Annotated in this window: 207 protein-coding genes and 5 tRNA genes (2 of these 212 cut by a window edge); 109 read left to right on the top strand and 103 right to left on the bottom strand. The window is 64.2% G+C overall.

The window, feature by feature from the left end; genetic code table 11:
* A protein-coding gene (gene ppk1, locus AC4BCN_RS11125; protein ID WP_485879506.1) for a polyphosphate kinase 1 crosses the window boundary here: on the bottom strand, positions 1–1,197 show its 5' portion. 897 nt of this gene lie to the left of the window's left edge; the window shows 1,197 of its 2,094 coding nt (coding positions 1–1,197); it begins with the start codon at positions 1,195–1,197; its stop codon lies off the left edge, out of view.
* A 271-nt stretch (positions 1,198–1,468) separates the two neighbouring features.
* Here ppk1 and pstS point away from each other — a divergent pair, with 271 nt between their 5' ends.
* The 14 genes from pstS (at position 1,469) to AC4BCN_RS11195 (ending at position 15,858) form a co-directional block, all read left to right on the top strand.
* Positions 1,469–2,518, top strand: a complete 1,050-nt coding sequence (gene pstS, locus AC4BCN_RS11130; protein WP_128139855.1) for a phosphate ABC transporter substrate-binding protein PstS — start codon at positions 1,469–1,471, stop codon at positions 2,516–2,518.
* 209 nt (positions 2,519–2,727) lie between these two features.
* Positions 2,728–3,699 (top strand): phosphate ABC transporter permease subunit PstC, encoded by a 972-nt coding sequence (gene pstC, locus AC4BCN_RS11135; protein ID WP_223278949.1) that lies wholly within the window; start codon positions 2,728–2,730, stop codon positions 3,697–3,699.
* Positions 3,696–4,583 carry a phosphate ABC transporter permease PstA gene (gene pstA, locus AC4BCN_RS11140; protein ID WP_139091291.1) on the top strand — a complete coding sequence of 296 codons (888 nt, stop codon included), beginning with the start codon at positions 3,696–3,698 and terminating at the stop codon, positions 4,581–4,583. Before pstC ends, pstA begins: the two co-directional genes overlap by 4 nt.
* 38 nt (positions 4,584–4,621) lie before the next feature.
* On the top strand, positions 4,622–5,404 hold the full coding sequence (pstB, locus tag AC4BCN_RS11145; RefSeq protein ID WP_373631409.1) for a phosphate ABC transporter ATP-binding protein PstB: 783 nt from the start codon (positions 4,622–4,624) through the stop codon (positions 5,402–5,404).
* Positions 5,405–5,446: 42 nt separating this feature from the next.
* Positions 5,447–6,157 (top strand): phosphate signaling complex protein PhoU, encoded by a 711-nt coding sequence (gene phoU, locus AC4BCN_RS11150; protein ID WP_034755071.1) that lies wholly within the window; start codon positions 5,447–5,449, stop codon positions 6,155–6,157.
* A 5-nt stretch (positions 6,158–6,162) separates the two neighbouring features.
* Positions 6,163–6,852 (top strand): response regulator, encoded by a 690-nt coding sequence (locus AC4BCN_RS11155; protein ID WP_034755074.1) that lies wholly within the window; start codon positions 6,163–6,165, stop codon positions 6,850–6,852.
* 11 nt (positions 6,853–6,863) lie between these two features.
* Positions 6,864–8,180: a phosphate regulon sensor histidine kinase PhoR gene (phoR, locus tag AC4BCN_RS11160; RefSeq protein ID WP_128139852.1), complete on the top strand. Its 1,317-nt coding sequence runs from the start codon at positions 6,864–6,866 to the stop codon at positions 8,178–8,180.
* A 77-nt stretch (positions 8,181–8,257) separates the two neighbouring features.
* Positions 8,258–9,454, top strand: coding sequence for a selenoneine synthase SenA (gene senA, locus AC4BCN_RS11165; RefSeq protein WP_490493305.1), 1,197 nt, complete (start codon positions 8,258–8,260; stop codon positions 9,452–9,454).
* 35 nt (positions 9,455–9,489) lie between these two features.
* Positions 9,490–11,436, top strand: coding sequence for a UvrD-helicase domain-containing protein (locus tag AC4BCN_RS11170; protein ID WP_490493306.1), 1,947 nt, complete (start codon positions 9,490–9,492; stop codon positions 11,434–11,436).
* A gap of 93 nt (positions 11,437–11,529) precedes the next feature.
* Positions 11,530–12,444 carry an NAD-dependent epimerase/dehydratase family protein gene (locus tag AC4BCN_RS11175; protein WP_490493307.1) on the top strand — a complete coding sequence of 305 codons (915 nt, stop codon included), beginning with the start codon at positions 11,530–11,532 and terminating at the stop codon, positions 12,442–12,444.
* Positions 12,445–12,837: 393 nt separating this feature from the next.
* On the top strand, positions 12,838–13,221 hold the full coding sequence (locus AC4BCN_RS11180) for a LiaF transmembrane domain-containing protein (protein WP_223278947.1): 384 nt from the start codon (positions 12,838–12,840) through the stop codon (positions 13,219–13,221).
* Positions 13,211–14,026, top strand: a complete 816-nt coding sequence (locus AC4BCN_RS11185; RefSeq protein ID WP_490493308.1) for a LiaI-LiaF-like domain-containing protein — start codon at positions 13,211–13,213, stop codon at positions 14,024–14,026. The genes AC4BCN_RS11180 and AC4BCN_RS11185 overlap by 11 nt, the downstream gene beginning before the upstream one ends.
* A gap of 6 nt (positions 14,027–14,032) precedes the next feature.
* Complete coding sequence (locus AC4BCN_RS11190; RefSeq protein ID WP_490493309.1) at positions 14,033–15,109, top strand: sensor histidine kinase; 1,077 nt, start codon at positions 14,033–14,035, stop codon at positions 15,107–15,109.
* A gap of 11 nt (positions 15,110–15,120) precedes the next feature.
* On the top strand, positions 15,121–15,858 hold the full coding sequence (locus AC4BCN_RS11195; RefSeq protein WP_490493593.1) for a LytR/AlgR family response regulator transcription factor: 738 nt from the start codon (positions 15,121–15,123) through the stop codon (positions 15,856–15,858).
* On the opposite strand, the gene AC4BCN_RS11200 is transcribed toward AC4BCN_RS11195, so the two are convergent.
* From AC4BCN_RS11200 to AC4BCN_RS11210, 3 genes are all read right to left on the bottom strand, one after another.
* The gene (locus tag AC4BCN_RS11200) at positions 15,844–18,099 is read right to left on the bottom strand and encodes an ATP-dependent DNA helicase (protein ID WP_490493594.1); all 2,256 of its coding nucleotides are present in this window, start codon (positions 18,097–18,099) and stop codon (positions 15,844–15,846) included. The two genes, AC4BCN_RS11195 and AC4BCN_RS11200, sit on opposite strands and share 15 nt — an antisense overlap.
* A gap of 5 nt (positions 18,100–18,104) precedes the next feature.
* Entirely contained in the window at positions 18,105–19,757 is a 1,653-nt protein-coding gene (locus AC4BCN_RS11205; protein WP_490493310.1) for a VRR-NUC domain-containing protein, read from the bottom strand.
* A gap of 86 nt (positions 19,758–19,843) precedes the next feature.
* Positions 19,844–20,548 (bottom strand): SMI1/KNR4 family protein, encoded by a 705-nt coding sequence (locus tag AC4BCN_RS11210; protein WP_490493311.1) that lies wholly within the window; start codon positions 20,546–20,548, stop codon positions 19,844–19,846.
* Between the two features lie 156 nt (positions 20,549–20,704).
* On the opposite strand from AC4BCN_RS11210, the gene AC4BCN_RS11215 reads away from it, so the two are divergent.
* Positions 20,705–21,934: an MFS transporter gene (locus AC4BCN_RS11215; protein ID WP_490493312.1), complete on the top strand. Its 1,230-nt coding sequence runs from the start codon at positions 20,705–20,707 to the stop codon at positions 21,932–21,934.
* Positions 21,935–22,065: 131 nt separating this feature from the next.
* Here the strand turns inward: AC4BCN_RS11215 and phaP (AC4BCN_RS11220) are convergent, their stop codons facing one another.
* The 4 genes from phaP (AC4BCN_RS11220) to AC4BCN_RS11235 form a co-directional block, all read right to left on the bottom strand.
* Positions 22,066–22,677 (bottom strand): TIGR01841 family phasin, encoded by a 612-nt coding sequence (gene phaP, locus AC4BCN_RS11220; RefSeq protein ID WP_128139842.1) that lies wholly within the window; start codon positions 22,675–22,677, stop codon positions 22,066–22,068.
* Between the two features lie 108 nt (positions 22,678–22,785).
* Positions 22,786–22,980, bottom strand: coding sequence for a hypothetical protein (locus AC4BCN_RS11225; protein WP_128139841.1), 195 nt, complete (start codon positions 22,978–22,980; stop codon positions 22,786–22,788).
* Positions 22,981–23,026: 46 nt separating this feature from the next.
* Positions 23,027–25,267, bottom strand: a complete 2,241-nt coding sequence (locus tag AC4BCN_RS11230; RefSeq protein WP_128139840.1) for an ATP-binding protein — start codon at positions 25,265–25,267, stop codon at positions 23,027–23,029.
* A gap of 102 nt (positions 25,268–25,369) precedes the next feature.
* The gene (locus AC4BCN_RS11235) at positions 25,370–25,798 is read right to left on the bottom strand and encodes a winged helix-turn-helix transcriptional regulator (protein ID WP_070304194.1); all 429 of its coding nucleotides are present in this window, start codon (positions 25,796–25,798) and stop codon (positions 25,370–25,372) included.
* A gap of 116 nt (positions 25,799–25,914) precedes the next feature.
* Here AC4BCN_RS11235 and AC4BCN_RS11240 point away from each other — a divergent pair, with 116 nt between their 5' ends.
* Complete coding sequence (locus AC4BCN_RS11240; protein ID WP_490493313.1) at positions 25,915–26,766, top strand: SDR family oxidoreductase; 852 nt, start codon at positions 25,915–25,917, stop codon at positions 26,764–26,766.
* A gap of 89 nt (positions 26,767–26,855) precedes the next feature.
* Here the strand turns inward: AC4BCN_RS11240 and AC4BCN_RS11245 are convergent.
* The 4 genes from AC4BCN_RS11245 to AC4BCN_RS11260 form a co-directional block, all read right to left on the bottom strand.
* A tRNA-Leu gene (locus tag AC4BCN_RS11245) sits at positions 26,856–26,940 on the bottom strand.
* 75 nt (positions 26,941–27,015) lie between these two features.
* A tRNA-Leu gene (locus AC4BCN_RS11250) sits at positions 27,016–27,100 on the bottom strand.
* Positions 27,101–27,169: 69 nt separating this feature from the next.
* A tRNA-Leu gene (locus tag AC4BCN_RS11255) sits at positions 27,170–27,254 on the bottom strand.
* A gap of 301 nt (positions 27,255–27,555) precedes the next feature.
* Positions 27,556–27,640: transfer RNA gene (locus AC4BCN_RS11260), tRNA-Leu, on the bottom strand.
* Positions 27,641–28,048: 408 nt separating this feature from the next.
* Between AC4BCN_RS11260 and rnr the strand changes: the two genes are divergently transcribed.
* From rnr to udk, 6 genes are all read left to right on the top strand, one after another.
* A complete protein-coding gene (gene rnr, locus AC4BCN_RS11265) occupies positions 28,049–30,610 on the top strand; it encodes a ribonuclease R (protein WP_128139837.1) in 2,562 nt (853 codons plus the stop codon).
* A gap of 14 nt (positions 30,611–30,624) precedes the next feature.
* Positions 30,625–31,368 (top strand): 23S rRNA (guanosine(2251)-2'-O)-methyltransferase RlmB, encoded by a 744-nt coding sequence (rlmB, locus tag AC4BCN_RS11270; protein WP_034756912.1) that lies wholly within the window; start codon positions 30,625–30,627, stop codon positions 31,366–31,368.
* A 194-nt stretch (positions 31,369–31,562) separates the two neighbouring features.
* Positions 31,563–32,312 (top strand): serine O-acetyltransferase, encoded by a 750-nt coding sequence (gene cysE / locus AC4BCN_RS11275; protein ID WP_338681703.1) that lies wholly within the window; start codon positions 31,563–31,565, stop codon positions 32,310–32,312.
* Positions 32,313–32,322: 10 nt separating this feature from the next.
* The gene (locus AC4BCN_RS11280) at positions 32,323–33,033 is read left to right on the top strand and encodes a YceH family protein (protein ID WP_046684714.1); all 711 of its coding nucleotides are present in this window, start codon (positions 32,323–32,325) and stop codon (positions 33,031–33,033) included.
* 13 nt (positions 33,034–33,046) lie between these two features.
* On the top strand, positions 33,047–33,550 hold the full coding sequence (locus AC4BCN_RS11285; RefSeq protein WP_338681705.1) for a DUF2199 domain-containing protein: 504 nt from the start codon (positions 33,047–33,049) through the stop codon (positions 33,548–33,550).
* Between the two features lie 59 nt (positions 33,551–33,609).
* Entirely contained in the window at positions 33,610–34,254 is a 645-nt protein-coding gene (gene udk, locus AC4BCN_RS11290; protein ID WP_070303044.1) for a uridine kinase, read from the top strand.
* Between the two features lie 12 nt (positions 34,255–34,266).
* On the opposite strand, the gene AC4BCN_RS11295 is transcribed toward udk, so the two are convergent.
* The 11 genes from AC4BCN_RS11295 to AC4BCN_RS11345 all read right to left on the bottom strand — a co-directional run bounded on the left by AC4BCN_RS11295 (position 34,267) and on the right by AC4BCN_RS11345 (position 51,994).
* Entirely contained in the window at positions 34,267–35,436 is a 1,170-nt protein-coding gene (locus AC4BCN_RS11295) for an HlyD family type I secretion periplasmic adaptor subunit (protein WP_490493314.1), read from the bottom strand.
* A complete protein-coding gene (locus AC4BCN_RS11300) occupies positions 35,433–37,565 on the bottom strand; it encodes an ATP-binding cassette domain-containing protein (protein ID WP_485879521.1) in 2,133 nt (710 codons plus the stop codon). The genes AC4BCN_RS11295 and AC4BCN_RS11300 overlap by 4 nt, the downstream gene beginning before the upstream one ends.
* Positions 37,566–37,593: 28 nt before the next feature.
* Complete coding sequence (locus AC4BCN_RS11305; protein WP_490493315.1) at positions 37,594–38,865, bottom strand: TolC family protein; 1,272 nt, start codon at positions 38,863–38,865, stop codon at positions 37,594–37,596.
* Between the two features lie 135 nt (positions 38,866–39,000).
* Positions 39,001–46,044 carry a hypothetical protein gene (locus AC4BCN_RS11310; protein WP_490493316.1) on the bottom strand — a complete coding sequence of 2,348 codons (7,044 nt, stop codon included), beginning with the start codon at positions 46,042–46,044 and terminating at the stop codon, positions 39,001–39,003.
* Positions 46,045–46,802: 758 nt separating this feature from the next.
* Complete coding sequence (locus AC4BCN_RS11315) at positions 46,803–47,804, bottom strand: hypothetical protein (RefSeq protein WP_490493317.1); 1,002 nt, start codon at positions 47,802–47,804, stop codon at positions 46,803–46,805.
* The gene (locus tag AC4BCN_RS11320) at positions 47,801–48,673 is read right to left on the bottom strand and encodes an ABC transporter ATP-binding protein (RefSeq protein WP_128139830.1); all 873 of its coding nucleotides are present in this window, start codon (positions 48,671–48,673) and stop codon (positions 47,801–47,803) included. Before AC4BCN_RS11320 ends, AC4BCN_RS11315 begins: the two co-directional genes overlap by 4 nt.
* Positions 48,670–49,050 carry a GntR family transcriptional regulator gene (locus tag AC4BCN_RS11325; RefSeq protein WP_092712515.1) on the bottom strand — a complete coding sequence of 127 codons (381 nt, stop codon included), beginning with the start codon at positions 49,048–49,050 and terminating at the stop codon, positions 48,670–48,672. The genes AC4BCN_RS11320 and AC4BCN_RS11325 overlap by 4 nt, the downstream gene beginning before the upstream one ends.
* Positions 49,051–49,180: 130 nt before the next feature.
* Positions 49,181–49,897: a DUF72 domain-containing protein gene (locus AC4BCN_RS11330; protein ID WP_490493318.1), complete on the bottom strand. Its 717-nt coding sequence runs from the start codon at positions 49,895–49,897 to the stop codon at positions 49,181–49,183.
* Between the two features lie 69 nt (positions 49,898–49,966).
* On the bottom strand, positions 49,967–50,713 hold the full coding sequence (locus AC4BCN_RS11335) for a UDP-2,3-diacylglucosamine diphosphatase (RefSeq protein ID WP_139091274.1): 747 nt from the start codon (positions 50,711–50,713) through the stop codon (positions 49,967–49,969).
* An 86-nt stretch (positions 50,714–50,799) separates the two neighbouring features.
* Positions 50,800–51,291, bottom strand: a complete 492-nt coding sequence (locus AC4BCN_RS11340; protein ID WP_034756945.1) for a peptidylprolyl isomerase — start codon at positions 51,289–51,291, stop codon at positions 50,800–50,802.
* A 73-nt stretch (positions 51,292–51,364) separates the two neighbouring features.
* Positions 51,365–51,994 carry a peptidylprolyl isomerase gene (locus AC4BCN_RS11345; RefSeq protein WP_181877859.1) on the bottom strand — a complete coding sequence of 210 codons (630 nt, stop codon included), beginning with the start codon at positions 51,992–51,994 and terminating at the stop codon, positions 51,365–51,367.
* A gap of 278 nt (positions 51,995–52,272) precedes the next feature.
* Here AC4BCN_RS11345 and cysS point away from each other — a divergent pair, with 278 nt between their 5' ends.
* The 7 genes from cysS to AC4BCN_RS11380 all read left to right on the top strand — a co-directional run bounded on the left by cysS (position 52,273) and on the right by AC4BCN_RS11380 (position 59,759).
* Positions 52,273–53,670 carry a cysteine--tRNA ligase gene (cysS, locus tag AC4BCN_RS11350; RefSeq protein ID WP_490493319.1) on the top strand — a complete coding sequence of 466 codons (1,398 nt, stop codon included), beginning with the start codon at positions 52,273–52,275 and terminating at the stop codon, positions 53,668–53,670.
* Entirely contained in the window at positions 53,667–54,380 is a 714-nt protein-coding gene (locus AC4BCN_RS11355) for a DNA-3-methyladenine glycosylase family protein (RefSeq protein WP_431520310.1), read from the top strand. The genes cysS and AC4BCN_RS11355 overlap by 4 nt, the downstream gene beginning before the upstream one ends.
* A gap of 54 nt (positions 54,381–54,434) precedes the next feature.
* Positions 54,435–55,409, top strand: coding sequence for an acetyl-CoA carboxylase carboxyltransferase subunit alpha (locus AC4BCN_RS11360; protein WP_034784047.1), 975 nt, complete (start codon positions 54,435–54,437; stop codon positions 55,407–55,409).
* A 129-nt stretch (positions 55,410–55,538) separates the two neighbouring features.
* Positions 55,539–56,957, top strand: coding sequence for a tRNA lysidine(34) synthetase TilS (gene tilS, locus AC4BCN_RS11365; protein WP_490493320.1), 1,419 nt, complete (start codon positions 55,539–55,541; stop codon positions 56,955–56,957).
* 196 nt (positions 56,958–57,153) lie between these two features.
* Positions 57,154–58,401, top strand: a complete 1,248-nt coding sequence (locus tag AC4BCN_RS11370; RefSeq protein WP_034756957.1) for an aspartate kinase — start codon at positions 57,154–57,156, stop codon at positions 58,399–58,401.
* Between the two features lie 110 nt (positions 58,402–58,511).
* A tRNA-Ser gene (locus tag AC4BCN_RS11375) sits at positions 58,512–58,604 on the top strand.
* 618 nt (positions 58,605–59,222) lie between these two features.
* A complete protein-coding gene (locus AC4BCN_RS11380) occupies positions 59,223–59,759 on the top strand; it encodes a DUF2325 domain-containing protein (RefSeq protein ID WP_490493595.1) in 537 nt (178 codons plus the stop codon).
* On the opposite strand, the gene AC4BCN_RS11385 is transcribed toward AC4BCN_RS11380, so the two are convergent.
* The gene (locus AC4BCN_RS11385) at positions 59,752–60,768 is read right to left on the bottom strand and encodes an alpha/beta fold hydrolase (protein ID WP_490493321.1); all 1,017 of its coding nucleotides are present in this window, start codon (positions 60,766–60,768) and stop codon (positions 59,752–59,754) included. The two genes, AC4BCN_RS11380 and AC4BCN_RS11385, sit on opposite strands and share 8 nt — an antisense overlap.
* 173 nt (positions 60,769–60,941) lie before the next feature.
* Between AC4BCN_RS11385 and AC4BCN_RS11390 the strand changes: the two genes are divergently transcribed.
* The 5 genes from AC4BCN_RS11390 to AC4BCN_RS11410 all read left to right on the top strand — a co-directional run bounded on the left by AC4BCN_RS11390 (position 60,942) and on the right by AC4BCN_RS11410 (position 64,646).
* On the top strand, positions 60,942–61,766 hold the full coding sequence (locus tag AC4BCN_RS11390) for a TlpA family protein disulfide reductase (RefSeq protein ID WP_490493322.1): 825 nt from the start codon (positions 60,942–60,944) through the stop codon (positions 61,764–61,766).
* A 76-nt stretch (positions 61,767–61,842) separates the two neighbouring features.
* Complete coding sequence (locus tag AC4BCN_RS11395) at positions 61,843–62,118, top strand: metal/formaldehyde-sensitive transcriptional repressor (protein ID WP_034756961.1); 276 nt, start codon at positions 61,843–61,845, stop codon at positions 62,116–62,118.
* Positions 62,119–62,136: 18 nt separating this feature from the next.
* Entirely contained in the window at positions 62,137–63,114 is a 978-nt protein-coding gene (dmeF, locus tag AC4BCN_RS11400; RefSeq protein ID WP_490493323.1) for a CDF family Co(II)/Ni(II) efflux transporter DmeF, read from the top strand.
* Between the two features lie 91 nt (positions 63,115–63,205).
* Complete coding sequence (locus AC4BCN_RS11405) at positions 63,206–63,547, top strand: zinc ribbon domain-containing protein YjdM (protein WP_034756972.1); 342 nt, start codon at positions 63,206–63,208, stop codon at positions 63,545–63,547.
* A gap of 64 nt (positions 63,548–63,611) precedes the next feature.
* A complete protein-coding gene (locus AC4BCN_RS11410; RefSeq protein ID WP_490493324.1) occupies positions 63,612–64,646 on the top strand; it encodes an RNA methyltransferase in 1,035 nt (344 codons plus the stop codon).
* Between the two features lie 249 nt (positions 64,647–64,895).
* On the opposite strand, the gene AC4BCN_RS11415 is transcribed toward AC4BCN_RS11410, so the two are convergent.
* Positions 64,896–65,300 (bottom strand): hypothetical protein, encoded by a 405-nt coding sequence (locus tag AC4BCN_RS11415; RefSeq protein WP_490493325.1) that lies wholly within the window; start codon positions 65,298–65,300, stop codon positions 64,896–64,898.
* 222 nt (positions 65,301–65,522) lie between these two features.
* Between AC4BCN_RS11415 and AC4BCN_RS11420 the strand changes: the two genes are divergently transcribed.
* A complete protein-coding gene (locus tag AC4BCN_RS11420) occupies positions 65,523–66,200 on the top strand; it encodes a phosphoribosylanthranilate isomerase (RefSeq protein ID WP_490493326.1) in 678 nt (225 codons plus the stop codon).
* Here AC4BCN_RS11420 and AC4BCN_RS11425 read toward each other — a convergent pair.
* The 7 genes from AC4BCN_RS11425 to AC4BCN_RS11455 all read right to left on the bottom strand — a co-directional run bounded on the left by AC4BCN_RS11425 (position 66,197) and on the right by AC4BCN_RS11455 (position 75,209).
* Positions 66,197–67,093 (bottom strand): LysR family transcriptional regulator, encoded by an 897-nt coding sequence (locus tag AC4BCN_RS11425; RefSeq protein ID WP_490493327.1) that lies wholly within the window; start codon positions 67,091–67,093, stop codon positions 66,197–66,199. The genes AC4BCN_RS11420 and AC4BCN_RS11425 overlap by 4 nt on opposite strands.
* 197 nt (positions 67,094–67,290) lie before the next feature.
* Complete coding sequence (locus tag AC4BCN_RS11430; protein ID WP_490493328.1) at positions 67,291–67,806, bottom strand: 4'-phosphopantetheinyl transferase family protein; 516 nt, start codon at positions 67,804–67,806, stop codon at positions 67,291–67,293.
* Positions 67,807–67,827: 21 nt separating this feature from the next.
* Positions 67,828–71,883, bottom strand: a complete 4,056-nt coding sequence (locus AC4BCN_RS11435; RefSeq protein WP_490493329.1) for a Pls/PosA family non-ribosomal peptide synthetase — start codon at positions 71,881–71,883, stop codon at positions 67,828–67,830.
* Positions 71,884–72,031: 148 nt separating this feature from the next.
* The gene (locus tag AC4BCN_RS11440) at positions 72,032–72,739 is read right to left on the bottom strand and encodes an anaerobic ribonucleoside-triphosphate reductase activating protein (RefSeq protein WP_490493330.1); all 708 of its coding nucleotides are present in this window, start codon (positions 72,737–72,739) and stop codon (positions 72,032–72,034) included.
* On the bottom strand, positions 72,729–72,929 hold the full coding sequence (nrdD, locus tag AC4BCN_RS11445; protein WP_034757000.1) for an anaerobic ribonucleoside-triphosphate reductase: 201 nt from the start codon (positions 72,927–72,929) through the stop codon (positions 72,729–72,731). Before nrdD ends, AC4BCN_RS11440 begins: the two co-directional genes overlap by 11 nt.
* Complete coding sequence (locus AC4BCN_RS11450) at positions 72,926–74,674, bottom strand: ribonucleoside triphosphate reductase (RefSeq protein WP_490493331.1); 1,749 nt, start codon at positions 74,672–74,674, stop codon at positions 72,926–72,928. Before AC4BCN_RS11450 ends, nrdD begins: the two co-directional genes overlap by 4 nt.
* 118 nt (positions 74,675–74,792) lie before the next feature.
* Positions 74,793–75,209, bottom strand: coding sequence for a hypothetical protein (locus tag AC4BCN_RS11455; protein WP_490493332.1), 417 nt, complete (start codon positions 75,207–75,209; stop codon positions 74,793–74,795).
* A 162-nt stretch (positions 75,210–75,371) separates the two neighbouring features.
* Here AC4BCN_RS11455 and ubiU point away from each other — a divergent pair, with 162 nt between their 5' ends.
* From ubiU to ubiT, 3 genes are all read left to right on the top strand, one after another.
* Positions 75,372–76,409, top strand: coding sequence for a ubiquinone anaerobic biosynthesis protein UbiU (ubiU, locus tag AC4BCN_RS11460; protein WP_436835957.1), 1,038 nt, complete (start codon positions 75,372–75,374; stop codon positions 76,407–76,409).
* A gap of 127 nt (positions 76,410–76,536) precedes the next feature.
* Positions 76,537–77,439 carry a ubiquinone anaerobic biosynthesis protein UbiV gene (gene ubiV, locus AC4BCN_RS11465; RefSeq protein WP_490493333.1) on the top strand — a complete coding sequence of 301 codons (903 nt, stop codon included), beginning with the start codon at positions 76,537–76,539 and terminating at the stop codon, positions 77,437–77,439.
* Between the two features lie 20 nt (positions 77,440–77,459).
* Positions 77,460–77,987, top strand: a complete 528-nt coding sequence (ubiT, locus tag AC4BCN_RS11470; RefSeq protein ID WP_139092413.1) for a ubiquinone anaerobic biosynthesis accessory factor UbiT — start codon at positions 77,460–77,462, stop codon at positions 77,985–77,987.
* Positions 77,988–78,018: 31 nt separating this feature from the next.
* On the opposite strand, the gene AC4BCN_RS11475 is transcribed toward ubiT, so the two are convergent.
* On the bottom strand, positions 78,019–78,282 hold the full coding sequence (locus tag AC4BCN_RS11475; RefSeq protein WP_070304264.1) for a heavy-metal-associated domain-containing protein: 264 nt from the start codon (positions 78,280–78,282) through the stop codon (positions 78,019–78,021).
* Positions 78,283–78,616: 334 nt separating this feature from the next.
* Here AC4BCN_RS11475 and AC4BCN_RS11480 point away from each other — a divergent pair, with 334 nt between their 5' ends.
* The 8 genes from AC4BCN_RS11480 (at position 78,617) to AC4BCN_RS11515 (ending at position 89,666) form a co-directional block, all read left to right on the top strand.
* Entirely contained in the window at positions 78,617–79,402 is a 786-nt protein-coding gene (locus tag AC4BCN_RS11480; protein ID WP_490493334.1) for a substrate-binding periplasmic protein, read from the top strand.
* A 273-nt stretch (positions 79,403–79,675) separates the two neighbouring features.
* Positions 79,676–81,358 carry an aspartate-alanine antiporter gene (gene aspT / locus AC4BCN_RS11485; protein ID WP_490493335.1) on the top strand — a complete coding sequence of 561 codons (1,683 nt, stop codon included), beginning with the start codon at positions 79,676–79,678 and terminating at the stop codon, positions 81,356–81,358.
* Between the two features lie 56 nt (positions 81,359–81,414).
* Positions 81,415–83,103 (top strand): aspartate-alanine antiporter, encoded by a 1,689-nt coding sequence (gene aspT / locus AC4BCN_RS11490; RefSeq protein WP_490493336.1) that lies wholly within the window; start codon positions 81,415–81,417, stop codon positions 83,101–83,103.
* A gap of 55 nt (positions 83,104–83,158) precedes the next feature.
* On the top strand, positions 83,159–84,769 hold the full coding sequence (locus AC4BCN_RS11495; RefSeq protein WP_070304267.1) for a bifunctional aspartate transaminase/aspartate 4-decarboxylase: 1,611 nt from the start codon (positions 83,159–83,161) through the stop codon (positions 84,767–84,769).
* A gap of 177 nt (positions 84,770–84,946) precedes the next feature.
* Entirely contained in the window at positions 84,947–86,356 is a 1,410-nt protein-coding gene (locus AC4BCN_RS11500; protein WP_485879573.1) for a TolC family protein, read from the top strand.
* A 2-nt stretch (positions 86,357–86,358) separates the two neighbouring features.
* Positions 86,359–87,333 carry an HlyD family secretion protein gene (locus AC4BCN_RS11505; RefSeq protein WP_128139808.1) on the top strand — a complete coding sequence of 325 codons (975 nt, stop codon included), beginning with the start codon at positions 86,359–86,361 and terminating at the stop codon, positions 87,331–87,333.
* Between the two features lie 6 nt (positions 87,334–87,339).
* Positions 87,340–88,521 carry an ABC transporter permease gene (locus AC4BCN_RS11510; protein ID WP_490493337.1) on the top strand — a complete coding sequence of 394 codons (1,182 nt, stop codon included), beginning with the start codon at positions 87,340–87,342 and terminating at the stop codon, positions 88,519–88,521.
* Positions 88,518–89,666 carry an ABC transporter permease gene (locus AC4BCN_RS11515; protein ID WP_490493338.1) on the top strand — a complete coding sequence of 383 codons (1,149 nt, stop codon included), beginning with the start codon at positions 88,518–88,520 and terminating at the stop codon, positions 89,664–89,666. Before AC4BCN_RS11510 ends, AC4BCN_RS11515 begins: the two co-directional genes overlap by 4 nt.
* Positions 89,667–89,725: 59 nt before the next feature.
* Here the strand turns inward: AC4BCN_RS11515 and AC4BCN_RS11520 are convergent, their stop codons facing one another.
* Positions 89,726–90,589 (bottom strand): LysR family transcriptional regulator, encoded by an 864-nt coding sequence (locus AC4BCN_RS11520; RefSeq protein WP_490493339.1) that lies wholly within the window; start codon positions 90,587–90,589, stop codon positions 89,726–89,728.
* Between the two features lie 99 nt (positions 90,590–90,688).
* Between AC4BCN_RS11520 and AC4BCN_RS11525 the strand changes: the two genes are divergently transcribed.
* From AC4BCN_RS11525 to AC4BCN_RS11565, 9 genes are all read left to right on the top strand, one after another.
* Positions 90,689–91,546, top strand: a complete 858-nt coding sequence (locus tag AC4BCN_RS11525; RefSeq protein WP_490493340.1) for an alpha/beta fold hydrolase — start codon at positions 90,689–90,691, stop codon at positions 91,544–91,546.
* Positions 91,543–92,142: a glutathione S-transferase gene (locus AC4BCN_RS11530; protein WP_490493341.1), complete on the top strand. Its 600-nt coding sequence runs from the start codon at positions 91,543–91,545 to the stop codon at positions 92,140–92,142. The genes AC4BCN_RS11525 and AC4BCN_RS11530 overlap by 4 nt, the downstream gene beginning before the upstream one ends.
* Positions 92,143–92,216: 74 nt before the next feature.
* Positions 92,217–93,797 carry an AAA family ATPase gene (locus AC4BCN_RS11535; protein ID WP_490493342.1) on the top strand — a complete coding sequence of 527 codons (1,581 nt, stop codon included), beginning with the start codon at positions 92,217–92,219 and terminating at the stop codon, positions 93,795–93,797.
* On the top strand, positions 93,794–94,261 hold the full coding sequence (locus AC4BCN_RS11540; RefSeq protein WP_128139801.1) for a hypothetical protein: 468 nt from the start codon (positions 93,794–93,796) through the stop codon (positions 94,259–94,261). Before AC4BCN_RS11535 ends, AC4BCN_RS11540 begins: the two co-directional genes overlap by 4 nt.
* 9 nt (positions 94,262–94,270) lie before the next feature.
* Positions 94,271–95,242, top strand: coding sequence for a hypothetical protein (locus tag AC4BCN_RS11545; RefSeq protein ID WP_490493343.1), 972 nt, complete (start codon positions 94,271–94,273; stop codon positions 95,240–95,242).
* Positions 95,239–96,996: a vWA domain-containing protein gene (locus AC4BCN_RS11550; RefSeq protein WP_490493344.1), complete on the top strand. Its 1,758-nt coding sequence runs from the start codon at positions 95,239–95,241 to the stop codon at positions 96,994–96,996. The genes AC4BCN_RS11545 and AC4BCN_RS11550 overlap by 4 nt, the downstream gene beginning before the upstream one ends.
* Before the next feature lie 83 nt (positions 96,997–97,079).
* Positions 97,080–97,673: a hypothetical protein gene (locus AC4BCN_RS11555; protein WP_034757062.1), complete on the top strand. Its 594-nt coding sequence runs from the start codon at positions 97,080–97,082 to the stop codon at positions 97,671–97,673.
* The gene (locus AC4BCN_RS11560) at positions 97,670–99,049 is read left to right on the top strand and encodes a phenylacetate--CoA ligase family protein (RefSeq protein WP_490493345.1); all 1,380 of its coding nucleotides are present in this window, start codon (positions 97,670–97,672) and stop codon (positions 99,047–99,049) included. The genes AC4BCN_RS11555 and AC4BCN_RS11560 overlap by 4 nt, the downstream gene beginning before the upstream one ends.
* Complete coding sequence (locus tag AC4BCN_RS11565) at positions 99,046–100,086, top strand: AAA family ATPase (protein ID WP_490493346.1); 1,041 nt, start codon at positions 99,046–99,048, stop codon at positions 100,084–100,086. Before AC4BCN_RS11560 ends, AC4BCN_RS11565 begins: the two co-directional genes overlap by 4 nt.
* Positions 100,087–100,164: 78 nt before the next feature.
* Here the strand turns inward: AC4BCN_RS11565 and AC4BCN_RS11570 are convergent, their stop codons facing one another.
* On the bottom strand, positions 100,165–100,722 hold the full coding sequence (locus AC4BCN_RS11570; protein WP_072454868.1) for a TetR/AcrR family transcriptional regulator: 558 nt from the start codon (positions 100,720–100,722) through the stop codon (positions 100,165–100,167).
* A 165-nt stretch (positions 100,723–100,887) separates the two neighbouring features.
* Here AC4BCN_RS11570 and AC4BCN_RS11575 point away from each other — a divergent pair, with 165 nt between their 5' ends.
* Positions 100,888–101,697, top strand: coding sequence for an SDR family NAD(P)-dependent oxidoreductase (locus tag AC4BCN_RS11575; RefSeq protein ID WP_338681771.1), 810 nt, complete (start codon positions 100,888–100,890; stop codon positions 101,695–101,697).
* Here the strand turns inward: AC4BCN_RS11575 and AC4BCN_RS11580 are convergent.
* From AC4BCN_RS11580 to AC4BCN_RS11630, 11 genes are all read right to left on the bottom strand, one after another.
* Complete coding sequence (locus AC4BCN_RS11580) at positions 101,694–102,980, bottom strand: O-acetylhomoserine aminocarboxypropyltransferase/cysteine synthase family protein (protein WP_070218279.1); 1,287 nt, start codon at positions 102,978–102,980, stop codon at positions 101,694–101,696. The two genes, AC4BCN_RS11575 and AC4BCN_RS11580, sit on opposite strands and share 4 nt — an antisense overlap.
* Before the next feature lie 93 nt (positions 102,981–103,073).
* Entirely contained in the window at positions 103,074–103,985 is a 912-nt protein-coding gene (locus AC4BCN_RS11585; protein WP_338681774.1) for a carbohydrate kinase family protein, read from the bottom strand.
* On the bottom strand, positions 103,982–105,661 hold the full coding sequence (locus tag AC4BCN_RS11590) for an alpha-amylase family glycosyl hydrolase (RefSeq protein WP_338681776.1): 1,680 nt from the start codon (positions 105,659–105,661) through the stop codon (positions 103,982–103,984). The genes AC4BCN_RS11585 and AC4BCN_RS11590 overlap by 4 nt, the downstream gene beginning before the upstream one ends.
* A complete protein-coding gene (gene malG / locus AC4BCN_RS11595; RefSeq protein ID WP_034757081.1) occupies positions 105,619–106,509 on the bottom strand; it encodes a maltose ABC transporter permease MalG in 891 nt (296 codons plus the stop codon). The genes AC4BCN_RS11590 and malG overlap by 43 nt, the downstream gene beginning before the upstream one ends.
* A 9-nt stretch (positions 106,510–106,518) precedes the next feature.
* Positions 106,519–108,030: a maltose ABC transporter permease MalF gene (gene malF / locus AC4BCN_RS11600; RefSeq protein WP_338681778.1), complete on the bottom strand. Its 1,512-nt coding sequence runs from the start codon at positions 108,028–108,030 to the stop codon at positions 106,519–106,521.
* A gap of 133 nt (positions 108,031–108,163) precedes the next feature.
* The gene (gene malE, locus AC4BCN_RS11605; protein WP_051991836.1) at positions 108,164–109,384 is read right to left on the bottom strand and encodes a maltose/maltodextrin ABC transporter substrate-binding protein MalE; all 1,221 of its coding nucleotides are present in this window, start codon (positions 109,382–109,384) and stop codon (positions 108,164–108,166) included.
* 111 nt (positions 109,385–109,495) lie between these two features.
* The gene (locus AC4BCN_RS11610; RefSeq protein WP_128139790.1) at positions 109,496–110,581 is read right to left on the bottom strand and encodes an ABC transporter ATP-binding protein; all 1,086 of its coding nucleotides are present in this window, start codon (positions 110,579–110,581) and stop codon (positions 109,496–109,498) included.
* An 84-nt stretch (positions 110,582–110,665) separates the two neighbouring features.
* Positions 110,666–112,303, bottom strand: coding sequence for an alpha-amylase family glycosyl hydrolase (locus AC4BCN_RS11615; protein ID WP_490493347.1), 1,638 nt, complete (start codon positions 112,301–112,303; stop codon positions 110,666–110,668).
* 299 nt (positions 112,304–112,602) lie between these two features.
* Positions 112,603–113,613 (bottom strand): substrate-binding domain-containing protein, encoded by a 1,011-nt coding sequence (locus tag AC4BCN_RS11620; protein ID WP_436481887.1) that lies wholly within the window; start codon positions 113,611–113,613, stop codon positions 112,603–112,605.
* 300 nt (positions 113,614–113,913) lie between these two features.
* Positions 113,914–115,131, bottom strand: coding sequence for a maltoporin (locus tag AC4BCN_RS11625; protein WP_490493348.1), 1,218 nt, complete (start codon positions 115,129–115,131; stop codon positions 113,914–113,916).
* Positions 115,132–115,355: 224 nt separating this feature from the next.
* Positions 115,356–116,915, bottom strand: a complete 1,560-nt coding sequence (locus tag AC4BCN_RS11630) for an MFS transporter (protein WP_490493349.1) — start codon at positions 116,913–116,915, stop codon at positions 115,356–115,358.
* A 115-nt stretch (positions 116,916–117,030) separates the two neighbouring features.
* Between AC4BCN_RS11630 and AC4BCN_RS11635 the strand changes: the two genes are divergently transcribed.
* The 3 genes from AC4BCN_RS11635 to AC4BCN_RS11645 all read left to right on the top strand — a co-directional run bounded on the left by AC4BCN_RS11635 (position 117,031) and on the right by AC4BCN_RS11645 (position 121,123).
* Positions 117,031–117,957: a LysR family transcriptional regulator gene (locus AC4BCN_RS11635; RefSeq protein WP_490493350.1), complete on the top strand. Its 927-nt coding sequence runs from the start codon at positions 117,031–117,033 to the stop codon at positions 117,955–117,957.
* 313 nt (positions 117,958–118,270) lie between these two features.
* Positions 118,271–119,392: a patatin-like phospholipase family protein gene (locus tag AC4BCN_RS11640; protein ID WP_490493351.1), complete on the top strand. Its 1,122-nt coding sequence runs from the start codon at positions 118,271–118,273 to the stop codon at positions 119,390–119,392.
* 84 nt (positions 119,393–119,476) lie between these two features.
* The gene (locus AC4BCN_RS11645) at positions 119,477–121,123 is read left to right on the top strand and encodes a methyl-accepting chemotaxis protein (protein WP_490493352.1); all 1,647 of its coding nucleotides are present in this window, start codon (positions 119,477–119,479) and stop codon (positions 121,121–121,123) included.
* 23 nt (positions 121,124–121,146) lie between these two features.
* Here the strand turns inward: AC4BCN_RS11645 and AC4BCN_RS11650 are convergent, their stop codons facing one another.
* Positions 121,147–121,584 carry a GFA family protein gene (locus tag AC4BCN_RS11650; RefSeq protein ID WP_139092385.1) on the bottom strand — a complete coding sequence of 146 codons (438 nt, stop codon included), beginning with the start codon at positions 121,582–121,584 and terminating at the stop codon, positions 121,147–121,149.
* 31 nt (positions 121,585–121,615) lie between these two features.
* A complete protein-coding gene (locus AC4BCN_RS11655) occupies positions 121,616–122,032 on the bottom strand; it encodes a hypothetical protein (protein WP_490493353.1) in 417 nt (138 codons plus the stop codon).
* A gap of 133 nt (positions 122,033–122,165) precedes the next feature.
* On the opposite strand from AC4BCN_RS11655, the gene AC4BCN_RS11660 reads away from it, so the two are divergent.
* The 6 genes from AC4BCN_RS11660 (at position 122,166) to phaP (AC4BCN_RS11685) (ending at position 126,758) form a co-directional block, all read left to right on the top strand.
* A complete protein-coding gene (locus AC4BCN_RS11660) occupies positions 122,166–122,636 on the top strand; it encodes an SRPBCC family protein (protein WP_490493354.1) in 471 nt (156 codons plus the stop codon).
* A 265-nt stretch (positions 122,637–122,901) separates the two neighbouring features.
* Positions 122,902–123,672 carry a creatininase family protein gene (locus tag AC4BCN_RS11665; RefSeq protein ID WP_490493355.1) on the top strand — a complete coding sequence of 257 codons (771 nt, stop codon included), beginning with the start codon at positions 122,902–122,904 and terminating at the stop codon, positions 123,670–123,672.
* A gap of 54 nt (positions 123,673–123,726) precedes the next feature.
* Positions 123,727–124,998 carry a YncE family protein gene (locus AC4BCN_RS11670; protein WP_490493356.1) on the top strand — a complete coding sequence of 424 codons (1,272 nt, stop codon included), beginning with the start codon at positions 123,727–123,729 and terminating at the stop codon, positions 124,996–124,998.
* A 115-nt stretch (positions 124,999–125,113) separates the two neighbouring features.
* Complete coding sequence (locus AC4BCN_RS11675; RefSeq protein ID WP_081368210.1) at positions 125,114–125,485, top strand: VOC family protein; 372 nt, start codon at positions 125,114–125,116, stop codon at positions 125,483–125,485.
* 27 nt (positions 125,486–125,512) lie between these two features.
* Positions 125,513–125,848 carry a hypothetical protein gene (locus tag AC4BCN_RS11680; protein WP_051991844.1) on the top strand — a complete coding sequence of 112 codons (336 nt, stop codon included), beginning with the start codon at positions 125,513–125,515 and terminating at the stop codon, positions 125,846–125,848.
* A 274-nt stretch (positions 125,849–126,122) separates the two neighbouring features.
* The gene (phaP, locus tag AC4BCN_RS11685; protein WP_128139779.1) at positions 126,123–126,758 is read left to right on the top strand and encodes a TIGR01841 family phasin; all 636 of its coding nucleotides are present in this window, start codon (positions 126,123–126,125) and stop codon (positions 126,756–126,758) included.
* A 106-nt stretch (positions 126,759–126,864) separates the two neighbouring features.
* Here the strand turns inward: phaP (AC4BCN_RS11685) and AC4BCN_RS11690 are convergent, their stop codons facing one another.
* Together AC4BCN_RS11690 and AC4BCN_RS11695 are read right to left on the bottom strand one after the other, a co-directional pair.
* Positions 126,865–127,893 carry an alpha/beta hydrolase gene (locus AC4BCN_RS11690; protein ID WP_490493357.1) on the bottom strand — a complete coding sequence of 343 codons (1,029 nt, stop codon included), beginning with the start codon at positions 127,891–127,893 and terminating at the stop codon, positions 126,865–126,867.
* Positions 127,894–127,998: 105 nt separating this feature from the next.
* Entirely contained in the window at positions 127,999–128,889 is an 891-nt protein-coding gene (locus AC4BCN_RS11695; RefSeq protein WP_034757126.1) for a LysR family transcriptional regulator ArgP, read from the bottom strand.
* Positions 128,890–129,091: 202 nt separating this feature from the next.
* Here AC4BCN_RS11695 and AC4BCN_RS11700 point away from each other — a divergent pair, with 202 nt between their 5' ends.
* The 6 genes from AC4BCN_RS11700 to AC4BCN_RS11725 all read left to right on the top strand — a co-directional run bounded on the left by AC4BCN_RS11700 (position 129,092) and on the right by AC4BCN_RS11725 (position 132,564).
* Positions 129,092–129,697, top strand: coding sequence for a LysE/ArgO family amino acid transporter (locus tag AC4BCN_RS11700; RefSeq protein WP_034757131.1), 606 nt, complete (start codon positions 129,092–129,094; stop codon positions 129,695–129,697).
* Between the two features lie 88 nt (positions 129,698–129,785).
* Positions 129,786–130,235 (top strand): thioredoxin TrxC, encoded by a 450-nt coding sequence (gene trxC, locus AC4BCN_RS11705; protein WP_490493358.1) that lies wholly within the window; start codon positions 129,786–129,788, stop codon positions 130,233–130,235.
* A 71-nt stretch (positions 130,236–130,306) separates the two neighbouring features.
* Positions 130,307–130,816 carry a MarR family winged helix-turn-helix transcriptional regulator gene (locus AC4BCN_RS11710; protein ID WP_490493596.1) on the top strand — a complete coding sequence of 170 codons (510 nt, stop codon included), beginning with the start codon at positions 130,307–130,309 and terminating at the stop codon, positions 130,814–130,816.
* The gene (locus AC4BCN_RS11715; protein WP_490493359.1) at positions 130,813–131,559 is read left to right on the top strand and encodes a DNA alkylation repair protein; all 747 of its coding nucleotides are present in this window, start codon (positions 130,813–130,815) and stop codon (positions 131,557–131,559) included. Before AC4BCN_RS11710 ends, AC4BCN_RS11715 begins: the two co-directional genes overlap by 4 nt.
* Before the next feature lie 16 nt (positions 131,560–131,575).
* Positions 131,576–131,911 (top strand): DUF6616 family protein, encoded by a 336-nt coding sequence (locus tag AC4BCN_RS11720; RefSeq protein ID WP_490493360.1) that lies wholly within the window; start codon positions 131,576–131,578, stop codon positions 131,909–131,911.
* 62 nt (positions 131,912–131,973) lie between these two features.
* Positions 131,974–132,564 carry a DUF1287 domain-containing protein gene (locus AC4BCN_RS11725; RefSeq protein ID WP_490493361.1) on the top strand — a complete coding sequence of 197 codons (591 nt, stop codon included), beginning with the start codon at positions 131,974–131,976 and terminating at the stop codon, positions 132,562–132,564.
* Here AC4BCN_RS11725 and pdxR (AC4BCN_RS11730) read toward each other — a convergent pair.
* Positions 132,533–134,005, bottom strand: coding sequence for a MocR-like pyridoxine biosynthesis transcription factor PdxR (gene pdxR / locus AC4BCN_RS11730; protein WP_490493362.1), 1,473 nt, complete (start codon positions 134,003–134,005; stop codon positions 132,533–132,535). The genes AC4BCN_RS11725 and pdxR (AC4BCN_RS11730) overlap by 32 nt on opposite strands.
* Before the next feature lie 105 nt (positions 134,006–134,110).
* Here pdxR (AC4BCN_RS11730) and AC4BCN_RS11735 point away from each other — a divergent pair, with 105 nt between their 5' ends.
* Both AC4BCN_RS11735 and AC4BCN_RS11740 read left to right on the top strand, forming a co-directional pair.
* Positions 134,111–134,551, top strand: a complete 441-nt coding sequence (locus AC4BCN_RS11735) for a carboxymuconolactone decarboxylase family protein (protein WP_139092374.1) — start codon at positions 134,111–134,113, stop codon at positions 134,549–134,551.
* Between the two features lie 80 nt (positions 134,552–134,631).
* Positions 134,632–134,928: a hypothetical protein gene (locus tag AC4BCN_RS11740; RefSeq protein WP_490493363.1), complete on the top strand. Its 297-nt coding sequence runs from the start codon at positions 134,632–134,634 to the stop codon at positions 134,926–134,928.
* Between the two features lie 80 nt (positions 134,929–135,008).
* Here AC4BCN_RS11740 and AC4BCN_RS11745 read toward each other — a convergent pair whose 3' ends face one another.
* Positions 135,009–136,184, bottom strand: coding sequence for a multidrug effflux MFS transporter (locus AC4BCN_RS11745; RefSeq protein ID WP_034757161.1), 1,176 nt, complete (start codon positions 136,182–136,184; stop codon positions 135,009–135,011).
* Between the two features lie 188 nt (positions 136,185–136,372).
* Here AC4BCN_RS11745 and epsC point away from each other — a divergent pair, with 188 nt between their 5' ends.
* On the top strand, positions 136,373–137,311 hold the full coding sequence (gene epsC / locus AC4BCN_RS11750; protein ID WP_092610475.1) for a serine O-acetyltransferase EpsC: 939 nt from the start codon (positions 136,373–136,375) through the stop codon (positions 137,309–137,311).
* A 107-nt stretch (positions 137,312–137,418) separates the two neighbouring features.
* Here epsC and AC4BCN_RS11755 read toward each other — a convergent pair whose 3' ends face one another.
* The 9 genes from AC4BCN_RS11755 to AC4BCN_RS11795 all read right to left on the bottom strand — a co-directional run bounded on the left by AC4BCN_RS11755 (position 137,419) and on the right by AC4BCN_RS11795 (position 145,963).
* A complete protein-coding gene (locus tag AC4BCN_RS11755) occupies positions 137,419–137,898 on the bottom strand; it encodes an META domain-containing protein (protein ID WP_485879605.1) in 480 nt (159 codons plus the stop codon).
* A 92-nt stretch (positions 137,899–137,990) separates the two neighbouring features.
* Positions 137,991–138,881: a subclass B3 metallo-beta-lactamase gene (bla, locus tag AC4BCN_RS11760; protein ID WP_490493364.1), complete on the bottom strand. Its 891-nt coding sequence runs from the start codon at positions 138,879–138,881 to the stop codon at positions 137,991–137,993.
* Between the two features lie 64 nt (positions 138,882–138,945).
* Positions 138,946–139,704 (bottom strand): hypothetical protein, encoded by a 759-nt coding sequence (locus AC4BCN_RS11765; RefSeq protein ID WP_490493365.1) that lies wholly within the window; start codon positions 139,702–139,704, stop codon positions 138,946–138,948.
* A gap of 75 nt (positions 139,705–139,779) precedes the next feature.
* Positions 139,780–140,514 (bottom strand): ABC transporter ATP-binding protein, encoded by a 735-nt coding sequence (locus AC4BCN_RS11770; protein ID WP_490493366.1) that lies wholly within the window; start codon positions 140,512–140,514, stop codon positions 139,780–139,782.
* Between the two features lie 15 nt (positions 140,515–140,529).
* Positions 140,530–141,354 carry an ABC transporter permease gene (locus AC4BCN_RS11775; RefSeq protein ID WP_490493367.1) on the bottom strand — a complete coding sequence of 275 codons (825 nt, stop codon included), beginning with the start codon at positions 141,352–141,354 and terminating at the stop codon, positions 140,530–140,532.
* A gap of 6 nt (positions 141,355–141,360) precedes the next feature.
* A complete protein-coding gene (locus tag AC4BCN_RS11780; RefSeq protein WP_485879610.1) occupies positions 141,361–142,350 on the bottom strand; it encodes an aliphatic sulfonate ABC transporter substrate-binding protein in 990 nt (329 codons plus the stop codon).
* 28 nt (positions 142,351–142,378) lie between these two features.
* Positions 142,379–143,770 (bottom strand): LLM class flavin-dependent oxidoreductase, encoded by a 1,392-nt coding sequence (locus AC4BCN_RS11785; protein ID WP_490493368.1) that lies wholly within the window; start codon positions 143,768–143,770, stop codon positions 142,379–142,381.
* Positions 143,771–143,773: 3 nt separating this feature from the next.
* Positions 143,774–144,601 carry a MetQ/NlpA family ABC transporter substrate-binding protein gene (locus AC4BCN_RS11790; protein WP_456149285.1) on the bottom strand — a complete coding sequence of 276 codons (828 nt, stop codon included), beginning with the start codon at positions 144,599–144,601 and terminating at the stop codon, positions 143,774–143,776.
* A 147-nt stretch (positions 144,602–144,748) separates the two neighbouring features.
* Entirely contained in the window at positions 144,749–145,963 is a 1,215-nt protein-coding gene (locus AC4BCN_RS11795) for an acyl-CoA dehydrogenase family protein (protein ID WP_490493369.1), read from the bottom strand.
* 254 nt (positions 145,964–146,217) lie between these two features.
* Between AC4BCN_RS11795 and ssuE the strand changes: the two genes are divergently transcribed.
* From ssuE to AC4BCN_RS11820, 5 genes are read left to right on the top strand one after another with little or no spacing between them, the layout of a single operon-like run.
* A complete protein-coding gene (gene ssuE / locus AC4BCN_RS11800) occupies positions 146,218–146,838 on the top strand; it encodes an NADPH-dependent FMN reductase (RefSeq protein WP_490493370.1) in 621 nt (206 codons plus the stop codon).
* Positions 146,839–146,862: 24 nt separating this feature from the next.
* A complete protein-coding gene (locus tag AC4BCN_RS11805; protein WP_490493371.1) occupies positions 146,863–147,873 on the top strand; it encodes a sulfonate ABC transporter substrate-binding protein in 1,011 nt (336 codons plus the stop codon).
* Between the two features lie 12 nt (positions 147,874–147,885).
* Positions 147,886–149,046 (top strand): FMNH2-dependent alkanesulfonate monooxygenase, encoded by a 1,161-nt coding sequence (ssuD, locus tag AC4BCN_RS11810; RefSeq protein WP_070279091.1) that lies wholly within the window; start codon positions 147,886–147,888, stop codon positions 149,044–149,046.
* A gap of 1 nt (position 149,047) precedes the next feature.
* Positions 149,048–149,839 carry an aliphatic sulfonate ABC transporter permease SsuC gene (gene ssuC, locus AC4BCN_RS11815; RefSeq protein ID WP_490493372.1) on the top strand — a complete coding sequence of 264 codons (792 nt, stop codon included), beginning with the start codon at positions 149,048–149,050 and terminating at the stop codon, positions 149,837–149,839.
* 25 nt (positions 149,840–149,864) lie between these two features.
* The gene (locus tag AC4BCN_RS11820; protein WP_139092365.1) at positions 149,865–150,695 is read left to right on the top strand and encodes an ATP-binding cassette domain-containing protein; all 831 of its coding nucleotides are present in this window, start codon (positions 149,865–149,867) and stop codon (positions 150,693–150,695) included.
* Here AC4BCN_RS11820 and AC4BCN_RS11825 read toward each other — a convergent pair.
* Positions 150,652–151,362: an HAD-IA family hydrolase gene (locus AC4BCN_RS11825; protein WP_139092364.1), complete on the bottom strand. Its 711-nt coding sequence runs from the start codon at positions 151,360–151,362 to the stop codon at positions 150,652–150,654. The two genes, AC4BCN_RS11820 and AC4BCN_RS11825, sit on opposite strands and share 44 nt — an antisense overlap.
* A gap of 132 nt (positions 151,363–151,494) precedes the next feature.
* Between AC4BCN_RS11825 and AC4BCN_RS11830 the strand changes: the two genes are divergently transcribed.
* Positions 151,495–151,914 carry a hypothetical protein gene (locus AC4BCN_RS11830; RefSeq protein ID WP_072454672.1) on the top strand — a complete coding sequence of 140 codons (420 nt, stop codon included), beginning with the start codon at positions 151,495–151,497 and terminating at the stop codon, positions 151,912–151,914.
* A 19-nt stretch (positions 151,915–151,933) separates the two neighbouring features.
* Here the strand turns inward: AC4BCN_RS11830 and AC4BCN_RS11835 are convergent, their stop codons facing one another.
* Positions 151,934–152,389 (bottom strand): META domain-containing protein, encoded by a 456-nt coding sequence (locus AC4BCN_RS11835; protein WP_139092363.1) that lies wholly within the window; start codon positions 152,387–152,389, stop codon positions 151,934–151,936.
* 142 nt (positions 152,390–152,531) lie between these two features.
* On the opposite strand from AC4BCN_RS11835, the gene AC4BCN_RS11840 reads away from it, so the two are divergent.
* From AC4BCN_RS11840 to AC4BCN_RS11860, 5 genes are all read left to right on the top strand, one after another.
* Positions 152,532–153,482: a hypothetical protein gene (locus AC4BCN_RS11840; protein ID WP_490493373.1), complete on the top strand. Its 951-nt coding sequence runs from the start codon at positions 152,532–152,534 to the stop codon at positions 153,480–153,482.
* Positions 153,479–154,948, top strand: a complete 1,470-nt coding sequence (pdxR, locus tag AC4BCN_RS11845; RefSeq protein ID WP_139092361.1) for a MocR-like pyridoxine biosynthesis transcription factor PdxR — start codon at positions 153,479–153,481, stop codon at positions 154,946–154,948. The genes AC4BCN_RS11840 and pdxR (AC4BCN_RS11845) overlap by 4 nt, the downstream gene beginning before the upstream one ends.
* A 124-nt stretch (positions 154,949–155,072) precedes the next feature.
* Entirely contained in the window at positions 155,073–156,251 is a 1,179-nt protein-coding gene (locus tag AC4BCN_RS11850) for a benzoate/H(+) symporter BenE family transporter (protein WP_490493597.1), read from the top strand.
* An 84-nt stretch (positions 156,252–156,335) separates the two neighbouring features.
* Positions 156,336–157,067, top strand: a complete 732-nt coding sequence (locus AC4BCN_RS11855; protein WP_490493374.1) for a CPBP family intramembrane glutamic endopeptidase — start codon at positions 156,336–156,338, stop codon at positions 157,065–157,067.
* 37 nt (positions 157,068–157,104) lie between these two features.
* Positions 157,105–157,644: a gamma carbonic anhydrase family protein gene (locus AC4BCN_RS11860; protein ID WP_490493375.1), complete on the top strand. Its 540-nt coding sequence runs from the start codon at positions 157,105–157,107 to the stop codon at positions 157,642–157,644.
* 4 nt (positions 157,645–157,648) lie between these two features.
* On the opposite strand, the gene AC4BCN_RS11865 is transcribed toward AC4BCN_RS11860, so the two are convergent.
* From AC4BCN_RS11865 to AC4BCN_RS11905, 9 genes are all read right to left on the bottom strand, one after another.
* Positions 157,649–158,008 carry a hypothetical protein gene (locus AC4BCN_RS11865; protein ID WP_490493376.1) on the bottom strand — a complete coding sequence of 120 codons (360 nt, stop codon included), beginning with the start codon at positions 158,006–158,008 and terminating at the stop codon, positions 157,649–157,651.
* The gene (locus AC4BCN_RS11870) at positions 157,990–158,385 is read right to left on the bottom strand and encodes a helix-turn-helix domain-containing protein (RefSeq protein WP_485879622.1); all 396 of its coding nucleotides are present in this window, start codon (positions 158,383–158,385) and stop codon (positions 157,990–157,992) included. The genes AC4BCN_RS11865 and AC4BCN_RS11870 overlap by 19 nt, the downstream gene beginning before the upstream one ends.
* Positions 158,386–158,467: 82 nt before the next feature.
* Positions 158,468–159,382 carry an acyl-CoA desaturase gene (locus AC4BCN_RS11875; RefSeq protein ID WP_490493377.1) on the bottom strand — a complete coding sequence of 305 codons (915 nt, stop codon included), beginning with the start codon at positions 159,380–159,382 and terminating at the stop codon, positions 158,468–158,470.
* A complete protein-coding gene (locus tag AC4BCN_RS11880) occupies positions 159,382–159,699 on the bottom strand; it encodes a DUF3144 domain-containing protein (protein WP_034782889.1) in 318 nt (105 codons plus the stop codon). Before AC4BCN_RS11880 ends, AC4BCN_RS11875 begins: the two co-directional genes overlap by 1 nt.
* 71 nt (positions 159,700–159,770) lie before the next feature.
* Positions 159,771–160,271: a gluconokinase gene (locus tag AC4BCN_RS11885; protein WP_128139752.1), complete on the bottom strand. Its 501-nt coding sequence runs from the start codon at positions 160,269–160,271 to the stop codon at positions 159,771–159,773.
* A gap of 2 nt (positions 160,272–160,273) precedes the next feature.
* Positions 160,274–160,777 carry an outer membrane lipoprotein YfiB gene (gene yfiB, locus AC4BCN_RS11890; protein ID WP_128139751.1) on the bottom strand — a complete coding sequence of 168 codons (504 nt, stop codon included), beginning with the start codon at positions 160,775–160,777 and terminating at the stop codon, positions 160,274–160,276.
* Positions 160,778–160,793: 16 nt separating this feature from the next.
* A complete protein-coding gene (gene dgcN / locus AC4BCN_RS11895) occupies positions 160,794–162,053 on the bottom strand; it encodes a diguanylate cyclase DgcN/YfiN (protein ID WP_181877856.1) in 1,260 nt (419 codons plus the stop codon).
* 8 nt (positions 162,054–162,061) lie between these two features.
* On the bottom strand, positions 162,062–162,643 hold the full coding sequence (yfiR, locus tag AC4BCN_RS11900; RefSeq protein ID WP_456149293.1) for a regulatory sequestration protein YfiR: 582 nt from the start codon (positions 162,641–162,643) through the stop codon (positions 162,062–162,064).
* Between the two features lie 193 nt (positions 162,644–162,836).
* Entirely contained in the window at positions 162,837–164,489 is a 1,653-nt protein-coding gene (locus AC4BCN_RS11905; protein WP_128139749.1) for a Na+/H+ antiporter, read from the bottom strand.
* Between the two features lie 190 nt (positions 164,490–164,679).
* Between AC4BCN_RS11905 and AC4BCN_RS11910 the strand changes: the two genes are divergently transcribed.
* From AC4BCN_RS11910 to AC4BCN_RS11925, 4 genes are all read left to right on the top strand, one after another.
* Entirely contained in the window at positions 164,680–165,978 is a 1,299-nt protein-coding gene (locus tag AC4BCN_RS11910) for a cytochrome c (RefSeq protein ID WP_490493378.1), read from the top strand.
* A 15-nt stretch (positions 165,979–165,993) separates the two neighbouring features.
* On the top strand, positions 165,994–166,461 hold the full coding sequence (locus AC4BCN_RS11915; protein WP_034757277.1) for a (2Fe-2S)-binding protein: 468 nt from the start codon (positions 165,994–165,996) through the stop codon (positions 166,459–166,461).
* Positions 166,454–168,772: a xanthine dehydrogenase family protein molybdopterin-binding subunit gene (locus AC4BCN_RS11920; RefSeq protein WP_490493379.1), complete on the top strand. Its 2,319-nt coding sequence runs from the start codon at positions 166,454–166,456 to the stop codon at positions 168,770–168,772. The genes AC4BCN_RS11915 and AC4BCN_RS11920 overlap by 8 nt, the downstream gene beginning before the upstream one ends.
* Positions 168,773–168,910: 138 nt before the next feature.
* Entirely contained in the window at positions 168,911–169,576 is a 666-nt protein-coding gene (locus AC4BCN_RS11925) for a dienelactone hydrolase family protein (RefSeq protein WP_490493380.1), read from the top strand.
* 26 nt (positions 169,577–169,602) lie between these two features.
* On the opposite strand, the gene AC4BCN_RS11930 is transcribed toward AC4BCN_RS11925, so the two are convergent.
* Positions 169,603–170,022: an ester cyclase gene (locus AC4BCN_RS11930; RefSeq protein WP_072454661.1), complete on the bottom strand. Its 420-nt coding sequence runs from the start codon at positions 170,020–170,022 to the stop codon at positions 169,603–169,605.
* 343 nt (positions 170,023–170,365) lie between these two features.
* Between AC4BCN_RS11930 and AC4BCN_RS11935 the strand changes: the two genes are divergently transcribed.
* Entirely contained in the window at positions 170,366–171,259 is an 894-nt protein-coding gene (locus AC4BCN_RS11935) for a LysR family transcriptional regulator (RefSeq protein WP_072454659.1), read from the top strand.
* 70 nt (positions 171,260–171,329) lie between these two features.
* On the opposite strand, the gene fghA is transcribed toward AC4BCN_RS11935, so the two are convergent.
* The 6 genes from fghA to AC4BCN_RS11965 all read right to left on the bottom strand — a co-directional run bounded on the left by fghA (position 171,330) and on the right by AC4BCN_RS11965 (position 175,171).
* Positions 171,330–172,196: an S-formylglutathione hydrolase gene (gene fghA / locus AC4BCN_RS11940; RefSeq protein WP_338681845.1), complete on the bottom strand. Its 867-nt coding sequence runs from the start codon at positions 172,194–172,196 to the stop codon at positions 171,330–171,332.
* A 56-nt stretch (positions 172,197–172,252) separates the two neighbouring features.
* Positions 172,253–173,116, bottom strand: a complete 864-nt coding sequence (locus tag AC4BCN_RS11945) for an NAD-dependent protein deacetylase (protein WP_338681847.1) — start codon at positions 173,114–173,116, stop codon at positions 172,253–172,255.
* 49 nt (positions 173,117–173,165) lie between these two features.
* Complete coding sequence (gene lepB / locus AC4BCN_RS11950; protein ID WP_070304325.1) at positions 173,166–173,837, bottom strand: signal peptidase I; 672 nt, start codon at positions 173,835–173,837, stop codon at positions 173,166–173,168.
* Positions 173,838–174,009: 172 nt separating this feature from the next.
* Complete coding sequence (locus AC4BCN_RS11955) at positions 174,010–174,252, bottom strand: hypothetical protein (protein WP_070304326.1); 243 nt, start codon at positions 174,250–174,252, stop codon at positions 174,010–174,012.
* Positions 174,249–174,500, bottom strand: a complete 252-nt coding sequence (locus AC4BCN_RS11960; protein WP_338681848.1) for a hypothetical protein — start codon at positions 174,498–174,500, stop codon at positions 174,249–174,251. Before AC4BCN_RS11960 ends, AC4BCN_RS11955 begins: the two co-directional genes overlap by 4 nt.
* A gap of 131 nt (positions 174,501–174,631) precedes the next feature.
* Positions 174,632–175,171 (bottom strand): GNAT family N-acetyltransferase, encoded by a 540-nt coding sequence (locus tag AC4BCN_RS11965; protein ID WP_338681850.1) that lies wholly within the window; start codon positions 175,169–175,171, stop codon positions 174,632–174,634.
* A gap of 83 nt (positions 175,172–175,254) precedes the next feature.
* On the opposite strand from AC4BCN_RS11965, the gene AC4BCN_RS11970 reads away from it, so the two are divergent.
* Entirely contained in the window at positions 175,255–175,647 is a 393-nt protein-coding gene (locus AC4BCN_RS11970; RefSeq protein WP_139092346.1) for a VOC family protein, read from the top strand.
* A 1-nt stretch (position 175,648) separates the two neighbouring features.
* Here AC4BCN_RS11970 and AC4BCN_RS11975 read toward each other — a convergent pair whose 3' ends face one another.
* Positions 175,649–176,233: a DinB family protein gene (locus AC4BCN_RS11975; RefSeq protein WP_128139740.1), complete on the bottom strand. Its 585-nt coding sequence runs from the start codon at positions 176,231–176,233 to the stop codon at positions 175,649–175,651.
* 150 nt (positions 176,234–176,383) lie between these two features.
* On the opposite strand from AC4BCN_RS11975, the gene AC4BCN_RS11980 reads away from it, so the two are divergent.
* Positions 176,384–177,379, top strand: a complete 996-nt coding sequence (locus AC4BCN_RS11980) for an HDOD domain-containing protein (RefSeq protein WP_456149300.1) — start codon at positions 176,384–176,386, stop codon at positions 177,377–177,379.
* 26 nt (positions 177,380–177,405) lie between these two features.
* On the opposite strand, the gene AC4BCN_RS11985 is transcribed toward AC4BCN_RS11980, so the two are convergent.
* From AC4BCN_RS11985 to AC4BCN_RS12035, 11 genes are all read right to left on the bottom strand, one after another.
* Entirely contained in the window at positions 177,406–178,107 is a 702-nt protein-coding gene (locus tag AC4BCN_RS11985) for an ABC transporter ATP-binding protein (RefSeq protein WP_128139739.1), read from the bottom strand.
* Positions 178,100–178,813 carry an ABC transporter ATP-binding protein gene (locus AC4BCN_RS11990; protein ID WP_456149301.1) on the bottom strand — a complete coding sequence of 238 codons (714 nt, stop codon included), beginning with the start codon at positions 178,811–178,813 and terminating at the stop codon, positions 178,100–178,102. The genes AC4BCN_RS11985 and AC4BCN_RS11990 overlap by 8 nt, the downstream gene beginning before the upstream one ends.
* The gene (locus tag AC4BCN_RS11995) at positions 178,806–179,768 is read right to left on the bottom strand and encodes a branched-chain amino acid ABC transporter permease (protein WP_128139737.1); all 963 of its coding nucleotides are present in this window, start codon (positions 179,766–179,768) and stop codon (positions 178,806–178,808) included. Before AC4BCN_RS11995 ends, AC4BCN_RS11990 begins: the two co-directional genes overlap by 8 nt.
* Positions 179,765–180,637 carry a branched-chain amino acid ABC transporter permease gene (locus tag AC4BCN_RS12000; RefSeq protein ID WP_034757323.1) on the bottom strand — a complete coding sequence of 291 codons (873 nt, stop codon included), beginning with the start codon at positions 180,635–180,637 and terminating at the stop codon, positions 179,765–179,767. The genes AC4BCN_RS11995 and AC4BCN_RS12000 overlap by 4 nt, the downstream gene beginning before the upstream one ends.
* A 108-nt stretch (positions 180,638–180,745) precedes the next feature.
* Entirely contained in the window at positions 180,746–181,912 is a 1,167-nt protein-coding gene (locus AC4BCN_RS12005; protein ID WP_139092453.1) for an ABC transporter substrate-binding protein, read from the bottom strand.
* Positions 181,913–181,972: 60 nt separating this feature from the next.
* Positions 181,973–183,511: a class I adenylate-forming enzyme family protein gene (locus tag AC4BCN_RS12010; RefSeq protein ID WP_490493381.1), complete on the bottom strand. Its 1,539-nt coding sequence runs from the start codon at positions 183,509–183,511 to the stop codon at positions 181,973–181,975.
* Positions 183,512–183,522: 11 nt separating this feature from the next.
* Entirely contained in the window at positions 183,523–184,677 is a 1,155-nt protein-coding gene (locus AC4BCN_RS12015) for an acyl-CoA dehydrogenase family protein (RefSeq protein ID WP_034782861.1), read from the bottom strand.
* A 51-nt stretch (positions 184,678–184,728) separates the two neighbouring features.
* The gene (locus AC4BCN_RS12020) at positions 184,729–185,553 is read right to left on the bottom strand and encodes an IclR family transcriptional regulator (RefSeq protein WP_490493382.1); all 825 of its coding nucleotides are present in this window, start codon (positions 185,551–185,553) and stop codon (positions 184,729–184,731) included.
* 285 nt (positions 185,554–185,838) lie between these two features.
* Positions 185,839–186,768 (bottom strand): alpha/beta hydrolase, encoded by a 930-nt coding sequence (locus AC4BCN_RS12025; protein ID WP_490493383.1) that lies wholly within the window; start codon positions 186,766–186,768, stop codon positions 185,839–185,841.
* Positions 186,765–187,625: an alpha/beta fold hydrolase gene (locus AC4BCN_RS12030; protein ID WP_128139731.1), complete on the bottom strand. Its 861-nt coding sequence runs from the start codon at positions 187,623–187,625 to the stop codon at positions 186,765–186,767. The genes AC4BCN_RS12025 and AC4BCN_RS12030 overlap by 4 nt, the downstream gene beginning before the upstream one ends.
* Before the next feature lie 13 nt (positions 187,626–187,638).
* The gene (locus tag AC4BCN_RS12035; RefSeq protein WP_128139730.1) at positions 187,639–188,700 is read right to left on the bottom strand and encodes a sugar phosphate isomerase/epimerase family protein; all 1,062 of its coding nucleotides are present in this window, start codon (positions 188,698–188,700) and stop codon (positions 187,639–187,641) included.
* 140 nt (positions 188,701–188,840) lie between these two features.
* On the opposite strand from AC4BCN_RS12035, the gene AC4BCN_RS12040 reads away from it, so the two are divergent.
* On the top strand, positions 188,841–189,449 hold the full coding sequence (locus AC4BCN_RS12040) for a TetR/AcrR family transcriptional regulator (RefSeq protein WP_490493384.1): 609 nt from the start codon (positions 188,841–188,843) through the stop codon (positions 189,447–189,449).
* Between the two features lie 16 nt (positions 189,450–189,465).
* Here the strand turns inward: AC4BCN_RS12040 and AC4BCN_RS12045 are convergent, their stop codons facing one another.
* Positions 189,466–189,837 (bottom strand): flagellar basal body protein, encoded by a 372-nt coding sequence (locus AC4BCN_RS12045; RefSeq protein ID WP_128139728.1) that lies wholly within the window; start codon positions 189,835–189,837, stop codon positions 189,466–189,468.
* Positions 189,838–190,040: 203 nt separating this feature from the next.
* On the opposite strand from AC4BCN_RS12045, the gene AC4BCN_RS12050 reads away from it, so the two are divergent.
* From AC4BCN_RS12050 to AC4BCN_RS12065, 4 genes are all read left to right on the top strand, one after another.
* Positions 190,041–191,192 carry a dienelactone hydrolase family protein gene (locus AC4BCN_RS12050; RefSeq protein WP_189396706.1) on the top strand — a complete coding sequence of 384 codons (1,152 nt, stop codon included), beginning with the start codon at positions 190,041–190,043 and terminating at the stop codon, positions 191,190–191,192.
* A gap of 111 nt (positions 191,193–191,303) precedes the next feature.
* Positions 191,304–192,770 carry an NYN domain-containing protein gene (locus AC4BCN_RS12055; RefSeq protein WP_490493385.1) on the top strand — a complete coding sequence of 489 codons (1,467 nt, stop codon included), beginning with the start codon at positions 191,304–191,306 and terminating at the stop codon, positions 192,768–192,770.
* A gap of 86 nt (positions 192,771–192,856) precedes the next feature.
* Positions 192,857–193,474, top strand: coding sequence for a PAQR family membrane homeostasis protein TrhA (gene trhA, locus AC4BCN_RS12060; RefSeq protein WP_490493386.1), 618 nt, complete (start codon positions 192,857–192,859; stop codon positions 193,472–193,474).
* Positions 193,475–193,565: 91 nt separating this feature from the next.
* A complete protein-coding gene (locus AC4BCN_RS12065) occupies positions 193,566–194,447 on the top strand; it encodes a LysR substrate-binding domain-containing protein (RefSeq protein WP_490493387.1) in 882 nt (293 codons plus the stop codon).
* A gap of 16 nt (positions 194,448–194,463) precedes the next feature.
* Here AC4BCN_RS12065 and AC4BCN_RS12070 read toward each other — a convergent pair whose 3' ends face one another.
* Both AC4BCN_RS12070 and AC4BCN_RS12075 read right to left on the bottom strand, forming a co-directional pair.
* On the bottom strand, positions 194,464–197,349 hold the full coding sequence (locus AC4BCN_RS12070) for a bifunctional diguanylate cyclase/phosphodiesterase (RefSeq protein WP_490493388.1): 2,886 nt from the start codon (positions 197,347–197,349) through the stop codon (positions 194,464–194,466).
* Positions 197,350–197,503: 154 nt separating this feature from the next.
* Positions 197,504–198,280: a spermine/spermidine synthase domain-containing protein gene (locus tag AC4BCN_RS12075; RefSeq protein ID WP_128139724.1), complete on the bottom strand. Its 777-nt coding sequence runs from the start codon at positions 198,278–198,280 to the stop codon at positions 197,504–197,506.
* 157 nt (positions 198,281–198,437) lie between these two features.
* Between AC4BCN_RS12075 and AC4BCN_RS12080 the strand changes: the two genes are divergently transcribed.
* Together AC4BCN_RS12080 and AC4BCN_RS12085 are read left to right on the top strand one after the other, a co-directional pair.
* Positions 198,438–198,713 (top strand): hypothetical protein, encoded by a 276-nt coding sequence (locus AC4BCN_RS12080; protein WP_034757372.1) that lies wholly within the window; start codon positions 198,438–198,440, stop codon positions 198,711–198,713.
* Between the two features lie 37 nt (positions 198,714–198,750).
* Entirely contained in the window at positions 198,751–199,902 is a 1,152-nt protein-coding gene (locus tag AC4BCN_RS12085; RefSeq protein ID WP_128139723.1) for a GGDEF domain-containing protein, read from the top strand.
* Positions 199,903–199,908: 6 nt separating this feature from the next.
* Here the strand turns inward: AC4BCN_RS12085 and AC4BCN_RS12090 are convergent, their stop codons facing one another.
* A complete protein-coding gene (locus AC4BCN_RS12090; protein WP_490493389.1) occupies positions 199,909–200,253 on the bottom strand; it encodes a hypothetical protein in 345 nt (114 codons plus the stop codon).
* Between the two features lie 304 nt (positions 200,254–200,557).
* On the opposite strand from AC4BCN_RS12090, the gene AC4BCN_RS12095 reads away from it, so the two are divergent.
* The 4 genes from AC4BCN_RS12095 (at position 200,558) to fdhD (ending at position 204,942) form a co-directional block, all read left to right on the top strand.
* Positions 200,558–201,640 (top strand): calcium:cation antiporter, encoded by a 1,083-nt coding sequence (locus AC4BCN_RS12095; RefSeq protein WP_128139721.1) that lies wholly within the window; start codon positions 200,558–200,560, stop codon positions 201,638–201,640.
* A gap of 163 nt (positions 201,641–201,803) precedes the next feature.
* Complete coding sequence (locus AC4BCN_RS12100; protein WP_139092521.1) at positions 201,804–203,261, top strand: Ppx/GppA phosphatase family protein; 1,458 nt, start codon at positions 201,804–201,806, stop codon at positions 203,259–203,261.
* Positions 203,262–203,362: 101 nt separating this feature from the next.
* Positions 203,363–204,046, top strand: a complete 684-nt coding sequence (locus AC4BCN_RS12105; RefSeq protein ID WP_490493390.1) for a hypothetical protein — start codon at positions 203,363–203,365, stop codon at positions 204,044–204,046.
* A gap of 68 nt (positions 204,047–204,114) precedes the next feature.
* Complete coding sequence (fdhD, locus tag AC4BCN_RS12110) at positions 204,115–204,942, top strand: formate dehydrogenase accessory sulfurtransferase FdhD (protein WP_128139719.1); 828 nt, start codon at positions 204,115–204,117, stop codon at positions 204,940–204,942.
* Here the strand turns inward: fdhD and AC4BCN_RS12115 are convergent.
* Positions 204,918–207,242, bottom strand: coding sequence for an FdhF/YdeP family oxidoreductase (locus tag AC4BCN_RS12115; RefSeq protein WP_490493391.1), 2,325 nt, complete (start codon positions 207,240–207,242; stop codon positions 204,918–204,920). The genes fdhD and AC4BCN_RS12115 overlap by 25 nt on opposite strands.
* A 144-nt stretch (positions 207,243–207,386) precedes the next feature.
* Between AC4BCN_RS12115 and AC4BCN_RS12120 the strand changes: the two genes are divergently transcribed.
* Positions 207,387–208,148 (top strand): GNAT family N-acetyltransferase, encoded by a 762-nt coding sequence (locus tag AC4BCN_RS12120; protein ID WP_490493392.1) that lies wholly within the window; start codon positions 207,387–207,389, stop codon positions 208,146–208,148.
* Here the strand turns inward: AC4BCN_RS12120 and AC4BCN_RS12125 are convergent.
* The 3 genes from AC4BCN_RS12125 to AC4BCN_RS12135 form a co-directional block, all read right to left on the bottom strand.
* On the bottom strand, positions 208,081–213,543 hold the full coding sequence (locus AC4BCN_RS12125; protein ID WP_490493393.1) for a CHAT domain-containing protein: 5,463 nt from the start codon (positions 213,541–213,543) through the stop codon (positions 208,081–208,083). The genes AC4BCN_RS12120 and AC4BCN_RS12125 overlap by 68 nt on opposite strands.
* Positions 213,544–213,814: 271 nt before the next feature.
* Positions 213,815–214,102: a hypothetical protein gene (locus AC4BCN_RS12130; RefSeq protein WP_034757399.1), complete on the bottom strand. Its 288-nt coding sequence runs from the start codon at positions 214,100–214,102 to the stop codon at positions 213,815–213,817.
* 179 nt (positions 214,103–214,281) lie between these two features.
* Entirely contained in the window at positions 214,282–214,974 is a 693-nt protein-coding gene (locus AC4BCN_RS12135) for an ABC transporter ATP-binding protein (protein ID WP_070219534.1), read from the bottom strand.
* Between the two features lie 311 nt (positions 214,975–215,285).
* On the opposite strand from AC4BCN_RS12135, the gene egtD reads away from it, so the two are divergent.
* Both egtD and egtB read left to right on the top strand, forming a co-directional pair.
* Positions 215,286–216,278 (top strand): L-histidine N(alpha)-methyltransferase, encoded by a 993-nt coding sequence (gene egtD / locus AC4BCN_RS12140; protein ID WP_490493394.1) that lies wholly within the window; start codon positions 215,286–215,288, stop codon positions 216,276–216,278.
* A gap of 7 nt (positions 216,279–216,285) precedes the next feature.
* Positions 216,286–217,521, top strand: coding sequence for an ergothioneine biosynthesis protein EgtB (gene egtB, locus AC4BCN_RS12145; protein ID WP_490493395.1), 1,236 nt, complete (start codon positions 216,286–216,288; stop codon positions 217,519–217,521).
* 5 nt (positions 217,522–217,526) lie between these two features.
* Here the strand turns inward: egtB and AC4BCN_RS12150 are convergent, their stop codons facing one another.
* From AC4BCN_RS12150 to AC4BCN_RS12165, 4 genes are all read right to left on the bottom strand, one after another.
* The gene (locus tag AC4BCN_RS12150) at positions 217,527–219,119 is read right to left on the bottom strand and encodes a methyl-accepting chemotaxis protein (RefSeq protein WP_490493396.1); all 1,593 of its coding nucleotides are present in this window, start codon (positions 219,117–219,119) and stop codon (positions 217,527–217,529) included.
* A gap of 169 nt (positions 219,120–219,288) precedes the next feature.
* Complete coding sequence (gene leuA / locus AC4BCN_RS12155) at positions 219,289–220,995, bottom strand: 2-isopropylmalate synthase (protein ID WP_490493397.1); 1,707 nt, start codon at positions 220,993–220,995, stop codon at positions 219,289–219,291.
* A 353-nt stretch (positions 220,996–221,348) separates the two neighbouring features.
* Positions 221,349–221,636: a barstar family protein gene (locus AC4BCN_RS12160; RefSeq protein ID WP_128139713.1), complete on the bottom strand. Its 288-nt coding sequence runs from the start codon at positions 221,634–221,636 to the stop codon at positions 221,349–221,351.
* A gap of 56 nt (positions 221,637–221,692) precedes the next feature.
* Complete coding sequence (locus tag AC4BCN_RS12165; protein WP_490493398.1) at positions 221,693–222,142, bottom strand: hypothetical protein; 450 nt, start codon at positions 222,140–222,142, stop codon at positions 221,693–221,695.
* A 186-nt stretch (positions 222,143–222,328) separates the two neighbouring features.
* On the opposite strand from AC4BCN_RS12165, the gene AC4BCN_RS12170 reads away from it, so the two are divergent.
* The 3 genes from AC4BCN_RS12170 to carA all read left to right on the top strand — a co-directional run.
* Positions 222,329–223,240: a patatin-like phospholipase family protein gene (locus AC4BCN_RS12170; protein WP_034757417.1), complete on the top strand. Its 912-nt coding sequence runs from the start codon at positions 222,329–222,331 to the stop codon at positions 223,238–223,240.
* 59 nt (positions 223,241–223,299) lie between these two features.
* Positions 223,300–223,704: a GlcG/HbpS family heme-binding protein gene (locus AC4BCN_RS12175; RefSeq protein ID WP_034757420.1), complete on the top strand. Its 405-nt coding sequence runs from the start codon at positions 223,300–223,302 to the stop codon at positions 223,702–223,704.
* 451 nt (positions 223,705–224,155) lie between these two features.
* Positions 224,156–224,850, top strand: partial view of a glutamine-hydrolyzing carbamoyl-phosphate synthase small subunit gene (gene carA, locus AC4BCN_RS12180; protein ID WP_034757422.1) — the 5' portion only. 484 nt of this gene lie beyond the right edge of the window; 695 of the gene's 1,179 nt are visible here — the first part of the coding sequence; it begins with the start codon at positions 224,156–224,158; its stop codon lies off the right edge, out of view.

A 224,850-nucleotide genomic window follows, 5' to 3' on the forward strand; every position in this document is an offset into this window, starting at 1 on the left:
CTTGCCCATCTTCGCCGCCGTGATCAGCGACTCCATCAAGTCCGAGTTCATGCCCGTGCGGTAGATCGTCTGCTTGATGGCGACGACGGACGGATCGTAGGCGGCGCTGCGGATGAAGTCGATCACCGTCTGGAACGACTGGTACGGGTGGTGCAGCAGGATGTCGTGCTTGCTCAGCGCGGCAAAGATGTCGTTGCCGATGGCTTTGTGTGCGAGGCCGGGGAAGAACGGCGGGAAGCGCAGCTCGGGCTGCTTGACGTGGTCGATCATTTCCGACAGGCGCACCAGATTGACGGGGCCGTTGACACGGTACAGCCGGCTTTGATCCAGGCTGAACTGGTCGAGCAGGAATTGCGACAATTCTGGCGGGCAATTGCGCGCCACTTCCAGGCGTACGGAAGTGCCGAACTGGCGGCCGACCAGCTCGCCTTTCAGGGCCTGGCGCAGATTCTTGACTTCGTCCTCGTCCACCCACAGGTCGCTGTCGCGCGTGACGCGGAATTGCGAATAGGCAATCACTTCGCGCCCGGCGAACAGGTCGGAAATGTGCGCATGGATGACGGACGACAATAAACAGAAGGACACGCCATCGCCGGAAATGTCGTCCGGCAGCTTGATGACACGCGGCAAGACGCGTGGCGCCTTGACGATGGCGATCGCCGTGCCGCGCCCGAACGCATCCTTGCCGCTCAGCGAGACGATGAAATTGAGGCTTTTATTGACTACCTGCGGGAACGGGTGGGCCGGGTCGAGGCCGATGGGCGTCAGCAGGGGGCGTACTTCGCGGTCGAAATACTGCTTGACCCACGCGCGCTGCGCCTCGTTGCGGTCGCTGTCGCGCAGCAAATGCACGCCCGCTTCGCGCAGGGCCGGCAAGACCTCGCTATTTAATATCTCGTACTGGCGTTCCACCAGCGCATGGCATTCCTTGCCGATACGCTCCAGATTGGCCGCCAGGGCAGGGTGGCCGGCCAGCGAACCGCCGATGCTGCCGGCCGCCAGGAGGCTGGCCACGCGCACTTCGAAGAACTCATCCATATTGCTGCTGACGATGCACAGGTAGCGCAGGCGCTCGAGCAGCGGAATGTTCGGGTCTTCCGCCTGGGCCATCACGCGCCGGTTAAAAGTCAGTTGCGACAGCTCGCGGTCAAGCAGGATGCCCGATTTGGTCACTTCCGTGTGCAGTTCAGGTTTCATATTCTTTTGTCTTTGCAGATAGTTAATTCTAGCCGTATTTCATCATGTATGACGCGTTGTGAGTGTAATCATGAAATATGACGTAAGCGTGACATAAGCTGTCATAAAGCGTCGCCCGCGCTGTCATTTTTCGCGCCGAAAATGGCAATTCCCGGGGCGTAGGCAATTATTTCAGGATTTTTTACCCATGTCATAAAGCTGTCATATTCGCTTGCTAGACTGCGCAGCATTCAACCGGGACTTTGAGCCCCAACAACCCTGAGGACTTGATATGCAAATGAAGCAAATGTTCAAATTTATCGTCGTGGGTGCTTCGGCAGCGATGGCATTTTCTTCCGCTTCCGTCATGGCGGCAGATATGACAGGTGCTGGTGCAACCTTCCCGTACCCGATCTACGCCAAATGGGCCGAGACGTACAAAGCCAACACGGGCAATGGCCTGAACTACCAGTCCGTCGGTTCCGGCGCTGGCATCAAGCAAATCAAGGCCAAGACTGTTGAATTCGGCGCTTCGGACATGCCTTTGAAGGCGGAAGAGCTGGAAGAAGCGGGCCTGATGCAGTTCCCGGCCATCATGGGCGGCGTGGTCACCATCGTCAACCTGGACGGCGTAGCCCCAGGCCAGCTGAAAATGACGGGTAAAGTCGTTGCCGACATCTACCTGGGCAAGATCACCAAGTGGAGCGCGCCTGAAATCGCCGCACTGAACAGTGGCGTCAAGCTGCCTGACTCGGAAATCACCGTGGTGCACCGCGCCGACGGTTCGGGCACCTCGTTCCTGTTCACCGACTTCCTGTCGAAAACCAACCCGGAATTCAAATCGAAAATCGGCGCTGGCTCGGCTGTGAAATGGGCCGTGGGCGTGGGCGGCAAGGGTAACGAAGGCGTCGCCGCCAACGTGCAGCGTATCAAGGGTTCGATCGGCTACGTCGAGTGGGCTTACGCCAAGAAAAACAAGATGTCGCACACCCAGCTGCAAAACAAGGACGGCAACTTCCTGCAGCCTGACGACGAAAACTTCAAGGCAGCAGCCGCTTCGGCACCTTGGACGCAAACCCCAGGCTTCGGCGTGGTCCTGACCGACCAGGCTGGCAAGAACAGCTGGCCTATCACCGGCGTGTCGTTCATCCTGATGCACAAAGTCCAGGCTGACGCAGCCAAGGCCAAAGAAGTCCTGAAATTCTTCGACTGGGCCTACAAAAACGGTGGCGCCGCTGCCGTTGAACTGGACTACGTGCCTATGCCGGCATCGGTCGTGAAACTGGTGCAGGAATCGTGGAAAGCCAATCTGAAAGACGCATCGGGCAAAGCCATCTATTAATTCGATAGCTTGACCATGTAAGTACCTGACATCCTTGCCCCGCCAGCAGCACGGCGGGGCAGGGAGTTAGCCAGGACCGCCCGCAAGCCCTTGCAGGCGTTCCCGGCTAAAAGAGCACGATAAAAATAGCAGTACCTGCAGTACCACCCATATGGCACACTATGAGCGCACAATCTACCTCCTCCACGATCCCCATGCCAGGCGGCACCATGACCGATTCCATCAGTCACGCGCAAATGCTTTCCACCATGCGCAAGCAGCGCTTCCAGGATTTCATGTTCCACAAGGTGACGATGCTGTTCGCCCTGTCGGTGCTGATCGTCCTGGTCGGCATCATCATTTCGCTGATCATGGAATCGATACCGGCCTTCAAGACCTTCGGCCTGCATTTCATCGTGTCCGCGGAATGGGACCCCGTCAATGACCAGTACGGCGCCCTGATCCCCATCATCGGCACCCTGGTGACGTCGATCATTGCCTTGCTGATCGCCTTTCCCGTCAGCTTCGGCATCGCCCTGTTCCTCACGGAAATCTGCCCGGCCTGGCTGCGCCGCCCGCTGGGCACGGCTGTCGAGCTGCTGGCCGGCGTGCCATCGATCATCTACGGCATCTGGGGCCTGTTCGTGTTCGCGCCCCTGTTTGCCGACCACGTCCAACCTATCTTGAAAGCTACCTTGGGCAACGTGCCCGTCATCGGCCAGCTGTTCAGCGGCCCCATGATGGGCATCGGCCTGCTGACGGCCGGCCTGGTGCTGGCCATCATGATCATTCCCTTCATCGCTTCCGTGATGCGCGACGTGTTCGAGATCGTCCCTGCCGTGCTGAAGGAATCCGCTTACGGCCTGGGCTGCACGCGCTGGGAAGTGGTGCGCAAGATCGTCTTGCCATACACCAAGACCGGCGTCGTTGGCGGCGTCATGCTGGGCCTGGGCCGCGCGCTGGGCGAGACCATGGCCGTGACCTTCGTCATCGGCAACGCGAATAAACTGTCGTGGTCGCTGTTTGCCGCCGGTAACAGCATCACCTCCTTGCTGGCGAACGAATTCGGCGAAGCGCAATCGGCGCTGCACGTGTCCTCGCTGTTCTCGCTGGCCCTGATCCTGTTCGTCATCACCTTTATCGTCTTATCCGCCGCCAAGCTGATGCTGGCTGGCATGTCCCGCAAGGAAGGCACGAAATGAGCCAAGTAAGCACTCTCGACGTTCCGGCCAAGCCGGCCATGAACCCCGTCTACCGCAAGCGTTTGCTGATGCACAGAGTTGGCATCGCCCTGTCGGTGGCCGCCATGGCCCTGGGCCTGGCCGTGCTCGTGTGGATTCTGTTCACCCTGGTGATCAAGGGTTTCGGCGCCTTGTCCATCGACCTGTTCACGCAAACGACGCCGGCTCCCGGCAGCGAAGGCGGCGGCTTGATCAATGCCATCGTCGGCAGCGCCCTGATGGTGGGCCTGGCGACTGTCGTCAGCACCCCGATCGGCATCCTGGCCGGCATCTACCTGGCCGAATACGGCGAAGAAAACAAGCTGGCGCAAGTGACGCGTTTCGTCACGGACATCATGCTGTCGGCGCCATCGATCGTTATCGGCCTGTTCGTGTATGCGCTGTACGTGGCGCATGTGAAACACTTCTCCGGTTACGCGGGCGCCATCGCGCTGTCGCTGATCGCCGTGCCCGTGGTTGTGCGCACGACGGACAATATGCTGCGTCTGGTACCAAACAGCCTGCTGGAAGCCGCGTTTGCCCTCGGCGCGCCGCGCTGGAAAGTCGCCACCCTCGTGCGCTTGCGCGCCGTCAAGGCTGGCGTGATCACCGGCGTACTGCTGGCATTGGCCCGCATCGCCGGCGAAACGGCGCCGCTGCTGTTCACGGCCCTGAATAACCAGTTCCAAAGCTTCAACATGAATGCGCCGATGGCCAACTTGCCGTCCGTCATCGCATCGTTTGCGATGAGCCCGTACGACAACTGGCGCTCGCTGGCCTGGGGCGGCGCACTGCTGATCACCTTCAGCGTGCTGGCCTTGAATATCCTGTCGCGCACCGTGTTCAGCCAAAAAGTCCCTAATTAAACAGATACCGAGCGAAGCGAACCCATATGAATACGCAAATGAATCCAGCACAAGACCTGGCACCAAAGAAAAAAACCATCGAGATTTCGGGCCTGAACTTTTTTTACGGCAAAACGCAAAGCTTGCATAACGTCAACCTGGACATCCACGAGAAGAAGGTCACGGCCTTCATCGGCCCGTCCGGTTGCGGCAAGTCGACCCTGCTGCGCACGCTGAACCGCATGTACGACCTGTACCCTGGCCAGCGCGCGGAAGGCTCGATCCTGTACCGCGGCCGCAACGTGCTCGACGCGGACCAGGACGTCAACATGCTGCGCGCCAAGGTCGGCATGGTGTTCCAGAAGCCGACGCCGTTCCCCATGTCCGTCTACGACAACATCGCCTTCGGCGTGCGCCTGTATGAAGACCTGTCGAAGGGCGAGATGGACGAGCGCGTCGAGTGGGCCCTGAAAAAGGCCGCGCTGTGGGGCGAAGTCAAGGACAAGCTGACCAAGAGCGGCCTGTCGCTGTCGGGCGGCCAGCAGCAGCGTTTGTGCATCGCGCGCGGCGTGGCCGTCAAGCCTGACGTCTTGCTGCTCGATGAGCCGACCTCGGCGCTGGACCCGATCTCGACCTCGAAGGTGGAAGAACTGATCAGCGAACTGAAACAGGATTACACGATCGCCATCGTGACGCACAATATGCAACAGGCGGCGCGCTGCTCCGACTATACGGCCTATATGTATTTGGGCGAGCTGGTGGAATTCGGCGAAACGGACCAGATCTTCATGAATCCGGCCCGCAAGGAAACGCAGGATTACATCACGGGCCGCTTCGGCTGATCCGCCCCGCGCATACACAACAACTGAATACGGAGAGACAGCATGATAGGCGAACATTCATCCAAGCAATACGACAACGAACTCGAAGCGATCCGCTCGAAAGTGCTCCTGATGGGCGGCATCGTTGAAACCCAGTTCCTCGACGCGATGACGTGTTTCCGCATCGGCAATGCCGAGCGCGCCGACCGCGTGATGCGCGAAGACGACGTCGTCAACCAGCTCGAAGTGTCGCTCGACGACGCGTGCAGCCACTTGATCGTGCGCCGCCAGCCGGCCGCCAACGACTTGCGCACCATCATGGCCACCATCAAGGTGATCACGGACCTCGAGCGCGTAGGCGACGAGGCGACGAAAATCGCCCGCGTGGCGAAGAATCTGCACAAGCGCGGCAACGGCGTCGTCAATCACTACGAGATGGTGCGCGGCATTGCCAACACGGCCACCGACATGCTGCACGACGCGCTCGACGCATTCGCGCGCAACGATGGCAAACAAGCATTACAATTAATTGCACAAGATGCCATCATCGACCATGAGTTTCGGTCTATCATGCGCAACCTGATTACCTTTATGATGGAAGACCCGCGTACGATCTCTGCGGCGCTCGACACCCTGTGGGTGGCCAAGGCCATCGAACGGATCGGCGACCATGCGAAAAACATCGCCGAATACGTGATTTACGTGGTTGAAGGCAAGGACATCCGCCACACCAAGGTGGCTGCTCCCGCCATTTCCGAGGAGCTCCCTGAGTAAGCTTTATGGCATCTGATAAAACCACGGTATTGATTGTTGAAGATGAGCCGGCCATCGTTGAACTGGTGACCTATTCGCTGCGCGAATCCGGCTGGAATTGCTGTTCCGTACAAAACGTCGCCGATGCCTGGGAATTCATCCAGCACCGCACGCCGCACCTGATCCTGCTGGACTGGATGTTGCCGGATCAAACAGGCTTGCGCCTGCTGTCGCGCATCCGCGCCGACCGCAATTTCGCCGCCATCCCCGTCATCATGCTCACCGCCAAGAGCATGGAAGAAGACAAGCTGGCCGGCCTGAACAGCGGGGCCGACGATTACGTCACCAAGCCGTTCTCGCCGCGCGAACTGCTGGCCCGTGCCAAGGCTCTCTTGCGACGCAAGAGTCCGGAACACGCGCAGGCGCCTATGCGCGCCGGCAACGTGGCCCTGGACCCCGTCAGCTGCACGGTGATGATGGATGAACAGAAGATCGATATCGGCCACGCCGAATACAAGTTGCTGAAATTCCTGCTGGCCCATCCGGAGCGCGTGTTTTCGCGCAGCCAGCTGCTCGACAAGGTGTGGGGCGACCATGTGGTGATCGAGGAACGCACGGTCGATGTCCACGTATTGCGCTTGCGCAAAGCCTTGAAAGAGGCGGAAAGCCTGATCAAGACGGTGCGCAGCGTCGGCTACATGTTGTCTGAAAAGTAAAGCTTGACTCTATGAATCCGAAATTGCTGTTCTGGGTACCGGCCGCCTTGCGCATGGTGCTGGCGCTGCTGGGCGTGGCCGTCGTCTGGTATCTGTTTGGCGCCACGTATGCGCTGGGCATCGCCTTCGTGCTGATGGCCATGATGGTGTTCGTGCAGCTGTCGTATCTGTTCCAGCTGAGTAACTGGCTGGACAATCCGCAAAGCGCCAAGCTGCCCGACGGCTGGGGCGCCTGGACCAGCATTTTCGCGCGCCTGTACCGCATGCGCCGCGACGACGAGAAAAACCAGGCCGAGCTGACGGAATGGCTGGCGCGTTTCCGCCAGGCCATGCACCTGCTGCCCGACGGCGTCGTCATCATGGACGACGTGCTGTTCCTCGAATGGTGCAACCCGGCCGCCGAGAAACACCTGGGCCTCACGCACGAGCGCGACAAGGGCATGCGCGTGACCAACCTGATCCGCAGCCCCGAGTTCATGGATTACATCATCCTGGGCCGCTACGACCAGCCGCTGACGATCACCTTCCGCAACCGCAAGCTGATCGTGCAAATCATTCCCTTCGAGAACCGCCGCCAGATCCTCGTCACGCACGACGTGACGGAGACGGAACGCATCGAAATGATGCGCCGCGACTTCATCGCCAACGCCTCGCACGAACTGCGCACGCCGCTCACCGTCATCGTCGGCTTCCTGGAAATCGCTTCCGCCGAGCTGGATCTGGACGCCACCACGCGCGCCTCCCACCTCAAGCTGATGACGGAGCAGGGCCATCGCATGCAGCATCTGATCGAGGACATGCTGACCTTGTCGCGCCTGGAATCGGTCGACTACCCGCTGCGCCCCGAGCCCGTGGATATCAAGAAACTGATGCAGCAAGTCTTGCGCGATGCCAAGGGCTTGTCAGCCGGCAAGCATGAAGTGACCATGGAATGCGACGGTCCCGACGTGCTGGGCAGTTACGACGAGCTGTACAGCGCCTTCGGCAATCTGGCGTCGAACGCCGTGCGCTACACGCCGGCGGGCGGCACCATCACCCTGCGCTGGCAGGATGGTCCGGCCGGACCGCAATTCATCGCGCAAGATACGGGCATCGGCATCAGCCAGGAGCATATTTCGCGCCTGACGGAACGTTTCTACCGTGTCGACAAGAGCCGCTCGCGCGAAACCCAGGGCACGGGCCTGGGCCTGGCCATCGTCAAGCACGTGCTGCTGCGCCACGGCGGTTCCCTGGCCATCCAGTCCGTGGCCGACAAGGGCAGCAGCTTTATCGTCAGCATGCCCAAGTCCGTCGTCACGCCGCTGCAGGGCGAATTGCTGGTCAAGTAAGCGCCGCAGGGGGACCAGTTTCCCCCTGTTTCCCCGGCGACTGGTGCAAGATTGGCATAAGTCGTTACAATCAGGCCATGACTTTAATCAACGCCTCTTTTCGCCACGCCGGCGCGCAACAACTGGCCCAGTCGCTGCAGGCTGCGCGCCATGCTACTTTATCGCTGTTCGACTGTTACGTTACTGCCGGCCTGGACGTGGTGGCAGGCATGCCCCGTCATCCGCGCCTCAATCCGCCCTTGTGGCAACTTGCGCACATCGCCTGGTTTGCCGAGTGGTACATCCTGCGCGAAGCCGCTTCCAGCCATCCGGTCGACGCCATTTATAACTCGCTGCTGACCCGCGGCGACGATTTGTTTGATGCCAATATGGTGGAGCACCGCGTGCGCTGGAAGCTGGAACTGCCCAGCCCGGGCGCCGTGAAGACGTATTGCCGTGAAGTGCTCGACCGGGTGCTCGATAAACTGTCGCGCGAAGCCAATGTCGACAGCGCCCTGGCGCCGTACCGGCTGGCCTTGGCGCATGAAGACTTGTGTGGCGAGGAAATGCTGGCCGGTTTGCAATGGCTGGGCCTGGAAGCGCCGGAATCGCTGGCGGCCAGCCCGGCCTTGCCGCCGGGGGCGGGCGAGATCGCTTTTCCAGGTGGCACCATCGAGCTGGGCTCGCCGCGCGGGGCCGGATTTGCCTTCGACAATGAATCGCCGCCTTATGCCTGCTACGTGCCGCCATTTTCCATCGATGCCTGCGCCGTATCGAACGCCCAGTTTGCCGATTTTGTCGCCGATGGCGGCTACCAGAACCGCCAGTTCTGGAGTGCGGCCGGCAGCGCCTGGCTGATGCAGCAGGAGCGCTCGTCCCCCCTGTACTGGCTGCGCGAAGCAACACAGTGGCGCACCATGCGTTTCGGCCAGCGCACGACCTTGCCGCCGAATGAAGCCGTGCGCCACATCAACCTGTATGAAGCGCAGGCGTACTGCGCCTGGGCGGGGCGCCGCCTGGCGACCGAGGCGGAATGGGAGTATGCTGCGCTGTCCGGCCATCCGCGCTTCCACTGGGGCCAGGTGTGGGAGTGGACGGCGACGCCGTTCGAACCATATCCGGGCTTTGCGGCTGATGCCTGGCGCGAATATTCGGCGCCGTATTTCATGCAGCACCAGGTGCTGCGCGGCGCCGCCTTCGCCACGCCGCCACGCCTGCATTCGGCCCGCATGCGCGCCTTCCATGCGCCCGAACGGGGCGACATCTTTGCCGGCCTGCGCACCTGCGCCTGGTAGCGGCGCCGAGAACAGACATCATTTCAGGAATACCCTTGAGTACAGATAACGCCCCGCAGTTCATTCCCAAACGCATCACGCCCACGCCGGAACAGGTGGCCATCCAGACGGCGCAAAAGAAAGTGGTGTTGATCGACGCCAATGCCGGCGCGGCCAAGACGACGACCCTGGCCCTGCGTCTGGCCGAAGCCTTGCACCGGGGCCGCGCGCCCGAACGCATGCTGGCCCTCGTCTTCACGGAAGCGGCGCGTGTGGCCCTGCGCCAGCGCCTGCTGGAAGTGGGCGTGCCGCTCGGCGTCGTCAAGCGTCTGACCATCGATACCTTCGACGCCTTTGCCGCCAAGGTGCTGCTGCAGCTGGAAAACATGCAGGTGGCAGCCATGCGCAGCGATGAAGAGCTGCGCCCGGTTGCCTGGGAAGCGCTGGAAGTCGTGTCGGAAAAGTATGCTCACCGCTATCCGCTGGAAATCAACACGACGAACGGGGCCATTGCCGAGTTTTTGAAATTGCAACTGCGCACCAAGGCGCGTCTGGATTTCCAGAATCCTGATTTCGAAAGCAACTCCCTGGACGACAACCTGGAAATGCTGGGCATGTCGCGCACGCATTATCTGTGGCTGCGCGAATACGAAGGCTTGCGCGGCGCCGACACGGGCGATATCCAGTTCCGCGCGCCGTTCGATGCCACCTACGACCTCGTGCGCATGCTCGACGGCGACGAGCCGCTGCGCCAGCAATTGCCGGCCTTCCAGATCATCGTGGCAGATGAATTGCACGATTTGAATGAAGCATCGTTCCGTCTGCTGACCATGCTGATACGCCGCGGCAACGCGTTTTTCTGCGGCGCCGGCGACAAGGATCAAGTGATCTACACGTGGTCGGGCGCCGACCACCGCTTCCTGCGCCAGCGCTTTGAGCAGGAATTTCCCACCTTGCAGCGCTTGCCGCTGACGGCATCCTACCGCTACGGCCCGCAGCTGGCGCAGGCCGTGGGCGTGCTGAAAAACAAGGCCAGCGTGTCGGCTCTCACGCGCGCCACCCACATCGAGCTGCTCGAGTACGACCACGCGCAGCCGCAGGCGTGCAGCGCCCAGCTGATCGCCGCGCTCGAACATGCGCATGCGGGCACGACGGCCATCTTGCTGCGCGACCGCGACCAGGCTATCCGCGTGGAAACGGCGCTGTTCCAGAGCGGCATTGCATATGGCCTGGTGGACATGAACAGCTATCTGCTGAGCCTGGAAGTGCTGATGCTGCGCGGCATTGTCGCCATCGCCCGCAAGGACTTGCATGCGATCAAGAGCGGCCCGCGCCGCGGCGAGATCCTCGAAGCCCTGGTGGCGTTCGCGGAAATTCCTTTTACGCGCGCGGAGCTGCAGCAAGCCAAGGCCGACGTGGCCAATTATCCGGACTTGCTGGAAGGCTTCTTGACGAACCAGCTGGCCAAGTCGCAGAACCAGGACAAGGCGGCGCTGACCCTGGCCGCCGTCGATTACCTGCGCGCGCTGCCTCCCGATGCGCTGGCGGGCGACGCGCTGCGGCACATCTTTGGTCTGATGCAGCTGGAACAGACGGCGCGCCGCATCTACGTCGACCCGGCGCAGGCGCGGGTCGTGGCCCGGTCCCTGCATGGTTTTATCGCCGTGTGCAGCGAAGCGGGCGTGGCGCTGGGCGGCTTTGCGGGCTGGCTGGGCGAGATGGAAGAGGCCGTGACGGTCTCGACCGGCAAGGCCAAACTGCTCATCGCCTGCATCGACCAGATCAAGGGCCTCGAATACAACCACGTGATCTTGCCTTACCTGGCCGTCGATGAATTCCCGCGTAGCAAGACCGACCCGCTGGAAGAAGAAAACCGTTTCTACGTGGCCGCCACGCGCGCGCGCGACAGGCTGACCTTGCTCACGCCGGAAGACCCCGCCTACCAAAGCCGCTACATCGCCGCCCTGCAGCTGAAACAGAAGATTGTTGCGCCGAAGTCATAGATCTTTTGCCGCATGGCCGCTTTTTGCGAAAGACGAAAGCGGGCATACTGGACTGGTGTGATTGACAGCAATCTAACCAGACAGGAGTAGAGCATGAAGATTTTCTTGACAGGCGCGGCAGGTTTCATCGGCAGTTCCATCGCGGCGGGCCTCGTGCGGGCCGGCCATCAGGTGACGGGGCTCGTGCGCAAGCCGGAGCAGGTGGCCGAGCTGGCCACCATCGGCGTGTTGGGCGTGCACGGCGATTTGAACGACCGCGAGCTCATCATCGAGCAGGCGAAGGCGGCGGACGCCGTCATCAATGCGGCCAGCAGCGACCACCGCGGCGCCGTCGAAGCGATCCTTGAAGCGCTGGCCGGCACCAACAAGGTGTTTCTGCACACGAGCGGCTCGTCCATCGTGGGCGACGCGTCGGGCGGCGAGGGCACGGAACAGATTTACTTTGAAGACAAGCTGCCGGCACCGACGGCCGACAAGGCGGCCCGGGTCGCCATCGATGACCTGGTGCTGGCCAGCGCAAGCCAGGGCGTGCGCGCGAGCGTGCTGTGCAACACCCTGATCTACGGCCACGGCGCCTTGCCGCGCGACAGCGTGCAATTGCCCCGCTTGTTGAAACAGGCGCGCAAGAGCGGCATCGTGCGCCACGTGGGGCCGGGCCGTAACATCTGGTCCAACGTGCATATCGACGATGTCGTCAGCCTGTATCTGCTGGCGCTGGAAAAGTCGCCCGCCGGGACCTTTTACTTCGTCGAATCGGGCGAAGCGGTTTTCCGCGACATGACGGCCGCCATCGCCCAGGCACTGGACCTGGGTTCCGCACAGGACTGGCCGCTGCCGGAAGCCATTGCCGAATGGGGCTACGAGATGGCGTCGTACGGCCTCGGCTCCAACAGCCGCGTGCGCGGCGAGCGGGCACGCAAGTTGCTGGGCTGGCAGCCGCAGGGTCCGTCCGTGCTGGCATGGATCGAGAACGATATGCTCAAGCCGCAGCACGCCGTCGCCGGTTGATGCCGCTCAGCAAAACCGCATCAGTGTGCGCTAGCGAACGGTGCTGTTTTGCGATCGGGAGTATGATGGCTTTGCTTGGTTGAGACGCACTGCCGTGAAGTTGGCGGCATGTTCGATCTTCCAGCAGGTCAGCCGGTCGCCTCGAGGATCGGCACCAGATTTCCGCCGCCGGCGCCGCTTGCGCTCTGCGGCCGTGCACTGCCACTCCAGGTCGCGGTGTATACTGCGAACCCCTTCAAGGCCGGCCTAGCCGGTCTTTTTTTTGCCTGTTTTTTGTCTGTTGTTTCTGCCGTTGCGCCATTCACCGCCACCTGTCCGCCATTCGCCGAAGCGGTGTTTTCGCGCGCCCGAAATCCGCGTATCTTTACGATCAACCAACTTCAAGGGGTGACCGTGAAACCTGAACCAGCGTATTACCGCCGTACCCAGCTGCTGTGGGGCGTGCTGCTGATCGCCATCGGCGCCATCATCCTGCTGGACCGGCTCGATGTGATCTATCTCCATGATTACTATGCACTATGGCATTATTGGCCAGTGATACTGGCCGTCTTCGGCCTGAACAAGCTGCTCACGCCCGTGTCCGCCAAGCAGGTACTGAGCGGCCTGTGGCTGATCTTCTTTGCCGCCTGGTGGTATGTATCGTATGAAGAACTGTGGAACTTGAATTTCTACAATAGCTGGCCAGCCTTGCTGATTGCCTGGGGCGTGGGCCTCGTGCTGGAACCGCTGTTGAACAAACATTTTATTGCCTACCAGGAGTCCGAGCATGAAAAATAGACCGCCGCTGCACTCGCCATCGCAGATCGTGCTGGGCGTCATCGTCATCGGCCTGGGGCTGCTGTTCCTGCTCGATAACCTCGGCTTCATCAACGTGCGCTATACCTTCCGCTTCTGGCCGACCATCCTCATCATTTTCGGCTTGCTGAAGATATCGCAAAGCCATTCCCGCTCCGGCTACATCGTCGGCGGCGTGATGGTCTTGCTGGGCCTGAGCTGGACCTTGAAAGCCATGGGCTTGTTCTATATCAACTGGAGCATGCTGTGGCCGCTGCTCATCATTGCCGCTGGCGTGGCCGTCGTGTCGAAATCCTTGCCCGGCGCGCAGCAGCGGCAGCGCCGCCGGCACTTTGCCGTGCCGCCCGATGCCAGCGCCGCGCCCGATTCCTTCGGCCAGGCCAGAAATGGCGCCGTATCGCTCGACAAGGAACCGGCCGATGCCACTGCAGCGCCCGGCGCCGGAGGCCAGGCGGATGACGACAGCATCATCGAAGTGACGGCCATCCTGGGCGGCTATGTACGGCGCGTGTCGTCGCAGCGCTTCAAGGGCGGCGATATCAACGTCATCATGGCCGGCTGCGAAATCGACTTGCGCCAGGCCTCGATCGAAGGCGAAGCCGTGCTCAACGTATTTGCCCTGTGCGGCGGCGTCACCATCAAGATTCCGCCCGACTGGAGCGTGGTGCTGCAGGGCACGCCCATCCTTGGCGGTTTCGAAGAAAAGACCATCGTGCCGCCGAACCAGAACAAGCGTTTGTACGTGACGGGCTACGCCATCATGGGCGGCCTGGAAATCCGCAACTAGGCGCGCATGTCCGGCCCCTTGTCGAAGCGGCGCGGCGCCGTGGTGGTGTTGCTGGTCTGCATCGCGCTGGGCCTGGCCCTGGCCTCCATCCTGGCCAGGGTGGCGCACGCGCCCTGGCTCAATGCGATGCTGCTGGTGGTGCCTGCCACGCTCGTGTATGCGATCGGCTCGGGGTTTTCCGCGTTTTACCTGTGCCGGGCCTATCCCTTGCACGCCCGCCATCCGCTCGCCATTGCCAGCGTGATGGGCGTGGCAGCCCTGTTCGCGGGCTTGCTGTGGGCGACCCTGCTGCAATTCTTGAACAGCGTCAGCCAGTTGATGGAGCAGCACTGGCTGGGCGTGAACCTGACGCCATCGCTGCTGGCCCTGTTCTTCGGCCTGGGCGCGCTGCTGTATTGCCTGGCCGCCGCCGTGCATTACCTGCTGCTGGAATTCGTGCGCGCCAGGATGGCCGAGCAGCGGGGCCTGGAAGCGCAATTGATGGCGCAGGAAGCGCAACTGCGCATGCTGCGCACGCAGATCGATCCGCATTTTCTGTTCAACAGCCTGAACTCCATCAGCGCCCTGACGTCTATCGATGCGGCGGGCGCGCGCCAGATGACGGTGCAGCTGGCCAGTTTCTTTCGCCAGAGCCTGAGCCTGGAAGCGCACAAGCACATTACCGTGCAAGAGGAACTGGTGCTGATCCGCCACTTTCTCGCCATTGAGCAAGTGCGTTTCGGCGCACGCCTGCAAGTGGCGGAAAGCATCGAGACTGCCGCGATGGCCTGTCTGTTGCCGCCCATGCTGATACAGCCGCTCGTGGAAAATGCCGTCAAGCATGGTATCTGCGGCTTGACGGAGGGTGGCCTGATCGCCATCGAGGTCCGGCGCGCGGGCAGCCTGCTGCAGATCGCCGTGCGCAACCCCGTTGATGCGGATCAAGGGCCGGCGCGAGGCAACGGCGTGGGTCTGGAAAATGTGCGCCTGCGACTGGCCGGCGCGTATGGCCACGAAGCGGGCGTGCACTGGACGCGGCGCGGCGCGACATTTGAAGTAGTGCTATCGATGCCGGCACAGACCGGCGACACGGAGGAAGCATGATACAGGCAAGAATGCGGGTGGCCATCGTCGATGACGAATTGCTGGCGCGCAGCGTGCTGCGCGAATATTTGGCGCGCCACGACGATATCGAGATCGTCGCCGAGTGCGCCAATGGCTTTGACGCCGTCAAGGCCATCGCGGAACTGGAACCGGAACTGGTGTTTCTCGACATCCAGATGCCGCGCCTGGACGGCTTTGAAGTGGCAGAGCTGATCGGCGCGAAGACGCGTTTGATCTTTGTCACGGCCTACGACCAGTACGCCTTGAAAGCGTTCGAATGCCATGCCCTCGACTATCTGCTCAAACCGTTCAGCGAACAGCGCTTCGACCAGGCGCTGGCCCATGCGCGCGCCAATCGCAGCCCGCCGGCCGAGTCCGCTGCCGTGCAAACGCTGGCGCGCGAGGCGGCCACGCGCGCCGCGCCACTGGACCGCGTGCTGATCCGCGACGGCGCCAAGGTCCACGTCATCGCCAGCGCGCGCATCGACTACATCGAGGCGCAGGACGATTACATCAGCATCCGTTCCGAAGGCAAGTCCTACCTGAAAAGCCAGCACCTAGCAGAACTGGAAACCCAGCTCGATCCCGCCAAGTTCCTGCGCGTGCACAGATCATATCTGCTCAATATCGACGGCATCCGCCGCATCGAGGCGGCAACGAAAGACAGCCACGTGGCCATCCTGCGCGATGACACGCGCATTCCCGTGAGCAAGGCGGGCTACCAGAAGCTGAAGTTACTGGTTGGCTAGCTGCACATCCCACCAGGTGGGCAAGAGTTGCCGGATTTCCGGGCGCGAAAAACGGTCGTCGATCAGGTAGACGATGCCCTTGTCCGACTGCGTGCGGATGACCCTGCCGGCCGCCTGCACCACTTTTTGCATGCCCGGATACAGATACGTGTAGTCGTAGCCGGCGCCAAAGATGTCGCCCATGCGCTGGCGGATCTGCTCGTTGACGGGATTGATCTGCGGCAAACCGAGGGTGGCGATGAAGGCGCCGATCAGGCGCGCGCCGGGCAAGTCGATGCCTTCGCCAAACGCGCCGCCGAGCACGGCAAAGCCGATGCCGCGCGTGTCCAGGCCGAAGCGCCCGAGGAACTGTGCGCGCGCAGCGTCATCCATGCGGCGGGGCTGTTGCCAGAGGGGCACGTCCGGGTAATGCTGGGCGAACAGGTGGGCCGTCTTTTCCATGTAGTCGAAGCTGCTGAAGAAGGCCAGGTAGTTGCCCGGTGTTTCCGCGTATGGCGTCGCCATCAGCTGGGCGATGGGCAGCAAGGACGCGGCGCGGTGCTGGTAGCGCGTGGAAATGGTGTCGGCCACGCGCACCGACAGTTGTTCCGCCTGGAATGGGGACTCCACGTCGACCCAGGCCGTGTTTTCCGGCATGCCCAGGGTGTCGCTGTAGTAATTCCAGGGACTCAGGGTGGCGGAAAACAGGGCCGTGCTGTGGCTGGCCGCGAAGCGTTCCTTGAGAAACGGCGCCGGCACGATGTTGCGGATGCAGACGGTGGAGCCAGTGTCGGTTTTGCTGACGTCGAACAGCGAATGTTCGCCGAAACTTTCCGCCAGGCGGTTGATCAGCAGCACGTCGAAATAAAAGCGCTGCAAGTCTTCATCCAGGGCCGTGGCATGTTCGGCCATGTAGTCGCCGATGGCCGTCGCCACGCCTTGCAGGGCCCCAAAGAATTTGTCGGGCAGAGCCGCATGCACATGGTAATCGCCATCCTGTTCTTTCAGCAAAGCCGTCCACTGGCGCGAGAGGCGGTCGAGCGGCTTTTTCAGTCCTTCGGGCGCGAACTTGCGCAGCATCTTCAGGTCGATCTGCGCCAGTTCGGCGGTATACATGCTGCGCGCGCGGGACACCATATTGTGCGCCTCGTCGACCAGCACGTTGACTTTCCAGTCGTGCGCCAATGTCATGCCGTACAGCATGGCGCTGAGGTCGAAATAATAATTGTAGTCGCCGATGACGACGTCGCTCCAGCGCGCCAGCTCCATGCCCAGGTAATAGGGGCAGATACCCTGTTGCAAGGCGACGGCGCGCACGGCTTCCTTGTCGAGGATCAAGCCGCTGGCCAGCGCCACCTCGCGCGCCAGTGGCAGGCGGTCGTAAAAACCCTTGGCCAGCGGACATGATTCGCCATGGCACGCTTTGTCCCGATGTTCGCAGGCGCTGGTCTTGGCGCTCAGTTCCAGCACGCGCAAGGGCAGCAGCGGGGCGCTATCCTTGAGGATGGCGCAGGCGTCGAGTGCCATCTGGCGGCCGGGTACCTTGGCGGCGAGGAAAAACAGTTTATCGAGGCCATGCGCGGCCGTCGCTTTCAGCATGGGGAACAGGCTGCCCACTGTCTTGCCGATGCCGGTCGGCGCCTGCGCCAGCAAGCCGCAGCCGCGGCTGCTGGCCTTGTACATGGCTTCGGCCAATTGTCGCTGCCCCGGGCGGAAGTCCGCATGGGGAAAGGCCATGCTGGTGAGTTGCGCGTCGCGGCTGGCGCGGTGTGCCATTTCCTGCTCGGCCCAGTCGAGGAACAGGGCGCAATGCTGTTCGAAGAAGGTGCGCAGCGCCTCGGCCGTGCACTCCTCGTGCATGATGGTTTCCTTCTGGCTCACGATATCGAAATACACGAGCGCCACGCGCAGCATGGGCAAGTTCAGCTGTTGGCACAGCAAGTGGCCGTAGATACGCGCCTGCGCCCAGTGCAGCTGGCGATGGTTGGCGGGCATCGTGTCGAGTTCGCCCCGATACGTCTTGATCTCTTCCAGCTGGCGCCGCGCCGGGTCGTAGCCATCGGCGCGGCCCCGCACGTACAGGGGGCCGAAGTCGCCGGAAAGACTGATTTCACGCTGGTAATCATCGTCGCGCCGGCTCGTCACGGTGGCGTGCCCGGCCATGCCTTCCTGCGCCGTGGGGGACGGTGTGAAACGCAAGTCCAGGTCGCCCACCTTGGCCGTGAATTCACACAGGGCGCGCACGGCGATCGTGTACTTCATGCCGCTCATGTGGCCACCTGCCACTGCAGGTAGCACACGCTGACGGGCATCGTGTGCTCGGCGCAATACGCGATCCAGCGCAGCTGGTTGTCTTGCAGGCGGTCGCCCGGACCCTTGACTTCGATCATGCGGTAGCGCTGTTCGGCCGGCCAGAACTGGATCAGGTCGGGAAAGCCGCTGCGGTTGCTTTTGATGTCGAGCAAGATGCGCTCGAACGCCTTTTTCAAGTGCGCGGCCGGGATGCAGGCCAGCGCCAGGTCCAGCAAGCCGTCGTCCAGCACCTCCCAGCTGACGAAAGGCGAAACGATGCCGTGCTTGGCGGCAAGCGTGGCGCGGATGGCCGCGTGGTAGCTGCCGTCTTCCAGCTGCGCCAGGCAGGCGGCAAAGTCCTTGCTGCGGCGCTGGTAAAAATCGGCGCTGTGCAAGTCGGCCGGGCCACGGTGGAACGGGTGGAAGAAGGCGCCCGGCATGGGCTTGAAGATGGCGGGCCAGCACAGCAGGCCGAACAGCGAGTTGATCAGGGTGTTTTCCACGTAATACACGGGCGCGCCGTCCTGCATCAAATGCTGCTGCACCACGCCTTCCACGTAGCACGCCTGTTCAGGATAGGGCAGCAGCAGGTCGATGCGTTCCACCGCGGCGGCGGCGCTGGCCGCCTGTTTGGCATGACCCAGCTTGCGCCGCAAACGGGGCGCCATGCGCAGCAGCAATTGCTGTTCCGCTTCGCTTTCCGGCGCGGCCAGGGCGATCGTCAGGCGCTCATAGGCCGCTTGCGGCTGTTCATCTTTTTCCAGCACGCGGATGGCGCGGCCACGCGCGCCCGGATAGCGGCAATCGGCGTAGGCGCGGTAGGCGGCCGGCCAGTCCTGGCATTTTTCCAGGTGCTGGGCGATCTGGAAGCGCAGCTTGTCGCGCCGGCTGGCCAGCCAGGTATTGTCCTCGGACAAGGGCAGCGCAGCCAGTTCCTGCAGCACCTCGTCGGCCGGCGCGTTGTCGTTGTAGCGTTCGCGGCACTGGTGCAGCACTTCATAGTGCTCGATATCCTGGCGCGTGCGAAAACCGCGCGACTGCGGCGAGAATTCCACTTTTTCATATTGATACACGCCGAGGTCGGACAGCACGAATTCCGACCAGTCCTGGTGGTAGTTGCCAAAGTAAATCAGGCGCAGGCGGTCGCACAGCGCTTGCAAACCGATGCGGTACAGCACGTCGGTGCAGGCCGGATGCCATGCTGAGAATGGTTTACTTTCCGTATGCTGCTCGCGCAAGGCGTCCAGTTGCTCGGCCTTGCGCGCCGTCTTCAGCGGTGCGGCGAGGCCGAAGGCCTGGACGATTTCTGCTTTCAGCAGCAAGTCGAACAGTTCGTCGAGCGCAATGGCAGGATCGGCGTCGACCCATTCCAGGGCCAGCAAGGGCAGGGCGGCCGCGCGCGTGTCGCCGATTTCCGGGTAATTGAGCTTGCTGGCGCGAAACAGGCACCCCTTGCGCATGACGAGGCGCACGAACAGGGCGCGCGAGGGCTGCGGCAATGCGCCGAAGGCGGCGATGAACTGCGTTTCTTCAGGACTCAGCAGATCGGCGTAACGCGCGCTGATCCAGCTCAGCACGTCCTGGAAATTATCCAGATAGTACAGGGGATTTTCCAGGACTCTCAACATGGGGGGCAATAGGGCAAGGTGAATGGTTTTACTGTGTTTATATACAGTTTAAACCTTCAGCCGCCGCTTGCCCAGCGATTTTATGTTCAGTCAGCCGTGCTGTAGGCAAAATAGCTGTCGAACTTTTCACAGGGAATCAGTTCTGCGCGCAGGCTGGCCAGTTCGATATCGGTCAGCAATCCCCTGTGCGTTTCCGTGCGTCCCTTCGGCAGCGCCACCTCGTAATCGATGATGTCCCTGGCCAGCAAGGCGTGCAACACTTCGGCTTGCCGCGCCGTCAGGTAGCGCGCGTGCGTGCCCAGGGTTTTAGCCAGTTGCTCCTTGAATGCCTCGTCGCTGACGTCGTTGTACGTATCCTGGTCGGCCATGCTGTTCAACAACATGTGAACCATGAAATCTTGCAGGTTTTTCGCCAGGTACTGGGCTTCATTCTCGTCATGCCACAGCAGCACGATGGGCATCTCGCCGTCTTGCTCGCTTGACGCGAAAAAGCAGTAGTGGTCGCCCGCGCCCGTTTGCGCAAACGGGATGAACTGGAAGGCGGGATCGATCTGCCGGTAATCGTCTGTATCCAGCAAGGTTTCCGCTTCCGCGGCGACGGCTTCGATGTTGAGCAATTCGAAATCGTCCGCATGCAGCAGCAGGGTGGGCCGGTCCGTCAAGGTGGGATAGACGAGCTTGTACCAGTCGGGCCCGTATTCGCCCACGGCCAGCATGCCGTCGCGCTCCAGCTGCCGATACAATGCGGGATAGGTGAAGCCGTGCTGCTGTTCAATTTCTGACAGTGTCATGTTTGCCCCGTTCAACGTGATTCGTGTGGGCATGATAGCCGAGGCCGTGCCTCGCACGCTTCACGGCAGCAACGATGGACATCATTAATAAACATTTAAGTTTGCTTATGTGGCATGGTCACGTATGCTTGCCAGACTAACATCCGCCGAACCCGCATGAAAAACATCATCCTGATTTCCGCCGCCTGCCTGCTGGCGCTGCTGTCGACCATCGGCGCTTCGCTGCCATACCCGATCCTGCCGCCCCTGTTCGCGGCCGAGGCGCCGAATGCCTTCAACAATTTCCTGGGCTTGCCGTCCAAATTGCTGTTCGGCCTGGCGCTGACCATCAACCCGCTGGGCTTGCTGATCGGCTCGGCCTTGCTGGGACCGCTATCCGACCGCTACGGCCGCCGTCCCTTGCTGATGCGCACGGCCGTGGGCGCCGCCATCGGCCACGCCATCACGGCCTGGGCGCTGGTGATCCAGTCCTATCCACTGTTTATTGTCGCCCGTTTCATCACGGGTTTGCTGGAAGGGAACGGTGCCGTGGCGCGCGCCATGCTGGCCGACCAGCTGACGGGACCGCTGCGCCTGCGCGCCATGTCGTGGCTGAACGGCGCGTTTTACCTGGGCTGGCTGGTGGGCCCGATCCTGGCGGGCGCAACCCTGCATTGGGGCGTGACGGTACCGTTCTGGATCGCCGCCGCTGCCCTGATGCTCGTCGGCGTGCTGGTGGCCGTGGGTTTGCAGCGTGAAACGCCCTCGCTATTGACGACGTCGTGGTGGCAAGTGGCGCGCGACCGCCATTCGCTCAATTTGCTGCGCCATGAGGAGCTGCGCACTCTGTTCATCGTGCAATTGGCATTTACGTGCGGTGTGGCCAGCTTTTATGAGTTCTATCCGCTGTGGCTGGTCGAGACGGCCAATTACCATGCACAGGAGATTGCCTGGGTGAATGTGGGCCTGTGCGGCACGATGACCATCACGTCCTTGCTGGCGGGCGGTCCCAGCCGCCATGCGCCGCTACTGCGGGCCTGCTGGTATGCGTGCGGCGTGGCGCTGGCCGTAGGGATCTTGGCGTTGGGTAATATCTGGGTGGGCATCGCCGCCATCGTGCTGTTCGGCATTCCGAATGCGCTGTACAACACGGTGATACAGGGCTGGTGCGCCGAGCGCTTCAGCGCGCACGGACAGGGCGCCGTGATGGGTTTGCTGGCCACGACGTTTTGCATCGCCAACATCGTCGTCGCCCTCAGCGGTTCCGTGCTGACCCTGATCGATACGCGGCTGATACTCGTCGCGGGCGCCTTGTCCGCCGCCTGGGCCGCGTGGCGCATGGTGGCCTGGCGCCGCCAGCTGGACGGCGCCGTCGAAGCGAAGGCATGCCAGGATTTCTGCAGCTAGGCTCAGGCTATTTCGGGGGTATGGGAGGGGGCGAATACCGGACTCTGCCGGTGTATTCTTGTAGGTCGTAGGTCGGATTAGCGCGTACGCGCGTAACCCGACATTCCTGCTAGCGCCAACAATGCCTCGGCTTACTTTTTCGCTGCTTTCGGCTTGGCGGCCGGCGCCGCTTTTTCAGCCGCGGCGGTAGCGCCGTTTGTCGCCTTTTCCGTTGCTTGCGCCACTTGCGCGCTGGCTTTGGCGATTTGCTCTTCCACGGTCTTCACGGCCTGTTTCGTGGCCTTGGTCACTTGCTCGTAGCCGAGGAAGGCATTGTCGATGGCGGCCTTGACGATGGCGACGGCGTTTTCCGAGCCTGGCGGCACGTTTTTCGTGACGTCGTAGATCAGGGCGCTCAGATTGCTTTTCGCTTCGGCCACGTGGGCTTCTGCGGCCGTGGTGAATTCCGTGTGGATTTCCTTGATGATGTCGTCGAGTTGCTGTTTATACGCTTTGGCGCCGGCCACGCCCGGTTGCAGCTGGGCAGCGGCGGCGGCCATGGCGGCCTTCGGATCCTTGGCCTGGCTGATTTCCTTGCCGGCGGCGATGCCATCCTCGATGCCGGACTTGGCGGTGGCCATGTTCAATGCCAGCACCTGTTCCACGCCTTGCACGGCCTTCGAGGTGAGGGTGTTGAAGGTCATCAGCTGGAATTCAAACAGGGCCTTGGTGGCCGTTGCGAATTGTTCGGGATTCGTAAACATGTGGTCTCCTCGGTTTGAATAGATACGTTCTTATCGTTCCATACTCTTTCGACGCCGCAATGCCATCGCTTGCAATCAAGCCGGTGCCCCCGTGTGGTCATGGCCCCATTATTTAACAAGCGCCGGTTTTTCGCAACGGCTATCTTTGTACGGTCCCGAGGCCAGTTCCCAGCCAAATCCCAGGGTGGATTGGGCGCACGACAGCGTGCCGTCGATCTTGCTGCGCCATTTGTACCAAGGGGCGGGTCCCGCCATTGCGCAGGCGCACACGGCCAGCAGGGTCGTGGCGATCAGGTATTTCATGGGTGCTCCGAAAGAATGCTTGAGGGCATTGTAGCGCGCTTGCCGTTCAGGGCGCGGGCGATTGCGGCGCCACGGCGGGCAGCTGCAGGGTGAAGGTGGTGCCGCTGGCGTCGCCCGTGCTGCTGGTGGCGTCGATATGGCCGCCCAGCACGCCCGTGATGATGTTGTGCGCCACATGCAGGCCCAGGCCCGAGCCGCCGGAACCGAGCTTGGTCGTGAAGAACGGGTCGTAGACGTGCACGAGATCGTCGGCGGCGATGCCCACGCCCGTGTCGGCGATGGACATGGTGATCGTCTTGCCGTCGTCGCTGCCGCGCGCCCTGATATGAATGGTGCCGCTGCTGCGGCCCTCGAAGGCGTGGCGCAGGCAGTTTTCCAGCAGGTTGCTCAGCACCTGGCCCAGCGGACCCGGATAGCTGTCCATGGCCAGGCCCTCGGGCACGTCCTGCGTCAGGCTCAGGCCGGCGGCCTTGAGCTGCGTGCACAGGGGCAGCATCAGCTCGGCCACGAACTGGCGCAGCAGGAAATGGCGGCGCTGCGAACTGGCGCGGTCGACGGCGATCTGCTTGAAGCTCGAGACGAGGTCGGCCGCGCGCTGCAGGTTGCGCAGCATGATGGCGTCCGCCTCGCTGGCCTGGGTCAGGTAGGCGCCCAGTTCGGAACGGCGCAAGCCATCGAGGAAGCTGGCCTGGATTTCGCGCGTGCGTTCGGCCATCGTGGTGGCCACCACCAGGCCGTTGCCGATCGGCGTATTGAGTTCGTGCGCGATGCCGGCTACCAGCGCACCGAGCGCGGCCAGCTTGTCGCGGCGCACCAGTTCTTCCTGCGTGATGGACAGGTTTTCCAGCGCGGAGGCCAATTCGCGGTTCGTTTGCTCCGATTGTTCCTTGGCCTGCGTCAGGGCCGCCGTGCGTTCGGCCACCAGCTCTTCCAGGTGGGTGCGGTGGCGCTGCAGCTCGCGTTCGTGGCGCATGCGGCCAATCGCGATGCCGGCCAGGTCGGTCGCCGTGTCGATCAGCTCCAGGTCGCGCGCATCGGGCTTGCGCACCTCGCGGTAGTACATGGCGAACGAGCCGAGCACGGTGCCATCCTGGCCGAAGATGGGCTGCGACCAGCAGGCGCGCAAGCCGAATGGCGCGGCCAGTTCGCGGTAGGGCGCCCACAGCGGATCGCACATGATGTCGCTGACCACCACCGGTTCGCGCAGGGACATGGCCGTGCCGCAAGAGCCTACGCCGGGGCCGATGGCCACGCCTTCGAGCAGGGCCATGTACTCGGGCGGCAGGCTGGGGCCGGCCGCGCTGTGCATGTGGATGCCGTCGTCGTCGAGCAGCATGATGGAGCAGAGCACGCCGCGCGACTGGCCTTCGATCAGGAGCAGCAGCTGGTTCAGGGTCGGGATCAGCGGCGCGCCCTTGGCGACCATTTCCAGCAGGGCGCTCTGGCCCGAGCGCATCGCTTCGGCCAGGTTGCGTTCAGTCAAGTCGATGATGCGCGCATGCACGAGCTGGCGGCCCGGCACGGACAGGCGCATCAGCCGGATTTCGCAGGCGATCGGGCGGCTGTCTCGGTGGCAGCAGCTGGCGCGGAAGACGACGATCTTGCCTTGCAAGGTATCGCGGATCTTTTCTTCCAGCAGCTGCGGCGAGGCGCGACCATCGCTCTGATGCTGGGGGAACAGCGGTTCCATGCCGCCTTGCAGCAGCTCGGCCAGCGGCATGCCGAACAATTCTTCGGCCAGGTGGTTGGCGTCGATCAGCAGGCCGTTGTCGATATCGAACAGCAGCACGGCGTCGGGCGAGCCGGCCAGAATCGAGTGGTAATTGACTTCCAGCGTTTGCGGATGCAGGGGGCGCGGCGGCGTGGTGGCGCGCGGCGCGGGCGTCTCTGCCTTGTGCAGCGCCAGTTCCATGAGGATTTTTTCCGCCACGTCGCGCGCATTGAAGGGCATCTTGATGTAGTCGGAGGCGCCGGCGCCCACGCTGCGGCCCTGTTCCTCGGCGCTTGGCGTGGCCGACATCAGCAGCAGGGGCACGCCGTGGCGTCCGCCCGCATTGCGCAGGCGCATGCAGGTGGCACCGATATTCGAGCCCGCCAGGGCCGCGTCGAGCAGGATCAGGTCCGTGCCGCCGGCCGCCAGTTCCACGCCTTCGTCGATATCGCCCGCCAGTCCCGTGCCCAGGTTATGCCTGTCCAGCACATACAGCAGTTCGCGCACATCGTTCGGCGAATTGCTGACCAGCAGCACATTGGCCCGGTCGGTGATGGAAGAAATCAACTGATTCATGGTGTCGCGCCCTTACGCGTTTCATGGGGCTAGTATTACATCAAGGCAAGTAGGAGTAAACGATAATTCTTGATGATTAAAAGCAATGCGGATGGGTCTCGTTTACGCGGCATTTTGCGCTGCGGGCGCCGTGGCCAGGTCGGCGCGCGCCTGTTCGATGCGCGGGTAGTTATCCTCGATCCAGTCGACCAGCACGGCCAGGCGTTCGGCCGCCTCGCGTCCCAGCGGCGTGAGGCTGTATTCCACCTTGGGCGGTATCACCAGATACGCCTGGCGCAGCACGAAGCCGTCGCCGGCCAGCGCTTCCAGCGTTTGCGCCAGCATTTTTTCGCTGACGCCGCCCACTTCGCGGCGCAGTTCGCTGAAGCGCCGGGTGCCGCTCAGCAGCAGTACCAGCACCAGCACGGCCCAGCGGCTGGTCAGGTGGCTGAGCACGGCGCGCGACGGGCAGGTGGCCGCCAGCAGGTGGGCGTCCTGGGTTTGCCGGGCGAGGGCGGCGCGCAGGCTGGCGCCGGGAGTGTCTGTGGACATGATAGTTGGCCTTGTTAAGGTGGATTTCAATCATACTTACCAAAAGGTACGTACTTACAATAAGTAAGTAATAGTCCTATTATAGGGTTTTACCACCCACGTACCAAGGAGAAATCATGATCGTCATCACCGGCGCCACAGGCAATCTGGGCCAGCACGTCATCGCCAGCCTGCTCAAGTCCGTCCCCGCAGCCAACATCATTGCCGCCGTGCGCAACCCGGCCAAGGCCTCCGACCTGGCCGCCCGGGGCGTGCAAGTGCGCCAGGCCGATTACAACGATGGCGCCAGCCTCGACGCGGCATTCAAGGGCGCGACGAAGATACTGCTGATCTCGTCGAGCGAAGTGGGCCAGCGCGCGCAGCAGCACCAGAACGTCATCGATGCGGCCAAGCGCGCCGGCGTATCTCTGCTGGCCTATACCAGCGTCTTGCGCGCCGATACGTCGCCGCTGGGCCTGGCCGCCGAGCACGTGATCACGGAAGCAGCCATCCGCGCCTCCGGCCTGCCGTACAGTTTCCTGCGCAACGGCTGGTACCTGGAAAACCATACGGAACACCTGGCGCCCGTGCTCGAGCATGGCGTCGTGCTGGGCGCGGCGCAAAACGGGCGTTTCTCGTCGGCCGCGCGCGCCGACTACGCCGCGGCCGCCGCTGCCGTCTTGACAGCGGATAAACCGCAAGCCATCTATGAACTCGCTGGCGACCAGGGCTTTACCCTGGCCGAGTACGCTGCAGAGGTGGCGCGCCAGTCGGGCAAGGCGATTGTGTACAAGGATTTGCCGCAGGCGGATTTCAAGGCGGCGCTGGTGAGCGTGGGCGTGCCGGAAGGCTTTGCCGATCTGCTGGCCGACTCCGATGCGGGCACGGCCAAGGGCGGCCTGGAAGATAATGGCAAGCAATTGAGCGCGCTGATCGGCCGTCCGACGACGAGCCTGCTTGACGCCGTCAAGGCGGCGCTGGCCAAGTAAGGGGGGAGGATGCCGTGGCAGCACGGCATCCGGAAATGAAAAAAGCCGCAAACTCGTGAAAGTTTGCGGCTTTTTTGCGAATTAGGTAATGGTGCCCACGAAGGGACTCGAACCCCTACACCCGAAGGCACATGGACCTGAACCATGCGCGTCTACCAATTCCGCCACGTGGGCACTGATGCTGCTTGTTGCTTACTGCTATATCTCACTACTGTACTGCGGACTACAACGAAAACAACTCGTTGCTGGTGGTGCCCACGAAGGGACTCGAACCCCTACACCCGAAGGCACATGGACCTGAACCATGCGCGTCTACCAATTCCGCCACGTGGGCATTGTGCTGCTTGTTGCTGCTATCTTACTACTGTACTGCGGATCACAACAATCGACAACTTGTTGCTGGTGGTGCCCACGAAGGGACTCGAACCCCTACACCCGAAGGCACATGGACCTGAACCATGCGCGTCTACCAATTCCGCCACGTGGGCATTGTTACTGCTTGCTGCTTGTCGCTGCGTGTTCTGCAGCGAGGACAAAATCATAAGGGCTGGCGCGCATTCGGTCAATCAACATTTTGCACTTTTCTTCAAGAAACATGTTTTTTCGCCTGAAAAGGGCTGTTCCCTATGAAAAAGGGCTGAACTTGCCTCTTTTTTCAGCGTTTTCAGCCGCTTTCCATCCGCAGGCATGTCAGGTGAGTCGGCTGCCGGGAGGGGAGGGCTTTTCGCTGCGGAAATGAAAAAAGCCGCAAACTCGTGAAAGTTTGCGGCTCTTTTGCGAATTAGGTAATGGTGCCCACGAAGGGACTCGAACCCCTACACCCGAAGGCACATGGACCTGAACCATGCGCGTCTACCAATTCCGCCACGTGGGCACTGATGCTGCTTTTACTTACTACATTACTGCTCGAGTACTTGTTGTCAAATAACTTAGCAACAATTCTGCTATTATAGCGACTTGAAGAGTTTTGCGCCAGATGAGCTTTCGCTCCATACTGCACATCAACCCTGTACCGCTTTCCTGCAACTGCATTCCCGTGAAGGTTTGTCGCTGCAAGAGACCGAGATTATAGAGCAATATTTGCCGAAGTCAAATGCATTGCGCAGCTTTTCTGCTTTTTTTCATCGGCGGGGCACTTGTTCGGTTTCCGCTACGCTGTCCGTTAGGCAAACCAAGGCGTCCTCCGGTACACTACCGGACATCACCGTGTCAATATTGACGGTGATGTCATCGGTCTTTGTCTTCCGTTTGATCACTGTCAATAACAACTATAGAAATACTTTTGAGCCAAAATACCCACACCATCCCCAGCCGGGAGGACATTCTCGGCATATTCCGCAGCGTCAACGCGCCTCTCGACCCGCAGTCTCTCGGGAAAACGCTGCAAGTGCATGCCGATTCCATGGATGTCCTGGTCCGTCGCCTGAAGGCGATGGAGCGCGACGGCCAGCTCAAGTCTGACGCCAGCGGTGTTTTCAGCCTGGCCGACCAGAGCGCGCTTGTCGCCGGTCGCGTCACCAGCCACCGCGATGGCTTCGGCTTTGTCATTCCCGATGACGCCAGCGCCGACCTGTTCCTGCCTGAGAAAGAAATGCAGAAAGTACTGCATGGCGACAAGGTCATGGCCCGCATCGTCGGCACGGACCGCCGCGGCCGCCCGGAAGGCACGATCGTCGAAGTCACCTACCGCGCCAATACCCACGTCATCGGCCGTCTGATCCAGGAAAACGGTACCTGGGTCGTGGCGCCGGAAGACCAGCGCATCGGCCAGGATATTCTCGTCACCGGTTCGGTGGGCAAGGCAAAAGCCGGCCAGATCGTCAGCGTCGAGCTGACCGAGCAACCGATGCGCTTCAAGCAGCCGGTCGGCAAGATCGTCGAAGTGCTGGGCGCTTTGGATGATCCCGGCATGGAAATCGAAATTGCCGTGCGCAAATTCAACGTGCCGCACATCTTTTCCGCCGCCGCCCTCAAGCAAGCTGAAAAGCTGCCGTTCGAAGTGCGCGCCGCCGACCTGAAAGACCGGGTCGACCTGCGCGACGTGCCTTTGGTGACCATCGATGGCGAGGACGCGCGCGATTTCGACGATGCCGTGTATTGCGAGCCCGTCAAGATCGGCCGCGCCAACTGCTTCCGCCTGATCGTGGCGATTGCCGACGTCAGCCATTACGTGAAACCGAACGACGCGCTCGATATTGACGCGCTCGAGCGCAGCACGTCCGTCTACTTTCCGCGCCGCGTGATCCCGATGCTGCCGGAAAAACTGTCGAACGGCCTGTGCTCGCTGAACCCGGCCGTCGACCGTTTGACCCTCGTCTGCGACGCCGTCGTCAGCGACAAGGGCGAGCTGAAGGCTTACCAGTTCTACCCGGCCGTCATCCATTCTGCCGCGCGCCTCACGTATGACGAAGTCGCTGCCGTGCTGGGCAACACCAAGGGACCCGAAGCGGCACGCCGCGCGGAGATCCTGCCGCACCTGCAAAATCTGGAAGCCGTCTACCGCGCCTTGCTGAAAGCGCGCACGGAGCGGGGCGCCATCGACTTCGAGACGACGGAAACGTATATCGTCTGCAATAGCGCGGGCAAGATCGAAAAGATCATTCCCCGCACGCGCAACGAAGCGCACAAGATCATCGAAGAGTGCATGCTGGCGGCCAATGTCTGCGCGGCCGATCTGTTGCTGCGTAACAAGCACCCAGGCACCTACCGCATCCACGCCAGCCCGACCAAGGAAAAGCTCACGCAAGTGCGCACTTTCCTGAAACAGGTTGGCCTGAACCTGACGGGCGGCGACACGCCATCGGCATCCGATTACCAGACCCTGATGCAGCAGATCAAGGAGCGTCCCGACGCGGCCCTGCTGCAAACGATGCTGCTGCGTTCGATGCAGCAAGCCGTCTACAGCCCGGACAATATCGGCCACTTCGGCCTGGCGTACGAGGCGTATGCCCACTTCACCAGCCCGATCCGCCGCTATCCCGACCTGCTGACGCACCGCGCCATCAAGGCCATCTTGCAAGGCAAGAAATACGAGCCGAAACTGTCCGACAAGGTTGTGCTGAACACGAACGTGTCGAACGCCACGCGCAAGCAGCAGGCGAAGGACAAGGCCGACGGCAAGCCGAAGAAGACGGATCTGACGATCTGGGACGCGCTGGGCGTGCATTGCTCGGCCAACGAGCGCCGCGCTGACGAAGCATCGCGCGACGTGGAAGCATGGCTGAAGTGCTACTTCATGCAGGACAAGCTGGGCGAAGAGTTTACCGGCACGATCACCGGCGTGACCACCTTCGGCGTCTTCGTGCAGCTCGACACCCTGTTTGTCGAAGGCCTGGTGCACGTCACCGAGCTGGGCACCGACTACTTCCAGTACGACGATGCGCGCCATGAATTGCGCGGCGAACGTACGGGCAAGCGCTACCAGCTGACCGACCGTCTGACGGTGCAAGTGGCGCGTGTCGACCTGGAAACGCGCAAGATCGACCTGCGCCTGGTCACCGATGCGGAACTGGCGGGCGAAGATGCGCCAGCCAAGCAAGCTGGCGGCAAGCGCAAGGGCGAAAAGAAATCGATGGTCAAGCCCGGTCCCGCGACCGAGCAGCGCCACGAGATCAAGGCCAGCGTCAACACCGGCGGCAACAATGGTGGCAAACCCGGCAAGGGTTCCGGCGGCCGTTCCAACGGCGCCAAGGCGCAAGCCAAGCCTGCAGCCAAGGAAGCCCCCAAGGCGGCAGCCCCCAAGGCCGCCGCGCCGAAGCGCAGCAAGAAACCAGCCGCGGCACCCGCTGCGGCGGCACCACGTGCAGCAAAAACTGTATCAAAATCAAGCAAGAACAAGCGATAAGCGATAGATAGATAATGAAGAATAAAATGATTTTCGGCTTCCACGCCGTCACCTCGCGTCTGCGTCATGAAGCGTCGTCCGTGGAAGAAATTTTCGTCGATGCCAGCCGCGTCGACGGCCGCATGAAGGACATGATCGCCGCCGCCAAGGCTGCCAACGTGCGCGTCATGCCCGTCGACTCGTCGCGTCTGGACAAGATCGTCGGCACGCGCCGTCACCAGGGCGTGATCGCGTTTGCCTCGCAACTGTCGCTGGCGCGCAATCTCGATGAGCTGCTGGACGCCATCGACGGCCCGCCGCTGCTGTTGATACTCGACGGCATCACCGACCCGCATAACCTGGGCGCCTGCCTGCGCGTGGCCGATGGCGTCGGCGCACATGCCGTCATCGTGCCGAAGGACCGCGCCGTGGGCTTGAACGCCACGGCCGCCAAGGTCGCCAGCGGCGCCGCCGAAACCGTCCCGTACATCACGGTGACGAATCTGGCGCGCACCATGCGTGAACTGAAAGAGCGCGGCATCTGGCTGATCGGCACCTCGGACGACGGCGAAAAAGGCTTGTACGAAGCCGATTTCACGGGCCCGACGGCTCTCGTCATGGGTTCCGAAGGCGAAGGCATGCGCCGTTTGACGCGCGACACCTGCGACATCCTCGTCAGCATCCCGATGTTCGGCTCCGTCGAGAGCTTGAATGTGTCGGTCGCTTCTGGTGTATGTCTCTACGAAGCCCGCCGCCAGCGCATCGCTTTAGAAGCATAAAAAACGTCCATGGCGGCGTTGCATTGCCTCGCCGTACATTCGTACTGTCTTCGGCAATGCGCCTTGCCCTGAACGTTTTGTAACGCTTCCAGAAAATCAGCCGCCGCCCTTGAGGCGGCGGTTGTTTATCTGCCTCTCCGGCAGCACGCCGCCGAATACGCTACCATTTGCGTTCCACCTTATCCATTTTCATTATGTTCCACCACCTGCGCGAAGACATCAACAGCATCATTGAACGTGACCCGGCCGCCCGCAATGGCTGGGAGGTGCTGACCTGTTATCCGGGCTTGCACGCCATCGTCATGCATGGCTGGGCGCACTGGTGCTGGACGCGGCGCATGAAGTGGGTGGGGCGCTTCATTTCCTATATCGCCCGGATCATCACGGGCATCGAGATCCATCCGGGCGCGGTCATCGGCCGGCGCGTCTTCATCGACCATGGCTTCGGCGTGGTGATCGGCGAGACGGCCATCGTCGGCGACGACTGCACCATCTACCAGGGCGTGACTCTGGGCGGCACCTCGCTGCACAGCGGCGCCAAGCGCCATCCGACCCTCGAGCGCGGCGTCATCGTCGGCGCCGGCGCGCAGGTGCTGGGCAGCTTCACGGTGGGCGAGTACGCCAAGGTGGGTTCGAACGCCGTGCTGTTGAAACCCGTGCCGTCCGGCGCGACGGCCGTCGGCAACCCCGCGCACATCGTGCAAAAGGATGTCAGCGCCCTGCGCGAAGGCAGCACGGCCCATTTGTTCGCCGCGTATGGCGTCACGCCCAACGGCGACGATCCGCTGTCGAAAGCCCTGCAAGGCTTGATCACGCATGCCGTGGCACAGGAACAGCGCATCGAAACCATCCTCGCCACGCTGAAGGCGGCCGGTATCTGCTGCCAGGCTGTGCCCGAGTGTGATAAATTCGATTCCGAGCAAATGAACAAGCTGGTTGATTAAGGATACAGGCATGACTACAGACGCAAACATAGCTGAAAACGCAGCAGAAAAAAGCACTGACAATCCGAATCTGCTCGACCCTTTCGAGATCCGCGTGCTGGCCGTGCTGGCCGAAAAGGAAGCGCTGACGCCGGACAGCTATCCGCTCTCGCTCAACGCGCTGACGAACGGCTGCAACCAGCTATCGAGCCGCGACCCCGTCATGGCCCTGTCCGAGGAAACCGTCTACGACGTGCTGCAGCGCCTGATGCAGCGCAAGTTCGTCAATGGCATCACGCAGGCGGGCGCCCGGGTCGCCAAGTACGAACACCGCATGCGCATCAAGTGGTCGCTGGAACAGGACAAGCTGGCCATCCTGACGATCTTGATGCTGCGCGGCTTGCAGACAGCGGGCGAAATCCGCAGCCGCAGCGGCAGGGTGCATGAATTCAAGTCCGTGGCGGAAGTGGAATCCGGCCTGCAATTTTTGATCGACAAATACCCGCCGCTGGTGGCCAAGCTGGCCGTCGCGCCTGGCGCCAAGGAACCGCGCTACGGACACTTGCTGGGTGGTGAAGAGGCGCTGGCGCAGATCGAGACGGCGGCGGGCTACGCCGGCGCCGTCAGCGCGCCGCAACAGGGCAGTCGCGTCGCGCAGCTGGAACAGGAAGTGCTGCAGCTGCGCAGCGACTTCGATGGCCTGGCGGCGCAGTTCGAGGCGTTCCGCAAGCAGTTCGAATAACGTCACTGCACGCATGACTTTTTCCTTCCTGTGCCGCTCCTGCGGCGAAACCCACACGGGCATGCCCAGCTTCGGCGCCGATGCGCCGTGGCTGTATGAGCAGATGGCGCCGGCCGAGCGCGAAGCGCGCTGCCAGCTCGACAGCGACGCCTGCATCGTCGACGAAGAACACTGTTTCGTGCGCGCCACCATCGACATCCCCGTGCATGGCTCGGATGAGCCGTTCAGCTGGGGCGTGTGGGTGTCCTTGAGCGGCGAGAGCTTCGACTCCTGGGATGCCTGCTTCAATGACGCGCAGCGGGCGCACATCGGCCCCTTCTTCGGCTGGCTCAGCACTCAGCTGCCCGTGTACCCGGATACCCTGAACCTGAAAACCCGCGTCCACCTGCGCGACGATGGCGTGCGCCCATCCATCGAGCTGGAGCCGACGGAGCATCCGCTGGCCATCGAACAGCGCGACGGCATCACGGCAGAGCGGGTGGCCGAGCTGTATGCGCGGCTTGTGCCTGCCGCGTGACAGGCCCGGCTTTGCCGCCGTTCCCTGTCAGTCCGGCCCCGTTTCCGGTATCATTCGGCATGAATAATATTTCCTTCCAACCGTTTGTTATTGGTGTCGCTGGCGGAAGCGGCAGTGGCAAGTCCACCGTATCCCAACAAGTGCTCGCGTCTTTCGGTGCCGACATGGTCTCGGTCGTGATGCAGGACGACTACTACTGCGACCAAACCCATCTTTCCCCTGAAGTCCGGCGCCAGCAGAATTACGACCATCCGCAGGCGTTCGAGTGGCCATTGCTGGTGCAGCACATCCAGGCCTTGCGCAATGGCGAAGCGATCGAGATGCCCGAGTACGACTTCACGCTGCACAACCGCTCCAACCGGACCATCCCCGTCAAGCCGGCGCCCGTGATCGTGATCGAAGGCCTGTTTGCCTTGTATGACGAAGACTTGCGCAACATGATGTCGCTGAAGATCTTTGTCGACACGGCTTCCGACGTGCGCTTCATCCGCCGCATGCAACGCGATATCACGGAACGCGGCCGCTCGGTGGAAAGCGTCATCGAGCAGTATCTGGAAACGGTACGCCCGATGCACAAGCAATTCATCGAGCCGACCAAGCGCAATGCCGATGTCATCTTGCCGCATGGCGCCAACGGCCCCGCGGTCGACATGATCACGGCCAAGGTGGCCAGCGTCATCGGCCGCCTGAAGCCTGCCGGTTAACAGCCCGCCAGCTTACCGCTCTCCCATCGATTCCGAGAACGTCTTGGTGATCGGTTTCGTCAGGTAGCGCAAGACCGTCTTGCGGCCCGTGTTGATTTCCACGGTGGCCGTCATGCCGGGCTGGATCAGGATAGGCTCGCCATTCTTGCCCATCAGATTGCGCCCGCTGGTCTTGATCTGCACGCGGTAGTAGGGCTGCTCGTTGCCCTTGTTGTCTTCATTTAATGTGTCGGCGCTGATGTAGCTGACGGTGCCGCGCAGGCGTCCGTAGATGCCGTAGTCGTAGGCGTCGAGTTTCACGGCCGTGGGCAGGCCGGGCTTGATGAAGGCGATGTCGGCCGGTTTGACTTTCGCCTCGATGATCAGGTCATCGTCCGTCGGCACGAGCTGCAGGATTTCCTCGCCCGGCTTGGCCACGCCGCCCAGGGTAGTAAGGCGCACGTTGCGCACGATGCCGTCCGTGGGCGCATAGATATCCGTCGAGCCCAGCTGCTCCTTGCGCTGCGTGACCGTCTGCAGCACGCCGGCCAGGTCTTCCTGGGCCTTCACCAGGTCCGTCTGGCTATCCTGCAGATATTTGTTGCGCCGGTTGGTGATCTGCGCCTGGATGTCGACCACTTGCCGCCGCAGTTTCAGCACTTCGGCGCGGCTGACGTCTCCCGTTTCCAGCAGCGGCAGATTCATTTCCAGTTCTTCCTTGATCAGCTTCATGGCGCTTTCCAGCGAGCCCACCTCCGCTTGCACGGCGCCCTGGCGCTTGCTGAACAGGGCCAGCTGGTTGGCGCGAAATTCCGGAAACGCCTGCAGTTCGGGCGGGAACTTGGGCGCGCCGCCAAACACCTCGGCCTGCAGGCGCGCCACGGCCGCCTTCAGGCCGGCCGCCTTGGCCGTGCTTTCCAGGTAGCTCGTCTCGGCCCGCGTGCGGTCGAAGCGCGCCAGCAATGCTCCTTTTTTTACCATGCTGCCTTCGTGCACGCGCAGTTCGGCCAGCACGCCGCCATCGGCCACCTGGATGATCTGGTTGCGCGAACTGGCGATCACCTGGCCGTTGGCGCGCGTGACCTGGTCCAGCTCCGCCCACGAAGCCCAGGCGATGATACCTGCCAGGGCCGCCGTGCAGCTCCAGATCAGCACCCGTCCCCGTTTCGCTTCCTCTTTCGCTTCGACCTTGGCCAGTTTCATGCGACGGCTCCTTGCGCTACCGGCGCCGTTGCGGAACTGGGCACGGCCTGCGGCTTGCCCGACAGCTTGGCCAGGACAAAGTCGCGCGGGCCGTCGAGCAGCGCCCGTCCCGCCTGCAGCACCACCAGGCGGTCGAGCAGGGGCAAGAGGGCGTTCTTGTGCGTGGTGGCGACCATGGTCACGCCTTCGGCCGCCAGTTCTCCCAACAGTCCCACGATGCGCGCCTCCGTCTTCGCATCCATGGCGCCCGTCGGTTCATCGAGCAGCCAGATGCGCGGCTTGGCCAGCAGCAGGCGCGTGACGGCGATCAATTGCCGCTGGCCGCCAGACACGCCGCGCCCGCCTTCGGTGATGCCCAGTGCCAGGCCCCTTGGCTGGCCCAGTATCAGCTCGATCAGGCCCGTGCGCCTGGCCGCCGCCAGGATCGCTTCCTCGCCCGGGTCGGCCAGTCCCAATAACAGGTTGTCGCGCAGGGTGCCGCTGAACAGCCGCGTTTCCTGCGGCAGGTAGCCGACCATTTCGCGCACCACTGCCGGCGCCAGCAGGGCCATGTCGACGTCGCCCAGGTACACCTTGCCCTCGGCCGGCTGGTACAGGCCCGAGGCCAGCTTCAGCAGGGTGCTCTTGCCCGAGCCGATGGCGCCCACCAGGCCGACCCGTTCGCCGGGGCGGATGGCCAGGTTTTCCACTTCCAGCGCCACCTTTTGCGCGCCGCCATACGTAAAGCGGATGCGCTCGAAGCGCAACCCCGTGTCGAGACTGCGCGGCGTCAGCGCGAACTGCGCGGTGTCGGCTTCGTTGGGCAGGCTGATGACCTGTTCCAGGCCGTCGATCGAGGCGCGCGCGTGCGCCCACTGCACCATCACGGCGGGCAGCTGCACGATGGGCATCAGCGCGCGGTTGCTGATGATGGTGCACGCCATCAGGGCGCCCATGGTCATCTGGTTCTCGGCCACGAACCACGCGCCCATGGAGATCAGCGCCACGTTGGTCAGCTGCTGGAAGGCGGCCGTGATGTTTTGCGACAGGGCAGCATAGTCGCGGATATTCTGTTCCGCGTGGCTCGTTTCGGCCACCAGTTCTGCCCAGCGCGCCTGCATCATCCATTCGGCGCTGCTGCCCTTGAGCGTTTCCACGCCATCGACGGCTTCGACCAGCAAGCCCGCCTTGCGGTTGCTGGCGTTGAGGTTCTTGCGCGTATGGCTCTGGATGGCGCGCTGGAACATCAGCCCGCACACGAGAGCCAGCGGCAGGGCCACCAGCGGCACCACCACGAGCCAGCCGCCGATGATGGTGATCATGCCGAGGAAAATCAGGGCGAAGGGCACGTCCGTCAGCACGAACAGCGAGGTCGACGTCAGTACGCCTCGCACCATTTCAAAGCCCTTCACTTGCGCCGCCAGGGTGCCGACGGAAGCGGGGCGCGCCTCCATGCGGATGCCCAGCATGCGCTGGAAAAACCATTCGGACAATTCATGGTCGACGTCATTGCATGAGTGGTCAACGATGCGGCTGCGCACCTGCTTGAGGATGAATTCCAGGCCGATCGACAGGGCCACGCCCACCACCAGCACCCACAGGGTGCTGAAGCTCTGGTTCGGGATCACGCGGTCGTACACCTGCATGGAAAACAGCGAGGTGGCCATGGTCAGCAGGGTCACCAGCGCGGTGGCCAGCACGGCATCGACGAACACGCTTTTCTTCAGCCACAGGGCCTTGCGCACCAGGCTTAGCGCGCCGGGGCGGGCATCGCTTTTTTCGCTGCGGCGCGGCAGGCCCACGCATGCGAGGCCTGCCAGCGAGGCCAGTTGCAGGGCGCGCCCGTCGATGCCTTCGCCGCGCCAGGCGCCGTCGGCGCCGCGCGACTGCAGCAAGCCCCAGCCCGTGCTGGCGCTGTAGACAGCGAACGGCAGCTCGCCTGGCGTGGGCTCGTGCAGCGGGCGCGCCGCGCCTTCCAGCCCGGCCGCCTGCCAGATGGCGGTAAGCACCATGGCGGGCGCGCCGCTGTCGTCGATATCTTCGAGCTGGCGCTGCAGGTCGGCCAGGCGCGCAGCCGCCAGATGCTGGCCTGTCAGGCGGGCGGCCCGTTCGACGAGTGTCAGCAAGCCATGTTTGATGGAGTTATCCACGCTGTCTCCTGTGTGCATCATGTCGGTGTCAATTCGCGCGCGCCAGGCCCGGCGGCGCCGTGCGCCCGGCCAGGGTGCCCGTCTGCGCGGCCAGGCGCAGGCTGGCGGCAATCGCCTGCGCGCGCGTGTCTTCCAGCGAAAACCGCGCCTGGGTCGCTTCGCGCACGGCGTTGAGCACGTCGTTCCAGCTCTTGCGGCCGATCACGTACTGGCGCGCATACGATTCGAATACCTGCGTCGAGGTGGTGCTGGCCTCGCCCGCATTGTCCAGGCGCTGGCGGCTCGCTTCGGCCTCGTTCCAGTCCAGGGTGAAACGCTCGCGCACGTCGCGCTCGGCCGCATCGTGCGCGGCGCGCGCGCCTTCGCGCCGTGCCACGGCCGCGTCCACGCCGGCCTTGGCCGACAAGCCGGCGCCCGGCTGCGCCTGCAGCACCAGCATGGCGCGCGCGCGGTTGTCCGCATTGATGCCGCCGCCCGTGGGCTTTTCCATGCGCAGCACCACCTTCGGCATGTAGGCCGAGCGCTGCATGGTGATCTCGGAGTCGGCTGCCTGCGCCTCGAAATCGAGGCGCTGCAGGGTGGGGGAGTAGCCGATGGCCTGGCGCATGACCCGTTCCAGGCTGGCGTCGGGCAGCGGTTCGCCCACGCCGATGCCGGCGGCGGTGACGAGGCGCACGGGTTTGCCGGTCAGCTGCGACAGCTGCGCCAGCGCGTTTTCCTGCGCCTGGCGCGCATTCGACACGTCGTTGGCCGCCTGGTAGGCGCGCGATTCGGCCAGGCGCTGGTCCGTTTGCGAACTGACCGACTGCGCCACGCGGCGCTTGATCATGTCGAGCAGGCGCTGGTGCTCGGCCAGGCCGTCTTCGGCCGAGCGCATGCGCGCTGTCTGGCGCAGCGCTTCCGTGTAGGCGGCGATCACGCGCAGCGAGAGGGTCAGGCGTTCTTCCTCGATGGCCGCGCCGGCCGCGTCGACCCGGCTGCCGGCCGCATCGATGCCGGCGTCGATGCGCCCGCCGCTCCACAGCGGCTGCTCGATGCGCACCACGCCGCCCGTTTCCTGCGAACCGGTGGGGACTTCGGCCGACAGGCTGGGGAAGCGCTGCCACTGCGCGCCATCGAGGTCGGCGCGCGCGGCCGCCTGCGCCGAACGTTTGCCCTGCACGGCGGGATGGCTTTGCAGCGCTTGCTGCAAGACCTGGTCGAAGCTCCAGGCGGTGCTGCCCTGGGCCTGGGCGAAAGAGTTGATGGATGCCATGGCCATGGCCGCCAGTACGGCCGCGATGCGTGGCAGTGAAAACAAGGCTGGGGAACCGCGTAATCTCATCCCGTATTTTTCCGGCACCAGGCCTGACGCATTTCAAGGTAGGGGCGGGAGCGCGCTGCCGCACGCTCCCGCTGCCGTGCCAGGCGCGGCGCCTGGCGTGGGTGGACTGCTTCAGACGACGAAGTTGGCGCCCGTCAACTGCGTGATGTTCACGCCGCTGAGCAGCACCAGCGCCGTGTCGATGGCGTTGGCGTTGCTCAGGTCAGTCGAGTGATACACGGTCACGGCGCCGCTGTTTTGCGCATCGGCGATGACGATGTAGCCCTGTCCCGACAAGACGCTGTCGTCGGCCGCGATGGCGCTGGCCGCCGCGCCGATCGACACGGACGTGCCGTCGAAGATGAACAGGTTGTTGTTGCCAAAGTCCGTGCTCACGTTGACGCCCACGGCCACCGATGCCGTCAGGTCGGCGATGGCCGACATGTCGATCACGTCGCCGCCGGCGGCCGGCAAGCCCGTGCTGAAGTCGGCCACCGTCAGCGGGTTGTGCAGGGCATTCTGGCTCAGCACGAACAGCTGGCTCGCGTCCGTCAGGTCGGCCTGGGCCTGGGCCGCCGCTGCCGCCGCGGCATCGGCATTCGCCGCCACCGTCAGAGAGCCAGCGTCCGTCAGATCGGCCTGTGCCTGGGCCTGCAGGGCGGCGGCCGCGGCCGCGTCGGCTGCCAGTTGCAGGGCGCTGGCGTCCGTCAGGGCCGCTGCCTGCGCCGCTGCCAGCGCCGCTGCCGTTGCCGCATCGGCGGCCTGCGTGAGGGCCACGGCATCGGTCTGGTCGGCGATGGCTTGCACGGCGGCGGCGTTGGCCGCATCCGCATTCGCCACGACGGCCAGGGCGCTGGCGTCGGTTTGCGCGGCGATGGCGTTTGCTTGCACCAGGGCGGCATCGGCTGCCTGCGCATCGGCATTGGCCTGAGCTGCCGCCGCGTCGTCCGCCTGCGCGGCATCCGCATTGGCATGCGCTTGCGCCGCAGCCGCTGCCGCGCTGGCGGCGGCCGCATCGTCGGCTTGTGCCGCTTGCAGGGCCAGCAGCGAGGCCGCGGCCTGCGCCTGCGCCAGCGGCGCGGCCGCATCGGCCGCATGGGCTGCCGCTGCCGCTGCTATCGCATTATTGGCGTTGACGGTGGCCGCCGCTGCCGCCGCATCGTCGGCCTGCGCCGCCTGGGTGATTGCCAGCGAGGCTGCGGCCTGGGCCGCTGCGGCCGCGGCCGCATCATCGTCGTTCTGCGCTGCCGTGGCCGCTGCCAGTGCGCTGGCCGCCGTTGCCGCCGTGCTGACGGCCAGCGCGTCGGCGGCGATGGCGGCCGTGTGCGCGGCGGTGGCGGCAGCGGCATTGGCCGCTGCCTGGTTGGCGGCCGTGTCATCGGCCTGCGCCGCCTGGGCTGCAAGCAGCGATGCCGCCGCTGCTGCGGCGCTGGCGGTGGCGGCAGCATCGGCGGCTGCCGCTGCCGTGGCAGCCGCTTGCGCCAGCGCGGCGGTTGCGGCGGCMYMGGCGGCGGCCTGGTCGTCGGCGACGGCGGCATCGTGCGCCGCCTGGGCGTTGGCGGCGTTGGCAGCCGCCAGCGCGGCAGCCGCGTCATCGGCCTGCGCCGCCTGCGTGGCGGCCAGGGTGATGGCAGCCGCAACGGCTGCTGCCGCTGCCGCAACATCGGCGTCATGCGCGTTTTGCGCCGCCAACTGGGCTGCCGCTGCCGCGGCGGCCGTGGCGGCGACGTCGGCGTCGGCTGCCAGCGCTGCATCGAGCGCCAGTTGCGCATTGGCGGCGGCTGTGGCGGCTGCTGCCGCGGTGGCGTCGTCCGCCTGGGCATTGAGAGTGGCGGCCAGGGAAATGGCCGCTTGCGCGGCTGCCGCTGCCGCAGCGGCATCGGCGTTTTGCGCCGCGACGGCCGCTGCATGCGCGGCAACCGCATTGGCGGCAGCGGTGGCTGCCGCCGCATCGTCCGCCTGGGCCGCCGCCAGCGCCGCATGGGCGGCAGCCGCATTGGCATTGGCCTGGGCCGCGTCATCGGCCGCACTCTGGGCGGCAAGGAGGAGGTTCAGTTTCAGGGTCTTGTCATTGTCCGCATCCGTGGCATTGACATCGGCCGTGACGGCTGCAGTCAGATTGGCGATGGCCACGTTGAGCGCGATCTGGGCATTGGCGGCTGCCGTGTCGGTCAATTGCGCCGCCAGCGCAGCCGCCGCGGAGAGGGCGGCCGTGTGCGCGGCATTGGCGGCCGCATCGTCGGCGGCCAGGGCCAGGCTGGCCGCGTTCAGTGCGTTGTTGGCCGCCGTGGCGAGGGTGGCCAGCGCGCTATCGGCCGCCAGCGCCGCGTCGGAAAGAAGCTGTGCCGCGGCCGCGGCCGCTGCCGTGCTTGCCGCCGTGGCGTCGTCGGCCGCTGCGGCATTGGCGGCAGCGAGCGAAGCGCTGGCCGTCACTATCGCCGCGTTGAGTGCGGTCGTGGCGTCATTCAGGGCCGTTTGCGCGTTGGCCGCTGCCGTGGCTGCCGTAGCGGCGAGGCTGTCGTCGTTCAGCGCCTGGTTCAGCGCGGCCAGTGCGCTCGCTGCCGCTGCCGCAGTCGTTCCAACGGCGGCATCGGCGGCCAGGGCGGCCTGCGTGGCGGCCAGCGAGATCGATGCCGTGAGGGCGGCAGTGGCAGCGGCAATATCGTCCGCTTGCGCGTGCTGCGTGGCGGCGGCCGAGATGGCAGCAATGGCGGCGGCCGCCGCAGCGGCCGTGTCGGCGGCGGTGGCGGCAACGGCGGCGGCCGTTGCATTGGTAGCGTTCAGCGCAGCCGCAGCGGCCGCCGCATCGTCGGCCAGGGCCGCATTCAGGGCGGCCAGCGCGTTGGCGGCGATGGTAGCGGCGCTGGCGGCGGCGTTGTCGGCCAGTTGTGCCGCCTGCTCGGCCGCTTGCGAGACGCTGGCAACGGTGGCGGCCGTTGCAGCGGCCAGATCGTCGGCGACGGCGGTGGCAGCGGCCGCGCTTGCCGTCACGGCGGCAGCGGCCGTGGCGGCCGCATTCGCGTCCGCCTGCAAGGCCGTATTCAGGGCGGCCAGGGCATTGGCCGCTGTTGCTGCCGTTGCGGCGGCGGCGGCATCGGCCGCCTGCGCCGCCTGTGCCGCGGCCAGCKMGCTGGCCGCGACGCGTGCGTCCAGCGCMGCGAGCGTGGCGTCCAGCGCCGCCGCCGTGGCCGCCGCCTGGGAAGTCAGGGCCAGGGTGGCGGCGGCGGTGGCGGCACTGTCGGCCGCGAGCGCATTGTTCAGGGTGGTCAGGGATGCCGCCGCCGCGGCTGCTGTTGAAGCGGCCGCCGCATCATCGGCCTGTGCCGATTGCGCGGCGGCGAGCGACAAGGATGCCGTGGTGGCGGCGACCGTGGCCGCCAGCGCTGCCGTCACGTTTAATGGATGGGCTGCTGAATAAGCGGCCAGGGCGGCCGCATTCGCGGCGTCGGTGTTGGCGATGGTGGTCAGTGCGGCTGCATCCGTCAGGGCGGCCTTGGTGGCCGCCACGGTGGCGGCCGTGACGTTGAGCGTGTGGGCGGTACCGAGCAGGACGGCATCCGTGAGGCCGGCGACGGTGGCAGCGGCCGTGGCGGCGGTGGCATTGACGGTCGCAGCCAGGCCCAGGGCGACGGCGTCCGTCAGGTTGGCTGTCGTCTGTGCTGCCGTGGCGGCAGCGGCGTCAACGGTCGCTACCAGGCCCAGGGCGACGGCGTCCGTCAGTGCGGCGGTGGCGGCAGCTGTGTTGGCGGCACCCGTGGCGGCCGTCGACACGGTGCCCAGGGCCACCGCATCGGTCAGGTTGGCAACAGCGGCGGCGGTGCTGGCGGCCGTGTTGGCGGCCGTCGAGACGAGGCCCAATGCCACGGCGTCGGTCAGGTTGGCCGTCGTTTGCAGGGCGGCAGCGGCAGCCGCATCGGCCGTCGCGACCAGGCCCAGTGCCGTGGCGTCCGTCAGCGCGGCGGTGGAGGCCGCCGTATTGGCGGCGGTTGTGGCGGCCGCCGAGACGGTGCCCAGGGCCACGGCATCGGTCAGGTTGGCAACATTCGTCGCCGTATTGGCGGCGGCTGCGGCGGCCGTGGCGAGCAGGCCCAGGGCGGCGGCGTCCGTCAGGTCGGCCGTTGCCTGCAGGGTGGCGGCCACGGTGGCGTCGGCGGTCGAGATCAAGCCCAGGGCCGCGGCGTCCGTCAGCGCCGCCAGGCTGGCGGCCGAGGAGGCGACCAGCGCATCGGCATTCGAGATGAGGCTCAGCGTGGTGGCATCGGTCTGGCCCGCCGTCGTGACGGCCAAGGCTGCCGCCGCGTCGGCTGCGGAAGAGACCAGGCCCAATGCCACGGCGTCGGTCAGGTTGGCAACTGATTGTGCCGCCGTCAGCGCGTTTTGCGCCAGCGTATTGGCAGCCGTCAAGGTGTTGACAGCCGTTTGCGCGGCAAGTTCAGCGGCGGCGTCGGTGGTGGAAATGAGCCCCAGCGCGCCGGCATCGGTCAGTGCGGCCGTGGCGGCGGCGGCGGTGGCGGCGGCTTGCGCGGCCGCGGCGGCACTCACTGCCGAGATATCGATCCCGCCAAGGGCGGCAGCGGCTTCTGCCGCCGAGACGGCAGCGGCCGCCGCAGTGACGAGCGCTACTGCATCGGTCAGGTTGGCTGTCACTTGCAAGGCGGCTGCCGCCGCCGCGTCGGTGGTGGCGGTCGCTGCAAGGGTGATGGTATCCGTCAGGCTGGCAGTGATTTCGGCGTTATCGGCATCGGTCTGCAAGGCATTGACGGTGGCCGTCAGATCGAGCACGCTGGTCTCGCCGGCCGTCACGTTGGCGGCCAGGGCGGCGAGGTTGGCGAGGTTGAAGGCGTTGAGTGCAACGTTGACGTCCAGCAAGCTGGCTTGCGCATTGGCGGCCGCCGCGTCGGCATCGGCCTGGTCGGCCGCTTGCTGCAGGGCGACGACATCGGTCTGGTCGGCCACTGTCTGGGCATTGGCGGCATCGCTGGCTGCGGCTGCGTCGGCAGCGGCCAGGGCCGCCGCATCCGTCTGGTTGGCCGTCGTTTGCGCGGCCAGCGCGGCGGCCGCATCGGCGTCGGAAACCACTTGCAGGGCGGCCGCGTCCGTCAATGCTGCCTGCGCGGCGGCGGCGATGGCGGTATTGGCGGCCGCATCGGCCGTGATTTGCAGGGCTGCCGCGTCGCTCAGGCTGGCTGTGACGACGGCGTTGGCCGCCACAGTGGCGGCAAGGGCGGCGGCGGCGTCGAGCGCGGCGGCATCGCTACTGGCGGCCAGGGCGGCGGCGGCCGCCGTGGCAGCGTCGGCATCGGAAATCAGGGCCAGCGCAGCCGCATCCGTCAAGCCGGCCTGCAGTTGCGCCGCGTCCGACGCCAGAGTGGCGGCATCGGCGATCAGGCCCAGGGTGGGCGCGTCCGTCATGTTCGCTTGCGTCTGGGCATTGGCGGCGTTCGTCGCGGCGGCATTGGCGGCCGCTTGCAGGGCGACGGCGTCCGTGGCATTGGCGATGGCGGCGTCCTGGGCGGCAACGCCGGCGTCGGCGTCCGCTGCCATCGTCAGGGCGACGGCATCGGTGAGGTTTGCCTGTGCATCGGCGGCAATGGAGGCATTCGCGGCGGCGGTGGCGGCAATGCCCAGTGCCGTGGCGTCGCTGGCATTGGCAGCGGTCGCTGCATCGGCCGCAGCGGTGGCCGCGGCGTTCGCGGCGGCAGCCAGGGCGGCGGCATCGGTGACATCGGCCAGTTCGGTCGCAGCGGCAGACGCGGCGGCATCCGCATCCGAGACGAGGGCCAGGGCAGCGGCATCGGTAAAGCTGGCCTGGATGCCGGCCGAGACGGCGGTGTTGGCGGCGGCGGTTGCCGCCAGGTCCAGCGCGGCAGCGTCCGTGGCATTGGCCAGCGCCGTGGCGGCAGCGGCAGCGGCGGCATCATTGGCCGAAATGACGCCAAGTGCTGCCGCATCGGTCAGTGCTGCCTGGGTGTTGGCTGCGGCGGCGACCACGTCGGCCGCATCGGCGATGGCTTGCAGGGCAGGGGCATTGGTCTGGTCCGCTTGCGTTTGCGCCGCATCGGCGGCGGCCTGCGCGGCGGCGGCGTTGGCGGCGGCCGTGGCGGCAGCCGCATCGTCATTTTGTGCCGAGGTGGCGGCAGCCTGGGATATGGCGGCGGTAGCAGCCGCCGCAGCGGCAGCGTTGTCATCATTCGTGGCGGCGGTCGCGGCCGCTTGTGCGCCGGGGACGACAGCGGCAGTGCTGACCGCCAGCGCATCGTCGCTGGTGGCGCTATTGGCGGCGAGCAAGGCTGCGGCAGCGTCAGCGGCCGCTTGCGCCGCCAGCTGGTCGGCCAGGAGGGCCGCATTTGCCGCGGCCAGCGAAGCTGCGGCCGTGGCCGCTGCAGCCGCCGCCGCCGCGTCATCGGCCAGGGCATTGGCGGCGGCCGCCGCGGCGGCGGCGGCGGCCAGCACGGCTGCATCGGTCACGACGGTGGTGGTGGATTGATTGCCAGTGCCACCGCCGGTCGAGCCGCCTGTGCCACCGGTACCGCCCGTGCCGCCCGTCCCGGTGCCGCCTCCGGTACCACCCGTGCCGCCTGTGCCCGTGCCGCCACCGGTGCCGCCTCCGGTGCCGGAACCGCCAGCCGCAGCGCCACCGCCTCCGCCACCGCCTGCCGCTGCGGCAACGAGGCCAAGGCCGCCGAGCGCGCCCAGCACGCCAAGTCCGCCCAGGCCGCCCGCAGCGCCCGCGCCCGCACCGCTACCGGCGCCAGCCGACGCCCCGGCGACATCCACGACACTGCCGCTGGGAATGCCGGCCGCCCCGGCGCCTGTGCCCGTCGCGCCTGCGCCGCCACCATTGTTATCGCTTTGCGGCGTGCCGAGGTCGGCACTGCTATTGCCGGCCTGGCCTGTGGCCGCGCCACTGCCACCGGCTGCCAGGGCGGCTGCCGCCACAGCGGCCGCCGCGCCCACGGCGCCGGCATTGCCGCTGGCGGCGCTTCCCGTGACTTCCACGACATTTTCAGGCGGCATGGTCGCGCTGGCATCGTCCCCTTTGATCAGTTCATCTTCGTCATACTGCTTGCGGTCACCGTTTTTCGGGTCGACGGCTTTTTTTGCAGGCGTCGCGAGCTTGGCGCCAGCGCCTTCGGCATTGACGGGAACTTGTGCTGGATTTTGGGTGGTGGCCATTTGAAAGTCTCCGGAAAAGGTTAAGTATTCGTGCAATTTTCTAAAATAATAAAAAATCAATAATCTGCTGCGATTCCTTGCTTGCTCCGGCGAGGCTTGGGCCGTGGTTGAACTCTGGTGTTTCCGATGTTGATAGTGGCAAGTAAAACATAATTGGGAAAAAAACGCTGGGGCAAAAGAGCGCTACTTCGGTAATATTAAAAATGTTATTTTCGTATTCGTTTTATGCGTCGCCACTTTCCTGTGTTTTGTTGCACCGGCAACTGGCTTGTCCGGCGGGACGCAAGGGCAAGGTACAGCCTTTGCACGACGAATGGGCAGGCCTCCACTCTGAGGATAGTTTCAATTTTGAAACTTCCAATTTCATTTTGATCACTTCCAATGACATTATTTTCTCTGGCGTCATGTAGCTGAATAATCACGAATTGTCACGAAACAGGTGTTTTCGGCTGAGTCTGCTGTCTTGCCCGCGTATTTCTGCGTCTTTTATCCAAAAAACCGCCTTGCTATCGAATTGCTAGTTGTTGTTTTTTGAATGCCGATTATCAAATATGATTGGTAATAAAATACGATAGAAATAATTATTTGTAATTTTAATATCTAATTAATGCTATCGAATGAATAGTCTTGTTGTGGCGGAGAGGAGTTTTTATAATAACTATCGCTAAGGTAGTTATTATTCTCGGGGGCTGAATGGAGTAGAAATACAAAACGCCCCGGCGGGCGGGGCGTTTTGTATGGGAGGAAATATTGCGCTGTCAGCCTTCCTCGCGCCAGCGGCGCAGGCGGATAGCGGCGTAAATCAGCGCCGCGCCTGCCGCCGCACCCAGCCAGACGGCTGGCAAGGTCAGGCTGGACCAGGAATTGCTGAACACATCGATGCGTGTCATGTGCGATCCCTCCTCTGCCAGGGCGTGCATTTGCGGCAGCAGGCCCGGCTCGAACAGATACCAGCTGCCAGGAAGGGTGCCCAGCAGGGCACGTCCGATGACATTCATCTGTATCCAGTCGACGCCGCTTTCCGTTTGCGCCAGTTTGCCCGCCCAGACGGTCAGGATGAGCAGCAGCAGCGGCACGCCGACGGCCCACAGGAAGACTTTCGACTTGGCCCAGCTCGATACCATCAGCAGCCAGCCGACCGTCGGCAAGGCCCACAGGCAATACACGGGCAGCAAGCCGAACACGCGCAGCGGTCCCAGGTACAGGCCGGGGGTGGCGAGCAGCTCGGCAAACACGTGGATGCCGTTGGCCGCCAGCACGCCGCTCAGGATCAGGATCAGGGCCAGCGAAGTCAGGCTGGCGGCGGCGGCCACGATCAGCGGCGCGACCAGCAGGGCGATGGCCGCTTTCGACAGCACCGTCTGCGCATCGGAGATGGGCAGCGATTTCCAGAACAGCACGCTGCGGTCGCGGCGGTCGTCATGCAGGGCGCTCAGGCAATAGAAGAACACGAGGAAACCCAGCGCCAGGAACAGCGGCGCGGCCGCGTACGTGTAGTTGTTGGCGACGGCGTCGATGATTTCCGTGCGGCGCGGGCCGAAGGTGCGGGTATTGAAGACGGTGCTCCAGGACACTTCCTCACCATTGACGATCAGTGCCGTGCGCATCTTGGTCTTGGCGATGGTACCTATCGTCATCAAGGCGCCCAGCACGGTCATGGCGATGCCGATCAGGGCGGGTGTCCATACCAGCATGCCCTTGTGTTCCCACAGTTCACGCCGGATCAGCCATTGCATCTTGTTGGCAGGGGAAATGCTCATTGGTACGATCCTTTCATGGTCGCGACAAACAGGTCAGCCAGGCTGGGCGTACGCACTTCGCCCAGGGCGGCCAGCTGGGCGCGGGCGACGCCATCGAACAGCATCACCGACTTGCCGAACACGCTGCGTTCGCTGATCGGCTGCAGGGCGCGCGCCGGATTGACGTGCTGCGGGCCCACCATCACCTCGATATAGCGCTCGCCCACTTCTTCCATGCTTGAGGCCAGCACGATCTTGCCGTCGCGAATGAACATCAGGTCGCTGAGGATGTGTTCCACTTCCTCGATCTGGTGCGTGGTGATGACGATGGTCTTGTTTTCATCGAAATAGTCTTCCAGCAAGTTCTGGTAGAACTGCTTGCGGTACAGGATGTCCAGGCCGAGGGTCGGCTCGTCGAGCACCAGCAGTTTGGCGTCGATGGCCATCACCAGCGCCAGGTGCAGCTGCACCACCATGCCTTTCGACATGGCCTTGACCTTCATCTTCGGCGACAGCTTGGTATGGGCCAGGTAGCGTTCTGCCTTGCTGCGGTCGAAACGTGGATGCACGCCAGCAACGAAGTCGATGGCGTCGGCCACGCGCAGCCAGCCCGGCAGGATGGCCACGTCGGCGATGAAGCAGACGTCGTCCATCAGCGCATCGCGCTGCACGCGCGGATCGCGCCCCAGCACCGACAAGTCGCCTTCGAAGCCCGTCAGGCCCAGGATGGCTTTCAGGGTGGTGGTCTTGCCGGAACCGTTTGGCCCGATCAAGCCGACGATGCGCCCAGGCGCGATATCGAAGCTGATGCCGGCTATGGCCACCTGCTTGCCATATTGCTTGTGCAAGCCGCGCGCGCTGATGACGCTGTCCTTGTTCAATGCATTCATGCGTTCTCTCCGTGTGCGCCGCTGTCGCGGCTCGCTTGCAGTAGTTGTTCGAGGTTCAGGCCCAGTTGCGTGATGCGTTCCAGCATCGCCGGCCATTCTTCGCGCATGAAGCGCTCGCGTTCACTGGCCAGCAATTTGTCGCGGGCGCCTTCCAAGACATACATACCGAGTCCTCTGCGTTTTTCCACCAGGGCATCGTCGACCAGTTCCTGGTAGGCGCGCGACACCGTGATGGGATTCAATTGATAGTCGGCCGCCACCTGGCGCACCGAAGGCAGGGCGTCGCCCGACTGCAGCACGCCATCGAGCATCATGCCCACCACCCTGGCCTTGAGCTGGCGGTAGATGGGGCTATTGTCGTTCCATTCCGCGCTCATGGGATGCGCTCCGACAAGGGCGGGGCGGCGCGGCGCGTGAAAAATGCGGTAGGCATCGAAGCTCCGTGATGTATTGAGTTGGTGTTGTAGTTAACTATAACACGGGGAGCGAGCGCATGCGCGCGGCGACTCACCTCAGCCGCGCCTGCAAGTCCAGCGCATTGAACAGGGCGGCCCCGGCCGCCGTATTGTCGAAGATGCACCAGCTGTCCGCCTGCGCCGATGCGTGCAATTCGGCGGCCAGCGCCGCCAGGTAATCGGCCGGATAGTCCGAATAATATATTTTCGGACTGCCGTGCAGGCGCACGTAGGCCACGTTGGTCGTCGGCACGTGCGGGCCCGGCTGGCCTGCGGGCGGATCGGCGCGCACGCGCGTGATGCGCTGCATTGTTAACAGCTCGGTCGCGCCTTGCTCGAACCAGCTGGGGTGGCGCGCCTCGCACGCGAGCATGCCATCGAAGCGCTGGCGCAGCGCACTGAAAAATGCGGCGGCCACGTCCGTTTCGAATCGCAGGCTGGGCGGCAGCTGCACCAGTACGCAGCCCAGCTTGCTTCCCAATTCCCCCACTTCCGACGCAAAGCGATCGAGTTCGGCCTCACCATCGCGCAAGCGCCGTTCGTGTGTGATGCTGCGCGGCAATTTCACGCTGAAGCGGAAATGGTCGGGCACGCTGGCGGCCCAGCGCGCATAGGTGGCGCCCTGGTGCGGGCGGTAGAAGGAGCTGTTGATTTCCACGCAGTCGAGCACTTGGGCATAGCGCTGCAAGTGGCTGCCATCGAGGGGGAAGTGGCTGGCGGCGGCGCTGGAAATACTCCAGCCGGCCGTGCCGATGTAAACAGTATGCATGGCGCCATTACAGCAAGGCCAGGCGGGCCCGGCTATCGGACAAACGCCCGTGCCTCCGTCGGCGCAGACCTAGTCGATGATGTTGCCGTTCAGGTCGTGGCGCGTGATGTTGCCGCGCGCATCGATGGCGATCCAGCCGCCGCGCGGCGGCGTGACATCGCATTCCCAGTCGGGCAAGACGTAGCGCAGGGTATGGCCGACCCGGTGCAGAGCAGGGCGGTGCGTGTGGCCGTGGATCATGACGGTGCTCGCGTGTTCGGCAAACACTTGCGCGACAGCATCGGGCGTGACATCCATGATGTCCATGGATTTTTCGCCATTGTGCTCGCGGCTGCTCTTGCGCAAACCGTCGATGATGGCCTTGCGCTGCGCCAGCGGCATGGACAGGAACTGTTTTTGCCAGGCGGGCTGGCGTACCATGGCGCGAAATTCCATGTATTGCACGTCTTTCGTGCATTCGGCGTCGCCATGCAGCAGGACGATGCGCTGGCCGGCGATCGTGGCCACGTGCGGTTCGCTGAGCAGGGTGGCGCCGGCGGCGGCGGCAAAGCCGGAGCCGACAAGAAAGTCGCGGTTGCCGGCGATCCAGTAGACGTGCACGCCAGCATCGCTGACGGCGCGGATGGCGGCCGTCATGCGCGCATTGAACGGGTCTTCCAGGTCATCGTCGCCGGCCCAGTATTCGAACAGGTCGCCCAATAGATACAGCGCTTGCGCATATTGCGCATGGTGTTCCAGGAAAGAAAGAAACGCCGCGCTCGTGCGCGGGTGCGAGCTCTGCAGATGCAGGTCGGAAATAAAGAGTGCGGCAGGCATTGTCATCGTTCAACGCTCCCAAAAAGTGATGTGCATGGAAAAGCGCAAACGCGGCAATGCCTGTTATTCATGATGCTGAAGCCTGATTACGCGGCTTCTACCTTCTCGATGATCACGTCCGTCACTGGTACGTCGGCGAACATGCCGGCGCGCGAGGTTTTCACGGCGCGGATGGCGTCGACGACTTCCTTGCCTTCGGTGACTTTGCCGAACACGGCGTAGCCCCAGCCGTCCTGGCCTGGATAGTCGAGGAAGCTGTTGTTCTTGATGTTGATGAAGAACTGGGCCGATGCCGAGTGCGGATCCGACGTGCGGGCCATGGCCAGCGTGTAGGTATCGTTTTTCAGGCCGTTCTTGGCTTCGTTTTCCACGGTGGTGTCGGCTGGCTTTTGTTTCATGCCTGGCTCGAAACCGCCGCCCTGGATCATGAAGCCGTCGATGACGCGGTGGAAAATCGTGTTGTCGTAGTGACCGGCTTTCATGTAGGCCAGGAAGTTGGCAACCGTTTTCGGCGCTTTTTCGGCGTCCAGTTCAGCGGTGATCTTGCCCAGATTGGTGGTGATGATGACGGAGGTCATGATGATCCTTAATAAATTGGATGAATAATTGATTCAGCGGCGCCAGGCAGGCCGGCGCCGCAAAAACGCTATTTTACAGTTTTGCGGGCGCGGATTTGAGTAAAGTCGCCGATTCGATCACCACGGGGGTGACCGGCACGTTCTGGTGCGGGCCCTTGTCGGCAACGGGCACGGCCTTGATCTTGTCGACCACGTCCATGCCGCTGACGACTTTGCCGAACACCGTGTAGCCGAAACCGTCTCGGCCAGGGTAGTCGAGCGCGCCATTGTCGTTGACGTTGATAAAGAATTGCGCGGTGGCCGAATGCGGGTCGCCCGTGCGCGCCATGGCGATGCTGTAGGTGACGTTTTGCAAGCCGTTTTGCGCTTCATTCTTGATCGGCGCCTTGGTGGCTTTCTGCTTCATGTTCTTGTCGAAGCCGCCGCCCTGTATCATGAAGCCGTCGATGACGCGGTGAAACACCGTGCCCTTGTAGTAACCGCTTTTGACGTACTGCAAGAAATTGGCCACGCTGTGCGGCGCTTTTTCCTGGTTCAGTTCCAGCACGATCTCGCCCATGCTGGTTTTCAGGGCCACGTGGGGCGTGGGGTCGAGGGCGGTCGCCGGAGCGGCTGCCACGACGGCGCTGCCCAGGGTCAGGCCGGCAAACAGGGTGCAAAAACGGGCCAGGAAAGACAGGCGTTTCGATTTGATTTCTTGCATGAAGGCGTCCTTGATCGTTATTTTTCTCTAAACTTGCTTTAATTGTAAAGAAATGAAAATTCGGTTGAACATCGTAAAAACCTGATTCATATCGGGCCAGTATGGTTTTTATCAATGTTATACTTGACCGCTAACGCCCTAATTCTAACAAACAAGAACAACAATACAGCGGGTCGTCCCGTCTCGGCGCACACGGCAGTTCTGTGGCGCGGCACCCCCGGTGTCCGCGCCTGTCTGTCGTTTTGCCAGGCTGGCGGCCGCTCCACTTGCAAAGTACGATGAGCAATCTAAAGATTTACAACACCCTGGCGCGCGAGAAGCAGGTATTCGTCCCGATGGAAGCGGGCAAGGTACGCATGTACGTGTGCGGCATGACCATCTACGATTATTGCCATATCGGCCATGCGCGCATGATGATGGCGTTCGACGTCATCTACCGCTGGCTGAAAGCGTCCGGTTTCGACGTCACCTATGTGCGCAACATTACGGACATCGACGACAAGATCATCCGCCGCGCCGTGGAAAACGGCGAGACGATTTCCCAGCTGACGACGCGTTTCACCCAGTACATGGATGAAGACACGGCCGCGCTGGGCATCCTGACACCCGACCACACGCCGCGCGCCACCGAATACGTGCCGCAGATGCTGCACCTGATCGAGCAGCTGGAAGCGAAAGACCTGGCTTACCAGGGCGCGGATGGCGACGTGAACTATGCCGTGCGCAATTTCCCCCATTACGGCAAGCTGTCGGGCAAGTCGCTCGACGACCTGCGCGCGGGCGAACGTGTCGACGTGAACACGGGCAAGCGCGATCCGCTTGACTTCGTGCTGTGGAAGTCGTCGAAGGATGCCGAGCCGGAAGAAGTCAAATGGGATTCGAAGTGGGGCAAGGGCCGCCCGGGCTGGCATATAGAATGCTCGGCCATGTCCTGCGCCTTGCTTGGTGAACAGTTCGACATCCATGGCGGCGGCGCGGACTTGCAATTCCCGCACCACGAAAACGAGATCGCCCAATCCGAGGGCGCGTTCGGCCATACCAGCGTCAATTACTGGATACATAACGGCTTCGTGCGCCTGGACAATGAAAAGATGTCCAAGTCGCTCGGCAATTTCTTCACCATCCGCGAAGTGCTGCAAAAGTTCGATGCCGAAGTCATCCGCTTCTTCATCCTGCGCGCGCACTACCGCAGCCCCCTCAATTACTCGGACGTGCACCTCGATGATGCGCGCCTGTCCCTGACCCGTTTGTACACGGCGTTGGCCGACGTGGCGGTGGAAGAGGGCGCCATCGACTGGAACGAGGCACATGCCGTGCGCGTGCGCGAAGCGATGGATGACGATTTCAACACGCCGCTGGCCGTGGCCGCCCTGTTCGACCTGGCAACGGAAGTCAACAAGAGCAAGTCGCCGGTTCTGGCGCGTCAATTGAAGGGCCTGGCGGGCGTATTCGGCTTGCTGGAACGCACGCCGCAGCAATTCCTTCAAGCAACCGTCGGCGCCGCAGCCGGTGGCGTCGATGAAGCCGCCGGCATTGAAGCGGCCATCGCGGCGCGCAGCGCGGCGAAAAAGGCGCGCGACTTTGCGCAGTCCGACAAGATCCGCGCCGACTTGCTGGCAGCGGGCATCATTCTCGAAGACAAGCCTGACGGCTCGACCAACTGGCGCCGCGCATGATGCCAACGTCCAGGGAAAACGGGGAAGCGCCGGTAGCCGCGCAGGTGATCCAGGTGCCGCATTACTGGGAAGAGGCGAAGATCGAGCTGATGAAGCGCGACCGCATCATGAAAAAGCTCATCCCGCAATTTGGCGACCTGCACCTGGTTGGCCACAGCGACCCGTTTACGACCCTGGCCCGTTCGCTGGTGGGGCAGCAGATCACGCCCAAGGCGGCCGACGCTGCCTGGAAAAAGCTGCTGCTTGCTTGCCCGAAATGCACGCCGTCGCAAGTGTTGAAGGCAGGCGCCGAGCAGCTGTCCGCCTGCGGCTTGTCCAAACGCAAGACCGAATACATCCTCGACCTGGCCGACCATTTCAAGGCCAAACGCGTGCACGCGAGCCAGTGGGATCAGATGGATGACGAAGCCGTCATCGCCGAACTGGTGCAGATCCGCGGCATCGGCCGCTGGACAGCCGAGATGTTTCTGATATTTAATCTGCTCCGGCCGAATGTCTTGCCGCTCGACGACCCCGGTTTGATTCAGGGCATCAGCGTCAATTATTTCTCCGGTGAACCAGTTTCCCGCAGCGATGCGCGCGAAGTTTCCGCCAATTGGGAACCGTGGCGCACCGTGGCGACGTGGTATTTGTGGCGCAGTCTCGACCCTGCAGCCGCTCCTGCCGCACCCGATGCAGCCCCCGGCGCAGCAGCCGGTACGGTAAAATAAACATAGATGACGCCGCGCGCCCTGGCGCCGTGGCCGGTAAAACCTGGAGGTACAATGACTAAAACGACTTTCCTCAATTTTGAACAGCCGATCGCGGAACTCGATTCCAAGATCGAAGAGTTGCGCTTCGTGCAAGACGATTCGGCCGTCGACATCTCGGAAGAGATCGACCGCCTGGCCAAGAAGAGCCAGCAGCTGACAAAAGATATCTACGCCAAGCTGACCCCTTGGCAAGTGGCGCAGATCGCGCGCCACCCGCAACGCCCCTACACCATGGATTACGTGAATGAAATCTTTACCGATTTCCACGAATTGCATGGCGACCGCAGCTACGCGGACGATCTGTCCGTCGTCGGCGGCCTGGCCCGCTTCAACGGCCAGCCGTGCATGGTCATCGGTCACCAGAAGGGCCGCGACACGAAAGAGCGCGCCATGCGCAATTTCGGCATGCCGAAGCCGGAAGGCTACCGCAAGGCCATGCGCCTGATGAAAGTGGCTGAAAAGTTCAACTTGCCGATCTTTACTTTTGTGGACACGCCAGGCGCCTTCCCCGGCATCGACGCGGAAGAGCGCGGCCAGTCGGAAGCCATCGGCCACAACCTGTACGTGATGGCCGAGCTGAAAGTGCCGCTGATCGCCACCATCATCGGTGAAGGCGGTTCCGGCGGCGCACTGGCCATCGCCGTGGGCGACGCCGTGCTGATGCTGCAATACTCGACCTATGCCGTGATCTCGCCGGAAGGCTGCGCCTCGATCCTGTGGAAGAGCGCCGAGCGCGCCTCCGACGCGGCCGAAGCGCTGGGCCTGACTGCCCACCGCCTGAAAGCCATGGGTCTGATCGACAAGATCATCAACGAACCATTGGGCGGCGCCCACCGCGATCCGAAACAGATGGCGACCTTGCTCAAACGCGCACTGGCCGACACCCTGCGCCAGTTCCAGGGCATGAAAACCAAGGACCTGCTGGCCGCGCGCCATGAAAAACTGCTGAGCTACGGCAAGTTCAAGGAAACCACGCCGAGCGAGTAAGGCTGGGGTCAGACCCGTCGGGTCTGACCCCAAATGTAAGCCAACATAGCATTCAAACACCAGGGACAGCCAGCTAAACGACACCATCCGTTTAGCAGCCTGTCCCTCTTTGCATTCCCGGAGTCCTGATTGAAAAAGCAACAAACCGCCACCGTCGCCGACATTTTCGCCAGTGCGTTGGACGCCTGCGCGCCGCCAGCGGGCGGCCCCATCGCCATCGCCCTCAGCGGCGGCCTCGATTCCTCGGCCCTGCTGCACCTGGCCCATGCCTGGGTGCAAGAGCACGGCGTGGCTCTGCACGCCTTTCACGTGCACCACGGTCTGAGCCCGAATGCGGATGCCTGGCTGGCCCACTGCGAACAATTGTGCGCCGGCATGGGCGTCGCTTTCGAGGCGCGCAAGGTCACCCTGGAGAAAAATGCGAAGACGGGCACGGAAGAGGCGGCCCGCAAGCGCCGTTACGCGGCCCTGGGCCAGCTGTGCGCCGCGCACGGCGTGCGCCTGCTGCTCACTGCCCACCACCAGGATGATCAGGCGGAAACCGTGCTGCTGCAATTGCTGCGCGGCTCCGGCACGGCGGGCTTGTCCGGCATGGATGGCGCCAACAGCGCGCCCGAGCTGCTGGGCAATCCTGACCTGGTGATGGCGCGCCCCTTGCTGCCCGTGTCGCGCAAGCAGCTGGAAAGCTACGTGGAAAAACATGCGATCGCGCACATACACGACGAATCGAACGACGATCCCCGCTTTGCCCGCAATGCCTTGCGGCATCAGGTGATGCCCGTGCTGGCGCAGGCCTTTCCCGGTTTCCAGGAACGCTTCGCCCGCAGCGCCCAGCACGCGCAATCGGCGCAGCGCCTGCTGACGGAACTGGCGACGCAGGATTTGGCGGCGTGCCTTGATGGCGATTGCATCGAGCTGGCGAAATTGCGCGCGCTGAGCGCGGACCGCTGCTACAACCTGCTGCGCCACTGGTTCGGCACGCGCGGCTTGCGCATGCCGTCGACGGCGTGGCTGGCGGAAATGCTGGCGCAATTGCTGGAAGCGCGGCCCGATGCGCAACTGCTGGTCACGCATCCCGAATGCCACGTGCGGCGCCACCGCGACCGGTTGTACCTGACGCCGAAGCTCGATGACCTGGCCGGCATGCGCGACGTGAGCGACGCGGGCATTCCCGGCCTGGAAAAGGCCAGCCAGGAATTTACGTGGCAAGGCGAAGCGAGCCTGGCGTTCCCCGCGTATGGCGGCGTGCTGCATTTCGATGCGGTGGAAGAGGGCGGCCAGGGTATCGATATTGCCTGGTTGCAAGCTCAAACCTTGACCATCGATTTCCGCCAGGGTGGCGAGCGCCTGAAACTGGCCTTGAACCGTCCCACGAAGAGCTTGAAATACCACTACCAGGCGTTTGACGTGCCCGCCTGGGAGCGCGAACGCCTGCCCCTTGTCTGTGCGGCGCAACAATTGCTGTTCGCGGCCGGTATAGGCCTCGATTGCCATTGCCTGAGTCTGCTGGATCGCCCCCGCGTCGCCTTGCGCTGGCTCTCCTGCTGAGCGCAGGGGCAGCTGCCACGGCCACTCCCGGGGCGGCCGCCAAGCGGCTGTCCAAGCCAGCTGGACTGCATGGATTGGTTATTTCCATATGCGCAATCGGTATGAGCTAATGCGCTTTTTAGCTTGTTATTTTGCATTGCGGCATGTAGAGTAAAGCCCTCCTTTTTTATTCTTCTTGAGCGGAAACTTCACTCTTATGGCTTTAATCGTCCACAAATATGGCGGTACGTCGATGGGCTCGACTGACCGTATCAAGAATGTCGCCAAGCGCGTTGCCAAGTGGCACGACGCTGGGCATCAAATCGTGGTGGTGCCATCCGCCATGTCGGGCGAAACCAACCGCCTGATTGGACTGGCCAAGGAAATCATGGATCAACCCGATCCCCGTGAACTTGACATGATCGCCTCGACAGGCGAACAAGTGTCCGTCGGCCTATTGTCGATGGCACTGCTGGCGATCGGCAAACAAGCCGTATCCTATGCTGGCTGGCAAGTCGCGATCAAGACCGATTCCGCCTTTACCAAGGCACGCATCCAGTCGATCGATGACGAAAAAGTCAAACGCGACCTCGATGCGGGCAAGATTGTCATCATTACCGGTTTCCAGGGCGTCGACGAACACGACAACATCGCGACCCTGGGCCGCGGCGGTTCCGACACCTCGGCCGTGGCGATCGCCGCCGCCATGAAGGCGTCCGAATGCCTGATCTTCACGGACGTCGACGGCGTCTACACGACCGACCCGCGCGTGGTCTCCGAGGCGCGCCGCCTGAAGACCATCACCTTTGAAGAAATGCTGGAACTGGCTTCGCTGGGCTCCAAAGTGCTGCAAACGCGTTCGGTGGAATTCGCCGGCAACTACCGCGTTCCCACGCGCGTGCTGTCGTCGCTGACCGACCCGATGTTGCCGCTGGAAATAGAAGCCAATTCAGGCACCCTGATTTCGTTTGAGGAAGATACAAACATGGAACAAGCAGTCATCTCCGGCATCGCCTTCAACCGCGATGAAGCCAAAATCACCGTGCTCGGCGTGCCCGACCGTCCAGGCGTGGCATACCACATCCTGGGACCGGTGGCGGACGCGAACATCGAAGTCGACATGATCATACAGAATCAGTCGGTCGACGGTAAAACGGACTTCACCTTCACCGTCTCGCGCGGCGAATACACGCGCGCGCTGGCCGTGCTGGAAGCGAACCGCGAATCGCTGGGCGCGGCCAGCATCACGGGCGACGCGAAAGTGTCGAAACTGTCCGTCGTCGGCGTGGGCATGCGCAGCCACGTTGGCGTCGCATCGCAAATGTTCCGTACCCTGTCGGAAGAGGGCATCAACATCATGATGATCTCCACTTCCGAGATCAAGATCTCCGTGCTGATCGATGAAAAGTACATGGAACTGGCCGTGCGCGCGCTGCATAAAGCGTTCGAGCTGGAAAAAGCTTAAATATCCAAAAATATTGCCCCGCGCCCTTGACCAAAGGGGGGGCAATCGATATTATGACGTTCGTCGCTGCAGCGCAGTTAGCTACAGAGACATAGTTGAGTAATCAGCTAGGAGACGTGGCCGAGTGGCCGAAGGCACATCCCTGCTAAGGATGCATACGGCTTATACCTGTATCGTGGGTTCGAATCCCACCGTCTCCGCCAGAATCAAATAAAAAAGCCTCCCCTGCGGGAGGCTTTTTTATTTGTCTGGACGGAACGGTGGGATTCGAAGACGGAGCGCCCTAAGGGGCGCGAGGCTATTCGAATCGCCATTCTGCCGCGCCCCGCGCGGCCCCGCTGGCCGCGCAGCGGCCAGCGCCGTCCCCTCATCTCAGGCACTCGCAGCCAGCTCTCCCACCGGCGCCATGCCCCACACCAGCATCCATGCCGACATGGAGTGGTGAACGTACGGTGGCTCAATGAATTTTTGCAAGATTACATCTTATAAAAAGTGATCGAACAAGCGCGACTCAATGAATCGTTTGCCAGAAAGAATGCGCACAATCGCTGGCCGACAGCCCCGCATACCCCTACGGCGCACGCGCGCATACACAAATAGAAATGATTCTCATTTATAATTCGAGTCAAGGTCGTAACATGGGCGGGCGCCAGCGCGCCGCGGGCAGTGGAGGAGGCACAATGGACAGTTTGTATGGTATCGAGGATGAGATCGCGCACGAGCATCGCGTGCTGATGGGGGAGTACGGTCGCGCGCAGGTGCGTTGCAGTGCGCAGCTGGCTGCACAGGCGGCCCGCATCGCGCAGCTGGAGTCGGAATTGATGCGCGCGCGGGCGCTGGTGGTGATCCGCGATACACAGCTGGCGCTGGCGCGCGACGAGCTGGCCGAACTGGCGGCCAGCGTGCCGGGCTTGCCGACGCGTGCCAGGCTGGCGCGCAAGGTCGAGTGGCTCAGCGAGCGCGTGCAGGACCTGATGCGCGAGTTGCTGCGCCTGCAGTGGCTGCCCGCGCCAGCCATGCAGGCCGATGTGCGCGAAAAAGCCGTGCTGTATGTGGGCAGCTATCTGGACCCGAATGCGGGCCAGCAGGCCGCCGGCGCCAACGTGGCGCAGCAGGCCATCGAGCAGGCTGGCGGGCGCTTCCTGCACCATGCGGGCGGCGACGACGGCGCCGATGACGTGGCCGCCCTGGAAGCGGGCCTGGTGGCGGCCGACCTGGTGATTTGCCAGACGGGCTGCGTCAGCCACGACGCCTACTGGCGCGTGCACGACCACTGCAAGCGCACGGGCAAGCAGTGCGTGCTGGTGGACCAGCCGCAAGCCATGCATTTCGTGCGCAAGGAGGCGCTGCTTACCTGACGCCTGTTGCTTCCTGGCCGAGTCCGATGCCGGCGTCGTATCCGACGCGCGCCGTTTCGCGCAGCAGGGTGGGCTGCGACAGGTGCTGGATCATGTGGCCTGCGCCGGGCAGCAAGGTCAGTTCGCTGTTGTCCAGCTCATCGTGCAGGCGCGCGGAATGGTAGCTGGCGCTGACGATCGCATCCTCGCGACCGGCCACGATGGACACGGGCATGCGCAGTTCCGGGTAGTGTTTGCGCAGCACCGCCGCGCTCGGAATCATCATGGCCGTTTCTTCCGCCTCGGCGCGTAACTGGCCTGGCCGCAGCATCATCCACGGCGACAGGCGTTTGAAACTGTCCGGCACCGCCGAGGGCGCGAACGCGCGTTTGACCAGCAGGGGCCACATCAGGCGTCCCAGCAGCGGCGATACGGTATGGCTGAGCACGTCGCCGATGACGGGGATGGCCGGCGTTGCCGTGAGTACATCGAAGCGCACGCTGGGATAGTAGTAGCCGGAAGCGAGCACCAGGGCTTGCACCAGCTGCGGCTGCTGCAGGGCCATCGAGATCGCCACCAGGGTGCCCCACGAGTGCGCCAGCACGACGGCGCGGTGTACGCCCAGCTGCCCGAGCGCGGCCGCCAGCAGCGCGGCCTGGGCGGCCGGCGTCCACAGCGTGCCGCGCGGCCGGCTGCTGTAGCCGAAGCCGGGCCGGTCGAAGGCGATCACGCGGTGCGTGCGCGCCAGCTGCTCGAACAGGCCCGCATGGCGAAAATCCTCCGCGATCACGCCGTTTCCATGCAATAGCACGATGACGGGACCTTCACCCTGGCTCAGGTAGTGCAGCCGCGTGCCGTGCACATCGAGAAATTGGCCTGCCGGCGGATGCGCGCGCTCCGCCTGCCGGCTGCGGCTGCGGACCAACAGCCACGCCGCGCCCAGGGCCAGCGCACCGAGGGCCCAGCCCGTACGTGCCTGTGCCGGCACCGGCGCGCCCTTCGCCACCACCTTGTTGATGTCTTTGTTCATCTCTTGCTCCCGTGCGAGTGTGCAGGCATCCATGATGCCCATGGCAGCCTGCTGGCGCGGTAGGCGCGCTGCGGTGCCTGGCGTAGGAAAAAGGCCCGCTCGTCTTTGCCGCGTGGCGCTGCCCGGCGGAGCTTGAGGCACAATGGGCGCCTTGACTGTTGATGAAAGCGCCCATGCTGTCCCTGCAAATCGGTCCCCTGGCCCTGCCCACGGGCCTCGTCCTGCTGTTCGTTTCCCTGTGCGTCGCCTACGGCGTGGCGTGGTGGCTGCGCAGATCACGCCAGTTGCTGGACGCCGGTCCCCTCGTTTCCGACATGCTGATCGCCGGCCTGCTGGCGGCGCGGCTGGTCTTCGTCTTGCGCTGGCACGAACAGTACCTGGCCGCGCCCTGGTCCATCATCAATATCCGCGATGGCGGCTTCCTCGCGCCGGCCGGCATCGCGGCCGCGCTGGCCATCGCCGCGTGGCGCTGCCGGCGTACCGCCATGGCGGCCATGCGCCGTCCGCTGGCCATCAGCGTGGCGGCCGGCGCAATGGCCTGGGGCGTGTTGAACGCGGGGATCTCGCTGGCCTACAACAAGCCGACGGCCTTGCCGGCCGTGGCCCTGCATGCGCTCGACGGCGCGCCAACGAGCCTGGCCGCGCTGGCCGGCGGCAAGCCGCTGGTGGTGAACCTGTGGGCCAGCTGGTGTCCGCCATGCCGGCGCGAGATGCCCGTGCTGGCCGCCGCGCAGCAGGCGCGCGCCGATATCGTCTTCGTATATGCGAACCAGCGCGAGGATGCGGCGGCGGCCAGCGCTTTCCTGGGCAGGAGCGGCGTGACCCTGCGCAATGTGGTGCTCGACAGCGGGGCGGCGCTGGGCAAGGCGGCCGGTTCCTCGGCCCTGCCCACCACCCTGTTTTATGACGCGCGGGGGCGCCTGGTCGATACGCATCTGGGCGAACTGTCCGATGCCTCGCTGGCCAGCAAGCTGCAAAAGATCGCGCCTGCTCCTTGAGGCGGGCATGCCTTGTCGATGTAGTGTGGTGCTTTCTGATAGTATACCCCCCTATAGTATTTATCAAGGTGGAATCATGGGACACACGGCGCACAACAAGACGAAGCTGCTCAATCGCGTGAAGCGTATTCGGGGCCAGGTGGAAGGCCTGGAGCGGGGCCTGGAAGAGGGCCGCGACTGCGGCGAAGTGCTGCAGCTGATCGCCGCCGTGCGCGGCGCCGTCAATGGCCTGATGGCCGAAGTCATCGAAGAACACTTGCGCGAGCACGTGGCCAGTCCCGATATCTCCGGCGAGGAGCGGGCCAGGGGCGCCGACGACATCGCGGGCATCCTGCGCACCTACCTCAAATAATCGATCAGAAAGAACGTCATGAAAACGCAATCCCTCGGCGAAGACCTCTCCGCCTGGCAGCACGAACACGTTTTTGACGCAGCCAATGGCAAGGCCGAACGCCGCGCGCGTATCGTCATGTGGATCACGCTGGCCACCATGGTGCTGGAAATCGTCGCCGGCTGGTGGTACAACTCCATGGCGCTGCTGGCCGATGGCTGGCATATGAGTTCGCACGCGCTGGCCATCGGCCTGGCCGCGTTTGCGTATGCGGCCGCGCGCCGCTATGCGCGCGACCCCCGCTTTGCCTTCGGCACGTGGAAGATCGAAGTGCTGGCCGGCTACACGAGCGCCATCCTGCTGCTGGGCGTGGCCGTGCTGATGGTCGTGGCCTCGCTCGAGCGCCTGTTCTCGCCGCAGCCCATTCACTATCCGCAGGCGATGGTGGTGGCGGCCATCGGCCTGGCGGTCAACCTCGTGTGCGCGCTGATCCTCGGCGGGCATCACGACCACGATCACCACCATGGCCACGGGCATCACCATCACGACCATCACGGCCACCACGATCACCACGGCCATGGCGAAGACTTGAACATGAAGGCCGCATACATCCACGTACTGGCCGATGCCGCCACGTCCGTGCTGGCCATCGTCGCGCTGGGCGGCGCTTGGGTTTACGGCTGGCAGTGGCTCGATCCCGTGATGGGTATCGCGGGCGCCGTGCTGGTGGCCCTGTGGGCGAAAAAGCTGATGCAGGAGACGGGCAAGGTCTTGCTGGACCGCGAGATGGACCACCCCGTGGTGGATGAAATCCGCGAGGCCGTGGAAGTGGAAAGCGCCGGCGACACGCCGCGTATCGTCGACCTGCACGTCTGGCGAGTTGGCAAGCAGCTGTATTCGTGCGCCTTGTCCGTCGTCAGCCGCGATGCAGCATTGACGGCCGCCGAGCTGCGCGCGCGCATCGGCATCCACGAGGAAATCGTCCACAGCACCATCGAGATTATTCGCCGGCCTTGACAATGATGGTGAAACAAGCCCGCTGATGCGGGGCGTAGGCAGTATAATGTCGGCTTTTACAGCACGCGCTGTTCACCAGACAGAGAAGAAAATGAGCACATTACCTCCATGCCCGCAATGCAAATCCGAATTCACGTACGAAGATGGCAGCCAGTTGATCTGCCCTGAATGCGCGCATGAATGGTCGGCCACTGCTGGCGAAGCGGTCGAAGAGGGCGCCAAGGTGTACCGCGATTCGGCCGGCAACATCCTGCAGGACGGCGACACGGTCAGCGTCATCAAGGACTTGAAATTGAAGGGCGGCGGCGGTGTCGTCAAGATGGGCACCAAGGTCAAGAACATCCGCCTGGTCGACAGCGACCACGATATCGACTGCAAGATCGACGGTTTCGGTTCCATGAGCCTGAAAACGGAATTCGTCAAGAAGGTCTAAAGCTTTTACCCGTAACACGGCGCGCTGGTTTCATTCCGGCGCGCCGTTTTTTTATTCAGACGCCATGCAAATCGATCACCTCCGCCAGCGCCTGCGCGCCCTGGGCGCCAAGCCTCTGCACGAACAGCGCATGCTGCGCGACTGGATACAGGGCCAGCCGCACGACCAGGGCCGGCGCCGCGCCGAGGATTTTTTGCCGCTGCCCGTGCGCGAGGCCTTGCCCGCGCTCGACCTGGAATTGCAGGGCATGCTGAAGCTGCTCAGCACCCATCCGGGCGCCGACGGTTCCGCGCGCCTGCTGGTGGGGTTGCACGACGGCCAGACGGTGGAAAGCGTGCTGCTGCCGCGCGACGGCCTGTGCGTATCGAGCCAGGTTGGTTGCGCCGTCGGCTGCCAGTTCTGCATGACGGGCCGCGACGGCTTGATCCGGCAAGTGACCAGCGGAGAAATTGTCGCCCAGGTGGTACTGGCGCGCACCATGCGCCCCGTAAAAAAAGTCGTCTTCATGGGCATGGGTGAACCGGCGCATAACCTGAACAATGTGATGGAAGCGATCGAGTTGCTGGGCACCGAGGGCAATATCGGCCACAAGAACCTCGTGTTTTCCACGGTGGGCGACCCGCGTGCCTTCGAGCGCCTGCCGCAAGGTCGTGTCAAGCCGGCGCTGGCGCTGTCGCTGCACACGACCAGGCCGGCGCTGCGCGAACAGCTGCTGCCCCGCGCGCCCAAGCTCACTCCGCGCGAACTGGTGGACTTCGGCGAGTCGTATGCGCGCCTGACCGCCTACCCGGTGCAGTACCAGTGGACCCTGATGGAAGGCGTCAACGATGGCGACGACGAGATGGATGGCATCGTGGAACTCCTGAAGGGCAAGTACGCGGTGCTCAACATGATCCCGTATAACACCATAGCCGACTTGCCGTTCAAGCGCCCCAGCTGGGAAAAGGCGCGCGCCATTGCCGCCGCCCTGCACGCGCGGGGCGTGCTGACCAAATTGCGCGATTCGGCCGGGCAGGACGTGGAGGGCGGCTGCGGGCAGTTACGGGCGCGCGAAGCGAAGGGCAAGGTCATTCCCATCCGCGCCAGCGTGGCGGCGTAGGTCGGATTAGCGGAGCGTAATCCGACATTCGCATATACTCCAACAATGGTGTCGGATTACGCGGTGCCCGCTAATCCGGCCAACGTGACTGAGCAAATTGCGCGATTCGGCCGTGGAAGGTGGCTGCGGGCAGTTACGGGCGCGCGAAGCGAAGGGCAAGGTCATCCCCATCCACGTCAGCGTGGCGGCGTAGGTCGGATTAGCGGAGCGTAATCCGACATTCGAGCATACGCCAACAATGGTGTCGGCTCACATCCCACCCAGCAAATCGTTTTCATTCAAGATCGCAAACGCGATCTCGGGGTGCGCGGCCAGGCAGCGCCGCACGGCGGCCGGAATGGCGGCGCGCGTCTTGCGGCACAGGCCGGGCCGCTCCAGCAGGCGGATCTGGAAGCCGCGCACGGTGCGCACTTCGCCGCTGCCCGGCGTAATCTGCAATTCCACGCCCAGGTTTTTCTTCAGTAGCAGTTGCAGCTTCCGCAACTGCGCATGGGTGGCGATGTCCTCGATGTGCGCGAGCAGGCGCTTTTCTTCCGTCAGGTTCAGGCGCAGGATGGACAGATCCGCCTGCGCATCGCCGAGCAGGCGCTCGCGTTCGCAGTTGCACAACTGCGGCGGACACTCCTTGCGGACTTCAAAGTCGACGATACGCATGTACGGCTTCCAATGGCAACCCCGGATGTCAAGTATCGTCCGCCGCCTGGCGCATGTCAATCGGCGCGGGCTGGCGATCAGGCGGCATGAATGGCCTGCCGTCGGGACGAAGTGGGTGCTCCCTATTCTGGCACACAATCGTGCGCGGCCTTGACCGCGTGTCTTGGCGCGCGCGCCGCCCTGTGTTGTAATGTTGATCATCCCGACTGAGCACGCAAGGCCATGAGAACCCGCATCAAGATCTGCTGTATCGCTTCCATCGACGAAGCGCAACTGGCCATTGCCGCCGGCGCCGACGCGCTGGGCCTGGTGGCGGCCATGCCGTCCGGTCCCGGCCCGATTCCCGACGCGCGCATCGCACAGATCGCCGCCTGGACGCCGCCGCCCGTGGCCACGTTCCTGCTGACGTCCGAGACGACGGCGCAAGCCATCGCCGAACACGTGCGCGCCACGCAGCCATCGACCGTGCAGATCGTCGGCCATATCGACCCGGGCGAGGTCGAGAAACTGGCGCGCTTGCTGCCGCACGTGCGGCGCGTGCAGGTGATCCACGTGGAGGGGCCGGAGGCGCTGGACCTGATTCCCGCCTACGCGCCCCACGTCCATGCTTTCCTGCTCGACTCGGGGCGTCCCGGCGCGGTGGTGCCGGAACTGGGCGGCACGGGCCGCACGCACGACTGGTCCGTCAGCGCGCGTTTCGTGCGCGCCAGCCCCCGTCCCGTTTTTCTGGCCGGCGGCCTCGATGCGAACAATGTGATGGACGCGCTGCGCCAGGTGCGCCCCTACGGCATCGACTTGTGTTCGCGCGTGCGCACGGATGGCCAGCTCGACGTCATGAAGCTGGCCTTGCTGATGGCGGCCGTGCGCGACGTCGATGCGGCGCTGTATGCGGAAGGCTAGAGTGTATTCATCTCGCGCACGAACGCTTCCGTAAACGCGGCCACCATGCCGCTGGCCGCGCGCGGCGAGATCAGGCCGACGACGGAGTGTGATTCCTCGTCCGGCAGCGCGATGAAACGCACGCCCGGCGGCGCCACCAGGCGCATGCTGTCGGGGACGATGGCGATGCCCATGTTGGCCTCGATCAGGTTCAGCTGCGACGTCTTGCGCGACAGGGCGCGCGCCGCCTTCGGAAAGAAACCCTGCGCCAGGCACAGGCCCGCCACCAGGTAGCTGAGGCCTCCGCGGTCCTTGTGCGGGATCGAGACGAACGCTTCGTCGCGCAGGGCGGCAATCGTCGTGCGTCCCAGTGCGGCCAGCGGCGACGCCGCCGACACGGCCACCACCAGCTTTTCTGCAAACAGTTCGCGCACGACGATGTTGGCGTGCTTGCGCAGGGTGGGCAGGCGTACGAGGCCCAGGTCGGCGCGGCCTTCCTCGATGTCGGCAGCCTGGTTTTCCGACGATCCCTTCGACACATCGAGCGAAACGCCGGGGAACTGCGCCAGCAGGCGGTTCAGCACGGCGCCGATGGCGGGCGTGAGGGTGACGGAGCTTGAATGCAGCAGGCGGATGATGCCTTGCGCGCCTTGTCCCACGTGGCGCGTCTGGCGCACGGTTTCGTCGATGTCGTCGAGGATGCGCCTGGCCCGTTCATAAAAGACCTGTCCTGCGGGCGTGAGCTCGATATGGCGTGCGTCGCGCGTCAGCAGCAGGGCTTGTACCTCGCCCTCGAGTTCCTTGATCTGCCGGCTCAGGGCCGACTGCGCGATGTACAGCTTTTCCGCCGCGCGCGAGTAGCTGCCCGCATCGACGACTTCGACAAAGTAGCGGAACTGTCTGATGGAAATCAATCGTATGCCTTTTCGAGATCGGAGACTGCCTGATTTGATATTGGCCCGGTCCCGCCGTTCGCGCTACAGTGCCTGGTCTGCTGTCACTGCAAAGGAAAGGCCATGCTGGAATTGATCGGGGTGCTGGGACTGCTCGTCAGTATTATCGTAAAACTGATTTTCGTCCAGATCGGCGGAGCTGATAAAGGGAAAGAAGATTAATATGCCAGGGTCGCGACGTAGGGTGCAGGCAGGGGCAGGGCGTGCGAGCGGCAGCCGGTGTGCCGTCCATCCCACTCCATCAATTGTAAACCCGCGCACTTGAGCGCCGCCTCGCGCGCCGTCCACGCCTGCGCCAGCGCCAATGGGCGCTGCGCATCGGGACAGGCGGCCAGTTCCTCGGCCACCAGCGGCCCCAGATAATCGCGCGCCAGATGGAACCAGTCGCCAATGTCCTGCACGCGCATCACGTCGATGCCGACAGGACCATGCAGGCTGATGGCGGCCAGCGACAGTCCCTCGTCATGGCTGAACGACAGGCTGGCAACGCCGCCGGCCAGCAGCAAGCGGGGAGGGGCGCCCGGCGTCGACGCCACCGAAATCGTCTCGACATTTAATTTCAGCCACTGCGCCGCCGCCTCGCATACGGCGGCGCGGATGCGCAGGCGCGCTTCGGCGCGCGGCAGCACGGCGGCGATGCCGATCACCAGCACGCCATCCCCGGACCAGAGCACCGTAGAGTCCATCAGCTACGATCAGTTGCGCAAAGGCGCGGCCGGGCAGCCCGCCCAGTTGCTGCCGGCGGGGATGTGCTCGCCCTTCATCACCAGAGTCAAGGGACCGAGGCGCGCATTGTCGCCGACTTTCGCGCTGTACAGCACGGAGCTGCGCGGGCCCATGTAGACGCGCTGGCCGATGTCCACGTGGTCGATCTTCATCACGCGATCTTCGAACAGATGCGTTTGCGGGCAGGTCAGCGCGTTCAGTTCGCTGTAGTCGCCGATGTGCACGCAGTCGAATTCCGTGATGTCCGTCGTGTCCATGTAGACGCCGCGGCCGATCTTGCAGCCGAACAGCCGGAAGGCCAGCGGCAGCCACGGCGTGCCGCGCAGGTAGCGCATGAAGTTGGGCACGGCGATGCCTTCATACAGATTGGTCACGCCTTCCGAAATCCACACGAACGGCGTCCACATGGGCGCGGCGTGCTTGCGGTAGCGTCCCAGCAGCAGCCATTTGAACAGCACGACCACCAGGAAATTGCCGATGCCGTAGGCCAGGCCGGCAATCGCCAGGTCGCTCACCACTTCACCCCAGCGCCCGGCACCCGCGATCGGCATTACGTCCAGCACGAGGGTGTAGCCGACGGCGATCACCACGGCGTGCGGCGCGACGATGCGGAACGCTTCGATCAGGCTGCGGCCCAGGCGGCGCAACAGCGATGGCTTGAACGTCAGGTGCTCGGCAAAGCCGCTGACCTGTTCGCGCGCGGGCAAGTGCATGGGCGGGGAGCCCAGCCACGTATCGCCGCTGTGCATCTGTTCATTGCGCGGCGCATGCGTGTGCACGCCGATCAGCACGTGCTCGGGCAGGGTGGTGCCGTCCGGGATATAGCTGCCGTTGCCGACGAAGCTGCGGTGCGAGACGACGGTGGGGCGCATGGTCATCCAGCCGCCGTCGATCTGCTCGTCGCCCAGCATGACGGCATCGGCGATGAAAGTGTCGTCGCCCAGGGTCAGCATGTCAGGCACCACGCCCAGGGCCGTGGAAATCTCGGCGCCCTTGCCCACCTTGGCGCCCAGCAGGCGGTACCAGTACGGCGCGTACACGGTGGCGTAGATGCCGTGCAGGACGTTCAAGCTAGATTCCTGGATATGGCTGACCAGCCACTTGGCGCAATAGATATTGCTGTGCACGGGCGAGCTGCCCGGTTTCAAGCGGGGCAGCGCGCCCCAGCGGATGGCGGCCGACAGCAGGGCGGTGAGCACGATCAGCACGGCGCTGGCGGGAAAGGCCAGCAGGAAGTAGCGGGCCAGCTGGGTCGTCACGTCGCGTCCCTGCAGCCACGGCATCATTTCGCGCTCGTCGAACCAGTCGATCAGCACGAAGCTGGGGAAGACGGGCATGAAGAACAGCACGGCGATCAAGACCATGCCGAAGCAGAAGAACACGGTTTCGCTTGTCAGGCGCAGGCGCGAGACGGCGGGGCGCGGCGGCTGGCTGGCCACGTCAAACGCACCGGTGTCGCGCGCGGGCGAGCCCGTGTACACGCGCCCGGCCGGTACCGCGGCGCCATCGGCCAGTGCGGACTGGCCTTCCAGGTGGCCAAACGTGCCCACCGTGGTATTGCCCTCCATGATCGCGTAAGAGCTGATGCAGGCATCGTCGCCGATGCTGATCTGGCCCAGCAGCAAACGGCCCCGCTCGACCCTGGCGTTTTCAAAGTTGACGGCGTTGCCCACGCTGACGTTGTCGCCGATGGACAGCAAGTCGGGTGCGCGCAGGGTCATCGAGCCGATGACGACTTCCTTGCCCACTTTCGCGCCGAGCGCGCGCAGCCACCAGCTGTTCAGGGACGAGCCGCTGAGCAGGTAGGCGGGCGCCGATTCGACCAGTCGGTCGGCCAGCCACCAGCGGTAGTAGGTGACACCCCACAGCGGATAGCTGCCTGGCTTCAAGCGTCCGGCGATCAGCCACTTGCCGGCAATCGCAATGGCAAATTCGGCCAGGGTCGCCAGCAGGAACACGGCGATCGAGGCGGCGATGGCGCGCGGCACGGTGTCGCCCGTGTCGCCCGTGAAGAAGTGGTAGGTGAAGAAGGGCGCCATCCACTGCGCCATGCGCAGGGTGACGAGGCCCGGCACGGCCGCCGCCTGGGCCGCGCCGCAGGTCCAGCGCTTCAGGGTCGACGGCGGCGTCCATTGCGCTTCCGGCGTGGCCAGCGCGGGCGCCTCATTGAGCACGGCGGCGATCTTGCCGATCTGGCGGTTCTGGTAAATGTCGCGCACCGTCATGTGGGCGTAGGCCGGATCGGCGCGCAGGGCAGATGCCAGGCGCGCGGCCAGGAAGGAGTGGCCACTGAGGTCGCTGAAAAAGTCCAGTTGGCGCAAGATCGCCTGGCCCGGGAACAGCTTGGCCAGCGCCGCGAACAGGGCCGCTTCGGCCGGCGTTTCCGGCACGTCTGACTCTCCCGCTTCGCCGGCTGGCGGCGCGGACAGCGGCATGGCCTTCAGCGCCTTCCTGTCGATCTTGCCCGAGGTCAGGCGCGGCATCAGCGGCAGCAATTCAAAACGGCCGGGCACCATGTAGGGCGGCAGGTGCAGGTTCAATGCCGCGCGCAGGGTTTTCGCGGCCAGGGCGTCGGCGGGCGCCTCGTCGCTGCCGACGATGTAGGCCACCAGCTGGTCGATGCCGTCATCCTTGCGCAGCAAGACGGCCACCGTGCCCACGCCAGTTTGCTGCGCCAGCACGGCTTCGATCTCGCCCAGCTCCACGCGGAAGCCGCGGATTTTCACCTGGTCGTCGGCGCGGCCCAGGCACAGCACCTGGCCATCAAGATCGATGCGGGCCAGGTCGCCCGTACGGTACAGGCGCGCATCGTCGGGGCCCGTGCTCCAGGGATTGGGCAGGAATTTTTCCACCGTCAGGTCGGGTCGGCCCAGGTAGCCCTCGGCCAGGCCCGGGCCGATGATGCACAGCTCACCCGTCTCGCCGCGCGCCAGTAAAGTCAAGGGACGGTTTTCTCCCGGCTCGGCCACCTGCAGCACCAGCAAGCCGTAGTTGGGCAGCGGCGTGCCGATGGTCACCGGCTCGCCGGGCCGCAGGCGCGCCAGGCTGCACGAGACGGTCGCCTCCGTGGGACCATAGGTGTTGAACATGGCGCGGCCCGGGCGCGACCAGCGCTCGACGAGCGATTCCGGGCACATTTCGCCGCCCAGGTTGATCAGGCGCAGGCTCGGCACTTCTTCCGCGAACAGGGCCAGCAAGGTCGGCACGGCGTGCAGAACGGTGACTTGATTGTCGGCCAGCGCGCGCGGCAAGGCTTCCGGGTCGCCCGACATCTCCTTGGGTCCCAGCCACAGGGTGGCGCCCACCAGGTAGGCGATCCAGATTTCCTCGAACGACATGTCGAAGGCGACGGAAAAGCCCTGGTAGACGGTGTCGGCTTGCGTCACTTCCAGCACGGCGTTTTCGCTGCGCAGGAAGTGGCAGATGCTGCGTTGATTGATCAATATGCCCTTGGGCTTGCCCGTGGAGCCGGACGTGTAGATCACGTAGGCTGGGTGTTCGGGCAGCACGGCGCCGCGCGCGGGCAGCTGTTCGCCCGGCGTGGCGGGGGCCAGCAGGCTTTCCGCCGTCCACACGGGACGTTTGACGCCGGCGTCAAACAGGCGCGGCGCGAATTGGGCGCAGCTGACGACACCAAAGCCATTCGCGTCATCGAGGCACACCTGCAGGCGCTCGACGGGCGTGTCTTCATCGACTGGCAGCCAGGCGGCGCCCGCCTTGGCGATGGCCGCCTGCATCAGCAGCAGATGGGCGCCGCGCGGCAGCCACAGGCCCACGATGTCGCCGGGCTTGACGCCGGCCGCCACCAGGCGCGCCGCGGCCAGGCTGGCTTGCGCATCGAGCTGCGCATACGTGATGCGGCGTTCGCCATCGATCAGGGCAATTTGCTCGGGACAGCGGCGGGCCGTCGCTTCCAGCAGGTCGGCCAGCACTTCCTCGCGCAGCAGATCCGGTCGCGGCGGGCCGTACAGGATGTCGGCGTGGGTGGAAGGGATGCCTGGACTGACTGCGGTGAAATCGTTCATGGATGACGCTTATCTGTGATGCGGAGTGAGGAATCTGATGGGCTGCGCATGGCGCGCGGCACAGTTGATACATTACAGTACGCAAGACATTTCAGCGTTGCAGATCGGGGAATTTTGTGAAGCTTTCAGCAATTTTTGGGCCGCAGGATCAACTGCCATGATTACGGAATGTAAATCGCGGAAACATGGCGGCGATTTGCGCCAAAGTCGTCGCCGCCGGATAGCCGTGCAAGGGGCGGCCGGACAGTGCCGCGTCCGCGCAGCCTTCGGCGCGGAACTGCTGCAGCACGTAGTTGTCGACGCCTTTCGCGGCCAGGGTGCTGGCCAGGGCCAGCAACTGCTCGTCCGGCAGCAGGTCGGGGTGGGTGGTGGTGCGGCATTCGTAGGCCACGCCGCTGGCAAGGATGGCATCGAGGCAGGCGCGCGCCGGGTCGCCGCTGCCGGCCACGCGGGTCACATGACGATAGTCGGCAAACGGCGCCTTGATGTCGAAACCGACCCAGTCGACCAGGGGCAGCACTTCCTGCAGGCGCTGCGGATAGATGCAGGCCGTGTGCAGGCCGATGCCGAAACCCAGTGCCCTGACGTCCTCCATGGCGCGCGCCAGCGCCGGGTCCATGCACGCTTCGCCGCCGCTGAAGACGACGGCGTCGACCAGGCCCACGCGGCGGCGCAGCCAGGTCAGGACGTCTTGCCAGGGCATGGCGCCTTCCGGCGTGCGCGCCTGCAAGTGCGGATTGTGGCAATAGCCGCAACGCCAGGGGCAGCCCTGCACGAACACCACGGCCGCCAGCTTGCCCGGGTAATCGGTGGCGGAAAAGGGCGTCAGGCCGCCCACTTTCAGCTCAAACGCCATGGCAGGCGGGCTGGCCCACGCGGGCGCTCGCTTCCGTAAAATACTGGCGCTCGTGGAATTCGCCCTGTTTGCCGATGTTGAACGAGGCGACGGGGCGGTGATAGCCCATTACGCGCGTCCAGATTTCGCAGCGCTGGCGTTCCGTGTCGAGCAGGGTGATGGCGGGAGTGAAGTCGGGACGTGCGTTCATGGCGTTTCCTTGAGTGGGTGAGCGAGATCGGACTGCTTGCGGGCGATCAGTTCCGCGTCGCAGGTGGGACAGAATTCATGTTTGCCGGCCAGGTAGCCGTGGCGCGGGCAGATGGAAAACGTGGGCGTGACAGTGATGTAGGGCAGCGAAAAGCGGCTCAGCGCGCGTTTTACCAGTTCGCGGCAGGCGTTGGCGTCGGACAGCGCTTCCGTCATGTACAGGTGCAGCACCGTGCCGCCCGTGTACTTGCGCTGCAGCGCGTCCTGCAATTCCAGCGCTTCGAACGGGTCGTCCGTATGGCCGACGGGCAGCTGCGACGAATTCGTGTAGTACGGATTGTCGACCGTGCCCGCCTGCAGGATGGCCGGATAGCGCTTGCGGTCTTCGCGCGCGAAGCGGTAGGTCGTGCCTTCGGCCGGCGTCGCCTCCAGGTTGTACATATGGCCCGTCTCTTCCTGGAACTGCACCATGCGGGCGCGCACGTGGTCGAGCAGGCGCACTGCCAGCGCATGGCCTTCGGCGGCCGTGATGTCGTAAGCGTCGCCGCTGAAGTTGCGGATCATCTCGTTGATGCCGTTCACGCCCAGGGTGGAAAAGTGATTGCGCAGGGTGCCCAGATAGCGCTTCGTGTACGGGAACAGGCCTTGCTGCATCAGTTCTTCGATGGTGCGGCGCTTGATTTCCAGGCTGGTCTTGCCCAGTTCCAGCAGGCGGTCCAGGTCGGCCATCAACGCTGGCTCGTCGCCGCGCCACAAGTGGCCCAGGCGCGCGCAGTTGATGGTGACCACGCCCAGGGAACCCGTCTGCTCGGCGGAACCGAACAGGCCATTGCCCCGTTTGAGCAGTTCGCGCAAGTCCAGCTGCAAGCGGCAGCACATGGAACGTATCATGTTCGGCTTGAGTTCCGAATTGATGAAATTCTGGAAGTAGGGCAGGCCGTAGCGGGCCGTCATCTCGAACAGGCGTTCCGCGTTGTCGCTGTGCCAGTCGAAATCCTCGGTGATGTTATAGGTGGGGATGGGGAAGGTGAAGACCCGGCCCTTGGCGTCGCCCGCCATCATGATCTCGATATAGGCGCGGTTGATCATGTCCATTTCCGCCTGCAGCTCGCCATAGCTGAAGTCCATCTCCTGGCCGGCGATGACGGGAATCTGCTCGCGCAAATCGTCCGGGCAGACCCAGTCGAAGGTGAGGTTGGTGAACGGCGTCTGCGTGCCCCAGCGCGATGGCACGTTGAGGTTGAAGATCAGCTCCTGCATGTACTGGCGCACGTCTTCGTAGCGCAGGCTGTCCTTGCGGATGTAGGGTGCCATATAGGTGTCGAAGGAGCTGAACGCCTGCGCGCCGGCCCACTCGTTTTGCAAAGTGCCGAGGAAATTGACGATCTGGCCGATGGCGCTCGACATGTGTTTCGGCGGACCCGATTCGATCTTGCCCGGCACGCCATTCAAGCCTTCGTGCAGCAGGGTGCGCAGCGACCAGCCGGCGCAATAGCCGGCCAGCATGTCGAGGTCGTGGATGTGCAGCGCCGCTTCGCGGTGCGCCGCACCCACTTCAGGCGGATACACCTGGTCCAGCCAGTAGTTGGCGATGACCTTGCCCGACACGTTGAGTATCAGGCCGCCCAGCGAGTAGCCCTGGTTGGCGTTGGCGTTGACACGCCAGTCGCGCCGGTCCAGGTATTCATTGATGGACGCGGCGACGTCGACCTGGCCGCGTGTGGGAGAAACTGCATTTGTCGTCATGAAACCTCCAATAAACACAACATGCGGTGTTTTTATGGAGATTAATCACTAAATATAGTGGCGTCAAAGGGCGCGTGCAGTTGCGTGACGAATCCTTGATGCAGGTGAAGAAAGCGCGTCAGCGGCTTTTTTTTGCGTGGCCCAGGCGCGGGATGAAGCAGCTCAGGCCAAAGTACATGGCGCCGCAGACGGCGATGCTGGTGACGGAGGCGGGCAGCACGTGCGCCCAGATTTCCCGCGCCGAGAAGGTGCTCCAGCTGGCCACGCGCGCGTCGAACGTGACGTAGTTCGCCAGCAGCCAGTAGATGGCCAGCAGGCCTGTGCAGATGGCGGCCTGGCGCAGCACGGGCATGGCGCGGCGGGCGAAGACGGCTTGCAGGAACAGCAGCAGCACGCCGGCCCAGACGCCCAGCGCCTCGGGCGATAGCACGGAGAGCGTTTCTTCGACATAGCCGTCGGCGGGCGAAGCCCACTGTATTTGCAGCACGGTGAGGAACAGGGTGAGCAGGAATAGCAGCAGCGGTTTGCGGGGCATGGCGGGCAATCGGTGAGGAAGAAAAGTGGGGCATTTTACAGCCAGGTCAAGCAAGTTGAACGCGCGCCAGCCATGCATGCATTCCTTCACCTGCGTCAAGGACTGGGCGGTAAGGGCGGGGCTATAGTCTGCACCCTGAGCCGCTACAGGACTGTGAACACCATGATGCTTGAATCAACCACCGCCACCCGCGTGGCCGGACCGCTGGAATTGGTCTGCCCCGCCGGCAGCCTGCCTGCCTTGAAAGCGGCCGTCGACAATGGCGCCGACACCGTGTACCTCGGTTTTCGCGACGCCACCAATGCGCGCAATTTCGCCGGCCTCAATTTCGACGAGAAGGCCATCGCCGAGGGCGTGCGCTATGCCCACCAATATGGACGCAAGGTGCTGCTGGCGCTGAATACCTATCCGCAGCCGCACAACTGGGCCGTGTGGCGCAGCGCCATCGACCGCGCCGCGCAGGCCGGCATCGACGCCATGATCGTGGCCGATCCGGGCCTGATGGCGTATGCAAGCGAACACCACCCGCAACTGCGTTTGCACCTGTCCGTGCAGGGCTCGGCCACCAACTATGAAGCGATCAATTTTTACCATGAACACTTCGGCATCGCCCGCGCCGTGCTGCCGCGCGTGCTGTCGATGGCGCAGGTGGAGCAACTGATCGCCAAGACGGAAGTCGAGATCGAAGTCTTCGGCTTCGGCAGCCTGTGCGTGATGGTCGAAGGGCGCTGCGCGCTGTCGTCATATGCGACGGGCGAGGCGCCGAACACGCACGGCGTGTGCTCGCCGGCGAAATCCGTGCGCTGGCTGGAAACGCCGAACGGCCTCGAATCGCGCCTGAACGGCGTGCTGATCGACCGCTATGCGCCAGGCGAAAACGCCAGCTATCCGACCCTGTGCAAGGGACGTTTCGAAGTCAACGACGAAGAGTATTACGCGATCGAGGAGCCGGCCAGCCTGAACACGCTGGCGCTGCTGCCGCAGCTGATCGCCATGGGCGTGCGCGCGGTGAAGATCGAAGGACGCCAGCGCAGCCCCGCCTACGTGGCGCAGGTCACGCGCGTGTGGCGCGAAGCGATCGACGCCTGCCGCGAAGGCAATGCGCGCTACGCCGTCAAACCGGCCTGGATGGCGTCCATGGACAAGCTGGCCGAAGGCCAGCAGCACACCCTCGGCGCCTACCATCGCTCCTGGAAATAGCAAAACCTGCTGCGCGTCCCGGGGCGCGGCCAGCGATGCTCGCTGTGCTCTGGCACAGCTGCGCTTCTCGGCCTCGCCGCGGGCCGCTCGCTACGGTTTTATAAACTTTAAAAATACTGGAAAAGGCATGTTAAAACTCTCTTTGGGCCCTTTGCTCTACTACTGGCCGCGCGCCACCGTTTTCGAGTTTTACCAGCAGATCGCCACCACGGCCGTCGATATCGTCTACCTGGGCGAAACCGTCTGCTCGCGCCGGCACGAGGTGCGCCTGGCCGACTGGCTCGATATCGCCGACATGCTGGCCGCCGCCGGCAAGGAAGTGGTGCTGTCGACGCAGGCGCTGATCGAGGCGGGCGCGGAACTGGCGACCCTGCGCCGCATCACGGGCAATGGCCGCTACGGCGTCGAGGCCAACGACATGGGCGCCGTGCACTGCATGGAAAAGGGCACGTCCTTCGTCGCCGGCCCCCATCTGAACCTGTTCAATGGCCCCAGCTTGCAACTGCTGGCGCGCCTGGGCGCGCGGCGCTGGGTGATGCCGCTGGAAATGGGACAGACGGCGCTGGCCGAGATGCAGCGCCAGAAACCGGAAGGGCTGGAGACGGAGGTCTTCGCCTACGGCCGCATGCCGCTGGCGTTTTCCGCGCGCTGCTTCACGGCGCGCAACCGCAACCTGCCGAAGGACGATTGCGGCTACAGCTGCCTGGAAGAGCCGGACGGCCTGCTGCTGCGCACGCGCGATGAAGTGCCGTTCCTCGTGTTGAATGGCACGCAGACGCAGTCGGCACTCGTCTACAACCTGGTGCGCGAACTCGACGCCATGCGCGACATGGGCGTGTCCGTGGCGCGCATCAGCCCGCAATCCATGCATACGGAACAAGTCATCGCCATCTTCGACCGTGCCCGCCGCGGCCAGGTCAGCGGCATCGGCGCCCAGGCCCAGCTGGCGGCCTGCCAGCCGGCCGGAGCCTGTGACGGCTACTGGCACGGCCAGCCCGGCATGGAACAGCACCAGCACGCCGCCCATTGAACGCATCGAAAGGAAGCACCATGCAAGACCAACTGGAAAGATTGCCCGCCCCGGCCAAGCCTCCCATGAGCAAGCCCGCCGCGTCATACAGGCTGCCCGAACCACTGGCCGAATTGCTGTCCAAGCTGCCGCCGTATCCCGCCTCGTGGCTGTTCGTGCAAGGCTTGAACCGCCTGCTGGCGCCGCAATTGCCCGACGACGTGCGAAGCAGCCTGGAAGGGCGCAGCCTGCGCCTGCGGTTGCTGGACGCGGGCATCGCCTTCGATTTCGAGTGGCAGGGAACGGTGTTCGTGGCCGAGCGCTATGTGGACGTGCCGGATCTGTGCATCGCCGCCAGCGTGCATGATTTGATGCTGCTGGCGCGGCGCCAGGAAGATCCGGACACCCTGTTCTTCAGCCGCCGTTTGAGCCTGGAAGGCGATACGGAGCTGGGCTTGCTGTTCAAGAATACGCTCGATGCCATCGAGCTGCCGCCGTTCGACCTGCAGGCGCTGGGACCGCGCCGCGTGCTGGCGCATCTGCGCGACCGGGGCGCGCGGGGAGGGTAAGTTGGGAACTGGCTGCGCGCAGTGGCGGCATTCAATGGCGGCAGTGGCCGCAGGCGCCGCTGCACGAGGCCAGCTGTACTTCATCCGTCGCTTCGCCCATGAAGCCGGCGTCGTTGACGGCGGCCAGCAGGCGTTCCTGCGTGGCCAGGCGTTCGTCGAATTGCACCGTGGCGCCGTGGCGCGCCAGCGAGACGCAGACGGTCGCCACGCCCGTGACGGCTTCAAGCGCGCCCGTCAGCCTGTCGGCGCAGCCTTCGTGATCCATTCCAATGATATTCAAGCGCGCTGTCTGCATGGGTTCCTCTTGTTTTTCAGATAAAAAAAGAGCGTAGGCGAGGGGCAAGCATGCCGTCCAGAGCCGCACGCAAGATTTATTTTCTATTTGCGGTTTTATTGATCTGGATTAATTTCAATCGCTGCTGGCCAGCCTGAAAGTGCTGTTGTTTTATACACAGTTGCCGTATTCCAGTCGACAAGCGTACTCTGCTGCGCGATACTGTCATTCTGATAAGAACGCTGATGAAAGCGCTGGAAAGGAGGGGCCATGCAGCGCCGCCCCCTGCTCAAGCTTGCCGCCCTGTGGCCGTTGGGCGCTGCCGCCGCCGGCAAGTCGTCGCCGCTGGCCGCTCGTGTATCCGCGCCACCAGGCGATCGATGATCCGCAGCAAGGCTATGTGACGGCCCTGCTGCAGCAGGCGCTGGCCCGTTCGGGCCAGGCCTATGTCTTGCGCCGCTCCGCGCTGCGCATGGTGCAGACGCGCGCGATGCAGGAAATCGCCACGGCGTCGGGCAGCGTCGACGTCGTCTGGACGATGACGAGCCGCGCGCGCGAAACGCAATTGCTGCCGGTGCGCATCCCCATCGACCGCGGCCTGATCGGCTGGCGGGTGGCCCTGATCCGGGCGCGCCAGCGGCAGTTGCTGCGCGACGTGCGCAGCATCGCCGCCCTGGCGCGGCTGTCGGCCGGCCAGATGAGCGACTGGCCCGATTCCGCCATCCTGCAGGCGAACGGCTTGCGCCTCAATACCTCGAGCACCTATGAAGGCCTGTTCCAGCAACTGGCGGCGGGGCGCATCGATTACTTTCCCCGTTCCGTGATCGAGGCGCAAAGCGAGCTGGCCAGCCATGCGCAATTGCCGCTGGCGCTCGATACTCACCTGGTCATTCGCTACCCGGCCGCGCTGTACTTTTTTGTCGGCAAGCACCGGCCGGAACTGGCGCGCCATATTGAAATCGGGCTGGAGAAAATGTTGGCCGATGGCAGTTTCGCGCAGCTGTTCCAGCGCCATTTCGGCCGCTTCGCCGATGGTTTGAAATTGTCCCGGCGCCACGTGCTGGAGCTGGTCAATCCGGACCTGCCCGAAGAGACGCCTCTGGCGCGCAAAGCACTTTGGTATCGTCCAAAACATTACTAATAGTTTTATTGATCAGTGTCAAACAGGCGCTTCAATCGTGCGCATGATGTTTGATGAAACGCAAAGCGAGTTCAACAGAACACCTGTTGACACTTATAAAATTTTCGCCGAACATAATTCCACGTTGCAACACTTTTGCAATACGTTCCCAGCACAAGCGGTGATACGCCGGTGCCGTGCCGGATCCGTGCGCCCGTTCAACAGCCAGCTGCCGCCAGCCGCCGAACGCTCTGTTCCCTTGTAACCATCCGTTATCTTTTCGAAGGTTTGCCCATGCTCGAGTCGATCACGTCGGTATTGCACCAGGTGCCGGAACTGGCCCTGTTCCTGGCGCTGGCGCTCGGTTACGGGGTAGGGCAGATACGCTTCGGTCCCATCCAGCTGGGCGGCGTGTGCGGCACCCTGATCGCCGCGCTGCTGATCGGCCAGCTGGGCATCACCCTGGACGCCAGCGTCAAGAATGTCTTTTTCATGCTGTTCATCTTTGCCCTCGGCTATGCGGGCGGTCCCCAGTTCTTTGCCAACCTCAATGCCAAGGGCTTGCGCCTGGGCCTGTTGTGCCTGATCGAAGTGGTGGTGGTGCTGGCGCTGGTGTTGCTGGCCACGCGTTTCCTGGGCCTGGACCAGGGCACGGCGGCCGGCATGATGGCGGGCGCGGCGACGGAATCGGCCGTCGTCGGCACGGCCACGGACGCCATCTCGAAACTGGCGCTGCCGGCCGCCCGCATCGCCGAGCTGCAGGCCAACGTGGTCACCGCGTATTCCATCACGTATATCTTCGGCCTGATCGCCATCGTCATCGTCACCAGCCAGATTTTTCCGCTGCTGCTGCGCGTCAACCTGCGCGAGGAAGCCGATAAATTGTGGGAAAAGATGGGCGGCGCGCAGACCGATGGCGACGGCGTGCAGGCGACGCCGGAAATGGTGGGCCGCGCTTACCGCATCAGCCGCGGCGCGGGACGCCGTCTCGACGCCTTGCAGCATATTTTCGCGGGCCGCGCCAGCATCACGCGCGTGCGCCGGCATGGCAAGGTATTGCCCTTGGAACCCGCACTGCGCCTGCGCAACAACGACGAAGTGCTGGTGATCGGCCACCGTCCCGCGCTGGTGGCGGCCGAAGCCATCCTGGGCGAGGAATTTGCCGATACGACGGGCTTGAACATGGCGGTCTCCGCCGTCGAAGTGGTGCTGCAGCAAGCCGCACTGGTCGGCCAGCCCTTGCGCCAGCTGGCCTTGCCTTCGGGCGTGCACGTGGCGGCCGTCGTCCGTGGCGAGCACAGCATGCCGCCGCTGCCGGACCTTGCATTGCAGCGCGACGACGTGCTGCGCCTGTACGGCACGACGGAAGGGCGCGAACTGAACACGGCGCTGGCCGCCATCGGCAAGCGCGTGCCTACGGGCGACCGCAGCAATATCGTCTACGCCAGCATCGGCATCGTGCTCGGCGTGTATATCGGCGGCTTCAGTGCCAAGCTGGGCGGCATCCCGTTTTCGCTGGGCACGGGCGGCGGCGCCTTGCTGACGGGCCTCGTGTTCGGCTGGTACCAGGCGCGCAAACCGGGCATGCCGGGCATCCACCCCAGCGCGCTCGACATGATGAAGGATATCGGCCTGGCCACCTTCATCGCCTGCGTGGGCCTGGCGTCGGGGCCGCAGGCGATCGATCTGATCCGCCAGTACGGCCTGTCGCTGCCGCTGATGGGCGTGCTGATCGCCGTCATTCCCGCTTCGCTGTCGCTGCTGGTGGGCCACTTTTTCCTCAAGCTCGAAGCGCCCGTGCTGCTGGGCGCCATCGCCGGCCAGCAGTGCAGCACGCCGGCCCTGTCCGCCGTGCAGAACGCGGCCGGCAATTCCACGCCCTTGCTGGGCTACACGATTACCTATGCCATTTCGAACGTGGTGCTGCCCCTGTTGGGGCCGCTGATCGTGGCCCTGGCCGGGTCGGTGCACGCGTGAGCAGCCTGCAAGAGCACAAGCAGTAAAGAATTCCTTCAACATGAAAGGCGGTCCGCATGGAATGGTTGCATGAGTTATTCAAGAAGTCGCCTGAAATTGCCTTGTTTCTCTCCCTGGCAGTGGGTTACTACATCGGCAAGATCAAGTTCGGCTCGTTTCAGCTGGGCGGGGTAGCCGGTTCATTGCTGGTGGCGGTACTCGTCAGCCAGGTGGGCGTCGCCATCGATCCTGGCGTCAAGTCGGTGCTGTTTGCGCTGTTCATTTATGCGGTCGGCTATGAAAGCGGACCGCAGTTCTTCAATTCCCTGGGGCGCCAGTCCGTGCGCGAAATCATCCTGGCCGTCGTGCTGGCCGTGACGGCGCTGCTGACGGTGGTCATCCTGGCCAAGATGTTCGACCTGGACAAGGGCCTGGCGGCCGGCGTGGCGGCGGGCGGCTTGACGCAGTCGGCCATCATCGGCACGGCCGGTGACGCGATCACCAAGCTGGGCCTGGCGGCCGACGAAGTGGCGCGCTTGCAGGGCAATGTGGCCGTCGGCTATGCCGTCACCTATGTGTTCGGCTCGTTTGGCGCCATCATCGTTTGTGTCAACATCTTGCCGAAACTCATGGGACGCACCATCCGCGAAGATGCGATCAAGGCGGAAACGGCGCTGCAGGCTGGCGTGCAAGTACTGGGGCCGGGCCAGACGCCGGCCGCTCCCGACTTGATCGGCCGCATCTATGAAGTGGGCCCCGGTGCCGGGCGTTCCGTGGAGGAGATCGAAAGCGCCCATCCGAACACGGCGATTACCATCGAGCGCGTGAAACGCAATGGCCAGATCATCGACGTCAGCCCGGACCTGGTGCTGGCGGCCGACGATATCGTGCTGCTGGTGGGCCGGCGCGAAGCCATGCTCAGCGTCTCTTCCCAGCTGGGCAAGGAATTGCTTGCCGTCGAAGGCATGGAACTGGTGATGCAGCGCCGCGACATGGTGCTGACCAACAAGGCTTACCACAACAAGACGGTGGGCGAAATCCGCAGCGCGACGGCGCCGGGCGTGCGTCACGGCATCTTTGTCGTGCAGCTGAGCCGCATGGGCAAGATTCTGCCCATGCAGGCGGAAACCGTCGTGCAGACGGGCGACGTGGTGACCGTCTATGGCGCCGAGCAGGACGTCAAGCGCGTGGCGGCCGAAGTGGGCTACATGATCGTGCCGAGCGCCAAGACGGACTTCGTCTACATGGGCGCCGGCCTCGTCGTCGGCCTGCTCGTGGGCTTGCTGGTGGCGCGCATCGGCTCGATTCCGCTGACCCTGGGCAGCGGCGGCGGCGTGCTGCTATCGGGCCTGGTATTCGGCTGGTTCCGCGCCAAGCGCCAGACGTTCGGCTACATGCCCAGCGGCGCCGTGCAAATCCTCAAGGACCTGGGCTTGGCCGGCTTCGTTGCCGTCGTCGGCCTCACGTCCGGCCTGCAAGCCGTGCAAACCGTGCGCGAACATGGCCTGACCCTGTTTGGCGTCGGCGTGGTGGTGACCATCCTGCCGATGATCTTGACCATGCTGATCGGCCGCTACATCTTGCGTTATGACAACGTGGCCGTGTTCGCGGGCGCCTTGTCCGGCTCGCGCAGCGCCAATCCCGCGTTCGGCGAAGTGCTGAACGCGGCGCAAAACTCGATTCCCACCGTACCGTTTGCCATCACGTATGCCTTGGCCAACGTTTTCCTGACCTTGCTGGGGCCGCTCATCGTGGCCTTCGTCTGAGTCTGCACGTATTTGCAAGAACCCTGCACATTGTCTGTCTAAAGGAGTAGCAAAAATGGATTTCAGTAACCCAAGCAAACTCGCCCTGTTGAGCCCATTCGAATTGAAGGATGCGCTGATCCAGACGGCCAAGCAAAGCAACCGTTTGATGCTCAATGCGGGCCGCGGCAACCCGAATTTCCTGGCGACCACGCCGCGCCACGGCTTCTTCCAGTTCGGCCAGTTCGCCATGACGGAAGCGGAACGTTCCTATGTGTACATGGACGACGTGGGCGGTTTCCCCACGCGCGACGGCATCGAGGCGCGCTTTGAAATCTTCGTGCGCAAGCATGAAGGCAACCCGGGCGTGCATTTCATCGAGGCAGCCGTGTCGTACGTGCGCGACCAGCTGGGCTTGAGCGCGGGCGACTTCCTCTACGAGATGTGCGAAGCCATCCTCGGCTGCAACTATCCCGTGCCGGACCGCATGCTGCGCCTGTCCGAGAAAATCGTCGGCCAGTATATCCACCGTGAAATGGTGGGCGACCATCCCTTCGTCGGCAACTTCGACATGTACGCCGTCGAAGGCGGCACGGCCGCCATGACGTATCTGTTCGCCAGCCTGAAATCGAACCACATCATCCAGGAAGGCGACACGATCGCCCTGGGCATGCCGATCTTTACGCCGTACATCGAAATTCCCCAGCTGAACGATTACAAGCTGAACACCGTGCACATCGATGCGCCGCAATCGAACAACTGGCAATTCACGAAGAAGGAACTGGACAAGTTGCTGGACCCGAAAGTAAAAGCTTTCTTCCTCGTCAACCCCAGCAATCCGCCATCCGTCAAGATCGATGACGACACCCTGGAATACATCGCCAAGATCATCAAGAAGCGCCCGGACCTGATCATTTTGACCGATGACGTGTATGGCACTTTTGCCGACAATTTCGTCTCGCTGTTCGCCATTTGCCCGTTCAACACCATCCTCGTGTACTCGTTCTCGAAATACTTCGGCGCGACGGGCTGGCGCATGGGCGTAGTGGCCACGCATGAAGACAATGTGCTCGACGCCAAGATTGCCAAGTTGCCGGAAACTATCAAGAAGCAGCTCGATGCGCGCTATCACTCGATCACGACGGAGCCGCGCGCGCTGAAATTCATCGACCGCCTGGTGGCCGACAGCCGCACGGTGGCGCTGAACCACACTGCCGGCCTGTCCACGCCCGTGCAGGCGCAGATGACCTTGTTCTCCCTGTTCTCGCTGATGGATGAAGAGCAAAAGTACAAGCAGTCGATGAAGCGCATCGTGCTGCGCCGCAAGGAAGCGCTGTACCGCGAGCTGGGCTTGCCGATGGTGCACGACGCCAATTCCGTGCGCTACTACCATCTGCTGGACATGGAATCGCTGGCCGCGCAGATGCATGGCGTGGAGTTTTCGCAGTGGCTGCTGAAAAAACTCAAACCGAACGAAGCGCTGTTCCGTCTGGCCGAGGAAACCGGCGTCATCCTGCTGCCGGGCCGCGGCTTCGGCACAACGCACCCGTCCGGCCGCGTATCGCTGGCCAACCTGAACGAATACGACTACGCCAACATCGGCCGCGCCATCCGCAACATGGCGTCCGAGTTCTTTGCCGTGTTTGAAAAGGAAAAAGAGAAGGGCGGCAAAAAGGCCAAGAAATAACTAGCTTGGTAGAGGCTTGACCGCAACGGGTGCCCCGCAAGAGGCGCCCGTTTTCATGTGCCAGTCCCGGTAACCAATAGTGCAGGCTGGAATGGACATCCGTAGATATAATTGCTATTGTGAAAGTATAAACATGGCAACCCCGTGCTTTCCCCTCATTCATTGACTGGACGCTACATGGGCAGATTGCAAGGACACTTATCATTATTGCTGGCCGGCGCGCTGGGCGCGGCCATGCCCGCCCAGGCGGAACCGCTGACCTTTAACGAAGCGCTGCAGCAAGCGGCCAGGGCTTCGGGCGCCGTGCAGGGCGCCGCGCTCGACGTGCGCGCAAAAACACTGAAGGCGGAAGCCTTGTCGAATATCGACGGCCCATCCGTCGACTTGACGGCGTTTCGCGGCCGCTTGTCGACGGACTTGAATATCGATACGAGCGGCCTGGCCGGCGTGGTGGGCGGTATCGAATCCGTGCTGCCGCCGATTCCCGGCTTGCCCACGCCGCACATTCCCAATTCCCTGAACCGCGAAGTGGTAACGGACCTGACGTCGTTTGGCTTGCTGGGCATGTGGCCCATCTACACGGGCGGGCGCCTGGACGCCGTCAAGGGCCTCGCATCGAGCCTGACCCTGGCCGCGCAGGCCGAGCGCACGGAAGCGGAAGAGCAGCTGGCCACCCTGGTGGCGCAGCGCTATTTCCAGTTGCTGCTGGCAAAAAGAGTGGTGGCCGTGCGGGCCGAAGTGACGGCCGGCGTAACGCAGCACCAGCGCGACGCGGCCAGGCTGGAAAAGGGCGGCCTGATTTCGCGCGCGGAACGTCTGCGCGCCGACGTGGCCCTCGACAGCGCCCGCAGCGACGAAGCGCAGGCGCGCAGCGACGAGGAAATCGCCCAAGTGGCGCTAGACCGCTTGCTTGCCGTCAATACACAAGTGCTGCCCAGCACGCCGCTGTTCGTCAACAGCTTGCCCGTCGGCACCTTGCAATCGTTTATCAGCACGGGCATGCGCGAAAACGCGAACTGGAAAAAGATCGACAGCAAGCGCGTGCAGGCCGAGCAAGCGTTGAAGCTGCATGGCAAGGAATACGCACCCACCGTGTTTGCCATCGGTAATTACAATTTGAATCGCGGCAACGAAAAGCTCGTGCGCTCGAACTGGGCCATCGGCCTCGTCGTGTCTGTGCCGCTCGTGCACCGCATCAATACGGGCAAGATGATCGCCGCCGCCAAGCTGGACCAGGAGCGGGTGGAAGTGGTGGCCCGCCAGGCCGAGCGCGACATTCCCACCCTGATCGAAAAGAACTGGCGCGCGCTGGAAAATGCCCGCATCCAGTATTTGTCAACGGCCTCGTCGGTGGAGCTGGCGCGCGAGAATATCCGCTTGCAAACGGTGGCTTTCCAGCAAGGGCAAGTGACGTCGCTGGAAGTGGTCGACGCGCGCCTGAACCTGGCCAAGGTCGAAACCCAGCGCGCGCAGACGGCCTATAACTATGTGATGGGGCTGGCGCAATTGCTGGAAGCGACGGGCGAGACGCAGCGCCTGGGCAGCCTGGCCGCCGCGGCCGATATCCAATTACCTGTGGACAAATAATAATGAGTACCTCCAAAAAACCCTTGGCCATCGGCGCCGCCGTCATTGTTCTTGCCTTCGTCGGCTGGGGCTTGTACCAGGCATTCCAGCCGCAGCGCCTGCCTTTGCAGGGACAGATGGATGCGCAGGAAGTCAATGTCTCGTCCAAAGTGCCGGGCCGGGTGGGCGAGCTGTACGTCAAACTGGGCCAGACGGTGCCGAAAGGCCAGCTGCTGTTCCAGCTGACGAGCCCGGAAGTGGATGCGAAGATCGCGCAAGCGACGGCCGCCACGCAAGCGGCCGATGCCGTGGCGCAAAAGGCGCAAGCGGGGGCGCGTCCGGAAGAAGTCGCGGCCGCGAAAGCCAACTGGGAGCGGGCACAAACGGGGGCCACCATTGCCAAAACGACGTACACCCGCGTCAACAATATGTACGAGCAAGGCGTGATCGCCCAGCAGAAACGCGACGAGGCGCAAGCGCAATGGCGTGCCGCCGACCAGCTGGCGCAAGCTGCCCGTGCGCAATATGACATGGCGCAAAAGGGCGCCCGTCCCGAAGACAAGACGGCCGCCGCCGCCCAGGCGCGCCAGGTGGGCGCCGTGCTGACGGAAGCGCAGATTGCCCTGGCCGAAACAAAGATCGCCGCGCCCGTGGCGGGCCAGGTCAGCAAGATCCAGATACAGCCGGGCGAACTGGCGCCGCAAGGTTTCCCCGTGATTACCCTGGTGAACCTCGACGATGCCTGGGCCGTGCTGCAAGTGCGCGAAGATGAAATGGCCGCGTTTGGCATGGGCAGCACGCATACGGCCAATGTGCCGGCCTTGAAACAGCAACTGAGTTTCAAGGTCAGCTCCGTGGCCGTGCTGCCGGACTTCGCCACGTGGCGCGCGGCCCGTCCGGGCGGCACGGATTTGCGCACGTTTGAAATCCGCTTGCGTCCCGCCATCAAGGTCGAGGGCTTGCGTCCTGGCATGTCGGTCGTGTTTCCACCGCTCTGATACTAGATGAACGAAGCGGATAAAGAGCCGGTTTCGGCGCTGGCACGCGAGTGGCGGCGCTTGCGCGGCGACTTCTGGGACTTTGGCATGCTCAGCTGGATTCCGGTCGTGCTGTGCGGCATGCTGTGGCTGGTGTTTTCGGCCGGCATCGCGCGCGACTTGCCCATCGTCGTCATCGACAACGATAACTCCACCTTGTCGCGCCAGCTCACGCGCTGGCTCGACGTCTCGCCCGGTGTCCAGGTGGCGGCGAAAGTGGCGTCCAGCGACGAAGCCTTGCATCGCTTGCGCGAGCGCACGGCGTTTGGCTACCTGCTGATCCCCGACGATTTCGAGCGGGAACTGCTGGGCGGACGCCAAGCCACCGTGCAATGGCTGTACAACGCGCAATTTTCCTCGCACGCGGGCGCCTTGCTGCGCGACGTGCGCACGGTCAGCACGACCTTGTCGGCCGGCATCGAGATGACGGCGCGCGCAAAAAAAGGCATGTCGGGCGTGCAGGCTGCCGCCCAGTTCGAACCGATCCGCACGACCTTGAACAGTTTATACAACGAGAACATCAGCTATGAAGCGTTCCTGACCCTGGCCCTGATGCCGGCCATGCTGCAGATTTTCATCGTCGTCGCCATCGTCACGAGCATAGGACGCGAGTTGCGCGACGGCACGGTGCCGCAATGGCTGGCCTCGGCCGATGGCAGCTGGCTGCGCGCCATCGGCGCCAAGCTGCTGTTTCCCCTCATCGCCTACTGCGCGCTGGCGCTGCTGTACTTGTTGTTCTTCAGCCTGGCGCGTGGCTGGGCCGTGGCGGGCAGCTTGCCGGCGTTACTACTGAGCATGCTGCTGCTGGTACTGGCCTATTGCGGCCTGGCCACCCTGCTGATCGGCGCCACCTTGTCCCTGCGTCTGGCGCTGTCGGGCGCCGCCTTCATCACGGCGCCGGCCTTCGCGTTTGCGGGCCAGGCTTTTCCCTTGATGGCCATGCCGGCACCGGCCCGCGCCTGGGCGGAAGCCTTGCCGCTCACGCATTATCTGCAGCTGCAAACGAAATACTGGCTGGCCGGCGCGCCATGGCGTTATGGCGTGCAGGAAATGTTGATACTGGCCGGTATCGCCATCGGCTGCGGCGCCGTGGGCGTGTTCCTGCTGGCGCGCCGCGCGAATGCGCCAGCCGCCTGGGGACGCACATGATGTGGCCTGCGTTTATCGCCACCTGGCGCGCCATGCTGACGGACAAGGGCGCGCTGACCTTGCTGTTCATCGGCGGCATCATCTATTCCTTCTTTTATCCGCTGCCATACTCGACGGAAATCGTCCAGCGCGTGCCCGTGGCCGTCGTCGACCAGGACCGCAGCGCCATGTCGCGCCAGCTGACGCGCTTTGCCATGGCCCATCCGTCGCTGCAAGTCGTGGCCGTCACGCCGGACCTGCCCGTCGCGCAGGATTTATTGTGGCGCGATGAGGTCATGGGTGTGCTGATCATTCCCGACGGCTTGCAGACGGACGTGCTGGCCGGACGCGCCGCCCACGCGCAAGTGGCGGGCAACGGCTTGTATCTGATGCTCAACAAGGTGGCCTTGAACGGCCTGGCCGAAGTGGTGGGCACCGTGTCGGCCGGTATCGAATTGAAACGTCTGGGGGCGGGCACGCCATCGGGTATCCAGGCCAATGCGCAGCGCTCGCCCATCGCCTTTGACGCCGTGCCCCTGTTTAACGTCAAGGAAGGCTATGGCGCCTATGTCGTGCCGGGCGTGGCGACCTTGATCGTGCAGCAGACCTTGCTGATCGGCATGACCATGCTGTTCGGCACTTGGTACCAGCGCAAGAGTTTCCCCGTGACAGGCAAGCGCACGGCGGGCGGCTATGCGGGCATGCTGCTGGCGTTTGCCTGCGTGGCTTTCCTCAACTGCTGCTATTTCTTCGGCTTTGTCTTCTGGTTCCAGGATTACCCGCGTGGCGGCAACTTTGGCGGCATGCTCCTGCTGCTGGTGCTGTTTTCGCTGGCGGAAGCGGCCTTCGGCATGCTGCTGGGCATGCTGTTCCGCACGCGCGAGCGGGGCACGCAGCTGATGATCGCCACGTCGATGCCCGTGCTGTTCCTCGCGGGCCTGACGTGGCCCGTGTCGTCCATGCCCGTCGTGCTGCAATGGCTGCGCTGGCTGCTGCCTTCGACGGCCGGCATCCAGGGCTTTGTCGCGCTCAACCAGATGGGCGCCTCGCTGTATGAAATCCGCCATGAAGTGGCGGGCTTGCTGGCCTTGCTCGTGGCCTGCGTGGCGCTGGGCTGGTGGCGCTGGCGCGCCGAGGCGCCAGCGCCCATCGTCCAACAACGGTGATCACGAAACCAGGGAAAGAGCCGGAGCCCCAACTGCCGCATCGTTAGCGAAGGGATCCATCATGCTTTCTGCAATGCCGCCAGCAGCAGCTGGCAAAAACCGTCACGCAAGGGGTCGGGCAGGTTGTCATTGGCCCGCAGCAGGCTGTCGACGCGGGGCAGCGGTGCCAGCCGTTCCAGTGCCGCGTGCCGGTGCACGCCCTGGCCCAGCTTGCGTTCATTGACCACCGCCATGCCCAGGCCGGCGGCAACCGCGGTCAGCATGCCCGCCACCGATGGGCATTCCAGGCCCACGCTCCAGGCCATGCCGGCCTGGCCCAGCTTTTCCTCGGCCAGACGGCGGTAAAAGCAGTGCGGCCCGTAGGTGATCAGCTTGACGGTTTCTCCCGGCAAAGCCTGCTCTGCCGAGGCAGCGCACCAATGCAGCGTTTCTGTCCATAACAGCGTGTCTCCCGGCGCCGCCTTGCCGGCAAAATCCTGGTGCAAAATCACATCGAGCACGCCGTCGGCAAAGCGTTCGCGCAATACCTGGCTTTGCTCCACCACCAGCTGCACGTCCACCTTGGGGTGGTGATGCGAGAACTGCGACAGCACCGCGCACACGTCCGCCAATGAAATCTGCTCCGTCACGCCGATGCGCAGCCGGCCTTGCATCGCCGATGGCGAAAAATGGGCGACGGCGTCATCGTGGGCGTCGAGTATGTTGAGCGCATGCCGCAGCAGCACGGCTCCCTGGTCGGTCGTGCCAAACAGCCCGCCGCTGCGCGCCAGCAGCTGGCAATCGAGCTGCTGCTCCAGCCGCTTGATTTTCCAGCTGACGGCCGACTGGCTCAGATGGAGCAGGCTGGCGGCCTGGCTCATGCTGCCGGTTTGTACCACGGCCCTGAACACACGCAGGGCGTCGACGGATAGACGCAAATTCATGGGTTATGACAAAAGTTGGATTAAAAGTAAAAAGAATGTCACTGGCGTCATGTTCAGTCTAGCCTTAGCCTGCAGGTTCTGCAAACAAAAGGACATCTGATGACGAGTCAAGAACCGCTGTTGAATGGCCACGCCCTGATCCACGGCCAGCGTATCGCCACCGGCATCCATGGCGCAGGCGCGCCGCTGGTGCTGGTGCATGGCACGCCGGCGCACAGCATTATCTGGCGCGAACTGGTGCCGCTGTTCGTCGATGCCGGTTTCCACGTGCACCTGTATGACTTGCTGGGCTTCGGACGATCCGAGCGGCCCGTCGAGGCCGATACCTCGGTAGCGGCGCAGGTGACCGTGCTGGCGGCCTTGCTCGACCACTGGCAACTGCCGACCACCCACTTGTTCGGCCACGATATCGGCGGCGCCATTGCGCTGCGCCTGGCGTTCGACCATGCGGCGCGCCTGCGCAGCTTGAGCATCGCCGACGCGCCCAGCTACGATTCCTGGCCATCGCCCACCTGGAAGCATCTGCGCGATGACTTCGCCAGGTGTGCTTTGATGCCGGCCAGCGAGCATCGCGCCACGATGGCGCGCCAGCTGGGCATGGCCGTTTTTCACAAGGACAGGATGCAGGGCGAGCTTCTGCGGTCTTACCTGGAGCCGCTGTGCGGCGTGGTGGGCCAGCCCTCGTTTTACCAGCATCAGGTGGCCCACTATAACGCCTGCCATACGATGGACTTTACCGAAAAACTGCCGCAGTTGACCTTGCCGGTACAGGTCTTATGGGGCAGGCAGGACGAGTGGCAGCCGGTCGCTTATGGCCATCGCCTGCAGCGCGATATTCCCGGCGCCACCTTGCACCTGTTTGACGAGGCCGGGCACTTCCTGATGGAAGATGCGCCAGCGGCCGTCGCGGCACAAGTGATCGCGTTTATTCATCAGATGGAGAGGAGGGGGCCATGATATTGATCGGAATGCTCGATTCGCCTTACGTCAGGCGCGTTGCCATTGGCATGAAAGTGCTGGGCCTGGAACATGAACACCGGCCCTTGTCGGTGTTTTCCGATTTCGACCAGGTACAAGCGATCAATCCTGCCGTCAAAGTGCCGACCCTGGTCACCGGCGACGGCCAGGTGCTGATGGACTCGAGCCTGATCCTCGCATATCTGGAGGAGCTGGCCGCGCATGCGCCCCGCATCAGGCCGGAGCCTGCACGCCTGCGCGCGCTGTGCCAGACCAGCTATGCTTTGGCGGCCTGCGACAAAGCCGTGCAGATCGTCTATGAGCGGCGCTTGCGCCCGCAGGAAAAGCAGCACCAGCCCTGGCTGGACCGGATCCAGCTGCAGTTGCATGGGGCCTGGCGGCAGCTGGAAGCGTCATTGCGCGAAGAGGCGCCGAACTGCCTGAGTATGGCCGGCATCACCGTTGCGGTGGCCTGGAGTTTTGCTCAGCAGATGGTGCCCGACGTGATGGCGGCCAGCGACTGTCCGGCCGTGGCCGCGCTGACGGCGCTGGCCGAGCGGCAGCCGGTGTTTCTGGCTACGCCGATGGCGGGCTAATCTGCTTTCATCCGAACCGGTAATTGCAGGCGGCTTGTGCAATAATTTCATTTCCTTAACGGAAGAGTATTGCCATGCCGTCTTTTAATCTGTTCCAGCGCCTGTCCCAGGCCCCCACCAAACCCAAGTCCGCGCCCGTTGCGCGGCAGTTCGACGTGGCGGACCTGTACCAGGGCCCCATCGCGCTGGGAGCGGAAGGCGAGGCGCAGGCGCGGCCTTTCGATGAAAAGCTGCGTCAGGCCTACTTCTGGATCGTCAACCACGCCATCATCAGTCCCCATTACGATATCGAGTACAACGACGGCCCGTCGCAGACGTATTCCGTGGGCGACAGCCGCCGTAGACTGAATCTGCCGTCGGCGCAAAGCTATTCGAGTTTTATCCTGCTGCCGCTGCTGACGTTCGCCACGCGCCGCAAATGCCTGTTCGTCGGCGGGCCTGGACGGGGCAAGACGGCCAGCGCCCTGCTGATGGGCGTGCTGGCCGGCTCCACCGTCAAGGAAGTCAAACGCGCCATGCAGCATGGCCACCCGCAGATGACTGTGGCCGACTTGCTCGGCAATCCGCTGCCGGCCGATCTGGTCAACGCGCAAAGTATGGACGATATCCGCATCGCCTGGCGCGCCTGGCTGGGCATGCGCGTGAAAATCGTCGATGAATACAACCGCATCCCCACGCGCACGCAAAGCGCGCTGCTCACCGTCATGGGCGACAATTACGCGGAAGTGCTGAACCATATTTACGAATGTCCGGAGGCTGCCTGGTATCTGACGGCCAACGACGACCAGGGCGGCGGCACCTACCAGGTGATCGAGGCGCTGCGCGACCGGGTCGACGTGACGGTGCAGGCGCTCGCCTTCAATCCCCGCTTTTTAAATGAACTGCTGCTGCGCGTGGAAGAAAACGTGCGCCCCGAAGAATTGGTGCCGCCCGATATCATCTTCACGGAAGGGGAGGTGGACCAGATCGGCGAAGCGATCCGCCAGGTGGGCATACCCGACGCAGTGCGCCGGCGCCTGGAATTCTTCGCCAGCCAGTTCGAGCTGTTCGAGACGGCCGGCGGCCAGTTCGAATACATGACCAAGGACACGGCCCGCCTGGCCGGCGCCGACCGGGGGCAGGCGCAGGCGGCCGACAATGGGCGTGACCGTCTGAAAGACCTCGGTTGCCAGACCTTGAACGGCATCTCCGTGCGCACCCTGATGGCGCTCATGATCTACGCCAAGGCCATGGCTTACTTCCGCGGCAATGGCGAGGTGGAGCTGGAAGACTTGCGCCAGGTGCTGCCATTCGTCCTGCATAACAAGCTGCAGCCGGACCCGGACGCGCCATTTTTCGCGCTGCCGGAAAACGCCGCCTACCGCAGCGACAGGCTGGGCTGGCTGCGCCGTTTGTTCGATCTGTCGAACGATGAATTCAACCGCCTGGACCTGGACCGCGACGACCCTGTCGGCGTGCTGTCGGCCGAATTCGACCTTGGCCTCGACGGCGTCAGCGAACGCGAAACCCTGGCGCGTTTGAACCGCATCGAAAAGCTGATCGCCGAACGCACGAAAGGAAGAAAACTATACGGTCCCCTGTACGACGACCTGTTGAAACTCAAGTACCTGCACCAGCGCTATACCAACTACCGCAGCTGGCTGCGTTCGCAATGAGCGTCCTGCGTTGTCAAGGCTTCCTGGAAGCGCTGGCCCTGCTCAATGGCGAAGCGAGTGACCTGTGCGCGAGCTACGAGTTGCAGCGCCTGCCCGATGCACCCGATCTCTCCACGGCGCTGGGCTTGCGCGTCGAAGACTATGCCCTGCACGTCATCGCACCCGCGCGCGACTTGCCGGCCGCCCTGTGGCACATCAAGGTCGCGCCGTGCGGGCGCGCGGAATTGGAACAAGTGTGCCAGCGCTGGTTTTTCTCGTCGCGGCACATGCAGGCGGCGCCACCGGGGCGTTTTCGGGCGCAGCTGGTGGCCGCCTTCCTCGAGTCGCTCGACGACGCGCTCGGTGGATTTTCCCTGCACGCCGTGACGATGACGCCACCAATGTGGTACGCAATCCACTGGGACGAGATCGCGTTCGAGCGCGATGGCGAACGCTATCTGCTGCACTTTTCGCACAGCGACTGACGGGCCGCGATGATTTCTCCTGCTTTTGCCTCGATACTTGCCAGCGGCCGCACCCAGTTCAATGCGCGCGCGGCGGAAGCGCGCCGGCGTTTTCCCTCGCTCGACATGGCCGCCTTCGGCGCCTTCTTGCACGATGGCGTTGATCCGCTGGTGCTGGCCGTGTGTTCCGCCGCGCCCGAGCGCGTGGGCGGCGTCACCCTGGCCGCGTACGACATGGCCCTGGAACTGGTGGGCCATGGCCTGGCCGGCCCGGCCGCGAAAAATACCTTCTTGAATACCGTGTGGCGCGAACTGGCGCCGCAGTTCGCACCGCTGCTGGCGCCGGCGCCCGTGGATGTATTGGGCATGCTCAGCAACGCCGCCATCCACATAGCCTCTGTGGCCGGGGCGCGGCCCGCGCAGTGGCAGGCCGGGATGGCTGCCGTGGCGCCGCAAGTGGGCAGCGTCGCGCAGCTGCGCGCCGTGGGCCAGGTGCTGGCCTGGCGTGCCGGCGTCGCGCATTTCCGCCAGGGCGCGCTGGCCGCCGCCGACACCTTGCCACCGGCGCTGGCGCTGGCCGCGTTTGACGAGCCGGGTGCGCAATGGCCGCAGGTGCATGCGCAGTTGCTGGACTATCCCTGGCGCGGCAATGCCGAGGGCAGGGAGTTCGGCAGCTTCAGCGGCCTCGGTGGCGATTTCGGCACGCCGCCGCAGGTGCGCGCAACAAACGACGGTTTTGTCGTGCGCAGCGCCGAGCGCCATTACCTGCTGGTAGCCGACGCCTATGGCGCCGTGCTCCACAGCGCCACGGCGCAGGAGTATGAGCAGGCCACTACCGGCATGCCATCGTCCGTGCGCCTCGATGGGGCCACCGTGCACGTCGGCGCGCGCAGCATCGCGCTCGACCTGCCGGCCGATGACATCGCGCTTGCGGCGAATGCGCACACGCTGGCCATTACTTCACCGTGGACGCATGCGATCCGCCTGCTGCCGCTCGCATGAAGACGACCGTCGATACCGCGCTGATCGACGCCTGGGGCGCCGCCTGGCCCGAGGCCCTGGCCGTGTGGAGCAAATTTACGCGCTTGCGCGACCCGAACCTGTGCGCCAGCCGCGTCGAGGCCAGCAAGCAGGGCTTGTCCGGCAGTTTCGCCATGATCCGGCTGCTGGACCAGAGCGTCGTGGTGGACTTGCCGCTGGTGACGGAGCTGGGCCTGGACGACTATGCGCTGGAAGTGCTCGCCCATGAAATCGGCCACCACATCCTCGCGCCGGGCAGCGCCAGTGACCAGTTCCGCCTGCTGGCGCGCATGCGCCGTGCCTTGCCCACCCTGGAGCAGCACGCGCCCATGGTGGCCAATCTGTACACGGACCTGTTCATCAACGACCGTTTGCAGCGCCAGGCGAACCTGCGCATGGCCGATATCTACCGCAAGCTGGAGCAGGGGCGCACTGAGGACGCCAAGGCCAGCGGCGGCGTATGGACCCTGTACATGCGCATCTATGAAAACCTGTGGCAGCTGGAAAAGGGTGAGCTGGGTGGCGGCGAGGCCGACGAGCGGCTGGACACGGATGCCTGGCTCGGTGCGCGCCTGATCCGCGTGTATGCGAACGACTGGATGCTGGCGGCAGGCCGCTTCGCCACCTTGCTGCTGCCTTACCTGGTCGAGGATACGGATGCATTGAGCCCGAGCCGCTATCTGCTCGACACGCGCGATGCGGCCCGTGGCTGCCAAACGTATGGAGCGCAGCAGATCGAGGATGACGAAGAGGACGGCGCCATCCATCCTGTGCACGACAAGCGCATCTCGGGTCTCGATGGGGATGAGCCGCCTGCCAAGGCGCCGGCCAGGCAGGGCGGCGGCCAGCTGCGCGAACCGTTCGAGCTGGGCGACATTCTAAAGGCGTCGGGCGTGAACCTGAGCGACCATGAAATCGCCATCCGCTACTACCGCGAGCGGGCCTTGCCGCACCTGGTGGCGTTCCCCAGCCGCCCCGCGCCCGAATCGCAGGAGCCGCAGATGGAAGGGCTTGAGCCGTGGGAAATCGGCGACCCGCTGGAAGACATCGACTGGCTGCAATCGGTGATGCAGTCGCCGCGCCCCGTGCCGGGCGTGACCACCGTGCGCCGCGTGTATGGCCGCGAACCGGCGCGCGCCATCGACGCCGTGCCCGTCGACCTCGACATGTACGTGGACAGTTCCGGTTCCATGCCGAACCCGCAGTCGCATACTTCATTTTTGACACTGGCTGGTGCAGTCATCGCGCTATCGGCCTTGCGCGCCGGCGCGAAAGTGCAGGTGACCCTGTGGAGCGGCAAGAACGAGGTGATGCAAACGCCAGGTTTCGTGCGCGATGAAGACATGATCCTGGGCGTGCTGACGGAATTTTTCGGCGGCGGCACCTGCTTCCCCATCCACCGCCTGCGTCAGACCTATGCGGCAAAGCGCGAACGGCCCGCGCACATTCTGATGATTTCCGACGACGGCATCACCACCATGTTCGACAAGGATGAGCTGGGCAACAGCGGCTGGGATATCTCGGCGAAAGCGCTGGCCCAGGGCGGCGCGGGCGGCACCATGGCCCTGAACCTGGAGCGCGAATGGGAGGGCGCGGCGGCTAACAAGTGGCTGCAGAAAACCTATGACGACTTGAAGCGCGCGCGCCGCGAGCAGGGCTGGGATATCCACGCCGTCGAGCGCTACGAGGACTTGCTGGACTTTGCACGGGCGTTCAGCCGGCGCCACTATGTTTAAATCCGGGGTCAGACCCGCCGGGTCTGACCCCAGCCTTTGCTTTTGGGGCTAAATTTGCGCATCACTGTATTAAGAAAAGGCCCATGAATATCTCTGGTCCCCACCTCGAAACCCTGACCCACCGCCTGGCCGACACGCCCGTCGAATTCCTCGCCGAGCCTCGCATCGCCGGCGTCGCCAATGCGCAGGCCGTGGCCGTGGCCGCGCTGGTCAATGACATTTTGCTGCTGCATGGCGCCCGCGCGCCGGCCGCGTCCCTGCACGGGTTCATCGGCGCGCAAGTGAAGGCGGACCGCAACCGGCTGGCGCTGGCCATGATCGTGTGCTGGCTGCTGGCCGACGACTGGTTCACCGGCCAGCAATTGCCGCAGCCAGCCTTGCTGCAAGTGCTGGGCGAGGCGGCGCGCGAACTGGCCGCCGCCACGCCGGCCCACCAGTTCACGCAAGACCCCGAGCGGCGCGAGGAACTGGCGCGCATCGTGCTGGCGCGCCTGGGTTTTCGGCCCCGCGACGAAAGCGTGGCGCAGGCGACGGACAGATTGTCCGCCATCAGCGGCACGGAACGCCGCCGCCTGCTCGAAGCGAGCCGGCTGGCCGAACAGCGCGCGCGCGAAATCCGCGAGGCGCTGGCGAAGAAGGCGGCCGAGGAATCGGCCGACAAGTGGTCGCGCGAATGACGCTCTCTGGCAAACCTGACGTCAACCTGCCTGGCGGCGCCTGGGAATCGGACCGCGACTACTGTCCCACCCTGACACCGGCGGGCGCGCGCATGCTGGCGCACTTGCGCAATCATCCTAGCGCCCCTGTCTACCGCAACCGCAGCGGCAACAAGCTGCTGGCAGCGGAGGTCGAATCACTGCGTGCCTATGAGCAGGAAGTCATGGACGCGGTAGTCGCTTGGAGCGCCGATGCGCCGCCGCCCTGGCTGTCGGATTTTCTCGGGACGGTCTACGCCACGGTGCCCCATTACCGCGCCTGCGGCTCGCCACCCGCGCGCCTTGCGGACGTGGCGCCCATCAGCCGCGCCGAACTGGCGCACGACATCGCCGCCTTCGTGCCCGACGATGCGGACCTGGCGCGCATGATCAATTTCCAGACGACGGGCACCACGGGCCACCCGCTGCTGATCGCTTCGCACCCGCTGGTGGCGGGGCGCTACCTGGCCTTCCACAAGCGCGCGCTGCGCCGCTTCGGCGTGACCTTGCGCCATGGCGCGGGGCAGGTGGGCGTGATGCTGCTGGGGCACCAGCGCCGCTGCTTCACTTATGTTTCCGTCACGCCCACCATGAACGAATCGGGCCTGGCGAAGATCAATCTGCACGTGGACGACTGGCGCGACCCGGACGACCGCGCGCGCTACCTGGACGCCATGGCGCCCGAGCTGATCGCGGGCGACCCCATTTCGTTTGCCGAACTGCTGACCTTGCCCATGGCGCACAAGCCGGCCGCGCTGATGTCCGTGTCGATGATGCTGTTGCCCGGCATGCGCGCGCGCCTGGAACAGCGTTTCGGCTGCCCCGTGCTCGACATCTATTCGCTCAATGAAGTGGGGCCCGTTGCCGTCTACGATGAACGGGCGGGCGGCCACGTGCTGCTGCAGCACCGGCTATACGTGGAAATCCTCGATACTGCGGGCCAGCCCGTACCCGATGGTGCGCGCGGCGAAATCACGGTGACGGGCGGCTTCAATTTCTGCCTGCCCCTCGTGCGCTACCGCACGGGCGACTACGCTTCGCTGGCGCATGGCCCGCACGGCCCCGTGCTGGTGGGGCTGGCGGGACGCAGCCCTTTGCGCTATCGCACGGACAACGGCGAATGGATCAATAATATCGACATCACGCACGCCTTGAAACCGCTGGCCATCGCCCTGTTCGGCGTGCACCAGCATGGTGATGGCGCCATCGCGCTGCGCCTGGCGCCGGGCGCCATGCCGCAGGCTGACCGGGCGCGCGCCTTGCTCGCGCCTTTTTTTGGCGCCATCACGGTCGAGACTTTGCTGGCGGAAGACAAGATCATTCAATACACCTCGGATTTGCAGGAAGCGGCAGCATGAACTTTTACAAGCGCGGCCTCGTGGTCGGCAAATTTTGCCCGTTGCACCAGGGCCACGAACTGTTGCTCCATCGTGCGCAAGACGCCAGCGAAGAGCTGCTGGTGGTCAGCTACACGAAACCTGAATTTTCCGGCTGCGAGCCGGCGCGCCGGGAACGCTGGCTGCGGGCGCAGTTCCCGCAGGCGCACATCGTCGTGCTGGACGATGCGCGCCTTGCCGCGCTGTGTGCCGCGCGCGGCGTGCCGGTGCGGACCTTGCCGCACAACGACGATGACGGGGAGCTGCATCGCCACTTCATGGGCTGGTTGTGCTGGACGGTGCTGGAGCGGCCCGTCGATACCGTGTTTACCAGCGAAGATTATGGCCCCGGCTTTGCGCGGGTGCTGGAACGGCATTATGCGAGCGGGCCTGTGGCGCACGTGAGCGTGGACCAGGCGAGAACGTTGGTGCCCGTGTCCGGCACCGTGGCGCGGCAAGATCCACATGCGCACAGCGCCTTCCTGTCGCCCATCGTGCGCGCCGATTTTGTCACGCGCGTGTGCGTGCTCGGTGGCGAATCGAGCGGCAAGACGACCTTGGCGCAAGCGCTGGCGGCCCATTTCGAGACGGCCTGGGTGGCCGAGTATGGCCGCGAATTGTGGGAAAGCCAGGATGGCGTGTTGGTCTATGATGATTTGCTCAAGATCGGCCGCGAGCAGCTGCGCCGCGAAGCGCAGGCGCTGTTGGCCGCGCGGCGCTGGCTGTTTTGCGACACCTCGCCCATGACCACGTATTTCTACTGCATCGAGATGTTCGGCAAGGCCGAACAGGAGCTGGCGCAGCTGGCCGAACACCGCTACGACCTGGTGCTGCTGTGCGCCCCCGACTTCCCGTTCATCCAGGACGGCACGCGCCGCGACGAGGATTTCCGTGCGCGCCAGCATGCGTGGTATCAGGCGGAGCTGACACAGAGGGAAATCGCTTTTGTCGATGTGTCAGGTTCGGTGGATGACAGGGTCGGGCAGGTGGCGCAGTTGCTTGCGCGTGGGTCGGATTAGGTCCGAAGGGTCGTAATCCGACATCACCACATACGTCAACAATGTTGTCGGATTACGCGGCTGCGCCGCTAATCCGACCTACGTCGTAAAAGCTGTGTTCACGGCTTTCAGGATTTCATCGGAAAACGCTTCATCGTCGACGGCGCGCGCCAGCGCCACGGCGCCCACCATGGCCGACAGCATGACGATGGCGTCCTGCCGCGCATGGTTTTTCTTTTTCCACGGGAAATGCGCTGCCAGCTTGCCGATGATGGACTTCAGGTGGAAGGTGAAGGCAGGGCGCACGGCAGGCTGCTTGCGCGCGTCGCCCGCCAGCGCCGCCAGCAGACAGCCATCGCCCGGTGCGTCGCGGTGGGCTGCGCTCACGTAATCGCGCACGTACTGGCGCATCGCTTCCGGGCTGATGGTCGCCGCATCGAGCGCCACGCGCGAGTGTTCCGAACCGTGCAGGGTGCTTTCCGCCATCAGCGCTTCCTTCGAGGCGAAATGGTTGTAGAAGGGGCCGTGCGTGAGTCCCGTCGCCTGCATGATCTGCCCCACGCTGACGCCGTCGTAACCCTTTTCACGGAATAGCCGCGCCGCCTGCGTCAGGATGCGCTGGTGCTTTTCGGCGGTTTCTTCGGCGGGATAACGCATGGCAAGCTCCTGATCGCGATTCAAAAAATAATGGTTGACATCATACATGATGTTCGTCATGCTTCAACACATTAAACATGATGACCGTCATATTTAATGTGTTGAAGCATGATGGCTATCATGTTTGATGGCCTCAACCCACCCCATACTCAAGAAGGAATGATCATGAATGCAGTTACTACCCAAGGCACGGCCCTCATCACCGGCGCCTCGTCCGGCCTGGGCGCCGTGTATGCGGACCGCCTGGCCGCGCGCGGCTTCGATTTGATCCTCGTGGCGCGCCGGGTCGAGCGCCTGGGCACCCTGGCTGCCTCGCTGGCGGAAAAATATGGCGTGGCCGTGCGCGCCATGGCGGCCGATCTGGCCGCACCGGCCGACCTGCAGCGCGTGGTCGAAGAACTGGCCAGCAACCCAGCCATCACCATGCTGGTGAATAACGCGGGTGTCTCGACCCTGGGCGCCGTCGTGGACTCGCCACGCGAGGGTATCGCCGCGATGGACCAGGTCAACGTGGCGGCGCTGGCGCAACTGACGTACGCCGTGCTGCCGCAGTTCAAGCAGCGCAACCGGGGCACCATCATCAACATCGGCTCCGTGCTGTCCTTCCACATCCTGCCCGTCAGCACGATCTACAGCGCCACCAAGGGCTATGTGATGAATTTCACGCGGGGCTTGCAGCAGGAACTGGCCGGCACGGGCATCACGGTGCAGCTGGTGCTGCCCGCGTCGACGGCGACGGAAATCTGGGAATTGAGCGGCGTGCCGCTGTCGCAGCTGGACCAGGCGACCATCATGCGCGCGGAAGACTGCGTCGATGCGGCGCTGGCGGGCCTGGACCAGGGCGAGCTGGTGACCTTGCCTTCGGTGGAAGACCAGGTCTTGTGGGAGCAGTTCGATGCGGCCCGCCTGGCCCTGTTCGCGGGCGCGATGCGCGGCAAGCCGGCATCGCGCTATGGCGTCAAAGCCAGCGATTAAGCGGCGTTGAGCGCCTGCTCCAGGTCTTCGCGCAAGTCGTCGATATGCTCGATGCCCACGGACAGGCGCAGCATGTCTTCCGACACGCCCGCCTTGGCCAGTTCCTCGGGATTGAGCTGGCGGTGCGTGGTGGACGCCGGATGCGTGGCCAGCGACTTGGCGTCGCCGATATTGACCAGGCGCGTGAACAGCTGCAGGGCGTCGAGCACGCGGGCGCCTGCCGCGCGCGGATCCTCGCCAGCCGCCAGTTTCAGGCCGAAGGACAAGATGCCCGAGGCGCGGCCGTGCATGTATTTTTTCACCAGCGCGTGGTCCGGGTGGTCTTCCAGGCCCGCGTAATTGACCCACGCGACCTTCGGATGCTGTTTCAGGTGTTTGGCCAGTGCCAGCGTGTTGTCGCAGATGCGGTCCATGCGCAGGGCCAGGGTCTCGATGCCCTGGATCAGCTGGAACGCGCTCAAGGGGGAAATCGCGGCACCCATGTTGCGCAGCGGGACGACGCGCGCGCGGCCGATGAAGGCGGCGGGGCCGAACGCTTCCGTGTAGACGACGCCGTGATACGACACGTCCGGCTCGTTCAAGCGCTTGAAGCGTTCCTTGTGCTCGGCCCACGGGAATTTGCCGCTGTCGACGATGGCGCCGCCCACGGTGGTGCCGTGACCGCCCAGGTATTTGGTCAGTGAATGGACGACGATGTCGGCGCCATGCTCGATGGGGCGGAACAGATAGGGGCTGGGCACCGTGTTATCGACGATCAGCGGGATGCCGTGCGCATGCGCGATCTCGGCCAGTTTCGCCACATCGGTGACATTGCCCAGCGGGTTGCCGATCGATTCGCAGAAGATGGCCTTGGTGCGCGCATCGATCAGGGCGGCGAAGGTCTCCGGCTGGCGCGCGTCGGCGAAGCGCACTTCGATGCCGATCTGCGGCAGGGTGTGGGCAAACAGGTTGTAGGTGCCGCCATACAGCTGGCTGGCGGAGATGAAATTGTCGCCCGCTTCGGCAATCGTCTGGATCGCATAGGTGATGGCCGCCATGCCCGACGCCACGGCCAGCGCGGCCACGCCGCCTTCCAGCGCGGCGACCCGTTTTTCCAGCACGTCTTGCGTGGGGTTCATGATGCGCGTATAGATATTGCCTGCCACCTTGAGGTCGAACAGGTCGGCGCCATGCTGGGCATTGTCGAAGGCGTAGGCCACCGTCTGGTAAATGGGGACGGCGGCCGCCTTGGTGGTCGGGTCGGGGGTATAGCCGGCGTGCACGGCCAGGGTTTCGATTCTCATGTGGTCTCCGGTTTCAATAGTCTGTGTGGTGAAATCCGCAGCCATTGTGCCATGCGACCATTAGCGCGTTGCTACGCTTGATAGAATATTAAGTCATAAGCTAGTGCGGTCTTGATATAAGTCATGCAGCTCCGCCGGTCCGATGAAACGTTCATGCGTGCCATGCTGGGCGCAGGCAAACGCGCCGCCGATGGCGCCGCGGCGCATGGCGGCGTCGATGCCTGCACCATCGAGCCAGGCATGCAAAAAGGCGGCGACAAACGAGTCGCCGGCGCCATTCGTGTCCACCACGGGCAGCGTCAAGCCCGCCGTCGGATAGTGGCGCACGGACGCGCCGTTCCGTTCCAGCAGGTAGGCCCCATCCGCGCCCGCCATCGCGATGACGGCCTGCGCGCGGCCTTCCGAAATAATCGCGTGCATGACGTCGTCCCGGCGCTCGCCCAGCGCCGCCGTGCTGAGGAAGACCAGGTCGGCGCGCAGTGCGAATTTTTTATGGTGCGGGTTGACGCCATCCCAGTCGTGCAGGTCGGTCGATACCGTCGTGCCGCACGTCAGTGCATCGTCAAACAGCTGGGCCACCCAGCCCATGATGGAAAAGTGCGCGTGGCGCGCCGGTCCCAGGTAGGGCAGATAGAAGGCGGCAGGCATGCGCACGTCTTCCGGGTGGCGCCCGTCATACAGCGACAGCCGGCGTCCTTGCGGGTCGACGAGGTTGACGCTGCGCCGCGTGCCCGAAGGTTCGACGATGTGCGAGAAATCGAGTTTGGCTTCCTTGTAGCGCTGCAGGATGGCCGCGCCTTGTGCATCGTCGCCGATGAAGTCGATGAACTTGCAGCGCAAGCCCAGCGCGTGGCAACCGAGCGCCACGCCATTGCCCGTGTGCGCCACGTAATCGCGGATGGGCGGCACGTGGACGGAGTCGGCGACGGGCAGTTGCAGGTCGGCGACGCGCACGATCGTGTCGATGCCGGCGCCGCCGACCACTAAGATGTCATAGTTGCTCATGGTGCTGCCTTTTCTAACAGGACGGCGCCGGCCGCGTTCACGGCGACGGCACCCTCCTTGACGATATAAGTTTGATGCGTGTAGGCGTCGCGCAGTTGTGTACCATCGGTGAACACGCCGTGTACCTTCAGTTCGAGCGCGCCTTGCGCTTCGGGCACGGCGATGATGGCGTCATCCTGCATCACGCGGGCGAACGCATATGGCTTGTCGTTGATGAACCGGTGTTCGCCGCGCGCCAGGGCAGGGTGGCGCAGCCGGAACTGGCCCAGCTTGCGTGCATGCGCCAGGGTGGCCGCATCGAGCGTCTTCCAGTTCATGTCGGAGCGTGTCGCCTGCTGTTCGTCGCCGACAGGCGCCGTGCCAGGCTGGCGCGCGCTTTCATCGCCGTAGAACAGCTGCACGCCGCCCGGCGCCAGCAGCAGGGCGCTCAAGCCATGTTTCAGCCGGTCGCGTGGGAACAGGCTGGTGTCGTGCGACGAGATATACGACAGGATGTCGTAGCGGGGACCCGAGGCTTTGTTCAGCAAGCCCGCATACTGGCGGTAGACGCCGTCGATGCTTTTCCAGTCGCCGCCCGCGCGATTCTGGAAATCGAAATTGATCATCGAGTCGAATCCCGCGTCATGCCAGCTGCTGCGCTCGGGGCCATGGCCCCATGCTTCGCCCGTCATCCAGAATGGTGCGTCGTCGATTTTCTGCTGCGGGTGGCGCGCCTTCCAGTCTTTCAGTGCGTCGGTGGCCGCCGCGCGCAGCGCCAGCCAGCTGGCCGGCTCCACGTGCTTGACGGTGTCGGCCCTGAAACCGTCGACGCCGAATTCGCGCACCCAGTCGGCCAGCCAGTGGACAAGGTAGCCGCGTACGGTGGTGTCGGGCAGGGCCACGGCGCGCGTGTCGCTTTTACGTTGCAGGATGGGAGGCAAGCCCACGGCCTTGCCGCTTTCCGTGCGGAAGTCGGGCAGGTAGGCCAGCTGCATCGTGAAATCATCCTTGCCGCCGTCGGGGTAGCCGGGCAAGCCGGCGCGCACCCAGTCCGGACCCCACCACTGCGCGAATGCGAAGTTGTTGTAGTCGATGAAGCTGTGATAGTCGCGCAGCACGGCCTTTTCGTGGCCGGGCCACAGCACGGGCACCTTGTACTGCGCCAGGGTGCGCAGGTCCGCATAGCCGGGATGGTTCAGCACCACGTCGAACAGCACGCGGATGCCTTGCGCGTGGGCCGTGTTGATCATTTCGCGCAATTCCTCGCGCGTGCCCATGTTGGCGTCCATCGTCGTGTAGTCGAGCGCCCAGTAGCCGTGGTAGGCGTAGTGCTGGAATTGCTGTTTGCCGCCCACCACCCAGCCGTGTATCTGCTCGTACGGCGCCGTGATCCACAGGGCGTTGACGCCCAGTTCCCTGAAATAGCCGGCCTTCAGCTTCTGCGTGATGCCGGCGATGTCGCCGCCGTGGAAGCTGCCGACGTCGCCGCCTTGCGGGTCGGCGGCGCGGCCATAACTGTGGTCGTTGCCGGGATTGCCGTTGGCGAAACGGTCTGTCACGGCGAAGTAGACAATCGGATTCTCGGCAAAGCTCCCTGCCTGCGCCGAAGCGCACAACAGCAGGGCGGCCAGCGTAGTCAGGGTGCGCCGCATGGTCAGCCTTTCACGCCGCCAGCCGTCAGGCCGGAGATCATCCATTTTTGCGCCAGCAGGAACACGGCCGTGATGGGCAGGCCGGACAAGATGGCGGCCGCGGCGAAGTCGCCCCACAGGTATTTTTGCTCGTACAGGAACAGCTTCGAGCCGACGGCCAGGGTCAGGTTGTTCTGTTCATGCAGCAGCACGGAAGCGATCGGGTACTCGATGATGGCACCGATGAACGACAGCAGGAACACCACCATCAGGATGGGCACCGTCATCGGCAGCAGCACGTAGACGAACGCTTGCCATTGGGTGGCGCCGTCGACCTTGGCCGCTTCCTCGATCTCGATGGGGATGGTTTGATAGTAGCCCTTGATGGTCCAGATATGCAGGGCGATGCCGCCCGTGTAGGCCAGCACCAGGCTGCCGTGGTGGTCGATGCCCAGCCATGGCACGTAGCTGCCCAGCACGTCGAAGATGGCGTAGATGGCCACCAGGGCCAGCACGGCGGGGAACATCTGCAGCAGCATCAGCGCGGACAGCGTCTGCGACTTGAAACGGAACTGCATGCGCGCGAACGCATACGCGCAGGTGGTCGACAGCAGCACGGTGACGGTGGCGCTCATGCTGGCTACCTTGATGGAATTCCACAGCCACAGCAGCACAGGGAAATCCGGTTCGACGAGGGCACCGTTGGGCGCCTGGTAGGACATGCCCAGCGCCAAACGCCAGTGCTCGAAGCTGATCTCGGGTGGTATCAGGCTGCCCGAGGCGAAATTGCCGGGCCGCAGGGAGATCGACAAGATCATCAGGAAGGGGAACATCACCAGCGCGATCAGCGCGATCACGGCGACGTGGGCCGCCAGGATGCGCCAGCGGTTGGAACGGTCGACAACGATAGCCATGGCTGTCCTTTATGCTTTGTTCATGCGCGTCAGGCGCATGTTGACCAGCGAAATCGCGGCCACGAGGAAGAAGATCAGGGTCGAGATGGCGGCGGCCAGGCCAAAGTTCTGGCCGGAATCCTCGAACGCGATGCGGTAGGTGTAGGACACGAGCAAGTCCGTCGTGCCGGCCGGCAAGGTGGTGTCGAGGAAATCGGGACGCCCGCCCGTCAGCAAACTGATCAGCACAAAATTGTTGAAGTTGAAACCGAGACTGGCCACCATCAGCGGCGTGAGCGGCTTGATGATCAGGGGCAGGGTGATCTTGAAGAAATTCGTCAGCGGTCCCGCGCCGGCCAGGGCCGAGGCTTCGTACAGGTCCGACGGAATCGCCTTGATCAAGCCCATGCACACCACCATCATGTAAGGGTAGCCGAGCCAGGTATTCACGATCAAAATCATGGCCTTGGCCAGGGTGGTGTCCGAGAACCAGGCGGGCTTGATGCCGAACAGGGCGTCGAGCACGAGGTTGATTTCACCAAAGTTATTGTTGAACAAGCCCTTGAAGACGAGGATGGAAATGAAGCCCGGCACGGCGTACGGCAGGAACAGCAGGGTGCGATACAGGCCGCGGAAGCGCAGCGCATCCCAGTTCAGGAGCACGGCCAGCACCATGCCCAGGCCTGTCGTCGTGGCCACGCTGATCAGGGCGAAAACGATGGTCCAGACAAAAATGCGCAGGAAGGGGCCGCGGAACGCTTCATCGGAGAAAATCTTGACGAAGTTGGCGAAGCCCACGTTCACTTTGAAGCCCGGTTCCAGTTTCGTGCCGTCCGGCATTTCATAAAAGCCCGTCTTGAAGTTCGGCGTCACCAGTTCACCCGTGGCGATCTTCTTCAAGGTCTTGTTCGGTAGTTGCTTGTAGACGTGCGCGACAGGTCCGAATTCGCGCAAGCCCACCATGCGCAGCTCGATCTTGTTCGGCAGCACGAGGGTGAGCAGTTTCAAATCCTTTTGCAGGGCGATGATGTCCTTGATGCCCAGCGGAGCGGCCAGTACGGGCGCCTGCACGGGATCGACCGGTGCGACCTCCACGTTCAGGGGCACGGCGCGCTTCAGGGCCAGCGGCTGCGTCAAGAGCACTTCGCCCGTGTCCGGGCTTTCCAGGCGCAAGCGGTATTCTTTATTGTCGGCATGCACGGTCATCGCATAGCCGGCGCTTTCCACCCGCTGCGTTTCGTCGAGCAGATATTGCGTGGCCCGTTCATAGGTGAGCAGGTTGCGCGAGCTGAAATTGGTAAAGCCGATCGACACCGTGTACACCATCGGCAGCAGCACGAAGACGATCACCGCCGTGATGCCGGGAAACAGGTAACGGTAGGCATAGGCGCGCGGCGACGTGAAGACGAACGTCGTCAGGGTCAGCAAGCCGAGGAAAACGGCGGCCAGCATGGTCTGGCCGGAAATGTACAACATGAAGAGCAGATACAGACCCAGCGCCATGCTGATGGTCAATACCGTAGGGCCGATAAACTTGCGCACGATGGATACCTGTGAAGATGGATGCTGTTTGCGTTGAACTTGTACGCAACGGAGAGCTGGGGTCAGACCCGGCGGGTCTGACCCCGGATTTCTGCTGATGGTCGAAAATTAAATTCCGACCAACCAACCTCTATTAATTCGCCGTCGTAATCCGCTTCGCCGCCGCATCCAGGCCATCCTTGGTCGTCTGGCGGCCTTGCGTGATGTTTTCCAGCGCCGATTGCATCGACGACCAGAAGCGGCCCATTTCCGGGTTGTTCGGCATCGGGCGGCCCGCTTGCGCGCTTTCCATCGTCGCCTGGATGTTCGGGTTGGCTTTCAGCTCCGCGAACAGCACCTTGTTAGCTGGCGTGCCCAGCGGGACGTCGGCGTTGATGGTTTTCAAGCCATTGAGCTGCAGCATCTGGTTTTCCAGGAATTCCGTGGCCAGGTCCTTGTTCGGGCTGGCCTTGGAAATCATCGCGCCCAGCACGCCCACGAATGGCGTAGCCGTCTTGCCTGCCACGGTAGGGATCGTTGCCACGCCGAAATTGATCTTCGACTTGCGCGCATTGTCCCACGACCATGGGCCGTTGATCATCATGGCGATCTTGCCCTGGTTGAAGCCCGCTTCCATCTCGGCATAGCCGGCGCCCTTCGGCATGGCGCCGCTGTTGATCAGGGTCATCAGCGCATTCACGCCTGCCTGCGAACCGGCATTGTTCACGCCTGTCTTGGCTGCATCATAGCGGCCGTCGGACTTGACTTCAAAGGGGAAGCCGCCGCCCGCGCCCAGCAATGGCCACGTGAAATAGGTATTCGTGTAATCCCACAGGATGGCTTTCTTGCCTTGTGCAGACAATTTCTTGTCCAGCGCGGCGATTTCCTCGAAGGTTTTTGGCGGTGTCGGCACCAGGTCCTTGTTGTAGACGAGGGCGACGGCTTCGATGGAGATCGGGTAGCCCCAGGTCTTGCCGCTCACCGTGAAGGCATTCCAGGCCAGCGGCAGGATGGCGGCGCGCGCTTCCTTGCTTGGAGTCAATGGTTGCAGCAAGCCGGCGTCGATCCAGGTGCCGATGCGGTCATGCGGCCAGATCCAGATATCCGGACCCTTGCCGGCGGCGGCCGCTTGCTGGAATTTGTTTGGCGCATCTTCCGGATGCTCGACGACAACCTTGATGCCCGTCTTCTTGGTGAATTCTTCGCCGACCTTGGCCAGGCCTTTGTAGCCCTTGTCGCCATTGATCCAGATCAGCAGGGTGCCTGCTTCGGCCGCGTTCGCCATGCTGACGGCGGCCAGGTTGCCGATGCCGGCCAGGGCGGCGGCGATCAGGGTGGTTTTGATGAAGCTGCGTTTCGGGTGCGTGAAGGACATGTCAATCTCCAGTGTCTTTTTTTATGCTAAGTTTATGTTGAGTATCAAGGCTGAAACGATACAACCAGGCCAGGCGGCGCCTGTAGCGCCTGGCCCCTTAAAGCCGGGGTGTCAGGTGCGGGTCTGGCCGTGCTCGTCGAACACGTGGACGCGGGCCGGCGCCACTTGCAGCGCCACGGATTGGCCAATGGCCCAGTCCGTTTCCGCATCGGCGCGCACCACCAGGGGCTCGTCGCCGCCTGCTACGTGCACATACAGATAGCTGATGTCGCCCAGTTTCTCCACAGCCTGCACGGTGGCCGTGATGGCTGCCGTAGCGCCGGGCGCGCATGCCTGCACGTGTTCGGGACGCGCGCCGACGGTGACGGGGGTGCCGCTGGCCAATGGCTGCGTCAACACGGCTTGCAGCATGCCGCCCGCGTTGGTGGCGATGGTGGCCACGCCGTCGGCGTAGCTGTGGATCTTGCCCTTGAGGAAGTTCATGCGGGGCGAACCGAGGAAGCCGGCCACGAACAGGTTGGCGGGGTGGTGGTACAGCTCGAGCGGCGCGCCCACCTGCTCGATGCGGCCCGCGTTGAGCACGACGATGCGGTCGGCCAGGGTCATCGCTTCGACCTGGTCATGCGTGACGTAAATCATGGTCGAGCGCAATTCGCGGTGCAAGTTCGCCAGTTCGATGCGCATCTGCACGCGCAGCGATGCGTCGAGGTTCGACAGCGGTTCGTCGAACAGGAAGACGTCGGGCTTGCGCACGATGGCGCGGCCGATGGCCACGCGCTGGCGCTGGCCGCCCGACAAGTCCTTCGGTTTGCGTTCCAGCAATGGTTCGATGCGCAGGATTTGCGCGGCGCGCTGCACGGCGTCGGCGATTTGCACCTTGCTCATGCCGGCCAGTTTCAGGCCGAAGGCCATGTTCTGCGCCACGCTCATGTGCGGGTACAGGGCGTAGCTCTGGAACACCATGGCGATGCCCCGTTTGGCGGGCGGCACGTCGTTCATGCGGGTCTTGCCGATGAACAAGTCGCCGCCGCTGATTTCTTCCAGGCCGCATATGCTGCGCAACAAGGTGGATTTGCCGCAACCCGACGGGCCCACGAAGACCATGAATTCGCCGTCCGCGATCTCCAGGTCGATGCCGTGCAGGGTTTGCACGTCGCCATATGCCTTCTTCAGCCCTGCTAATTTCAATCCTGCCATGTCGTCCTCATCATCTCAATTTGGCCCCGCTGATGCGCGGGGCTCGTTATTGTAATTGGCGGCATGGCCGCCAAAGCCTGCGATTTACGCCAGGGTGCCGAACCAGCCGCCATGCGGGGGCAGGATGATCTGCTGGCCATCTTTATTACCTGGCAAGCCGTGACCGGCCAGGTCGGCCGCCGGCGCCGCGTCTGGCCAGGAAAATGTGACGGCTTCCGTGCCCAGGTTGAAGGCGGCCAGGACCGACGGTTGGCCGGGCAAGTCGCGGCGCAGGGCCAGCACGGGTTCCGGCGCATCGAAGAAGACGATGTCGCCACGCAGCAATTGCGGCAGGGTGCGGCGCCAGGCGAGGATATTCTGCGCAAAGCGCAGCGCCGAGCCGTTATCGTGTTCTTCGGCGTCCGCGGCGCGCGCCAGGTGTTCCGGCGGCACGGGCAACCACGGCGTGGTGGTACTGAAGCCGCCATGCGGCGCTTCGGCCACCCACGGCATCGGCGTGCGGCAGCCGTCGCGGCCCTTGAACTGGGGCCAGAACGGGATGCCGTACGGGTCTTGGAGCGCTTCGAAAGGAATGTCCGCTTCCGTCAGGGCCAGCTCGTCGCCCTGGTACAGGCACGGCGTGCCTTTCAGCGCCGCTTGCACGGCCAACACGACCTTGGCCAGCGATGGCGACGGGTTCTCGCCGCCCCAGCGCGTCATGACGCGCACGCTGTCGTGGTTGCCCACGGACCAGGAAGCCCATCCGTCGGCCACTTGCGCTTCGAACTCTTCCACTTGCTTGCGGATGTGCGCGGCCGAAAACTCCGCCGTCAGCAAGTTGAAACTGTAGGCCATGTGCAGCTTATCGGCGCCCGTGTAGGCCGCCATGGTGGCCAGCGCATTGTCGTCGCCCACTTCGCCGATGGAGATGGCCTTGTATTCGTCGAGCACGGCGCGCACGCGCTGCAGGTAGGCGATGTTTTCCGGCTGCGTCTTGTCGTACACGTGCGCCTGCATGCCGTAGGGGTTGATGGCCGACACGCTGCTCGCATCGCGCTGCGCGGCTGGCGGATTGTCGCGCAGCAACTGGTCGTGATACGGGAAGTTGCAGGAGTCGAAGCGGAAACCGTCGACGCCGCGCTCGAGCCAGAAGCGCAGGTTGTCCAGTTGGGCCTGCTGCACGGCCGGATTGTGGAAGTTCAGGTCGGGCTGGCTGACGAGGAAATCATGCAGGTAGTACTGGCCGCGGCGCGGCTCCCATTGCCACGCGGAACCGCCGAACACGGACAGCCAGTTGTTCGGCGCCGTGCCGTCCGGCTTCTGGTCGGCCCACACATACCAGTCGGCCTTGGGATTGTCGCGGCTCGAGCGGCTTTCCACGAACCACGGGTGGTTGTCGGACGAGTGCGACAACACCTGGTCGATCATCACTTTCAAGCCCAGTTCATGGGCGCGCGCCACGAGGCGGTCGAAATCGGCCAGGGTGCCAAACATGGGATCGACGTCGCAGAAGTCGGCCACGTCGTAGCCGAAGTCCTTCATCGGCGACGTGAAGAAGGGCGAGATCCACACGATGTCGGCGCCGAGGGCGGCGATGTAATCGAGTTTTGAGGTAATGCCGGGCAAGTCGCCGATGCCGTCGCCATTGCTGTCGAGGAAGCTGCGTGGATACACCTGGTAGATGACGGCGCTGCGCCACCAGTCGGCGGGCAGGTGGGCGAGATTGTTCTGGATGGTCGGCATGAATGATTTCTTAAAAGTTGCCTGTAGCCGTGGCTATCAGGGCGGCGCTGCTGGTTGGTAGGCGAACGTCTTATTTTAAAATTCAAAGCGCTTTGGGTATGAAATGAGTATAGTTCAAAGCGCTTTGAAAAGTAAAGCGATACACGCGCCAGACATACGATTTTTTTATGAGGGCGTTTCACGACAACCCCCAGGGAGGACTGGGGTCGGACCCTGAGGGGGAATGGTCCCAGTGGGACCCATTCCGATCACGCAGTGACTGACCCCAGCTTTCTGCTGCGGGCCAATGCAATATTTAGCTACCTAATTACCGGCCCCGCCGACTCGCCCGGCAACAGTTCGCACGGCCACAGTTCCTGCAAGTCGGTGACGGGCGTGCCGTCCATCAGGGCCAGCAGCATGTTGATCATTTTTGCTCCTGCGCCGCGCGGGTCGGGCTGGACGATGGTGGTGACGTTGTGGCCGGCCAGGGAATCTTCCATCACGCCCCAGACGATCAGCGACATCTCGCGGCCGATGCTGATGCCCGCGTCGAGTAGGGCGCGCACGGCGCCCACGCCCGACATGTGATTGTCGACGATGACGGCGGTGGGGCGGGGCGAGCGGGCCAGCAGGCGCTGCATGGCCTGGTAACCGGCGCGGCGGTCGTGCGCGTTGTCGACCAGATTGTCCGGATCGACGGCCAGGCCGCCCGCCTGCATGGCGTGCTGGAAACTCTCGACGCGCTGGCGCACGAAGTTCAGGTCAGGCGTGGCGCTGATCAGGCCGATGCGCTGGTGGCCCAGCTGCGCCAGGCGCTCGACGGCCAGGCGCATGCCCGCTTCGTTGTCGTAGTCGAACCACGCATGCGGCTGGTTCAGCTGCGTGCGGCCATGCGCGACGAAGGGCATGCCCTGCTGCGCCAGGTAGGCGATGCGCTCGTCGAACGGTTTCGTGCGCCCGACGATCAGCCCGTCGATGCGGCGGCCCTTGACCATGCGTTCATACGTGTGGAATTCATTGGTGGCCGACGCGGGCGCGATCATCATGTCCATCTGCTGCGCTTCCAGCGCTTCCGACATGCCGCCCACGATGTCGATGAACATGGGGTCGGCCAGGTCGTTCGGCATCAGCGGGTAGATGATGCCGACGATATTCGTGCGCCCCACGGCCAGGCTGCGCGCCATGGGATTGGGGCGGTAGCCGGCCGCCTGCGCGGCGGCCAGCACCCGCTCGCGCGTGCGTTCGCTCACTTCCGGATAGCCATTCAAGGCGCGGCTGACGGTGGTTTCGGATATTCCTAGCGTTTTGGCGAGATTTTTGAGGTTCATGAATGCTGCAGTCGGGGTCTATCGGGTGCGGTCGGGGGCGGTGCGATGACGGGTAGTTTATCTGATAAATGCCGGAATGATCAGGGGTATGGCAAGCGGCGGCAGCGCCCAAAAAAATACGCGGGCAAACCCAGGGGCGCCCGCGCTAAAAGAGGATACTGCTGAATCACTACATTGAAGCTGCCGGCCATCGCGTGCAGCGGCGAAATGGTGGGTCCGGTTACTACCTGCCCCGAAATGAGCGGGCGGTGCTGCTGCCAGTGGCTGGCGCCTTGCGGCATCAGCCAGTGTTGGATGCTCTTACCACCACGACTCGACCTGGAAACCGACCGAGCTGCCATTGGTCTTGCCACCAAACACGCCCGTCGACGACAGCGCCGTTTCCGCGGCGGCGGCCGACTGGGCTGCCTTGTTCCATTTGGCGTAGGTGTAGAAGGCGCGCAGTACGGGACGCGACCAGAAGCTGTTGCCGGCCGACAGTTGCGGCGCGAACGTCAGCTTGGTCAGGTTGCGGCTCTCGCCGCCTTCCGGCTTGACGATGTCGTGGCCCAGTTCCACGGCCAGGCTGTAGTTGTCCGTGAAGTGGTAGATGGGGCGTGCGCCGATCGACGTCCACTTGCTGCTCACGCCTGCCGTTTCCTTGTCTTCGTAGACGAAGGTGCCCATGCCCGACCACGCGCCTTTGGGCTGGATCATGATCTGTTCCGTCAGACGCACGACCTTGTCATCCTTGCTGGCGCCCAGGCTGAAGCCGCCCGTGTTGGCAGCGCTGCCTTTGCCGTACTGCAATGCCACCTTGTTGAAGCCGCCCAGCAGATTGCCTTGCGTATGCATGATGGTCAGCAAGTGGCCGCTGGCGATGGGGGCCGCGCCTTGCGCGTTGCGTTTCTGGTTGAATTGCAGGCCCAGGGTCAGTTCGCCATCGGGGTTGACCTTGATGCCGGAGAAGCGCAAGTCGTGGGACAGGCCCATGCGCTTGCTGTCGCCGTCATCGGCCGTGCGCACGATGGCGTAGGCCAGCTTGGCGGGGCCCAGGTCGATGTTTTCCAGGCCGGCGCCAGGGCCGCTGTTATTCCAGAAGTAGTAATCGGTGATGTGCACGTCCTGGCGGTCGTAGTAGCGCTTGCCGACCCAGGCGCGCGCTTCGGCGAAGGCGCCCGTGCCGATCTTGTCGGCCACCACGTTCATTTCGCGCCACGCCGGGTCCGATTGCTCCCAGTCCTGGTTCTGGTTGACGGAAAACGCCACCAGGGTATTGATGCGGAAAGTGGTGCCGTTGGCTGCCTTGAAGGCTTCGCCGCCGAATTTCAGCTCGCCGTAGGTTTCGCACTCATTGCCCAGACGATACTTGGACGAGGCGCCAGCCAGGCCGAAACACGCTTCTTTGCCGCCTTCGCTGCTGGTGCCGAGGCCCGAGCGGATATAGCCGCCGAAGTCGATTGGCAGGGCGGCCTGGGCCGAAGCGCTCAAGGCCATACGCACGGCGGCAGGCAAAGTTTTCAAGAAGTGTTTGTTCATTGCGTCTCCAGTGTTTTTATAGGTGTGGGATTAGCGCGCGTAATTTCGCACAACCAAAGCGCTTTAGTTATTTTTCAAAGCGCTTTGAGTATAGTTCAAAGCGCTTTGATAAGTAAACTCGTTTTATTCCTTGAAAATTTTGCGGTGTTGCGGAGAAACATCAGGGAGGGCGGCGGCGCGTGGGCGCCGCCGTGTACGGCAGACGGAATGGTGATGGTCGTGAATTATTGCTGCGCCTTGCAGGCGGGCAGGGCGGCCGTGTCCGTTGCTGCACCCGCCGGATGACGCAGGAAGGCCAGTATTAGCAGGGCCGAGGCCGTCGTAATGCTTGCCAGCACATACAGCAAGTGGCGGAAAGCGGCGCCATACGCTTGCGCCAGTTCTCCGGCGTCGGCCTGCGGCAACAGCGCGCCTGCATGGCGTAATTCTCCCAGTGCCAGGAAGGGCGCCGCCAGTGCCGTCTGCTCCAGGGCGAGGCCGGGCACCTTGCCCAAGGCCGCCATCGTGAGCGTACCGAGCAGCGCGCTGACGATGGCCAGCGCCAGGCCTTCACCCGCCACGCGCGTCGTATTGAAGATGCCGGCCGCCATGCCGGCCCGCTCGACGGGCACGACGCTGATGGCCAGGCCATCCATCAAGCCCCACGGCAGACTGATGCCGCAGCCGATCAGCAGCAGCGGCCCGATCAAGGTAGCGGGCGCCTGGCCCGGTGCGCAATTGGACAGCCACAGCAATCCACCCGCCGCCAGCAGCAAGCCGCTGGCGCAGATGTGCGCGGCGGCAATACGTTGCGCCGCCATGCCGGCCAGTATCGGCAGCACCAGCATGGGCGCCGACAGGGCGATCATCATGCGTCCCGCCTCCAGCGCGCTGTAGCCTTCGATGCCGATGAAGCGGGCTGGCAGCAAGACCAGCAGCACGACAAAGGAAAACGCGGGCGCGGCAGCCAGCAGTTGCACACCGGCAAAGGCCGGCAGGCGGAACAGGGTCAAGTCCAGCATGGGCCGCGCCGCGCGCCGCTCCACGCGGATGAACACGGCCAGCAGCAAGGCCGCGCCACCGAGCAGTCCCAGGCTGGCGGCGCTGCCCCAGCCACTATCGGGCGCTTGCAGCAAGCCATAGGTAAACAAGGAGAGTGCTCCCGTAAACGTCAGGGCGCCGGGCCAGTCGACACCTTGCGCCTGCGGGTCGCGCGATTCGCGCATGGCCCGCGCGGCCGCCAGCAGGGCGGCCAGGCCAGCCGCGGCCGTGGCCGCAAAAATGGCGCGCCAGCCCGTGTGGGCGATGAGCGCGCCCGCGAGGAAGGGGCCGAAGGCCAGGCCCACGCCGAAGGCCGTGCCGATCAGGCTGAAGGCGCGCGCACGGGCGGGGCCGTCGAATTCCTGCGCCAGCGCTGCCAGTCCGCTCGACAGGGCCATGGCGCAGCCCAGGCCCTGGACGGCGCGCAGCACGTCGAGCCACACAATGCCGGGCGCGGCCGCCAGTGCCAGCGCGGCGGCGGAAAACACGGCCATGCCCAGCAAGAACACGCGCTTGCGGCCATAGCGGTCGGCCAGCGCGCCGGCCACCATCAGGCAGCCGCCAAAGCTGAGCATGAAGGCGTTCGTGATCCACGCCAGCGCCAGCGGCGTGCCGTGCAGGTCGGCGGCGATGGAGGGAATGGCGATGGCCGGCCCTGTAAAACTGAGCGGCATGCATAGCGCGGCCAGGCAGACGGCTGCCAGCACCAGCGTACGCCGTGCAGTCGCTGGTTTCGGGGCTTGCGCGGGAAGAGTCGTATCCATGGGAATGATTCCAGAAAGAGGGAATCCGATGATAATATGGACGTAATCTGTGAAAAAGTGGCTGAAAATCCGCTCATAACGGACAAATATTCCCTAATAGAGACAGTGAGATCGCATGGATAATCTGAACGGCATTGCCGCCTTCGTGCGCGCGGCGGAAACTTCCAGCTATGTGGCGGCCGGGCGGCTGCTCGGTGTGTCGGCTTCGGCCGTGGGCAAGAGCGTGGCGCGGCTGGAAGAAAAGCTGGGCGTGCGCCTGCTCAACCGCAGCACGCGGCGCATCAGCCTGAGCAACGAGGGCGCGCTGTTTTACGAGCGTTGCCAACGCATCCTGGCCGACCTCGGTGATGCCGAGGCGGAACTGTCGCACCTGGCAGAAGCGCCGCGCGGCAAGCTGCGCGTCAGCCTGCCCGTGATCGGCTACCGCATCATCCTGCCCCTGCTGGCGGAATTTACGCGGCTGTACCCGGAGATCGAGCTCGACCTCGATTTCAACGACCGCCTCGTCGACGTGGTGGCCGAAGGCGTCGACGTGGCCGTGCGCAGCGGTACGCTCACCGATTCGCGGCTGATGGCGCGCGAACTGGGGCCGTTCGCCTTTGCCATCGTCGGTTCTCCCTTGTATTTCGCCGGCCATGGCGTGCCAGCCACGCCGCGCGCGCTGGAAGGGCACGCCTGCGTGCGCTACAAATTTCCCACCACAGGCAAGTTGCAGGAATGGGCGCTGCAGCGCGCCGAGGGCGACAGTGGCGGCGAGTTGCGCTTGCCGACCGCCTTGACTTGCAACAATATCGAAGCCTTGATCGGCGCCGCCACGCAGGGCGTGGGCCTCGCCTATTTACCTGACTTTATCGTGCGTGACGCCATCGCGCGCGGCGAACTGCAAGCCGTGCTGGCCAGCTACTTGCTGCATTCGAGCAAGTTCTGGGTGCTGTGGCCGTCAAGCCGCCACCTGTCGCCGAAGATTCGCGTCTTTGTTGACCATTTGTGTACCCACCTGCATTTCTCTTCGCTCCCTCCCGGCCCCGCGCCACTCCCTTGATGCCCCTGGCCGCCGCCCTGGCGGCAGGTTGGGGAATATTCCTACCCCAAAGCGATTAATCCTAACGCCGCCGAATTTATATTTGCTGCACCGCATCAAGCTATGCCGCACGGCATCAACTTATACCCTTTCTGAATACCCATCATTCGTTATGGAAATTGCCATAAGGAATTTATTTATGTTAATTTCATATCTGTTTCTGCAACGTTGCATCGGCTGGTCGCTGGCAGGGACCTGTGCAGAATTAGGCGCCATAAGCGTGTAGTAACCAACAATTAAGGGATGGTAACCCCGTTCCGTTCAGGGAGTGTGCATGAAGACAGTCACGACGACGACGCCGGATCCGGCGCCAGCTACGACAGCGAAACCGGCCCGCAAAACGGGGCTGCTGCTTGGTGGCGGCGCACCAAATTCCACCCTTATCGCCGGCGCCCTGGCCGCTTTTCTCGACGAGGGCATCGAGTTCGACGTCATTTCCGCCTCGGGCGCCGGCGTGCTGATGGGTTTGCTTTACACGACGCCGCACGAGGCCACACCGCGCCAGGCCTTGCAAAGCTGGGCCGACACGGGCGTGGCCGACAGCATCTACAAGATGATCCCGATCAACTACAAGGTCTTCCAGAAGCCGGGCATGCATGCGAGCACTTTCCGCGACGCCTTCCAGCCGCCAGCCAACAATCCTTTTTTTCAGGCCTTCCAGCAAACGTTTGCGGGCGTGCCCACGGCCTGGTCCGACTGGGGCAAGCTGATGGTGTCGTCGCTGTCGCCATCGGACTTGTCGGCGAAAAGCCTGGGCCTGTGCGCGCATTTGCCCTTCCTTGAAAAAGCCGTGGATTTCTCGGGCGTGGCGCGCATGCGCCCCGATTTCTACATCAATGCCTACAACCTCAGCGAGCACCGCATGCAAATCTGGGGCAAGCACGAGATCGAACCGATCCACGTGCGCGCGGCCCTGTCGTTCCCGTTCCTGTATGCACCGACGACCATCGCTGGCGACGACTACATCGAAGGCGCGGCCCTCGATACGCTCAATTTCGACCCGTTTATCGAAGGCAAGGGCGAGCACCATGACGCCGATACCCTGGTCATCCTCGATATCCTCGGTGACGAACGCTTGCTGCGCAAGCCGCGCAACCTGTACGACGCCTGGGTGCGCTCCATCATCACGCCGCTCGTGAAAATTTCCAAGAGCGAGCTGCGCCTGTTTGAGCTCGAGCACAACACGGATGCGCGCACGGGCCAGCCCAAGCGGCGTTTGCTCAAGCTCGACCTGATGGACGGCATTCCCGAGCAGCACTGGCCCGACACCCTGGACTGGTCCAGTTCGAACATGCAGTTGCTGTTCGACGTGGGCTACAAGGCGGGCCTGGCGTTTTGCCGCCAGCATGGCGACTTGCTGCGCCGCTTGCCCGACGCCGCCCCGCTGGCAGCTTAGCCGCTAGCAAGCGATCCCGGTCACCTGATCGGCAGCTCTTATCCCGCCTGGCTTTGCCAGGCCACTTTTTTACTGTGACACACCATGAATATCACCAAGCAATTAATTCTGACCCTCACCATCGCCTTGCTGGCCCTGCTATTGCTGGGCGCCGGCGGCGCCATCCAGCTGCAGCGCGCCCAAGAGCGTTTCGACACCGTACAAAACCGCATCATTCCCAGCATCCAGGGCTTGAATGCGGCCAAGGGTTTCCTGGCCGATTCGCGCCTGGCCGGCTACCGCCTGTCCGTGTTCTCTAACCTGGCCGACAAGACGGCGCTGGACAAGGCCGTGGCCGACGCCAACACGAATTTCGACAAGATCATCGCCACCTACCGCGCCGAGCGCCTGTACGATGCGACGGACAGCAAGATGCTCGACGCCGACCAGGCCGCCATGGAAGCCTACCGCCGCGCGCTGGCGCCATTCTTTGCCGCCGCCTACGCGGGCGACATGGATGGCGTGCGCGCCACCTTGCTGGCCGGCACGCCGCTGGCCATCACGGCCGCCGCCGCGAAAAAGAGCATGGATGACCATATCGCCTACAACAACAAGCTGGTCGATGACGTGAAGGCGGAAAGCCTGGCCGCCTACGACACGGCGTTCAACACCATGCTGGCCGTGCTGGGCGTGGCCGTGCTGCTGACGGGCGCGCTGGCCTGGCATATTTACCGCACCATCAGCGGCGGCCTGGGCAATATTGAACATACATTGGAAAGAGTCAGCGCTTCGCTGGACCTGTCCGCCGCCATGCCCGTCGAGCGCATGGATGAGGTGGGTCGCACGGCCACGGCCTTCAACAAGTTCCTCGAGCGCATCGTCGGCGTGATCGCCACCGTACGCGCCTCGGCCGATACGGTCAGCGTGGCGGCCGCGCAGATTTCCGCCGGCAACGCGGACTTGTCCGTGCGCACGGAGCAGCAGGCGTCATCGCTGGAAGAAACGGCGTCCAGCCTGGAAGAGCTGACCTCGGCCGTGCGCCAGAATACGGACAATGCGCGCCAGGCGAACTCGCTGGCCGTGTCCGCCTCGGACGTGGCCCGCAAGGGCGGCGCCGTGGTGGCGCAAGTGGTGGGCACGATGGGCTCGATCAATGAATCGGCGAAGAAGATCGCCGACATTATCGGCGTGATCGACGGCATTGCCTTCCAAACCAATATTCTGGCGCTGAACGCGGCCGTCGAAGCGGCCCGCGCGGGCGAGCAGGGCCGTGGTTTCGCCGTGGTGGCCACCGAGGTGCGCAACCTGGCGCAACGCTCTGCGGCGGCCGCCAAGGAAATCAAGGGCTTGATCGAGGATTCCGTCGACAAGGTCAACACGGGCAGCGCGCTGGTTGACCAGGCGGGCGCGACGATGGAAGAAATCGTCGCCAGCATCCGCCGCGTGACGGACATCATGGGCGATATCGCCAACGCCAGCCACGAGCAAAGCGCCGGCATCGAGCAGGTCAACCAGGCCATTTCGCAAATGGACCAGGTCACCCAGCAAAACGCGGCCCTGGTGGAAGAGGCGGCCGCCGCCGCATCGTCGCTGCAAGACCGCGCCGTCGAGCTGGTCGACGTGGTGGCCGTGTTCCGCCTGCGTGGCGATGCCCAAGGGACGGTGTTGAAAGTGGCGGGCGGCTTGCCGGCCCCGGCAACAGCTGCCGCGAGCCGGCGGGTGGCGCTGCCGGGACGTAGTGCTCGCGGCTAAATCTTTTGACCGCTCCGGTTCATTTAAGGGGCGGTATTAGGAAAAAAGCGCAGGTATCCAGCGATGTCAGGTCCGCCTCCAGCACTTTTGTCCTTTGGATGGAGTCGGCCTTCGTTGACCGCTACCTCTTCAAAGTCAAACGGACTGATTCCTTCCAGGCAGGCCACATTGATCCCGAATTGATCGGGTTTTGACCGGCGTTGGTGATGTGTGTATATCCCGCATTTTGAGCAGAAGTAGTGCTTCGCTTGCATGGTGTGAAACTGATAGAGCGTGAGCAATTCCTCTCCAGAAGTGATCTCTATATCCTGAAGCGCCGCAGAAACCGCTATCGCACCGCGCATGCGGCAATAGGAGCAGTTGCAGCGCCGTGCTGTCTTGAGTCCGTCAATAAGTCGAACTTGAAATCTTACAGATCCACAATGGCATGAACCTTGTAACTTTCCATCCGTGTTTTTCATTTTTTTCCTTTCAATGACGGCTTATGGCCGTTCAATCAAAAACAATCCGCTGCCCCAGCTCGAATTCATTCTCATGGCAATAAAACAGGATAAGCGGCGTGTCGTTCGAATAGATCATCGCGTCGTCACGTGACGGCACAAAAACATCGGACCAGTTCTCGATCAGGAACACACTGCTGCAGACGAAGCATTCGTCTTCTCCAAACACCACGACGACCTGCTGAATTCCCGGCACACGGGCGCGTAACCAGCTGCTTGCGGCGGCCACATCGTTTCCGAAGGCGAGCCGCTCGATTGAGTCAACGGTGTCAACGTTCAGGCCGGGATGCGTCTTCGAGTCATGAAGGCCAACCAAATCATAGGCACGGCGAGCTTCCTCGGCATCCAGCCAGACAATATCGGCCGAGTGATGCTGCAGCTCCTGAACCCTCCAATGTGTTGCGTTCATAATTTTCAAAATCTAAGGGCTCTTGGCCAGCGTTTCTAGGGTAGCATCGTGCTCAGGTGTGGATACATGCCTTGTCATTTGTTTCTATAACCAGAATGCAATTATATTGATATTAATAGGGAGATACCCACTGATGCAAATCGAAGAAAGCATCCACATTGCCGTCCCGCCCACGGTCGTCGATCAAATTTGGAGCGAGGTCGACCGATGGCATCAGTGGGATCCGGACACAAAGCAAGCCCGGCTCAATGGGCCATTTGCGGTGGGCACACATGGCCGTATCGTTCCCAGCAAGGGGATGGGCATTCCGATGCTCGTCACGGAGCGCTCCGCGGGCCGCTCGTTCACCGTCGAAGGCTACATCCCTTTGTTCCGCATCCATTTCGAGCACACGGTGGTTGCGGCAGATGGCGGATCGGAAGTCGTTCACCGCGTGTGGTTCACTGGAGCGCTTGCCTTTTTGTTCGGGCCAGGCGTTGCCAGGCAAGTCCGGGACGGGCTTCCCAGGACGATGCGCTCGCTCAAGGCCTATGCCGAGAAGCGCAACGAGACTCTCCATGATGGTGAGGCGGCGCGGCCAGCGCGACAACAGCCTGATAGATAGTTTCCCCTCGTCAATTCCTTGCAAACTGCCGCGTCAAATTAACGTGCCCTTCCCCTCATGATGGAATACAATTCTTGCGTGGCAGCCAGCTTGCCTGGCAAGGCCGGGCACGGCGCCTTTGACCTCGGAAAGATGTTGGCTTATGACTCTGCAGTTCCCCCAGCCGAATGTACCTCTGGCGCCTTGCGCGCCATCCAGTCGTTCCCAACCCCTCGTTTCCCTGTTCGTCCTGACCGTTTTCTGTCTGCTGCCAGCGGCGCCCGTCATGGCGGCTGCGCCCGCCAGCAGCAGCGTCATGCTGGAAGAACTGACGAGCACGGAGTTGCGCAGCCGTATCGACCATGGCGCCACGACCGTGCTCGTGCCCATCGGCGGCGTCGAGCAAAGCGGGCCGTATATCGCGCTGGGCAAGCACAATGTGCGCGCCGGGCTGCTGGCGCGGCAGATTGCGCAAAAACTGGGCAATACCATCGTCGCGCCCGTCGTTTCCTATGTGCCCGAAGGCGCGATTGTTCCGCCGGCCGGCCACATGCGCTTTGCCGGCACGATCTCGATCCCGTCCGCCGCCTTCGAAGCCGTGCTGGAAGGGGCGGCTGCCAGCTTGCGCCAGCATGGTTTCCGCGACATCATCTTCCTCGGCGACCATGGCGGCTATCAAAAAAACGAACAGAACGTGGCCAACAAGCTCAACCGCGCCTGGGGCAAAGCCGCCACCGCCAAGGATGCGCGTGCTTACGCCTTGCTCGACTACTATGACATCACGCAATCGGCCTATATCGCCGAGCTGCAAAAGCGCGGCCACAGCAGCGCCGAGATCGGCCTGCATGCGGGCTTGGCGGACGCGGCGCTGATGCTGGCGACGGACCCGTCGCTGGTACGTAGCGAAGCCATGGCGCACGGACCCAAGCCCGGCGTGGCGGACGGCGTGCGTGGCGATGCCTCGCGGGCGACGGCTGAACTGGGCCAGATCGGTATCAAGCTGCAGGTGGACACGTCGGTGGCCGCCATCAAGCAGCTGCTGCAACGTACTAAATAATTCCGCTGGAAGTGATTAACTTCCGGCTTTTGCAACGAAACGACGCGAAATAACATGAAAAAATTCCAACGACGCACCATCGTCACCTTGTCCGCCCTGGCTGCCGCACTGGCCGGCCTGGGCGTGGCCAGCCAGGTCATCGGCGCCAGCACGCCGGCCCCGGCTGCCGTAGCGCCGGCCGCCGCGTATTCGCCGCTGCCGGGCATGCCACCGCTGGTGGACCCGAAAAACGTGTACGGCAGCATCGCCGGCAGCAATATGAGCCCCGTCGTCAAGGATCACTTGCGCCGCGTCTACGTGCCCAATTTGCGCTCGAACGATGTGTACGTGATCGACCAGGACAGCCTGAAAGTGGTCGACAAGTTCAAGGTCGGCAGCGGCCCGCAGCACGTGGTGCCGTCGTGGGACTTGCGCACCCTGTGGGTGGCGAACAATGCCGAGCGCACGGACAAGGGCAGTTTGACGCCGATCGACCCCCTGACGGGCAAGCCAGGAAAGGAAGTGCCCGTCGATGACCCCTACAATATGTACTACACGCCCGATGGCAAGTCCGCCATCGTCGTGGCCGAAGCGCGCCACCGCCTCGATTTCCGCGATCCGAAGACCATGGCCGTGCAGTATTCGATCGACACGCCCCAGTGCGGCGGCATCAACCATGCCGATTTTTCCAATGACGGCCGCTACGCCATGTTCACCTGCGAGTTCGACGGCACCATCGCCAAGATCGACCTGGTGGGCCGCAAGGTCGACGGCTACCTGAAATTGCAGATGCCGGCCAAGCGCTTTGCCGAGTCCGGTCCCGTGGGCGGCCCGGCGAATGAAATCTGCAGCGTCAAGAAAGGCATGCCGCAAGACATACGCATCTCGCCGGACGGCAAGAAATTCTTTATCGCCGACATGGACGCTGACGGCGTGCACATCGTCGATGGCGCCACCCTGAAGGAAATCGGCTTCATCCAGACGGGCGTGGGCGCGCACGGCCTGTACCCTAGCCGTGACGGCAAGAAATTGTACGTGGCCAACCGCGGCACGCACCGCATCCACGGCAAGCCGAAGGGCAAGGGCAGCGTCAGCGTGATCGATTTCGCCACGGAAAAAGTCGTGTCGAACTGGCCGATTCCCGGCGGCGGCAGCCCAGACATGGGCAATGTGTCCGCCGACGGCAAATATCTGTGGCTGTCCGGCCGTTTCGACGACGTGGTCTACCGCATCGATACGAACAGCGGCGACGTTGCCAAGGTCAAAGTTGGCCAGGAGCCGCATGGCCTGACCGTGTGGCCGCAGCCGGGCCGCTATTCGCTCGGCCATACGGGTAACCTGCGCTAGGCTGGCGCATGGTGCTTCCTGGAGTAACTGCGGCGGATATACAGTCGTGATTGCCTAAAAAGCAATATTGGCGCATACTGTATTTTCCATTCCACTACCTCCAGGGAGCACCATTATGATTCTTGATCACATCGGTTTGAATGTCAGCGATGCACAGGCCAGCAAGGCCTTCTTTTCGGCCGCCCTGGCGCCCCTGGGTGTATCGGTGGTGATGGAAGAGCAGGGCTGGGTTGGCATGGGCAAGGATGGCAAGCCCGATTTCTGGTTCGGCGTGGGCGACAAGCCGCATGCCGGCATGCATCTGGCCTTCGCGGCGGACAACCGTGCCCAGGTGGATGCGTTCTACAAGGCCGCTCTGGAAGCGGGCGGCAAGGATAATGGCGCGCCAGGCATCCGCGCCCTGTACCACCCGAATTACTATGGCGCTTTCGTGCTGGGGCCCGATGGCCACAATGTCGAAGCCGTCTGCCACCGTCCCGAGTCTTGACGTCGGGCATTACCTGAAGAGAGCAGCATGAAGCACAGCGCCACCCTGTTTGCCGACGATGCCGGCCGCTATGCCTATGTCAAAGCGGGTTTTTCCTGGCCGGCCCTGTTCCTGGGCTCGTTCTGGGCCGTCGCCAAGCGCCGCTGGTGGCTGTTGCTGCTCATGCTGGCGATGGATGCCTGCCTGTGGTTTGGCAGCCATCTCGCCACAGGAATGCGCATCGGCCCGATGATGCTGCTGATGGCCGGCGCGGAACTCAGTTACCTGCTGGCGCGTGGCTGGTATGGCAACCGCTGGCTGGAAGCCTCGCTGCGCAGCCATGGCTACAAGCCCGTCGTGCCAGGCACGGGCGCCGTTGGCTGAGCCTGCCTGGCACAAATATCTCCCTCTGTTACTGACGTTTGCCAAGGGCAAGCTGTCCAGTACAAACTTTCTGCGCTGCCTGGCGCACCTTTGATCCAGATCATCCCTCACCTGCGGTGCTCACGTAGCCTTGGGACTCGCGTTGCAAAGCATCTTCCCACCAACCGGATATGTTTTTTCGCGTTTCGTGGCGTAGCCCGGCCGTCTGCCTATCCGTTCTACAGCCGGTGGTGCCGCCATATGTTCACCCAACCGCTATTTAATGAGGAACTCCATGTATCCATATTCCCGTAGTGTTACCCCCGCCGCCAAAAATCACCTGGAAGCCCAACTGGCTTTTTTCAATGGCCTGTCGAAGTCGCTGTTTCAATCGATGCAGCAGTTCAGTGACCTGAACATGCAGCTGGCGCAAGGCTTGCTGGAAGAAACCACGGTCACCAGCCAGAACCTGCTGACGGTCGAGCGCGCTGAAGATGCGTTCCAGGTGGCTGCCGCATCGGGCCAGCCAGCCGCCGAGCAACTGCGCAAGTACCAGCAACAGGTGTCGCGCCTGGCCGCCGATACGCAGGTTGAACTGGCCAATGTGGCAGAGCGTCATGTGAATGAAACGAGCCGTACCGCCAAGGCCCTGGCCGAAGAAGTGGCCCGCACCGCTTCGGAAGAAACGGAGAAAAACGTGCGCAAGCAGCAGGAAGCGATGCAGCGCATGGCCGAACCGTTCCAGGCTTATCAGCAAAACGGCGCCAACCGCGACCAGCAACGTGGCGCACAAAGCCGTGACGGTCAAAGCCTGCAAAGCGCCAGCCACCAGGGCAGCCAGCAGTCGGCCGGCAGCGAAGGCTCGGCCAGCGGCAGCGCCTCGCAAGCGGGCTCTGCACAAAGCAAGGGCAGCACCAGCCGTAAAGAGTAAGCACGAGGCTGCTTGCAGCTGAGCCGTATCGCGAGGGGCGAGCCTTGCTATGCGGCCAGCCAGCACGCGGCATCGTGCGTATTGGTTCGGGCAGAGCGCCCGCCCTTCATGGGGCGGGCGTTTTGTCGTAGGCGTGCGGCTCAGGCGCCGGCGTGGCCGCGCCAGGTGCGCGGGGCTGCAAGGCCATGCCTGCCGGCAAGGCTGTATCTGACAAGACCGCGGGCAAGACCGGGGACGAGACCGCGTCACCGCTCCCGGTCCCGCTGTTCGCCTCGATAAAGGCGCTGACGGCATCCAGTGTGGGCGCCAGCCTGCGCAAGGGGCCGGCCAGCGTAGCCACCAGGGTGGCGTGGCCCACGTGGTCGAAATAGGTTTCCGTCACGGGCCGGTGCAGCGCCCGCAAGGCGCTGGCCAGGCCGCCCGTGTTGCGTTGCGGATTGACCAGCTTGTCCTTGCCGGGCAGCGGGGCGATCAGCAGGGCAGGCGGGGCGTCGGCCGTCACGTGGTGAATCGGCTGCGAAGCGGCGGGCGTGTCCGGGTAAAAGAAAACGGGCCGGGTGGTGGTGTTTTCAATCGGCAGGAAATCATAGGGGCCGGCCAGGCCTATCCAGCCCCGCAAGTCGTGCGGACGCATGCCGTGGCGCGCCAGCAGGCTGGCATCGAGCGCCAGCATGGCCGCATTGTAGGCACCGGCGCTATGGCCCATGACGAACAGGCGCGTCGGGTCGCCGCCATGGCGGCGCGATTCCATCGCGGCCCAGGCCACGGCGCGGGCCGCATCCTGCAAGATCTCGGGGTAGTGCACGTCCGGATACAGCCGGTAGTCGGCGATCACGGCAAGGTAGCCGCGCGCGGCCAGCGCGTGGCCGACGAAGGCATAGTCGGCGCGCTCGCCCGTCGTCCAGTTGCCGCCATAAAAGAACACCACCACGGGCACGGGCCCCGTGCGGGTCTTGGGGGCATACACATCGAGTTTCTGCCGTGGCAGGGGGCCGTAAGCCAAGTCCCGCGTCACTTGCGAGGCGCCGCCGGACGACAGGGCATTGATGGCGGTCAAGGGCGAGCAGGCTGCCAGGCCGGCAGCGAGCGGGATGGCCGCCAGCACGCCGAGCAGGGTGGTACGCAGGATCGTCATGCAAGCTCCCGGTGGTGATGGCTGATGCTTGCAGTGTAGGCCAGGCAGGGCAGGGCGCACACGGGGAAGTTGCTGTCTAGTATAGATAAATGTTGCATGCGTCAATCAATCCTGTAACAGCCATTTGCGCGCCGTGGCGATAACGGCGTCCGACAGGGTGCGCGTGAGGGGCGTCTGGATATCCCAGGCATGCCAGGTCAGGGGCACGTCGAGCGCCTGCCCGGCCGCCACGTCGATGAGCCGGCCGGCGGCCAGCGCCGTTTCCGCCTGCAGCAAAGGCACCATGCCATAAGCATAGCCCGCTTCGATGAAGCGCACGAAGTCGCGCGCCGAACCGAGCACATGGTGGGGATAGCGGCCCGTGTAGCCGAGGCGGTGCTGCAGGTAGCGTTCATGCAGCGCATCCTTGCTGCCAAACGTGATGGCGGGCGCCTGGCTGACGGCTTCCACCGTAAAGCCATGGGGAAACCATTGCTGCGCGAACCCTGGCGAGGCCACGCACAGGTAGCGCATGCCGCCCAGCGGCGTAGCCGTGGTGCCGGCCACCAGGTCGTTGGCGCTGGTGACGCAGGCAAACACGCGCCCTTCGCGCAGCTGGCTCAAGGTGTGGTCCTGGTCGTCGAGGCGGATATCGAGCAGGCAGGACGGCGGCAATAGCAGCGGCCCCAGCGCTTCCGGAATCCAGGTGGCGGCGCTGTCGGCGTTGACGGCGATGGCCAGCGCCGGCAATTGCGTGGTGGGGCCGGGCTGGGCGTCGAGCGCCGCTTCGAGCAGCTTGACTTGCCGGTAATGGGCGATCAGGCGCTGGCCCGCTTCCGTCGGCATGGGCGGGTGGCTGCGGATGATCAGCAGGGTGCCTTCCAGGTTTTCCAGGGTGCGGATGCGCTGCGACACGGCCGGCTGGCTGATCGCCAGCGCCTGCGCGGCCTTTTCAAAGCTGCCCAGGCCGATCACGGCGTCGAGGGCGGCCAATCCACGGTAATCGACGACGCGCATAAGTTTCTTTTATATATGGTTAGAATCATTCATTATACTTATATTTACTTTTTCTTTACACTGTTGAAATAGGGTAACAACTCCACTCTGCCGCGCGGTCCTCCTGGTTCCGCACCACCCTCCACCTACCTCTGATGACTTTGCCGTTGCCGGCAGAGCGTGGGCGGCCGTGCGCGTGATGGAAAGCAATAAAGGAATCGATATGGACAGCGCAATCTTCTTGAAAGGCATGGGGCTCGGCGCGAGCCTGATCGTGGCCATCGGCACGCAAAACGCATTCTTGCTCAAACAGGGTTTGAAGCGCCACTACGTGCTCACTTGTATCCTGGTCTGCCTCGTGTGCGATGCGATGTTGATCACGGCCGGCGTGGCCGGCATGGGCACCTTCATCGCCGACAACCCGAATTTCCTGCTGTGGGCCAAGGCCGGCGGCGCCACCTTCCTGATCGCCTACGGCTTGCGCGCCGCCAAGTCGGCCTGGCGCCCAACGGCCCTGACGGTGTCGGCCGCCAAGTCGCCCGAAGGCTACTGGGCCGTGATCGGCGCGGCGCTGGCGTTCAGCCTGCTGAATCCGCACGCCTTCCTCGACACGGTCATCCTGCTCGGCTCGATTGGCGGCCAGCATGAAGGCGTGGGACGCTTCTACTTCGCCGGCGGCGCCATCATGGCGTCGGCCCTGTGGTTCTTCCTGCTGGGCTTTGGCGCCCGTTACCTGGCGCCCGTGTTTGCCAAGCCCATGGCTTGGCGCGTGCTCGACGGCATCATTGCCCTCGTCATGTGGGCCATCGCCGCCTCGCTGTTCCTGTAAGCGGGACAAGCGCCGCAGCCTGCCTGCGGCGCGCGGCAATTCCCCGTAGAATAGCCGTCAACTTGACGCTATGCTTTCCAGGAATGCCATGACCACCACGCCAGACTCCCTGCACATCGTGTGCCCCCATTGCGACGCCGTCAACCGCTTGCCGGCTGCGCGGCTCGCGGAACAGCCCACTTGCGGCAAGTGCCAAAAGGATTTATTCACGGGCCAGCCCGTGGACCTGGCCAGCGCCCGTTTCCTCAAGCATATCGAACGCAGCGACATTCCTGTGCTGGTCGATTTCTGGGCGCCCTGGTGCGGCCCGTGCCGCAGCATGGCGCCATTTTATGTTCAGGCTACCAAGACCCTGGAGCCGGCGTTTCGCGTCGTCAAGGTGAATACGGAAGCGTCTCCGGACCTGGGCAGCCGTTTCAATATCCGCAGCATTCCCACCCTGGCCCTGTTTCGCAGGGGCGTGGAAGTGGCGCGCCAGCCGGGCGCCATCGATGCGAATGCCATCGTCGCGTGGGCGAGGGATAAAGCCCGTCTTTGAGCAGCAAGAGAAAGCCTTTGCGGTTTTTCATTTGACATTTAATATGGCGCCATATTATATTGCGCCATATGATAAAACTCGAACAGAAATACACGGCCTTGCTCGGTGACGTGCAGCGCCGCGCCAGCGGTCTCGACATGATGCCGTCCACGGCGCGCTTGCGCCTGTGTTTTGAAGTGCTGGGCGTGGCGTCCGCCATCGATGGCGATTGCGCCGCGCGCCTGGGCCGGCATGGCTTGTCGGAAGGCAAGTTTGTCTTGCTGTCCCTGTTGCGCGATGTGCCCGACGGACTTTCGCCGCACGAACTGGCCGAGCGGGCCGGCGTGACACGCGGCACCATCACGGGCTTGCTCGACGGCCTGGAACGCGACGGTTTCCTCGCGCGCCATGCGGACCAGTTTGATAGGCGCAAGCTGCTCGTGCGCCTGAGCCCCAAGGGAGAAGCCGCCGCCGCGACCCTGGTCGACGAGCACGCGCAGTGGATCGCCAGCCTGTTTGCCGATTTCACGCCGGCAGAAATGCAGTTGTTGAGCGCGCTGCTGGAAAAAGCCTGGCGCAAGACGGACCGGGGTGCCGCATGAGCCGCGGTATCGCCGACATCGCGCCAGCGCGCCTGGCCCTGCTGAACGGGGGTAATGTGCCCAGCGCCACCCTGACGGAAGGGCTGGCCATCGATTTCGCCCAGCTGCTTGCCGCTGCCGTGCCCGGTATTGGCGCCGCCCACCTGGAGCAGATGCGCGCGCAGGCGGCAGACGGCATCACCAGGCGCATGGCGCTGGCGGCGCAATTGCTGCTGGACGCCAAGGCCGATCTGGCTGTGCTGCAAGCCCACCCATCCGACACGGTACGCGGCTGGGTCTGCTTTGCCATCGCCGCCCAGGCTGGATTGAGCTTGCCGCAGCGGTTGGCCGCCATGCGGCTGCTGGCCGACGATGGCCACTTCGGCGTGCGTGAATGGGCCTGGCTGGCGCTGCGCCCCCATCTGGCGGCGCATCTTGACGAAGCAATCACCTTGCTGGCGCCGTGGACGGCGGACCCGTCGGAAAGAGTGCGCCGCTTTGCCTGCGAAGCGCTGCGCCCGCGCGGCGTGTGGTGCGCGCATATCGCCCGGTTAACAGCGCAGCCGCAGCTGGCCTTGCCCGTACTGCAGCCTTTGCGCGCCGACCCGGCCGTCTACGTACAGGATTCCGTGGCCAACTGGCTCAACGATGCGGCCAAGAGCCAGCCGGACTGGGTGCGCAGCCTGTGCGCGCAATGGCTGCAGGAAAGCCCCGCTGCCGCGACGCAACGCATCTGCAAGCGCGCCCAGCGCTCGCTTTCTTAATTCTTGGGAGGAAAACATGCATTATCTGTTAGAACTGTACAGCCCGAAACCGGCCTGGCTGGCCCTCGATGGCGCCGCGCGCCAGGCGTATTTCGACAGGGTCGGCGCCGGCATGGCGGCTTTGTCCGGCATGGGCGCCGAAGCGCTGGCCATGGGCGCCATCGATGGCGGCAAGCTGCACGCGGCTGCCCAGCAATTCTATGCCGTCTGGCGCTTCCCGGACGAGGCGGCACTGGACGCCTTGCTGGCCGGCATCGCCGCCACGGGCTGGCATGATTACTTCGACACCATCAACGCGGCTGGCACGGCCGTGGATTTCCCTGGCCACCTGGCGCAGCTGGCGGCGGTCTAAGTGTACGGCGTTTTCCTTGCCACTGAGGTAAAGTTGGCATTTCCATCCGAACACTGACGTTGATGCCGACCAAATTGCTCTCCACCCTGTTGCTTGCCCTGGCGCCCATGCTGGCGTCGGCAGTCCCCGCCACCCCGCAAGCCCTCGTCGTCGCCGCCCGCAAGCAGGTGGGCGTGACCGTGCAGTACGATCCGCGCTACGAACGGCTCGCCTATCCGGGCGGCGACGTGCCGATGGAGCGGGGCGTGTGTACGGACGTGATCGTGCGCGCTTACCGCCAGCTGGGGCAGGATTTGCAGGTGCTCGTGCACGAAGACATGCGCAAGGCGTGGCAGGTGTACCAGCAGCAGGGACGCTGGCAGATGAAGGGGCCGGACCGCAATATCGACCACCGCCGCGTGCCGAACCTGGGCACTTACTTTGCCCGCCACGGCACCAGCCTGCCGCCAAGCAAGGAACAGAAGGCCTACCGCGCGGGAGACATTGTCACGTGGCGCCTGCCGGGCAACCTCACGCACATCGGCATCGTCAGCGACAAACAGTCGTTGGGCGGTGTGCCGCTCATCATCCACAACATCGGCGAGGGCGCGCGCGAGGAAAATATTCTGTTCAGCTATCCGATTACGGGGCACTACCGCTGGCAGCCCCGTTGACGGGGAGCGGTGCTATTTCCTGCAGAATCGCCAGCACCTTGGCCAGCGCCGTGTCGATATCGAGCTTGTCGATGGCGCCATAGCCGAGGAACAGGCCTTCATGGCGGGCGGGACCGTGGTAAAAGCTGGCCAGCGCATACAGGCTGATGTCGGCCAGGCGCGCGCGGCGCTGCAATTCAGCGATATCGAGCGGCGCCTGGGCCAGCGCCGCCACGTGAAAGCCGGCGCTGGCCGGCACCAGGCGGAACCATGGCGCCAGCGGGCCGTTGAACCAGTGCAGCAGCCGCTCACGCCGCCCCGCATAGATGTCGTGGCAGCGGCGGATGTGGCGCAGCAAATGGCCGTCGCCGATGAACTTGGCCAGCGCATGCTGGCCCAGGCTGGCCGTATGGCAATCGCTCAGGTATTTCACCGTCTGCACGGCGGCCACGATGGCTTGCGGCAGCACCACATAGCCGAGCCGCAGTTCCGGCAGCATGATCTTGGAAAAGCTGCCCACGTGCGCGACGATGCCGTAGCGGTCCATGCTTTGCAGCGCATCCTCGGGCCGGCCCTCGTAGCGGAAGGCGCTGTCGTAATCGTCCTCGATGATGATGGCGCCCAGTTGCTGCGCCCGCTCCAGCAAGGCATGGCGGCGCGCCATGCTCATCGGCATACCCAGTGGAAATTGATGCGCGGGCGTGACATAGATCAGCCGCGTGCCGTCCGGGATTTGCCCGACGATCAAGCCATCCTCGTCCACTTCGATGCCCACCACGCGCGCGCCCTGGCTGGCGAACACGGCGCGCGCCACCGGGTAGCCGGGTTCTTCCACGGCAACCATGTCGCCCGGTTCCAGCAGGGTTTGCGCCAGCAGGTGCAAGCCTTGCTGCGCGCCGCTGGTGACGAGCACCTGTTCTTCTGTGCAATGGATGCCGCGGCTGAAGGCGGCATGGCCGGCGATCGCCGCGCGCAAGGCGGGCAAGCCTTCCACGGGGCCATAACGGCCGCGCGCCTGGCCACCCTGGCGCAGCGCGTGCAGCATGCAGGCGCGCCATTCATCCTGCGGGAAGTGCGCGGGCGTGGCGCGCCCGCCGATGAAGGCGTAGCGCGCCGGCGTTTCCTGGCTGGCGCGGCGCAAGGGTGTCGGCGTCGCTTCCCAGCGGGCGATGCGTTGCGCGCTGGCCAGCGGCGTGCTGGCGTGGCGCCGTTGCGGCGAGGCGTGCGGCGTCTGCACGAAGCTGCCCACGCCCACTTTGCCGACCAGCAGCTTTTCATAACCGAGCTTGTCATACACGTCGGACACCGTCTTGCGCGACAGGCCCAGCTGGCTGGCCAGCAGGCGCGAGGGCGGCAATTGCTGGCCGTCCGCCAGCCGGCCCGAGCGGATGGCCTCGCTGAGCTGGCGGTACAGCTGGCCGCCCAGGTCGCGCGTGCCGTCGATCAGGATATGTAATTCCATGGTGTGCCTGCTGGTGGTCTGCTGTTTTTCGGGGAGATTGGCCTGCCGCACGTACTTCTTGCGCTTCTACAATGATGCATCTCTACTTTATCAAGGAATGCCATCATGACACAGCAACGACTCGATTTCATGCAAGCCTCGCCCGATGCCATCAAGGCCATGTACGCGCTGGAAGCGGCGATTGCCAAGCTGGGCGTCGAACACTCGCTGCTCGAGCTGATCCGCCTGCGCGCCTCGCAAATCAATGGCTGCGCCTTTTGCGTGGACATGCACACGAGCGACGCGCGCAAGGCGGGCGAAACGGAACGCCGCCTGTATGCCGTGTCCGTCTGGCGCGAAACGCCGTTCTTCACGCCGCGCGAGCGGGCCGTGCTGGCCTGGACGGAAGCGCTGACCCTGCTGCCGCAGAATCACGCGTCCGACGCAGACTATGCGGCGCTGGCGGAACAATTGACGCCGGCGGAAATGGTCAACGTGACCCTGGCCATCGGCTCCATCAATACCTGGAACCGCCTGGCCGTGGGCTTTCGCAAGATGCCGGAATAAGTTCTTTGTTCGTTCGCGAACAGACGCATGGCTTGCCCCTGCGTAGGCTGGCAGGACGATTGATCAGCCAGGGAGCAGCCATGCAAGTACCTATCGGGGAAGGCGCCGACAAGACGCCCGAGCAACAGGAAGAAGCGCGCCGCGAATTCATCGCCGAACTGTGGCGGCGCTACGAAGCCTTGCAGGAATGGGCCGTCAGCCACTGGCCAGACCAGCAGCACCCGCTCAGTTCCGCCGACTTCGTCGAAACGCGCAAGGAGATCTTGAGTCTGCGTTCGCCGGCCGGGTCGTTGAACCAGCCGTCGCAAAAGGACGAAGCGGAACCGGAGCAGGGCGGGGCGCAATATGTTGACGTCACCCCTGCGCCGTGGCCGTAGGTCGGATTGGCGCTTGCGCGTAATCCGACGTCACCCGCCAATAATGTTGTCGGATTACGGCCCTCCGGGCCTAATCCGACCTACGCGTTGCTCTTCCCTTGCGCAAACACCCAGCAAACCAAACTCACCAGCAGCCCCGCCATCACGCCATACGCCAGGTTCAAGGCGCTGTCGAACAGCAGCGGCGCCACCAGGCCCGAGACGAGGGCGAACAGCAGCATCTGGATGAACGATTGCATCGACGACGCCAGGCCGCTGTTGTTGGGAAAGTGGTTCAAGGCCATCAGGGTCATCGGCGGCATGGCGATCGACAGGGCGAATGAATAGAAGAACAGCGGCAGCACGGCCCACGGCACTTCGGCGGCAAAGACATAGTTGTAGCCGATGTTGGCGGCGGCCGCCACCAGCATCAAGATGAAGCCGGCCCAGATCATCTGGCGCTGGCTGTAGCGGTGGGCGATTTTCGCCGACAGGGCCGAGCCGAACACCATGCCGCTGATCAGGGGAATGAACAGCCAGGCGAATGCCGTCTCCGGCAGGTGCAGGATGTTGATGATGAAGTAGGCGGCCGAACCGATGTACAGCGCGAAGCCGCCAAAGGCGGCGCCGATGGCCGTCGACAGCAGCAGGAACTGGCGGTGGCACAGCACTTTCCAGTAATTGACGGCGATGTCGCCCAGGTGGAAGGCTTGGCGCTGCTCCTTAGGCAAGCTTTCCGGCAGCGCGCGCCAGACGACGACGAACATCAGCACGCCGAACGCCGTGAGGAACCAGAAAATCCAGCGCCAGCCCAGGCCCACTTGCAGCCAGCCGCCCAGCACGGGGGCGATGGCCGGCGCCAGCGCGAACACCATCATGATGTGCGAGAGGATTTTCTGCGCGGCGGCGCCCGAATAGCGGTCTTGCACGATGGCGCGGCCGATCACGGAACCGGCGCCCGCCGAAAGTCCCTGCAGCACGCGCCAGGCCAGCAGCCAGCCCAGCGACGGCGCCAGCGCGGCGCCCACGGAGGCGATCACATACAGCACCAGCGAGACGAGAATCACGGGACGGCGGCCGAACGAGTCGGACAGGGTGCCGTAAAACAGCATCATGAAGGCGAACGTGAACAGGAAAAAGCTCAGGGTTTGCTGCACCAGCAGGGGGCTGGCATTGAAATCTTGCACGATGGCGGGGAACGACGGCAGATAGGTGTCAATTGCAAGCGGTCCGACCATCGCCAGGCCCGCCAAGATCCATGTTAATAATTTAGTCATGTTAAACAGTGTTTTTGTTAGTCCGTCATTTTACGCTAGTGGCAACAATCGGGTTTGATCGCTGGCCGCCACGTGGTCGATATTCGTTTTTCGTATATGTAATCTTGGAATTCTTCGTTGGAATCGCAGTGCCTGGCCGCTAAGCTGGGGCGACCCGGCTTGTTTGCCGTTTTCTGGAAGCGATACCCATGCACAGCATTTATCCCGCGGCGCCCGCCGACGACACGGCCCAGTGGAACCTGGGGCCCGTGATCCAGGCCTTGCGCAGCTCGCGCGAAGACAAGCACAAGATCCGCCATAACGGCAGGGTGCGCGAACTGCCGTCGCGCGAAGCGCTGACCACCATCGTCAACGGCCTGTCGGCGGCCTTGTTCCCCACCCATTACGGGCGCCCCAACCTGACGGACGAGAGTATCGACTACTTTGTCGGCGACACCCTCAACACCACCTTGAACCGCCTCAGCGAACAGGTGCGGCGCGGCCTGCTGTTTTCCGTACCGGCCGGCGATGAGGGCGATGCCGCCAGCGACGATGCGGCCCTGGCGCAGCAGGCGCGCGACATTACGCGCGCCTTCGCCGCCAGCCTGCCCGATATCCGCGCCTTGCTGGTGTCGGACGTGCAGGCCGCCTATGCGGGCGACCCGGCCGCTACCTCGGTGGCCGAAATCATGCTGTGTTATCCGGGCACCATCGCCATCCTGTACCACCGCCTGGCGCACCGCCTGCATGCGCTCGGTGCACCGTTCCTCGCGCGCCTGATCGCCGATATCGCGCATACCCTGACGGGCATCGACATCCATCCGGGCGCGCACATCGGCGCCTCCTTCTTCATCGACCATGGCACGGGCGTCGTGATTGGCGAGACGGCCATCATCGGCCAGCGCGTGCGCCTGTACCAGGCCGTTACCCTGGGCGCCAAGCGCTTCCCTGCGGATGCTTCCGGTGCGCTGATCAAGGGCACGCCGCGCCACCCCATCGTCGAGGACGACGTGGTCATCTACGCGGGCGCGACCGTGCTGGGGCGCATCACCATCGGCGCGGGATCGACTATCGGGGGGAATGTGTGGCTGACGCAAAGCGTGCCGCCGGAGAGTAATGTATCGCAGGCGCAGATGCGTAATGACTAGGTGCGGCGGAAGGGGTGTAACCCCAGAGTTAGGGCTGGGGTCAGACCCGACGGGGGTCTGCACCCCAAAGGGCGGGGTCAGATCCCGACGGGTCTGACCCCACAGTTTTACTTCACCGTCAGGACTTCATACCGCGCCACGGGCACGCCATCCTTCAGCAGCAGCAATTCCTGGTCGGCGTAGCGGTAGCCATTGACTTCGCCCAGGGTGGCCAGCAGCAGGCGCTCGAGGTCCATGTCCTGCGGCTGGCACATCATCATGGTGCCGGCCATCTGTCCAAAGTTCAAGGTGCTGATGCCATCGCTGGTGTAGCCGCCCATCATCTGGTTGCAGCCGCTGTTGCCGCTGGCGCGGCCTTCGGCCAGCTGCAGGGTCACTTCGCGCTGCTCGGGCGCCTTGCGTACCACTTGCTTGCCCTTCAATTCCTTCAGCTTCCACTGCGTGCCCGTCAGCTTCGGCGCCGGCTTGGCGGGCGAGGTGGCGCCTGGCGCGGCGGCGGCAGCGTCACTGCGCACGGGCGTTTGCGCGCAGCCGGCCGTGATGGCGACGATGGCGGCGAGAGGAATCAGTCTGGCGAGTGTGAACATGGCATATCCTTCTTCAAGTGATGAATGATAGCCGCCAGCGTAGCAGATCGGCGCCGCGCCAGCGTGCACGGTTGACAAGCTCGCTGGCAAGTTCACTGCTGTTTTTCCTGCGCCAGGCGCGCCTCGAGCACGGTGCGCGCCGTCGCCACGTAGGCACGGCAAGCCTGCGGGTCGATGAACGCCTCGCTGCCGGCCGTGGCACTCGCTTCCAGCCTTTCCCACAGCTGCGACGCTTCCGGGTGGGCCGAGATCAGCACGTCGCACGGCAGTTTTTCCAGGGTCTCGAAGCTGTGGCGCAAGTCCGCCACCGCGTTCGGATATTCGCTGCTGGCGCTGAACTTGAAGCCGGGACGCGAGACGGCGTTGAGGCTGTCCGCATAGACCATGTTCAGGCAGCGGGGGCCGTCGCACGATTGCCAGGTCCAGCTCAGGCCTCCGGGCGTGTGGCCCGGCGTGGCGTGCGCCGTCACGTTGACGGGGCCGACGTTGAACTGGCCGCCGTCGCGCGCCAGGCGCATGTCCTTGACGGGCGGGTACTTGGGCAGCGCGTGGTATTGCGGATCGTCCGGCCCCACTTCGCCCGACGCCAGGTCCAGCGCGGCCGACGGGCTTGCCGCCACCAGCGCATCGCTGCGCCGCTGCAGTTCGGCCAGGCCGCCCGCATGGTCGATATGGCCGTGCGAATTGAGGATCAGTTTCACGTCCTCGATGCGAAAGCCCAGGGCGGCGATATTGGCGATGATCTTGGGCGCCGATTCAGGCAAGCCGCCGTCGATCAGCACGTGGCCCTGCGGCGACGTCACCAGCACGGAGCTGAGGCCTTTCACGCCCACATAATAGGTATTGCCGAAGATGCGGAACGGCGTCTGGTCCGCGTTCCAGGTGGCGCAGACGTCGCAGCCCGGCGTCTGTGCATGGGCGGCGGGGCTGGCCAGCAGCAGGGCCAGTGCCAGCGCCGGCGCGCGTGTAAGAGTGGGGGGCATTGCTTTCCTTATCCGTGGTGCCAAGGTGGCGTATGCTGACATGGAACGGGGCTGGACGCAAACGTCACAACGATGCGGGCGGCGCATCGCCAGTGTCCATGTACACCAGTTCGATCAGGGTATCGTCCGCATAACGGGTATCGCCGACGGGCGCCAGGAAGGCCGTGCCGCCATTTTTCACCTGCAGCGCGACGCGGCGCTCCCCATCGAGCAGGGTGGCGCTGGCGATGGCCGGATCGCTATGCGTGCCCATCTTGAGCGCGTCGGCGGAACACCAGTCGGTGGTGCGCAGCTTGGTGACGACCAGGGTGCGTATCAAGAAGGGCGTCTCTTTCTTTGCAATGGCGACCATCACCTGGCATTGCAGGCGCAAGTCGCCCAGGCGGCGCATACCGGGTGGCACATCGTCGCTGCGGACGCTGGCCTGCCAGCGGAACTGGCCTTGCTTCCTGTTGGTGACCAGGTCCGCATCTCCGCTGTCGGCTTGCGCGCTGCGGGGCAGCACAAAGCTGCCATCGGCCGACAGGGGCACGGTGATCGTGGTGTCGTTGCCGGCGATGCGCAAGGCCACGTCCTGCATGATGTCCGCCGGAGTGCCGGGGCCCGGAATCAGCTGGAAGCGCACTTCGCGCGCCTTGGGCGCCAGTGCATGGTACTCGTCAAAGGCATCGAGGCCCGCCGCCATCACGCGATACGATTTCAATTCCGGATTGCGGATGCTGTTGACGTGGATGGACTGGCCGGTGTCGGCCGGTGCCTCGGCGTGCGCCGCGCTGTGGCCGAGGGCCAGGATGGCGAGGACGGTAAGTAAGGAAAAATGCACGTAGCCGCCTGTTTGTTTTTACCATGGCAAGCTAACATGAATGACAAGGCTTGTCACTGGGGCGGCGAGCCAGCCTCAGATCGCGTGCGCGGCGTGCAGTTCGCCGAGGATAGTCTCCTTCAATTGCGCTTGCGCTGCCGGCGTGCGCAGGCGGGGACGGGGCGCGGCCACGTCGTAATGGGCGCGTGGCGGTCCGGCACGCGTATCGAGCATGACGATGCGGTCGCTCAGGTAAAGCGCTTCATCGATATCGTGCGTCACCAGCAGCACGCTCAAGCCATGGCGCGCGGCGACGGCGGCCAGCAAGTCTTGCAGCTTCATGCGCGTAAAAGCGTCGACGGCGGAAAACGGTTCGTCCAGCAACAGGATGCGGGGCTGGCCAAACAGGCCGCGGGCAATCGCCGCGCGCTGCGCCTGGCCGCCCGACAGCTGTTTGGGCAGGCTGTGCGCATGGCCTTGCAAGCCCACTTCCTCCAGCAGCTGCGCGACCCTGGGATCATTTTCGCCACCGGCACCGAGGCCGAAGGCGATGTTTTGCGCCACCGTCAGCCAGGGAAACAGGCGCGGTTCCTGGAAGATCAGGCCGATGTCCGCGTGCACGCCGGCCAGCGGCTTGCCATCGAGGCGCAGGGCGCCGCGAAAGTCCGTATCGAGGCCGGCCACGATGGACAGCAGGCTGCTCTTGCCGCAGCCGCTGGCGCCGATCAGGCTGACGATTTCGCCCCGGTGCAGCTGCAATTGCAGATTATGCAGCACGCGCCGCGCGCCATAGGATTTGTCGTGGATGGCAATGTCAAGCAAGGCAGTCATGCGTGGGTGCTTTCGTCAGGGAGTGGCATAGCTATCGCGCCAGGCGAGCAAACGGGTCTCCAGGCGTTGCATCAGGCTGTCGCTGGCCTTGCCCAGCACGGCCAGCAGCACGATGGCCGCCAGCACGATGTCGGCGCGGCTCGTTTCGCGCCCGTCGCTGAGCAGATAGCCGAGGCCCCGGCTGGCGGCGATCAGTTCAGCCGCCACCATGAACATCCAGGCCAGGCTCAAACCGTTGCGCAAGCCCGTGAAGATGGCGGGCAGCGCGGCCGGCAACAGCACGCGCCGCGCCAGCGCGGGCCGGCTCAAACGGTACATGCGGGCCGCGTCGATCAACTTGCGGTCCACGTCGCGGATGCCCGACGCCACGCCCATGTAGACGGGGAAGAAGGCGCCGATGCCGATCAGGACCAGCTTGGGCGCTTCATCGATGCCCAGCCATAGCAGCAGCAAGGGCACCCAGGCCAGCGAGGGAATGGCGCGCAAGGCCTGGAACGTGGGGTCGAGCAGCGCCTCCACCGTGCGGTTCAAGCCCACGGCCGCACCGAGCATGATGGCCAGCAGCGCGCCGCCCGCAAAGCCGATGGTCACGCGACCGGTACTGGCCAGCACATGGCCAGCCAGGCCCTGGCGCGCCAGATCGGCGATGGTGGCGCCAATGTCGCTGGGCGCCGGCAGCAGGTTGGCGGGAATGGCGCCCGTGCGCACACCCAGTTCCGCCGCCAGCAGCGCCAGGGCGGGCAGTAGCAGGCCAAGCGCCGCGCGCGGCAAGGGAGGAAGCTTGCGCCGGACGCCGGTTTCGTTGGCCTGTACCGGCGCGGCGAGCGTATCTCTGGCCATGGCCGCTTACGCCTTGCCGATGAAGGGGGCGGCAAAGCGCGTGTCGACCAGGTCCGCGATGGCGCGGTTCAAGTCGGTGCCGGGCTTGACCAGCGCTTCATCGACGAGGATGGGCGCGGCCACCAGCAGGGCCTTCACATGTTCGTTCGACGGCCGCGGATTGCTGAAGTCACTGCGCAGTTTCACCTGCAGCAGCGCCACCGGCAGGCTGACCTTGGCTTCCTCCGACAGGATCTTCGCCGCCTCGGCCTGATTGGCGCGTATCCAGGCGCGCGCCCGTTCGTAGGCCTGTATCACCTTGCCCACTTCGGCGGGGCGGCTGGCGAGGAATTCCTCGCGCACGTTCAGGAAGCCGTAGGTATTGAAGGCGACGTTGCGGTAGATCAGGCGCGACCCCGCTTCCAGTTCGCTGGCGGCCATGTGCGGATCGAGGCCGGCCCAGGCATCGACCTTGCCTTGCTCCAGTGCCGCGCGGCCATCGGCATGCTGCAGGCTCACGTGTTCGATATCGCCGCGTTTCAGGCCCGCCGTCTTCAATGAGCGCAGCAGGAACAGATACGGGTCGGTGCCCTTGGTGGCGGCCACCTTCTTGCCCTTCAAGTCGGCGAGGCTGCGGATGGGGCTATCCTTGCGCACCACCAACGCCGTCCATTCGGGACGCGAAAAAATATACGGCGCGCGGATGGGGTTGCCGTTGGCTCGCGCCAGCAGGGCGGCCAGGCCGGCGCTCGAACCGATGTCGATGCTGTTGGCGTTCAGGTATTCGAGCGCGCGGTTGCTGCCCGCGCTGAGCACCCACTTGATGCTGGTGCCGTCCGGCTTGAACGCTTCTTCCAGCCAGCCGAAGCGGCGCAGCACCAGGCTGGTGGGCGAATAATAGGCGTAGTCGAGGCGCAGCTCCTTCAGCGGTGCTTGCGCGGCGGCGCTGGTGAGGCCGGGCAAGGCGGAGAGGGCGGCGCCGCTGGCGGCCAGTTGCAAGATGGTTCTGCGTTTCATGGTGTCCTTGAATGGGAAATTGGATGTGTCAGGCCGCCGCCAGGGCGGCGTCTGCGGGCGCGATGCTGACCAGGCGCCCCGCGTGATCGGCGGGCAGGCGCGGGCCTTGGCCGAAGACTTTGTGGCGCAAGCTGCCTTCCTCGTACTGGGTGCGGTAGCGGCCGCGCCGCTGCAGTTCCGGTACGATGTGGGCCACCACGTCTGCCATGCTGTCGTGGGCGACGGCGAAGGCGAGGTTGAAGCCGTCGATGCCCGTTTCATCGAGCCAGCTTTCCAGCTGGTCGGCCACCTGGCGCGCATCCCCCACCAGCACGGGGCCGCGCCCGCCCAGGCCGATGTATTCGGCTGCTTCACGCACCGTCCACGTACGGTCCGGGTCGGCCTGGCTGAACGAGGCCAGCGCCGAGCGGCCGGCGGGGGAATCGATGTAGTCGATGGTGGCGTCGAGCGGGTAGCGGCTGAAATCGACGCCCGTCCAGCCGGACAGCAGCACGAGCGCCGCCTCGATATTCACGTGGCGCAGGTAGCCGGCATGCTTGGCGCGCGCTTCTTCTTCCGTGGCGCCTGTGATCACGAGCGCCTGCGCGTAGATCAGCAGCGCGTCGCCATCGCGCCCGCTTTGCCGCACGGCGGCGCGCAAATCGTCGGCGTAGAGCTTGACCACCGTCTTGCTGGGGCCACTGACGAAGGTCGCTTCCGCATGGTGCGCCGCGAAGCGCGTGCCGCGCGGAGAGGTGCCCGCCTGGTACAGCAGCGGCGTGCGCTGCGGCGACGGCTCGCACAAATGGATACCGGGCACCTGATAGTGGCGCCCGGCATGGTTGATCGGATGGACTCTGGCCGGATCGGCGTAGATGCCGCGCACCTTGTCGTTGACGACGGCGTCGTCGTCCCAGCTCTTTTCCCACAGCTTGTAGACGACATCGAGGTATTCGTCGGCCAGGTCGTAGCGCTCGTCGTGGCCCAGTTGCTGGCTCAAGCCCAGGTTGCGCGCCGCGCTATCGAGGTAGCCGGTGACGATGTTCCAGCCGATGCGCCCACCCGTCAGGTGGTCGAGCGTGGAGATGCGCCGCGCGAACGTGTACGGGTGTTCATAGGTGAGGGCGCAGGTGACGCCGAAACCCAGGTGCGTGGTCGCCTGCGCCATGATGGGCACGAGCGCCAGCGGATCGTTCAGCGGCACTTGCACGCCGTGTTCCAGGGCCGCATCGAGGCTGCCCCGGTACACGTCGTACACGCCCAGCACGTCGGCCAGGAACACCGCGTCGAACAGGCCCGCTTCCAGCAGCTGCGCCAGTTCCGTCCAGTGTGCGGGATCCGTGTAGCGGTGGCTGCGGTCGCGCGCATGCGTCCACAGCCCCGGCGACTGGTGGCCGACGGTATTCATCTGGAAGGCGTTGAAGCGTATCGTCTTTGCCATGGTTTATTTGGCTGCCGTCTGCAACGCTTGCTGGTAATCGGGTTTCGAATAGCCGGCAAAGTGCTTGTTTGTGATGTCGAGGAACTCGCGCGAGCGGTAGGCGGCCGCCAGGTCCTTCGCGAACTGCTTGTCCTTGTCGGCCGTGCGGATGGCCACCAGGTTGATGTAGTTGGGCGAGATTTTCTCGGCCACCAGCGCCTCCGTCAGTTTCAGACCTGACGCCAGCGCGTAATTGCCGTTGATGAAGGAGTAATCGGTGTCGCCCAGCGAACGTGGCAGCTGCGCCGCTTCCAGCGGCAGCAGCTTGATTTTCTTCGTGTTGACGGCGATATCCTTTTCCGACGCGCGCACGGGGTCGAAGCTGGCGCGCAGCTTGATCCATCCCAGCTGGTCGAGCAGCACCAGCGCGCGAGCCTGGTTGGTCGGATCGTTCGGCAAGCCCACCGTCGTGCCTTCCTTCACGTCGTCCAGGGTCTTGTGCTTCTTGCTGTAGATGGCAATCGGCGCCGTGGGGATCGTGATCAGGTCCGTCAGGGCCAGCTTGTGCTCCAGCGCGAATTTCTTCAGGTAGACGATGTGCTGGAACACGTTGGCGTCGAGCGAACCCTCGGCCAGCGCGAAGTTCGGCTGGATGTAGTCATTGAACTCGACCAGCTTGACCTTGTAGCCCTGCTTTTCCAGGATAGGCTTGATGCCCAGCTTGATCTGGTCCGCGTACGGCCCGGCGCTGGTGCCGATGGTGATGTCTTTCGGGTCCTTGGCGTGGGCGCAGCCGCCAGCCAGGGCGAGTGACAGGGCGGTGAGGATGATGCTGCGGCGGGTGATGGACATGTTAACTCCTGCTTAGTGAAGAACTGGGGTCAGACCCGCCGGGGTCTGMCCCTCTAGTGGAACGGGGTCAGATCCCGCCGGGTCTGACCCCGGAAGTCCGCTGAATAGCCTACTGCGTAAATGTATCGATTCGCCCAAGCCGTGGTTTTACGAGTACGCCGTCGGCTCGGGTACCGTGCCGTTCAAGGCAAAGCGTCCCAGGTCGCGCAGCTTGTAGTCGATGGGGTCGTGCAGGGTATGCACGCGCACGTTGCGCCAGTAGCGGTCGAATCCATACTGGGCCGAGGTGGAACGGGCGCCCGTCAGTTCGAACATCTGGCTGCTGATCTCGAGTCCCGCCTTGTGCGCCAGGCATTTGGCTTCGGCCACGGAGACGGCCAGCAAGCCCCGTTCGCGCGCCGTCACCAGCGCGCCTTTGCGAAATACCGTTTCCAGCTCCTGCGCTGCCAAGTCGGCCAGCACTTGCGCGGGGCGCAGCAACAGCCATAGCTGGCCATAGCGGTGCTGCACCAAGGGGTCGTCCGTTGCCTTGGCCACGCCCGAGGCAAACCAGGCTTTCGTCTGTTCGTCCGTGTACTGGCGCGCCGCCTCGAACGCGCCTTCGGCGATGCCCAGATAGAGGTTGCTCATGATCAGCTGCGCGATCTGCGAGCGCACGGTCGCTTGCGGCGTGGGGGCCTGCGCGGGCGCCTGCAGCACGAGGTCGCGCGGCAGGGCGACATTCTGGAAGTGCACGTTGCCGCTGTCCGTCTGGCGCTGGCCGAAGGCGTCCCAGTCCGCCTGCACGGTCACGCCGTCCTGGCGCGTGGGCAGGGCGGCGATCAGCGCCGTCTGCGTGGGCGCGTGCCAGGCGGAGACGGTCAGCCAGTCGGACCCCACGGAACCGGAGGAAAAACTCTTGATGCCGTCGAGGATATAGCCGTCGCCGCTGTCGGTGGCCGTGACCCGTTTGTCGAGCGGGTTCAAGGCATTGCCCCAGAACAGGCGCTCGTCGACGGTCAGGGTGAGCAGGCGGCGCTGCTGCTGCGCGCTGCCATACAGCTGCAGGCCGGCCAGCTGCAAATGGTGGAAGCCGAAGATGTGCGCGAGCGCGCTGTCGGCGCGCGCCAGGATGCGGATCACCTGGTAGACGAGGGGCCACGACGCGCCCTGGCCGCCGAATTCCACGGGAATCGACAGGGTCAGCAAGCCCGACTCGCGCAGCCATTCGCGTTCCTGCGCCGCATGGCCGCCGGCCTGGTCGCGGGCATTGGCCGTTTCGGCCAGGCGTGCGGCCAGCGACGTGGCGATGCTGATGGCGTCCTGCAGGGGTTCCGGCACAGGCGGCTGGGGACGGGCGGCATGGAGAAAAACGCTAGACATGAGTGAGATTCCAGAAAGACGATGACGCCGATATTGCACCGCCCCGCGTGCGCCGTACACGAAGAAAACCGCGCATGGATATGCGAAAAAAGCCATGCGGGGATGAGCACCTTCGCTTGCGGGGCGTCAGGTCCGGATAGTCAAAAAACGCATATCAAAGCGCGAAAGCATTCGTTTTACTGGGCTTCTGATGGCGATAGGCTGCAAGCATCCGAGCAACGCCACTTTCGATCACTTACAGGGACGGGCATCACATGAGCATCTTGTTATTGGGCGGTAGCCCGCAACTCCCATCGAGTTCCAGCCGCCTGCTGCTGCATATCGGCGAACAGCTGGCGCTGCAGGGCCACAGCTACGCCGAGCTGCATGTGCGCGCCTTGCCGGCGCGCGCCTTGCTGCTGGCCGACTACGACGATGCGGCGATCGCCCGCGCCGTGCGCGCCGTGGCTGATGCCGACGCCATCGTGATCGCCACGCCCATCTACAAGGCATCGTATACAGGGCTGCTGAAAGCCTTCCTCGACCTGCTGCCGCAAGATGGCCTGGCCGGCAAGCTGGTGCTGCCGCTGGCCACGGGCGGCGGCCATGCCCACACCCTGGCGCTCGACTATGCGCTGCGTCCCGTGCTCCATGCGCTGGGCGCCAAGCAAGTCTTCACCAGCATCTATGCCAATGCCCAGCAGCTGGCGTGGCACGAAGAAGGGGGCCTGAGCCTGGACGCGCCGATTGCCGACCGTGTGCAGGCCGGCATCGAGGAATTGTCCACCGGCCTGTTCGTGCTGCAGGGACAGCGTCCGCCCGCGCCAGCCGAGATCCCGCACCCCGTGCGTTCGCTGCAAGACCAGCCGTATGCGCCCCACTATCAAGCCGCCTGATTATTCACCGACCAAGGAAATGCCATGACACACCGCCACGCACAACGACTTTCGCGCCGTACCACCCTGGGCCTGCTGTTTGCCGCCGCTGCCGGCGTGATGGCGGCCGGCATGCCGGCCGCGGCGCAGGCGCAGGCCAAAGGGGAGGTCCAGGTGCAGGTGCGTATCGGCTACCAGAAATACGGCACCTTGACCCTGCTGAAGGGGCGCGGCACCCTGGAAAAACGCCTGGCCGAACAGGGCGTGGGCGTGAAATGGACGGAGTTTCCGGCCGGCCCCGTGCTGCTGGAAGGCTTGAACGTGGGCAGCATCGATTTCGGCACTGTGGGCGAGGCGCCGCCGATCTTTGCCCAGGCGGCCGGCGCCAACCTGGTCTACGTCGGCAATGAGCCGGCGTCGCCGGCCAGCGAAGCCATCGTCGTGCCCAAGGGTTCCGGCCTGCGCACCCTGGCCGATTTGAAGGGCAAGAAAATCGCCTTGAACAAGGGTTCGAACGTGCATTACCTGTTATTGAAGGCGCTGGAAAAGGCCGGTGTCGCGTACGCCGATATCCAGCCCGTGTTCCTGCCGCCGGCCGATGCGCGCGCCGCCTTCGAGCGGGGCAGCGTGGATGCGTGGGCCATCTGGGACCCGTTCCTGGCGGCCGCCGAAAAGCAGCTGGGTGCGCGCGTGCTGGCCGATGGCAAGGGCCTGGTGGCGAACTACCAGTTCTACCTGGCTTCGCGCACGTATGCGGAAAAAAATCCCGAGATCCTGCGCATCGTGCTCGATGAAGTGGCCAAGGTCGATGACTGGGGCCGCAACAACCCGGACGAAGTGGCGACGATCCTGTCGGCACAGACGGGGCTGGGCAAGGATGTCGTGGCGCTGGCCGCCTCGCGCTATGCGTATGGCGTCAAACCCGTGTCGGTCGACGTCATCGCTTCGCAGCAAAGGGTGGCCGATGCGTTTTCCAGCCTGAAGCTGATCCCGAAACCGATCGTCGTCAAGGACGCGCTGCTGCCGGCGCGCCAGCTGGCCACCAGCACAAAATAAGAAAGGAACACCATGTCATTGAATGTCTTCTGGTTTATCCCTACCCACGGCGACAGCCGCTATCTGGGCACGTCGCAGGGCGCGCGTCCCGTCGATGCCGATTATTTGCGCCAGGTGGCCGTGGCCGCCGACACGCTCGGCTACGACGGCGTGCTGCTGCCGACGGGCCGCTCCTGCGAAGATGCGTGGGTGGTGGCGTCGTCGCTGATCAGCGTGACGCAAAAGCTCAAATTCCTCGTCGCCATCCGTCCCGGCCTGTCCACGCCCGGCCTGGCCGTGCGCATGGCGTCCACGTTCGACCGGCTGTCGAACGGGCGCCTCCTGATCAACGTCGTCACGGGCGGCGACCAGGGCGAGCTGGAAGCGGACGGCCTGTTTGCCGACCACGCCAAGCGCTATGAAATCTCCGATGAATTCATCAAGGTGTGGCGCGCCACGCTGGCGGGCGAGGGCGGCGCGGCCGGCTACGATTTCGAGGGCAAGCATATCCAGGTGAAGGGTGCAAAAACCCTGTACCCGCCCGTGCAAAAGCCGTATCCACCGCTGTATTTCGGCGGCTCGTCGGAACCCGCGCATGAACTGGCGGCCGAGCAGATGGACGTCTACCTGACGTGGGGCGAGCCGCCGGCCGCCGTCGCGGAAAAGATTGCCGACATCCGCGCGCGCGCGGCAAAAAAAGGCCGCACGGTCCGGTTTGGCATCCGATTGCACGTGATCGTGCGCGAAACGAACGAGGCGGCCTGGCGCGCGGCCGATGAACTGATCAGCCACCTGGACGACGACATCATCGCCAAGGCGCAGGCGGCGTTCGGCAAGATGGATTCCGTGGGCCAGCAGCGCATGGCGGCCCTGCATGGCGGGCGGCGCGACAAGCTCGAAGTGTCGCCCAACCTGTGGGCCGGCGTGGGCCTGGTGCGCGGCGGCGCGGGCACGGCCCTCGTCGGCGACGGCCCGACCGTGGTGGCGCGCATGCAGGAATACGCGGACCTGGGCATCGACACCTTCATTTTCTCGGGCTACCCGCATCTGGAAGAGTCGTACCGCTTCGCCGAACTGGTGTTTCCGCTGCTGGGCAAGGGCAAGGCCGTGGGTGAGCAGTCACTGACGGGTCCCTTCGGCGAAGTCATGGCCAGCAATATCGTGCCTGCCGCACCGCAGAAAAAGGCGGCCTGAGATGGCGGCCGGCTCCATACGACGGGCAGGCGGCGCGCCATGGCGTGATTCGCTGGCGCCATGGGCCTTGCCTGTGGCGCTGCTGCTGGCCTGGCAGCTGGCGGCGCAGTGGGGCTGGCTGTCGAGCCGCATCCTGCCCGAGCCGTGGGCCGTGGCGGAAGCGTTCTGGCACCTGGCCGTGTCGGGCGAACTGTGGCTGCACCTGAAAACGAGCTTGTGGCGCGCGACGGTCGGTTTCGCCGTCGGTGCGGGACTGGGCTTGCTGCTGGGGCTATTGACGGGCAGCTTCCGCCACGCGGAAACCCTGCTCGACACAACCCTGCAAATGGTGCGCAACATCCCCGCGCTGGCCCTGATTCCGCTGGTGATCCTGTGGTTCGGCATCGACGAAACGGCCAAGCTGTTTTTGCTGGCCGTCGGCGTCTTCTTTCCCGTCTACCTGAACACCTTCCACGGCATCCGTTCGGCCGACCAGGGCTTGATCGAAATGGCGAAAAGCTATGGTCTCTCGGGCTGGCCTTTGTACCGCGACGTGATCCTGCCGGCCGCCATGCCGTCCATCCTGGTTGGCGTGCGCTTTTCGCTGGGCCTCGTGTGGGTGCTGCTGATCGTCGCCGAAACCATCTCGGCGCAGGCCGGCATCGGCTACATGACGATGAATGCGCGCGAATTTTTGCAAACGGACGTGGTGCTGGTGGGGATATTGCTGTACGCCTTGCTGGGCAAGCTGGCAGATCTGTTCTCGCGCCGGCTGGAGCGCCACTGCCTGCGCTGGAATCCCGCTTACCGATAGTGACGAAATGACGAAGGAAGACACCATGCTGCTTGCCCCCATCCAGATCGAAACGGATTTTTTGTCGCATTTCGTGCAATACGACCCGGCCAGTGCGCCGCCGCAGGCCAAGGCCGCGCCGCAAGCTCCCTTGGCGCGCCGTGGCGTGCCTTTGGAGCTGACGCAATTGAGCAAGGCCTATGGCGAACGCCCTGTTTTGAAGAACGTCGACCTGCAGCTGGAAGCGGGAGAATTTGTCGCCATCGTGGGGCGCAGCGGCTGCGGCAAGAGCACCTTGCTGCGCTCGATCGCGGGACTGGAAAGTGCCGATGACGGCAGAATCGCCATCGGCAGCGGCGTGGGCGCGCCCGACATCCGCATCATGTTCCAGGAATCGCGTCTGCTGCCGTGGAAAACGGTGCTCGACAACGTGGCCCTGGGCTTGCCCCGTTCCGTCGGCGCGGCGGCCGCCTCGCTGTGGACAGTGGGCCTGGCCGAACGGGCCGACGACTGGCCATCTGCCCTGTCGGGCGGGCAGAAACAGCGGGTGGCGCTGGCGCGCGCCCTCGTGCACGAGCCGCAACTGCTGCTGCTCGACGAACCATTGGGCGCGCTCGACGCCCTGACGCGCATCGAGATGCAGCAGTTGATCGAGTCGCTATGGCTGGCACGCGGCTTCACGGCCGTGCTGGTGACGCACGACGTGGCCGAAGCCGTGGCCCTGGCCGACCGGGTGCTGCTGATCGAGGATGGCCAGATCACCATGGACGTGCAGGTGGACTTGCCGCGCCCGCGTCAGCGCGGCCATGCGGCCTTCGCCGCGTTGGAGCAGGCTATCTTGTCGCGCGTGCTGCAGCCGTCTCGGCCAGGACAATAAAACCGTCGCCATCGACGCTTGCCACGATGGCTTCATAATTGTCGATGGCCGGGTGGCGCGTGGCCAGCGGGTGCGCATGCGTGGCCGTGACGACGATGACCTTCGCACCGGCCGCTTCGCCCGCCTCGATACCGACGGACGCATCCTCGAACACCAGGCAGTCAGCGGGCGCCACGCCCAGTTTTTCAGCGGCCAGCAGGTAGCAATCGGGTTTCGGCTTGCCTGCCTTGACGTCTTCCGCCGTCACCATGATGGCCGGTATCGGCATGCCCGCCGCCTTCAGGCGGGCAGTGGCCAGCGCGCGCGGCGCCGAGGTGACGATGGCCCATTGCGCGGGCGGCAGCGATTCCAAAAAGCGCAGCGCACCGGCGATTTCAATGATCCCTTCCACATCGATGATTTCCGCATCCGTGATGCCCTGCGACTCGCGCTGCGCGTCGACGCCGGGCAAGCGCAGTTTGGCGATGGTGTCGACCGAGCGCGCGCCGTGGATCGTGGGTAAAAAGGCCGCCACGTCCAGGCCCTGGCGTTGCGCCCACGTGCCCCAGATGCGTTCGGCGGCGGCGATGGAATTGATGACGGTGCCGTCCATGTCGAACAGAAAAGCGCGGTAGCGGCCGGCGGCCGATGGAGTCGGGGATGAAGACGGCGAGGGCAGTGCGGACATGGCTTCCTTCCAGGCGGGTTGGTTGAGGCTTTTTTGCAAGCGCCCATTGTAAGGTGAAAGCGCAATATGCGTGCTGTGCTACATTCAGCGCACCGGTCATCGTGGCCGGCAAGATACGGACAAGGACAGATAGTGGCAATCGAGTTTTCGTTGGAAGCGGATGCGCAGTTGGAGCAAGGGGTATTGACCGACGTATTGACGCGCTGCGGGGCGCAGGACGTCGAGCCGAGCGACAGGGGCTTCAATGGCTGGTTCCCCGAGTCGGGCCTGAGTTTTTATGTCCGTATCAGGAGCATTGAGCAAGGTATGGGAAGCGCCAGCCCTGACTGCGTGCTTGCCGAATTTCTGCCGTCGCCGCAGGACTGGCGGGTGGAGTACAGGATCAATTTCCGCTACAACAGCGATGAATACAATGCCTGCAGCAGCACCTTGCGCGAAGTCGTTGCCTGCCTGGTGGAATCGAGCCCCTGCAAATTTGTCGTCTCATTTCAATCTGAGCAAGTGTACTGCTTGCGCAATCAGCGGGGGCTGGAAATCTTCAAGGTCATCTGACCTGCTGCCGGACGACAGCCTACAGGTACACCGATTCAAACCTGGCCACGGGCGCGCCATCCTTGAGCAGGATCAGCTTCTCGCCTTCGATCTGGTAGCCCGTCACGCTGTTCAAATTGGCCAGCACGGCGCTTTCCAGCTGCATCAAAGGGGGCGGGCAGGCCATGCGCGTGCCGGCCAGTTGCGTGAAGCGCAGGGCCGTGCCGGCCACGGTATAGCCGCCCATGACGCGGTTGCAGCCAGTGAAACCGGTGACCTTGCCATCGGCGGTGAGGGTGATGCGCACTTCGCGCTCCTGCTGCGGCGCCATCGCCACCGGCGCGCCATCGAGCTGCGTGAGCTTCCAGTAGGTATTCGTCAGGCTGGCCTGCGGCGCCAGGCTGGCGTTCGGCTTGGCGCTGTCGCTGGTGGCGGCGCAACCACCGGCCATGGCGATGGCGGCGGCGAGGGGAAGGTATGTCAGGCGATGCGGCATGGGATGCTCCTGTGAGGGGGAATGCCTGCAGACTAGCAGGTTTTTCGCGCCGCTCAGCGCACGGCAGCGGTGATTGTTTCCATTTTGCCAGTCCTGGCATTAAACTCATGCTTTCTTTAACGTTGATCGGGGAGCCGGGCCGATGCTGCAAGCGCAAGCGCTGGATAATCGACTGGTGGCCACCACTGACGACGACGTGCTGGTCGACCGCATCGTGCCCGGCGCGCCGCTGGTCATCGCCTTCGGTTTCGCCTCGTGGACCACGCGTCCCGCCTTCGATTTTTACGGGCGCCTGAGAAAGCTGGAGCAGGCCAGCGGGCAGCCGCTGAACAAGATCCTCGTGCGCGATTCGGGCAATGCCTGGTACCACCGCCGCATCGCAGGCCTGGGCAGCCACGTCGACGAGACGGCGCAATCCTTGCGCGATCTCGTGCGCCGCATCGCGCCCAGCCAGGTCACGACCATCGGCCAGTCCATGGGCGCGTACGCGGCCGTCATGTATGGCTTGCTGCTGGACGTGCAGCAGATCGTCGCCTTCGGGCCGTTGTCCTTTCTCGACGTGCAGCAGGCGCGCTTGTACCATGAGCTGCGCTGGCTGCCCGTGATGGAATCGCTGGCGCAAGACCCGCCAGCCTCCGGCTATTACGACCTGGCGGCCCTGTGCCGCGCCAGGGCAACCGAGCATACGCAGCTGCACCTGGTGTTCGGCACGCGGCCTGACGCGGCCCGACCGGATGTAGCTAACTCTGGCGCCAGCGCCAGCGAATCGGTCAACCTTGACGCCATGCACGCGCAGCGCCTGGCCGCCTATGGTCAATGCACCCTGCACCCGTTTCCCCAGTCGGGCCATGCGGTGGTGCAGCACCTGATCGACACGAAACGCATCAACGGCTTGCTGGCCAAATGCATACTCGGGCTCACGTTGGCGCCCGAGCCCATGCCGGAGATCGGCGCCGCCTGGCAGGACTGGGTGGCGGAAAACCTGCGCTTGGGCTGCGCCGGCGAACAGCTGGTGGCCGTGCTGCAGCAGCACGGTTTTTCGCTGGACAGCAGCATGGCCGCCGTGGATGCCGTCCGCGCCAAGGCCCTATGACGCCGCAGTTCGAACTCGACACCCTGAAAATCCGCATCGCCGCGCCCGAACTGGCGGCGCTCGATTTGCGCGTGCGCGTGCAGCGCGCGCTGCGCCAGCTGATACTCGATGGCGTGCTGGCACCGGGCCTGCGCCTGCCGGCCACGCGCGCGCTGGCGCAGTCGCTGGGCGTGTCGCGCGATACGGTGGAAATGGCGTACGCGCAGCTGCGCCTGGACGGTTATATCCAGCGCCAGGCGGGATCGGGCAGTTTCGTCTCGCCGACGATAGGCGCGAGCTTACTGGGCAAGCCGGCGGTAGCGCCGTTGTCCATGCCGGCGCAGCCGGTGGCGCTCAGCGCGCGCGGCGCACAGATTCTCGCCAGCGGTGGCGTGGCCGACCAGCAGACCGTAAGAGCTTTCGCCACGGGCTTGCCGGAAACGCGGGCTTTTCCGCTTGACGTGTGGGAGCGCTTGCGGCGCCAGGCGGCCAGCGAACACCATGTGCTGCTGCACGGCGACCCGCAAGGGGCCGAGCCTTTGCGCCAGGCCATCGCCGACTATGTGAACCTGGAGCGGGGCGCGCGGGCCACGGCCGGCCAGGTGCTGGTGCTGAGCAGCACGCGCCAGGCCCTGTACCTGTGCGCGCAAGTGCTGGCCGACGCGCATGGCCCCATCCTGATGGAGGACCCCGGCTATTTCGGCGCGCGCAAGGCGTTCGAGATGGCGCAGCTGCGCGTCGTGCCCGTGCCCGTCGATGCGCAGGGATTGTGCACGGCAAGCCTGCGTGCCGACACGAGCGGGGCCAATACGGTGTACGTCACGCCGTCGCACCAGTATCCGACGGGCGCCACCCTGGCGCTAGAGGGCCGCCTGGCCCTCACTGCCTGGGCGGCCGAGCGCCAGGGATGGATCATCGAGGACGATTACGACAGCCAGTTCCACTACGCGGGCATGCCGACGGCGTGCGTGCAGGGGCTCGACACGCAGCAGCGCACGATTTACCTGGGCACCTTCGCCAAGTCGCTGTATCCGGGCCTGCGCATCGGCTACATGGTGCTGCCGCCCGCGCTGGTGCAGCCGATGACCCATGCACGCAGCATCCTCGACGGTCACACGCCGCAACTCGATCAGCTGACACTGGCCCGTTTCATCGCCGATGGCCATTTCGCGGCCCATGTGCGCGCCATGCGCAAGGTCTATGCCGTGCGCCGCGATGCGATGGCGCAGGCCGTGCAGCGGCACCTGCCGCACGTGGTCACGGCGCAGTTGCCGCCGGGCGGCTTGCAGATGCCCTGTCTGCTGCACGAGGGCAGGGTGGAGCTGGACACCATACGCCTGGCGGCGCAGGCGGGCATCGTGCTGCCGGGCCTGAGCCGGCTGTACGCGACGCCGCCGGCGCGCGGCGGCTGGCTGCTGGGTTTTGCGGCGCTCACGCCGCACGAGATCGACAGCGGCATCGTCCGCCTGGCCCGCGCACTGGGTTAATGCTATCGAAGTGGTCTGCTGTATGTGCTTGAATTGGCATGCTTGAGCAGTCCATGCGGCCATTAATATGCTGGCTTTCATTGGCAGAGGCATATACATGACAACAACCACAACAACCGCCGCCATGGCCGACCGGGCGCGCTGGCGCGACCTGGCATCCCCCACCATGGCCGCCTTCATTTCCGTCCTCGTCAACTATGGCGGCACCTTCGTGCTGGTGTTCCAGGCGGCCCAGCTGGCCCAGCTGAGCGCCGCGCAGACGGCGTCCTGGGTCTGGTCGCTGAGCATCGGCGTGGGCGTGACGGGCATCTGGCTCAGCTACCGCTACCGCGCGCCCATCATCACGGCCTGGTCCACGCCCGGTGTGGCCTTCCTTGCCACCGTGATGCCGCACACGCCGTATGCCGAGGTGATCGGCGCCTATATCATTTCCGCCATTGCCTTCATTCTGCTGGGCATGTCCGGCGCCTTCGAACGACTCGTGCGGCTGATCCCCGGTGGCATCGCGGCCGGTCTGCTGGCCGGCATCCTGCTGCAGTTCGGCGTGAACGCGTTTGGCGGCGCCAGCGCCGACCCCGTGCTGGTGGTGGTATTGCTGCTGTCGTACGCGGTGCTGCGCCGCTTTACGGCACGCTTTGCCGTGGTCGGCATCATGCTGATCGGCCTGGCCCTGCTGCTGGCGCAGGGGCGCATCGATGCGCAAGGCATCGAACTGGCCTTGGCCGCGCCCGTGTTCGAGATGCCGCGCTTTTCCGTGGCGTCCCTGCTGGGCGTGGCGCTGCCCCTGTTCCTGATCACCCTGACGGGGCAATACATGCCCGGCATGCTGGTGCTGCGCAATGACGGCTACCAGGTCAGCGCCAATCCCATTTTGACGGTGACGGGACTCGGTTCGCTGCTCATGGCGCCGTTCGGCGCGCACGCTTTCAACGTGGCCGCCATCACGGCCGCCATCTGCACGGGCAAGGATGCCCATGCCGACCCGTCGAAGCGCTATGTCGCGGGCCTGGCGTGCGGCGTGCTGTACATCCTCGTGGGCGTCTTCGGCGTCACCCTGGCCAGCCTGTTCATGGTCTTGCCGCGCCCCTTCATCACGGCGCTGGCGGGCCTGGCCTTGCTGGGCGCCATCGGCAACAGCCTGGCGCAGGCGATGGCGGACGTGCGCATGCGCGAAACGGCCTTGATTACTTTCCTGGCGACGGCTGCGAACGTGACCCTGCTGGGCGTGGGCGGCGCCCTGTGGGGGCTGGCGGCGGGACTGGCGGCGCACGGGCTGATGCATTGGGGGCGCAAGGCGGCATAGCCTGGATATTTGCCCATTTTGCCAGCCGCCGCATACAATTGCTGCGCCCGTGCCCGTTGGCACCGTCTTTTCCCGATGTGAGCGATGGCCGACCTGACTTCCCTGGCGCAGTATCTGCTGGCGATCACGCCCGCCTTCCTCGTCTGCGCCGCCTTGCTGCTGGCCGTTCCCCGGACGGTGCCGCTGCTGCGCGTACTCGTGCACATCGTGTTTTTCGTGCTGGCGCGCGACGCGATGACGGCGCACGGCTACTGGCAAGTGGCGGCGGGCGGCTTGCGCTTCACGGCGCCGCCGCTGGTCTTGCTGGCGCTGGGCGCCATGTCGCTGGGGCTGGTGGCCAGCACGTGCTGGCTGGAAAGCGAGGCGCGCCGCCAGATCCACTGGCTGGGCATGCGGCCGGTGCTGTCCGTGCTGCTGGGCGTGGCGGGCGCTGCAGTGATCATCGCGCTGGCGGCGGGCTTGAAAGCGCTGTTTGGCTTGCCATCCCTGCCGCCCGTCGCGCCATCCCTGCTGCCCTTGCTGCTGGGTTTTGCGCTGGCGGCCAACTGTTATGAAGAATTGCTGTTTCGCGGCTTGCTGCAGCAGCAATTGCGCGCCTGGCTGCCGGCCTGGCGCGCGGCGCTCGTGTCGGGCCTGCTGTTTGGCCTGTGCCACGCCTTCCTTGCCACCACCGTCACGCAGGTGGGTGCGCCCATCGTCGTCTTCACCGTGATCGAAGGCGTGGTGGCGGGGCTGGTATATTGCCGTGCCGGCTTGCTGGGCGCATCCCTGGCCCATGGCCTGGCGATTTTTGCGCTGGCCGCCGGCTGGGTGTGAATCCTGTTGTTTCAATTTAATGAAGAGTGAGAAAGCGATGCCTGTCAGTTCCTACCTGAATACCCGCCCCGTCGTGGGCGAGCGCGTCTACCTGCATGACACGGCGCAAGTGATTGGCGATGTGCAGATCGGCGACGACTGCTCGATCTGGTGCAACAGCGTGCTGCGCGGCGACGTCAACCGCATCGTCATCGGCGAAGGCAGCAATATCCAGGACTTTTCCATGGGCCACGTGTCGCACAGGAATGCGGCCAAGCCTGACGGTTCACCGTTGACCATCGGCAAGTACGTGACCATCGGCCACTCCGTCATCTTGCATGGCTGCACGATTGGCGACGAATGCCTGATCGGCATGGGCAGCATCGTCATGGATGACGTGGTGGTGGAAAAACACGTGATGCTGGGCGCGGGCAGCCTGGTGTCGCCGGGCAAGGTGCTGGAAAGCGGCCACCTGTACGTGGGCCGCCCCGCCGCCAAGGTACGGGCGCTGACGGACGCGGAAATCGCCTACTTGCGCTATTCGGCCGAGCACTATGTGCGCGTGAAGAACAATTACCTGCTTGGCGAACCGGACTGATGCTTCAGGCTGGCACCATGGCCAGCGCATTGATGCGCGCCGCCATGGCGCGTGCATCAGGCACGCCCAGCACCAGGCGCGCCCATTTTTCGCCTTGCAATTCGATGACCAGTGGCTGCATGCCGCGCGTCATGAAGACGAACTGGCGGTCGCCGCCCTTGTGATAAGTGCCTGCCGAAATGACTCCCGGCAGGTTGGTGCCCGGTGCGCGCAAGCCAAGGGCCGCGCCGCGGAATCCGTCATCGTCGGTGGCTCCACGCACATGCTGCAGGGGAATGCACAGGTTGCCCTGAAAGGACGCCAGTTTTTCCCACAGGGCCAGGTGGATGGTCAGTGCATCGTCGTTCAATTCGAGGCTAGGCATGGTGTCTCCTTCGGTGGTTGATCCAGATGGCTTAACAGGCGTTCGCCCAGCAGGCGGGACGTATCGGCGCCCGTGTCCAGTACGGCGGCACGACACAGCGCCGTGATGGCGGCGTCAGAGGGCGCCAGTTCCTTCAATGCGATGATCAGCAAATCGACCGCTTCTTCCCGCGCCGGCCAGCCAGGCTGCAGTGCTTGCGTCAGCACGCGCTCAAACAGATGGCGTTTGGAGCCGAAAGCCTTGTACAGGCTGCCGCGCAGCAAACCCGTAGCCTTGACCAGGTCATCGACCGACGCGGCGTTGTAGCCCAGGCTGCCAAAGACGGCGGCGGCCTGGCTGGTGACGGTGGCTTCATCAAAATTGCGCGGTCTGGCCATGGTAGGTAGGCGATGGGTGCGACGGGGCGGGATGCCCTGTTTCTGGCACCACTATATGCATTGGTGAACGATTGGTCAATAACTATCTGTGGCCGGCCGTTTCGCGCAGTTCCGGCCGCGGCGCCAGGTCTTGCGGCAGGCGCAGGGCGGAGACGAGGCCCAGGCGCCGCAACAGCAGCAGCATCCACCAGCCCGGGTCCCATTCGCCCGGCAGCAGGCCCAGCCTGGCTGAGCCCGGATACGCGTGATGGTTGTTGTGCCAGCATTCGCCCATGGTCAGCAGCGACGTCAGGCGGATATTCCGGCCTTGCACGGCGGCGCCGTCGACATGAAAATGCATTTGCCCATGGTTGTGGGCGAAGTAGCCGATCAGCCAATGGCCGAGCACGCCGGCGCTGACCCGCGCGCAGACGCCCCAGCAGACCAGGCCCCAGCCGCCCCAGGCGAAGAACAGCACGGCCCATGGCAGTTGCTGCAGCATCCAGCTTCTTTCCAGGAAACGGTAAAAGCGGTCGTGCGCGATGCGCGGCTCGATGGCGATGTGCGGCGCGTGGTCGAGATCCAGGCGGCAGAATAATTGCCACCAGGCATCACGCCAGAAGCCGGTGCCGTGACGCAAATACGGGTGGCAGTCGGGCAGGCGCTGCGCATAGTCGCGCAGTTCGTGCTGGCGCAGCAGGCCCAGCGGGCCGCTGAGGCCCACCAGCACGCCCAGGTAGACGAGCGCATATTCCAGCCATTGCGGGCATTCAAAGCTGTCGTGGATCAGCTTGCGGTGGCTGCCCAGCGAGTGGCCGAACAGCAGGACGATGGCCGTGCCGGCCGCAAACAGCAGCAGGCCGGTCCAGCTGAAGAAGCACAGGGCGCCCGTCACGGCGCCGGCCAGCATGGCCGTCAGCCATAGCGATGGCAAAGGCGCAAAGCGCACCGTGCCGTGCAGCACGCTATCGGCGTGGGTGGCGCGGGCGCGGTGCCTGTCCAGGCTGGCCGCCGTCATCAGCCCTTGGGAGCCGACGACGGTTGCGTGTATTTGTCGAAGTTGGTGATGTAGTCGTTGAAGTTGTCGGTCAGCATGCGCTTGTACTGTTCCGTGAAGAAGGCCACCGCGCCTTCCTTCTCTTCCTGCATCTTGGCCACGTCGTTGCTCTTGCTGGCGACGAGGAAGGCGTTGAAGCGGGCAGCTGCGTACAGCAGCGAGGTGGCCACTTCATTGCCGCCGCTGTGCATGCATTGCTCATTGGCCAGGGCGATGACCTGGTCGGCGCGTTCCCAGAATTCCGGACCCGGTGCTGGTTTTGTCGTTGGTGTGCTCATAAAAATCCCTCATGAAAGTGCGCGCCAGTCTACACAGGGGGCCGCGGGCTGTCCAGCCGCGCGGCTGCCTGTCAGGGCGCCTGCAGGATTTGTTCCAGCAAAACGGGCAGCGGCTGGCGGATGTCGAGCACCATGCCGGCCTCGTCCGCCTGCAGTGGCTGCAAGGTGGCCAGCTGGCTGTCGAGCAGGCTGGCCGGCATGAAATGGCCGGGGCGCTGCAGGCGGCTTTCCAGCACGGCGCGCGGGCCGTCCAGGTGGATGAAGCGCAGGGCCGGGTCGCCCTCGCGCAGCACGTCGCGGTAGGCGCGCTTCAGGGCCGAGCACGAGACGACGAGGCCGCTGCCTTGCGCGCGGGCCGTGGCGATGCGCTCGCGCAGGGCGGCCAGCCAGCCGGCCCGGTCGGCATCGTCGAGGGGTATGCCGGCCGCCATCTTGGCCACGTTTTCCGGCGGATGCACCTCGTCGCCTTCCACGTAGGGCACGTGCAAGGCGTCGGCCAGCAGGCTGCCGACGGCGCTCTTGCCGCAGCCGGACACGCCCATCACGACCCAGCGCACGGCGGGCACGCCCATGGTCAAGGCGCCGAAACGATGACGGTGACGCGGCGGTTTTCCGCCTTGCCCGTCTTGCTGGCGTTCGAGGCCACGGGCTTGCTCATGCCCAGGCCCTTGACGGTGATGTTCTCGCGCGGAATGCCCGATGCGCTCATGGCATCGGCCACCACGTTGGCGCGCGCCAGCGACAGCTTGTTGTTGTACGCTTCCGTGCCTTCGTTATCCGTATGGCCTTCCACGCGCATGTGCGTGATGCCCACTTTCAGCAGGGCGGCGCTGATTTTCTGAATGGCGTTGCGGCTGGGCGGGACCAGCTTGGCGGCGTCGAATTCGAACAGCAGCTTGTCGGTAAAGCTCAGTTCCCAGCCTTCGTCCGTCTGGTTGAAGCCTTGTTCCTTCAAGGTGGCCACTTGCTCGGCGTTGAACAGCGGTTTGACTTCTGGCGTGCTCTGGCAGGCGGCCAGCAGGCCCAGCATGAACAAGCCGAGTAAGCCGCGGCGTAATTGCGTGTAGATGAATTGCATGGTGTTGCTCCTTGGTTCAGGGGTGAATATGGGGTTGTGGCAGGCGCGCCACCTGGCGCGTGCCGCGCTGCGCCTGCTTGGCGCGGTACATGGCTTCGTCCGCCGCGCCGACGAGCGAGATGGCGTCAATGGCGTGATCGGGAAAGACGGCCACGCCGATGGTCAGCGAGCTGACGATGCTGTTGCCAGTGGGCAGTTCAATGGCTTGCGCCATGGCGGCGATGATGTTGTCGGCGATGTGCATGGCGTCGCTGCTGTTGCGCAGCGGCTTGAGCACGATGGCGAATTCGTCGCCGCCCAGGCGCGCCACCAGGTCGCCTTCGCGCAATTGCTGCTTGATGCGCGCGGCGATCGTCACCAGCACGCGGTCGCCCGACGCATGGCCGAAGGTGTCGTTGATGTACTTGAAGCGGTCGCTGTCGAGGAACAGCACGGCCACCTTGCCATTGCCGACCCGCGCGTCGAGGATGGCGCGTTCCAGCTCCGCTTCCATGAAGGCGCGGTTCGACAGGCCCGTCAGACTGTCGTGGTTGGCGCGGTGCGACAGCGAGGCGTGTTCCTTCTGCAGATGGCTTTGCCATGCTTCCAGTTCGTCGAGCAGGGCGTTGAAGTCGTCATTGATCTGGTTCAGTTCGGCAATATTGGCGGGCGGCACGCGCAGTTCGAACGAGCGGTCGCGCCGCACGCGGTGGGCCGTTTCCGCCAGGTGGCGCAGAGGCGACGTGATTTCCGTTTCCATGCTGCGCGACAGGCGCACGGCAACGACCAGGCTCAGCACCAGGCAGGCGAGCAGGCAGGAGAGGCCGCTGAGCAGGAAGGGCAGCAGGCTGCGGCTGTGCGGCACCAGCTTGATGCTGCCGATGGCCTGGTCATTGCGCATGATGGGGAAGGTCAGCGAATCGGGCAGCATCCAGCCCGTCAACGCACGCTCGATGTAGTAGCGCGTGCCGTGTTCGCCCCGTTCCCAGCGGGCCAGCACCTTGCCGTCCTGGTCGCTCACCTGCGCCTGGTCGATATCTTCATTGACGCCGATCAGGGCCAGCGCTTCCCTGGCGGCCATGGAGTCGCCAAAGACGACGGCCCCTTCCACCGTATAGCTCATCGAACGGGCCACCAGGCGCAGGTTCTGGTCCGAATACACGCGCAGGGCCAGCAGCGCCACGGCAGTCAGGGTCAGGCCGGCCGCCAGCACGGCGATCAGCGACACGCTCAGGTGGGCGCGCCGCAGCACGCTGTCGAGCGTGCGGCGGGGCTGGCGGGCAGGCTTGTTGCTCATGCGGGCGCTCATGGCGGCGGTCCCTTGCGACGTGCAATTTGCAAGGCGTTCGGATGCACGCGCAGGCCGCTGCGGGCGATGGCGTCGAGGTTGACGTCAAAACCGATCTGCGCCTCGGTCAGGCGCAGGCAGAACATGGTGCCCACGGTACAGGACGTGCCCGGTTCGGCGACCGATAGAATCGGTTTGCCGATGATCTGCGCCAGCAGGTGCTCGCGTTCGCTCTCGGGCAGGCTGCCCAGGTAGACGACGTCGCATTCGCTGGCCGCGCTGGCCATCGCCGGGCTTTTCACGCGGATGCGCTGGCTCAGGCTGGAAGCGGGCGTGTCGACGATGGCCGCTCCGTAGCGGGGTGCGCCGAGCATGCAGACGCGCACTTCCTGGCGCGCCACGGGCCAGCGCACATAACTGATGATGCCAAACAGGACCTGGGCTACTTCGGCGGGACGCCTGGCATCGGCAGCCGCGCCTGTTTGCGCCCCCGCCGCGCACGGCGCCAGCGCAGCGCAGGCGAGCAGCGAGGCCAGCAGCACGACAGCGAGCAGGACGGGCGGCGCGGGGCGCTGCCGGTGGCGGGGAGAGAAGGGCACGGCGTCGGTGTCTTTATGCAGGTCGGTGGCTATTCAAATAGTTACTCTGCAACACATACTCTACGGAAGTCCATGTTGAAAGTAAATCACGGCATGACGCCATAAACCTTGCATTATAAACACGAATGTGGAAACTTGCATTCTTTGCCATGAGAATTACTGATAAACATTTCCTAGGCGGGCCAGATCGTTGTTATTCTTCCAATGTCGCTTCCAGCAAGTCGATTTCGCGCAGCAGGCGCAAGTGGATGGTGTCGTCCAGCTCGCCCGAGATGCGGCGGCGGAACAGCTCATCGCGCTCCGCATTGAGCGCTTCCAGGCGCAGCGAGCGTTCGGCCCTGGCCAGTTCCTGCAAGCGCATCGCCTCGTCGTTGCTGCTTTCGCCATACGCGAGGCGGCGCCGGTAGGCTTCGATCAGGCGGTTGGCCGCTTCCGTGACGACTTGCTGCTTGTCATTCTTGTCGATGCCTTCGCACACTTTTTCCAGCCGCGCGATGGCCGCTTCGGCGGCAGCGGCGCGGGCATTGCGCTCTTCCGTCGAACGGCGCGCGGGCGGCGCAAACACGAGGCCCTTGGTCAGCAGGGGCAGGGTGACGCTGGCCAGCAGCAGCGACAGCAAAATCACGCCCATGGCCAGGAAGATGACGAGGTCGCGCGCGGGAAAGCGCGTGCCATCAGGCAAGAACAAGGGCAGGGTCAAAATGCCGGCCAGGGTCAGCGCGCCGCGCACGCCCGCGAACGACGCCACTAGCAGCAATCGCAGGCTGGGGCGGGCCAGCAGCGCCGCGTCCTTTGGTTCGCCGGCCACCTTCTTGTGGTGCTTGAACAGGGTCAGTTTCATGGAAATGAAGACCCAGAGGAAGCGCATGAAGGTCAGTCCCACCGTGATGGCGATGACGAACAGAGGCAGTTTCCAGGCGCTGCCGGCACCGATTTCGGCCGATGCTGCCGGCAAGCCGGCAACGGTAGTGGGCAGTTGCGCGCCCAGCATGACGAAGATCACGCCATTCAAGACCAGTTGCACGGTATCCCACACGGCCTTGCGCTGGGTGCGCGTGGCGGCCAGGGGGCGGCCGATCAGGTCGGCGTAATGCATGGACACGCCCGCCGTCGCGGCGGCCAGGATGCCGGAGCCGTGGATTTGCTCGGCGCCCAGGTAGGCGGCGAACGGGATCAGGATGCTGATGAGGATTTGCAGGCCCGGTTCTTCGCCCACCTTGCTCACCAGCCATTTATTCGCCAGGCCCACGCCCCAGGAGATGGCCAGGCCGATGATGATGCCGCCGCCCGCTTCCTGCAGGAAACTCAGCGAGGCGGCGCCGATGGAAAAGCCGCCCGTCATCATGGCGCCCACGGCAAACGTGAAGCAGACGAGGCCCGACGCATCGTTGAGCAGGGATTCGCCTTCGAGGATGTGCATCAGGCGCGGCGGGATCGGATTGCCTGCGGCGATTGCCGAGACGGCCACGGGGTCCGTCGGCGACAGAATGGCGCCCAGTGCGAAGGCGACGGCCAGCGGTACGCTGGGAATCAGCCAGTCGATGAAAAAGCCCATGCCCAGCACGGTAAACAGCACGAGGCCGATGGCCAGCATCAGGATCGAACGCGCATCGGAAAAGAAGGCGCCCTTGGGAATGCGCCAGCCGTCGAGAAACAGCAGCGGCGGGATGAAGAGCAGGAAGAAGATGTCGGGATCGAGCGGCACTTGCACGCCAAACACGGCCAATCCCGTGCCGCCGGCGATCTGGATCAGCGGCAGCGGCAGTTTGACCCAGCGCGAGCGGGCGAGAAAGCCGCACAGGACGACGGTCAACACGAGGATGAGGATGATGGTAACGGTATGCATGAAGGAGCGGCGGCGTGCTGAAACGCTGATTATAAGGCGCAGCCCGCCTGCAGGCGGCACCTGCGTGTCATTGCGTACATACAGCAAGTCACAATCGCGGTAAGATTCTCCCATTCATTGCCACAATCTGCCCTGCTGCCGCCGTCCGTGCGCGGCAGGCGCGTGCCTGGCCTTTTACCGGACTCCTGTTTTGCTCAAGAAAATCTTCACCGGCTTGCTGCTGTCGCTGGCATTGCTCATCGTGGCGGCCCTGGCCGCGTATCTGTATTACTGGCGACCCGCGCTGGCGCCCATCGATCCCCCTGCCGTCACGGCATTTTCCCCGCAAGTGGTGGAGCGGGGCCGCATCCTGGCCGGCATGGGCAATTGCGCCGCCTGCCATACGGCCAAGGGCGGCGCCGAGTACGCGGGCGGCCACGGCCTGGCCACGCCGTTCGGCACCATCTATGCGACGAATATCACGCCTGACCGGCAAACGGGCATCGGCCGCTGGTCGCTGGCCGCCTTCCAGCGGGCCATGCGCGAAGGCGTGGGCCGCGATGGTGCCCATCTGTATCCCGTCTTTCCGTACACCCATTTCAACCTCGTCTCGGATGCGGACCTGACGGCCTTGTACGCGTATTTCATGACGCGCCCGCCCGTGTATGCGGTGGCGCCCGCCAACAGCGTGCCTTTCCCCCTGAACTTGCGGCCGCTGCAGGCAGGCTGGAAGCTGCTGTTCTTCAAGCCGGCCAGCTATCAACTCAATCCCGCGCAAGGCCTGGACTGGAACCGGGGCCGCTACCTGGCCGAAGGCCTGGCCCATTGCGCCGCCTGCCACACGCCGCGCAATGCGCTGGGCGCCGAACTTGCCGGCTCATCCTATCTGGGTGCGCCCATCGACCACTGGTATGCGCCGGCCTTGACCAGCGCCAACACGGCCCCTCTGCCGTGGACGCAGGACGAGCTGTACGCCTTTTTGCGCACGGGGGCGACGTCCCTGCACGGCGTGGCGGCCGGGCCGATGTCGGCGGTCGTGCACGAAGGCATGGGTGCTTCGTCCGATAGCGATATCCGCGCCTTGTCCGTGTATTTTGCGGGCGTGGCCGGGGCCGAACAACGCCAGGTCGATACCGATACCGTGGTAAAAGCCGGCATCAAGCGTTCGCAGCGCGTCAGCCTGGTCGACAACGACCGTGGCGCCAGCCTGTACGTGGCCGCCTGCGCGTCGTGCCACTCGAACAGCGATGGCAAGCCTGCGGCGCTGCGGCCGGAACTGAGCCTGAACAGCGCCGTCAGCGCGCCCGATCCCGCCAACCTGATCCAGGTGATCCTGCACGGCTTGAGCAAGGACGAAGCCATGCCCGGCGTGCTGATGCCCGGCTTTGCCGCCTCGCTGACGGACAACGACGTGGCCCAGCTGGCCGCCTATTTGCGCCGCAGCCGCAGCCACCAGCCGGCCTGGACGAATCTGGAAGCGGCCGTGGCCCGCGCCCGCGCTGGCAAGTAATTACTGAAAGACTCTATGTACAACATGACCGTGAATGGCCAGCCCTTCGGCACCGAGGTTGACGCCGAGACGCCCCTGCTGTGGGTGCTGCGCGACGAAGTGAAATTAAAAGGCACGAAGTTTGGCTGCGGCATCGGCATGTGCGGCGCCTGCACCGTGCACGTGGATGGCCGCGCCATGCGCTCGTGCATCACGCCGATTGCCGCCGTGGCCGGCTGCGCCATCACCACCATCGAAGGCCTGTCGCCCGATGGCACGCACCCGTTGCAGCGGGCGTGGCTCGCCACGCAGGCGCCCCAGTGCGGCTATTGCCAGTCGGGCCAGATCATGCAGGCGGCCACCCTGCTGAAAGATTACCCGCAGCCGACCGATGCGAATATCGACGCCGTCATGAGCGGCAACCTGTGCCGCTGCATGGCGTATGTGCGCATCCGCAAGGCGATCAAACTGGCGGCCGGCATGCAGGAGGCGCCCGGTGTTTAAGTTACCGAAAGAAAATTCAGTTGCCCGCCCCAGCGCGCTAGGCCGGCGCGGTTTCCTGATCGCCGCCGCCGGCACGGGATTTACTTTGGCCTTCTTGCGCGCCGACAGCACCCTGGCCGCAGGCAAGGCGGCGCCCATGCAGTCTAAGCAAAGCGTTGCGCCCGTGTTCGATCCCGGCATCTGGTTCCAGATCGGCCGCGACGGCATCGTCACCGTCAACATCGCCAAGGCGGAAATGGGCCAGCACATCGGCACGGCCCTGGCGCGCATCGTGGCCGAGGAGCTTGAAGCGGACTGGAGCAAAGTACGCTTGCATTACGTGGACACGGACCCGAAATGGGGCTTGATGGTGACGGGCGGCAGCTGGTCCGTCTGGCAGAATTTCGACCCGCTCAGCCGTGCCGGCGCGGCCGGGCGCCTTGCGCTGGTCGAGGAGGGCGCGCGCCTGCTGCGCGTGCCCGTGTCCGCCTGCCACGCGAGGCTGGGCGTCGTGCATGGCCGCGGGCGCTCGATCAGCTATGGCGACATCGTGCGCCGTGGCAAGCTGGCGCGCCAGTACACGCCCGAGCAACTGAAAGCCATCGTGCTGAAAACGCCGCCGCAGCGCAGCCTGATCGGCCAGCACGTGCAGGCGCTCGATATCCCCGCGAAAATCAATGGCACGGCCGTGTACGGCATCGATGCGGAAGTCGAGGGCATGCTGTTTGCGCGCCCGAAGATCCCGCCGACCCGCTACGGCGCGAAAGTGGTGTCCATCGATGATACGGACGCGAAAAAGGTGCAAGGTTATCTGCGTCGTGTCGCCTTGCAGGATCCCAGCGGCACGGTACCCGGCTGGGTCATGGTGGTGGCCGAAACGTATGCGGCCGCCATGCGCGCGGCCGAGCTTGTGCAAGTCAAATGGCGGGCTGGCGCGGCGGCCCACGTGGCGGAGCAGGATATTGTCAACTACGCCACCAAGCAGCTGGCCGATGCCAGCCTGGGCGCCCGCGTCGTCGATGATGATGGCGTGGAGCAAGCGTTCAACGATGCCAGCCTGCAGCTGGAACGCCACTACACGGCCAGTACTGTGCTGCATTTCCAGCTGGAACCCGTCAATGCCCTGGCGCAGGAAATCGACGGCGTCTGGCACATTCATGCGGGCAACCAGTGGCAATCGTTGATACTGCCCGTGCTGGCGCAGGCGTTGAAGGTGCCCGAGAGCCATGTCATGCTGCACACCTATCTGCTCGGTGGCGGTTTCGGGCGGCGCCTGAATGGCGATTATTGCGTGCCGGCCGCGCTGGCGGCGCAAGCCGTGGGGCGGCCCGTCAAGATGATATGCACGCGGGCCGACGACGCCCGTTTCGATTCGCCCCGTTCGCCGTCCGTGCAGCACGTGCGCATGGCGTTCGATGATGCCGGCAAGGTGTCTGCGATGGTGCACGAAGCGAGCGCGGGCTGGCCCACGCAAGCGATGATCCCCGCTTTCCTGGCCAAGGATAAACAGGGCCATCCGTATGACCCGTTCGCCATCGCCGGCGCCGACCACTGGTATTCGGTGGGTGCGCAGCGCGTGCGGGCCGTGTCGAACGACCTGGCCAACAGCAGTTTTCGCCCCGGCTGGCTGCGTTCCGTGGGGCCCGGCTGGACGAATTGGGCTGTGGAAAGTTTCATGGACGAGGCGGCGCAGGCGGCCAAGGTCGATCCGCTGGCGTTCCGTTTGTCGCTGTTGCAGGCCACCGGGCGCAATGCGGGCAGCGCGCCGAACGCCGTCGGCGGCGCCGCGCGCCTGGCCCATGTGCTGCGGCGCGTGGCGGACAAGGCAGGCTGGGGCACGGCCATGCCGCCCGACACGGGCCTGGGCATTGCCGCCACGTTTGGCCAGGAACGCGACATGCCGACCTGGACGGCCTGCATTGCCAGAGTGAAAGTGGACCGCAGCACTTGCATGGTGAAAGTCGAAAAGCTGTTCATGGTCATCGACGCGGGCAGCATCGTCGACCCCGATGGCGCGCTGGCGCAGGCGGAAGGGGGCGCCCTGTGGGGCGTGAGCATGGCCTTGCATGAAGGCACGGCTTTCCTCAACGGCCAGGTGAAGGATACCAACCTGAATACCTACACACCCCTGCGCATGGCCGACGTGCCCGAGCTCGACATCGAATTTGTTGCCAGCACGCAAACATCGACGGGCATGGGCGAGCCGCCCACGACGGCCGTGGCGCCAGCGATCGGCAACGCCATCTTTGCCGCCGTGGCCTCGCGCGTGCGGCATTTGCCGATCCGCCCGGAAGCCGTGCTCAAGGGGCTGGACCGGCACGGCGCTGTCTGATGCGGGCGCGTGGAGAATTTGACGTGCGCCGCGCGAGAACTGGCGCAGGCTGGTACACTGATGCTTGCCGATCAGCGCATTAGCAGCGTGATTTCAGCTTGATGTCAGCGTCATTCCAGCTCGATAGCGGAGGCAGCCATGCAAGAACAATTTGTCAGCATCACGGCCGATGAACTTCAAATGGAAGGCGTGCTTGAAATGCCCGAGCGGCCCGTGGGCATCGTCCTGTTTGCCCACGGTGCGGGCGCCGATAGCGACTATCTGGGCGCTTCCAGCCACGCCACCTCCCAGGATTTTTTGCGAGCGGGCATCGCCACCTTGCGCTTCGACCAGGGCGGTGTCGAGCCTGGCGGCGGCAGCAATGGCCACGCTTATTTCGTGCGCAGCGATATCGTGCTGCTGGCGCGTCAATTGGAAAAAGCCCTGGGCTGGCTGCAAGTGGACCCATCCACGCGGCGCTTGCCCTGCGGCTTGTATGGCTATGGCACCAGCGCGGCCGTCGTGATGCAGCTGGCGGCCTGGCGCAGCGCGGAAATCGCTGCGCTGGCCGTCTGCGATGGCCAGGTGGAAATGGCCGGCAAGGCGGCGCTGGAAAACGTGCGGGTGCCATCGTTGCTGATCGTGGGCGGACGCGACCCCGACGTGGCCGGCTTGAACCGCATGGCATTTGCCACCTTGCGTTGCGACAAGCAATTGGAACAGATCGCCGCGCCCAGCGGCCCCGACACGCGCCACCAGGCGGCGCTGCTGGCAACGGACTGGTACACGCGCCATTTCAACGGGCATACCAGTACGGCGCAGTAGTGGGACAGAGCAGCACTTATGGCTGCTCAATGCGACGGCACGGCACCGATTTGCTGTAATAAGCCAAGCATGTCGGGCTGGCCGCGCTCCTCGACGAACTTGCCGTCGGACAGACGGTAGAGGTTCATGGCTTGCACCGCAATCTGCTTCCCGGTAGGCGGCACACCGAAGAACGTTCCCTGATGTGTGCCGCGCATAATGAACCGGGCGGCGACTTTATCACCTTCGGCCACCATTTCTTCCAGGGTCCACTGGATGTCGGGGAAGCCTTCACGCATCATGGCGATGATGGCGAGATATCCAGCCGGCCCTCGCATGGGCTCCGGACTTCCCGGTACGTGAAAGATTGCGTCTGTCGAGATGAGTTCGTCAGCCAGTGCCTGGCTGGCGGTGTTGATGAACTCAACAAACTTCTGCATGGTGAGCCTGTTTGCTTCCGATGTCATGGTAATACTCCTTTATCGACGATATGAGTGGTTTAAGGTGCGTATGCACTTGTGCTGCCTGGCTTGATGCTGCCGCTGGTGGTGAAATGATCGATCTGAAATGGATGGCCGACCGGCGATCGGATTGGTGAACACGACGTCCTCGCCCGACAGGTGGGCGCGGGGCGCGCCGGCCGGGGCGGCGTACGAGGGCAAAGCAAGGCCGTCTGCGGAGGAGCGATTAAAGCGGTGCATGCTTATGCCCGGGAAAGAGAATGCCGCTACTTTGGACTATAAACGCCAGAAGATAAATGTCGATTAAAATTGGTCACTTGAAATGTGGCGTTTGTAATGGGTGGATGCGATGGACCGACTACTGAGCATGACCGTGTTTGCCAAGGCGGTCGAGCTGGGCTCCTTTTCCGCTGCCGCCGACGTGTTCCGCATGTCGCCGCAGCTGGTGGGCAAGCATGTGCTGACTTTGGAGCAGCACTTGGGCATCCGCTTGCTCAACCGCACCACGCGGCGCCAGCATTTAACGGAAATCGGGGCAAGCTATTACGAAAAGGTGAAAGTCATTTTGGCCGAGGTGGCCGCTGCGGAGGGATTGGCCGCCGAGAGCCATGCCCGTCCCAGCGGCCGCCTGCGCGTCAACGCCCCGCTCACCTTCGGAATCCACGCCTTGATGCCACGCCTGACCGAATACATGGCGACCTACCCGGATGTGCAGGTCGAGGTGTCGCTCACGAACCGGTATGTCGATGCAATCGAGGAGGGGGCGGACGTCGTGTTCCGGGTAGGCGAGCTGGCCGACAGCAGCCGCATTGCCCGCCGCCTGGCGCCGTACCGGCTGATTCTCTGCGCTTCGCCCGCCTATCTGGCGTCACACCCGCCCATCATCTCGCCAATGGACCTGGCCAGCCACGAATGCCTGGGCTTTGCCTACACGGAGTTGCGCAGCCACTGGAGCTTCGACGGTCCGGACGGCCCGGTGACGGTGCCGGTAACGGGCCGCCTGATGATCGACAGCGGCGAGGCCCTCCTGATGGCCGCCCGCGCCAGCATGGGTGTCATGCTGCAGCCGGCGGAATTGCTGGAAGCCGACATCGCGGCAGGCAGGCTGGTGCGCGTGTTGCCGAAATACCGGGCCCCTGACAGGCCTCTGCACTTGCTGTATGCGCCAGACCGCCAGATGACACCGAAGCTGCGCAGCTTCATCGAATTTTCTGTCGCCGTGTTCGGCAGCGGCAAGGACTGAGTTTTTCCACGCGCCTCGCCCGTATCGAAAATTTCCATAGTCCTGGCACTGTGACATGTTTCACTGGCGCCTATATGGCGCGCAGATTCCTCGCATGGAAGCGCACGTGCTCTTCCATGAAGCTGGCGATGAAGTAATAGCCGTGGTCGTAGCCGGCATGGCGGCGCAGCCGTAATGGCTGGCCGGCGTCGCGGCACGCCGCTTCGAAGACATCGGGGTGCAGTTGTTCGGGCAGGAATTTGTCGGCCAGGCCCTGGTCGATCAAGATGCCTTCGGGGAACAGCGGCGGCTGGCCCTGCAGGCCGCGCATCAGCGCGCTGGCGTCGTACTGCTGCCAGCTGGCGGCATCACCGCCCAGGTAGCCCGTGAATGCTTTCTTGCCCCATGGACATTGGCTCGGTGCGGCGATGGGGGCGAAGGCGGATACTGAGCGGAACAGTTCCGGGTTGCGCAAGGCCAGCACCAGTGCGCCATGGCCGCCCATCGAATGGCCGAAAATGCCCGTGCGTTGCGCATCGATCGCCAGTTCCTGCTCCAGCAGGGCGTGCAGTTCCAGCAGGTAGCTGTACATGCGGTAGTGGCTGCTCCATGGCGCCTCGGTGGCGTCCACGTAAAAGCCGGCGCCCGCGCCGAAATCCCAGGAGTCGCTTTCGCCCGCGATGTTCGCGCCACGGGGGCTGGTGTCGGGGGCGATCAGGATCAAGCCTTCCTCGGCCGCCACGCGCTGCGCGCCGCCCTTGATCATGAACGTTTCTTCCGTGCAGGTCAGGCCCGCCAGGTAAAACAGGGCGGGGCGCCTGGTGGTGACCGTGGCGCCCGGCGCCGTGTCGGGAATGAAGGCCGAGAAACGCATGGGCAAGCCGATGGCTTGCGCGTCGTGGCGATAAAAGCGTTGTACGCCGCCAAAACAGGCGTGTTCACTCAACAGTTCCAGCATGAATTCTCCTCGTTAATGCCACAGTATAGCCAGAGCGGCGCGGGGCCGGCACGGGATCAGCCCAGCATGGCCGCTAATGCAGGCAAGATGTCTTGTGCCGGGGCATCGGCCTTGAATGCCAGCAAATGGTCGGCGCGCGTCTTGCCCATGTTGATGGCGGCCACGGGCTTGCCCGTTTCGGCCGCCATGCGGCACAGGCGAAAGCTCGAATACACCATCACGGACGAGCCCACCACCAGCAGGGCGCTGGCCGTGTGCATCTTGCTTTCGGCCTCGGCCGCACAGGCGGCGGGCACGCCATCGCCGAAAAACACCACGTCGGGCTGCAAGGTGCCACCGCAGCGGGGACAGACCGGCACGTGGAAAATGGCCAGCTGGGACGGCTCGAGCAAGGCGTCGCCATCGGGCGCCGGCGTGGCCGTGGCGCCCAGCAGTTGGGGATTGTCGCGTTCGAGTTGCTCCTGGATCAGGCGGCGCGTGTGGCGGGCCCGGCAATCGAGGCAGACGACGCCATGTATGCTGCCGTGCAACTCCGTGACGGCGGCGCTGCCGGCTTGCTGATGCAGGCCATCGACGTTTTGCGTGATCAGGCCGCCTATTCTCTGGCGCTGGGCCAGTTGCGCGATGGCCAGGTGGCCGGGATTCGGCGTGGCGCGCGCCAGGGTCGGCCAGCCCACCATGCTGCGCGCCCAGTAGCGGCGGCGCACGGCTTCCTGGCGGCGAAAATCGGGTCCTTGCACGGGCGCATTGCCGCGCCGTACGCCTTCCGTGTCGCGGTAGGCCGGTATGCCGGACGCCGTGCTGATGCCGGCGCCCGTCAGCAGCAACACGTCGGGATGGCGCTGCAGGAACTGGGCCAGTTGATCGAGAGCGTAGTGCTGACTGGCTGGCTGCAGGCTGGCTGAGGAAAAGTTTTGCATGATGCGCCATGCTAACCGAAAAGCATGGCGCTGTTGCACGGGACGGCGATTACTCCAGTTTCATGCCGAAACGCTGCAGCCGCGGCTGCCAATGCTCTTGGATATTGGCCGAGACAAGGATGCGCTCGGCCTTGCCAATCAGCAATGCGCGGGGCACGAAACCGAAGTAGCGCGAATCGGCGCTGTTGTCGCGGTTATCGCCCAGCATGAGGAAATGGTCGGCCGGCACCGTCACGGGGGCGAAGCTGCGGGCCGCGCCTGCGATTTGCGGCAAGACCTGGATGCGGTGCTGTTCCGTCTGGTTGCGTTCGCTGATGCGCTGCGCCGTCAGCTGGCCCACGTGGGCGATGGTTTCAGGCGCCGTGTCGAGCGCCGTGTACTGGGCGGGCTGGCCATTGATGACCAGCTGTTCATTGCGCATTTCCACCGTGTCGCCGGGCAGGGCGATGATGCGCTTGATCAATCGCGTGCCGTCTTTCGGCGAGGAAAAGGTGACGATGTCGCCCCGTTGCGGTTCCCCCAGGCGCTGCAGCACGATATCGGTGAGCGGCACTTTCAGGTTGAAGGCGAGGCGGTTGACGAAGACCACGTCGCCCTCGAGCAGATTGGGGCGCATGGATGCCGACGGTATGGGATTCCAGTCCGCCACGGCCGTGCGGAACACGCCGAACAGCAGGAGAAACATCAAAAAACCTTTGTTGGCGCGCATCCATGTGCTCATGTCGGCTCTTTCGCTGGGCTGTGCCCGTGATGGTGAAGGGAAACGCCATGGCTGCTGGCGACCTGTTCACGATGCACGGCGAGGCTGAAGCCAGTCTTAAATAGGCGCACTGCGCAGGCAAATGGCAGGCATGGTATGACTGCTGTTGCGTGCACGCATCACCATGCCGGTTTCAAGGATGGCGGCATGGTGACTGCGTATCGTCGCCATTGTGCAGGCGCTTGCCATGCATGTCATCCCACAGCTCACCGAGCGCCACCAGCAAGCCGCCACCCACGAAGGGGATGGCCACCAGCCATGGAATGCTGTCGAGCCAAGGGCCCAGCACGATGGCCGAGGCCACGGCGATGACGATGGCGCTGCACCAGAAGCGGCGCGGATGCCGGAGCGTCAGCAGGTAGTGAAGATCGTTCATAAATCCTCCTTGGTGAGCATGCGGAACAGCCGGGCGGCCAGGATGCTGCTGACGGCGATGACGATGCAGCCGTCCAGGAAAAACAGCACCTTGCCCACCAGGTGCATGCCCTGCACGAGATAGGCGGGCAGCTCCCGCGCTTCCGCCCACTGTGTCATGCGCGCCAGCACGATGGCGGCGGCAAAGATGACGATGGCCAAGGCCAGCACCAGCAGCACATGTTCGAACAGGCGTAGCCGCAGTTTCATGTTGGACTTGGCAAGGTTGGGAAGATTCCCGAGCCTTGACGTTATCAGTCCATCATGGTGCAGCTTTGCGCTGTGACAAAGTCGCCCCTGATAGGATAAAAGTCGCGTTGCTGCCGGAAAAATGCGGCATCTCAGGCCATGGTTTGCGTGTTGCGCCGCTCAAAATACAGCAAGTCCGACCAGGCATTCTGGAAAAACATGGCTTGTTCCGACTTGCCATACTGATGAAAGCCGTTGCGCTGCATGACGGCGACCGAGCCCAGGTTTTGCGGCCGCGCCGTCGCTTCCAGGCGCCACAGGTCCAGCGCGCCAAACGCTTCGTCCAGCAGCAGGGCCACCACGCGCGTGGCGTAGCCGCGTCCGCCGAACCGTTCGCCGATGCGGTAACCGAGCGCTGCCTTGTTGAAATAGGGGCGCGTGACGCCCGTCAGGTTGACCCTGCCGATGATTTGCCCGTCCAGCTTGGCCAGGTATTGGTAGGCGCGGTCCTGTTCGCGTTCGCGCTGCGCCTGCTCGATGGCGGCGGCGATGGCTTCCTGGTGATAGTAGGACGGCGCGCGGGCCGTGACCCAGTGTTCAAAATACGCGCGGTTGTCCAGTTCGAAGGCCAGCAAAGCGGGAAGGTCGGCGCTGGAGGGCGGGTGCAGCTGAAGGCGGTCGAGGTCTGGCATGGGAGCGTGTCGGAAACCGTTGCGCCATTATAATCAGCTGGCGCATTGCGCCGCACACCCGTTTGAACTCAAGAAGGAGCAGCATGCTGTCCCATATCTGCCTCGGCACCAACGACTTTCCCCGCGCCTACGCTTTCTATGCGGCCCTGCTGGGAGAACTCGGTCTGATCGAAAAATTTCATGACCCGGCCAAGCCCTGGGCAGGCTGGATGGCGAAGGATGTGCCGCGGCCCCTGTTCGTGCTGACGGCGCCGCATGACGGCTTGCCCGCCGCGCCTGGCAATGGGCAGATGACGGCCTTGCTGGCCGCCAGCCGTGCGCAGGTGGACCGCTGCTACCAGGCCGTGCTGGCGCTGGGCGCCGCGTGCGAAGGGCCGCCCGGTTTGCGCCCGCATTACCACGCCCATTACTATGGCGCCTATTTCCGCGACCTCGACGGCAACAAGCTGTGCGTCTGCTGCCACGCCGAGGAATAACTCAGCGCGGTCCCCAGACGTCGTCTTCCGTCCAGCCCAGTTCCAGGAAATCCTGCGCCCGCTCGCTTGCCTCGCCGGCGCAATAGAATTCATCGAGCTGGGGCGGCGCGATGCGCGTGCCGGCCAGCATGGCATGCACTTGCCCCCGGTGGTGGATCTGGTGCTGGAACAGGTGTGCCAGCAGGCGCTGGCGCGTGTCGACTTGCGGCGTGTCGCGCAATATCGTCACGGGCCGCGCCAGGTCCGCATCGCACAGGCTGCGGCAATGGGCGATCAGACGCAGGTCCGACGCGCGCTGCGCTGCATGCAGGGCCGCGCAATCGGTGAACGGTTCATCGTGTTCAAAGAAGACGTAGCAGTCGGCATGCGGTGCTTCGCCGCGCAGCTCGCGCTCGAGCGCATCGAGATAAAACCAGTCGCATGTGAGGATGTGGTTCAGGGTGAACTGGATGGTGGGAAAAAAGCTGACGCGCGTGGCCTGGAATTCGGCCTGGGTCAGCTGGCCGCACGCCTTCAACAGGCGGTGGTTGGCCCAGCCGTTGTTGTACGCCTGGCTGGTGAGGTAGTGCGCAAGTGGATTGTTCATGATGGATCGCTTGTCGGGCAGGGCAGGGGCATTCAATGCCACTTTAGCATGTTGCGGCAGATGGACAAAGCGCTCACGCCAGCCGCACCAGCGCTGCCATCATCAAGTAAAATCATGGAGCGGATTGCGCGATAGTGATGCAGATAGGGCTTGGATAGCAATATGGGCTGGATAGGAAAATTACTGAACGGCGGCGACGAAAAAAGCAAGCCTGCGGCAGTCGCGGCAGCGGCGGCTGCCGAGGCGGCACGGCAGCCAGCCACCATCACCGAAATCGATGCCATGTACTACCGCTGGCTGGCGGCCGCGAGTGCGGCGCAGGCGCCGGATGAGACCGAACAGCAGATTCTGGACGAATTGGCGCGCCTGACCCGTGAACCGATCGCTGGCGCTGCGCTGGTACCGCGCATTCCGGCCATCATTCCGCAGTTGATGCGTACCTTGCAAGATGAAAACATGAGCGCGGCCAAGCTGTCGGCCCAGCTGGCCCAGGACGTGCTGCTGGTCGCCGAGGTCTACCGCGAAGCGAACCGGCCCTGCTACCAGTCGCGCTATAACGCCAGCCCGTCGATCAGCAATATGGAAGGCGCCATCATGCTGCTCGGGCAAAACGGCATGCGCATGCTGCTCGCCCGCGTCGCCTTCCGTCCCATCGTCAGCATGCAAAGCGGCGGGCTGACCGTGCGCACGGCACCGCTGATCTGGCGCCAGTCCGAGAAATGTGCGCTGGCGGCCAGCCTGGTCGCGCCGGCCATGCATGCCAACGCCTTCGATGCCTATCTCGCGGGACTGATGGCCAATGTCGGCCTGGTGGTGGCGTTCCGGCTGATCGACCAGATGCATGCGCCCGATGTCTTTCCGCAATCGGACGCCTTCATTGCCCAGGTGTTTGCGCAAGCGCGCATCCTGTCGGTGCGGATCGCCGAATTGTGGGAGTTTCCCCAGTCCGTGACCCGCGCGATCGGACAGGTGGGGCAGGCCGATGCCGATCCGCAGGCGCAAGCGCTGGCACTGGGCGAGCGCTTGAGCAAGCTGCGCATGCTGGCCGATACGGGCCGCTTCCCCGCCGACGATCCTTTCGTGACGAGCGGACTCGACAAGAGTGCCCTGCTGGCGTTTGGCAAACTGGCCGACGACGAGGACTGATGGCGGCCGCGTGCGGCCGATATCGCTCAGCGCGCAAAATACAGTTCGTGCAGGTGCTCGAGGTCGACCTCATCGGCTTTTTGCGACAGCGCCACCTTACCGCTTTGCATCAGGTAGACGTGATCGGCCACGCCCACGGCCCGCGCCGTGTTTTGTTCCACGAGGATGATGGTGCGCTTGCCGTCGTTCAGGCGCGCGAGGATCTCGAACAGTTCGTTGACCACCAGCGGCGCCAGGCCCAGCGATGGCTCGTCGATGATCAAGAGCGACGGGTCCGACATCAGGCCCCGCGCCATCGCCAGCATCTGCGCCTCGCCGCCGGAGAGCGAGCCGGCCAGCTGCTTGCGCCGTTCGTGCAGGCGCGGGAACATGGCGTAGGCTTCGGCCAGGCGCGCCGGCATGTAGCTGCGGTGCTCTTTCGGAAACGCGCCCATGATCAGGTTTTCTTCCACGCTCATGTCGCGGAACGTCATGCGCCCCTCGGGTATCATCGTCACCCTCGCATCGCTCATCTTCCACGTCGGCGTGCCGTTGATGGGCCTGCCATCGAGCGCGATGCTGCCCGCGCCCACGGGCAGCAAGCCCATGATGGCGCGCAGCAGGGTCGTCTTGCCGGCCCCGTTCGGGCCGATGATGGTGGTCAGCTTGCCCTTCTGGATAGCCAGCGACACATCCCACAGCACATTGATGGCGCCATAGCCGGCGCGCAGGTTTTCAATTTTAAGCATGGGCTGCCCCTGTATAGCTTTCGATGACGGCCGGGTCGCGGAAGACGGCGTCGGGCGTGCCGTCGGCGATCAGCTGGCCAAAATTGAGCACGGCTACGCGCTGGCACAGATTGCTGATGGTTTCGATGTCGTGCTCGATCATGACGATGCCCACGCCAAAGGCCGCGTGCAAGTCCTTCAGCATGCCCATGAAGCGGCGCTTGCCGTTCGTTTCCAGGCCCGCCAGCACTTCGTCGAGCAGCAGCAGTTTCGGGTTCGTCGCCAGCGCCTTGGCCACTTCCAGCGCTTTCAATTCCGTCAGCGCCAGTTCGCTGGCCGCGTCGCGCTCGGCCTTGTCCGCCAGGCTCGTGAAATCGAGGATTTCATCGATCTTGCGCTGGTCCACCTTGCCCGTGCCGAAGCGCTGCGCCACGACGAGGTTCTCGCGCACCGTCAATTCATGCATCGGTTGCGGAATCTGGAAGGTGCGGCCCAGCCCCAGGCGAGCGCGCTGGTACATGGGCGTGGCCATGATGTCGCGCCCCTCGAAGCGGATGCCGCCGCTGGTGGGGCGCACGAGGCCCGAGATCGCATTGAACAGGGTGGTCTTGCCGGCGCCATTCGCGCCCACCAGGCCGATCACGTCGTGGCTGGCCACTTTCAAGGTGACGGAATCGACGGCCGTCAGGCCGCCGAAGCGCACGGACACATTATCGAGTTCAAGCATGTGCTTTCTCCTTCGCTTTGAACGTCTTGCGTAGCAGCGGCAGCAAGCCGTTCGGACTGAAGACGATCATCGCCACCAGCAGCACGCCCAGCACCAGCTGGTGGCCCGTGGGGATCAGCGACTTGAAAATCAGCTGGTCGACCAGGTAGACCACCACGGCGCCCAGCACGGGGCCGAGTATCGTACGGTAGCCGCCGAAGATGGCCGCCACGATCGGCAAGGTCACCCACAGGCTGTTGAAGGCGTAGTCCGGTTCCAGGAAGTTGATGTAGTGGGCGTTGAAGGCGCCGAACAGGCCAGCCATGAAGGCCGACACGAGCAGCATCGCGCCTTTCAGCAAGGTGCTGTTGACGCCGACGACGCGCGTGGCGTCTTCGCTGTCGTGCATGGCGCGCAGGGCGATGCCGTAGTGGCTGGCGCGGATGCGGCTGTAGGCAAACGCGCACGCCACCACCAGGGTCAGCACGACCAGGTAGGCGCCCGTCTTGCTGGCCAGATCGAAGCCGAAGACGGTGGGCAAGGTGGGAATATTGTTGATGCCGCCGGCGCCGCCCGTCACCGAGCTCCATTCCGTGGCCAGGATGCGGAAGATGTGGGCGTAGGCGAGGATGGCCAGCGCAAAATACGGCCCGCGCAGGCGCAGCACGGGCAGCATGATGACGGCGGCGATGGCCGCGCCCGCGCCGCCCAGCAGCATGGCGGCAAACACGGGCAGGCCCAGTTTCACGGTGGCCAGCGCGGAAACATATGCGCCCACGCCGAAGAAGGCCGCATGGCCGAAGCTGACCATGCCGCCCAAGTTACCCAGCAGGGCCCAGGACATGGCCACGCCGCCGATGACCAGGGCCGCCACCACCATGCTCATCACGTACTGGTTGGCGCCCAGGGCCAGCGGCACGGCGATATAGGCGGCCAGCAGCAGGCCCGCCGTGGAAATCAAAGTCGAGCGCTTCATCCGCGCCTCCGTTGTGCGCCGAACAAGCCGTTCGGCATGATGAACAGCACCAGCAGGAACAGCACCATGCCCGACAATTCCTGCAGCGCGGAGCTGGCCAGGGTGACGGTCAAGGCTTCGGCCACGCCCAGCAGCACGGCGGCCAGCAGCACGCCGGGAATGGAACCGATGCCGGCCAATACCGTGATGATGAAGGCTTTCACGGTCAGCGCGCCGCCGTAGGCCGGCTGGATTACGCCATAGCTGAACAGGGCGACGCCGGCGAAGGCGGCCAGGATGCCGGCGACTAAAAAGGACACGAGTTCCGTGCGGCCCGGGTCAATGCCCATCAGCTTGGCCGCGTCGCGGTTGCTGGAAACGGCGCGCACGGCGCGGCCATACCAGCTGGTCGACAGCCAGCGCCACAGGGCCGCCATCAGCACCAGGCTGACGCCAAAGAAAATCACTTCGCTGCGCATGCTGAAAAACGGGCCGATCTCGATGCCTTCCTGCAGCCAGCTCGACGACGTCGAACGGATGTCCGCCTTCCATACGAGCAGGATGAAATTGGTGAGGATCACGCCGATGCCGTAGGTGAGGATCAGCGAATTGATTTCGCGGTCTTTCTTGATGCGGCTGACGATCAGGTACACGCCCACGGACGTGAGGCTGACGATCACCAGCGCGATGGGAATGGCGAACATGGGACCGAGTCCCAGGCCTGATTCCACGCTGTAGGCGATGTAGGCTGCCAGCAGTACCAGCTCACCGTGCGCCAGGTTGATCACTTTCATGGTGCCGAAGACCAGCGCCAGTCCCAGTGCGATCAGGGCGTAGGAGCCGCCCTGCAGCAAGCCCGAATACAGGGCTTGCAAGATTAATTCTGTCATGTCGTCATCCCGTCAGGCCGCCCTGGCGCATCTTGAAGATGCGCCAGGGCGGCCGTTCATCGGTGCGCGTCCGTGCGGCCGCGCGCGTGTGCAGCGGGAGGCTGCCGTTTACCAGGGCAGGGCGGGATAGGCCAGCTTGCCCGTCGCGTGTTCCTTCGGCCAGACGATCACCACTTTCTTGTCCTGGTGCTGCGCCATGCGGTGCACGAAATTCTGGTTGTCGCCGTTGGCGGCAAACTGCACGCGGCCGATCAAGGTTTCGCGGTCCGTCTTGCGCATTTCCTCGGCTACGCCGCCTTTCTTGAGCGTGCCCTTGTCGGCCGCGCGCGCGATCGCTTCGAACAGCAGCATCGATTGCACATAGCCGAACTGGCCCAGGTAGTCCGGCTCCTTCTTGTACAGCTGCTTGTAGGCGTCGCTGAAGGCCTTGCCGTCGGCTGTCTTGAATTCCGTGGGGAAGGGCAGTAGTGCCGTGCCGAACACGTTCGGCATCAGGTCGGGGAAGTCGGCCGCCATCTTCGGCGTGGCCAGCGACCACACGCCCACCATGGCCTTGATCTTCGGTTTGAGCACGCGCGCGGCGCGGATGATGCCCACGTAATCGTTTTCGTAGCCGACCATGGCCACGACTTCCGATTTGTCCTGCAGCTTGATCTTGTTGATGATGGGCTTGAAGTCGGTAATGGCCGGGTCGAACGAGTGCGTCGTCACTTTCACGCCCTTGGCGGCCAGGGCTTTTTCCACGTCTTTCGCCAGGCCCGTGGTGGCGTCCTTGGTCGAATACACGATGGAGACGGACTTGGCGCCCACGTCCTGCAGCAATCCCAGCATGGCTTTTTCGTAGCCGGCCGTGTTATTGATGCGGAAAAAATTCTTGCGTCCGCTGGTCACCAGGCTGTCGTCCACGCCGCCCGAAGTGATGTAGACGAGGCCCAGTTTGTTGGCCGTGTCCGAGGCGGGCGAGATATTGTTCGAGCCGTAGCCGCCCGTGATGGCCACCACGCCCTGGCTGGCCAGCTTTTCCACGGCGGCGATGGCCTTGGCGGGTGCTGATTCATCGTCGACGGTGATGATCTTGATCGTGTGCTTGCCGTTGGTCTTGTTGAATACCTCGGCCGCGACCATGATCCCTTCCTGCATGCCGGCGCCGACCCGCGCCAGGTTGCCCGTCAGCGGGATTTCCGCGCCGACCAGGAATTCGTCGGCGCTGGCCTGCGCCATCCAGGCGCTGGCAACCAGCGCTGCCATGGCGATGCGTGTGTAGGTGCGTTTCATCGTGTCTCCTCCGGTGATGTGGCTTGGTTTTATTGTCGGGTCTGGTACAGCAGGGTTAATTCACAGGGTATTCTGCGCCATTTGCCGCAGCTGCCCCTTTAAAATCTTGCCCGTGGCGGCGGCCGGCAGCGCTTCCATGACGATGATGGAAGACGGGCACTTGTACGGCGACAGCGTCTGCGCCAGCCATGCCTGCAATTGTGCCACGCTGGCGGGCTGGCGCGGGTCCAGTTCCACGTAGGCGATGACGTCCTCGTTGCCGTCGTCCAGGGTGCGTCCCACCACGGCCGACTGCACCACGGACGGGTGGGCGTTCAGGGCCGTTTCCACTTCCAGCGGATACACATTGAAGCCGGAGCGGATGATCAGTTCCTTGGTGCGTCCCACGATGAACAGCGCGCCGTCGGGATCCTGGCGCGCCATGTCGCCCGTATTGAGCCAGCCGCCGTCGCGCATGGCGGCTGCCGTCATGGCCGGTTCGCGGTAGTAGCCGGCCATGATGTTCGGCCCGCGTATCCACAATTCTCCCGGCTCGCCCGGCGCTACATCCGTGCCGGCGACGTCCACCACGCGCACTTCCACGCCGGGGATCGGCATGCCGACGGAACTGTCATGGCGCGGCGCATCGAGCCGGGTCTGGCTGATGGTGGGCGCGCTTTCCGTCATGCCGTAGCCATTGTGCAGCGCGGTGCCCAGCAGTTTTTCCACCTCGTGCTTGAGCGACGGCGCCAGCGGCGAGCCGCCCGCATACGCAAAGCGCAGCCGCGTGGGCAGCGGCGTATTTGCCCCGCCCAGGGTTTGCAGCAGCTTGGCGTACATGGCCGGCACGCCCTGCACGATGGTCAAGCCATCGTCCTTCAAGGCCGAGAGCAGGCCATCGACGGAAAAGCGCGGCACCAGATATAAGGCGGCGCCCGCATACAGCGTGCCCAGCGCCACCGAGGCCAGGCCGTACACGTGCGAAATCGGCAGCACGCCGTAGGCGCGGTCGTTGCGGGTCAAGCCCCGCAAGGTGCTGGAGACGGCGGCGATGAACAGCAGGTTGCGGTGCGTGAGCATCACGCCTTTCGACTGCCCCGTCGTGCCCGTCGTGTAGATCAGCGCGGCCACCTGTTCGTTGCCGGGTACCGTGTCTTCCGCGATGGCTGCCGCGTTCAATTCACCTGCCAGCAGCTCGCCCATACCATCGACGGTGACGGCGCTGGCGCCGCGCCGCGCCGCATGGACGGCCGCTTCCGGCGAGGCGCCGGCCAGGAACAGCACGCGCCGCGCGGAACTGTGCGTGGCGATGGTGTCGATTTCGCGCGCCGACAGGCGGGCATTGACGTTGACGATCCACGCGTCGATGCTGGCGGCCGCGAAGATCAGCGCCACCTGCAGCGCGCCATTTTCGCCCACCACCATCAGGCGGTCGCCGGCGCGCACGTCCAGCTGGCGCAGCTGCAGCGCCGCATGTTCCACACTGTGCTGCAGCTGCGCGTAAGTCCAGTGGCGGCCACCTTCATGCAGCGCCGGCGCATCGGGCGCGTGCACCGCCCAATAGGCGGGGATGGCCGACAGGCGCGCCGGCAAGCCGGCCAGCAGGGCGGGGATGTCCATCGCGGCCTCCTTCACTTTTGCGCTGCCTTGATCATGTTGCGGGCGATGACGATTTGCTGGATCTGCGTCGTGCCCTCATAAATGCGGAACAGGCGCACGTCGCGGTAGAAGCGCTCGGCCGCGTATTCGCTGATGTAGCCGGCGCCGCCGTGGATCTGCACGGAGCGGTCGGCCACGCGGCCGCACATTTCGGAGGCGAACAGCTTGCAGCACGACGCTTCCGTCGAAATGTCTTCCTTGTTGTCGCGCCGGCGCGCCGCGTCGAGTACCATGCTGCGCGCCGCATAAATCTCGGCCTTGCTGTCGGCCAGCATGGCCTGGATCAGCTGGAATTCCGCGATGGGCTGGCCGAACTGCTGGCGCTCCATGGCGTAGGCGAGGGCATCGGCCAGCATGCGTTCGGCCGCCCCCACGCAGACGGCGGCGATGTGCAAACGCCCCTTGTCGAGCACCTTCATAGCTGTTTTAAAACCCACGCCCTCCTTGCCGCCGATGATATTCGCGGCCGGGACACGGCAGTTTTCAAAGATGACATCGCAGGTATGCGCGCCTTGCTGGCCCATCTTCTTGTCGATCTTGCCCAAGGAAAGGCCCGGCGTATCCTTTTCCACGATGAAGGCGGAAATGGCCGAGGCACCGCGCTTGACGGGGTCCGTGCGGGCCATGACGGTAAAAATGCTCGCTTCGGGCGCGTTGGTGATATAGCGCTTGCTGCCGTTGAGGATATAAAAGTCGCCATCGCGCACGGCCGTCGTGCGCAGCGAGGCCGCATCGGAACCGGAACCCGCTTCCGTCAGGGCGAAGGAGCCGATGATCTCGCCGGCCGCCAGCTTGGGCAGATAGTATTGTTTCTGCGCTTCCGTGCCGTCGATGACGATGCCTTGCGAGCCGATGCCGTTGTTGGTGCCGATCAGCGAGCGGAAGGCGGGCGAGGTACGGGCGATCTCGAAAGCGACGCGCACTTCCTCTTCCATGCTCAGTTCCAGGCCGCCGTACGCTTCCGGAATCGACAGGCCGAACAGGCCCAGTTCGCGCATCTGCGCCACGATGGCCGGCGGTATCGTGTCGGTCTCGGCCACCAGCGCCTCGTTCGGCACCAGCACTTCGCGCACGAAACGGGCGATGCTGTCGAGCAGGATGTTCAGGGTTTCTTCGTCGCGTATCATCGGTTTCCTCGGCGCTTAGATTTGAGCTGTCGTTGAGAGGGGGCGCGCAGTCTAACCGCGGCCCAGGTTTTTTTCCACTGTCTTGACGAGGGCCACCAGGCGCGGTCCCAGGTCCGATTCGAGTTTTTCGCGCGACAGCAAAAAGGCGGGGCCGCCGCAATTGAAGGCCATCACCTGTTCGCCATCGGCGCCCAGCATGGGCACGCCCACGGCATGCACATCGTTCTGCCACTCGCCGGCCGAGATGCAAAAACCCCGGTCCTGGTAATCCTTGAAGCCTTGTTCGATGCCGGCCTTGATGCGGGGCCAGCGTTCCGTCTCGTGCACCCTGGCGTGGTCCATCAGGTAGTCGCGTTCGGCCTGCGGCAGGATGCACAGCAGGGCCTTGCCCATGGCCGTCGTCATCAGCGGAATGCGTGAGCCTACGTCGAGGCGCAAGGTGACGTTGGCGCTGCTGCGGCACGTTTCCACGTAGACCATGCTGAGGCGGTCGCGCGTGCCCAGCGAGACTGACGCCTGCGCGTGTTCCGCCAGTTCCTCCATCAGCGGGCGCGCCATCTTGCGCACGTCGAGATTCGACAGCATGCGGTAGCCAAGGGCCAGCACGCCGGCGCCCAGCTGGTATTTTCCCAGGCTGTCCGAATAATTGAGGTAAGCGAGTTTGGTGAGGGTGTAGGTCAGGCGCGAAATCGTCGGTTTCGGGATGCCCGTGCGCTTGGCCATGTCCGCGTTCGACAGATAGACTTCGCCGGGGCGAAAGCAACGGAGCACTTCCAGTCCGCGCGCCAGCGCGTTGACGAACTGGCGGTCCTTGCCTTCCTCGTCATCGCCGAAGACGATGAGTTCCGGATCTGCCGCGGTCTGAATATTGGTCATATTTGCATTCATTTTCAGGCTCCCTGGAAACCAGTTTGCCTAGCCAAATTGTGCGTGTCAACCGTTTTGTGAAACATTCGTTCGCACAGCGAAATGGTGCGGTGCATGAATGGTGCGGGAGAAATGTCTGAAAAATTGACGTACGCAAGCGTTTCGGCGCTTGTCGCCTGAGCATCGCCAAACAAGACGATATGCGGCGGAAGAGAACACCATGGCTATTGGAGACGCCGTGATGCCGGCGCAGCAGGCCGCCGCCGTGGAGCCATCCCCGGCGGCGGATTTTTCTTACATTGCCAGCGCTGTTCGCATCGCGTGGCCCGCCACGTCGAACAATCGCCGCGCTGCTGGCGTCAAGCCCGCCATGTGCATAGCCGCATGGATCATGCCGTCGAGCTGCACGCATTCGGCCTCCACGCCATCGTCGCGCAAGCGCTGCGCATACGCGACGCCTTCGTCATGCAGCGGGTCGTATTCGCATACGAGCACGGTCGCCGGCGGCAAGTCCTTGAGCGAAGCTGCCCGCAGCGGCGCGGCATAAGGCTGCATGCCGTCGGCCGGCTCGTTCAGGTAGGCCGACCAGCAAAAACGCATGGCTTCCCGCGTCAGCGAAAAGCCTTCCGCATGGCGTTGATACGAAGCTGTGTCGAAGGCAAAATCGAGCGCCGGATACAGCAGCAGCTGGTGCGCCAGTGCGGGCCCGGCCTGGTCGCGCGCCATCAGCGCCGCCGCCGCGGCCAGGTTGCCACCCGCGCTGTCGCCGCCCACGGCCAGCCGCCTCACGTCGATGCCCAGCGCCGCGGCGTGCTCCGCCACCCAGCATAGCGCCCGGTAAAAATCGGCTAGCGGCACGGGAAACTTGTGCTCGGGCGCCAGCCGGTAGTCGACGGAAACGATCACGCAGCCGGTGGCATTGGCCAGCGCGCGGCACGGATTGTCGTACAGGTCCAGCGAGCACAGACACCATCCACCGCCATGCGCAAAGACGATGGCCGGCAAGGGCTGGCCCGCCTGCGCGCCGGCCGGTACATAGGCGCGCACGGTCAGTGCGTGCTCGCCCGGCAGCACGTAATCCTTGATGGCCGTGACGTCTTCCAGTGGCCCGTGCAGCTGGCGCAGTCCCGTTTCCGTGGATGCGCGCAAGTCTGCCAGCGAGGCGGGCGGCGGCGCATCCTTTGTTTCCTCCAGCCAGGCGGCGATCAGCGGATCGAGACTCACGCTGGCTCTCCTGCCAGGAAGGGCAGCAAATGGGCAATGAACTCTTCCGGCTGTTCTTCCATGATGAAGTGGCCGCATTCGGCGACGATGGCGCCTTGCAGATTGTCCGCCTTGCCCTGCATGGTCAGCAGCGGCGCGTCGTTGGTCGCATGGTCGGCGCCGATGGCCAGCACCGGCATGGCCAGGCTGCGCTTGGCCCGCTCGAGGTTTTGCTTGATGGTTTCGGGGATGGCGCGGTAGTAGGCGAAGCCGGCGCGCAGGGCGCCCGGCGTGGCGTAGGCGTCCGCATACACGTCGACGGCCACCTTGTCGCGGCGGTACGACCAGCGGTCGAAAATGAAGCGGATGTACTCGCGCTCCTTGCCCGCCGTGAGCATTTCCGGCAAGTCCAGCACCTGGTTGAACATGAAGTGCCACAGGAAGATGTTGTCGGACGGCGCGACAAAAATCGGCGGCGCGGGTGCCAGGCCGGGAATGACGGCTTCCGTCAGCGCCAGTTTCGTCACGGCTTGCGGGAAATCGCTGGCCAGCGCATAGCCGACCCACATGCCGATGTCATGGCCGACGACGTCGTACTGCGCATGGCCCAGGGCCAGCATGGCGCGATGCAAGGTGGCCGCCACGGCACCCGTGTCATAGCCGCCGGCCGGGCGGTCCGAATGACCGCTGCCCGGCGGATCGATGGCGATGGCCTGGTAGCCGCTGGCGGCCAGCGCCGCCATCACGTGGCGCCACGCATACCAGGTCTGCGGCCAGCCGGGGATCAGCAGCACGGGCTTGCCGTTGCCGGTACCCGCGATGACGCAATGGAGGCGCTGGCCGTCGATGCGGACGTAGTCGTGAATGAAGTCGTTCATATGGTTTCCTTGATTAGTTGTGCCGGATGCCCAGCAATTGATGGATCTGTTGCGCGCTGACGGGGGCGCCGGCGAAGTCGTCGAAGATCTTGTCGGTCACGGGAATGATGTGGGCATTGATGAAGGCCACGCCTTCGCGCGCGCCCACCTCCTGGTCTTTCAGGCAGCACTCCCATTCCAGCGTGGCCCAGCCCGCGTAGTCGTTTTGCGCCATCTTCGAGAAGATCGCCTTGAAGTCGACCTGGCCGTCGCCGAGCGAACGGAAACGCCCGGCGCGGTTTTCCCACGACTGGTAGCCGCCGTAAATGCCCTGCCGTCCCGTCGGATTGAATTCCGCATCCTTCACATGGAACATGCGGATGTGGTCCTTGTAGATGTCGATGAATTCCAGGTAATTGAGCTGCTGCAGCACGAAGTGGCTGGGATCGAACAGCATCTTGCAGCGCGGGTGGCGGCCCACGCGTTCATAAAACATCTCGAAGCTGATGCCGTCATGCAGGTCTTCGCTCGGGTGGATCTCGTAGCACAGGTTGATGCCCTGTTCCTCGCATACGTCGAGGATGGGCAGCCAGCGGCGCGCCAGTTCATCGAAGGCCGTTTCGATCAGGCCGGGCGGGCGCTGCGGGAACGGGAACAGGTAGGGCCAGGCGAACGAGCCGGAAAACGTGCCCATGTCCGTGAGGCCCAGGCGTTTCGAGGCCATGGCCGCCAGTTTTACCTGCTCGATGGCCCACGCCGTGCGCGCTTCTGGCTGGCCATGCAGGTGTGCCGGCGCGAAGCTGTCGCACAGCGCGTCATAGGCCGGATGCACGGCCACCAACTGGCCGAAGATGTGCGTCGTCAGTTCGCTGATGACGAGGCCATGGCCGGCCAGCATGGCGACCAGATCGTCGCAGTATTGCTGGCTGTGCGCGGCCTGCGCCACGTCGAACAGGCGCGCATCCCAGGCGGGAATCTGCAGGGCCTTGAAGCCCATGCTGGCCGCCCATGCGGCGATGGCGGGCAGGGTGTTGAAGGGCGCCGTGTCGGCGGCGAATTGGGCCAGGTGCAGGCTCGGTCCTTGGATGGTCTTCATATCGGCTCCTATTGTTTGTCGATCGACAAAGAATAGGCGAAATTGTTGGCACGGTCAAGGCGGCCATGCAAAATAAATCGCGAATGCGCTGCGGGTGCCAGGCGTTATACTGGCCGCCAGTTCGCAAGCAGAGGATAAAAATGGCAGGAAGACCGAGGGAATTCGACCGCGCGCTGGCGCTGGCAAAAGCGCGCGACGCGTTCTGGACGCGCGGCTACGAGGGCGTGTCAATGGCCGACCTGGTGGCGGCGCTGGGCATCGCCTCGGCGCGCATCTATGCGGCGTTCGGCTCGAAGGAGCAGCTGTTCCGCGAAGCCGTGGAATTGTATGAAACGGGCGAGGGCGCGTTCGCCGTGCACGCGCTGGCGGCCAGCCTGAATGTGCGCGACGCGGTGGCGCGCATGCTGGAAGAAGCCGTGCTGCTGTACACGCGCGGCGGCCAGCCGCAAGGCTGCATGGTGGTCACGGCCGCCACAAATACGAGCGCGGAAAACGAGGGCATCGCCGACTGGCTGGCGCAGCACCGCCGTGCGCGGACGCAAGCCCTCATCGAGCGCCTGCGCGCGGCGCAACTGGCGGGAGAGTTAAAAGCGGAAGCAGACGTGCAGGCGCTGGGCGACTACTATGCGGCCTTGCTGCATGGCTTGTCGGTGCAGGCGCGCGACGGTATTTCCGCCGAACGGCTGCTGGCGCTGATCCGGCCGGCCATGGCGCCGCTAGCGCTGGAAATGAAAAACCAGGCTACCTAGTCGATAGCCCTGCGGTTCAGGTCTTGACGTCGATCAGGCTGCCCAGGGCCTGGTCGGCTGCCTTGACGACATTCGCCGACAGGTTGAAACCAGCCTTGTAGACGAGGTTATCCGTCAGTTCGGACGCCAGGCCCACGCCGTTTGGCCGGCTTTCGGCCGCCTTGGCCGCATTCGCATTGGCGCCGCTGACGCTTTCGCTGGCAGCCAGCTTGCGTCCTTCGACGGACAGGGTGACGCCCGTGCCGGCCGGGCTGGTTTCCTGGAACTGGGCTTGTTGCGGCTGGAAGCCCGGCGTATTCGCATTGGCGATATTGTTGGCGGCCACATCCAGCGCGCGCTGGTTGGCGGTCAGCCCCGAGGTACCGGTGGTAAGGGCGGATATGGACATGGCAACTCCTTCAGTAGGCGCCCAGTGTACTCCCGTCAACAGGAAAAGTGGTTGGTGCAAGGCAACAATTTGCCCGCAGGTGATTGCCGCAAAAAATATGTGTCTCACGTAATTTTTTTATATTGCCCTGTGGCATTTCACTGTCTAGACTGGCAGGGAAGTCATCCACGGAGCCCGCTATTTTTCACCTGTTTCGCCCCATTTTGCTGGGTTTGCTGCTCAGCCTGCCTTGTCTGCCACTGAAAGCCCAGCTTGTCCCCTCGCCGTTGCCGCTCGACGCTCGCCTGAACGAGCAAGTCATCATGGTGCCGGCCGGCGACGGTTTGCGCGAGGTGCTGGAGACGACGGTGTTCCGTCCCGCCGGCCCCGGCCCGTTCCCCCTGCTGCTGATGAATCATGGCAAGCAGGTCGGCCCGGCCCGGTTGCAGCAGCGCGAGCGCTTTATCTATATGGCCACGGAATTCGTGCGCCGCGGCTATGCGGTGATGCTGCCCATGCGCGCCGGCTTTGCCCGTTCCACGGGGGCCTACCGCGATTTCGGCTGCGACATGCTGGGCAACGCCCAGGGCCAGGCGCGCGACATGCTGGCCGCGCTTGCGTATGCGCGCCGCCAGAGCTGGGTCGACCCGCAGCGCATCGTTGTCGCGGGCCAGTCGTACGGCGGCATGGCGGCGCTGGCGCTGGCCACCCGGGTGGTGCCCGGCGTGCGCGGCGTGCTCAATTTTTCCGGCGGCTTGCGCGTCGACATGCCCGGCTGCGATTGGCAAGGGGCGCTGGCGAAGACCTTTGCCACCCTGGGCGCGTACAACCATATTCCCAGTCTGTGGCTGTATGGCGCCAACGATTCCTATTTCGGGCCGGTCCTGGCGCAGCGGCTGTTTCGCTCGTTCACGGGTTCCGGCGGCCAGGCGCAACTGGTCGCCTATGGCCCGTTCAAGCGCGATGCCCACCTGACCCTGGGTAGCCGCGACGGGGTGGCCGTGTGGCTGCCGGCCACCGAGCGCTTCCTGCAGAAAATCGGCATGCCGGTGCGCCAGGTCTACCGCGTGGCCGATGCGCCGTCGCCGCCCGCCACGCATTTCGCGCCGCAGGACGATATCGCCGCCGTGCCCTATCTGGAAGAGCAGGGGCGTGCGGGCTACCGCGACTTCCTCGAGAAAACCGCGCCGCGCGCCTTCGCCCTGTCGGCCAGCGGTGCCTGGGCCTGGGCCGAGGAGGGCGAAAGCCCCGATGTGCGTGCGCTCGCTTCGTGCCAGCGGCGCAGCAGCGTGCCGTGCCAGCTGTATTCGGTCGATGAAAGCGTCGTTTGGCCCGTCGACGGCGCCAGCGCGAGCGCCGCCGGCGGCGCGCAATAGGCTGCCGCGCACGATAGTTGTCGCCGAAACGGGGGATGGGCGAATATACTAGGGGAAAAGGGAGGCGTTGCGCTTCCCGTCCGCCCTTATCATCAGCGAGAATTCACCCTTATGGCGTCATCCCCAGAAAACCTCAGCATGGCCGTGTTTTGCGACTTCGAGAACGTTGCGCTCGGCGTGCGAGATGCAAATTACGAAAAATTCGATATCAAGCCCATCCTCGAACGCTTGCTGCTCAAGGGCAGCATCGTTGTCAAGAAGGCATATTGCGACTGGGACCGTTATAAAAGTTTCAAGGGCACCATGCACGAAGCGAACTTCGAGCTGATCGAAATTCCCCACGTGCGCCAGTCGGGCAAGAATTCGGCCGACATCCGCCTGGTGGTCGATGCGCTGGACCTGTGCTACACCAAGGCTCACGTCAACACCTTCGTTATCATCAGCGGCGATTCCGACTTTTCGCCGCTCGTGTCGAAACTGCGCGAAAACGCCAAGCAGGTGATCGGCGTGGGCGTCAAGCAGTCGACTTCCGACCTGCTGGTGGCGAACTGCGACGAATTCATTTTCTACGATGACCTGGTGCGCGAGAGCCGCCGCACGGCCGCCAAGCGCGATGCACGCGAAACCCCGGCCGCCAAGCGTTCGCCCGACGAAGAAGTGCGCCGCAAGGAAAAATACGAGTCGCGCAAGACGGAAGCGATCGAGATGGCCGTTGCCACCTTCGATGCGCTGGTCTCGGAGCGCGGCGACAGCGGCAAGATATGGGCCTCAATGCTGAAAGAAGCGATCAAGCGCCGCAAGCCGGACTTCAGCGAGTCGTACTACGGTTTCCGCACCTTCGGCAACCTGCTGGAAGAAGCGCAGACGCGCGGCTTGCTGGAATTTGGCCGCGATGAAAAATCGGGCGCCTATGTCTACCGCAGCAGCGGCCTGGTGCCTGTCGCCGCGCCCGTGAACGGAGAAGTGGCCAGCGAAGCCATCGTCACCGGCGAGACCGGCCTGGCGGCGGAAGAGGGCAATCAGCGCGAAGGCGGCAGCCGCCGCGATTCGCGCCGCAATGGACGTGGCGGCCGCAAGCAGAACGAACAGCGCCGCGGCGAGTCCGCGCCACAGGCCTTCGTGCCGGTGGCCGACGCCGAAGCAGTCGTCGAGCAGTATGCGCCGGCGCTGCAGTCGGAAGTACAACACGAAGTAGCCGAAGCCGCCGCCGAGGTGGTGGCGGAAGAAGGCAACGCCAAGCGCGGTTCGCGCCGCAATGGCCGCGGTGGCCGCAAGAATGGCGATGGTGCCCGCGAAGCGCGCGCCGAAGTTGTCGAAGTCGCTCCTGTGGAAGCCATGCCTGAGCCGGTAGTGGAAGCGATCGTGGAAGCCGTCGCCGAAGCGAAGCCGAAGGCCAAGCCGCGTACGCCGGCCCGCAAGGCGGCAGCGGCGAAGAAGCCGGCCAAGAAGGCGGCTGAAGCCGTGGAATCGGAAACTGTCATCGAGCCTGCTCCGGTCGAACTGGCGTCTGTGGCCGAAGACAAGCCAGCCAAGACGCCGGCGCGCCGTCCCGCGCGCAAGAAGGCGGAAGCGGCTTGATTGAACCCCGCAGAGTAAAGCTGGGGTCAGACCCGGCGGGTCTGACCCCGGGTGTCTGCTGTGTCTTGGCAAAGCGGTATTAAGCCATGTACCAAGGCGAACGCTTCAACAGCATTTCCCATACGGTGGGCGCCGCGCTGGCGGCCATCGGCGGCGTCATCCTGATCGTCGTGGCAGCCCGCACGGGCGACCCGTGGAAAATCGTCAGCTGCAGCGTGTATGCGGCCATGCTGCTGACCTTGTACCTGACGTCCACCCTGTACCACAGCGTGCGCGGAAAGGCCAAGGCCGTGCTGCAGCGGCTCGACCACTGCGCCATCTACCTGCTCATCGCGGGCACCTACACGCCCTTCATGCTGGTGACCCTGCGCGGGCCGTGGGGCTGGTCGCTGTTCGGCGTCGTCTGGGGCCTGGCCCTGTTTGGCATCGTGCAGGAATATGTGTACGCGAAAGGCGCGCGCATCCTGTCGCTGGTGATTTACGTGGCCATGGGCTGGCTGATCGTCGTCGGCATCAAGCCGCTGCTGGCGGCGCTCGAGTGGAACGGTTTCCTGTGGCTGGTGGCGGGCGGGCTGTGCTACACGGGCGGCATCGCTTTCTATGCCACCGACCACAAGCTGCGCCATGGCCACGGCATCTGGCATCTGTTCGTGCTGGCCGGCAGTAGCTGCCACTTTGTCGCCATTTTGTTCTACGTTGCCTGACGTTGTTGCCTGCCCTCACTGTTGCCATGGTTCCATTATAATGGCGCGATATGTGAAGATCGCGCAACAATGCGGCAATAATAAGGCAACAATGGATATCAATTCTGACGACCTGAAAATCTTCGTCACCGTCATCGACAGCGGCACCCTGAGCGCGGCCGCCGTGCACCTGGGGCAAACCACGTCGGGCGTCAGCCGTGCCCTGTCGCGGCTGGAAGACAAGCTGGCCACCTCTTTGCTGACGCGCACCACGCGCAGGATGGAGTTGACGGAAGAAGGGCAGTTGTTCCTGGACAAGGCGCGCGCCATTCTCGCCTCGATGGAAGACGTGGAGGAATCGATCCGCATCCGCCGCCAGAAGCCGGCCGGGCGCTTGTCCGTCGATGCCGCCTCGCCCTTCATGCTCCATTGCGTGGTGCCGCACGTGGCCGAATTTCGCGCCATGTATCCGGACATCCGCCTGGAACTGACCAGCAACGACCAGATCGCCGATCTGCTCGAACACCGCACCGACATCGCCATCCGCATCGGCGCCCTGGTCGATTCGACCCTGCATGCGCGCGCCTTGACTGCCAGCCCGCTGCACGTGCTGGCCACGCCCGCCTATCTGGCGCGCCATGGCGAACCGGCTACGCCGGAAGCGCTGTCCGGCCACGCGCTGCTGGGCTTTGCTCAGTATGACCTGGGCAACAACTGGCCGCTGCGCCACGAAGCGGGCAACAGCCTGCAGATCATGCCCGCGCTGGCCGCCTCCAGCGGCGAAACCCTGCGCCAGCTGGCGCTGCAGGACCAGGGCATCGTCTGCCTGTCCGACTTCATGACGAAGGACGACATCGCGGCCGGCCGCCTGGTGAAAGTGCTGCAGCCGTTCTATACGGGCTACCGCCAGCAGATTCACGCCGTCTACTACCGCAACACGCAGCTGGCGCAGCGCATCAGCTGCTTCCTCGAATTCCTGCAGCAGAAGCTGTAAGGCCCGCGCCGTACGCTCAGGACAGGACGCCGCTGTCCTGCACCGCCGTATGCAGCAGCGCTTCCACTTCGTGCGCGGGCAGCGGGTGGCTGAAGTAATAGCCTTGCGCCTCGTCGCAGCCATGGCGGCGCAGGTAATCTAGCTGCTCGGCCGTTTCCACGCCTTCGGCCACCACGCGCAGTTTCAAGTTGTGCGCCAGAGCGATGATGGAGACGACGATGGCCGCGTCGTCCGCGTCGCGCGCCACGTCGCCGACGAAACTGCGGTCGATCTTCAGCACGTCGATGGGGAAGGTGCGCAGGTAGGCGAAGCTGGAATAGCCGGTGCCGAAGTCGTCGATCGACAGCTGCACCCCCAGCGCCTTCATGTCGTGCAACTGGCTGACGGCCAGCGCCACGTCGTGCATGAACAGGCTTTCCGTCAGTTCCAGTTCCAGGCAGGCGGGCGGCAAGCCCGTTTCCAGCAGCACTTCGGCGATCGTGGCGACCAGGTTCGGTTCGTTGAACTGGCGCGCCGACAGGTTCACGGCCAGGCGCAAGGTATCGAGTCCCGCCGCATGCCAGCGTTTCACCTGCGCGCACGCTTCGCGCATGACCCAGGCGCCGATCGGCACGATCAGGCCCGTGTCTTCCGCCAGCGCGATGAAGCGCTGCGGCGCCACCATGCCCAGGTCCGGATGCTGCCAGCGCAGCAGCGCTTCCACGCCGACGATGCGCCCGCTGGCCAGGTCCACCTGCGGCTGGTAATGCAGCACGAACTGTTCGCGTTCGAGCGCGTTGCGCAGCGCCGTCTCGATGCGCAGGCGCTCCAGGGTGGCCTGGTTCATGGCCGTCGTGTAGAACTTGATGTTGTTGCGGCCCTGTTTCTTGGCGCAGTACATGGCGATGTCGGCCTGCTCGATCAGGTTCTGCGTCTCGCCATTCAGGGTCACGTCGCCGGGCGCGTCGTAGCGCGAGATGTCGTAGACGGCCACGCCGATGCTGCAGGTGACGAAAAATTCCTTGCCATCCAACAGTACCGGCTGGGCCACGGCATCCATCACGCGCTGCACGATGGCGCTGCTGAGCACTTCGTCCGCCTGTTCGCACAGGATGGCGACGAATTCGTCGCCCGACAGGCGCGCCACCGTATCGCTTTCGCGCAGGCTGGCCTGCAAGCGCGTGGCGATGGTTTTCAGCAGCAGGTCGCCAGCCTTGTGGCCAAGGCTGTCGTTGACGAACTTGAACCGGTCGAGGTCGATCAACAGTACCCACAGCGCGCGGTTCTTGCGGCGCGACAGGGCCATCGCTTGCGCCAGGCGGTCGCGCAGCAGGGCGCGGTTGGGCAAGCCCGTCAGCACGTCGTGGTGGGCGATGTGCTGGATTTGCTGCTCGGCCAGCTTGCGTTCCGTGATTTCGGAACCAGTGCCCCGGTAGCCGCGGAATTCGCCGAGCTCGTTGAACAGCGGCTCGCCATTGATGCTGAACCAGCGCAGCTGGCCATCGCGGTCGTGCATCGCATATTCGAGGTTGGAAAAGGGCAGGTGCGCTTCCAGGTTGGCGATATGCTGCTTGCCCCAGCGCGAATTGCGCATTTCCGGGTTGTTGTCCCAGCGCGTCATGCCGATGAAGCGTTCCAGCGGCATGTTCGACTTGTCCGTGAAGCCGCTGGTGATGTGGGTGAAGCAGAAGTTGGCATCCTGTTCCCAGTACCAGTCCGAGGACAGGGCCAGCAGGCGGCGGAAGCGCTTTTCGCTTTCCTGCAGGGCGCGCTCCGTGCGCTGGCGCGCCCGTACGTCGGCACTGAGCAGCTCGTTGCTGCGCTTGAGGTCGGCCGTACGCTGCTCCACCAGCAGCTGCACGCGGCGCGAGCGCTGCGTCAGCGACTGCACGAAGGCGGCCGTCAGTGTGCTGAACAGCAAGCCCGTGATCAGGGTGAACAGGGAGCCAAGGTGGTCGGCCAGGAAGGGGCGCGGATGGGCCACCACGCGCACGTGCCAGGGCCGGCCGGCGGAAGCAAAGGCCCGGTCATAATGGTTGTGGTAGGCAAAGTGCAGCCAGCGGGGCAAGGATTCCCAGGCGCCGGCTGCTTCATCGACGGGGGCCTGGCCATGCCGGAAGATCAGTTGGCGCGGGTCGGCGCTGGCGTCCGCGTAGACGCTCAGTTCGAGTTGCGGGTCGCCCAGCAGGTCGGCGCCGGCGAGGATTTTCTGCACCAGTTCCCCGGCCAGGATGACGGCCGCCGTATCGCCGATCAGCGCCGCGCGCCGCTGCTGCACCGTCTGCAGGGGCATGCCGTGGCGGTACACGGGATGCACCATGACGAAGCCTTGCTGCGGTCCTTGCGCCAGGGCCAGCAAGCCGGTGGCGGTGGTCTGACCGCTGATGATCGCCTGTTCCAGCGCGCGCGCCAGCACGCCGTTCGGGCTGACGTTCAGCCCGAAGGCGGGGCCGTTGCCCTGCAAGGGTTCGAGGTAGTCCACCACCAGGTAGCTGGCGCGCGTCGTTGCGGGCACGACGACGCCATCGCGCATTTCCGTCATGGCGTAGTCGGGCACGATGCGCCGCAGCTCCGCTTCGAATGCGGCGCGCTGCGCATGCGGCACGACGCGGTGGAAATTGAAGGCCTGGATGAACGGGTGGCGCCGCAGCAGCGGCGTGGTGAAGTCGTGGAATTGTTCGCGCGTGACGGGCACGACGGCGGCAAACAGCTGGTTCGTCGTGGTCAGCACCTCGACCGCATCGTCGAGTCCCTGCTCGATGGCGGCCACCCTGGCGCCGGCGCGCTGCTGCAGGCTCAGGCTCATCTTGTCGTATTCGAGCTGGCTGATGGCGGCGAACAGCACGGCCGTCACGCTGACGCCGCAGGCAAAGGTCAGCGCGGCCGCGGCGGAAATCGACAATGGCAGGCGGCCACGCAGCATGGTTTTTCCTATCTCACTTCATGGACACTTGGGTTCGGCGGCGCCTGCCGGCCCCACGCAGGCCGTAGTTTGTCATAAACCACATCCAGCATGCTGATTTTGCACCAAAACACTGCAAATAAGCAACAATATCTATGGCCGGGGAAGACGACTTTCAGTCGCTGCCCGCGCCAGACTGGCGACGCAAACGCCACAATTGCCATGCCGGCAGAAAGCGGTTCAGGAATGCCAGGCCGGCCATCCGGCGCCAGCGCACCAGGCGCACCACGCGTACGGCGCGGCCGTCGGTACCTTGGCCTTGCCCGGGCTTGGCGGCGAAGACGATGCGGTTATTGCCGGCGATGCCGTCGAAGTGGCAGACGGCGCCGCGGAAGGTGAGCATCAGCCGCGCCAGCATGGCGGGGTAGTGCTCGTCATAGCTGAACAGGTTGGCCACCAGCACGCCGCCGGGCAGCAGGGCGCGCAGGCAGTCCGCATAGAAGCGCGCACTGCCGAGGGCGGGCGGCAAGCCCGTTTCGTCGTAGCCGTCGAGCAGCAGCACGTCGGCGCAGCCCGGATGCTGGCGGATGTAGCTGACGGCATCCGTCTCGATGATGCGCAGGCGCGCGTCGTCGGGCGGCAGCATGAACTGCTCGCGCAGGGCAATCACGTCGGCGCGCAGTTCCAGCACCGTGATGCGCGTGTCGGGCAGGTGGCGGTGGCAGAATTTCAGCAGCGAACCGCCGCCCAGTCCCACCATCAGGATGTGCCGCGGGCGCGGCACGAACAGGGTAAAGCACATCATGGCGCGCGCATAGCGCAGCAGCAGATGGTCGGGGCGCGACAGCAGCATTTCGCTCTGGATCATGCCGGGCTGGAATTCCAGGCGGCGCCGGTCGCCACAGGTATGCACCTGCGGGGCAAGTGGGGTGGTGCTTCTGTTTTCCGGCATGGGACGACTTCGCTGAGTAGGCTGGGGGAGATGCTTTGTTGCATTCAGAGAAATCTGATAAGCTCCCGTGAGCATACCCGATTAATCCGCGCCGAGCATGCGTATATGTACGGCGCGCGGCGGCACGGCCGCGCAGTCGGGCACCATGGAGACAAGCATGTTTTTGGATCACCCCATCATTACGGCGACGAACAGTTTCACGGAGCCTGACCGCATCGAGCGGCTGACGCGCGTGTATGGCTACGCGGCGGCGCTGGCCGACCAGGCCGCCAATGTCGGATTCATTGAAAAAGTGGCGCAGATTCACGACCACAAGGGCACCCTGATCGTGTTCTGGCACGAGGCGCCCAGCGAAGTGGAAAAGCAGTATTTCGTGCAGGCGTGGGCCAGCAAGATCGGCGACGGCAGCACCAATGTCGAACACGAAATCTGACCTGGCGCGGCGCGCCTGCGCATCGATCGCGTAGCCCATGGATATCAAGACCCTGGTACTGGCCCTGGCGCTCGGCAACCTGAGCCTGTGCGCGGCCCTGTTCTTCTTCGAGTACGAGCGCAAGAAGTCGCTCAGCATGTCCACCTGGGCGGTGGCCAAGCAATGCCAGGCCGTGGCCTGGTGCCTGCTGTATTTCCGCGGCGTGCTGCCCGATTTCCTTTCCATCCTGCTCGGCAACAGCCTGCTGTTTGCCGGCATGGCGCTCGATGCGGGCGCGCTGTGGCAGGCGGCCGGGCGCAGCGGCTGGCGCCGCACCGTGCTGCCGGCGCTGGGCCTGTCGGTGGCGCTGTTTGCCGCCTGCTACCTGTTCGACGTGGCGCCGCTGCTGCGCAGCGCCGGCGGTTCGCTGATCGTGGCCGGTTTCTTCCTCTCCGGCGTGGCGGCCCTGTGCCTGAAGTGGCGCGAGGCGAGCATGCTGCGCCGCTTCCTCGTCGTCAGCATGGGTCTGCTGTCCTTGCTGATCGCCGCGCGCGGTGTGCTGGCCGCCGCCGTCCCCGGTTTTGACGCGGAGCTGATGCAGCTGGCCGGCTTCGGCGCCCTGTATCTGATGATGCTGACGAACGCCTTCGGCTATCTGCTGCTGTCGCGTGAAAAACTGGGCGGCGAGCTGGCACGCCTGGAAGTGCTCGATGCGGCCACGGGCGTGCCGAACCGGCGCGGCTTTTACCAGGCGCTGGCGCCATGGATGGCGCTGGCGCGCCGGCCCGGTTTGCCGACGGCGCTGGTGGTGCTCAATATCGACCACTTCAAGCGAGTCAACGACAGCTATGGCCATCCCGTGGGCGATGCGGTGCTGAAAACCATCGTCGACACGTGCCGCCAGCAACTGCGCGACAGCGACCTGATGGGCCGCCTGGGCGGCGCCGAATTCGCCATCCAGCTGCCGCGCACGACCCTGGTCGATGCGCTGATGGTGGCCGAGCGCATTCGCGCCGCCGTCGAAGCGCTGCCCGTCAAGACGGAGCGCGCCGTGCTGCAACTGACGGCCAGTCTGGGCGTGACCACCATCCGCGCCGAAGACAGCACCGTCAGCCTGTTCAAGCGGGCCGACGAGGCGCTGCAATCGGCCAAGCAGGCGGGCCGCAACCGCGTCGTCGAGGCGCAGGGCGCCAGCACCCTGGACGTATAAATCAGCTTATTTCTTGTGCGAGCCCAGCCAGCTCGGTTCCTTGCCGCATTCCTTGGGCAGGAACAGGGCATCGAGGCCCGGATCGCAGCGCCGGTCGGGCGCTTTCATCGGCTCGACGGTGAGCCATTCACTTTTGGGTAGTATCTTTTCTTCGCGTGGCGCCACGGGCGGCGCGGGCGGCAGGCTGTCTTGCCAGCGTGACTCTGACGCTGTTGCCGGCGCGGCCGCAGTGGCCCAGTCCGCGTCAACTTGTGCGGCGTCCGCTGGCGGCGTGTCCGCGTGCGCGGCGGCGCACAGCAAGCTGCCCGCGAAGAAGAAGGTGCGCATGGCGGCGCTGCTGAGTGAAATCATGGTTTGTCCTTGGTCGTTGTCGCGAAGGCGGTTCCTCCAGTATGACGGCAACAGCAAGTAAAAAGACAAGGAAATTGCAACGGCATGTTACCAAAGGGACTATAGTTGCTCGTGTCAGGCAGGTGCACCGCGGCAAGGTGATTGAACGGTGAACCAGGCGCGGGGCGGCGTCACCGGAACATGTGCATTCCCTAACTTTCATTTAAGCTAGGCAAGTTATGCTGTGGCATGCACGCCAGGCTGCCCTTGTTGTCCTTTGCTGTCCGCATCGCAGTTCCCCTTTTTTACTCTTGCCAGGCCCATAATGAAAATTCTTAAATCCCTGCCTGTATGGCCGCTTGCCGCCCCGCTTGCCGGCTGGCTATTTCTGTTCGGTTCCACCTTCGATGTCGGCGGCGCCTACCAGATCCTGCTGGTCGCTGGCCTGATCGGCAGCGTGCTGGCCGCCGTGTACCATGCGGAAGTGGTGGCGCACCGCATCGGTGAACCGTACGGTACCCTGGTGCTGGCGTTGGCCGTGACCCTGATCGAGGTGGCATTGATCGTCTCGCTGATGCTGGCCGGCGGACCGGAAACGACGGGCCTGGCGCGCGACACCGTGTTTGCCGCCATCATGATCATTTTGAACGGCATCGTCGGCATCTGCCTGCTGCTGGGCGCCGGGCGTCACCGCGAACAGACCTTCGGCCTGCTGGGCGTGAGCGCTTCGCTGGCCACCCTGGCGGCCATCGCCATTCTGACCCTGGTGCTGCCGAACTACACGTCGAGTGCCGCCGGCCCGTACTACAACTCGAGCCAGCTGATCTTCATCGCCGTCATCTCGCTGGTCCTGTACGGCACCTTCGTGCTGGTGCAGACCGTGCGCCACCGCGATTACTTCCTGCCCAAGGAAGCGGTCGGTGATGAAGAGGTGCATGCGGCGCCGCCCACGCCCGCCGTCGCCTGGATCAGCGCCGGTGCGCTGCTGGTGTGCCTGGGCGCCGTGGTGCTGCTGGCCAAGTCGCTGGCGCCCGCGCTGGAGACGGCGATTGCCGCCATGGGCGCGCCGAAAACCCTGGTCGGCATAGTCATCGCCGCCATCGTACTGCTGCCAGAAGGCCTGGCCGCCGTGCGCGCCGCGCGCGCGAACCGTTTGCAAACGAGCTTGAACCTGGCGCTCGGCTCCGCGCTGGCCAGCATCGGCCTGACGATACCAGCCGTGGTCGTGGTGTCGCTGGCCACGGGCCTGACGATTACCCTGGGGCTCGATATCAAGTCGACGGTGCTGTTGCTGCTGTCGCTGATGGTGGCCACCCTGTCGCTGGGCACGGGCCGCACCACGGTCATGCAGGGCACGGTGCATCTGGTGATTTTCGCGGTATATTTATTCACCACCATCGTGCCCTAAGCTGCCGCACGGCTGCCGTTTTGTCACAATCCTGTCACGCCGCTGTCATACGATGGCGGTAGTGTGGTAGGATTTTTAAATCGTTTAAATGATTTATATAGTTTAGCAACTGAGTTCGCCAATTTTTCCAGTTGGCATAGCAATGACAAGACAAGAGGCCAGTATGTATGCAGCGGTGGACCTGGGGTCCAACAGTTTTCGTTTACACGTCGGCAAGCATGATGGCGACACGATCCGCGTGGTCAAGAGCGTGCGCGACCCGATACGCCTGGCCGCCGGCCTGGACGCCAATGGCGACCTGACCGACGCGGCCATGCAGGGCGCGCTGGCCTGCCTGCAGCGCTTTCGCGCCATCCTCGCCGGTTTCGAACTCGATGCCGTGCGCGTGGTGGCCACGTCGGCCATGCGCGTGGCGCGCAACGGCGCCGTCTTCCTGCCGCTGGCCGAGCAAGCCATCGGCTACCCGATCGAGATCATCTCGGGCGAGGAAGAGGGGCGCTTGATCTACATGGGCGTGGCCAATGCGCTGGCCATACCCGGCGAACGCCGGCTGGTGATGGATATCGGCGGCGGCTCGACCGAACTGATACTGGGGCGCGGCAACGATATCGAGCGGGTCGAGTCGTTCAGCCTGGGCACCGTCAAGCAAAGCCTGTCGTTCTTCATCGGCGGGCGCATCGACGCACCATCGTTCGAGGCGGCCATCCTGTCGGCGCGCAGCCATTTCGAGGATGCCGCGCCGCCATACCATCCGCAGCACTGGAAGACGGCCTACGGCTCTTCCGGCACCATCCGCACCATCGCCGACATCATCGCCCGCAACAAGCTCGGTGACGGCTTGCTCACGAGCGCCAGCCTCGACGCGCTGGCGCGCCGCTTCATCGAACTCGGTCACACGAGCCGCATCGACATGCCCGGCTTGCGGCCCGACCGCGCCAGCACCATTGTCGGCGGCCTGGCCATCTTGATCGGCCTGTTCCGCGAACTGGCCATTCCCGCCATGACGCCGATCGAGGCGGGTTTGCGCATGGGCGTGATGTGGGATTTGTACCTGCGCTCGACCAAGCGCGACCGCCGCGAGCAGTCGGTGCAGGGCTGCATGGAGAAGTTCCATATCGACCAGCAGCGCGCCGGCCGGGTGGCCGAGCAGGCGCTGGCCATGTATGCGCAGCTCAAGCCCACGTCCGACGCCCTCGTGAAATGCCTGCGCTGGAGCAGCCTGCTGCACGAAGTGGGCCTGGCCGTGTCGCAGACGGGCTACCACAAGCATGCCTCCTACATCGTGGAAAACGCGGACTTGCCCGGTTTTACCACGCGCGAACAGAAGACCATGAGCCGGCTGATCCTGGCGCAGAAGGGCAATTTGCGCAAGATCGGAGAAGTGCTGTCCGACCCCGATTTCGCCAAGGCCGTGCTGGCGCTGCGCCTGTCGATCCTGCTCATGCATGCGCGCATTGAAGCCGATTTCAGCGAACTGCGCCTGCGCATGAAGAACCGCATCGAGCTCGATATCAAGCGCGGCTGGGTGGCGCACCATCCGACCGTGTCGTTCTGGATCGAGAAGGAGCAGGAGTTCTGGGACGAGGTGGGGGTCGATTTCACCATCCGCGCCAGCGCGTAAGGGGTCATTGGGTCATGCCATGTGCATGACTTGATGTGTGGCAAGCAAGTTTTTAAAAAACAGTATATATTGTTTATATTATTTACTAGATTGGAAAATCCATGAGCAAAACCGTCCCGGCGAAAAAAGCCGACACCGCGCCCGTTTCGATGTTCCCCACCAGCGCCTCGATCAACGCGGCAGCGGCCAAGGCAGCACCGGCCGCCAAGCCTGCTGCCAAGCCGGTGGCAAAAGCCGCCGTCAAGCCAGTGGCCCAAACCGCCGTCAAGCCGGCAGCAGTGAAGCCAGTAGCAGTGAAGCCAGTAGCAGCGAAACCTGTCGCCGCCAAGCCTGCCGCTGCCAAGGCGCCAGCCGCCAAGCCGGCGGCCAAGGCCGTCGTCGCCAAACCAGCCGCCAAGGCGGCAGTGAAAGCCGTTGCCAAGCCGGCGGCCAAAGTCGCTGCGAAACCCGCCGCCAAGCCGGCAGCGAAAGCCGCCGTCAAACCGGTAGCCAAACCAGCTGCCAAGCCTGCGCCAGCGAAAAAAGCGCCGGCCGCCAAGGTCGCCGCCGTCAAGGAAAAAGCCCGCAAGCCGAAACTGGTGCGCGACAGCTTCACCATGCCGGAAGCGGAATACGAAGTCCTGGGCCAGGTGAAGAAAGCCTGCCTGAAGGCCGGTTTCGAAATCAAGAAAAGCGAATTGCTGCGCATCGGCGTGGCGCTGATCAGCCAGATCGACCTGGCTACCCTGCAAAACGTGCTGGCCGGCTTGCCGCAGCTGAAAACGGGCCGTCCGAAGAAGGATTGATGGAGCGGGCAGGGGCCGCCCCCTGCCTGGCCGTTCTGGTTTACCATGGGGCCTGTGAAAGTTCCCCCATGGTTGCCATGTCAGAAGATACAGAGATCGAACGCGCCGGCTTCGTCGAGCGCGCCATCGTCCGCCATCAGGCGGGCGCTGCTACCCCCGCCATCGACCACGTCGCCGAGGAAATCCCCGTCGCGCTGGTCTTCAATGGCATTTCCCACGTCGTCATGATGGCCACGCCGCGCGACCTGGAAGCGTTTGCCTACGGCTTCGCGCTGACGGAAGGCGTGGTCGCTTCCGCCGATGCCATCTTCGATTGCGAGGTATTTTTGCGTCCCGACTCCGCCGAAGTGGCCTTGCGCATCGCCCAGGAAGATTTCGTGCGCCTGAAGGACCGGCGCCGCCAGCTGACGGGCCGCACGGGCTGCGGCGTGTGCGGCATCGACAGCATCGACATGCTCGACTTGCAGCCGGCGCCGCTGCCGCCATCCCTGATCCGCGTCGACCTGCCGGCCGCGCTGGCGCGTGCCTCCGCCGGCTTGCGCGAGCACCAGACGCTGATGCGGGAGACGGGCGGCGTGCACGCGGCCGCGTGGTGTACGCCCGATGGCGATATCGTGCACGTGTTCGAGGATGTCGGCCGACACAACGGCCTCGATAAACTGATCGGCCACCTCGCGCTGCACGGTATCGACATGCGGCGCGGCTTCGTTTTCCTGTCCAGCCGCGGCAGCTACGAGCTGGCGCGCAAGGCTGCGCGCATGCAGATTCCGCTGCTGGCGACGATCTCCGCCCCCAGTTCGCTGGCCATTGCCATTGCCACGCAGGCGGGCATGAAGCTGGCGGGTTTCTGCCGCCAGGATGCTTACGTCGATTACACGCCCGGCGTTACCTTGTAGCTTACGCTGCGTTCCAGCAGCACGGGCACGGACTTCGACGTGGGCGTGCCGGCGCCGTCGGCCGTGCTGGCCAGCGGCACCAGCGCGTTCGTCTCCGGGTAATATGCGCCCAGGCAGCCGCGCGGGATGTCGTAGGCGACGAGACGGAAGCCATCGGCGCGGCGCGCCACGCCATCGTTCCATGCGCCGATCAAGTCCACCAGCTCGCCATCGGCAAAGCCCAGCATGGCGATATCGTCCGCATTGGCAAAGACGACCTTGCGCGTGCCGTACACGCCCCGGTAGCGGTCATCCATGCCGTAGATGGTGGTGTTGTACTGGTCGTGCGAGCGTGTGCTCATCAGGACCATCAGGCGCTTGCCATGGCGCGCTCTAGCACGGTGCAGCGGCGTATCGAGGTCCAGCGGGGCGACGAGGAAGCTGGCCTTGCCGCTGGCCGTCTTCCACACGCGCTCGCGCGACGCCACCGTCAAGTGAAAGCCGCCCGGCTGCGCCACCCTGGCGTTGTAGTCGTAAAAATCGTCAAACACCTTTTCGATGTCGTCGCGGATGCGCGCATAGTCGGCCGCATAGGCGCGCCAGTCGACCAGGCTGTTGCCCACCGTCGCTTCGGCCATGCCGGCCACGATGGCCACTTCCGAGCGCAGCTGCGGCGCGGCGGGCGCATTGCGGCCGTACGAGATATGCACCATGCTCATCGAGTCTTCCACCGTCACGCCCTGCGCCACGCCGCCTTGCACGTCGATTTCCGTGCGCCCCAGGGTGGGCAGCAGCAGCGCTTCCTTGCCGATGACCAGGTGGCTGCGATTGAGCTTGGTGGCCACCTGCACCGTCAGCGCGCACTGGCGCAGGGCGGCAAAAGTCAGCGGCGTGTCCGGCGTGGCGGCAGCGAAATTGCCGCCCAGCGCAATGAATACCTTGACGTCGCCGCGCTGCATGGCTGCGATGGTGGCCACCACGTCGTGGCCGTGTGCGCGCGGCGGCGCAAAACCATACACCTGGCCCAGGCGGTCGAGGAAGGCCGCCGTCGGCTTTTCCTCGATGCCCACCGTGCGGTCGCCCTGCACATTGGAGTGGCCGCGCACTGGGCATAGCCCGGCGCCCGGCTTGCCGATTTGCCCGCGCAGCATCATCAGGTTCGACAGCATGCGGATGGCCGCCACGCTGTGCTTGTGCTGCGTCAGGCCCATGCCCCAGGTGGCGATGATGCGCTGGCCCTTGACGAAGATATCCGTCAACGCCTCGATCTGCGCGCGCGCCACGCCCGACTCCCGCACCAGCAGTTCCCAGTTTTCCGCGCGCAGGTCGTCGCGGAAGGCGTCGAAGCCGCTGCAGTGTTCAGCGATGAAAGCATGGTCGATGACGGCGGGCGCGCTGGCCGCCTGCGCCGCATCGTCATGCTCGACGACGCGTTTGGCGACGGCCTTGATCAGGGCGAAGTCGCCGCCCAGCGTCGGTTGGACGAACAGGCCGGCCAGGCGCGTGCTGCCCAGGGTCGCCATTTCCAGCGCGCTTTGCGGGTCCATGAAACGCTGCAAGCCCCGTTCGCGCAGGGGATTGATGGAGACGATGCTGCCGCCGCGGCGCGCGCAGTCGCGCAGTTCGCCCAGCATGCGCGGGTGGTTGGTGGCGGGATTCTGGCCGAAGATGAGGATGGTGTCGGCCAGTTCGAAGTCGGCCAGGGTCACCGTGCCCTTGCCGATGCCCACGGTGGCTGGCAAGCCGCGGCTGGTCGCCTCGTGGCACATGTTGGAGCAGTCGGGGAAGTTATTCGTGCCGTACAGGCGCGCCATCAGCTGGTACAAAAACGCGGCTTCGTTGCTGGCGCGGCCCGACGTGTAGAAGGCGGCCTGGTCCGGGTCGGGCAGGGCGCGCAGGTGGCGCCCCACGAGGGCATAGGCGTCATCCCAGGAGATCGGCACATAGCGGTCGCTGGCGGCGTCGTACACCATCGGGGCGGTCAGGCGGCCGTGCTGTTCGAGCGCGTAGTCCGACTGTTGCAGCAGCTGCGTGACGGTATGGCTGGCAAACAGCTCGGGGCCGGCGCGGCGGCTGGTCGCTTCGGCGGCGACGGCCTTGGCGCCGTTTTCGCAAAACGCAAACGTGGAAGCGTGGTTGCGGTCGGGCCAGGCGCAGCCGGGGCAATCGAAGCCGTCCGGCTGGTTTTGCGCCAGCAGCGCCTTCAGATTCTCGGGCGCGACCCTTTCCTGGCGCAGGCTGATGGCCACGTGTTTCAGGGCGTCCCAGCCGGCGGCCGGCTTGGTGTAGGGCGTGATGTGCGGTGCGTCCTGGTCTTTCATGGGCTCTTTCGGCTGGGCGAGTGTGGTAATTATGCACGATCCCCGAATGACATTGACTTGCGTCACGGAAATGACATTCGGCTGTCATTTTCTTGACATATTAGGCAAGTACGCTGGAGTCGTCTTGATCACAGGGATGAAACCATGCAAAACATACTCGCATCAAACGAAGCCAAGGCCCGTCCGGTCCAACTGGTGCTGAGCCAGGCCACGACAGCGTCGGAATTGCGCGAAGTGCAGCGTTTGCGTTACAAAGTGTTTATCGAGACCATGGGGCTGACGTCGCTGGCGAACGCCGATGGCCTCGACAGCGATGAATTCGACGCGCACTGCGATCACCTGATCGTGCGCGACGCCGACACCCTGAAAGTGGTGGGCACCTACCGCGTGCTGAGCGCGGCCAAGGCGGCCAAGATCGGCCGGCTGTATTCGGAAAACGAGTTCGATCTGAGCCGCCTGAAGAACCTGCGCGGACGCATGGTCGAGGCGGGCCGCGCCTGCATCCACCCGAAATACCGGGGCGGCAGCGTGATCATGCTGCTGTGGTCGGGCCTGGCCGAGTACATGCGCCGCGAGCGCTGCGACTACCTGGTCGGCTGCGCCAGCATCAGCCTGGCCGATGGCGGCCATAACGCCGTCGCCGTGTACCAGGCGCTGGCCGAAAAGCACATGGCCCCAAGCGAATACCGCGTCACGCCGCACCTGCCTTTCCCCATCCACCAGGTGGAAGCGGCGCACAAGCCGCAAGTGCCGCCGCTGATCAAGGGCTATCTGCGTTCGGGCGCCTGGATTTGCGGCGAACCGGCGTGGGATCCTGATTTCGAAAGCGCCGATATGTTCATGATGATGCCGCTGGCGAATCTGGACGAACGCTATGCGCGCCACTACGGGGTAGTACCTGGCTGATAGCGGGGAATGATGCCTGCAGCTGGCCGGCCAGCGCCTGCACGGCGCTGCGCAAGGCGGTGTCCGGGCTGTCGGATGGCAGCAGTTCGAGCAGGAAGCGCAGCGGCGTCGTGATCGTTTCGGGTTCGCCGATGCTGCCGTGGCGCCGCACGGCGTCGTGGTACAGGGCCAGAAAGGCGGCGCGCGCGGGCGCGTCGAAGGGCTGGCCGTCCGGCACCTGCCACAGGGCCGCCAGCAGGGCGGCGCGCACGGGGGCGCCGGCATCGATGGCGCGGTGTTCGTCCGCGTGGCGCTGGCGCGCATAGGCGATGGCGTCGTGCAGCAAGTCGCCCAGCTGCGGGTCGAGCGCGCGCCACGCGCCGCTGTCGCCATGGGCTTTCAGCAGCAGGGCACCCGCCAGCACCTGAAAAATCAGGTCGCAGTCGGCCACGCCGCTGCGCCGCCGCGCTTCTTCCAGCGCGGCCAGGCAGGCATCCGTCATGGCGCGCAGGGCCGGCGCGCCCGAGTTTCCTTCACGGCAGGCCAGGCGTGCCTGCAAGGCCCAGTAGCGTCCCAGCAGGGCCAGGCGCTGTGCCGTGGGCGCCAGCGCCACCAGCAGGTCGATATGCTGTTTTCCATCCTGAAGCAACTGGCGTCCCTGCGCCATATCGGGCACGGCCGGCACCTCGATGCCGGCGCCCGCATCGAGGCCGCACAGGGCCGCGCCCTGGCGTATCTCCAGTTCCGCCCAGTGCGCCAGCGCGCGCAAGCCCACCTTGCCGTCGGCCGCGCTGTGCGCCGCCCGGTAGTGTTCGATGGCGCGCAGGGTGTTCTCCAGACCACCGAGGCCGGCGCGCGTGGCGGCCATGTTTTCGCGGATGTCGGCGCAGCCGAAGAAGCGGGCGCGCACGGCTTCCTCGATGCTGCCCAGCTTTTCCTCGATGGCCGCGCGGCGTGCAGGATCGGCGCCCGCCAGGCGCGCGTGCAGGGTTTCCAGATCGGCCAGCAAATGGCCGTGGTAGTGGTAGTCGGGCGCTTGCCAGGGCCGGCTCTGGGTGTTCGGAAAGCGGTAGCGGTCGTCGCCGTACGCCTGGTAGGCGCCCCAGGTGTTCGACGCGGGGAACTGCAGGTACGCCGCCTCGCGCGCCAGGCGCACGGCGTCGCCGAAATATTCGCCGCTCAGCATGGCGTGATAAAAGCTGTGCGCGAAGATGCTGGCCGCCTGGTCGTCGATGCGCCAGCCGGCCGCGATCACGGCCTGCGAACCCATTTCAATGAAGGCCGTGGCCAGGCTGGCGGCCAGTTTCGACCATGGCGCGATGGCGTCCGGGCGCATGTCGCCCAGATGGCAGCAATTGATGAAGACGAATTGCGGCACGCGCTTCAATTTACCCACCTGCGCCGCCGTCAGCCGCGTCTTCGGTCCCAGCACCAGGCCCGTATGGGCGATGCCGGGGCCGGCCACTTCGCCATGGCCGGCCAGGTGGATGGCGAAATAGCGCTCGTCGAACAGGTGCACGAGCACGCGCTGGGCCTGCGGGCGCAGCAGCTCGCGCACCTGGTAGCCGTACGTGCCGAACATGTGCGCCACGTCCTGCGCCTCGGCCTGCGCGGCGGGCAGTTCGGGCAGGCCGGAATCGGTGTCGCCGATCACCAGCACGCTGTTGCTGGGCGGGCTGACGGCGGACGGCTGCTCGCGCAGGCTGGCCAGCTGGCGCACCATGCCGATGCGCGTGGACAACGGGCTTTCCTCGCTGCCCGCCTCGTCGCGCATCAGTTCCCACGGATAGATGGCGGCGCTCTGGTCGACGGCCAGGATCAGGCCGCGCATCTCGGGGATGGCCGCCTTCAGGCCATTGGGCAGCATCAGTTCGTACAGGGCGCGCGACAGGCCCGGCTGGTCGGTGGTGTTGTCGGTGGCATCCATGATCAGGCCATCGACGGCTTGCCGCTGGTTCGGCTCCTCGTCGACGCTGTTGTGGGCGCGGTCCGTCAGCACGGTGAAACGCAGGGCGCCGGAGAGGTCGGCGGCGACGATCTGCACGCGGCGCCAGCCATTGTCGCCGCTCAGGCTGGGCAGGATGCGCCGGTAGCCGCCGGGGCTGTGGCGGATGCGCCGCTCGAACGTGAAGCTGCCCTGGTAGCGCGCTTCTGCCATGATCTGCTCGATGGCCACGGCGGCGGCGATGGCGCGCGCCTCGGACTGTTCATAGATGGCGATGTGGCCGATGCGGCACGCCATGCCCGCGTCTTCGAGGCGCCGGTTGGCGCTGCGCGCGCCGTCGATCAGGGCCCGCGCGCACAGGGCGATGCTCAAGCCGCCGTAGCCGGAACCGGACAGCAGGCTGGCCACGCGCAGGCCGTGCTCACCCATCGGCGGCGCGGCCACGTGGCCGGCGGCGCGCACCTGCAGGCAGACGCACGCGTATTCGAGCAGGCCGCCGGCAAAGGCGCGCGCCAGTTCGCCCGGCGTCAGTTCGCCCAGCGCGCCCAGGCCGATGACGATGGCGCCGCCGGGCCGGCGCGCCGCATCGGGCTGCAGTACCACGAGGGCGGAGTCGGGGCGCTGCGGAAAGCGGCCCAGCGCGTGGATTTCCTGCAGCTTGCCTGCCAGCAGGCGGTCGAGAAAACTCATGCTGCCGCGCAGCGATTCGGACGCGTAGCAGCCGCTCATGACGGGCGCGTCGGCCGAAGCCATGCTGCCGTGAATGACGGATAGGCTCAGCTGCGGCGCGCGGCTTTCCGGCGTGCTGGCCGGGCCGGCGGCGCCGATGGCCGCGTCGAGCAATTCCTGCGGCTGCGGGTACAGCGGCGTTGCCTCGGGCACGTAGGGATGAAAGCGGGGCGGGGCGCCGCCGGGCGCGTGCGGCGGGTGACGGGGCAGGGCGGCGGCCTGGCCGTTGTCGAGCAGCTGCGCGATGGCCGGGTAGTAGTCTTTTTGCAGCAGCAGATCGCCATGCGCCACTGGCAGGTAGCAGCCCGCCACGCCGTCGGGCACCGCGCCTTGCCAGGCCGTGCGGCCATCGCCGTCCGGCGACCAGGCCGTCTCGATGCCGCCGTCGCGCAGGCGCAGCGCCACCGGCGTGGCGGCGCAGCCGGCCAGGTAGCTGCAAAGGCGGGCCTCGAGCGGTGCCGCTTCCAGCAAGGCCACGGTGGCGCGGGCCGCTGCCAGCGCTTGGACCTCGGGCGCCTGCCAGCCACCGGGCAGGTTCGCTTGCGCGTCGCCGGCGGCCAGCTGCGCCCATGTATTGGCGTCGAAATAATCGACGCCGGCCGCCTGCGGCCACGGCAGCATGTCCAGCACGCCGGGAAAGGCGCGCACGAAGCCGAGAAACTGGCGCCGCGTGTGCTTCCAGCCTATCCAGCACGCCAGCATCTGCACCAGCCGGTCGCGTCCCAGCAGCACTTGCACCATCGCCTGCGTGCCGCGGTTGGCCGTGCCCACCTGCAGCAATCGGCTGCCGGGCAGGGCGCCGAAGCGTTGCCAGCGGTCTTTCAGAGCCAGGCGTGCCACTAGGCCGCCCATGCCGTGGGCAACGATGCGCAACGGTTGGCCGCGCTGTTCCGCGTCGCGCATGGCGTCGTCGAGCACGGGCAGGAAGGCGCTGCTGGAGTGCTGCAGCGAGAGGCGCCAGTCATAGGTAAAGGGCCGCACTTCCTGGCTTTGCGCGAGAAAGCGGGCAAACGGTTCATAGCAGGACTCGATCCAGCCGGCGCTGACGATGTGCGGCTGGCCCACAGCCAGGCGTTCGATGCGCCCTTCGACGAGGTTGACGGGGTCGAACCAGATGCGGTTGCTGCCCACTTGCAGGTGGCTGCCCATGATGTCGGGCAGCAGCAGCACGATGGGCGCGTGCGCGCGCCGTTTCGGCACTTCACCGCCGCGCGCCAGCGGGCCGTGCTCGATGCCGGGCAGCGGCTGGTAGGCTGCCTCGTCGCCGGTGAGCACCTGCACGGCGGCCTGGCTGGACGGCGCGCGCTCGAAATAGTTCAGGTGGTGCGTGTGCGGCCCGCGCAGCAGCAGTTGCCGCACCGGCGTGCTGCGCGTGGCGCCGCCGGCCATCGAGGCGCAATTGACCACCAGGTCGTTCTGCCCGCCATACAGCTGGTCGCCGAGGCAGTCGCCCAGCCAGCCCAGCAAGCCATCGCCGCTGCAGGCGCCGGCCAGCACGTGCAGCGGACTGGCCACGCGCACGTCGGGCGCGTTGAGCAGCGCCACCAGCGGCGAGTCGGGCATCATCGCTTCCAGGCCGGGCAGGATGCGCGCGTCGCAGCGCTGCCGCACCACGGCCAGCAGGAAGGCCATGGCGCCATCGGGAACGCCGCCGTGCAGCAGCAGGTTGAACATCACGCTGGCCCAGCGGTCGAGGCGGCCCGACATCAGGGTGGTGCCGCGCGCCGGGCAAGCCACGCGCACGAAGCGGGCGATGCGGATGGCGCGCGTCTTCAGTTCCACGCTGAGTGCGCGCAGGCGCGCCGCATCCTCGTCGTAGCCGCCGCGTCCGCCCAGCCGCGCCTGCGCCGTGAAATGTTCGATATCGTGGCTGTTGAACGCTTCGCCGCCCACCGTGTTTTCGCTCAACCGCTCGAGGCCGTCGCCGGCCAGGTCGACGGCGCCGCGGCTGTCGATGCGCTGCGCGCGCGCCAGCAATTCGCCCACCAGGCCGCCGCGCGAATGGGCCAGCAGGTGCAGCACGGCGCCGTGCGGCAACTGGCGCACGAGGGCCAGCGCATTCTCGATGGGGCTGTCGCTGAGGCTGCGGTGTTCATAGCCGTAGATGCGGTTGCCGTACTGCGCCGCCAGTTGCGGCGCCAGGCCGTTGCGCCACAGGCCGCCAAAGCTGCGCTGGGTCGACGAGGCTGTGCCGTGCAACAGCAGCAGTACCGGTTCCGGCCCGGCGGGCAGGCTGGCGACGGCCGTCATGCTGCCCGCCTCGATGCCGCAGCGGTACAGGCCCAGGCGCTGTTCCAGCTGGCGGTCCTGGAAGGCGCCCGCCGCCGCCAGCGCCGTCATGGCGGCGGCGCCGCAGCGGTACACGCGCACGGCCCGCAGCATCCAGGCGCCCAGGCCGTCGCGGCTGGCGCCGGGCGGCTGGCGCGCCGCTTGCGGGCGCAGGGCCAGCCCCACTTCGATGCTGGCGGGCGCACCGTCGCGCGCCACCGTGGCCGGACCCAGGTAGCGCGGCAGGTCGAGGCTGCCCGCCAGCAGCGAACTGCCGTCGCACAGCAGCAGTTGCACCACGTCGTCCGGGCCGATGTCGAGCACGGTGCGGCAACTGCCGATGCCGCGCGCGCTGGACAGGACGTGGGTTTCGGCGTGCCAGCCGGGCGCGGCGGGGCAGTCGCCGGCGCTGGCGAGGGGATCGCGCGTGAGCGTCAGGCGCAGCACGGGCGGCGCAAGGGGATCGCTGGACATGCGGTTGGGATCGCTGGTTAAAAGCTGACCTTGATGCCTGCGGGGACTATGCGTGTTGTGTCAGATCAAGTTTGAGTGGAAATGCAGGGGAGAAGCCGGAGCAGGCGTGCTGGAGCGGCAGGGCAGAGAAACGGTCAGCATGGTTTGGGCTGGGTCTCTTCGCTATCGTGCTCGGATGTTGTGCGGTGAGCGAACTACGCGAATTGTATGGCAAAAGTTCATTGCGCCGGGAACCTGGGGTGCCTGGCATGGCATTACAACAGCGGGCAAGTTAATGGACTGGCGTGGCGGACAGTTCCTTCAGTTCGCGGATGGTGATGTCCGATTTTTCATGCATGCGCAATAAAATCGTTGCACCGACCGACAGTTTGCCGTGTCGAATCTTGCTGATGATGGGAGGCTGAACTTCCAGGACACGGCACAATTCCGCATCATTTTTCAAGTTCAACTTCTCGATCAAGGTATCGAGCAGCTTGTTGGGGACAAAACTCGATGGTTCGAGCGCACGCGCCCGGTTCATCGCTTCAATCATTTCCAGCTTCTTTTGCCGAACGTTCATTTACTCCTCCTTCAGGTTATGCAAGGGACGAGACCACTGTATGCGGTCCCGGCTAAAGTTCGTCATCGCAGTACGGCTGTCTGGGTGACGTGACAACATGCGCGTTACAACATTGATAACCAGGCAAGTGTTTTCAATAATACTACGATAACAAAACTTGTGACAGATGGTCAGTTAAATTAACTGATTGTTTGATCAATTTGGTTGACCGTTGTTGTATTTTGTAAGCCGCTTTTCGTCAGAATCATGGTCCGGTCCGCCATTTCAGCGGCGGCCAGCGAATGCGTGACCATGATGGCGCAACTGCCGTTGGCCTTGATTTCGGCGCGCAGCAATTGCAGGATGCTGTGCGCCGTGTCAGGGTCGAGGTTGCCGGTGGGCTCGTCGGCCAGCACCAGCGCCGGTTTGTGCACGAGCGCGCGGGCAATGGCCACGCGCTGCATTTCGCCGCCCGACAACTGCTGCGGAAAATCGCCGCCGCGTCCGCCCAGGCCGACGGCCTCGAGCATGCTGGCGGCACGCTCCTGGGGCAGTCCGTTGAGCAGCAGCGGCAGGGCCACGTTTTGCAGCAGGGTCAGGTGCGGCAAGACGTGGAAGGCCTGGAAAATAAAGCCCATGCGGGCGCGACGCAGCCGGGTCGCGGCGGCGTCATCGAGGCTGGACATGGCAATGCCGTCCACCAGGATAGGGTGCGCTTCGGCACCCGCATCGGGCGTATCGAGGCCGGCGATCAGGTTCAGCAAGGTCGACTTGCCCACGCCCGAATCGCCCATGATGGCGATGAATTCCCCGGCCTTGAAGCGGCAGGAAATGTTGGCCAGCACGGGACGGGCGTTGGCATAGGACTTCGACAGATGGCGCAATTCGAGCATGGTGTTAACGGCTATCGTAAAGGGAGGCACGCGGGGGAGAGGGGGGCCTGGGAACTGCAATGGCGCGCGGATTGTTTGGCCGGCAATGTGTAGTATACGACAGGCTTATGCTTTTTGCTTGGTAATACCAATTTTTCTGTGCGCAGCCTGTTTGACCTTAAGTTACCTGCCGCACGGCTGGCTTGTGCGGATTCCGTTATGATGGAAAAAAGTCATCGGCAAGGCGCCTGCAAACCGCTATGGCAGGGGCGGCGCGCCCGTTGGCTGACCGTGCAAGCCCTTCGTGAACCTAACATTGACGACGCCAGCCCATGACCATGCCACTTGCGCAACAGCAGTCCAATTTGTATCCCGCCAGCAACGCAGAAGCGGCCAGCGCCACTCCTGCCACGATAGCCGAGATCAGCAGCGGCCTGCTGGCGCGCAATGCCTGGACCTCGCCCAAATACCTGTACGACGCGCTCGGTTCGAAACTGTTCGAAGCCATCTGCGCCTTGCCCGAGTACTATCCGACGCGCACGGAAGCGGCCATCTTCGCCCGTCACGGCGCCGAGATCGCGCACGCCGTGGGGCCGGGCAGCACCCTGATTGACTTGGGCGCGGGCAATTGCGCCAAGGCCGCCAGCCTGTTCCCGCTGCTGCACCCGGCCCAGTACGTGGCCGTGGATATTTCCTACGATTTCCTCAGTGAATCGCTGAGCCGGCTGCAGCAGCGCTTTCCGCACATCGAGATGACGGGTCTGGGCCTGGATTTCTCCAGCCGCCTGGACTTGCCCGACAGCGTGCGCGACGCGCGGCGCCTGTTCTTCTACCCCGGATCGTCGATCGGCAATTTTGCGCCTGAGCAAGCGGCCGCCTTTTTGCGCCGCCTGCGCGCGAATGCGGACGGTGATGGCGGCCTGCTGATCGGCGTCGACCTGATCAAGGATGACGCCATCCTCGACGCCGCCTATGACGATGCGCTGGGCGTCACGGCCGCCTTCAACCTGAACATGCTGCGCCACGTGAACGGCCTGATCGGCGCCGACTTCGACGTGCGCGCGTGGCAGCACCATGGCTTTTTCAACGCCGACGAGCGCCGCGTCGAAATGCACCTGGAAGCGCGCAGCGAGCAGCTTGTGCATTGGAAAGGCGGCCAGCGGCGCTTTGCGAAAGGTGAGCGCATCCATACAGAAGACAGCTACAAATACACGCGCGCCACCTTCGTCGGCTTGCTGGAACAGGCCGGATTTTCCACCGTACAAGTCTGGACGGACCCGCAGCAGTGGTTTGCCGTCATCTACGCGCGGGTTATCAGGGATTAAGAAACAGATGCTGATCGATCACTATAACAAGGTGCGCCAGCACTCGCTGCTGCTGGCCGAACCGCTGTCCGACGAGGATTGCGGCGCCCAGTCGATGCCGGACGCCAGTCCCGTGAAATGGCATCTCGCGCATACGACCTGGTTTTTCGAAACGTTTATTCTGGAAAGCATGGAAGCGGCGTTCGCGCCATTCCACCCGGCCTTCCGCGTGCTGTTCAATTCCTATTACAACGGCGTGGGCGAGAAGCACCCGCGCGCCCAGCGGGGCTTGCTGACGCGCCCCGGCATGGCGCAGGTGCGCGCTTACCGGGCCGACGTCGATGCGCGCATCGCGCGTTTGCTGGCGGGCGAACTGGCGCGCGACGAGCGCGAACGGCTGACCATGCTGCTGGCGCTGGGTCTCGAGCACGAACAGCAGCACCAGGAGTTGCTGTTGACGGACGTCAAGCACCTGCTCGCGCAGAGCGCCCTGTTTCCCGCTTACCTGGATACTGCGCCCGCGCCAGCGCGGCAAGCCGCGCAACCCACGGCCTGGCTTGCCTTTGAAGGCGGCCTGGCGCAGATCGGCCATGCGGGCGATGGCTTCTGTTTCGACAATGAATTGCCGCGCCACCCGCAATACGTGGCGCCGTTCGAACTGGCCAGCGCGCTCGTGACGAATGGGGAATTTCTCGCCTTCATCGAGGCGGGCGGCTACCGCACGGCGCATTTATGGCTGGCTGAAGGCTGGGACTGGGTACGCAGCCAGCAGCTGGAATGTCCGCTGTACTGGCAGCGCGACGAGGCGGGACACTGGCAGGAATTCACCTTGTTCGGTTTGCGTCCGCTCGACCTGCGGGCGCCGGCCACGCATCTGTCCCTGTTCGAGGCGGACGCCTATGCGCACTGGGCTGGCGCGCGCCTGCCGACGGAAGCGGAGTGGGAGCTGGCGGCGCAAGGCGTCGCCGTGGAAGTGGGCCAGCTGCATCCGGCGGCCGCCGGCGCGCCGGGAACGGGCTTGCGGCAAATGTTCGGCCACTGCTGGCAATGGACCAGCAGCAGCTACGCGCCGTATCCGGGCTACCGCACGGCGCCCGGGGCGCTCGGTGAATACAACGGCAAGTTCATGCTGAACCAGTATGTGTTGCGTGGCTCGTCCTGCGCCACGCCGGCTGGCCATGCGCGCGCCAGCTACCGCAATTTCTTCCCCGCCGGCGCGCGCTGGCAATTTTCCGGCATCCGCCTGGCACGCCAGGTGGACTAATCTGCCTAGTTCAGGCGCGGTACAGCAGGTGGCGGCGCTTTGCCATCGGCGTTCTGTTCCAGCTTGAACTGGCTGACGAGGGTTTCCAGTTCGCCCGCCTGTTCATGCATGGCCGCCGCAGCCGCAGCCGCTTCCTCGACGAGGGCCGCGTTTTGCTGCGTCGTCTGGTCCATCTGCATGATGGCGGCATTGATCTGCTCGATGCCTTCGCTTTGCTCGTGGTTGGCAACGCTGATTTCACCGACGATGGCGCTGACCCGGCCCACGCTGGCCACCACTTCATCCATCGTGGCGCCCGCCTGGCTGACCAGCTGCGCGCCCTGGCCGACCCGGTCGACGGAATCGGCGATCAGTTCCTTGATTTCCTTCGCTGCCGCAGCCGAGCGTTGCGCCAGGTTGCGCACTTCGGAGGCCACGACGGCAAAGCCGCGTCCCTGTTCACCGGCACGCGCGGCCTCGACGGCCGCGTTCAGGGCCAGGATATTCGTCTGGAAAGCGATGCCGTCGATGACGGCGATGATGTCGACGATCTTGCGCGACGACGCATTGATGGCGTCCATGGTACCGACCACTTCCGCCATGGCCGAGCCGCCGCGCTGGGCGATGGCTGACGCCGAACGGGCCAGGCTGTCGGCCTGACGCGCATTGTCGCTGTTGCTGCGCACGGTACCCGTCAGTTCGATCATCGACGAGGCCGTCTCTTCGAGCGCACTGGCCTGTGCTTCCGTGCGGGCCGACAGGTCGGCATTGCCGCTGGCGATCTGGCTCGACGCCACGGCAATCGTGCCCGTGCCGCCGCGCACTTGCCCCACCAGGGTGGCCAGGTTGGTGTTCATGTCGCGCAGCGCCTGCAGCAGCTGGCCCGCTTCATCCTTGCCGTCGGCCACGATTTTGCTGCTCAAGTCGCCTCCGGCCACGGCTTGCGCCACGCGCAGGGCATACGCGATCGGCGTGGTGATCGAGCGCGTGACCCGCCACGCAAAGAGCACACCCAGCAGCAGGGCGGCCGTGCCCAGGCTGGCCATCAGCACATTGGCTGCGGAAATATTCTGTTTGATTTGCTGGCCACCCTGCACGACCACTTCGCGCTGGAGTTCATTGAGGCGGTTCACGGACTTTTGCAATTGATTCAGGGCGGGCAGGGTATCGTCGCGCACATGCGTGGCCGCTTCCGCGCGCTGTCCCGCCACCAGCAGCTTGTCGGCCTGGCTGAACGAGACGACATAGGCCTTGCGCTGCTGCTTCAGCGTGGCCAGCAGTTCCTTGCCTTCAGGCAGCACGATCAGGCGGTCGAGGATGACCAGCGCATCGGTGATGGTGGCCTTGTTGGCGTCGATTTCACCATGGATGGCGTTGGCGCGGGCCGGATCTTCATGGATGAACAGTTCCAGCACCAGTGCCGCGTTCGAACGCGTGGTGCTGCGGATGGTGGCGATGGCGTCGGCCTTGGCCCAGTCTTTCTCGATGATGGCTTCGCTGAGCGCGCCGATCTTGTCCAGCCGGAAAAGGCCCGTGCCCACCAGCACTGCCATCAGCAGCAGCACCACGCCAAAACCGGCGCCCAGGCGCACGCCTATCTTCATATCCGTTAATTTCATACTGATTCCCTCGGTAGCTAATGATCTGTCTCCGGTGGTCTTGTTATGAAACAATTATACGGCTGGCGATACCTGATTTGCACTACTAATTGCCTTATAGAAATGAAAAAGCGGCACGGCGATCAAGCCGTACCGCTTTTTCTCCCTATGAGGGATGCTTGATCCGTGTTCAGGCAGCGCTGGCAGCCACGTCGGTCGCTGTTGTTTTTTCGGCCTCTGTTTGCCCGATGCGGCGGTTCACGGCCGACAAGACTGCTTTGAACGAGGCGGTGACGATATTGCTGTCGATGGCGGCGCCGAACAGGGTCGGACCGTTATCGAGGCGCAATTCCACGTAGCAAGCCGCTTGCGCGTTGGCGCCGGAGCCGATCGAGTGTTCATGGTAATCCATCAGCTTGATGTCGAGACCGAGCGCGTTGACGAAGGCATCGATGGGGCCGTTGCCGCCACCTTGCAGGGCCAGCGGCGTCTGGCGGTGCGACAGGCTGATGTCGATTTGCACGGATTCGTCGCTGCTCGTGTCTTCCACCATGCGGTGCGAAGCGTAGGCGTACGGCGCCGTCTGCTCCAGGTATTCCTGCTGGAAGATTTCATGGATATCCTGCGCGGCGATTTCGCGGCCCGTGGCGTCGGCCACCGCTTGCACGGCGCGCGAGAATTCGATCTGCAGGCGGCGCGGCAAGACCAGGCCGTATTCCTGTTCCAGCAAGTACGCCATGCCGCCCTTGCCGGACTGGCTGTTGACGCGGATCACGGCGTCGTAGCTGCGGCCCAGGTCGGCCGGGTCGATCGGCAAGTACGGCACTTCCCAGATGCTGTCCGGTTGTTGCTTGGCGAAACCTTTCTTGATCGCATCCTGGTGCGAGCCGGAGAAGGCCGTAAATACCAGGTCGCCCGCATATGGGTGGCGCGGGTGGACGGGCAACTGGTTGCACTCTTCCACGCATTTGCGCACGCTGTCGATGTCGGAGAAATCGAGGCCCGGGTGCACGCCTTGCGTGTACAAATTCATCGCCAATGTCACCAGGTCGACGTTGCCCGTGCGCTCGCCATTGCCGAACAAACAGCCTTCCACGCGGTCGGCGCCCGCCATCACTGCCAGCTCGGCCGACGCGACGGCCGTGCCGCGGTCGTTATGCGGGTGCACGCTGATGATGATGGAATCGCGGCGCGCCAGCTTGCGCGACATCCATTCGATCTGGTCCGCATAGACGTTGGGCGTGCTGCATTCCACGGTCGACGGCAGGTTGATGATCATCTTGTTGGCCGGCGTCGGCTTCCAGATGGCGCTGACGGCGTCGCAGATATGCTTGGAGAAATCGAGTTCCGTGGTCGAGAACGATTCCGGCGTGTATTCAAAGCCCCATTCCGTTTGCGGATGCTGGGCCACCAGCTGTTTGACGAGGGTGGTGCCGGTGGTGGCGATATTCGTGATTTCTTCGCGCGACATGCCGAACACGACCTTACGGAACACGGGCGCCACGGAGTTGTACAGGTGGACGATGGCGCGCTTGGCGCCGACGACGGATTCCACCGTGCGGCGTATCAGTTCTTCACGCGACTGTGTCAGCACGATGATGGTGACGTCGTCCGGGATGCGGCCTTCATCGACGAGCTTGCGCACGAAATCGAAATCCGTCTGCGATGCCGATGGGAAACCTACTTCGATTTCCTTCAGGCCGATGGCGATCAGCATCTCGAAGAAACGCAGCTTCTTTTCCGCGCTCATCGGCTCGATCAGCGACTGGTTGCCGTCACGCAAGTCGGTGCTCATCCAGATAGGCGGTTTGCTGATGATCTGGTTCGGCCATTGACGGTCGGTCAATTTAACTGGAGGAAAGGCGCGGTATTTGGAAGCTGGGTTTTGCAACATCATGATCGGGTACTCCTGAAGATAGGGGAAAATCAATGGTTGTGGCGCAAGCTTGCCGGGCGGCCACGAGACACTAGGCCAGGCAAGCGATCGGTAGCGGTAGCAGAGCGGCTGCGATGCCAGCGGGGGCGGTCGCAGTGGGGATTACGTGTACGAATGGGGATGGTGCAAACATCATCAAACCTTCCAGGGTTTTTTGAAACACGCCGGCGTGTGGCCAGGCGAAGCAAAGCGGCAAACTTATGCGCGTGCTAGCAGTAGTCGCGATAGCGACAGCAGGGAAGGGGATGGATGTTTGAAGGAGGACATGCACTTAATGTAAGGGAAGTCGGGCCGGACTGTCAAGCGTTTCCGTCTTACACGTAAAGCACGTGCGCTGCCACGACCGGCATTTCCTGTGCCATGCGCGCCAGGATGCGCTGCAGGATGGCGGCCTCGCCGGGCAGGCGTGCCGCAAAGGCTGGCCACCCGTGCAGCTCCAGCTGTTGCGGCATGTCCACGAGGCCCGTGATGGCATCCCAGAACGCATCCCAGTTCATGCCATAGAAGGATGGGAAACCCAGCGCGGTAGCCAGGGCCGCATGCAACTGGCGTGGCGAGTTGATCTCGCTCAAGTCGATTGTCACGAGGGCTTGTCGATTCATGCTATTTCCTTGAGCAAGTTCCGCAGGTCCGTTTCGGTAAAATGGACTGGACACCGCTACGGCGCCGATTTTTGGCAGCGTGCGGAAAATTGCATGGCGGCGCTGTTTTCAAACGGGGAATTGAACTCGCCCTTTACCTGCGTCAAGTCGCTGCTAAAGCGCATGGTCAGCGGTCCGCTGGCCGGCCCCGCGTCGTATGTGCAAGACAGGCTGTCGCCGCTTTGCCGGCAGCCGTAGAAGTTGCCCGCTTTGCCGCGCCCGTCAACCAGGTGGGTGCCTTGCGCGCCGTGCCGGTCGGGAGCGTCGAAGCTGAGCTCAATCGTGTGCTCCTCCTGATCATTGGGAATCTGCAGCTTCCCCGTACACGTAAATCCCTCCATTTTTGCCGCGATGCTATCCGGGTGCTCCGTCGCCGTGACGGGGGCGGCGTTGGCGCAGCTTGCAGTCAGCAGGGCGGCAGCGAGCAAGCATGGGGGCGCGATGAGGCGGAACAGGTCTGTTTTCATAAGCCGCTCAATAGAGGTGGGGGAGGAGGGATGCCAGGCGCCAGTCTAGCAGCCGGAGGGGCGCGCACGGTTCGGAACATTGTCATTTGTAAACATTTAAGACGGGCTTCAGTGCGGGCGGCCCCGCTTGCGCTACAATCGGCTCTCCTTTATTGCCACTGCCGCGCGCGGTTTCCCCTCTCCACCATGTTCCCTAAACGCCTGACCCTGCTTGCCCTGGCCGCCTTCGTGCTGGCCGGTTGCGATACCACCGCCCCGAAACCGATACAAGTATTGACGCCGCCCGAACCCATCGTCGTCACGCCGCGCAAGATCAAGATCGGCCTTGCTCTGGGCGGCGGCGCGGCGCGCGGTTTCGCGCATATCGGCGTGATCAAGGCGCTTGAATCGCAGGGTATCCAGGCCGATATCGTCACCGGCACCAGCGCCGGCAGCGTGGTGGGCGCCATGTATGCGGCGGGGAACTCCGGCTTTGCCCTGCAAAAGATGGCGTTCGACATGGACGAGGCGGCCATTTCCGACTGGGCCTTGCCCCTGTTCGGCAAGTCGTCTGGCGTGCTGAAAGGCGAAGCGCTGCAAAGCTATGTCAACAAGGCCGTCGGCGGCGTGCCGCTGGAAAAACTCAAGATTCCATTCGGCGTGGTGGCGACCGATCTGAAAAATGGCCAACCGATCCTGTTCCAGCGCGGTAACACCGGCATGGCCGTGCGCGCCTCGTCGGCCGTGCCCGGCGTGTTCCAGCCCGTGACGATTGCCGGCCACACCTATGTCGACGGCGGCCTCGTCGCTCCCGTCCCCGTGCGCTTTGCGCGCGACATGGGCGCCGATTTCATCATCGCCGTGAATATTTCGTCGCAAACGGATACCCAGAAGGCCATCAGCTCGATGGAAGTGCTGATGCAGACGTTCGCCATCATGGGCCAGCGCATCAATCAATTTGAACTCAAGGATGCGGATGTGGTGATCCAGCCCAGCCTGGGCACCATGAAGGGCAACGATTTCAACAGCCGTAACCAGGCGATCCTGGCGGGCGAGCAGGCGACCTTTGCCGTGATGGCGCAGCTCAAGCAAAAGCTGAAAGCCAAACGCGAGCAGTAAGCGTTGGCCGCCTGCCGCATTTCGTATACAATTTTGTTTCAACATAACAAGGATGCACCATGCAATCGAAACCGATTTTGACCCTGGACGACGTAAAGAAAATCGCTGCCGCCGCCGAAGCGGAAGCGGTCAAGAATAACTGGGCGGTCACGATCGCCATCGTCGACGACGGCGGCCACCTGCTGTGGCTGCAGCGCATGGATGGCGTGGCGCCGATCTCGTCGCACATCGCCCCATCGAAAGCCAAGACGGCCGCGCTGGGCCGCCGCGAATCGCGTATCTATGAAGAGATGATCAATGGCGGCCGCGTGTCCTTCCTGAGCGCGCCGGAAATCGACGGCTTGCTCGAAGGCGGCGTGCCCATCGTGTTCGATGGCCACTACGTGGGCGCCGTCGGCGTCTCGGGCGTGAAATCGGCGGAAGATGCACAAATCGCCAAGGCAGGTATCGCCGCCTTGGTGTGATGGACGCCTGGCCAAACCTACTGCGCGGCGCGCTTTGCGGCCGGCGATGCTCACCGTACTTGAGTACGGTTGCGCTTCTCGGCCACAAATCACATCCGCTCGCTACGGTTTTGCCAAGTGTCGTGACGTCAACTGTGATTTAAGTAGTAACCGCAATTGCGTATTCATAAGAATGAAGCAGCCGCTCCGCGCAAGCCGGGCGGCTTTTTTCATGGGGCACAGGATTTATGCTGCTGCGCAAAAAAATGCCGGGGCTTCTGTATTTTCTTCCTTGTGGAAAAGCTTCCTTTTGGTTATAATTCAAAGGTTTAGCCAATCACACATATACCGTAGCGACTACCCATCCCCTCATTCAAAATGACCGTTGAAACACCCTGAGTGCATCTGGCTCGGGTATCTAGGCGGTCGGTCTGACGTGGCGCAGCTACGGTAACTTTATCAGGAGTTGCCCTTGCCGCCATTTTTTTCTGGCCCTGCCGTTCCAGCCATATTAGCGCTTGCTGATGGAACGATCTTTAAAGGTTTTTCGATCGGTGCCGCCGGTCATACCACGGGCGAGGTTGTTTTCAACACCTCGATGACCGGGTATCAGGAAATCCTTACCGACCCAAGCTATTGCCGCCAGATGGTCACCCTGACCTATCCGCATATCGGCAATACGGGCGTCAATCCGGAAGACGTCGAATCTTCCAAGGTACACGCCGCTGGCCTCATCATCCGCGATCTGCCATTGCTGGCATCCAATTTCCGTTCCACCCTCTCCCTGTCCGATTACCTGAAAGCTGAAAATATCGTCGCCATCGCCGGCATCGATACACGCAAGCTCACGCGCATCCTGCGTGAAAAAGGTGCGCAGGGCGGCGCCATCCTCGTCGGTACGCAAGGCAACGAGCCATCCGCCGCGCAAGCGCTGGAACTGGCCCGCTCCTTCCCCGGCCTGGCCGGCATGGACCTGGCCAAGGTAGTCTCAAGCAAGGATGCCTACGAATACCGCGAAACGGAATGGACGCTGGGTGCAGGCTATGGCCAGCTGGCTGACGCGGACGCGAAATACCACGTGGTCGCCTTCGACTACGGCGTCAAGCGCAACATCCTGCGCATGCTGACGGCACGCGGCTGCAAAGTCACCGTGCTGCCTGCGCAAGC

The sequence above is a fragment of the Janthinobacterium sp. Bl 1 genome, assembly GCF_058215535.1.

Excerpts from the sequence above, each read along its gene's own strand:
- AC4BCN_RS12085 (WP_128139723.1), top strand. The coding sequence starts at position 198,751 with ATGGATATCAAGACCCTGGTACTGGCCCTGGCGCTCGGCAACCTGAGC.
- AC4BCN_RS11650 (WP_139092385.1), bottom strand. The coding sequence starts at position 121,584 with ATGAAAAACACGGATGGAAAGTTACAAGGTTCATGCCATTGTGGATCT.
- pstC (WP_223278949.1), top strand. The coding sequence starts at position 2,728 with ATGACCGATTCCATCAGTCACGCGCAAATGCTTTCCACCATGCGCAAG.
- AC4BCN_RS11645 (WP_490493352.1), top strand. The coding sequence starts at position 119,477 with ATGAATATCACCAAGCAATTAATTCTGACCCTCACCATCGCCTTGCTG.
- AC4BCN_RS11880 (WP_034782889.1), bottom strand. The coding sequence starts at position 159,699 with ATGAGCACACCAACGACAAAACCAGCACCGGGTCCGGAATTCTGGGAA.
- AC4BCN_RS11330 (WP_490493318.1), bottom strand. The coding sequence starts at position 49,897 with ATGCATACTGTTTACATCGGCACGGCCGGCTGGAGTATTTCCAGCGCC.
- AC4BCN_RS12045 (WP_128139728.1), bottom strand. The coding sequence starts at position 189,837 with ATGTCCATATCCGCCCTTACCACCGGTACCTCGGGGCTGACCGCCAAC.
- AC4BCN_RS12015 (WP_034782861.1), bottom strand. The coding sequence starts at position 184,677 with ATGATACGCGACGAAGAAACCCTGAACATCCTGCTCGACAGCATCGCC.
- AC4BCN_RS11200 (WP_490493594.1), bottom strand. The coding sequence starts at position 18,099 with ATGAAGTACACGATCGCCGTGCGCGCCCTGTGTGAATTCACGGCCAAG.
- AC4BCN_RS11215 (WP_490493312.1), top strand. The coding sequence starts at position 20,705 with ATGAAAAACATCATCCTGATTTCCGCCGCCTGCCTGCTGGCGCTGCTG.
- lepB (WP_070304325.1), bottom strand. The coding sequence starts at position 173,837 with ATGAGCACATGGATGCGCGCCAACAAAGGTTTTTTGATGTTTCTCCTG.
- AC4BCN_RS11840 (WP_490493373.1), top strand. The coding sequence starts at position 152,532 with ATGCTGCAAGCGCAAGCGCTGGATAATCGACTGGTGGCCACCACTGAC.
- fdhD (WP_128139719.1), top strand. The coding sequence starts at position 204,115 with ATGGTTGCCATGTCAGAAGATACAGAGATCGAACGCGCCGGCTTCGTC.
- dmeF (WP_490493323.1), top strand. The coding sequence starts at position 62,137 with ATGAAAACGCAATCCCTCGGCGAAGACCTCTCCGCCTGGCAGCACGAA.
- AC4BCN_RS12020 (WP_490493382.1), bottom strand. The coding sequence starts at position 185,553 with ATGACCAATATTCAGACCGCGGCAGATCCGGAACTCATCGTCTTCGGC.
- AC4BCN_RS11695 (WP_034757126.1), bottom strand. The coding sequence starts at position 128,889 with ATGCGCGTCGTCGATTACCGTGGATTGGCCGCCCTCGACGCCGTGATC.
- AC4BCN_RS12095 (WP_128139721.1), top strand. The coding sequence starts at position 200,558 with ATGAAAATTCTTAAATCCCTGCCTGTATGGCCGCTTGCCGCCCCGCTT.
- AC4BCN_RS11660 (WP_490493354.1), top strand. The coding sequence starts at position 122,166 with ATGCAAATCGAAGAAAGCATCCACATTGCCGTCCCGCCCACGGTCGTC.
- ssuC (WP_490493372.1), top strand. The coding sequence starts at position 149,048 with ATGGCGGCCGGCTCCATACGACGGGCAGGCGGCGCGCCATGGCGTGAT.
- pstA (WP_139091291.1), top strand. The coding sequence starts at position 3,696 with ATGAGCCAAGTAAGCACTCTCGACGTTCCGGCCAAGCCGGCCATGAAC.
- AC4BCN_RS12065 (WP_490493387.1), top strand. The coding sequence starts at position 193,566 with ATGGATATCAATTCTGACGACCTGAAAATCTTCGTCACCGTCATCGAC.
- ssuE (WP_490493370.1), top strand. The coding sequence starts at position 146,218 with ATGAGCATCTTGTTATTGGGCGGTAGCCCGCAACTCCCATCGAGTTCC.
- AC4BCN_RS11530 (WP_490493341.1), top strand. The coding sequence starts at position 91,543 with ATGATATTGATCGGAATGCTCGATTCGCCTTACGTCAGGCGCGTTGCC.
- AC4BCN_RS11670 (WP_490493356.1), top strand. The coding sequence starts at position 123,727 with ATGAAAAAATTCCAACGACGCACCATCGTCACCTTGTCCGCCCTGGCT.
- AC4BCN_RS11635 (WP_490493350.1), top strand. The coding sequence starts at position 117,031 with ATGGATAATCTGAACGGCATTGCCGCCTTCGTGCGCGCGGCGGAAACT.
- AC4BCN_RS11515 (WP_490493338.1), top strand. The coding sequence starts at position 88,518 with ATGATGTGGCCTGCGTTTATCGCCACCTGGCGCGCCATGCTGACGGAC.
- AC4BCN_RS11805 (WP_490493371.1), top strand. The coding sequence starts at position 146,863 with ATGACACACCGCCACGCACAACGACTTTCGCGCCGTACCACCCTGGGC.
- AC4BCN_RS11945 (WP_338681847.1), bottom strand. The coding sequence starts at position 173,116 with ATGCAAAACTTTTCCTCAGCCAGCCTGCAGCCAGCCAGTCAGCACTAC.
- AC4BCN_RS11410 (WP_490493324.1), top strand. The coding sequence starts at position 63,612 with ATGCAAATCGATCACCTCCGCCAGCGCCTGCGCGCCCTGGGCGCCAAG.
- AC4BCN_RS11585 (WP_338681774.1), bottom strand. The coding sequence starts at position 103,985 with ATGAGCAACTATGACATCTTAGTGGTCGGCGGCGCCGGCATCGACACG.
- pdxR (WP_490493362.1), bottom strand. The coding sequence starts at position 134,005 with ATGGAATTACATATCCTGATCGACGGCACGCGCGACCTGGGCGGCCAG.
- AC4BCN_RS12000 (WP_034757323.1), bottom strand. The coding sequence starts at position 180,637 with ATGACAGAATTAATCTTGCAAGCCCTGTATTCGGGCTTGCTGCAGGGC.
- AC4BCN_RS11825 (WP_139092364.1), bottom strand. The coding sequence starts at position 151,362 with ATGTCCGCACTGCCCTCGCCGTCTTCATCCCCGACTCCATCGGCCGCC.
- AC4BCN_RS11565 (WP_490493346.1), top strand. The coding sequence starts at position 99,046 with ATGAACTTTTACAAGCGCGGCCTCGTGGTCGGCAAATTTTGCCCGTTG.
- AC4BCN_RS11225 (WP_128139841.1), bottom strand. The coding sequence starts at position 22,980 with ATGAAATACCTGATCGCCACGACCCTGCTGGCCGTGTGCGCCTGCGCA.
- AC4BCN_RS11675 (WP_081368210.1), top strand. The coding sequence starts at position 125,114 with ATGATTCTTGATCACATCGGTTTGAATGTCAGCGATGCACAGGCCAGC.
- AC4BCN_RS11175 (WP_490493307.1), top strand. The coding sequence starts at position 11,530 with ATGAAGATTTTCTTGACAGGCGCGGCAGGTTTCATCGGCAGTTCCATC.
- yfiB (WP_128139751.1), bottom strand. The coding sequence starts at position 160,777 with ATGCAATTCATCTACACGCAATTACGCCGCGGCTTACTCGGCTTGTTC.
- AC4BCN_RS11320 (WP_128139830.1), bottom strand. The coding sequence starts at position 48,673 with ATGAATGCATTGAACAAGGACAGCGTCATCAGCGCGCGCGGCTTGCAC.
- AC4BCN_RS11885 (WP_128139752.1), bottom strand. The coding sequence starts at position 160,271 with ATGGGCGTGCCCGCCGTGCGCTGGGTCGTGATGGGCGTGTCCGGCTGC.
- AC4BCN_RS11850 (WP_490493597.1), top strand. The coding sequence starts at position 155,073 with ATGGCCGACCGGGCGCGCTGGCGCGACCTGGCATCCCCCACCATGGCC.
- AC4BCN_RS11340 (WP_034756945.1), bottom strand. The coding sequence starts at position 51,291 with ATGACCTCCGTCATCATCACCACCAATCTGGGCAAGATCACCGCTGAA.
- AC4BCN_RS11435 (WP_490493329.1), bottom strand. The coding sequence starts at position 71,883 with ATGAACGATTTCACCGCAGTCAGTCCAGGCATCCCTTCCACCCACGCC.
- phoU (WP_034755071.1), top strand. The coding sequence starts at position 5,447 with ATGATAGGCGAACATTCATCCAAGCAATACGACAACGAACTCGAAGCG.
- epsC (WP_092610475.1), top strand. The coding sequence starts at position 136,373 with ATGCACAGCATTTATCCCGCGGCGCCCGCCGACGACACGGCCCAGTGG.
- aspT (WP_490493335.1), top strand. The coding sequence starts at position 79,676 with ATGCTCGAGTCGATCACGTCGGTATTGCACCAGGTGCCGGAACTGGCC.
- AC4BCN_RS12165 (WP_490493398.1), bottom strand. The coding sequence starts at position 222,142 with ATGAAAACAGACCTGTTCCGCCTCATCGCGCCCCCATGCTTGCTCGCT.
- AC4BCN_RS11690 (WP_490493357.1), bottom strand. The coding sequence starts at position 127,893 with ATGACGATCCTGCGTACCACCCTGCTCGGCGTGCTGGCGGCCATCCCG.
- AC4BCN_RS11385 (WP_490493321.1), bottom strand. The coding sequence starts at position 60,768 with ATGAACAAAGACATCAACAAGGTGGTGGCGAAGGGCGCGCCGGTGCCG.
- AC4BCN_RS11235 (WP_070304194.1), bottom strand. The coding sequence starts at position 25,798 with ATGTCCACAGACACTCCCGGCGCCAGCCTGCGCGCCGCCCTCGCCCGG.
- AC4BCN_RS11930 (WP_072454661.1), bottom strand. The coding sequence starts at position 170,022 with ATGACATCGGAAGCAAACAGGCTCACCATGCAGAAGTTTGTTGAGTTC.
- cysE (WP_338681703.1), top strand. The coding sequence starts at position 31,563 with ATGTTCCACCACCTGCGCGAAGACATCAACAGCATCATTGAACGTGAC.
- AC4BCN_RS11970 (WP_139092346.1), top strand. The coding sequence starts at position 175,255 with ATGCTGTCCCATATCTGCCTCGGCACCAACGACTTTCCCCGCGCCTAC.
- AC4BCN_RS11625 (WP_490493348.1), bottom strand. The coding sequence starts at position 115,131 with ATGAACAAACACTTCTTGAAAACTTTGCCTGCCGCCGTGCGTATGGCC.
- AC4BCN_RS12075 (WP_128139724.1), bottom strand. The coding sequence starts at position 198,280 with ATGCCGGAAAACAGAAGCACCACCCCACTTGCCCCGCAGGTGCATACC.
- udk (WP_070303044.1), top strand. The coding sequence starts at position 33,610 with ATGAATAATATTTCCTTCCAACCGTTTGTTATTGGTGTCGCTGGCGGA.
- AC4BCN_RS12040 (WP_490493384.1), top strand. The coding sequence starts at position 188,841 with ATGGCAGGAAGACCGAGGGAATTCGACCGCGCGCTGGCGCTGGCAAAA.
- AC4BCN_RS11230 (WP_128139840.1), bottom strand. The coding sequence starts at position 25,267 with ATGAATCAGTTGATTTCTTCCATCACCGACCGGGCCAATGTGCTGCTG.
- AC4BCN_RS11280 (WP_046684714.1), top strand. The coding sequence starts at position 32,323 with ATGACTACAGACGCAAACATAGCTGAAAACGCAGCAGAAAAAAGCACT.
- AC4BCN_RS11960 (WP_338681848.1), bottom strand. The coding sequence starts at position 174,500 with ATGAAACTGCGGCTACGCCTGTTCGAACATGTGCTGCTGGTGCTGGCC.
- AC4BCN_RS12100 (WP_139092521.1), top strand. The coding sequence starts at position 201,804 with ATGTATGCAGCGGTGGACCTGGGGTCCAACAGTTTTCGTTTACACGTC.
- AC4BCN_RS11780 (WP_485879610.1), bottom strand. The coding sequence starts at position 142,350 with ATGAAACGCAGAACCATCTTGCAACTGGCCGCCAGCGGCGCCGCCCTC.
- pstS (WP_128139855.1), top strand. The coding sequence starts at position 1,469 with ATGCAAATGAAGCAAATGTTCAAATTTATCGTCGTGGGTGCTTCGGCA.
- AC4BCN_RS11990 (WP_456149301.1), bottom strand. The coding sequence starts at position 178,813 with ATGCTTGAACTCGATAATGTGTCCGTGCGCTTCGGCGGCCTGACGGCC.
- AC4BCN_RS12105 (WP_490493390.1), top strand. The coding sequence starts at position 203,363 with ATGAGCAAAACCGTCCCGGCGAAAAAAGCCGACACCGCGCCCGTTTCG.
- AC4BCN_RS12150 (WP_490493396.1), bottom strand. The coding sequence starts at position 219,119 with ATGAAATTAACGGATATGAAGATAGGCGTGCGCCTGGGCGCCGGTTTT.
- AC4BCN_RS11995 (WP_128139737.1), bottom strand. The coding sequence starts at position 179,768 with ATGAAGCGCTCGACTTTGATTTCCACGGCGGGCCTGCTGCTGGCCGCC.
- ubiU (WP_436835957.1), top strand. The coding sequence starts at position 75,372 with ATGATGCTTGAATCAACCACCGCCACCCGCGTGGCCGGACCGCTGGAA.
- AC4BCN_RS11210 (WP_490493311.1), bottom strand. The coding sequence starts at position 20,548 with ATGACACTGTCAGAAATTGAACAGCAGCACGGCTTCACCTATCCCGCA.
- AC4BCN_RS11380 (WP_490493595.1), top strand. The coding sequence starts at position 59,223 with ATGCGCGCGCGGGCGCTGGTGGTGATCCGCGATACACAGCTGGCGCTG.
- AC4BCN_RS11860 (WP_490493375.1), top strand. The coding sequence starts at position 157,105 with ATGCCTGTCAGTTCCTACCTGAATACCCGCCCCGTCGTGGGCGAGCGC.
- malG (WP_034757081.1), bottom strand. The coding sequence starts at position 106,509 with ATGGCTATCGTTGTCGACCGTTCCAACCGCTGGCGCATCCTGGCGGCC.
- AC4BCN_RS11680 (WP_051991844.1), top strand. The coding sequence starts at position 125,513 with ATGAAGCACAGCGCCACCCTGTTTGCCGACGATGCCGGCCGCTATGCC.
- AC4BCN_RS12115 (WP_490493391.1), bottom strand. The coding sequence starts at position 207,242 with ATGAAAGACCAGGACGCACCGCACATCACGCCCTACACCAAGCCGGCC.
- rlmB (WP_034756912.1), top strand. The coding sequence starts at position 30,625 with ATGAAGAATAAAATGATTTTCGGCTTCCACGCCGTCACCTCGCGTCTG.
- AC4BCN_RS11755 (WP_485879605.1), bottom strand. The coding sequence starts at position 137,898 with ATGTTCACACTCGCCAGACTGATTCCTCTCGCCGCCATCGTCGCCATC.
- AC4BCN_RS11520 (WP_490493339.1), bottom strand. The coding sequence starts at position 90,589 with ATGAATTTGCGTCTATCCGTCGACGCCCTGCGTGTGTTCAGGGCCGTG.
- AC4BCN_RS11390 (WP_490493322.1), top strand. The coding sequence starts at position 60,942 with ATGCTGTCCCTGCAAATCGGTCCCCTGGCCCTGCCCACGGGCCTCGTC.
- ssuD (WP_070279091.1), top strand. The coding sequence starts at position 147,886 with ATGTCATTGAATGTCTTCTGGTTTATCCCTACCCACGGCGACAGCCGC.
- AC4BCN_RS12120 (WP_490493392.1), top strand. The coding sequence starts at position 207,387 with ATGCAAAACATACTCGCATCAAACGAAGCCAAGGCCCGTCCGGTCCAA.
- AC4BCN_RS11620 (WP_436481887.1), bottom strand. The coding sequence starts at position 113,613 with ATGAACCTCAAAAATCTCGCCAAAACGCTAGGAATATCCGAAACCACC.
- AC4BCN_RS11315 (WP_490493317.1), bottom strand. The coding sequence starts at position 47,804 with ATGAGCATTTCCCCTGCCAACAAGATGCAATGGCTGATCCGGCGTGAA.
- AC4BCN_RS11965 (WP_338681850.1), bottom strand. The coding sequence starts at position 175,171 with ATGCCAGACCTCGACCGCCTTCAGCTGCACCCGCCCTCCAGCGCCGAC.
- AC4BCN_RS11395 (WP_034756961.1), top strand. The coding sequence starts at position 61,843 with ATGGGACACACGGCGCACAACAAGACGAAGCTGCTCAATCGCGTGAAG.
- AC4BCN_RS11985 (WP_128139739.1), bottom strand. The coding sequence starts at position 178,107 with ATGCTTAAAATTGAAAACCTGCGCGCCGGCTATGGCGCCATCAATGTG.
- AC4BCN_RS11420 (WP_490493326.1), top strand. The coding sequence starts at position 65,523 with ATGAGAACCCGCATCAAGATCTGCTGTATCGCTTCCATCGACGAAGCG.
- AC4BCN_RS11915 (WP_034757277.1), top strand. The coding sequence starts at position 165,994 with ATGTACAACATGACCGTGAATGGCCAGCCCTTCGGCACCGAGGTTGAC.
- AC4BCN_RS11525 (WP_490493340.1), top strand. The coding sequence starts at position 90,689 with ATGACGAGTCAAGAACCGCTGTTGAATGGCCACGCCCTGATCCACGGC.
- AC4BCN_RS11720 (WP_490493360.1), top strand. The coding sequence starts at position 131,576 with ATGCATTATCTGTTAGAACTGTACAGCCCGAAACCGGCCTGGCTGGCC.
- AC4BCN_RS11540 (WP_128139801.1), top strand. The coding sequence starts at position 93,794 with ATGAGCGTCCTGCGTTGTCAAGGCTTCCTGGAAGCGCTGGCCCTGCTC.
- AC4BCN_RS11185 (WP_490493308.1), top strand. The coding sequence starts at position 13,211 with ATGAAAAATAGACCGCCGCTGCACTCGCCATCGCAGATCGTGCTGGGC.
- AC4BCN_RS12005 (WP_139092453.1), bottom strand. The coding sequence starts at position 181,912 with ATGAAACGCACCTACACACGCATCGCCATGGCAGCGCTGGTTGCCAGC.
- AC4BCN_RS11475 (WP_070304264.1), bottom strand. The coding sequence starts at position 78,282 with ATGCAGACAGCGCGCTTGAATATCATTGGAATGGATCACGAAGGCTGC.
- ubiT (WP_139092413.1), top strand. The coding sequence starts at position 77,460 with ATGCAAGACCAACTGGAAAGATTGCCCGCCCCGGCCAAGCCTCCCATG.
- phaP (WP_128139842.1), bottom strand. The coding sequence starts at position 22,677 with ATGTTTACGAATCCCGAACAATTCGCAACGGCCACCAAGGCCCTGTTT.
- AC4BCN_RS11335 (WP_139091274.1), bottom strand. The coding sequence starts at position 50,713 with ATGCCTGCCGCACTCTTTATTTCCGACCTGCATCTGCAGAGCTCGCAC.
- AC4BCN_RS11240 (WP_490493313.1), top strand. The coding sequence starts at position 25,915 with ATGATCGTCATCACCGGCGCCACAGGCAATCTGGGCCAGCACGTCATC.
- AC4BCN_RS11735 (WP_139092374.1), top strand. The coding sequence starts at position 134,111 with ATGACACAGCAACGACTCGATTTCATGCAAGCCTCGCCCGATGCCATC.
- AC4BCN_RS11785 (WP_490493368.1), bottom strand. The coding sequence starts at position 143,770 with ATGGCAAAGACGATACGCTTCAACGCCTTCCAGATGAATACCGTCGGC.
- AC4BCN_RS12035 (WP_128139730.1), bottom strand. The coding sequence starts at position 188,700 with ATGAAGACCATCCAAGGACCGAGCCTGCACCTGGCCCAATTCGCCGCC.
- AC4BCN_RS12135 (WP_070219534.1), bottom strand. The coding sequence starts at position 214,974 with ATGCTCGAATTGCGCCATCTGTCGAAGTCCTATGCCAACGCCCGTCCC.
- AC4BCN_RS11325 (WP_092712515.1), bottom strand. The coding sequence starts at position 49,050 with ATGAGCGCGGAATGGAACGACAATAGCCCCATCTACCGCCAGCTCAAG.
- AC4BCN_RS11495 (WP_070304267.1), top strand. The coding sequence starts at position 83,159 with ATGGATTTCAGTAACCCAAGCAAACTCGCCCTGTTGAGCCCATTCGAA.
- AC4BCN_RS11550 (WP_490493344.1), top strand. The coding sequence starts at position 95,239 with ATGAAGACGACCGTCGATACCGCGCTGATCGACGCCTGGGGCGCCGCC.
- AC4BCN_RS11770 (WP_490493366.1), bottom strand. The coding sequence starts at position 140,514 with ATGACTGCCTTGCTTGACATTGCCATCCACGACAAATCCTATGGCGCG.
- AC4BCN_RS11370 (WP_034756957.1), top strand. The coding sequence starts at position 57,154 with ATGGCTTTAATCGTCCACAAATATGGCGGTACGTCGATGGGCTCGACT.
- aspT (WP_490493336.1), top strand. The coding sequence starts at position 81,415 with ATGGAATGGTTGCATGAGTTATTCAAGAAGTCGCCTGAAATTGCCTTG.
- AC4BCN_RS12080 (WP_034757372.1), top strand. The coding sequence starts at position 198,438 with ATGTTTTTGGATCACCCCATCATTACGGCGACGAACAGTTTCACGGAG.
- AC4BCN_RS11570 (WP_072454868.1), bottom strand. The coding sequence starts at position 100,722 with ATGCGTTATCCCGCCGAAGAAACCGCCGAAAAGCACCAGCGCATCCTG.
- AC4BCN_RS11405 (WP_034756972.1), top strand. The coding sequence starts at position 63,206 with ATGAGCACATTACCTCCATGCCCGCAATGCAAATCCGAATTCACGTAC.
- egtB (WP_490493395.1), top strand. The coding sequence starts at position 216,286 with ATGCTGATCGATCACTATAACAAGGTGCGCCAGCACTCGCTGCTGCTG.
- AC4BCN_RS11905 (WP_128139749.1), bottom strand. The coding sequence starts at position 164,489 with ATGCATACCGTTACCATCATCCTCATCCTCGTGTTGACCGTCGTCCTG.
- nrdD (WP_034757000.1), bottom strand. The coding sequence starts at position 72,929 with ATGAACGCACGTCCCGACTTCACTCCCGCCATCACCCTGCTCGACACG.
- AC4BCN_RS11205 (WP_490493310.1), bottom strand. The coding sequence starts at position 19,757 with ATGTTGAGAGTCCTGGAAAATCCCCTGTACTATCTGGATAATTTCCAG.
- AC4BCN_RS11455 (WP_490493332.1), bottom strand. The coding sequence starts at position 75,209 with ATGCCCCGCAAACCGCTGCTGCTATTCCTGCTCACCCTGTTCCTCACC.
- AC4BCN_RS11835 (WP_139092363.1), bottom strand. The coding sequence starts at position 152,389 with ATGCCGCATCGCCTGACATACCTTCCCCTCGCCGCCGCCATCGCCATG.
- trhA (WP_490493386.1), top strand. The coding sequence starts at position 192,857 with ATGTACCAAGGCGAACGCTTCAACAGCATTTCCCATACGGTGGGCGCC.
- AC4BCN_RS11745 (WP_034757161.1), bottom strand. The coding sequence starts at position 136,184 with ATGACTAAATTATTAACATGGATCTTGGCGGGCCTGGCGATGGTCGGA.
- AC4BCN_RS11190 (WP_490493309.1), top strand. The coding sequence starts at position 14,033 with ATGTCCGGCCCCTTGTCGAAGCGGCGCGGCGCCGTGGTGGTGTTGCTG.
- pstB (WP_373631409.1), top strand. The coding sequence starts at position 4,622 with ATGAATCCAGCACAAGACCTGGCACCAAAGAAAAAAACCATCGAGATT.
- AC4BCN_RS11820 (WP_139092365.1), top strand. The coding sequence starts at position 149,865 with ATGCTGCTTGCCCCCATCCAGATCGAAACGGATTTTTTGTCGCATTTC.
- AC4BCN_RS12125 (WP_490493393.1), bottom strand. The coding sequence starts at position 213,543 with ATGTCCAGCGATCCCCTTGCGCCGCCCGTGCTGCGCCTGACGCTCACG.
- AC4BCN_RS11725 (WP_490493361.1), top strand. The coding sequence starts at position 131,974 with ATGCCGACCAAATTGCTCTCCACCCTGTTGCTTGCCCTGGCGCCCATG.
- AC4BCN_RS11545 (WP_490493343.1), top strand. The coding sequence starts at position 94,271 with ATGATTTCTCCTGCTTTTGCCTCGATACTTGCCAGCGGCCGCACCCAG.
- AC4BCN_RS12090 (WP_490493389.1), bottom strand. The coding sequence starts at position 200,253 with ATGATTTCACTCAGCAGCGCCGCCATGCGCACCTTCTTCTTCGCGGGC.
- AC4BCN_RS11775 (WP_490493367.1), bottom strand. The coding sequence starts at position 141,354 with ATGGCCAGAGATACGCTCGCCGCGCCGGTACAGGCCAACGAAACCGGC.
- phaP (WP_128139779.1), top strand. The coding sequence starts at position 126,123 with ATGTATCCATATTCCCGTAGTGTTACCCCCGCCGCCAAAAATCACCTG.
- AC4BCN_RS11925 (WP_490493380.1), top strand. The coding sequence starts at position 168,911 with ATGCAAGAACAATTTGTCAGCATCACGGCCGATGAACTTCAAATGGAA.
- AC4BCN_RS11640 (WP_490493351.1), top strand. The coding sequence starts at position 118,271 with ATGAAGACAGTCACGACGACGACGCCGGATCCGGCGCCAGCTACGACA.
- ubiV (WP_490493333.1), top strand. The coding sequence starts at position 76,537 with ATGTTAAAACTCTCTTTGGGCCCTTTGCTCTACTACTGGCCGCGCGCC.
- AC4BCN_RS11790 (WP_456149285.1), bottom strand. The coding sequence starts at position 144,601 with ATGTCCATCACCCGCCGCAGCATCATCCTCACCGCCCTGTCACTCGCC.
- AC4BCN_RS11450 (WP_490493331.1), bottom strand. The coding sequence starts at position 74,674 with ATGACGACAAATGCAGTTTCTCCCACACGCGGCCAGGTCGACGTCGCC.
- AC4BCN_RS11155 (WP_034755074.1), top strand. The coding sequence starts at position 6,163 with ATGGCATCTGATAAAACCACGGTATTGATTGTTGAAGATGAGCCGGCC.
- AC4BCN_RS12175 (WP_034757420.1), top strand. The coding sequence starts at position 223,300 with ATGCAATCGAAACCGATTTTGACCCTGGACGACGTAAAGAAAATCGCT.
- AC4BCN_RS11865 (WP_490493376.1), bottom strand. The coding sequence starts at position 158,008 with ATGCCTAGCCTCGAATTGAACGACGATGCACTGACCATCCACCTGGCC.
- AC4BCN_RS11590 (WP_338681776.1), bottom strand. The coding sequence starts at position 105,661 with ATGGATGATCTCCGGCCTGACGGCTGGCGGCGTGAAAGGCTGACCATG.
- fghA (WP_338681845.1), bottom strand. The coding sequence starts at position 172,196 with ATGCTGGAACTGTTGAGTGAACACGCCTGTTTTGGCGGCGTACAACGC.
- AC4BCN_RS11955 (WP_070304326.1), bottom strand. The coding sequence starts at position 174,252 with ATGAACGATCTTCACTACCTGCTGACGCTCCGGCATCCGCGCCGCTTC.
- AC4BCN_RS11195 (WP_490493593.1), top strand. The coding sequence starts at position 15,121 with ATGCGGGTGGCCATCGTCGATGACGAATTGCTGGCGCGCAGCGTGCTG.
- AC4BCN_RS11610 (WP_128139790.1), bottom strand. The coding sequence starts at position 110,581 with ATGGCAGGATTGAAATTAGCAGGGCTGAAGAAGGCATATGGCGACGTG.
- AC4BCN_RS11700 (WP_034757131.1), top strand. The coding sequence starts at position 129,092 with ATGGACAGCGCAATCTTCTTGAAAGGCATGGGGCTCGGCGCGAGCCTG.
- AC4BCN_RS11500 (WP_485879573.1), top strand. The coding sequence starts at position 84,947 with ATGGGCAGATTGCAAGGACACTTATCATTATTGCTGGCCGGCGCGCTG.
- AC4BCN_RS11575 (WP_338681771.1), top strand. The coding sequence starts at position 100,888 with ATGAATGCAGTTACTACCCAAGGCACGGCCCTCATCACCGGCGCCTCG.
- AC4BCN_RS12160 (WP_128139713.1), bottom strand. The coding sequence starts at position 221,636 with ATGAATCGACAAGCCCTCGTGACAATCGACTTGAGCGAGATCAACTCG.
- AC4BCN_RS11345 (WP_181877859.1), bottom strand. The coding sequence starts at position 51,994 with ATGCAAGAAATCAAATCGAAACGCCTGTCTTTCCTGGCCCGTTTTTGC.
- egtD (WP_490493394.1), top strand. The coding sequence starts at position 215,286 with ATGACCATGCCACTTGCGCAACAGCAGTCCAATTTGTATCCCGCCAGC.
- AC4BCN_RS11505 (WP_128139808.1), top strand. The coding sequence starts at position 86,359 with ATGAGTACCTCCAAAAAACCCTTGGCCATCGGCGCCGCCGTCATTGTT.
- dgcN (WP_181877856.1), bottom strand. The coding sequence starts at position 162,053 with ATGAGCAACAAGCCTGCCCGCCAGCCCCGCCGCACGCTCGACAGCGTG.
- AC4BCN_RS11715 (WP_490493359.1), top strand. The coding sequence starts at position 130,813 with ATGAGCCGCGGTATCGCCGACATCGCGCCAGCGCGCCTGGCCCTGCTG.
- pdxR (WP_139092361.1), top strand. The coding sequence starts at position 153,479 with ATGACGCCGCAGTTCGAACTCGACACCCTGAAAATCCGCATCGCCGCG.
- AC4BCN_RS11555 (WP_034757062.1), top strand. The coding sequence starts at position 97,080 with ATGAATATCTCTGGTCCCCACCTCGAAACCCTGACCCACCGCCTGGCC.
- AC4BCN_RS11875 (WP_490493377.1), bottom strand. The coding sequence starts at position 159,382 with ATGACGGCGGCCAGCCTGGACAGGCACCGCGCCCGCGCCACCCACGCC.
- AC4BCN_RS11975 (WP_128139740.1), bottom strand. The coding sequence starts at position 176,233 with ATGAACAATCCACTTGCGCACTACCTCACCAGCCAGGCGTACAACAAC.
- trxC (WP_490493358.1), top strand. The coding sequence starts at position 129,786 with ATGACCACCACGCCAGACTCCCTGCACATCGTGTGCCCCCATTGCGAC.
- AC4BCN_RS12010 (WP_490493381.1), bottom strand. The coding sequence starts at position 183,511 with ATGGACATCCCCGCCCTGCTGGCCGGCTTGCCGGCGCGCCTGTCGGCC.
- AC4BCN_RS11655 (WP_490493353.1), bottom strand. The coding sequence starts at position 122,032 with ATGAACGCAACACATTGGAGGGTTCAGGAGCTGCAGCATCACTCGGCC.
- AC4BCN_RS11440 (WP_490493330.1), bottom strand. The coding sequence starts at position 72,739 with ATGGCGTTTGAGCTGAAAGTGGGCGGCCTGACGCCCTTTTCCGCCACC.
- AC4BCN_RS11795 (WP_490493369.1), bottom strand. The coding sequence starts at position 145,963 with ATGTCTAGCGTTTTTCTCCATGCCGCCCGTCCCCAGCCGCCTGTGCCG.
- AC4BCN_RS11740 (WP_490493363.1), top strand. The coding sequence starts at position 134,632 with ATGCAAGTACCTATCGGGGAAGGCGCCGACAAGACGCCCGAGCAACAG.
- AC4BCN_RS12055 (WP_490493385.1), top strand. The coding sequence starts at position 191,304 with ATGGCGTCATCCCCAGAAAACCTCAGCATGGCCGTGTTTTGCGACTTC.
- AC4BCN_RS12030 (WP_128139731.1), bottom strand. The coding sequence starts at position 187,625 with ATGAACGACTTCATTCACGACTACGTCCGCATCGACGGCCAGCGCCTC.
- AC4BCN_RS11870 (WP_485879622.1), bottom strand. The coding sequence starts at position 158,385 with ATGGCCAGACCGCGCAATTTTGATGAAGCCACCGTCACCAGCCAGGCC.
- AC4BCN_RS11510 (WP_490493337.1), top strand. The coding sequence starts at position 87,340 with ATGAACGAAGCGGATAAAGAGCCGGTTTCGGCGCTGGCACGCGAGTGG.
- AC4BCN_RS11415 (WP_490493325.1), bottom strand. The coding sequence starts at position 65,300 with ATGCGTATCGTCGACTTTGAAGTCCGCAAGGAGTGTCCGCCGCAGTTG.
- AC4BCN_RS11615 (WP_490493347.1), bottom strand. The coding sequence starts at position 112,303 with ATGCCGACCATCCAGAACAATCTCGCCCACCTGCCCGCCGACTGGTGG.
- phoR (WP_128139852.1), top strand. The coding sequence starts at position 6,864 with ATGAATCCGAAATTGCTGTTCTGGGTACCGGCCGCCTTGCGCATGGTG.
- AC4BCN_RS11630 (WP_490493349.1), bottom strand. The coding sequence starts at position 116,915 with ATGGATACGACTCTTCCCGCGCAAGCCCCGAAACCAGCGACTGCACGG.
- malE (WP_051991836.1), bottom strand. The coding sequence starts at position 109,384 with ATGTCCTTCACGCACCCGAAACGCAGCTTCATCAAAACCACCCTGATC.
- AC4BCN_RS11355 (WP_431520310.1), top strand. The coding sequence starts at position 53,667 with ATGATGCCAACGTCCAGGGAAAACGGGGAAGCGCCGGTAGCCGCGCAG.
- AC4BCN_RS12170 (WP_034757417.1), top strand. The coding sequence starts at position 222,329 with ATGTTCCCTAAACGCCTGACCCTGCTTGCCCTGGCCGCCTTCGTGCTG.
- AC4BCN_RS11360 (WP_034784047.1), top strand. The coding sequence starts at position 54,435 with ATGACTAAAACGACTTTCCTCAATTTTGAACAGCCGATCGCGGAACTC.
- AC4BCN_RS11285 (WP_338681705.1), top strand. The coding sequence starts at position 33,047 with ATGACTTTTTCCTTCCTGTGCCGCTCCTGCGGCGAAACCCACACGGGC.
- AC4BCN_RS12070 (WP_490493388.1), bottom strand. The coding sequence starts at position 197,349 with ATGCTGCGTGGCCGCCTGCCATTGTCGATTTCCGCCGCGGCCGCGCTG.
- leuA (WP_490493397.1), bottom strand. The coding sequence starts at position 220,995 with ATGATGTTGCAAAACCCAGCTTCCAAATACCGCGCCTTTCCTCCAGTT.
- AC4BCN_RS11560 (WP_490493345.1), top strand. The coding sequence starts at position 97,670 with ATGACGCTCTCTGGCAAACCTGACGTCAACCTGCCTGGCGGCGCCTGG.
- senA (WP_490493305.1), top strand. The coding sequence starts at position 8,258 with ATGACTTTAATCAACGCCTCTTTTCGCCACGCCGGCGCGCAACAACTG.
- AC4BCN_RS11295 (WP_490493314.1), bottom strand. The coding sequence starts at position 35,436 with ATGAAACTGGCCAAGGTCGAAGCGAAAGAGGAAGCGAAACGGGGACGG.
- AC4BCN_RS11580 (WP_070218279.1), bottom strand. The coding sequence starts at position 102,980 with ATGAGAATCGAAACCCTGGCCGTGCACGCCGGCTATACCCCCGACCCG.
- AC4BCN_RS11855 (WP_490493374.1), top strand. The coding sequence starts at position 156,336 with ATGGCCGACCTGACTTCCCTGGCGCAGTATCTGCTGGCGATCACGCCC.
- AC4BCN_RS11665 (WP_490493355.1), top strand. The coding sequence starts at position 122,902 with ATGGCGGCTGCGCCCGCCAGCAGCAGCGTCATGCTGGAAGAACTGACG.
- AC4BCN_RS12130 (WP_034757399.1), bottom strand. The coding sequence starts at position 214,102 with ATGAACGTTCGGCAAAAGAAGCTGGAAATGATTGAAGCGATGAACCGG.
- cysS (WP_490493319.1), top strand. The coding sequence starts at position 52,273 with ATGAGCAATCTAAAGATTTACAACACCCTGGCGCGCGAGAAGCAGGTA.
- AC4BCN_RS11535 (WP_490493342.1), top strand. The coding sequence starts at position 92,217 with ATGCCGTCTTTTAATCTGTTCCAGCGCCTGTCCCAGGCCCCCACCAAA.
- AC4BCN_RS11935 (WP_072454659.1), top strand. The coding sequence starts at position 170,366 with ATGGACCGACTACTGAGCATGACCGTGTTTGCCAAGGCGGTCGAGCTG.
- bla (WP_490493364.1), bottom strand. The coding sequence starts at position 138,881 with ATGCCCCCCACTCTTACACGCGCGCCGGCGCTGGCACTGGCCCTGCTG.